189 protein-coding genes and 2 tRNA genes (1 of these 191 only partly in view) are annotated in these 230,686 nt (G+C 47.2%); 109 read left to right on the top strand and 82 right to left on the bottom strand.

All coding sequences use genetic code 11. The features are described 5' to 3' along the window. From K7B07_RS23970 to K7B07_RS23870, 21 genes are all read left to right on the top strand, one after another. A protein-coding gene (locus K7B07_RS23970; RefSeq protein WP_223713080.1) for a hybrid sensor histidine kinase/response regulator transcription factor crosses the window boundary here: on the top strand, window positions 1–552 show its end. The gene continues 3,303 nt to the left of window position 1, outside the view; 552 of the gene's 3,855 nt are visible here — the last part of the coding sequence; its start codon lies beyond the left edge, outside the window; its stop codon occupies window positions 550–552. A gap of 748 nt (window positions 553–1,300) precedes the next feature. Then, complete coding sequence (locus tag K7B07_RS23965) at window positions 1,301–3,871, top strand: glycosyl hydrolase 115 family protein (protein ID WP_223713079.1); 2,571 nt, start codon at window positions 1,301–1,303, stop codon at window positions 3,869–3,871. 40 nt (window positions 3,872–3,911) lie between these two features. Then, on the top strand, window positions 3,912–4,871 hold the full coding sequence (locus K7B07_RS23960) for a sialate O-acetylesterase (RefSeq protein WP_223713078.1): 960 nt from the start codon (window positions 3,912–3,914) through the stop codon (window positions 4,869–4,871). 35 nt (window positions 4,872–4,906) lie between these two features. Then, a complete protein-coding gene (locus K7B07_RS23955; protein WP_223713077.1) occupies window positions 4,907–6,127 on the top strand; it encodes an SGNH/GDSL hydrolase family protein in 1,221 nt (406 codons plus the stop codon). A 29-nt stretch (window positions 6,128–6,156) separates the two neighbouring features. After that, on the top strand, window positions 6,157–7,923 hold the full coding sequence (locus tag K7B07_RS23950) for a glycoside hydrolase family 43 protein (protein WP_223713076.1): 1,767 nt from the start codon (window positions 6,157–6,159) through the stop codon (window positions 7,921–7,923). 28 nt (window positions 7,924–7,951) lie between these two features. Beyond that, window positions 7,952–9,559 (top strand): glycoside hydrolase family 43 protein, encoded by a 1,608-nt coding sequence (locus K7B07_RS23945; protein WP_223713075.1) that lies wholly within the window; start codon window positions 7,952–7,954, stop codon window positions 9,557–9,559. A 48-nt stretch (window positions 9,560–9,607) separates the two neighbouring features. Continuing rightward, complete coding sequence (locus K7B07_RS23940) at window positions 9,608–10,459, top strand: transketolase (RefSeq protein WP_223713074.1); 852 nt, start codon at window positions 9,608–9,610, stop codon at window positions 10,457–10,459. A gap of 10 nt (window positions 10,460–10,469) precedes the next feature. After that, window positions 10,470–11,438, top strand: coding sequence for a transketolase family protein (locus tag K7B07_RS23935; protein WP_223713073.1), 969 nt, complete (start codon window positions 10,470–10,472; stop codon window positions 11,436–11,438). Between the two features lie 15 nt (window positions 11,439–11,453). After that, complete coding sequence (locus tag K7B07_RS23930) at window positions 11,454–11,675, top strand: hypothetical protein (protein WP_223713072.1); 222 nt, start codon at window positions 11,454–11,456, stop codon at window positions 11,673–11,675. A gap of 387 nt (window positions 11,676–12,062) precedes the next feature. Further along, window positions 12,063–15,188, top strand: coding sequence for a SusC/RagA family TonB-linked outer membrane protein (locus K7B07_RS23925; RefSeq protein ID WP_223713071.1), 3,126 nt, complete (start codon window positions 12,063–12,065; stop codon window positions 15,186–15,188). Window positions 15,189–15,199: 11 nt separating this feature from the next. Further along, on the top strand, window positions 15,200–17,179 hold the full coding sequence (locus K7B07_RS23920; RefSeq protein WP_223713070.1) for a RagB/SusD family nutrient uptake outer membrane protein: 1,980 nt from the start codon (window positions 15,200–15,202) through the stop codon (window positions 17,177–17,179). Window positions 17,180–17,283: 104 nt separating this feature from the next. Next, window positions 17,284–18,612: a xylose isomerase gene (xylA, locus tag K7B07_RS23915; protein WP_223713069.1), complete on the top strand. Its 1,329-nt coding sequence runs from the start codon at window positions 17,284–17,286 to the stop codon at window positions 18,610–18,612. A gap of 41 nt (window positions 18,613–18,653) precedes the next feature. After that, window positions 18,654–20,174 (top strand): xylulokinase, encoded by a 1,521-nt coding sequence (locus K7B07_RS23910; protein WP_223713068.1) that lies wholly within the window; start codon window positions 18,654–18,656, stop codon window positions 20,172–20,174. A gap of 39 nt (window positions 20,175–20,213) precedes the next feature. Continuing rightward, a complete protein-coding gene (locus K7B07_RS23905; RefSeq protein ID WP_223713067.1) occupies window positions 20,214–21,248 on the top strand; it encodes a LacI family DNA-binding transcriptional regulator in 1,035 nt (344 codons plus the stop codon). A gap of 44 nt (window positions 21,249–21,292) precedes the next feature. Beyond that, window positions 21,293–23,506 (top strand): alpha-glucuronidase family glycosyl hydrolase, encoded by a 2,214-nt coding sequence (locus K7B07_RS23900; protein ID WP_223713066.1) that lies wholly within the window; start codon window positions 21,293–21,295, stop codon window positions 23,504–23,506. Window positions 23,507–23,515: 9 nt separating this feature from the next. Continuing rightward, entirely contained in the window at window positions 23,516–24,262 is a 747-nt protein-coding gene (locus K7B07_RS23895; RefSeq protein ID WP_223713065.1) for an SDR family NAD(P)-dependent oxidoreductase, read from the top strand. A 28-nt stretch (window positions 24,263–24,290) separates the two neighbouring features. Beyond that, a complete protein-coding gene (locus tag K7B07_RS23890) occupies window positions 24,291–25,394 on the top strand; it encodes an endo-1,4-beta-xylanase (RefSeq protein ID WP_223713064.1) in 1,104 nt (367 codons plus the stop codon). Window positions 25,395–25,404: 10 nt separating this feature from the next. Then, entirely contained in the window at window positions 25,405–26,865 is a 1,461-nt protein-coding gene (locus K7B07_RS23885; RefSeq protein WP_223713063.1) for an MFS transporter, read from the top strand. Window positions 26,866–26,899: 34 nt separating this feature from the next. Further along, window positions 26,900–27,952 carry a glycoside hydrolase family 43 protein gene (locus tag K7B07_RS23880; RefSeq protein ID WP_223713062.1) on the top strand — a complete coding sequence of 351 codons (1,053 nt, stop codon included), beginning with the start codon at window positions 26,900–26,902 and terminating at the stop codon, window positions 27,950–27,952. A gap of 58 nt (window positions 27,953–28,010) precedes the next feature. Next, complete coding sequence (gene galB / locus K7B07_RS23875) at window positions 28,011–30,740, top strand: beta-galactosidase GalB (RefSeq protein ID WP_223713061.1); 2,730 nt, start codon at window positions 28,011–28,013, stop codon at window positions 30,738–30,740. 250 nt (window positions 30,741–30,990) lie between these two features. Beyond that, the gene (locus K7B07_RS23870) at window positions 30,991–31,521 is read left to right on the top strand and encodes a hypothetical protein (RefSeq protein WP_223713060.1); all 531 of its coding nucleotides are present in this window, start codon (window positions 30,991–30,993) and stop codon (window positions 31,519–31,521) included. 135 nt (window positions 31,522–31,656) lie between these two features. On the opposite strand, the gene K7B07_RS23865 is transcribed toward K7B07_RS23870, so the two are convergent. The 3 genes from K7B07_RS23865 to K7B07_RS23855 form a co-directional block, all read right to left on the bottom strand. Next, window positions 31,657–32,400, bottom strand: coding sequence for a hypothetical protein (locus tag K7B07_RS23865; protein WP_223713059.1), 744 nt, complete (start codon window positions 32,398–32,400; stop codon window positions 31,657–31,659). A 150-nt stretch (window positions 32,401–32,550) separates the two neighbouring features. Beyond that, a complete protein-coding gene (locus tag K7B07_RS23860; RefSeq protein WP_223713058.1) occupies window positions 32,551–33,873 on the bottom strand; it encodes a hypothetical protein in 1,323 nt (440 codons plus the stop codon). Window positions 33,874–33,882: 9 nt separating this feature from the next. After that, entirely contained in the window at window positions 33,883–34,638 is a 756-nt protein-coding gene (locus K7B07_RS23855; protein WP_223713057.1) for an energy transducer TonB, read from the bottom strand. A gap of 472 nt (window positions 34,639–35,110) precedes the next feature. Between K7B07_RS23855 and K7B07_RS23850 the strand changes: the two genes are divergently transcribed. From K7B07_RS23850 to K7B07_RS23840, 3 genes are all read left to right on the top strand, one after another. Further along, window positions 35,111–38,236, top strand: a complete 3,126-nt coding sequence (locus K7B07_RS23850) for a SusC/RagA family TonB-linked outer membrane protein (RefSeq protein WP_223713056.1) — start codon at window positions 35,111–35,113, stop codon at window positions 38,234–38,236. Between the two features lie 18 nt (window positions 38,237–38,254). Beyond that, window positions 38,255–39,916: a RagB/SusD family nutrient uptake outer membrane protein gene (locus tag K7B07_RS23845; RefSeq protein ID WP_223713055.1), complete on the top strand. Its 1,662-nt coding sequence runs from the start codon at window positions 38,255–38,257 to the stop codon at window positions 39,914–39,916. A 152-nt stretch (window positions 39,917–40,068) separates the two neighbouring features. Continuing rightward, entirely contained in the window at window positions 40,069–42,918 is a 2,850-nt protein-coding gene (locus K7B07_RS23840; protein WP_223713054.1) for a glycoside hydrolase family 2 protein, read from the top strand. 1,350 nt (window positions 42,919–44,268) lie between these two features. Here K7B07_RS23840 and K7B07_RS23835 read toward each other — a convergent pair. The 7 genes from K7B07_RS23835 to K7B07_RS23805 form a co-directional block, all read right to left on the bottom strand. Then, window positions 44,269–45,432, bottom strand: a complete 1,164-nt coding sequence (locus K7B07_RS23835; protein WP_223713053.1) for a multiheme c-type cytochrome — start codon at window positions 45,430–45,432, stop codon at window positions 44,269–44,271. A gap of 191 nt (window positions 45,433–45,623) precedes the next feature. Continuing rightward, window positions 45,624–46,235, bottom strand: coding sequence for an SIMPL domain-containing protein (locus K7B07_RS23830; protein ID WP_223713052.1), 612 nt, complete (start codon window positions 46,233–46,235; stop codon window positions 45,624–45,626). A gap of 28 nt (window positions 46,236–46,263) precedes the next feature. Continuing rightward, the gene (locus K7B07_RS23825; protein WP_223713051.1) at window positions 46,264–46,596 is read right to left on the bottom strand and encodes a magnetosome magnetite crystal formation protein family; all 333 of its coding nucleotides are present in this window, start codon (window positions 46,594–46,596) and stop codon (window positions 46,264–46,266) included. A gap of 201 nt (window positions 46,597–46,797) precedes the next feature. Continuing rightward, entirely contained in the window at window positions 46,798–50,067 is a 3,270-nt protein-coding gene (locus K7B07_RS23820; protein ID WP_223713050.1) for a glycosyl hydrolase, read from the bottom strand. 166 nt (window positions 50,068–50,233) lie between these two features. After that, a complete protein-coding gene (locus K7B07_RS23815) occupies window positions 50,234–52,213 on the bottom strand; it encodes a sensor histidine kinase (protein ID WP_223713049.1) in 1,980 nt (659 codons plus the stop codon). A 630-nt stretch (window positions 52,214–52,843) separates the two neighbouring features. Beyond that, entirely contained in the window at window positions 52,844–53,614 is a 771-nt protein-coding gene (locus K7B07_RS23810; RefSeq protein WP_223713048.1) for a response regulator transcription factor, read from the bottom strand. After that, window positions 53,589–56,774 (bottom strand): ligand-binding sensor domain-containing protein, encoded by a 3,186-nt coding sequence (locus tag K7B07_RS23805; protein ID WP_223713047.1) that lies wholly within the window; start codon window positions 56,772–56,774, stop codon window positions 53,589–53,591. The genes K7B07_RS23810 and K7B07_RS23805 overlap by 26 nt, the downstream gene beginning before the upstream one ends. Window positions 56,775–57,201: 427 nt before the next feature. On the opposite strand from K7B07_RS23805, the gene K7B07_RS23800 reads away from it, so the two are divergent. The 15 genes from K7B07_RS23800 (at window position 57,202) to K7B07_RS23730 (ending at window position 81,531) form a co-directional block, all read left to right on the top strand. After that, on the top strand, window positions 57,202–59,088 hold the full coding sequence (locus K7B07_RS23800) for a sulfatase family protein (RefSeq protein WP_223713046.1): 1,887 nt from the start codon (window positions 57,202–57,204) through the stop codon (window positions 59,086–59,088). 60 nt (window positions 59,089–59,148) lie between these two features. Beyond that, window positions 59,149–60,315 (top strand): family 43 glycosylhydrolase, encoded by a 1,167-nt coding sequence (locus K7B07_RS23795; protein WP_223713045.1) that lies wholly within the window; start codon window positions 59,149–59,151, stop codon window positions 60,313–60,315. 11 nt (window positions 60,316–60,326) lie between these two features. Beyond that, on the top strand, window positions 60,327–61,733 hold the full coding sequence (locus K7B07_RS23790) for a sulfatase family protein (protein ID WP_223713044.1): 1,407 nt from the start codon (window positions 60,327–60,329) through the stop codon (window positions 61,731–61,733). Window positions 61,734–61,850: 117 nt separating this feature from the next. Beyond that, a complete protein-coding gene (locus K7B07_RS23785) occupies window positions 61,851–63,521 on the top strand; it encodes an arylsulfatase (RefSeq protein ID WP_223713043.1) in 1,671 nt (556 codons plus the stop codon). Between the two features lie 80 nt (window positions 63,522–63,601). After that, window positions 63,602–65,008: a sulfatase family protein gene (locus tag K7B07_RS23780; RefSeq protein ID WP_223713042.1), complete on the top strand. Its 1,407-nt coding sequence runs from the start codon at window positions 63,602–63,604 to the stop codon at window positions 65,006–65,008. A 177-nt stretch (window positions 65,009–65,185) separates the two neighbouring features. After that, the gene (locus K7B07_RS23775; RefSeq protein ID WP_223713041.1) at window positions 65,186–67,030 is read left to right on the top strand and encodes a glycoside hydrolase family 2 protein; all 1,845 of its coding nucleotides are present in this window, start codon (window positions 65,186–65,188) and stop codon (window positions 67,028–67,030) included. Between the two features lie 245 nt (window positions 67,031–67,275). Further along, window positions 67,276–68,400 carry a formylglycine-generating enzyme family protein gene (locus tag K7B07_RS23770; RefSeq protein ID WP_223713040.1) on the top strand — a complete coding sequence of 375 codons (1,125 nt, stop codon included), beginning with the start codon at window positions 67,276–67,278 and terminating at the stop codon, window positions 68,398–68,400. 28 nt (window positions 68,401–68,428) lie between these two features. Beyond that, entirely contained in the window at window positions 68,429–70,585 is a 2,157-nt protein-coding gene (locus K7B07_RS23765) for a GH92 family glycosyl hydrolase (RefSeq protein ID WP_223713039.1), read from the top strand. A 38-nt stretch (window positions 70,586–70,623) separates the two neighbouring features. Continuing rightward, window positions 70,624–71,502 carry an ROK family protein gene (locus tag K7B07_RS23760; RefSeq protein ID WP_223713038.1) on the top strand — a complete coding sequence of 293 codons (879 nt, stop codon included), beginning with the start codon at window positions 70,624–70,626 and terminating at the stop codon, window positions 71,500–71,502. A gap of 438 nt (window positions 71,503–71,940) precedes the next feature. Then, the gene (locus tag K7B07_RS23755; RefSeq protein WP_223713037.1) at window positions 71,941–75,021 is read left to right on the top strand and encodes a SusC/RagA family TonB-linked outer membrane protein; all 3,081 of its coding nucleotides are present in this window, start codon (window positions 71,941–71,943) and stop codon (window positions 75,019–75,021) included. Window positions 75,022–75,040: 19 nt separating this feature from the next. Continuing rightward, window positions 75,041–76,513, top strand: coding sequence for a RagB/SusD family nutrient uptake outer membrane protein (locus K7B07_RS23750; RefSeq protein WP_223713036.1), 1,473 nt, complete (start codon window positions 75,041–75,043; stop codon window positions 76,511–76,513). Window positions 76,514–76,560: 47 nt separating this feature from the next. Then, the gene (locus K7B07_RS23745; protein WP_223713035.1) at window positions 76,561–77,736 is read left to right on the top strand and encodes a sialidase family protein; all 1,176 of its coding nucleotides are present in this window, start codon (window positions 76,561–76,563) and stop codon (window positions 77,734–77,736) included. 54 nt (window positions 77,737–77,790) lie between these two features. Beyond that, the gene (locus K7B07_RS23740) at window positions 77,791–79,095 is read left to right on the top strand and encodes a DUF3748 domain-containing protein (RefSeq protein ID WP_223713034.1); all 1,305 of its coding nucleotides are present in this window, start codon (window positions 77,791–77,793) and stop codon (window positions 79,093–79,095) included. 317 nt (window positions 79,096–79,412) lie between these two features. Further along, a complete protein-coding gene (locus K7B07_RS23735; protein ID WP_223713033.1) occupies window positions 79,413–80,435 on the top strand; it encodes an LLM class flavin-dependent oxidoreductase in 1,023 nt (340 codons plus the stop codon). A gap of 13 nt (window positions 80,436–80,448) precedes the next feature. Next, window positions 80,449–81,531, top strand: a complete 1,083-nt coding sequence (locus tag K7B07_RS23730; protein ID WP_223713032.1) for an NAD(P)-binding domain-containing protein — start codon at window positions 80,449–80,451, stop codon at window positions 81,529–81,531. A gap of 82 nt (window positions 81,532–81,613) precedes the next feature. On the opposite strand, the gene K7B07_RS23725 is transcribed toward K7B07_RS23730, so the two are convergent. Both K7B07_RS23725 and K7B07_RS23720 read right to left on the bottom strand, forming a co-directional pair. Then, window positions 81,614–82,546, bottom strand: a complete 933-nt coding sequence (locus K7B07_RS23725; protein WP_223713031.1) for a metallophosphoesterase family protein — start codon at window positions 82,544–82,546, stop codon at window positions 81,614–81,616. A 279-nt stretch (window positions 82,547–82,825) separates the two neighbouring features. Beyond that, a complete protein-coding gene (locus K7B07_RS23720) occupies window positions 82,826–83,440 on the bottom strand; it encodes a DedA family protein (protein WP_223713030.1) in 615 nt (204 codons plus the stop codon). A 527-nt stretch (window positions 83,441–83,967) separates the two neighbouring features. Here K7B07_RS23720 and K7B07_RS23715 point away from each other — a divergent pair. Continuing rightward, entirely contained in the window at window positions 83,968–84,498 is a 531-nt protein-coding gene (locus K7B07_RS23715) for a hypothetical protein (protein ID WP_223713029.1), read from the top strand. Window positions 84,499–84,570: 72 nt separating this feature from the next. Here K7B07_RS23715 and K7B07_RS23710 read toward each other — a convergent pair whose 3' ends face one another. Both K7B07_RS23710 and K7B07_RS23705 read right to left on the bottom strand, forming a co-directional pair. Next, window positions 84,571–84,876 (bottom strand): hypothetical protein, encoded by a 306-nt coding sequence (locus K7B07_RS23710; RefSeq protein ID WP_223713028.1) that lies wholly within the window; start codon window positions 84,874–84,876, stop codon window positions 84,571–84,573. 212 nt (window positions 84,877–85,088) lie between these two features. Next, window positions 85,089–85,730 carry a carbonic anhydrase gene (locus tag K7B07_RS23705; RefSeq protein WP_223713027.1) on the bottom strand — a complete coding sequence of 214 codons (642 nt, stop codon included), beginning with the start codon at window positions 85,728–85,730 and terminating at the stop codon, window positions 85,089–85,091. Window positions 85,731–85,916: 186 nt separating this feature from the next. Between K7B07_RS23705 and K7B07_RS23700 the strand changes: the two genes are divergently transcribed. Further along, window positions 85,917–86,492, top strand: a complete 576-nt coding sequence (locus K7B07_RS23700; RefSeq protein ID WP_223713026.1) for a Crp/Fnr family transcriptional regulator — start codon at window positions 85,917–85,919, stop codon at window positions 86,490–86,492. A gap of 98 nt (window positions 86,493–86,590) precedes the next feature. Beyond that, a complete protein-coding gene (locus K7B07_RS23695; protein ID WP_223713025.1) occupies window positions 86,591–87,037 on the top strand; it encodes a carboxymuconolactone decarboxylase family protein in 447 nt (148 codons plus the stop codon). 145 nt (window positions 87,038–87,182) lie between these two features. Here the strand turns inward: K7B07_RS23695 and K7B07_RS23690 are convergent, their stop codons facing one another. Next, on the bottom strand, window positions 87,183–87,773 hold the full coding sequence (locus K7B07_RS23690; RefSeq protein WP_223713024.1) for a hypothetical protein: 591 nt from the start codon (window positions 87,771–87,773) through the stop codon (window positions 87,183–87,185). A gap of 1,489 nt (window positions 87,774–89,262) precedes the next feature. Between K7B07_RS23690 and K7B07_RS23685 the strand changes: the two genes are divergently transcribed. The 8 genes from K7B07_RS23685 (at window position 89,263) to K7B07_RS23650 (ending at window position 95,838) form a co-directional block, all read left to right on the top strand. Then, window positions 89,263–90,816, top strand: coding sequence for a hypothetical protein (locus K7B07_RS23685; protein ID WP_223713023.1), 1,554 nt, complete (start codon window positions 89,263–89,265; stop codon window positions 90,814–90,816). 24 nt (window positions 90,817–90,840) lie between these two features. Beyond that, window positions 90,841–91,257 carry a hypothetical protein gene (locus K7B07_RS23680; RefSeq protein ID WP_223713022.1) on the top strand — a complete coding sequence of 139 codons (417 nt, stop codon included), beginning with the start codon at window positions 90,841–90,843 and terminating at the stop codon, window positions 91,255–91,257. Between the two features lie 108 nt (window positions 91,258–91,365). Beyond that, on the top strand, window positions 91,366–91,782 hold the full coding sequence (locus tag K7B07_RS23675) for a hypothetical protein (protein WP_223713021.1): 417 nt from the start codon (window positions 91,366–91,368) through the stop codon (window positions 91,780–91,782). Then, entirely contained in the window at window positions 91,779–92,507 is a 729-nt protein-coding gene (locus K7B07_RS23670) for an outer membrane beta-barrel protein (RefSeq protein WP_223713020.1), read from the top strand. The genes K7B07_RS23675 and K7B07_RS23670 overlap by 4 nt, the downstream gene beginning before the upstream one ends. A gap of 2 nt (window positions 92,508–92,509) precedes the next feature. Next, complete coding sequence (locus K7B07_RS23665; RefSeq protein WP_223713019.1) at window positions 92,510–93,676, top strand: S41 family peptidase; 1,167 nt, start codon at window positions 92,510–92,512, stop codon at window positions 93,674–93,676. Between the two features lie 97 nt (window positions 93,677–93,773). Then, a complete protein-coding gene (locus K7B07_RS23660; RefSeq protein WP_223713018.1) occupies window positions 93,774–94,715 on the top strand; it encodes a leucine-rich repeat domain-containing protein in 942 nt (313 codons plus the stop codon). An 18-nt stretch (window positions 94,716–94,733) separates the two neighbouring features. Beyond that, window positions 94,734–95,507 (top strand): hypothetical protein, encoded by a 774-nt coding sequence (locus K7B07_RS23655; protein WP_223713017.1) that lies wholly within the window; start codon window positions 94,734–94,736, stop codon window positions 95,505–95,507. A gap of 7 nt (window positions 95,508–95,514) precedes the next feature. Next, entirely contained in the window at window positions 95,515–95,838 is a 324-nt protein-coding gene (locus K7B07_RS23650) for a hypothetical protein (RefSeq protein WP_223713016.1), read from the top strand. Between the two features lie 78 nt (window positions 95,839–95,916). Here the strand turns inward: K7B07_RS23650 and K7B07_RS23645 are convergent, their stop codons facing one another. Both K7B07_RS23645 and K7B07_RS23640 read right to left on the bottom strand, forming a co-directional pair. Further along, window positions 95,917–96,597: a phage integrase SAM-like domain-containing protein gene (locus K7B07_RS23645; protein WP_223713015.1), complete on the bottom strand. Its 681-nt coding sequence runs from the start codon at window positions 96,595–96,597 to the stop codon at window positions 95,917–95,919. Window positions 96,598–96,972: 375 nt separating this feature from the next. Beyond that, window positions 96,973–97,061: transfer RNA gene (locus tag K7B07_RS23640), tRNA-Leu, on the bottom strand. A 247-nt stretch (window positions 97,062–97,308) separates the two neighbouring features. Between K7B07_RS23640 and K7B07_RS23635 the strand changes: the two genes are divergently transcribed. Beyond that, a complete protein-coding gene (locus tag K7B07_RS23635; protein ID WP_223713014.1) occupies window positions 97,309–98,601 on the top strand; it encodes a bifunctional folylpolyglutamate synthase/dihydrofolate synthase in 1,293 nt (430 codons plus the stop codon). Window positions 98,602–98,703: 102 nt separating this feature from the next. On the opposite strand, the gene K7B07_RS23630 is transcribed toward K7B07_RS23635, so the two are convergent. From K7B07_RS23630 to K7B07_RS23620, 3 genes are all read right to left on the bottom strand, one after another. Continuing rightward, window positions 98,704–99,123: an SH3 domain-containing protein gene (locus tag K7B07_RS23630; RefSeq protein ID WP_223713013.1), complete on the bottom strand. Its 420-nt coding sequence runs from the start codon at window positions 99,121–99,123 to the stop codon at window positions 98,704–98,706. A gap of 15 nt (window positions 99,124–99,138) precedes the next feature. Continuing rightward, window positions 99,139–99,618: a BON domain-containing protein gene (locus K7B07_RS23625; RefSeq protein ID WP_223713012.1), complete on the bottom strand. Its 480-nt coding sequence runs from the start codon at window positions 99,616–99,618 to the stop codon at window positions 99,139–99,141. Between the two features lie 87 nt (window positions 99,619–99,705). Further along, window positions 99,706–101,262: an MFS transporter gene (locus tag K7B07_RS23620; RefSeq protein WP_223713011.1), complete on the bottom strand. Its 1,557-nt coding sequence runs from the start codon at window positions 101,260–101,262 to the stop codon at window positions 99,706–99,708. 83 nt (window positions 101,263–101,345) lie between these two features. Here K7B07_RS23620 and K7B07_RS23615 point away from each other — a divergent pair, with 83 nt between their 5' ends. Beyond that, window positions 101,346–102,215 carry a helix-turn-helix domain-containing protein gene (locus K7B07_RS23615; protein ID WP_223713010.1) on the top strand — a complete coding sequence of 290 codons (870 nt, stop codon included), beginning with the start codon at window positions 101,346–101,348 and terminating at the stop codon, window positions 102,213–102,215. Between the two features lie 44 nt (window positions 102,216–102,259). Here the strand turns inward: K7B07_RS23615 and K7B07_RS23610 are convergent, their stop codons facing one another. Further along, the gene (locus tag K7B07_RS23610) at window positions 102,260–103,366 is read right to left on the bottom strand and encodes an acyltransferase family protein (protein WP_223713009.1); all 1,107 of its coding nucleotides are present in this window, start codon (window positions 103,364–103,366) and stop codon (window positions 102,260–102,262) included. 460 nt (window positions 103,367–103,826) lie between these two features. On the opposite strand from K7B07_RS23610, the gene K7B07_RS23605 reads away from it, so the two are divergent. Continuing rightward, on the top strand, window positions 103,827–104,606 hold the full coding sequence (locus tag K7B07_RS23605) for a phytanoyl-CoA dioxygenase family protein (protein ID WP_223713008.1): 780 nt from the start codon (window positions 103,827–103,829) through the stop codon (window positions 104,604–104,606). Window positions 104,607–104,819: 213 nt separating this feature from the next. Here the strand turns inward: K7B07_RS23605 and K7B07_RS23600 are convergent, their stop codons facing one another. The 5 genes from K7B07_RS23600 to K7B07_RS23580 all read right to left on the bottom strand — a co-directional run bounded on the left by K7B07_RS23600 (window position 104,820) and on the right by K7B07_RS23580 (window position 108,879). Further along, window positions 104,820–105,335 carry an NAD(P)H-binding protein gene (locus tag K7B07_RS23600; protein WP_223713007.1) on the bottom strand — a complete coding sequence of 172 codons (516 nt, stop codon included), beginning with the start codon at window positions 105,333–105,335 and terminating at the stop codon, window positions 104,820–104,822. Between the two features lie 633 nt (window positions 105,336–105,968). Then, window positions 105,969–106,904 (bottom strand): alpha/beta hydrolase, encoded by a 936-nt coding sequence (locus K7B07_RS23595; RefSeq protein WP_223713006.1) that lies wholly within the window; start codon window positions 106,902–106,904, stop codon window positions 105,969–105,971. A 77-nt stretch (window positions 106,905–106,981) separates the two neighbouring features. Beyond that, window positions 106,982–107,569: a Crp/Fnr family transcriptional regulator gene (locus tag K7B07_RS23590; protein ID WP_223713005.1), complete on the bottom strand. Its 588-nt coding sequence runs from the start codon at window positions 107,567–107,569 to the stop codon at window positions 106,982–106,984. 562 nt (window positions 107,570–108,131) lie between these two features. Beyond that, window positions 108,132–108,204 (bottom strand) — tRNA-Lys (locus K7B07_RS23585). Between the two features lie 48 nt (window positions 108,205–108,252). Then, window positions 108,253–108,879: a hypothetical protein gene (locus tag K7B07_RS23580; RefSeq protein ID WP_223713004.1), complete on the bottom strand. Its 627-nt coding sequence runs from the start codon at window positions 108,877–108,879 to the stop codon at window positions 108,253–108,255. Between the two features lie 115 nt (window positions 108,880–108,994). Between K7B07_RS23580 and K7B07_RS23575 the strand changes: the two genes are divergently transcribed. Further along, a complete protein-coding gene (locus tag K7B07_RS23575) occupies window positions 108,995–110,950 on the top strand; it encodes an ABC-F family ATP-binding cassette domain-containing protein (protein ID WP_223713003.1) in 1,956 nt (651 codons plus the stop codon). A gap of 180 nt (window positions 110,951–111,130) precedes the next feature. Then, window positions 111,131–112,021 carry an MBL fold metallo-hydrolase gene (locus K7B07_RS23570; RefSeq protein WP_223713002.1) on the top strand — a complete coding sequence of 297 codons (891 nt, stop codon included), beginning with the start codon at window positions 111,131–111,133 and terminating at the stop codon, window positions 112,019–112,021. Between the two features lie 63 nt (window positions 112,022–112,084). Here K7B07_RS23570 and K7B07_RS23565 read toward each other — a convergent pair whose 3' ends face one another. Then, the gene (locus K7B07_RS23565) at window positions 112,085–112,906 is read right to left on the bottom strand and encodes a helix-turn-helix domain-containing protein (protein WP_223713001.1); all 822 of its coding nucleotides are present in this window, start codon (window positions 112,904–112,906) and stop codon (window positions 112,085–112,087) included. Window positions 112,907–114,148: 1,242 nt separating this feature from the next. Between K7B07_RS23565 and K7B07_RS23560 the strand changes: the two genes are divergently transcribed. The 3 genes from K7B07_RS23560 (at window position 114,149) to K7B07_RS23550 (ending at window position 116,831) form a co-directional block, all read left to right on the top strand. Beyond that, the gene (locus K7B07_RS23560; protein WP_223713000.1) at window positions 114,149–115,354 is read left to right on the top strand and encodes an MFS transporter; all 1,206 of its coding nucleotides are present in this window, start codon (window positions 114,149–114,151) and stop codon (window positions 115,352–115,354) included. Between the two features lie 191 nt (window positions 115,355–115,545). Beyond that, on the top strand, window positions 115,546–116,403 hold the full coding sequence (locus K7B07_RS23555; RefSeq protein WP_223712999.1) for an AraC family transcriptional regulator: 858 nt from the start codon (window positions 115,546–115,548) through the stop codon (window positions 116,401–116,403). Between the two features lie 200 nt (window positions 116,404–116,603). Then, window positions 116,604–116,831, top strand: a complete 228-nt coding sequence (locus K7B07_RS23550; protein WP_223712998.1) for a DUF6496 domain-containing protein — start codon at window positions 116,604–116,606, stop codon at window positions 116,829–116,831. A gap of 133 nt (window positions 116,832–116,964) precedes the next feature. On the opposite strand, the gene K7B07_RS23545 is transcribed toward K7B07_RS23550, so the two are convergent. Next, on the bottom strand, window positions 116,965–117,459 hold the full coding sequence (locus tag K7B07_RS23545) for a DinB family protein (protein ID WP_223712997.1): 495 nt from the start codon (window positions 117,457–117,459) through the stop codon (window positions 116,965–116,967). 238 nt (window positions 117,460–117,697) lie between these two features. On the opposite strand from K7B07_RS23545, the gene K7B07_RS23540 reads away from it, so the two are divergent. The 9 genes from K7B07_RS23540 to K7B07_RS23500 all read left to right on the top strand — a co-directional run bounded on the left by K7B07_RS23540 (window position 117,698) and on the right by K7B07_RS23500 (window position 126,360). After that, complete coding sequence (locus tag K7B07_RS23540; protein WP_223712996.1) at window positions 117,698–118,147, top strand: SRPBCC family protein; 450 nt, start codon at window positions 117,698–117,700, stop codon at window positions 118,145–118,147. Between the two features lie 315 nt (window positions 118,148–118,462). Continuing rightward, window positions 118,463–118,756 (top strand): hypothetical protein, encoded by a 294-nt coding sequence (locus K7B07_RS23535; protein WP_223712995.1) that lies wholly within the window; start codon window positions 118,463–118,465, stop codon window positions 118,754–118,756. A gap of 38 nt (window positions 118,757–118,794) precedes the next feature. Next, on the top strand, window positions 118,795–121,194 hold the full coding sequence (locus K7B07_RS23530; RefSeq protein ID WP_223712994.1) for an ABC transporter permease: 2,400 nt from the start codon (window positions 118,795–118,797) through the stop codon (window positions 121,192–121,194). 297 nt (window positions 121,195–121,491) lie between these two features. Further along, window positions 121,492–121,644 (top strand): DUF1328 domain-containing protein, encoded by a 153-nt coding sequence (locus tag K7B07_RS23525; protein WP_223712993.1) that lies wholly within the window; start codon window positions 121,492–121,494, stop codon window positions 121,642–121,644. Window positions 121,645–121,698: 54 nt separating this feature from the next. Then, complete coding sequence (locus K7B07_RS23520; RefSeq protein ID WP_223712992.1) at window positions 121,699–122,595, top strand: alpha/beta fold hydrolase; 897 nt, start codon at window positions 121,699–121,701, stop codon at window positions 122,593–122,595. 159 nt (window positions 122,596–122,754) lie between these two features. Continuing rightward, the gene (locus tag K7B07_RS23515) at window positions 122,755–123,174 is read left to right on the top strand and encodes a ubiquitin family protein (protein ID WP_223712991.1); all 420 of its coding nucleotides are present in this window, start codon (window positions 122,755–122,757) and stop codon (window positions 123,172–123,174) included. Between the two features lie 122 nt (window positions 123,175–123,296). Next, window positions 123,297–124,157, top strand: a complete 861-nt coding sequence (locus K7B07_RS23510; protein WP_223712990.1) for a DUF1444 domain-containing protein — start codon at window positions 123,297–123,299, stop codon at window positions 124,155–124,157. A gap of 26 nt (window positions 124,158–124,183) precedes the next feature. Next, complete coding sequence (locus K7B07_RS23505; protein ID WP_223712989.1) at window positions 124,184–124,762, top strand: hypothetical protein; 579 nt, start codon at window positions 124,184–124,186, stop codon at window positions 124,760–124,762. Window positions 124,763–125,061: 299 nt separating this feature from the next. Continuing rightward, complete coding sequence (locus tag K7B07_RS23500; protein ID WP_223712988.1) at window positions 125,062–126,360, top strand: TSUP family transporter; 1,299 nt, start codon at window positions 125,062–125,064, stop codon at window positions 126,358–126,360. Between the two features lie 373 nt (window positions 126,361–126,733). Here K7B07_RS23500 and K7B07_RS23495 read toward each other — a convergent pair whose 3' ends face one another. The 4 genes from K7B07_RS23495 to K7B07_RS23480 all read right to left on the bottom strand — a co-directional run bounded on the left by K7B07_RS23495 (window position 126,734) and on the right by K7B07_RS23480 (window position 133,860). After that, window positions 126,734–128,887 (bottom strand): FN3 associated domain-containing protein, encoded by a 2,154-nt coding sequence (locus K7B07_RS23495; protein WP_223712987.1) that lies wholly within the window; start codon window positions 128,885–128,887, stop codon window positions 126,734–126,736. 28 nt (window positions 128,888–128,915) lie between these two features. After that, window positions 128,916–129,941, bottom strand: a complete 1,026-nt coding sequence (locus K7B07_RS23490) for a 6-bladed beta-propeller (RefSeq protein ID WP_223712986.1) — start codon at window positions 129,939–129,941, stop codon at window positions 128,916–128,918. 102 nt (window positions 129,942–130,043) lie between these two features. Then, window positions 130,044–131,492 carry a DUF1501 domain-containing protein gene (locus K7B07_RS23485; protein WP_223712985.1) on the bottom strand — a complete coding sequence of 483 codons (1,449 nt, stop codon included), beginning with the start codon at window positions 131,490–131,492 and terminating at the stop codon, window positions 130,044–130,046. Between the two features lie 52 nt (window positions 131,493–131,544). Further along, window positions 131,545–133,860, bottom strand: a complete 2,316-nt coding sequence (locus K7B07_RS23480; RefSeq protein ID WP_223712984.1) for a PSD1 and planctomycete cytochrome C domain-containing protein — start codon at window positions 133,858–133,860, stop codon at window positions 131,545–131,547. Window positions 133,861–134,363: 503 nt separating this feature from the next. On the opposite strand from K7B07_RS23480, the gene K7B07_RS23475 reads away from it, so the two are divergent. Next, entirely contained in the window at window positions 134,364–137,075 is a 2,712-nt protein-coding gene (locus tag K7B07_RS23475; protein ID WP_223712983.1) for a GH116 family glycosyl-hydrolase, read from the top strand. Between the two features lie 87 nt (window positions 137,076–137,162). On the opposite strand, the gene K7B07_RS23470 is transcribed toward K7B07_RS23475, so the two are convergent. Continuing rightward, window positions 137,163–138,212: a LacI family DNA-binding transcriptional regulator gene (locus tag K7B07_RS23470; protein WP_223712982.1), complete on the bottom strand. Its 1,050-nt coding sequence runs from the start codon at window positions 138,210–138,212 to the stop codon at window positions 137,163–137,165. Window positions 138,213–138,526: 314 nt separating this feature from the next. Between K7B07_RS23470 and K7B07_RS23465 the strand changes: the two genes are divergently transcribed. The 10 genes from K7B07_RS23465 (at window position 138,527) to K7B07_RS23420 (ending at window position 151,647) form a co-directional block, all read left to right on the top strand. Continuing rightward, entirely contained in the window at window positions 138,527–139,333 is an 807-nt protein-coding gene (locus tag K7B07_RS23465) for a serine O-acetyltransferase (protein WP_223712981.1), read from the top strand. Between the two features lie 107 nt (window positions 139,334–139,440). Beyond that, the gene (cysM, locus tag K7B07_RS23460; RefSeq protein WP_223712980.1) at window positions 139,441–140,313 is read left to right on the top strand and encodes a cysteine synthase CysM; all 873 of its coding nucleotides are present in this window, start codon (window positions 139,441–139,443) and stop codon (window positions 140,311–140,313) included. Between the two features lie 172 nt (window positions 140,314–140,485). Further along, on the top strand, window positions 140,486–143,038 hold the full coding sequence (locus K7B07_RS23455) for a TonB-dependent receptor (protein WP_223712979.1): 2,553 nt from the start codon (window positions 140,486–140,488) through the stop codon (window positions 143,036–143,038). A 38-nt stretch (window positions 143,039–143,076) separates the two neighbouring features. Further along, the gene (locus tag K7B07_RS23450; protein ID WP_223712978.1) at window positions 143,077–144,618 is read left to right on the top strand and encodes a PepSY-associated TM helix domain-containing protein; all 1,542 of its coding nucleotides are present in this window, start codon (window positions 143,077–143,079) and stop codon (window positions 144,616–144,618) included. A 133-nt stretch (window positions 144,619–144,751) separates the two neighbouring features. Beyond that, a complete protein-coding gene (locus K7B07_RS23445; protein ID WP_223712977.1) occupies window positions 144,752–145,468 on the top strand; it encodes a DUF4198 domain-containing protein in 717 nt (238 codons plus the stop codon). 84 nt (window positions 145,469–145,552) lie between these two features. Next, entirely contained in the window at window positions 145,553–147,979 is a 2,427-nt protein-coding gene (locus K7B07_RS23440) for a TonB-dependent receptor (RefSeq protein WP_223712976.1), read from the top strand. Window positions 147,980–148,168: 189 nt separating this feature from the next. After that, window positions 148,169–148,504 (top strand): DUF3325 family protein, encoded by a 336-nt coding sequence (locus tag K7B07_RS23435; protein WP_223712975.1) that lies wholly within the window; start codon window positions 148,169–148,171, stop codon window positions 148,502–148,504. Continuing rightward, window positions 148,504–148,794, top strand: coding sequence for a hypothetical protein (locus tag K7B07_RS23430; RefSeq protein WP_223712974.1), 291 nt, complete (start codon window positions 148,504–148,506; stop codon window positions 148,792–148,794). The genes K7B07_RS23435 and K7B07_RS23430 overlap by 1 nt, the downstream gene beginning before the upstream one ends. Window positions 148,795–148,804: 10 nt before the next feature. Then, window positions 148,805–150,391 (top strand): PepSY-associated TM helix domain-containing protein, encoded by a 1,587-nt coding sequence (locus tag K7B07_RS23425; RefSeq protein ID WP_223712973.1) that lies wholly within the window; start codon window positions 148,805–148,807, stop codon window positions 150,389–150,391. A 191-nt stretch (window positions 150,392–150,582) separates the two neighbouring features. Next, window positions 150,583–151,647 (top strand): winged helix DNA-binding domain-containing protein, encoded by a 1,065-nt coding sequence (locus K7B07_RS23420; RefSeq protein WP_223712972.1) that lies wholly within the window; start codon window positions 150,583–150,585, stop codon window positions 151,645–151,647. A 166-nt stretch (window positions 151,648–151,813) separates the two neighbouring features. Here K7B07_RS23420 and K7B07_RS23415 read toward each other — a convergent pair whose 3' ends face one another. Next, entirely contained in the window at window positions 151,814–153,046 is a 1,233-nt protein-coding gene (locus K7B07_RS23415) for an isocitrate dehydrogenase (NADP(+)) (RefSeq protein ID WP_223712971.1), read from the bottom strand. A 231-nt stretch (window positions 153,047–153,277) separates the two neighbouring features. Between K7B07_RS23415 and K7B07_RS23410 the strand changes: the two genes are divergently transcribed. Continuing rightward, window positions 153,278–153,895 (top strand): Crp/Fnr family transcriptional regulator, encoded by a 618-nt coding sequence (locus K7B07_RS23410; RefSeq protein WP_223712970.1) that lies wholly within the window; start codon window positions 153,278–153,280, stop codon window positions 153,893–153,895. 360 nt (window positions 153,896–154,255) lie between these two features. Then, window positions 154,256–154,648: a septal ring lytic transglycosylase RlpA family protein gene (locus tag K7B07_RS23405; RefSeq protein ID WP_223712969.1), complete on the top strand. Its 393-nt coding sequence runs from the start codon at window positions 154,256–154,258 to the stop codon at window positions 154,646–154,648. 131 nt (window positions 154,649–154,779) lie between these two features. Here the strand turns inward: K7B07_RS23405 and fbaA are convergent, their stop codons facing one another. The 11 genes from fbaA to K7B07_RS23350 form a co-directional block, all read right to left on the bottom strand. Then, window positions 154,780–155,850, bottom strand: coding sequence for a class II fructose-bisphosphate aldolase (gene fbaA / locus K7B07_RS23400; protein ID WP_223712968.1), 1,071 nt, complete (start codon window positions 155,848–155,850; stop codon window positions 154,780–154,782). Between the two features lie 96 nt (window positions 155,851–155,946). Continuing rightward, window positions 155,947–157,074 carry a hypothetical protein gene (locus K7B07_RS23395; RefSeq protein ID WP_223712967.1) on the bottom strand — a complete coding sequence of 376 codons (1,128 nt, stop codon included), beginning with the start codon at window positions 157,072–157,074 and terminating at the stop codon, window positions 155,947–155,949. A gap of 133 nt (window positions 157,075–157,207) precedes the next feature. Beyond that, window positions 157,208–157,555: a YtxH domain-containing protein gene (locus K7B07_RS23390; protein ID WP_223712966.1), complete on the bottom strand. Its 348-nt coding sequence runs from the start codon at window positions 157,553–157,555 to the stop codon at window positions 157,208–157,210. Window positions 157,556–157,680: 125 nt separating this feature from the next. Next, a complete protein-coding gene (locus tag K7B07_RS23385; protein ID WP_223712965.1) occupies window positions 157,681–160,212 on the bottom strand; it encodes a TonB-dependent receptor domain-containing protein in 2,532 nt (843 codons plus the stop codon). Window positions 160,213–160,293: 81 nt separating this feature from the next. Beyond that, window positions 160,294–160,683 carry an HYC_CC_PP family protein gene (locus K7B07_RS23380; RefSeq protein ID WP_223712964.1) on the bottom strand — a complete coding sequence of 130 codons (390 nt, stop codon included), beginning with the start codon at window positions 160,681–160,683 and terminating at the stop codon, window positions 160,294–160,296. A 141-nt stretch (window positions 160,684–160,824) separates the two neighbouring features. Beyond that, window positions 160,825–161,271 carry a MarR family winged helix-turn-helix transcriptional regulator gene (locus tag K7B07_RS23375; RefSeq protein ID WP_223712963.1) on the bottom strand — a complete coding sequence of 149 codons (447 nt, stop codon included), beginning with the start codon at window positions 161,269–161,271 and terminating at the stop codon, window positions 160,825–160,827. A gap of 23 nt (window positions 161,272–161,294) precedes the next feature. Next, window positions 161,295–162,047: an SDR family NAD(P)-dependent oxidoreductase gene (locus K7B07_RS23370; RefSeq protein ID WP_223712962.1), complete on the bottom strand. Its 753-nt coding sequence runs from the start codon at window positions 162,045–162,047 to the stop codon at window positions 161,295–161,297. 180 nt (window positions 162,048–162,227) lie between these two features. Further along, complete coding sequence (locus tag K7B07_RS23365; protein ID WP_223712961.1) at window positions 162,228–162,725, bottom strand: nuclear transport factor 2 family protein; 498 nt, start codon at window positions 162,723–162,725, stop codon at window positions 162,228–162,230. A gap of 83 nt (window positions 162,726–162,808) precedes the next feature. Beyond that, entirely contained in the window at window positions 162,809–164,221 is a 1,413-nt protein-coding gene (locus K7B07_RS23360; protein WP_223712960.1) for a cation:proton antiporter domain-containing protein, read from the bottom strand. 135 nt (window positions 164,222–164,356) lie between these two features. Continuing rightward, window positions 164,357–165,124: a hypothetical protein gene (locus K7B07_RS23355; RefSeq protein WP_223712959.1), complete on the bottom strand. Its 768-nt coding sequence runs from the start codon at window positions 165,122–165,124 to the stop codon at window positions 164,357–164,359. A gap of 41 nt (window positions 165,125–165,165) precedes the next feature. Beyond that, entirely contained in the window at window positions 165,166–165,600 is a 435-nt protein-coding gene (locus tag K7B07_RS23350) for a heavy-metal-associated domain-containing protein (RefSeq protein WP_223712958.1), read from the bottom strand. Window positions 165,601–165,770: 170 nt separating this feature from the next. Between K7B07_RS23350 and K7B07_RS23345 the strand changes: the two genes are divergently transcribed. The 5 genes from K7B07_RS23345 (at window position 165,771) to K7B07_RS23325 (ending at window position 172,873) form a co-directional block, all read left to right on the top strand. Further along, window positions 165,771–166,406, top strand: coding sequence for a (4Fe-4S)-binding protein (locus K7B07_RS23345; protein ID WP_223712957.1), 636 nt, complete (start codon window positions 165,771–165,773; stop codon window positions 166,404–166,406). Between the two features lie 119 nt (window positions 166,407–166,525). After that, window positions 166,526–166,900 (top strand): hypothetical protein, encoded by a 375-nt coding sequence (locus K7B07_RS23340; protein WP_223712956.1) that lies wholly within the window; start codon window positions 166,526–166,528, stop codon window positions 166,898–166,900. 267 nt (window positions 166,901–167,167) lie between these two features. Then, window positions 167,168–168,253: an efflux RND transporter periplasmic adaptor subunit gene (locus K7B07_RS23335; RefSeq protein WP_223712955.1), complete on the top strand. Its 1,086-nt coding sequence runs from the start codon at window positions 167,168–167,170 to the stop codon at window positions 168,251–168,253. A gap of 26 nt (window positions 168,254–168,279) precedes the next feature. Beyond that, window positions 168,280–171,450 (top strand): efflux RND transporter permease subunit, encoded by a 3,171-nt coding sequence (locus K7B07_RS23330; RefSeq protein ID WP_223712954.1) that lies wholly within the window; start codon window positions 168,280–168,282, stop codon window positions 171,448–171,450. Then, on the top strand, window positions 171,437–172,873 hold the full coding sequence (locus tag K7B07_RS23325) for a TolC family protein (protein WP_223712953.1): 1,437 nt from the start codon (window positions 171,437–171,439) through the stop codon (window positions 172,871–172,873). Before K7B07_RS23330 ends, K7B07_RS23325 begins: the two co-directional genes overlap by 14 nt. A gap of 155 nt (window positions 172,874–173,028) precedes the next feature. Here K7B07_RS23325 and K7B07_RS23320 read toward each other — a convergent pair whose 3' ends face one another. The 3 genes from K7B07_RS23320 to K7B07_RS23310 form a co-directional block, all read right to left on the bottom strand. After that, window positions 173,029–174,351, bottom strand: a complete 1,323-nt coding sequence (locus K7B07_RS23320) for an erythromycin esterase family protein (RefSeq protein WP_223712952.1) — start codon at window positions 174,349–174,351, stop codon at window positions 173,029–173,031. 95 nt (window positions 174,352–174,446) lie between these two features. Then, window positions 174,447–174,653 (bottom strand): helix-turn-helix domain-containing protein, encoded by a 207-nt coding sequence (locus K7B07_RS23315; protein ID WP_223712951.1) that lies wholly within the window; start codon window positions 174,651–174,653, stop codon window positions 174,447–174,449. A 2-nt stretch (window positions 174,654–174,655) separates the two neighbouring features. Next, entirely contained in the window at window positions 174,656–175,843 is a 1,188-nt protein-coding gene (locus K7B07_RS23310) for a DUF2975 domain-containing protein (RefSeq protein ID WP_223712950.1), read from the bottom strand. Between the two features lie 213 nt (window positions 175,844–176,056). Between K7B07_RS23310 and K7B07_RS23305 the strand changes: the two genes are divergently transcribed. The 3 genes from K7B07_RS23305 to K7B07_RS23295 are packed head-to-tail and all read left to right on the top strand — an operon-like array spanning window position 176,057 to window position 177,298. Then, a complete protein-coding gene (locus K7B07_RS23305) occupies window positions 176,057–176,401 on the top strand; it encodes an ArsR/SmtB family transcription factor (RefSeq protein ID WP_223712949.1) in 345 nt (114 codons plus the stop codon). Further along, the gene (locus K7B07_RS23300) at window positions 176,382–176,843 is read left to right on the top strand and encodes an SRPBCC family protein (RefSeq protein ID WP_223712948.1); all 462 of its coding nucleotides are present in this window, start codon (window positions 176,382–176,384) and stop codon (window positions 176,841–176,843) included. Before K7B07_RS23305 ends, K7B07_RS23300 begins: the two co-directional genes overlap by 20 nt. An 11-nt stretch (window positions 176,844–176,854) precedes the next feature. Next, a complete protein-coding gene (locus K7B07_RS23295) occupies window positions 176,855–177,298 on the top strand; it encodes an SRPBCC family protein (RefSeq protein WP_223712947.1) in 444 nt (147 codons plus the stop codon). Between the two features lie 16 nt (window positions 177,299–177,314). On the opposite strand, the gene K7B07_RS23290 is transcribed toward K7B07_RS23295, so the two are convergent. The 7 genes from K7B07_RS23290 to K7B07_RS23260 all read right to left on the bottom strand — a co-directional run bounded on the left by K7B07_RS23290 (window position 177,315) and on the right by K7B07_RS23260 (window position 186,084). Next, window positions 177,315–178,097, bottom strand: coding sequence for an aminoglycoside 6-adenylyltransferase (locus tag K7B07_RS23290; protein ID WP_223712946.1), 783 nt, complete (start codon window positions 178,095–178,097; stop codon window positions 177,315–177,317). Window positions 178,098–178,138: 41 nt separating this feature from the next. Beyond that, entirely contained in the window at window positions 178,139–178,534 is a 396-nt protein-coding gene (locus tag K7B07_RS23285) for a DUF7079 family protein (RefSeq protein ID WP_223712945.1), read from the bottom strand. 99 nt (window positions 178,535–178,633) lie between these two features. After that, entirely contained in the window at window positions 178,634–179,674 is a 1,041-nt protein-coding gene (locus K7B07_RS23280; RefSeq protein ID WP_223712944.1) for a phytase, read from the bottom strand. Window positions 179,675–179,682: 8 nt separating this feature from the next. Next, complete coding sequence (locus K7B07_RS23275; protein ID WP_223712943.1) at window positions 179,683–182,511, bottom strand: TonB-dependent receptor; 2,829 nt, start codon at window positions 182,509–182,511, stop codon at window positions 179,683–179,685. Between the two features lie 127 nt (window positions 182,512–182,638). Next, window positions 182,639–183,400: an SDR family NAD(P)-dependent oxidoreductase gene (locus K7B07_RS23270; RefSeq protein ID WP_223712942.1), complete on the bottom strand. Its 762-nt coding sequence runs from the start codon at window positions 183,398–183,400 to the stop codon at window positions 182,639–182,641. A 16-nt stretch (window positions 183,401–183,416) separates the two neighbouring features. Continuing rightward, window positions 183,417–185,129 (bottom strand): IlvD/Edd family dehydratase, encoded by a 1,713-nt coding sequence (locus K7B07_RS23265; RefSeq protein ID WP_223712941.1) that lies wholly within the window; start codon window positions 185,127–185,129, stop codon window positions 183,417–183,419. A gap of 58 nt (window positions 185,130–185,187) precedes the next feature. Further along, window positions 185,188–186,084 carry a LysR family transcriptional regulator gene (locus K7B07_RS23260; RefSeq protein ID WP_223712940.1) on the bottom strand — a complete coding sequence of 299 codons (897 nt, stop codon included), beginning with the start codon at window positions 186,082–186,084 and terminating at the stop codon, window positions 185,188–185,190. A 97-nt stretch (window positions 186,085–186,181) separates the two neighbouring features. Between K7B07_RS23260 and K7B07_RS23255 the strand changes: the two genes are divergently transcribed. From K7B07_RS23255 to K7B07_RS23235, 5 genes are all read left to right on the top strand, one after another. Further along, window positions 186,182–186,799 carry an NAD(P)H-dependent oxidoreductase gene (locus K7B07_RS23255; protein ID WP_223712939.1) on the top strand — a complete coding sequence of 206 codons (618 nt, stop codon included), beginning with the start codon at window positions 186,182–186,184 and terminating at the stop codon, window positions 186,797–186,799. Between the two features lie 148 nt (window positions 186,800–186,947). Beyond that, window positions 186,948–187,238, top strand: coding sequence for a putative quinol monooxygenase (locus K7B07_RS23250; RefSeq protein WP_223712938.1), 291 nt, complete (start codon window positions 186,948–186,950; stop codon window positions 187,236–187,238). A gap of 91 nt (window positions 187,239–187,329) precedes the next feature. After that, the gene (locus tag K7B07_RS23245) at window positions 187,330–188,313 is read left to right on the top strand and encodes an aldo/keto reductase (RefSeq protein ID WP_223712937.1); all 984 of its coding nucleotides are present in this window, start codon (window positions 187,330–187,332) and stop codon (window positions 188,311–188,313) included. Window positions 188,314–188,342: 29 nt separating this feature from the next. Next, complete coding sequence (locus K7B07_RS23240; RefSeq protein WP_223712936.1) at window positions 188,343–188,831, top strand: VOC family protein; 489 nt, start codon at window positions 188,343–188,345, stop codon at window positions 188,829–188,831. A 181-nt stretch (window positions 188,832–189,012) separates the two neighbouring features. After that, window positions 189,013–189,663: a hypothetical protein gene (locus tag K7B07_RS23235; protein WP_223712935.1), complete on the top strand. Its 651-nt coding sequence runs from the start codon at window positions 189,013–189,015 to the stop codon at window positions 189,661–189,663. Window positions 189,664–189,704: 41 nt separating this feature from the next. Here K7B07_RS23235 and K7B07_RS23230 read toward each other — a convergent pair whose 3' ends face one another. Beyond that, entirely contained in the window at window positions 189,705–189,959 is a 255-nt protein-coding gene (locus K7B07_RS23230; RefSeq protein WP_223712934.1) for a hypothetical protein, read from the bottom strand. Between the two features lie 244 nt (window positions 189,960–190,203). Between K7B07_RS23230 and K7B07_RS23225 the strand changes: the two genes are divergently transcribed. Then, window positions 190,204–191,112 (top strand): aminoglycoside 6-adenylyltransferase, encoded by a 909-nt coding sequence (locus K7B07_RS23225; protein ID WP_223712933.1) that lies wholly within the window; start codon window positions 190,204–190,206, stop codon window positions 191,110–191,112. Window positions 191,113–191,211: 99 nt separating this feature from the next. Here K7B07_RS23225 and arr read toward each other — a convergent pair whose 3' ends face one another. Both arr and K7B07_RS23215 read right to left on the bottom strand, forming a co-directional pair. Then, window positions 191,212–191,625: an NAD(+)--rifampin ADP-ribosyltransferase gene (gene arr, locus K7B07_RS27925; protein WP_420847753.1), complete on the bottom strand. Its 414-nt coding sequence runs from the start codon at window positions 191,623–191,625 to the stop codon at window positions 191,212–191,214. 334 nt (window positions 191,626–191,959) lie between these two features. Continuing rightward, complete coding sequence (locus K7B07_RS23215) at window positions 191,960–192,412, bottom strand: MarR family winged helix-turn-helix transcriptional regulator (protein WP_223712931.1); 453 nt, start codon at window positions 192,410–192,412, stop codon at window positions 191,960–191,962. Between the two features lie 145 nt (window positions 192,413–192,557). Between K7B07_RS23215 and K7B07_RS23210 the strand changes: the two genes are divergently transcribed. The 3 genes from K7B07_RS23210 to K7B07_RS23200 all read left to right on the top strand — a co-directional run bounded on the left by K7B07_RS23210 (window position 192,558) and on the right by K7B07_RS23200 (window position 193,925). After that, the gene (locus K7B07_RS23210; protein WP_223712930.1) at window positions 192,558–192,698 is read left to right on the top strand and encodes a hypothetical protein; all 141 of its coding nucleotides are present in this window, start codon (window positions 192,558–192,560) and stop codon (window positions 192,696–192,698) included. Between the two features lie 89 nt (window positions 192,699–192,787). Further along, window positions 192,788–193,156 carry an iron chaperone gene (locus tag K7B07_RS23205; RefSeq protein ID WP_223712929.1) on the top strand — a complete coding sequence of 123 codons (369 nt, stop codon included), beginning with the start codon at window positions 192,788–192,790 and terminating at the stop codon, window positions 193,154–193,156. Window positions 193,157–193,277: 121 nt separating this feature from the next. Then, window positions 193,278–193,925, top strand: a complete 648-nt coding sequence (locus tag K7B07_RS23200) for a GNAT family N-acetyltransferase (RefSeq protein ID WP_223712928.1) — start codon at window positions 193,278–193,280, stop codon at window positions 193,923–193,925. A gap of 53 nt (window positions 193,926–193,978) precedes the next feature. Here the strand turns inward: K7B07_RS23200 and K7B07_RS23195 are convergent, their stop codons facing one another. Beyond that, window positions 193,979–194,368 carry a VOC family protein gene (locus tag K7B07_RS23195; protein ID WP_223712927.1) on the bottom strand — a complete coding sequence of 130 codons (390 nt, stop codon included), beginning with the start codon at window positions 194,366–194,368 and terminating at the stop codon, window positions 193,979–193,981. Between the two features lie 178 nt (window positions 194,369–194,546). Continuing rightward, window positions 194,547–195,446, bottom strand: a complete 900-nt coding sequence (locus tag K7B07_RS23190; protein WP_223712926.1) for a serine hydrolase — start codon at window positions 195,444–195,446, stop codon at window positions 194,547–194,549. Window positions 195,447–195,681: 235 nt separating this feature from the next. Between K7B07_RS23190 and K7B07_RS23185 the strand changes: the two genes are divergently transcribed. Together K7B07_RS23185 and K7B07_RS23180 are read left to right on the top strand one after the other, a co-directional pair. After that, window positions 195,682–196,431: a hypothetical protein gene (locus K7B07_RS23185; protein ID WP_223712925.1), complete on the top strand. Its 750-nt coding sequence runs from the start codon at window positions 195,682–195,684 to the stop codon at window positions 196,429–196,431. A gap of 7 nt (window positions 196,432–196,438) precedes the next feature. Beyond that, complete coding sequence (locus tag K7B07_RS23180) at window positions 196,439–197,401, top strand: outer membrane beta-barrel family protein (RefSeq protein ID WP_223713936.1); 963 nt, start codon at window positions 196,439–196,441, stop codon at window positions 197,399–197,401. Between the two features lie 79 nt (window positions 197,402–197,480). Here the strand turns inward: K7B07_RS23180 and K7B07_RS23175 are convergent, their stop codons facing one another. Then, window positions 197,481–198,638 (bottom strand): serine hydrolase domain-containing protein, encoded by a 1,158-nt coding sequence (locus K7B07_RS23175; protein WP_223712924.1) that lies wholly within the window; start codon window positions 198,636–198,638, stop codon window positions 197,481–197,483. A gap of 468 nt (window positions 198,639–199,106) precedes the next feature. Between K7B07_RS23175 and K7B07_RS23170 the strand changes: the two genes are divergently transcribed. The 6 genes from K7B07_RS23170 to K7B07_RS23145 all read left to right on the top strand — a co-directional run bounded on the left by K7B07_RS23170 (window position 199,107) and on the right by K7B07_RS23145 (window position 204,447). Next, the gene (locus K7B07_RS23170) at window positions 199,107–199,703 is read left to right on the top strand and encodes a hypothetical protein (protein WP_223712923.1); all 597 of its coding nucleotides are present in this window, start codon (window positions 199,107–199,109) and stop codon (window positions 199,701–199,703) included. Between the two features lie 20 nt (window positions 199,704–199,723). Then, window positions 199,724–200,482 (top strand): leucine-rich repeat domain-containing protein, encoded by a 759-nt coding sequence (locus K7B07_RS23165; RefSeq protein ID WP_223712922.1) that lies wholly within the window; start codon window positions 199,724–199,726, stop codon window positions 200,480–200,482. Window positions 200,483–200,708: 226 nt separating this feature from the next. Further along, window positions 200,709–200,909: a hypothetical protein gene (locus K7B07_RS23160; RefSeq protein ID WP_223712921.1), complete on the top strand. Its 201-nt coding sequence runs from the start codon at window positions 200,709–200,711 to the stop codon at window positions 200,907–200,909. 31 nt (window positions 200,910–200,940) lie between these two features. After that, window positions 200,941–202,536 carry a BspA family leucine-rich repeat surface protein gene (locus tag K7B07_RS23155; RefSeq protein WP_223712920.1) on the top strand — a complete coding sequence of 532 codons (1,596 nt, stop codon included), beginning with the start codon at window positions 200,941–200,943 and terminating at the stop codon, window positions 202,534–202,536. A gap of 188 nt (window positions 202,537–202,724) precedes the next feature. Beyond that, entirely contained in the window at window positions 202,725–203,294 is a 570-nt protein-coding gene (locus tag K7B07_RS23150) for a dihydrofolate reductase family protein (protein WP_223712919.1), read from the top strand. Window positions 203,295–203,730: 436 nt separating this feature from the next. Beyond that, window positions 203,731–204,447 carry a hypothetical protein gene (locus tag K7B07_RS23145; RefSeq protein ID WP_223712918.1) on the top strand — a complete coding sequence of 239 codons (717 nt, stop codon included), beginning with the start codon at window positions 203,731–203,733 and terminating at the stop codon, window positions 204,445–204,447. Window positions 204,448–204,739: 292 nt separating this feature from the next. Here the strand turns inward: K7B07_RS23145 and K7B07_RS23140 are convergent, their stop codons facing one another. From K7B07_RS23140 to K7B07_RS23110, 7 genes are all read right to left on the bottom strand, one after another. Next, on the bottom strand, window positions 204,740–205,477 hold the full coding sequence (locus K7B07_RS23140; protein ID WP_223712917.1) for an SDR family oxidoreductase: 738 nt from the start codon (window positions 205,475–205,477) through the stop codon (window positions 204,740–204,742). 145 nt (window positions 205,478–205,622) lie between these two features. Further along, window positions 205,623–206,198: a DUF6273 domain-containing protein gene (locus K7B07_RS23135; RefSeq protein WP_223712916.1), complete on the bottom strand. Its 576-nt coding sequence runs from the start codon at window positions 206,196–206,198 to the stop codon at window positions 205,623–205,625. A 49-nt stretch (window positions 206,199–206,247) separates the two neighbouring features. Further along, window positions 206,248–207,102 (bottom strand): helix-turn-helix domain-containing protein, encoded by an 855-nt coding sequence (locus K7B07_RS23130; RefSeq protein ID WP_223712915.1) that lies wholly within the window; start codon window positions 207,100–207,102, stop codon window positions 206,248–206,250. Window positions 207,103–207,180: 78 nt separating this feature from the next. Then, on the bottom strand, window positions 207,181–207,726 hold the full coding sequence (locus K7B07_RS23125; RefSeq protein ID WP_223712914.1) for a GNAT family N-acetyltransferase: 546 nt from the start codon (window positions 207,724–207,726) through the stop codon (window positions 207,181–207,183). A 260-nt stretch (window positions 207,727–207,986) separates the two neighbouring features. After that, window positions 207,987–208,754 (bottom strand): hypothetical protein, encoded by a 768-nt coding sequence (locus K7B07_RS23120; protein WP_223712913.1) that lies wholly within the window; start codon window positions 208,752–208,754, stop codon window positions 207,987–207,989. Continuing rightward, window positions 208,718–210,313: an RNA-directed DNA polymerase gene (locus K7B07_RS23115; protein ID WP_223712912.1), complete on the bottom strand. Its 1,596-nt coding sequence runs from the start codon at window positions 210,311–210,313 to the stop codon at window positions 208,718–208,720. The genes K7B07_RS23120 and K7B07_RS23115 overlap by 37 nt, the downstream gene beginning before the upstream one ends. Window positions 210,314–210,488: 175 nt before the next feature. Next, entirely contained in the window at window positions 210,489–210,899 is a 411-nt protein-coding gene (locus K7B07_RS23110) for a helix-turn-helix domain-containing protein (protein ID WP_223712911.1), read from the bottom strand. 157 nt (window positions 210,900–211,056) lie between these two features. Between K7B07_RS23110 and K7B07_RS23105 the strand changes: the two genes are divergently transcribed. The 4 genes from K7B07_RS23105 to K7B07_RS23090 all read left to right on the top strand — a co-directional run bounded on the left by K7B07_RS23105 (window position 211,057) and on the right by K7B07_RS23090 (window position 214,133). Further along, window positions 211,057–211,281, top strand: a complete 225-nt coding sequence (locus tag K7B07_RS23105) for a hypothetical protein (RefSeq protein WP_223712910.1) — start codon at window positions 211,057–211,059, stop codon at window positions 211,279–211,281. Between the two features lie 150 nt (window positions 211,282–211,431). Next, a complete protein-coding gene (locus K7B07_RS23100) occupies window positions 211,432–211,824 on the top strand; it encodes a hypothetical protein (protein ID WP_223712909.1) in 393 nt (130 codons plus the stop codon). A gap of 239 nt (window positions 211,825–212,063) precedes the next feature. Then, the gene (locus tag K7B07_RS23095) at window positions 212,064–212,312 is read left to right on the top strand and encodes a hypothetical protein (protein ID WP_223712908.1); all 249 of its coding nucleotides are present in this window, start codon (window positions 212,064–212,066) and stop codon (window positions 212,310–212,312) included. Window positions 212,313–212,822: 510 nt separating this feature from the next. Then, window positions 212,823–214,133, top strand: coding sequence for a glycoside hydrolase (locus tag K7B07_RS23090; RefSeq protein WP_223712907.1), 1,311 nt, complete (start codon window positions 212,823–212,825; stop codon window positions 214,131–214,133). A 21-nt stretch (window positions 214,134–214,154) separates the two neighbouring features. On the opposite strand, the gene K7B07_RS23085 is transcribed toward K7B07_RS23090, so the two are convergent. The 14 genes from K7B07_RS23085 to K7B07_RS23020 all read right to left on the bottom strand — a co-directional run bounded on the left by K7B07_RS23085 (window position 214,155) and on the right by K7B07_RS23020 (window position 230,639). Beyond that, on the bottom strand, window positions 214,155–214,616 hold the full coding sequence (locus tag K7B07_RS23085) for a hypothetical protein (RefSeq protein WP_223712906.1): 462 nt from the start codon (window positions 214,614–214,616) through the stop codon (window positions 214,155–214,157). 563 nt (window positions 214,617–215,179) lie between these two features. Further along, window positions 215,180–216,250, bottom strand: coding sequence for an SO2930 family diheme c-type cytochrome (locus tag K7B07_RS23080; RefSeq protein ID WP_223712905.1), 1,071 nt, complete (start codon window positions 216,248–216,250; stop codon window positions 215,180–215,182). A 77-nt stretch (window positions 216,251–216,327) separates the two neighbouring features. Continuing rightward, window positions 216,328–217,605, bottom strand: coding sequence for a parallel beta-helix domain-containing protein (locus K7B07_RS23075; RefSeq protein ID WP_223712904.1), 1,278 nt, complete (start codon window positions 217,603–217,605; stop codon window positions 216,328–216,330). A gap of 17 nt (window positions 217,606–217,622) precedes the next feature. Beyond that, the gene (locus tag K7B07_RS23070; protein ID WP_223712903.1) at window positions 217,623–220,385 is read right to left on the bottom strand and encodes a TonB-dependent receptor; all 2,763 of its coding nucleotides are present in this window, start codon (window positions 220,383–220,385) and stop codon (window positions 217,623–217,625) included. Window positions 220,386–220,529: 144 nt separating this feature from the next. After that, window positions 220,530–221,921 (bottom strand): aldehyde dehydrogenase, encoded by a 1,392-nt coding sequence (locus tag K7B07_RS23065; protein ID WP_262903591.1) that lies wholly within the window; start codon window positions 221,919–221,921, stop codon window positions 220,530–220,532. Further along, window positions 221,921–222,526, bottom strand: a complete 606-nt coding sequence (locus K7B07_RS23060) for a TetR/AcrR family transcriptional regulator (RefSeq protein ID WP_223712902.1) — start codon at window positions 222,524–222,526, stop codon at window positions 221,921–221,923. Before K7B07_RS23060 ends, K7B07_RS23065 begins: the two co-directional genes overlap by 1 nt. 316 nt (window positions 222,527–222,842) lie before the next feature. Further along, window positions 222,843–223,067, bottom strand: coding sequence for a hypervirulence associated TUDOR domain-containing protein (locus tag K7B07_RS23055; RefSeq protein WP_223712901.1), 225 nt, complete (start codon window positions 223,065–223,067; stop codon window positions 222,843–222,845). A gap of 10 nt (window positions 223,068–223,077) precedes the next feature. Further along, window positions 223,078–223,611 carry a DUF488 domain-containing protein gene (locus K7B07_RS23050; RefSeq protein ID WP_223712900.1) on the bottom strand — a complete coding sequence of 178 codons (534 nt, stop codon included), beginning with the start codon at window positions 223,609–223,611 and terminating at the stop codon, window positions 223,078–223,080. Window positions 223,612–223,648: 37 nt separating this feature from the next. Next, window positions 223,649–224,458: an alpha/beta hydrolase gene (locus K7B07_RS23045; protein ID WP_223712899.1), complete on the bottom strand. Its 810-nt coding sequence runs from the start codon at window positions 224,456–224,458 to the stop codon at window positions 223,649–223,651. Window positions 224,459–224,667: 209 nt separating this feature from the next. Continuing rightward, window positions 224,668–225,870 (bottom strand): Gfo/Idh/MocA family protein, encoded by a 1,203-nt coding sequence (locus tag K7B07_RS23040; protein ID WP_223712898.1) that lies wholly within the window; start codon window positions 225,868–225,870, stop codon window positions 224,668–224,670. Window positions 225,871–226,116: 246 nt separating this feature from the next. Continuing rightward, entirely contained in the window at window positions 226,117–226,884 is a 768-nt protein-coding gene (locus K7B07_RS23035) for an alpha/beta hydrolase family protein (RefSeq protein WP_223712897.1), read from the bottom strand. 129 nt (window positions 226,885–227,013) lie between these two features. Continuing rightward, window positions 227,014–228,210 carry a C1 family peptidase gene (locus tag K7B07_RS23030; protein ID WP_223712896.1) on the bottom strand — a complete coding sequence of 399 codons (1,197 nt, stop codon included), beginning with the start codon at window positions 228,208–228,210 and terminating at the stop codon, window positions 227,014–227,016. Window positions 228,211–228,365: 155 nt separating this feature from the next. Beyond that, entirely contained in the window at window positions 228,366–228,875 is a 510-nt protein-coding gene (locus K7B07_RS23025; RefSeq protein WP_223712895.1) for a GNAT family N-acetyltransferase, read from the bottom strand. 138 nt (window positions 228,876–229,013) lie between these two features. Then, window positions 229,014–230,639, bottom strand: a complete 1,626-nt coding sequence (locus K7B07_RS23020) for an ABC-F family ATP-binding cassette domain-containing protein (RefSeq protein ID WP_223712894.1) — start codon at window positions 230,637–230,639, stop codon at window positions 229,014–229,016. Window positions 230,640–230,686: the final 47 nt, after the last annotated feature.

Genomic DNA, 230,686 nt, shown 5'->3' with positions numbered 1-230,686 from the left:
GTGAGGGGCGATATTTCAGTTTCGCATATTCCGATCATTATGCTTACGGCCAGAACCTCTGATCAGGCACGGTTTGAGGGGTATGAATCGGGGGTGGATGCCTATCTGGTAAAGCCATTTGATATGGAATTACTTCGTTTACGTATCCGTAAACTGATGCAGCTGGCGGAAGCCCGTCGCCGGTCTTTTGGTACGGAAAGAGAAATTAAGGTAGCTGCGATTACTACCAATACCCTGGATAAGGAACTATTGGAACGTGCGCTACAGTGTGTGAACGGAAATTTAGACAATCCCGACTATTCGGTCGAAAAATTCAGTTCCGATATGCTCATGGACCGCACCGGGTTATATCGAAAGCTAATGGCGCTTACCGGCCAATCGCCCACTAATTTTGTCAGAACGATACGACTTAACCGGGCGGCGGAATTGCTTTTAGAAAAACAACTCCCTGTTTCAGAAATTGCTGCTGAAGTCGGATTTAACAGTGTTTCTTATTTTTCCAAGTGCTTTCATGAAAAATTTGGAAAAACTCCCAGTCAGTACGGCGAATAAGCCGCTGATTTAATTTGCACTTCGCCGTATCGTAATCACGACTTATAACACTGGTTATGCAAGTTGTTGGTACGCTCAATACTTCCGGTCCCGGCCGGTAAGGCCATTTCCGCCGGACCATTGGGCAATACTCTTTCCGGAGGGGAGGTTGACTGCTCCGCAGCAATTCATAATAGATCAAAGGCGCGCGCATACAGGCGTTCGTTTTTTAATTCATTACTGGTGAATGTTTTAATTGGTGATCAACATTTCCGGTATACAGATTTCAACATGCGTTACAACTGTTTCAACATAAGTTAAAAGCGTTTTTTGACAATGAAGCTACTTTAGTGGACCAGTCCTGCGATAAAAGAGGCCTGGAAAAAGATAAATACCTAAGGAGGAAATTAGGATGATCCTTGAGGGTATTTTTTGAACTCGAAATGTAACCGATTACATTTTTGGGTGCTGAACCGGTGTGTTTTGCCTGCGGAGGTATACGGTCCATCCTTAACAGGTTACAATACATTAACAGGGCGTTACGAATGTAACCGATTAGAAGATTTTAAAAACGATGGGCCATCCGGATTTGTTGTCAGCGATTTTGCGGAACCCCTGTTGTAGTACCGGTACGAGTATGCTTCAACCAGATCTGTTTATGCTTGCTTGAGCCGGTCCTTTACCCGGAACGGTGAATGTATGCATTTTCGTCTGGCTTCTGTTAAAATAACGATGTAATTGTAGTGACTTGTGAAATTATAAGTATCTTATGAAGAGGAGTTTTATTTTGTGTTTTCTGACACTTTTAGTTTTCGATGTCGGCGCCCAATATTTTATAACTGAAAATGCCGGTAGTAACGACTTTCCCATTGTTACGGCTACCGGTGTGGCGTCCATATTTGTAGAAGCTTCGGAAGACACGCTGATCCATAAAACGGCCGCGCTGTTGCAAAAAGATATAGAAAAGGTGACGGGAAAAACCCCTCGGCTTGTCGATAAAATTGATGCTTCGAATAATGTGATCATCATTGGTACGGTTGGCCGAATGACGGGCGTCAGACAGCTGATGAAGAATAACCGGATTGATGCAAGTGTCCTGAAAGGCAAGTGGGAAGCATTTAAACTGCAAAATATCAGAAAACCCTTCCGCGGCGTTCAAAATGCACTGATTATTATAGGAAGCGACAGGCGGGGTGCTGCGTATGGAGTTGTTGAGCTTTCCCGGCAAATGGGCGTTTCTCCCTGGTATTGGTGGGCTGATGTACCTGTCAGAAAGCAAAAAGAAGTGTATTTCAAAAACGGAGTGTATAATTACCCTTCTCCTTCAGTAAAATACCGTGGTATTTTTATTAATGATGAGGCTCCTGCATTTAGTGGCTGGACAAAGGAAAAGTTTGGCGGTTTTAATCATAAAATGTATGAGCATTTATTTGAGCTGCTGCTCCGGCTCAAAGCAAATTATTTATGGCCGGCTATGTGGGGGAATGCCTTTAATGATGATGATACGCTTAACCCGGTATTAGCGCATCGCTGGGGTATTGTAATGGGCACGTCTCATCATGAGCCCATGCTGAGGGCCCAGACCGAATGGAAACGATATGGCAAAGGTGCGTGGGATTATGAAAGAAACGAAAAGGGACTGCAATCGTTTTGGAAAAAGGGAATAGAAAATATGCGCGGTCATGAAAGTATCCTTACGATTGGGATGCGGGGCGATGGCGATGAGCCGATGACAACAAGAACCGCAACAGCGCTCCTGGAAAGGATAGTAAAAGATCAGCGGAAAATTGTGGAAGAAGTGACCGGGAAACCTGCGTCCGAAACCCCACAACTATGGGCACTGTACAAAGAGGTACAGGATTACTACGACAAAGGAATGCGTGTGCCCGATGATGTTACGCTTTTATTGTGCGATGATAACTGGGGCAATATCCGCCGGTTACCTGATTTGAATGCAGAACCCCGTAAAGGTGGATATGGTATTTATTATCATTTTGATTATGTAGGTGGCCCAAGAAATTACAAGTGGATCAACACCAATAATATAGCCAGGGTGTGGGAGCAAATGCACCTGGCATATGAGCACAATGCCCGCCAGGTATGGATTGTAAATGTGGGCGACTTAAAGCCCATGGAACTGCCGACAAGCTTTTTCCTTGATTATGCGTGGAATGTAGATAACTGGAATGAAGATAATCTATCCGGTTATTACCTGAAATGGGCGACCCAACAGTTTGGCGGTATTTATGCAAAGGAAATTGCCCGGATTCTGGCAACCTATGCCCAGTATGCCTCCCGCCGGAAGCCGGAACTGTTAGATGCAAAAAGTTACAGCATTACCAATTATAATGAAGCCAACCGGGTAGCAGAAGCGTGGAATTTATTACAAAAAAAGGCGGAGGAGATTAATGCCAGAATACCGCAGGAACAGAAAAGCGCGTTTTATCAATTGGTATTGTACCCGGTGAAAGCTTATGGGAATCTTCAGCATATGTATACGGCGCTGGCCTGGAATGACTATTACGCAAAGCGAAATAATTTGCTGGCAAATAAATATGCCGGTGAAGCAATACAGTTTTACAAGAACGACTCCTTAATAACGGTTGCCTACCACCAGCTGAATAATGGAAAATGGAACCACATGATGTCCCAGAAGCATATAGGCTATACTTCCTGGCAGGAACCGGCAGTGCAAAAGATGCCGGAGGTAAGGTACGTGAAAGAAGGCAGCGTCCGGAACGCTGAAAGCACTGTTTTATCAACACCGCCTGCTTCGCCCGGGATTGCCGGAGATGACAAAGGACCTGCATTCTATGAAAAAGACGGGTACGTTTCTATTACTGCGTCGAACTTTACAAGAAAAAAAGAACAGCCCGGTATAGCATGGAAACTAATTCCGGGTATTGGTCGCGAAGGGGACGGTATCACCACTTTCCCTGTTACCAGGAACATCAGTAGGTTGTCAAAAAACAAACCCCAGCTTCAATATGATTTTTATACATCCGGCAAGGGTAATGTTAAGCTGAATATTTATACCTCCCCAACGCTTAACTATACCGACAGTGAGAACGGCCTGCAATATGCTATTTCTATTGACGACGGTGAGCCGCAAATAGTATCCATCAATAAATTTAAGGTAGACAGCCACCCCTGGGCCCGAACTGTATCGGATAATATAAACATTACGGATACCGATCACAGGATTGATAAAGAAGGTAAACACACGCTGAAGTACTGGATGATCAGCCCGGGTGTGGTATTGCAAAAGTTAGTAGTGGATATGGGAGGCCTGAAACAAAGTTACCTCGGACCTCCAGAAACGAAGATCGAAAACCGGTAAACTTATGTAAAGGGCAAGGAGGTAAATTATAAACAACAATATGAAAAAAGCTTTATTAGTTAGTTGTTCGCTATTGGTTGTATGTGTTTTAACTGCACAGGATGTGGTGCTGTTCACTGACGAAGGATTTGAAAAAGAAACGGGATGCATTGCACATGGAACGACAGTATCCGTTTCTTATCCATCCACAGGTTCTGATAAAATAACCGGCGTACCAGATAAGAACTTTCATATTTACCTGTGCCTGGGCCAGTCGAATATGGAAGGGGCGGCAACGCCACAGGTGCAGGACAGCCTGGGTATCAGTGACAGATTTAAAATGTTGGCTTCGGTTGACTGTGATAATCGTGGAAGAAAAATGGGCGGTTGGTACCTGGCAATTCCCCCGCTTGCGCGGTGCCATACCGGCCTTGGCCCGGCAGATTATTTTGGAAGAACAATGGTGCAATATCTCCCGCAGAAAATAAAAGTAGGCATTGTTAATGTGTCTGTCGGCGGATGCAAAATAGAGTTATTTGACGAAGACAGCTGTGCCTCCTACGCGGCAAAACAGCCCGACTGGATGAAAAATATGATCCGGGACTATGGTGGCAGCCCGTATCGGCGATTAGTGGAAATGGCAAGGCTTGCGCAGAAAAGCGGTATTATAAAAGGTATTTTGCTACACCAGGGCGAGTCGAATACCGGTGATACTTTATGGCCGCAGAAAGTAAAGAAAGTGTATGAACGCCTGTTGCACGATCTGAACCTGGATGCAAAAGAAGTGCCGCTGCTGGCCGGTGAACTGGTACCCGAAGACCAGAACGGAGCCTGCGCCGCAATGAATAAAATTATCCGCACACTGCCTCAAACGATCGCGACGGCACATGTAGTGCCGTCAGCAGGTTGCCAGGGTGTTAGCGACCGGTTGCATTTCAGCGCCGCCGGTTACAGAAAATTGGGAAAGCGGTATGCGGCAGTAATGTTGGAACTGATGGGCGAAAAAATTATAGCAGAGTAAAATAAGCTATGATGCAATTTTTAAAAAATATATATTTGAGACGTCCCTTATTATGTATTGTATTTACGGCTGCAATCCTGTTTTCCTGCAACAGCAGTAAGAATGCGACCATTACAGTCCCCTCTGAATGGGTGGGCACCTGGGCTGCTGCACCGCAACTGGTAGAGCCGGGCAATATGCCTCCCCAACCGGGGCTGCGTAATAATACAATCCGCCAGGTGGTGCGTGTGTCTGCAGGTGGAGGTAAACTCCGCGTGCAATTTTCTAATCAATTCAGCAAGCAGCCGGTTACTATAAAAAGCGCAACTATTGCTGTGGCTAAAGAAGGTAGCCGTATTGATGACGCCACGCAGGCGCTATTGCGGTTTAGCGGCAAAGAAACGGTAACAATGCAACCCGGAACCGAACTTTTTTCGGACCCGGTAGATTTTAAACTCAGGCCGGGTTCACTGCTGGCCATTACCATTTATTTCGGAGAGACATCGCCATCCCTTACGGGACATCCCGGTTCACGTACCACATCTTACATTCTTGGCGGAAATCAAATCAAATCTGCTGATTTTAAAGATGCGGTTAAAACCGATCACTGGTATGTGATTAAGGGTATTGATGTAATGACTTCCCCCAAAGCTTTTGCAATTGCCGTTTTGGGCAATTCTATTACTGATGGAAGAGGCTCCGGCACCAACAGGCAAAACCGCTGGACGGATATCTTATCGGAACGCTTGCTGACCAATCCCTCAACACAAAACCGGGGCGTGTTGAACCTGGGTATCGGGGGCAACTGCGTATTGCGCGGCGGTTTAGGACCTACAGCTTTAGCCCGCTTCGAAAGGGACATCCTTTCGCAAAGCGGCGTAAAATACCTGTTGATACTGGAAGGGATCAACGATATTGGCGGAATCAAAAACGCAGATGAAGTACCTGAAATAGCACAGCAACTGATAGCGGCATACGCGTTAATGGCTGATAAGGCGCACGCAAAGGGAATGAAAGTATATGGTTGTACGATCCTGCCCTTTCAAAAATCTTTTTATGACACACCTTTCCGGCAGCGGGCAAGAGATATAGTGAATGAATGGATACGTACCACCCGAAAATTTGATGCGGTAATCGATTTTGATAAAACCATGCGCGACCCGGATGATCTTAGGAAAATATTACCCGATCTGCATGATAATGACTGGCTACACCCCAATGAAGCCGGTTATGAAAAGATGGGCACATCCATAGATCTGAACCTGTTTGCACAGTAAAACAAATACAATACATAAAAATAACGATAATGATAAAGCTTGGTTTAATGCATTGGCAGCGCGTGGTGCTGGCTTTGTTCCTGATAGTTCCAGGTACAATGTCGGCTCAAAAGGGAAAGTTACGGCAGACAGAACGCAACATACCCGTCTTTACACAATTTTCTTATAAGGGCAATGACGCCGTCTATAAGGAATATCCTCTGAACGCGGGTGAATTTTACAATCCCATTCTGCAGGGCTGTTATCCCGATCCAAGCATTGTGCGCAGGGGGGATGATTACTTTTTGGTAAACTCATCCTTTTCGATGTTTCCGGGTGTTCCCATCTTTCATTCGACGGATCTCGTAAACTGGAAACAGATCGGCCATGTACTGGACCGGCCTTCCCAACTAAAGGTAGCGAAAGCGGGTGTTTCAGCAGGCATTTATGCACCATCCATTAAATATAACAGGCACAATGAAACCTTTTATATGATCACCACCCAGATTGCCGGCGGGATCGGTAACATGGTAGTAAAAACAAAAGATCCTTTCAAAGGCTGGGGTGAAGTGATTAAACTGAAGTTTGATGGAATCGACCCCTCCCTGTTTTTTGATGATGATGGTAAAGCTTACGTGGTACACAACGATGCGCCTGATAAGGGGAAGGAATTATACAGTGGCCATCGGGTGATCAAACTGTGGGAATATGACCTGGAAAAGGATGAAGTAATTCCCGGGACGGATAAAATACTGGTGGATGGAGGCGTGGATATTTCGCAAAAGCCGATCTGGATCGAAGGGCCGCATCTGTATAAAAAGAAGGGAAGATATTACCTGATGTGTGCAGAGGGGGGAACCGGCGACTGGCACAGCGAGGTGGTTTTTATGAGCGATAATCCCAAAGGGCCTTTTATACCCGCGCCGGGCAATCCCATACTCACTCAACGATATTTTCCAAAAGACAGGAAGGCAAAAACGGACTGGGCGGGACACGCTGACCTGGTGGAGGGAAAAGACGGAAAATATTATGGTGTATTCCTGGGAATTCGCCCTAACGCAAAAGATCGGGTAAACACCGGGCGCGAAACCTTTATACTTCCTGTTGACTGGAGCGGTACTTACCCCGTTTTTGAAAATGGACTGGTTCCCCTGAAAACGAAGCAAAAACTCACCGCCGGAGTTCTCAATCAAACAGGGGAAAATGGATTTCTTCCCAATGGTAATTTCACATTTACCGACAATTTTTCGGCGCCTGTTTTGGACTATAGATGGATTGCGATGCGCGGCCCCCGTGAAAATTTTATCAGTACATCTTCCGGGGGAGGTGTAGCTATAAAGCCATTTGAAACGACTATAAAGGCACAGGCTCCTGTTGCTGCACTTTTCTGCCGGCAGCAACACGCCAGCTTTGAGGCAAAGGTGACAATGACCTATATCCCCCGGTCTGATAAAGATCTTGCCGGTATTACCTGTTATCAGAGTGAGGCTTTTAATTATGTTTTTGGCGTCACAAAAAAGGATAAGGATTATTACCTGGTACTGGCAAGGACCGAACGGAAGGAACCGCTCGGTAGCCCTGGCACAACCACAACGATAATCGGTGACACAAAGATCGATGTGACCAAACCTATAGAACTGCGGGTGGTGGCATCCCCGCAGGATGAATATTCTTTTAGTTATTCTGCCGATGGGACCACTTATCATAATGTAGGAGTTCCGGTTTCGGGTGATATTTTGTCAACAAATGTTGCCGGCGGCTTTACCGGTGCATTGATTGGCCTGTATGCCACTTTGGATAATGATCTGCAGCCTTAGCAATTGTTAACAGATAAATATATGTGGAATGTATAAACTGTTAACCGGATTATTGGTCGCATTAAGCATCTGGGGCTGTGATACTCCTTCAAAATCGGCTTCAAGCGCAATAATCGCAACGCCTTATAAAAATCCCCTGATCTGGACCGATATTCCGGATCTGTCGGTTACAAGAAACGGTAACGACTACTACCTTATCAGCACTACCATGCACCTGATGCCGGGTGCACCAATTATGAAATCGGGTGATTTGGTACATTGGGAAATCGTAAGCTATGTATTTGACAGCCTGACAGATAATTCAAAATACAATTTAATTAACGGCACGGTTTACGGACGTGGCCAGTGGGCATCTTCCATCCGTTATTATAAGGGGAAATATTACGTGCTTTTTTCGCCAAACGATGCACCTTACAGGGCGTATATTTACAGCAGCTCCGAACCTGCTTCGGAAAAATGGAAACTTGTTTCCCGTACACCACATTTTCACGATGCTTCCCTTTTTTTTGATGATGATGGCAGGCCATTTGTTTTTTCCGGAACACGGGTTACAGAGCTGAAAACCGACCTGTCGGATATAAAGCCCGGAGGTATCAATACCGATATCTTCAAAAAGGATGCTGAAGAAACCGGTCTGCTCGAAGGAAACCAGGTGATAAAGCATAACGGGAAATATTATCTGCTGATGATCTCCTGGCCAACAGGCAAGCCGCGCAGGCAGGTTTGTTACCGCGCTGACCGTATCACCGGACCCTACGAAAAGAAAGTGATCCTGGAGGATAATTTTGCCGGATTTCCATATGTGGGGCAGGGCTGTATTATCGATAGTAAGACCGGCGATTGGTTTGGATTGATCTTCCAGGACAGGAATAGCATAGGTCGTGTGCCATTGTTAGTGCCTGTGCGCTGGATAGACGGCTGGCCGATGCTGGGTGATGAAAATGGTAAAGTGCCCTTGCAGGGCAGTACCCCCTTAAAATCTAAAGATACCGGTAAACGGATTGTTGAAAGCGATGACTTTTCGGACAGAAAGTTAAAGATCAACTGGCAGTGGAACCATAACCCGGTTAACAGTGCCTGGTCGCTGACGGAACGTCCCGGTTATTTGAGATTAAAAACAAACCGTGTTGTTCCGAACCTGTACCTGGCCCCCAATACCATTACCCAACGTATGATGGGGCCTACGTGCAATGGCATTGTTGCAATGGATATTTCAAAAATGAAAGATGGCGATGTGGCGGGCTTCAGTGCTTTTAACGGGCATTCAGGTATTTTGTCGGTGGTTGCGGAGGGTACCAAAAAGTATCTTACAATGAGCACTGAGGTGGTGGAGTTAAGCGAAAAGGAAAAAGCGGTTACAAAGGTAACTGTCAAAGAAAAAGCCCGCGTAGCGCTCAGTCAGGATAAGATCTATCTACGTATTGACGGCGACTTCAACCTCAATAAGGACTGGGCGAAGTTTTATTACAGTCTGGATGGCAGTAACTGGACAAAACTTGGCCCGGAATATAAAATGATCTTCGATTACCGTAAACTATTTATGGGCAGCAAATTTGCCCTGTTCAACTATGCCACAAAATCACCGGGCGGATATGTAGATGTGGATTATTTCAAATTTGCCGTTGGCGAGCGGTAAGCGGCTTTTAAATAACTTCTAAAGTAAATAGCATAAAATATACAAAGAATGAAAAATGAGTATTCAATCGACCAACTGAAATACATTGCAACCCAGGCCAGGCGTGATGTGGTAAGGATGGTGCATGGCTGCCAGTCGGGCCATCCGGGCGGCTCACTGGGATGCGCCGATTTTATGACGGCTTTGTATTTCAAAATCATGAATCATAAACCGGATTTTAATATGGATGGATTAGGGGAGGACCTCTTCTTTTTATCCAACGGTCATATTTCGCCCGTATTTTATTCGGTACTGGCCCGTAGCGGTTATTTTGATGTTGAAGAATTAAAGACGTTCCGGAAACTAAATTCCAGGTTACAGGGGCATCCCACCACGCATGAGGGACTGCCGGGCGTTCGCATGTCATCAGGATCCCTGGGGCAGGGATTGTCTGTGGCTATTGGCGCCGCATTAACTAAAAAAATAAAGAAGGACAAAAGCCTTGTCTTCTCTTTACATGGCGACGGGGAGCTCCAGGAAGGGCAGATCTGGGAAGCGGCGCTTTTTGCCGCCGCCAAAAAGGTAGATAACCTGGTGATGACCATTGATGTGAACGGACAACAAATAGACGGTTCCACAGAACAGGTGCTTTCGTTGGGTGAACTGGATACCAAATGGAAAGCTTTTGGCTGGAGAGTATTATATATGGACGGAAATGATATGGAAGAAGTGGTGGCAACGCTATTGTTGGCCCAAAAGAAAGCCTTAAAAAAGAAACCTATTTGCATATTAATGAAAACCAACATGGGACATGGGGTAAGCTTTATGACGGGCTCTCATAAATGGCATGGTATTGCACCGAACGACGAGCAGTTAAGCCTTGCCCTCTCTGAATTACAAACCAGCATGAATGACTATTAATAGTATTAAAATGACGAAATATACTTATACAGAAAAAAAAGATACCCGATCGGGTTTTGGTGCCGGCCTGCTTGAGGCGGGTAGAAGAAATAAAAATGTAGTGGCTTTGTGCGCCGACCTGGTGGGCTCTTTAAAGATGGACGCATTCATTAACGAATTTCCCGAACGATTTATCCAGACCGGTATTGCGGAAGCAAACATGATGGGGATGGCAGCCGGTATGACCATTGGGGGATCGATCCCATTTACCGGAACTTTTGCTAATTTTTCAACCGGTCGGGTATATGACCAAATACGGCAAAGTATTGCTTACAGTAATAAGAATGTGAAAATATGTGCATCCCACGCGGGTCTTACCCTTGGAGAGGATGGAGCTACTCACCAGATCCTTGAAGATATCGGTTTAATGAAAATGTTGCCCGGCATGACGGTCATCAATCCATGTGATTACAACCAGACCATGGCAGCAACTATTGCCATAGCAGAATACGAAGGACCGGTTTATCTGAGGTTTGGCCGTCCTGCTGTGCCGGTATTTACCAATCCTGACCAGGAGTTTGAAATAGGAAAAGCGTGGCTCGTACGGCCTGGAAAAGATGTAACCATTGCGGCAACCGGTCATTTGGTATGGGAGGCGATACAGGCTGCGGAAAAACTGGAACAGGAAGGTGTTGACGCGGAAGTGATTAATATACATACCATCAAACCCCTCGACGAGGCGGCGATACTGAGCTCTGTAGCAAAAACGGGTTGTATTGTAACGGCTGAAGAGCATAATAAAATGGGAGGGCTGGGGGAGAGTATTGCCCGGTTGCTCACTACCACCAGGGTGGCGCCCCAGGAATTTGTAGCGGTAGACGATTCTTTTGGAGAAAGCGGCAAACCGGCAGAATTAATGATCAAATACGGACTTGACGCTGACAATATAGCCGGGAAAGCCAAGAAAGTGATGAAAAGGAAAGCATCGTTGACAGATTAATTTACATGATGGACGATGTTGCAAAACTTCCTGATTATAGCGGTCGATACGGCACCGTTCCCGACGGATACGATAAGGAACCTTACCAATGGAGGGGGGACAGGTGCCGAAAACTTTTCTCAAAAAATCAAAATAGAACCAGTCGGTGGCACTTCCGGATACAAGGGACCTGCTCAAAAGTTTTTAAATGTTTCTCGTAAGAAAAATTGCATTGCTTCAGGATTGGGAAATCAATAAAATAGCAAAATATATAAACTGTAATATTTTGAAAATAAATATTTTACAATTTCAATTTCTTGTATCATTCATATTTCAACATATGTTACAATTGTTTCAACATCCGTTAAACCGGCTTTTTGGGAAGTCCCCTAGTTTTGGCAGTCTGTGATATACATTGTAGTGAATGATGGACAACTCCCGGAGGAGTATTTTTTTGATCTGAAATTGTAATCGATTGCATTGCTGGTCACCGGCAGTTAAACTGTTCGCCGGCGCATTCTATAAAAGGCTTGCATTCAGGAATGAAAAAGAAGCAGGGTTTGCCATTGCAACCGATTAAAATCCATAGATACTGTATAATATAATGGCCATTCTTTAACGAATAAAACTAAAACGATGGAAAAAATGCCTCGAAATCTAAAAACGACTGGTTGTTCTTACGCCATATTAACAACCTATTTTAAAAGCTTGCTATACCTGTTTGCTGTATTGATTTTATCATTTGATGCAGCGGCACAAACAAACAGGATACAGGGAACTGTTAAGGATAATGCAGATGTACCCATTCCGGGAGCATCCATTTTGGTAAAAGGTACAGGCAGTGGGGTTAATGCCGACAGTAGTGGTGTTTTCTCCATAGATGCGGCGCCGGATGCAGTACTGGTAGTTAGTGCAGTTAATTATCTGCAAAAAGAGATACCTGTTTTAAATCAGAACCAGCTGGCAATAGTTCTGGAAGACGGGTTGGGGAAAATGGACGAGGTCATTGTAGTAGGGTACGGTACACAGCGCAAAGAGGCGGTTACCGGTTCGGTAGCTTCCGTAAGCGGGGCTACTTTAAATCAGATACCTGCGGCAAATATATCCCAGGCATTACAGGGGCGGGTGGCAGGTGTGCAGATGGCTCAAACCTCTACAAAACCCGGCGCAACTATGCAAATTCGTATTCGTGGTACGCGTTCCATCAATGCAGAAAATGATCCTTTGATCGTATTGGACGGGATCCCCTTTGCAGGAACCATTGCAGATATTAGTCCGGAAGATATAAAAAGTATAGATATCTTAAAGGATGCGTCTGCAACAGCTATCTACGGTTCCCGGGGTGCCAATGGTGTTATATTAATTACCACTAATAAAGGAAGCCGCGGACGAAAAGCACAACTTACCTATAGCGGTTATTATGGCATTAAGGATGTAATGAAATACCCTATGATGGAAGCCGATAAATACATCGCCCTTCGCAAAAGAGCCGATTTAAACCGTAACCCGGGCATAGATGAAGATACAACGGGCGCCATTAATACCGATTGGCAGGATCTGTTTTACAGGTCGGCTAAAGTTCAGAATCACGACCTGAGTGTAGGTGGTGGAACGGACAAGAGCCAGTATAAGGTGGGAGTAGGTTATTACCGTGATGAAGCGCCCATCCCCGGATCCCAGTATAGCCGCTTTTCTATCCGTGCGTCATTAGATCAGCAAATTGGCAAACTATTTCGTATAGGATTTACAACCAATAATAATTATAGTATTACCGATGGTGCTAATTTAGGTATGTACGGGGTGCTGAGCATGTCGCCGATTGCCAATCCATTTAACCAGGACGGAACCACGAAGCGTGTTGTAGTAATGCCGCAGGACCAGCAATGGGTCTATACCAGGGAAACGATGGATGCATTGGGCGATAAATACATCAACCGCACCAAGGATTTTGGTTCTTATAATTCGGTTTGGGGAGAATTATCTATTCCGGGTGTACAGGGGCTTAAATACCGTTTAAACTTAGGTGCCAATTATCGCAACAGCAATACCGGTAGCTATCAGGGTATCGGTGTGTTTAGTTCCGATATCGCAAACCCTAATACGGCATCTATAAGTAATGCTTATACAACCCAGTGGGCGGTGGAAAACCTGCTTACGTATGATAAAACCTTCAACGGGGTCCATAAAATAAATGCAGTGGCTTTATATTCTACAGAACAGATTAGCTATAACAGCTCTTCTGTTGGCCGCAGGAACCTTGCTGGGGACAATTTTCAGTATTTTAATTTAGGGCAAACCTCAACCGGTAGCAATGATGATATTTCCATCAACCCCGACAACCAGGCGTACTGGGTCAGCGGGCTGATGTCATACATGGGGCGTGTAATGTATTCTTACGATGATCGTTATATGATCAGCGCTACGTTCCGTTCCGACGCATCCTCCCGATTAGCAGTGGGACATAAATGGCATAGTTACCCGGCCATATCAGCAGGCTGGAATCTTCGCAAAGAGTCCTTTATGAATGGAGCTGACTGGCTGAACTCCCTGAAACTGCGGGCCGGATACGGACAGACATCCAACCAGTCGGTAGCACCTTATGCAACGCTTGGACGTTTAAGTGTACGCCCGTACAATTTTGGTGAGAGTAACGCAAATGGTTATTATGTAACAGAACTTCCCAATCCGGCTTTAGGGTGGGAGTATTCAAAAACCAGTAACCTGGGCTTAGACTTTTCAATGTTTCAAAATCGCCTGAGCGGTACTGTAGAGTATTATGTAACCAAAACAGAAGACTTATTGTTAAGCGTGGGACTGCCGCAAACATCAGGTGTAAGCAGCTATACGGGTAATGTGGGGGCTACTCAAAATAAGGGTTTTGAAATCTCACTGAACGGTGTTTTATTGGATGATCACAACGGGTGGACCTGGGAAGCAGGCGTAAATCTTTACCGGAACGTAAATAAAATTGTAAGTCTTGCGTCAGGGCAATTACGTGATGAAGGGAACTGGTTGTTTGTTGGCCATCCCTTAAATGTAATTTTTGATTATCAAAAAACAGGTATTTGGCAGGCGAACGAAGCGGATGCAGTAAAACAATACGAAGGTCCGGCGGGTGTACCCGGAATGATTAAGGTATTGTATACGGGCGATTACAATGCCGATGGTTCTCCCACCCGGATTATTGGTTCTGACGACCGACAAATTATTAACGCCGATCCTAAATTTTTAGGGGGCTTTAATACCCGGGTGGGCTACAGGAATTTGGATTTAACCATAGTTGGCGTTTTTCAAAACGGAGGTATCTTAAACAGTACCCTTTATGGCGCTAACGGTTATCTTAATCTTGAAGATGGCAGAAGGGGGCAAATAGATATTGATTACTGGACCGAAGATAACCCTAATGCCAAATACCCGGATCCCCGTAGTCCTAAAAGCAGCAACAATCCGAAATATGGCTCAACGCTTGGCTATTTTGACGGGTCGTTTATGAAAATACGGACTATTTCCCTCGGATATAATTTCACACAAAAGTGGTTGAAAAACCTGGGTATTGAAAGGATGCGTTTATATGCAACGGCACAGAACCCGTTTGTATTCTTCTCTCCTTATTACAAAGAATCAGGTATGGATCCCGAAACCAACTCTTATGCAAACGACGGTGCTAACATGGCCGTGGCATATGGTTACGGGCAGCGAAGACTTTTAACGGTGGGCTATAATACACCAACCAGCCGTAATTATTTATTAGGGATTAACATCACATTTTAAAACCTACAGCAATGAAACATAAATATATAAGAACCTGTTGGCTCGCAATTTTTGCAGCACTGTTTATAACGGGATGTTCTAAAATACTGGATGAAAATCCCCGCAGCATATTTACCCCGGACTACTTTAAAACCGATGCGGGTGTAAAAGGGGGTATCACAGCGCTTTACGGACACCTGCGGCTGATGTACGGAAACGGTTACTTCATTAACGCCAATCAGGTAAGTACTGATGAACATACATGGGGTCAAAACTCTGACGGTAATGTAAAAAACCTCGATTTTTCAGGCGTAGGCGTAATCGATCCTGCATCCAGTAATACCGGTATTGTCTGGGGAGCCGCTTTCCCAGCTATCAATACGGCCAGCGGTGTGATAGAAAACGGAGCTGCGGTTGGCGTCGTCGAATCATTAATTGCAGAAGCAAGATTTTTCAGGGCCTTTGATTATTTCCTTTTGGTGCAAACCTTTGGTGGTGTACCGTTAGATCTGGGCGGTGGCGAATTGAAATTTAATACATCAACTGTTCGGACTTCAAAACGTAATACCGTTCCTGAAGTATATACGAAAGCTATATTCCCTGATCTGCTGCTGGCTGCAGAACAATTGCCCGATGTGGGCAGGGTAACCGGCGGGGTTACCAAAACTGCCGCACGGTTGTTTCTTGCAAAAGCCTATCTTACCTATGGATGGTGGCTGCAAAACCCCAACAGTATTCCTACTTATCCCGAAGCTGCGCGAACAGATCCCGACGGGCATGATGCGACCTGGTATTTTCAGCAGGCCTATGACGTGGCAACCACAGCGATCGCTAACCCCGCATCTTTTGGTTTGCAACCGACATTTTATGATGTAAACAACGGCCCCAACGACCGGAACAACGAATCGGTATTATATGCTGACCATACCGAAAAAAGCAGCATCTATAATGGAGGCGATTTGGGTTATAGCGGTGGCGGTTTTGGAACTGACAATTTTGCCCACTGGTTTGAACAATGGAATTATACGAATATCAGAAGCAGTACCTCCAGTACATCATGGGCAGCGGTAAGCTCTGTTCAACGCGCTGCCACCCAGCCTTTAGGGCGCCCCTGGACCATGATCGCACCACCGCATGGTGTGTTTACCAAAACCTTTGCTGATAAAACAAATGATTCTCGTTATGATGGTACGTTTGTAACAAGGTATCGGAGTAACTGGAAAGAAGCCGGTATTGCTGCGAATCAGATGTATAATGCTAATTATTTACCGGTATCAAACGGTGATGTTATCCTTACATTTTTAAATACTGATGTAGGCGGTGTAGACTATTCAAACTCGATCTATAACAGTAATGTTGGTGCCGGTGTATTGCCCGGGCGTGCGGATTTTGTAATTGAACCAAAAGCTTTTAGCAGGATATGCTATCCCGGCAACTGGAAAATGGGGCCTTATCGTACCGATAACAACGGAGGTTTGGGTCAGCCAAACGGAAGCCTTACCCGTCCTTATGTTGCCGCCAAATTTTCTGAGTTGTTCTTCATAGCTGCTGAAGCAGCTGTTAAAGGTGCCGTTACTAAAGGTGTAGCAGGTGCCTACGCAAATGACGGTTCAGCAAGAGGATTGATAAATATAATTCGTGCGCGCGCCGGAAAGTGGCGTTGGGATAACGGAGGCAATGTTGCCAAAGTACAGGATAACAGTGTTGCCTTAATTGCCGCTACACCCGCTGCAATAGATATCAATTATATACTTGCAGAACGTTCCCGCGAGTATTTTGGGGAAGGATACCGTTGGCTGGATTTGGTGCGTACACAAAAATGGAGCGAACTGAGCAGCAGCTTCGAAATTGCCGGCAAAACCAATCCGAACGACTGGAAGGATCATACAATAGGTACCGTTACCCGTACAATTACTCCTGCCCATTATCTGCGGCCGATACCTCAATCCCAACTTGATGGAATGGATATGAGCACTGAAGAGAAGAGGGCTTATCAGAACCCGGGATATTAAGCATCCCGGATAAAGTGTTTCGGTTTTATTATTGACCTGTACGTTGGTTCTGATTTTTTTTCATACAGTACGTAAATTATTTAAAACAAGATAAGAGCGTTATTATGAGTATTATTCTAGGAGATCATGAATACTTTAAAGGTGTTCCTGCAATACAATATGAAGGTCTGGAAAGTGATAATCCGCTGGCTTTTCGGTGGTATGATGAAAACCGGATAGTAGCCGGTAAGACTTTAAAAGAACATTTTCGTTTTGCATGTGCTTACTGGCATTCGTTCTGCAATGACGGTAACGACCCTTTTGGTCCCGGCACCCATGTATTCGATTGGAATCTAAAGGCAGATCCCGTGGAACGCGCCAAAGACAAGATGGATGCGGCTTTTGAGTTTATCACTAAAATGAACCTTCCGTTCTATTGTTTTCACGATGTCGATCTTGTAGATTACGGGCCAGATATCAAAGAAAATGACAGGCGCTTAGAGGCCCTGGTAGACTATGCTAAACAAAAACAGGCCGAAAGCGATGTAAAGTTATTGTGGGGCACCGCCAATGTATTTTCCAATCCACGTTATATGAACGGCGCCTCCACCAATCCTGATTTTCATGTATTATCCCATGCGGCGGCGCAAGTAAAAGCGGCAATCGATGCTACCATAGAACTGGGCGGGGAGGGTTATGTGTTTTGGGGGGGCAGAGAAGGGTATATGACCCTGCTAAACACCGATATGAAACGGGAAAAAGAACATTTAGCCCGCTTCCTGCACACCGCCAAAGATTATGCGAGGAAAAATGGTTTTAAAGGTACGTTCTTAATAGAACCCAAACCCATGGAGCCCACCAAACACCAGTACGATTTTGACAGTGAAACCGTAATTGGTTTTTTACGCCAGTGGGATTTGCTGGACGATTTCAAAATAAACATCGAAGTAAACCATGCTACCCTGGCAGGTCATACCTTTCAGCACGAGCTGCAGGTAGCCGCCGATGCGGGCGTATTAGGTTCGCTGGATGCCAACCGCGGCGACTATCAAAATGGCTGGGATACCGACCAGTTCCCTAATAATTTAAACGAGCTCACCGAAGCAATGTTAATCTTCCTGGAAACCGGCGGACTGAAGGGAGGAGGAATCAACTTCGATGCCAAGATCCGCAGGGCATCCACAGATCTGAATGACCTGTTTTATGCACATATCGGCGGAATGGACACATTTGCAAGAGCGCTGATTACGGCTGATGCCGTATTAAACAAATCAGACTATAAACAGGTCCGGGCGGAACGTTATGCCTCTTTCAACAGCGGTAAAGGCCGGGAATTTGAACAAGGAAAGCTTTCCCTGGAAGAGCTGCGTGCCTATGCCATTGAAGCCGGCGAACCCGCCAGCAAAAGTGGTAGACAGGAATACCTGGAGAATATTATCAACAGGTACATTTAGCGGGTGACAACGGCCATGGATAATTCAATGAAAGCAAAACAATGTTACTATTAGGAATCGATGTAGGAACTTCCTCTGTTAAAGTTTCGGTAGTGGATGGTGCTACTCAGCAAACCATTGCTTCCGCCCAATATCCGGAAACGGAACGGGAGATCATAGCGCTGCAATCCGGTTGGGCAGAGCAGTCGCCCGAACGCTGGTGGAATGACGTAAAGGACGCGATTAAAAAACTGCATGAAACAGGCAAATACAACAGGAACGATATCGGCGCTATCGGGATATCGTATCAAATGCATGGTTTGGTATTGTTAGATAAAGCGGGTAATGTGCTGCGCAATAGCATTATCTGGTGTGATAGCCGTGCTGTTCCATATGGAAACCGCGCTTTTGAAGGTCTGGGCACAGACTATTGTTTGTCGCGTCTTTTAAATTCTCCCGGAAATTTTACGGCAGCAAAACTGGCCTGGGTTAAGGAAATGGAACCGGAGCTCTACAAAAAAATCGATAAAATAATGTTGCCCGGCGATTTTATAGCGCAGCGGCTCACCGGCAGCATCACAACCACGCCTTCTGCCTTATCGGAAGGCATCTTCTGGGATTTTTTAAATGCCCGGTTATCAGCAGATATCATGGATTTTTTTGATTTCGATGAAAAGCTTATTCCTCAAATCGGCGATGTATTTGCAACACATGGCAGTCTGACCAGGGAAGCCGCGGAAGAGCTATTCTTAAAAGCAGGTATCCCTGTATCGTATAAGGCCGGTGACCAGCCAAACAATGCGCTGTCACTGAATGTGCTCGAACCGGGCGATGTGGCCGCCACTGCCGGTACATCAGGCGTTATTTATGGAGTGAGTGACCGGCCTGTCAGCGACCCCCGGAGCCGGATCAATAGCTTTGCCCATGTCAATTACAGCAAGGAGCAGGAGCGAATTGGTGTACTGCTTTGTATCAATGGAACCGGCATTTTGAATCGCTGGATCAGAAACTTAAATGGCGGATTTTCCTATCATAAAATGAATGAGCTGGCGGAAACCATACGACCCGGAAGTGAAGGCCTGTCGATATTGCCCTTTGGCAATGGCGCGGAGCGTATGCTGAACAATAGGATCATCGGAGCCCATCTGCATAATATCGATCTGAATAAGCACAGCAATGCGCATATATTACGGGCAGCACAGGAAGGAATCGCTTTTGCGTTCCGATATGGGTTGGATATAATGCGCAGCAATGGCATGAATCCTTCGGTAATCAAAGCGGGCAAGGCCAATATGTTTTTAAGTCCTGTATTTACAGAAGCCTTTGTAAACGTTACCAACGTGCCGGTAGAACTCTACAACTGCGATGGAAGTGTAGGAGCGGCGCTCGGTGCAGGTATAGGATGCGGCTATTTTCGTAACACCGGAGAGGCCTTTCAGAAACGTGAAGCGCTTTCCATTATTCAACCGGTGCAAACCCGGTTATATGATGAGCTGTATACAGAATGGAGAAACCTGCTGGATAAGCATATGGAACAGCAGGGGGCGGATACGGGTGTAGGATGTGTACGGAAATACCTGTAGCGCTGTTAGCGCTTTTATCACAGTTTAAATGAATGCTGTATGTCAGTAAAGAAGGAAGTTACTATTTATGATCTTGCAGATGAATTAAATATATCTGTTGCAACGGTCAGCAGGGCATTGAAAGACGATCCTGTTGTCAGCAAAAAAACAAAAAAGAAGATTTATGAACTTGCTGAAAAAAGGGGATACCGGACGAACTATTTTGCCCGTAGCCTACGTAAACAGGTAACCAATACCATTGGATTTATGATCCATGAGCTGAACAGCAATTTTGCCAATTCGGTTTTATTAGGAGTAGAAAAAGTAACAACAGAAGCAGGTTATGATTTGATCATAGCCCACTCTTCAGAAAGTTATGAAAAAGAAGTGGCAAATGCCAAAAACCTCTTTAATAAACGGGTTGACGGCCTGATTGCGGCTTTGTCTTTTGATACGAAAAATTATGATCATTTTAAATGGTTTTCGGATAAAGGAGTACCGGTTGTCTTTTTCGACCGCGTGGAGCAAGGCAATGGCAACACCGTGGTGGTAATCGATAATTATAAATGTGGTTATGAAGCGACCAGGCATTTAATCGGACAGGGATGCAGACACATCGCGCATGTCAGCTCTAATTTGGCCAGGAATGTCTATGCGGACCGTTACAGGGGCTACCGGGACGCATTGCGGGATGCAGGACTGCCCTTTGATGAAAATCTGGTACTGATCGACAATTTAAGTGAAAACGCCGGTATTGTTTCTGCTAAGAAAATCCTTGAGATGAATCCCGTCCCCGATGGTGTATTTATTACCAATGATTTTGTGGCCGCGGCGTTTATAAAAACCTTAAAGGAACATAATGTTGGGGTGCCTGGTGATATTGCAGTCGTCGGGTTTAATAACGATGCCATAGGACATCTGATCGAACCTTCGCTTACTACTGTCAATTATCCCGGAATTGAAATGGGAGAGGTTGCCGCCCGGGCGCTCATCAATCATTTAAAAGGTACAAGCGATATAAAACAGATCGACACCGTAATTATTAACTCGGGACTAATCATTCGCCAGTCTTCGTTAAAAAGAACAGAGTTATAAAGCTTAATTTTTTTATTCCATCCCGGATGCGCTCAAAAGTTTTTATGAAAAGAAGTTTTTTGTTTTTCGCATTGCTGATGTTCTCCGGTGTTTGCCGCGCAGAAGATGGTTATCGACTTTGGCTGAGGTATAATAAGATAGAAAATGCAGCAATGCTTCATCAATACAGGAGCAATATCTCTGGTATTGCTGCGCACGAGGCCTCCGCTACCTTAATGATCGCAAAAAAGGAACTCCAGTCAGCGTTAGAGCATCTACTGGATGCTAAAATTGCAGATCAGCAGGAGGCAGGGGACAAAACTGTAGTACTGGGAACACCGCAAACCTCACCGGTGATAAATCGGTTGCTGCGCTCGGTTAATTTTAATCTGGGCAAAGAGGGCTATGCGATTCTTACGAAAAAGAATGATGGCAAAAAAATAACGATGATTGCGGCCAATACTGATATCGGTGTTTTATATGGAACCTTTGCATTTTTACGTTTAATACAGACCTTTCAATCCATTGATGAACTTTCAATAGTAAGTGTTCCTAAAATTCAGCACCGGGTGCTGAACCATTGGGATAATTTAAACCGTAGCGTAGAGCGGGGGTACGCTGGCATTTCTATATGGAACTGGCATACGTTACCGGGTTATATAGATCAGCGTTATATCGATTATGCAAGAGCAAATGCTTCCATAGGAATTAATGGAACAGTACTGACCAATGTAAATGCCAATTCCCTTGTATTAACAAGGCCGTATCTTGAAAAAGTGAAGGCGCTTGCAGATGTATTCAGACCCTACGGTATCCAAGTATATTTAACCGCAAAGTTCAACGCACCGGTAGAGATCGGCGGGCTAAAAACAGCAGACCCCCTGAACGCTGAAGTGAAAAACTGGTGGGCAAAAAAATGTGATGACATTTACGAGTTGATTCCTGATTTTGGTGGCTTTTTGATAAAAGCGAATTCTGAAGGGCAACCGGGCCCTCAGGGCTATGGAAGAACACATGCCGATGGAGCAAATATGTTTGCCGATGTACTGGCGCCACATGGGGGTATGGTAATGTGGCGCGCTTTTGTTTACGACGCCCGGGTACAGAAAGAAGAAGAACATTTTTCGGAAGGCGCCACCGGGCATAGCAGCGACATAGCTGCCGAAGACCGGTTCAAGCAGGCTTACGATGAGTTTAAGCCGCTGGATGGAAAATTCAGGAAAAATGTGCTGGTGCAGGTAAAAAACGGTCCGATTGATTTTCAGCCCCGGGAACCCTTCTCGCCCTTACTGGGCGCTATGCCTCAAACCAACCTCGCCTTGGAGTTCCAGTTGACGCAGGAATACCTGGGACAGGGAACGCACCTGGTTTATGAGGCGCCCTTGTTTAAAGAATGCCTGAACGCAGATACCTATATCAGGGGAGAGGGATCAACTGTTGCAAAGGTGATTGATGGTTCATTGCAACGCAGTACGATTACGGCTATAGCGGGCGTGGCAAATATTGGAAATGATATTAATTGGACGGCACATCCCTTTGGCCAGGCAAACTGGTATGCCTTCGGCAGGCTCGCGTGGAACCATGATCTGTCATCGGAGGAGATTGCAGAAGAATGGTTAAAGCAAACCTTTACCAACGATGGACAGTTTGTCGCAAAAGTAAAAGATATCATGATGGGCTCCCGCGAAGCGGCAGTGAATTATATGACACCATTAGGACTGCATCATATTATGGGGACCGGGCACCACTACGGGCCTGCACCCTGGGTTGCCAACGCGGGAAGGGCAGACTGGAACCCGGTTTATTATCACAAAGCGGATCAAACGGGTTTAGGATTTGACCGAACAGCAACCGGTAGCAATGCACTGGCACAATATGCGCCCCGGGTACAACAACAATGGGGTAACAGGAACACCTGCGATGAAAAGTTTATACTGTGGTTCCATCATGTTCCCTGGAATTTCAGAATGAAAAGTGGCAAGACCCTTTGGGGGGAACTTTGCGATAAATATTACGCTGGAGCAGCCGCAGTAAGATGGATGGAGCAGCAATGGGACGGCCTCAGGAAGTATGTGGACCGGCAACGGTTTGAACAGGTACGAATGCTTTTAAAGATCCAGGAAAAAGAAGCTGTGTGGTGGCGGAATGCGTGTTTATTATATTTTCAAACATTTTCGAAACAACCAATACCGGGGCAAAACGAACCACCTCGTGAAAGCCTGGACGATTATAAACGTCTCAGGTTTCCCCTTGCCCCGGGTATTAATAATGTAAACTAAAAAGATACCGTGGAACCTAAAAGAAAAATTGCAATTGTAACGGGTGGCGGCTCGGGCCTGGGGAATGCGATTGCCCGCAAATTTCTGCAAAATGATATTGAAACCATTATTGTGGGGCGGAATGCCGGTAAACTGCAAGAAGCCGGAGAACATCTTGATCGCTTATGTCATGCAAAAGTACTGGATATAACTGATTTTGGCGCTATACCTGCCTTCGTGGATACGGTAGCCGAGGAGTTTGGACGCATTGACATACTGGTCAATAACGCGGGTATTAATATGAAGAAGGACTTTGAAACGGTAACCGATGAGGAGTTTCAGAAAATAATGAATACAAATGTGAATGCAGTGTTTGCTTTGAGCCGGGAGGTGACAAAATACATGTTACAGGCTGGTTCCGGTTGTATCATCAATATCAGTTCTATGGCGGCGTTATATGGATTACCCAAAGTGATAGCATATAGCGCCTCCAAATCAGCCGTTGACGGAATGACAAGGGCAATGGCCGTGGAATTAGCGCCCGGGGGTATCCGGGTTAATTCGATAGCTCCGGGATTTATTTATTCAGACATGACAGACAAAGCCCTGAACAGTGATCCCGATCGTAAGGCACGGGTATTTGCCCGTACCCCAATGGGCAAAATGGGGCAGCCTGAGGACATCGCCCGGGCGGCGCTTTACCTTGCAAGTGATGCCGCGGAATATGTTACCGGCATTACATTGCCTGTAGATGGCGGCAATAGTATTGGCTTCTAATTCTAATCATCAATGAATATATTTTTCTATGAACAAATTATTTTCCTTCTTTATAACAGCAGCCCTTATAAGTGGCTGCGCGGGAACCAGGCAGATAAGAAGTGTTACCGCGAGCTTAAAAGACATGTATAAAAATGACTTTTTGATAGGCGCAGCAGTAAGCTGGCAACAGGTTGAAGGGAAAGATCCTGCTGCCTTCAACCTGATTTCCCGGCAGTTTAATACGATTACACCCGAAAATATTATGAAGGAGGAAGAGTTAAGACCTGCATGGGGAGAATATGATTTCTCCAGGGCTGACAGATTTATAGATTTTGCAAAAGCACACCATCTCCAGGTAAACGGTCATACGCTGATATGGCATAGCCAGATGCCCGCATTTGCCCGGAGTATAGAAAGCGTTGATTCTTTTCGTACATTTTTTACCGATCATATAAGGAAAGTGGCAGGCCGTTACAGCGGTAAAGTACAATCCTGGGATGTAGTAAACGAAGCACTAAATGAAGACGGTACCCTGCGAAAATCCCCCTTTTTAAATAAGCTTGGTGATAATTATATAGCGGATGCTTTTAAATTGACAAATGAGGTTTCTCCTGGTACCGATTTATATTATAATGATTATAATAATGAACAGCCTGAAAAACGCGCAGGTTGCATCGCCCTTATAAAGAAAATCCAGCAGGCGGGCGTCAGAATAGACGGTGTAGGTATACAGGGCCATTGGCATGTTGGTAAAGTTCCTTTTAAGGAGATCGAAGAAAGTATATTAGAGTATGCGGCCTTGGGCATAAAAGTGGCTATTACTGAACTGGATATTGAAGTGCTGCCCCGCAATTTTACAGGTGCCGAAGTCAGCCAGCAGATGAAAACGGAAACCAATTCCAATCCCTATGTGAAGGAGCTGCCCGAAACTGTACAAAAGCAAATAGCGGATGATTACGGGCGACTTTTTAAATTATTGCTCAAGCATAAAGATAAAATAGCACGCGTTACCTTTTGGGGCGTGCATGATGGGCAAAGCTGGCTGAATGACTGGCCCATACCCGGCAGAACCAATTACCCGCTTTTGTTTGACAGGAACGGTAAGCCCAAACCCGCATTTTATAGCGTAATAGCAGCAAGTAAAAGATAATATTTATACAATGAGTACAAATGCTCCTGCGCAGGTAAAGAAACTTTCAATAATTGAAAAGGCCGGCTACAGCCTGGGTGATCTTGCTGCGAACCTGGTATTTCAGACATTAGTCACCTACCTGGCTTTTTTTTACACCGATATATACGGGCTTAAACCTGAAGATGCATCCGTAATTACACTTGTAGTAGGATTGGTTGCCGGTTTTATCTTTAACCCGGTTATCGGTGCTATAGCAGACAGGACGCGGTCGAAATGGGGCAAATTTCGCCCCTGGATTTTATTTACTGCCATTCCACTGGGTATATGTGCTTTGTTAGCGTTCAGCACCCCGGATTTTTCTTATAAAGGAAAAATGATCTATGCAGCAGCGACCTATTCTTTGTTATTGCTTTTATATGCTGCCAATAATTTGCCCTATTCTGCCCTGAGTGGTGTAATTACCGGCAACATGAGCGAAAGAAACAGCATCTCTTCCTACCGGTTTGTAGCGGTAATGTTCGCCCAGTTTTTTGTGCAGGTGTTCATGCTTCCGATCATTTTAGCGGTAGGGAAGGGAGATAAAGCTGCGGGGATTGAAACGGTAATGACCTGGCTGGCCATCATCGGTACTGTATTGCTGCTGATTACCTTTTTCACTACCAGGGAGCGGGTTATTCCTACAGCGGAACAGGAGTCTGGCCTGAAAGAAGATTTAAAAGACCTGTTCAAAAACAGACCCTGGATCATTATGCTGCTGGTGACCACACTTGTTTTTATTACTTTGGCGGTAAAGGGAGGCTCCTATGTATATTATTTCAATAACTATGTGGACAAAGAGCGCCTTGAGCTTTTTATTTCGCCTATTACCGATTTTTTTAACCTCATTGGTATGAATTTTTTTGGAGAAGATCCGAGATCTGCCGGCTTTGGGTTATTTAATGCAGGGGGGATTATCATGATGATTATCGGTATCACGGTTTCTAAAAAGCTGGCGGATAAGTATGGGAAACGGGATGTATTCCTCACTTCACTATTCCTTTCAACATTATTCATACTTTTCTTTATTTTCTATCCGCCTAAGTCTGTTGGATTGATGTTTTTTTCCCAGATCCTGCATGGCTTTTTTTATGGGATCAGCACTCCGCTTTTATGGGCCATGATTGCTGATGTGGCGGATTATTCGGAATGGAAAAATAACCGCAGGGCCACTGCCATAATTTTCTCAGCGATGATGGTCGGGCTGAAAGTAGGGCTAAGTGTTGGCAGTGCATTGGTAGCCTCTATTATCGGGCATTACGGATATATTTCTGTGGAAGGGAAACAGCAGGTAGTACAGCCCGCTACGGTTGCCACAGGTGCCAGAATGCTGGTGAGTATATTTCCGTCCATCCCGTTTTTCCTTGCCTGCGGATTATTGTTTTTTTATACTATTGATAAGAAAATGGAAGGACAGATAGAATCAGATCTGAAGCAAAAACGTTCTTTTTAATATTGAGTAATAAACAGTCGAAATTATTATAACTATGCCGGAAGAAAGCATTGAGCATTTGAATTTTGATGAGCTAAACAGTAAAGCCATCTCAGAACCGCTGGTAACGCATATTTACACTGCCGATCCGTCGGCGCACCTGTTCAATGGGAAGATATATATTTATCCTTCACATGATATAGATGCCGGGGATGCATTCGATGACCTGGGCAGCCATTTTGCCATGGAGGATTACCACGTGATCTCTATGGATACCCCCGCATCCGAAGCGGTTGATAACGGTATTGCGCTGCACGTAAACAATGTGCCCTGGGCCGAAAAACAGTTGTGGGCGCCCGATGCACAGGAAAAAGACGGAAAATACTACTTGTTTTTCCCGGCAAAGGGCTATGACGGTATTTTTAAAATTGGTGTTGCCATAAGCGATGTGCCAACCGGGCCGTTTAAGCCACAGGCAGAAGCCATAAAGGGCAGCTTTTCGATCGATCCCGCTGTTTTTAAAGAGGAGGATGGAAGCTACTATATGTACTTCGGCGGTATATGGGGCGGGCAGCTGCAACGCTGGCGCAGCGGCAGTTTTAACGCTGCGGATCCGGAAAGTCCGTTTGCCCATTTGCCGGCTGATGACCAGCCGGCCCTGTGTGCAAAAATTGCAAAGCTAACTGACGACCTGCTGGAGTTTGCCGAACCGGCCAGGGATGTGGTCATACTTGATGAACAGGGGCAGCCTTTATTACAGGGCGACACCGAAAGAAGGTTTTTCGAAGCAAGCTGGCTCCATAAACACAATGGCAGGTACTATTTTTCCTATTCAACGGGTGATACGCATTTTATTTGTTATGCCATTGGCGACAATCCTTATGGACCTTTCACCTATTCCGGCAGAATATTAAATCCCGTAGTGGGATGGACCTCGCATCATTCCGTTTGTAAATTTTCCGGCGAATGGTATCTGTTCTATCATGACAGCAGTCTGAGTAAAGGTATTACGCATTTACGCAGCATTAAAATGGTCCGGTTAATACACGATGAAAACGGATTTATAAAGACAATTCATCCCTATAATGATTTGAACGTGCTGGCCTGATATGGAATTGTCGATCGCCTGAATAGTAACTGATGGATTCAATTTTCAATATACTAATATGAAAGTTTTTATGACCCGGTCATTTTTATTTTTTGTTTTTTACTTTTTGTTGCTGCAGGCCAACAGCCAGCTAAAGGATCTAAATGGCAGTAGTCCCCGCAAACGCATCAGCATTAATGATGGCTGGCGGTTTATGCGGTTTGAAAAAGCTTCCGATACATTGATATATGATGAAAGGCCGGAAATCTTCGATCGCAATGATAATAAAGTGGCCGATACCAGAGCCTCGGAATCTGGTTATGTGGCTACGTCACAAAGAGCTTTAAAAAAGTGGATATTGCCTGCTGCCAACGATTTTATCAAAGATCCTGCAAAGCATCACAAAAGACCAGCTGGTTATCCGGGCAGGGATTTTTCTTTTGTACAAAATAACTATGATGATAAAAGCTGGCAGCCTGTAAACCTGCCACATGACTGGGCCATTACCGGGCCTTTTTATAAAGGGGACCCGGTAATAGTAGGTGGAGGTATGGGGCGGTTGCCCATACAGGGCGTTGCCTGGTACAGGAGAAAAATTACCCTTGATAAGGGCGATGTTGGTAAGGTTATATATTTGGATATTGATGGGGCGATGAGTTATGCGATGGTATGGTGCAATGGGATCCTTGTTGGTGGCTGGCCCTATGGTTATAATTCTTTCCGGCTTGATCTTACCCCATATCTGAAACCTGGAAAAGATAATCAGCTGGCAATCAGATTAGATAATCCTGCCAACTCTTCGCGCTGGTATCCCGGTGCCGGCTTATACAGGAATGTATGGATCACCAAAACAGATCCCGTACATGTAGCGCAATGGGGGACATTTATCAAAACACGGGAAGTCTCTTCTTCGTCCGCGATTATAGATCTGTCGGTACAGATCAGGAATGCTTCCACCAAAACACAGCATGTGCAGGCGGTAACAGAAATTTTTTTATTGGATACATTGTTAGAAAATACGGGTAAGAAGGTGGCCGTTTTTGCCCGTGCCGCTGCTAATATTGATGCGGGTGGTAAGGGCACTATTGAAGCTTCGGTTACAATCGATAACCCGTTGCTCTGGGGCCCTTCTCCGCAGCAGAAGCCCAATATGTACGTGGCTGTTACCAGGTTGTATGTAAACGGGAAGCCGTCAGATGCGTATAAAACCCCGTTCGGTATCAGGGATATAAAATTTGACCCGGTAAAAGGTGTTTATGTAAATGGCTCGCCTGTGCGCATAAGGGGCGTTAATCAGCATCATGACCTGGGTGCTTTGGGTGCGGCCTTCAATGTAAGGGCAGCCGAAAGGCAATTGGAGATATTGCAGGAAATGGGCTGTAATGCCATACGCCTGGCGCACAACCCGCCGGCGCCGGAGTTGCTGGATCTTACAGACCGAATGGGTTTTCTGGTAATTAACGAAGTGTATGACTGCTGGGAAAAAGGTAAAACACCATTGGATTTTCATTTGATCTTCTCCGACTGGTACGAAGCAGATGCAAGGTCTTTCGTACGCCGCGATAAAAATCATCCCTCGGTAATTGCATGGAGTTTTGGTAACGAAGTAGGGGAGCAATACACAGGAGCAGAAGGCGCTGTTATAGCCCGTAAGCTGCACGACATTGTGAAAGATGAAGACCCTACAAGGCCTGCCGCTGCATCGATGAACTATGCCAAACCGGATATGCCATTTGCCCAGATGACGGACTTTATCAGTCTTAACTACCAGGGGGAGGGCATAAGGGATGCGGATGCTTATGCGCATTTAAAAGGCATACGTACCTCTCCTTTATATCCGGCTTTTCATGAAAAGTTTCCGGGTAAGCTCATTGTAAGCAGTGAAACGGCTTCTGCATTAAGTACCCGGGGCACGTATGTTTTTCCTGTAACAATGAGTATAAGCGCGCCGGTAAGTGACACTTCCGGAGGGAACCCCGTCAGTCAGTTTGTAAGCGCCTATGAATTGTATACGGCTCAGTTTGGTTCCTCAGCTGATAAGGTCTTTGCGGCACAGGATCACAATCCATATGTGGCCGGTGAATTTGTATGGAGCGGCTGGGATTACCTGGGGGAACCAACACCTTATTATTCGGCGAGGAGTTCTTATTCCGGTATTATTGATCTGGCCGGCTTTAAGAAAGACCGCTTCTATCTTTATCAGTCAAGATGGAAGCCGGAATTGCCAATGGCACACATTCTGCCACATTGGACCTGGCCTGATCGTGTCGGAAAAATAACACCGGTTCATGTATTTACGTCGGGTGATGAAGCCGAATTGTTTCTGAATGGAAAATCATTAGGCAGAAAAAAGAAAGCAGATTATGAATATCGCCTGCGATGGGATGGTGTCGTATATAAGCCCGGGGAGCTCAAAGTAATAACGTATAAGAACGGAAAGCAATGGGCCACGGATGTGGTGAAGACAGCCGGTAAAGCGGCTCAATTGCAGTTAAAAGCTGACCGGAGTAACATTAAGGATGATGGGAACGATCTTTCATTTATTACGGTTACTGTACTGGATGATCAGGGCAACAGCGTGCCCTATGCAGACAATACCATTCAGTTCGAAGTGTCGGGGCCTGGTGAAGTGGTAGCAACGGATAACGGCGATCCTTCAGATTTAGTGGCGTTCCCTTCAAAGAAAAGAAAGGCATTGAGTGGCTGTGCCCTGGTGATCGTAAAAGGAGTCAATAAAAAAGGCATTCTTACCGTTAAAGCTATTTCAGAAGGCCTGCAACCCGCGTCTTTGTTAATACAGTTGCGGTAGCGGAAGTGCAATTGCACAAAGATGCTGTTTGAAAAGGCGACGAATCAGACGGAATTGCGGCATCGGAGCTTCGGGTGAATAACATTAATACAATGTTTATTAACCGGCTTTCTGAAGTTTACAGACCAAAGATTGCCGATAAGATCCGGGCAGCTTTAATAATACAAAGTCCGGTGGGGATAATTTCCCGGTCTATCAGTATTATATTATATTCGCTTTCTGAGCAAAGTATGAAACTATAAACCTGAATATGAAAAATAAAGGATTTGTATTTATTCTCTTCCCGTTTTTATTATTATCGATTTCTTTTTGTGGCCGGAAACCCGATAAAAAACCGGCGCAGGAAATTTTATTGAAACTAACAAAGGATTTTAATCGCCAGGCCCAGTTAAACAGCAAGAACGAACAAAGAATCAAAGCGCTCAAGTCAGCATATACGCAGAAAATAAGGGCGATCGATACGATTGAGAAGTGGACGGGCCTGCTTACACTATTGGATTTAGATGAGGTGGAATCGTATCCTAAAGATACTGTTATGATGCGGATCGGTATTCAGAATACTTTCGATTCAGGATATCAGGATTTTTTCTCATTTGTAGATTGGGAGCCGATCCCAAAGAACGGCGCCGTTTATAAAAAATTAAGTAAACTGAAAAAAGGGACGGATGTGGTTTTCAGTGGCAAGCCAATTTTGGTAGAGCATACGAATGCCGGAACACCTGGTTATGAATTTAATGCCTTCTATATCCGAACGGAAATTTCAGCTATTGAAACTTACTAAGTGGCGTTATAAGATTTAGTGCTGCCTCTAAGGCTTTTCCCGTTTTCTTCTCAACGGACGTGAATAGTTCAGCAGAAAATAGTTTTTCATTATTTTTTTAGCGACCTTACACCCGCTGCCCCATGTAGTTTTTTCTTAGTTTACTTTTTGAAAAATGTATTGTTTTATCACCGCGTAATACGAGAAGTATTCCCCCTTTTTTATTTTTTCAATTACCGCAGGATAATTCAAGATCAAAAACCCTTTTTCATCAATTCCAAATTGTGAAACTCCTGCACCTGCCTTTATCAGCTTATACGCCATTATAAACCGTTTGTTTTCTATGACATATTTTGCTGACATTACCTTCTTGAATTTAGTATGACCTGCTTCTTTTGCATATATGGTAAAATTATTGTTTGTGAAAACAGCAAAAGCTTCGTCTTTACTTTTTTCTGCCAGGAGAACATCGTCGAGCCGGTAGTATGTTTTTGTGGGAAGATATACTGAATCATTATATCTTACGGAGCGGAAGCTAACCATTCTCCAGGTCCCGATTAGTTTTTGTACATCATTCACTATTGTAAGGGTATCGAGTTGTGCATGAGGTATAATTGAATTTGGTGTTATCGTTGTGATAATGCCTTTGTCATTATGACTTAGCGCTGCCTGTGTTTTACGAAGCGCCGGTGTCAGAAAGCTGTAAAAGCGATCAAAATCGTGATCCCAGTCAGGATAAATAAGTCTTGGTCTGGAAATTTTATAGTCAAGACTAAAGGTCAAGGTCGTGTCTTTAGGAATTTGCGAAATAAGGTTAAAGTCTGTATTCTGGGATAAGGCATCAATAGCAGGGAGGCTAAATGCCGTTGATATAAACACCGATAAGAAGATTTTTTTCATATTGCAGTTTTTCTGTTTGAGCTCATGAAATGAGCGGTTGAATAATCGTGTAAAGCCCGTCTCAAAGCGTATCTCGGATTTTCTGTTGAAATTATACAATAAATTAATGCAAACCAGGTATATCCGTTTATCTGGCAGGGAAGCCGTTAATTATTCAAGAGGCAGCCCTTTCCGCATTTTTTCCCGTTCTTTTTTCCATTCCTCTTTCGGATATCCTTCCCGTGTGCTTTTTTCTATCGCGCGCGTGGCATAAGCAATCGCGTCGTTTTTCCTTCCTGTTTTGTAAAGAAAAAGCGCATAAAGGTGCAGGATATTGTAATGCGGGTACAGGTCCAGCGCTTTTTTGGTCCAGGCCAGGGAATGCTCCAGGTACCTGTTCTGCGTATCGTTACGGTAAAAATAATAGGCGGTGGTGTAAAGATAATATGCAAAGGTAGACGGTATCGCATTGACGACGGTAGCGGTCTTTATATTCTTAAGTGCGTCCGGAAGGTCTGTTGTATCCGTTATATCGGTTGTTGCGGCTCCCGCCACAGGTGGAATGGAACTGGCATACCGGTCATAAAAATCAACAGCGATCGCCATAAATTTTTCCGGATTTTTTGTTTGCTGGTAATAGCTCATCATTACCACATCCCGTATATATTGCTTTCCCTGCTCGTTGTCATAGGTCTGTGCGGCAAATGCTGCAATGCTTCGGGCATGCGGTTCATCGGCATTATCAGCGGCGATCCGGGTCGATTTTTTAAAGATCTTTTTGTTGATCGCAATCCGTTCCGGAAGCGGCATATCGTACCAGGCCGTATCGAAGCGGGAGCTTTTCCGGATGGTCTGGTCGGCCACCGATCCCAGCACGGGTGCCTGTCGTGCCACAAACTGGATGGTGCGGAGGGTGTTTACAGAATCTTTAGGTATGAGATGAAGGTATTCCACCAGCAGAAGCCCGGTAGGCTGGTCCAGCCGGCTCTTTGCTATTATCAGCGCTTCCAGGTCGTCCCGGTTCCTGGTATTGCTTTTAAAATAACGCCGTTCCTTTTCTGCAAGGGTCTTCCTGCTTGCGGCGTGCTTCAGCGCTTCGTCCAGCAGGGCATCGAGGTTCGCCCCTGGTTCTTTCCGCTGCGGGTTGGAATAGACGAGCTCCTTTGTACTGTCGATAAAAAAGAGGCCCATATGCCCCGTAATATCATAGAGCTGCCGGATGTACATCCGGTCTTTGCTGTTAGCGCTGATCTTAACCGGTATGAATGCGTTTTTTATTTTTTGATAGAGTGTCTTTGAGGAGAAGGCCTTATCCAGATTGGTATTGCAGGCCTCACATTGATCCGATTCATAATACAGCAGGATCAGTTTGTTTTCCCGGGCCGCTTTTCCCAATGCCGTTGAAAAGGAAATTGACTGAAAGAGATTTTGGGCAGGGCCTGTAGTAGCTTTGCCAAGCAAAATAATAATTAGAAGAAAACGTAGTGCCGACATAGTCAAGGGTTATTGTACGAAAGAGACCGGCTGTTTTCTGTATGCTTTTACATGCCGGTTATGCTGATCAATAGCCGGTATCCAATCCGGTGATTTCTGAATGAGCCGGAGCGCAATGGCATCAAAGGCCGGATGGAAGGGATCACTTACGTACGCTTCTGCCACTTTTCCTGACTCATCTATAATAAAAGAAACAACCACTGTGGCCTGATCTGCGTTTTGCAGTTTGTACTGGGAAGGAAAATAAAGATTCTTTAGAAGGTATTTCCTCCAGGCCTCCTGACCGCCGGGGAAGCTCGCGTTCTTTTCTGGATTGGTGGTGTCCGCTTTAGCCGTTCCGTCTTCATTAAAAAATCTTTTGTCAATCAGTTTGTCGTTTTTATAATATTCTTCCGAGCTGGGCTTGCCGTTCCGGTGGTAATACTTCCATTTTCCTGTTTTTTGTTGCCCCGGTCCATACAAACCGGCGATGGAGGGACTGCCGTTGGTGAACCAGGCCACCTGTACTCCGCTGCCATCGGCCCGGAAAAAAGTGGAGTCGGTTATATAACCGTCCGGGGACCAGTTTTTACTCAGTCCCTGTTGCTTGTCTTCTTTGTAAAATGTAGAATCCGCCAGCATCCCGTTGTTGTGATACTGCAGCCACAGGCCCGTTTTTTTATTGTCATGATATGTTCCGGTACTCCGGATGATACCATTGGGATGATAATAATGAAACCTGCCATTCTTGATCTTGTTCGCTTCGTCGCTATACAGTCCGGTCATTTGCAGGTGTTTTTCCTGGATGAAATAATCCTTGCGCAGCCACCCCGAATCCGTTTTCCGGATATCGGTATAATAACGGGCTTTGGCAGGCTGGGTTTCTTTTCAGTGCAGGTCAAAATATTTTTCAACATGCTGTGCTTGCAATACTGCAGGCGTCAGGCTCAGGAGGCCGGTAATGATAAGGATGTTTTTCTTCATAAGACAATTATTGACTGCAAGATAATTAAAGCCGCGAAAAATTAAAAAAAGAAATAATATCCATGTCCGGGATACCCGGCAGGGAGCATTCTTATTGAAGCAGGATGGTGCAGGGCCTGACATTGACGGACCTACAGGCGGAAAAAAAATACGGGCAGTGTATCGCGGCAATCATAATATCCTCCATCTTTTCGGGAAAGTATCCATTTTAATGGCCTTTAAATACGATTAGATTTGCTTAGCCACTTTATTTAAACGAAATCAAATCGCCATCATGAGAAACAGTATTGCCGTGCCCTCTTGTTGCTCATTCAGGCCCCCTCTGAAATGGTTGAGCCTGTTATTATTACTGATGTACTTTCCTGCATTTTCGCAAACTTCCAGAACAATTAGCGGTGCCGTCGTCAACAGCGAAGGCCAGCCGGTTGCCAATGCTACAGTTGAGGTAAAAGGTAGCAGCCAGGCCGTGATAACGGATACTACCGGGAAGTTCCGTATCACTGTACCGGATGGAAATGCAACGCTTTCTGTGAACCATGTAAGCTATGCGCCTCAGGAAGTAGCCGTGGGTGATCGCAGTCAACTTACGATTACCCTTTTAACCGGGGATAAAAAACTGGATGAGGTCGTGGTGATCGGTTATGGCACGCAGCGAAGGACCTCGCTCACCGCAGCCGTATCTTCTGTAAAAGGAGAGGAGATCGCCGCCCTGCCGGTAGCCAACCTTGCCAATGCCCTGGGAGGGCGCGTACCCGGCGTGATCTTTAAACAGGGCAGCGGGGAGCCGGGTTATGATGGCGCGTCGATACTGATACGCGGTTTCAGCACCACCGGTAATACCGCACCGCTGGTTATTGTAGACGGGGTGCCGCGCAGTTTCCAGCAGCTGGATCCCAACAGCGTGGCCAGTTTCACCATATTAAAGGATGCGGCCGCCGTTGCACCCTACGGGGTGGCCGGTGCCAACGGGGTGATACTGGTGACCACCAAACGCGGCACCAGCGGCAAGGCACAGATGACCTATAACGGCTATTACGGCTGGCAGAATCCCACGCAATTACCGCGTATGGTGAACTCTTATGATTATGCGGTGATGCGGAATGCCGCCGCTGAAAATGAAGGCGCAGCGCCGGTTTACGGCCCCTATGCATTGCAGAAATTCAAAGATGGTTCCGATCCGGACCTGTACCCGGTCAATGATCCGCTGCATACACTTATCAATAAGAATGCACCGATGATGGGCCATAATGTGTCCATATCCGGAGGAAGTGAAAAAATAAAATACTTCGGTGCATTGGGTTATCTCACACAGGATGGTATGTGGGGCACCACCAATTTTAAACGCTATAACCTTACTTCCAATATCGACATGCAGGTGACCAATACTACCAAGATGGGCATATCGCTCAATGGCCGGGTGGAGGACCGGCAGTTCCCGGCGGTTTCCGCTTCAAGTATCTTTTACCAGCTGTACCGCACGCCGCCCGTAGCACCCGTATTGTTCAGCAATGGTCTCTGGGGGTCTTATATAGGCCGCTCTGCCTATGGCAACGTATATGAAAGCGGCTATGCCAAGGACCTGCGCCAGATCATGCTGACCCAGGTGAGCCTGGAACAGAAACTGCCGTTGAAAGGACTGACGGCAAAAGTGGTGTTCAGCTACGACTTCAACGACCCGGATGGCCGCACGGTAAAGACCTGGGCCACACCCATTCCTTATTATGCAATCACGGATACTACCACCTCGCCCTATACCATTACCAAAGTGGGGTCTGATGGTCCGCAGAAACCTTCTTTTAATGTATTCTCTTCGCAGGTGCAATCCTTTACGTATCAGGGGTACCTTACCTACAACAACAGTTTTGGCAAAAGTAATGTAGGCGCCACGCTGGTACTGGAAGCCCGCAACGCAAAGTTCACCAATGTAGGCGCACAGCGCGTGAATTATAATGTGCCCATTCCCGAGCTGAACAACGGCAGCTCCAATGCCAATGATATCTCCAACAGCGGCATGTCCAGCGAAACAAAACAACGCGGTATGATCTTCAGGGCTACTTACGCTTACGATAACAAATACCTGTTTGAAGCTTCAGGCCGGTACGACGGGCATTTTGTTTTTGCACCCGGCCAGCGTTACCAGTTGTTCCCGGCCTTCTCTGCCGGATGGCGCCTGTCGGAAGAAGGATTTATGAAAGGCATTACCTGGCTGGATAATTTAAAGATCCGTGGTTCTTATGGTGAAAGCGGTGCCCTGCCTTATATCGGCACGGAGCTGGCACCCTTCCAGTATTTAAGCGCTTACCAGCTGCTGGGCAATAATGCCGTGTTTGGTACGATCAGCACACAGGGATTACGGGAGACATCTCCTGCCAACCCTAATATCACCTGGGAAAAAGCAAAGAAGACCAATATCGGTTTTGAGCTGTCGGTGCTGAAAGGATTGTTCAGCATCGAGGCGGATTATTTTACGGAGAAACGGAACGATATACTGATCGCCAACCAGAACAAGGTACCGGCAGAATACGGGATCGGCCTGCCACAGACGAACTCCGCCGCGGTAAGCAATCATGGGTTTGATATGAGCATGGGTTCTGTTTATGCGGTCAACAAGGATCTCCGGATCGGGCTGAATGCGAATATTACCTATGCAAAAAATAAATACGTACAGATCTACGAGCTGCCGGCCACTTATGACAATCCAAACCGAAGACAGACCGGCCGGCCGATCAATACCTATTTCGGATACCATGCCCTCGGCCTGTTTCAGCAAAGCGATGATAAGAACGGCGATGGTATCATTGATCCGTCCGAATACCCCGTGGCGCAGTTCGGCACGCTGCGACCGGGCGATATACGGTATGAAGATGTAAACGGCGATAATAAGATCGACGCCAATGATCAGAAAGCCATGGGCAATACACCCACACCCCAGCTGATCTATGGCTTTTCGCCCTCGGTCACTTATAAGGGGTTTGACCTGAACGTACTGTTCCAGGGTGCCGGTGCCGGAAGTTTTTACCTGGATCAGCAGGCGGCATGGCCGTTCTACAACAGCGGCTCGGCGCTTGCAGCTTCACTCGATTACTGGACACCGGAAAACCCCGATGCACGTTATCCCCGGGTGTTGTCCGTACCCAGCCAGAACACCAGCCAGGTATCTGACTGGTGGCTGCGGAAGGTAAATTACCTGCGGCTGAAATCGGCCGAAGTAGGTTACACCCTCCCGCCGCATATCATGCAGCGTATCCGGTTGCAGAACATACGGGTATACCTTTCCGGGCAAAACCTGGTGACCTGGACAAAGGAAATGAAAGACTTTGATCCGGAAGCCAGCCAGCAGCAGGGGCAATTCTATCCCCAGCAGCGGGTGATCACTGTTGGTTTGAACGTAACTTTTTAACCTAAACCGATGCACATCATGAAATCTATTTCTTCTATAAAGCTGATATATATCCTGCCCGTTTTTATAATACTGGCGCAATCCTGTAGCGATAAGGTGCTGGACGTGGATCCCCGGGACCGGCTTACGGATGAAACCGTGTGGACCGATCCGGGATCGGCTGATCTGTTTTTAAATGACGTATACACCGGGCTGCCGGATGGCAATAACTGGTATGATCCGATTGAGAACTGGTCGGATAATTCCATCTGTGGTTTTGCCTGGCCCAATTCACGCACCACCATGCAGCAGAGCCTGCAATCGCCGGTAGTGACGGGCTTTTCAGGGGATGTCAGCAGCCTGCTCGACTGGACCTCGCTGTACACCAAGATCCGGAAATGCAATGTATTCATCAAAAATGTAACCGCCGCTGCAACATTGCCCGATGATTTTAAAAAGCCCAAACTGGCGGAAGCGCGGGTGCTACGCGCTTATTTTTATCACCTGCTGTGGATGGCCTACGGCGGTGTGCCGGTGATCACGGATGTGCTGGACGCCGAAACACAGGGAGATGCCATATTTCGTCCGAGGAATACGGCAGATGAAACCTACCAGTTCATTACAAAAGAACTGGATGAAGTGGCTGCCGATCTGCCGGCCATGCCCTCCTCCGGCAGGATGGGGAAGGGGGCTGCCTGGGTATTAAAAGGGTGGTGCGAACTGTTTGCCGGCAACTATGCCGCTGCCGTCGCCAGTAATAAAAAGATCATGGATGAGCTGGAATACCAGCTGGATCCGGATTACGCCGCACTATTCCTTACAAAAGGCGCTGAAAGTAAAGAAGCCATCCTATACCGCGAATACAATCCTCCCGGATCCGGCAAGGGCGGCCGTATCGATGGTGTGGCAGGGCCTACGTTTACAAAAGGCGGGGCAGAGACCAGCTGGGGCGGCGTGAATCCTACACAGGAGCTGGTGGATGAATATGCCATGGCCAATGGTAAGGTGATCACGGATCCGACATCCGGCTACAACCCGCAAAAGCCCTATGAGAACCGGGAGAAACGGTTTTACCAATCCATTGTATACGACGGCTCTTATTTTTATAACGATACTATCTATACCCGGAAGGGGGTGGGAAGTAAAAATGAAATAGATCTTACCGACAGGGACGATGCCGGACAAACGGGTTACTACCTGCGCAAGCGCCTTGCTTCCAACCTTGTCCTGGGTGCTGCCAGCTGGGATGGCTATACCAGTTATCAGAACTATATCCTCTTCCGCTTTGCAGAAGTATTATTGAATTATGCGGAAGCGCAGAACGAACTGGCCGGTGCGGATGCTTCTGTATACGATGCGGTTAACCGGGTAAGAACCAGATCGGGATTGTCCAACCTCCCGGCAGGGTTAAGCAAGGACCAGATGCGTACAGCCATCCGGCGGGAACGCAGGGTGGAACTGGCTTTTGAAGACAAACGTTACTGGGACCTTATCCGCTGGAAGATAGCTGAAGTGAACATCAACCGGCCGCTGCACGGCGTTTCCATTACCAAAACCGGCAGTGTGCTCAGCTATACCACCATCGCGGCAAGGGGTGGCGACCGGAAATTCTATGCTTCCAAAAATTATTTGTTCCCCATCCCCCAAACGGTGATCGATAAGAATCCCAAATTGCAGGGCCATCAGAACCCGGGGTATTAAAACAGCAGATCAGAATAAAAGCTATCTTTTTCAGCAGCGGGACTATTTTTTAAATGGGAGCAGTTTCGGATCTTGCCGCAGGCGGTTGCGTTCCGAACACGAGACGTTGCTGCCGCTGTTATAAACTATTAAAGTGTAAAAAAGAGAATGATATGAGACGGTATGTTCAGTTTATTTTTTTCCTTTCGGCCTTTTCTTTTGTGACAAAAGCCTTTGCCCAGACGGGCGGTAATAACAGGATCGACCTTTCCGGTGAATGGCAGTTCGCTGCTGATCCGCAGGACAAAGGTGTAGCAGAAAAATGGTTCAGCAGCAAGCTGAAGGATCAGGTACGGCTGCCCGGTTCCATGACCACGAATGGCAAGGGTAATGAGGTAGATCTGAATACCCCCTGGACGGGCGGCATCGCCGACTCCTCCTGGTTCAAAAAAAGTGAGTATGCACCTTACCGGGTGCCGGGCAATATAAAAATCCCCTTCTGGCTGCAGCCGGTCAAGTATTACAAAGGTGCCGCCTGGTATCAAAGAACGGTGACGATCCCCGCGTCCTGGTCGGGAAAGGAAGTGGAGCTGTTTATCGAACGCAGTCACTGGGAAACCATGGTATGGGTGGATGATAAGGAAGTGGGCATGCAAAACAGCCTGGGTACCCCGCATGTATTTTCATTGCCGGAAGTGCTGAGACCCGGCACACACCAGCTCACTATACGGGTAGATAACCGGGTAAAGGACTTTAATGTGGGCGAGAATTCGCACAGCATCTCTGATCATACGCAAAGCAACTGGAATGGAATGGTGGGCCGGCTTGAGCTGACCGCAAGGCCACGGATCTTTATCGAAGATGTACAGCTGTATCCCGATATTGGTAAGAAACAGGTAACCATAAAAGCAGTGCTGGTAAACCCCGGTGGTAAACCTGCAACGGCAACGCTGGAAGCACTGACCGGTGCGCAGGATACCAAAGCAGAAAAATTAAAACCACTGACAAAACAGCTGTCTGTTGATAAAGATACCACAAGGGTGGAGCTGGTATACCCGATGGGACAGCAACCGTTGCTGTGGGATGAGTTCCATCCCAACCTGTACACCCTGCAACTCACGTTACACACACCCTCCGGCAATGATGCACGCCAGATCAGCTTTGGCATGCGTGCTTTTACCGCAAAGGGAACACAGTTTGCCATCAACGGTCGCACCACTTTTTTACGCGGTACGCTGGAATGCGCCATTTTCCCGCTCACCGGTTATCCGCCCACGGATGTGGCCTCCTGGCTGCGCATTTTAAAAAAGGCCCGTTCTTTCGGGCTCAACCATATCCGCTTTCATTCCTGGACGCCGCCGGAGGCCGCGTTTGAAGCCGCCGATCAGCTGGGCTTTTATTTACAGGTGGAATGTTCTTCCTGGGCGAACCAGGACTCCAGGATCGGCAGCGGTGATCCCATCGATGCCTGGATCTATGACGAAAGCAACCGCGTGGTTAAACGCTATGGCAATCATCCTTCCTTTGTGATGATGCTGTACGGCAATGAACCCGGCGGTCCGAATATGAAGAACTACCTGGTCAGTTTTGTAAAATACTGGCAGCAAAAGGACAGTCGCCGCCTGTACACCACCGGTGCCGGATGGCCTGTGGTACCGGAAAGCGATTATAACAATACGCCCGACCCGCGGATACAGGGCTGGGGTCAGGGATTGAAAAGTATTATCAACGGTCAGCCACCCCGAAGCGATTACGACTGGGCTTCCATCATCTCCAAATGGAAACAGCCTACGGTAAGTCATGAAATAGGCCAGTGGTGCGTGTATCCTGATTTTAAGGAAATAAAAAAATACACCGGTGTATTGAAGGCAAAGAACTTTGAGATCTTCCGGGAAAAGCTCCAGCACAACGGTATGCTGCGGCTGGCAGACAGTTTCCTGCTGGCTTCCGGCAAGCTGCAGACGCTTTGTTACAAAGCCGATATAGAAGCCGCGCTGCGTACGCCGGGTTTTGCAGGTTTCCAGCTCCTCGACCTGCACGATTTTCCCGGTCAGGGTACGGCCCTGGTGGGCGTGCTGAGTCCCTTCTGGGAAGAAAAAGGCTATGTTACCGGCCCGGAATACAGCCGCTTTTGTAATGCGGTAGTGCCGCTGGCAAGATTCCCTAAAATGATCTACCGGAATAATGAAACCTTAAAGGTACCGGTGGAGCTGGCACAGTTCAGTTCCGGCGAATTGAAAGGCAGCTTTAAATGGACGATTGCCAACGAGGCAGGCCGTATCTTGTTTGAAGGGGATTTCAAAACCGCCGGGATTCCCGCCGGCAGCCGGGTACAGTTGGGCACCATCGAGCAATCCCTGGCATCGGTGGCCAAACCTTCGCGCCTGATCGTGACCGTAAGTGCGGGCAGCTATCAGAATGCCTGGGATATTTTTGTATATCCCGCCACATTGCCCGCAGCACCGGCTGATATACTGGTAACCCGGCAGCTGGATGCCGCAGCAGTAACGGCATTGCAGAACGGTGGTAAGGTATTGCTGAGCTTAAAGAAAGGCAGTATCACCGATGCGGCAGGAGGTAATATTGCCGTAGGTTTTTCCAGTATCTTCTGGAACACGGCCTGGACCCACAATCAGCCGCCGCACACACTGGGCATTCTCTGCGATCCGAAGCATCCGGCATTAAAGGAATTTCCCACACAGTACCACAGCAACTGGCAGTGGTGGGATGCCATGAGCCATTCCAATGCCATCATTCTCGATTCCCTCGCGAAAGGGTTACAGCCCGTAGTGCGCGTGATCGACGACTGGGTAACGGCCCGCCCGCTGGGACTGATCACGGAATGTAAGGTGGGTAAAGGAAAACTCATGATAACCGGCATCGACCTGCTGACCGATACGGCACAGCGCCCGGAGGCACAGCAACTGCTGCACAGTCTTCTGTCCTATATGAATACTCCGGCGTTTGACCCTGCAACGATGGTTGCTGCGGAAAAAGTAGCATCGTTGCTGAAGGAGCAGTAGTTTGGTTTGTGGTTATGGGGACAGGGCGGGATTTGCAGGACACGGGCCTTTCTTGCATCATACGGAGCGCAGAATGCTGCTACACCCACCTGCATCCCTTTTTCTAAAGGCCTCGGCCTGACTGGTTTTTAATACCTCCGTAATTTATTCCGGAGGCAAGGACATGCTGCGGAGCGCAGAGTGCTGCTACACCCACCTGCATCCCTTCTTTCTAAAGGCCATCGGCCTGACTGGGTTCTAATAACCCCGGAATTTATTCCGGAGGCAGGGACATGCTGCGGAGCACAGAGTGCCGTAGGCACGGCCCATAAAAGCAACAGCCGGGAGGAAGAGTAAAACCCAGCTACCTCACCTAAGCTTGCGCGCAAAGGTTTTGGCTGGGACAGGGCGGAACTTGCACGACACGGGCCTTTCTTGCATCATACGGAGCGCAGAGTGCTGCTACACCCACCTGCATCCCTTTTTCTAAAGGCCCTCGGCCTGCCTGGTTTTTTAACAACTCCGGAATTTATTCCGGAAGCAGGGACATGCTGGGGAGCACAGAGTGCCATAGGCACGGCCCATAAAAGCAACAGCCAGTTGGAAGAGTAACCCCCAGCTACCTCACCTAAGGCCTGCGCGCAAAGGTTTTTGGCTGGAGTGGGGCGGGACTTCCATGACATGCGCCTTTCTTCCATTATGCAGAGCGCCGAGTGCTGCTACACCCGCCTGCATCCCTTCTTTCTACAGGCCATTGGCCTGCCTTATTTTTTAATAACTCCGGAATTTATTCCGGAGGCGGGAACATGCTAGGGAGCACAGAGTGCCATAGGCACGCCCCATAAAAAGAGCGGCTGGCGGGCCGGCGCAGAACCGCTGTACCCCACCTCAAAGGTGGGGAGCGGCACCTAAAACCTAAACTGTTGAAGCTGATTCCTAAACCGCTGAAGCCAAAAGCTAAACTGACCCACCTAAAAAACTTCGCGTGCGAGACTTTTAGGTGGGTGGGGGATATACAAAACCTAAACTGACCAATGGAGAGAGGTGGCTACCCCCACCTGTACCGGTAGGTCTGTTTGAGAAAAAGCTTCGACAGTTTGGCAAATCGCTTTGGGATCTGAGGTAAAAGCTCCGTGCGCTTAGGTTTTAGGCACAGCGGGGTACCTGACAGGTGGGGGAAGTAGCCCGCCTGTCATAGTACAGATATAATGTGCCGGAAAGCACCGGTTTCAGGAAGCGTTATCCTGAAAAGGCCTTGCTTAAGCCGGACATATGCGATAGCCATCGGGAAGACAAGGCCGCCGGCTGGGACAACTGTTTAAATGAGGGTACTGTCTTATTGACTCCACTGTACCAATGATCCATCGGTTATCATTTCCCCGTCTCCGGGTAAACAGCAATGCGATGGGTTCTGAGGTAGTATTTCAGGTCGCTTTGTTCGGTGCTGTTATTAAAATCCAGACTTTTGGAGGCCTGCAGGGGCATGTGACAGCTGATGCAGTAATTATTGCCCTGCTGCATGGTGATGGCGTGGGTGGATTGCTGATGGCAGCTCATACAGCGTTGTACAAATACTTCCTTTTTATTGCGCTCATTGATATGCGGATCATGACAGCTCATACAGGTCATTGAGCTTTGCTGATAACAATTGCTCAGCATCAGCGACTGCATTTGCATGCCATGGGCATCCGGATCCTTACCCGAGCCGGGATAGTACATATAGTAGTTCGTAAGGGAGTCGCCGGGGGTAAAGGCGAAAATGGACCGCAGCGATACCGGGTCGCCGGAATGGCAGGTAGCGCAGAGGTCCAGCTGCTGCTGCCGGCTCAGCGCCTTTATAGATACCATGTTCCGGGCTTTCTTTTCCTGCGGGTTATCCTGGTGGAAAGTTACGTGCTCCGCCGCCGGCCCGTGACAGCGCTCACAGTCCAGACCGTACAGGACGGTATTGGCCTTTATCTGCTCTACCGCGTACTGGCCCTGGGCCAGGCTGTTCTCCGAATAAGCATAGGAGCTATGGCATTCAAAACAGCGGCGCACAATGGGGCGCGTGTAATTGGGGCGGTCCTTTTGAAAGCCCGGACTGTTGGTCCAGCGTTTTATAGCACTTAAATAAGTGAGGGGCAGTTCAAACAACTGGTCGTCTTTCCAGTAGGCAAAGGTCCATGCTTTTTCGCCGGAACCAAAGGCTACATCCAGGGGCTCGCTCCGTTCCTGCCTGCCGTTTAACAGATAGGACTGAACCAGTTTGCTGTGTGCTGTTTCCAGTACCACCAGCTGGTCGTTGGGAAAATGCACCGTGTCGCTCAGCGCGGCAATCAGTTTGCGGAACCGCTCTGCGTCCACTTTTGCAGAAGTGTTAAAATGGCTGGTGTGCACATAATCATCCGATATATTTTTATGGCACTGTACGCAGCTTGCGGCGCCGGCATACCGGCTGCCTCTTGGATCGCCGGAGGCAGTACGCCGGTCTGTACATTTTAACAGACAAACAGCGGTGCAAATGATCAACAGAAGTACTGTAAGTATTTTCAAATGGCGCGATTTAGATGCGGTAGACGAATATACTATTTTATCAGCACATCTATAAAGCAGCGGTGGTCTGAAACAGCCCGTCGAGAGCTTCCGGGCAGCGACGGTTGCTTATTGTTTGAAATGCTGCGCACCAATGCACCGGCGGACGCCGCTTTGTGTTCATAGGTATGGCAACGGCCCTGCAGTAATCCTTATTCTATTGCAAACTGGGCGGAAAGATAATAATAGGTATCATCCGTTTGTTTGTAATAGGAAGTCTCTTCCGTATCCATGGGTGCGGCGGAGTAGTCGACCACGGCAATAAGCTGTCCCAGCTTTTTACCCATGGTTTTTGCTATTTTTTCAGCCCGTTGTTTGCCATCGGCAAAAGCGGCGGTATAGATCCTGTCCATATCCGTTACAGGTTCGTACCGGATGCGCCGGGATGCAATGCTTACGGCGCTGCCACGTTCACCGGCCAGGCGGTGCAATTTGATAATATCGGCCTCATTACTGGTCTCAAAATGGTACATGCTGCCCTTGCCGGGATATTGTAATAACGCATAGCCCAGCTGGTCTTCCCGGAACCGGTCCTCCTTATAACCCGCAGCTTTTGCGGCGGTGAAGAAGGCGTTTTTAATGGAATCATAAGAGTTGGCCTCACCGGTGCTGAGGTCCTCCGAAATAAGGATATCGAGGATATAGGATTTTACCGTCCTGGGTACCTTTGCCATTCCCCTTACTTCTATATAGGCTTTACTGGCCTGTGCGCCGGCAAAGGAGGTAATGAGGACTGCGGACAGGAGAAGGAAGATTTGCCTCATAAAAATATCTGTTGGAGGTGAAAGCGGCTTATGCCAGGAACCCGAATTTTTTTTCAAAAAACTTCCCGATAACAGGTACAGGTTTGCATACCTCGTTTGCAGCATTGATGATGCCCAGTATCAGCAGGATGAGAGGTACAAGACTGATGAGTGAAAAAATGAGTGAGAGGGCCGGGAGGATGGCAGACAGGATGCCCACTGCAATGGAAACGATCACACTGAAAATAAAGACACCCAATCCCTGCTCCAGATGATAGCTTACCAGTGTGCTTTTTTCCTGCTGGTCCTTATAGGAAAAATAAGTGATCAGCCAGCCGATGATCGTGATGTAGGAAACGATTGCCAAGGTTTTGTTGCTCATAATATTTTTTTTAATATAACAATGAGCAAATATTTTATTGAAACAGGAGTTATTCCAAAAAACAGGCGTCTATTAAACGTCTACAACGCCTTACGGACCCGGTTACAAAATGTAGACGGCCTGTTGACACCGCTGTTCCCGGCAGTCATCGCCTCCGGAAGATTACGTAAAATGTAAAAGTGAAAACGCAACTGCCGGTACCTAACGGCCTGTTTTTTCTGTAATGATCCGCACCGGCCCTGTCAGCCCGCTCTTCCTCAGAGCGGCTTCCTTTGGAGGTCCGTTTATGGTCCACGTCTTTCTCCGGTCTTCTGGTAGCCCCGCATCATATACCAGGCGGTTGAACCAGGTGCTGGTCACTTCGATTTTTAAAGTGTTATCACCCGGCCGGATGGCTTTTGTGATATCCAGCTTGTAAGGGGCGGCCCATAAGGTGCGCAGGGATTGCCCGTTAACAGCTACAGAAGCGATCATACCGACCTCGCCCAGGTCGATCGAATACTGCATGTCCGGTGCCACCTGGTCCAGCCGGAAGGTCGTGGTGTAAACAGCCGTTCCGGAAAAAGCTTTTCCTTCCTTTGAAAGATCGAGCTCCTTCCAGGGTTTGAGCCCGGATAGCTTTAGCAGGGATGGTGCGCCCCAGCCTTCCGGAAAGCGGAGGGTCCAGGGGTTTGTAAGAGCAGTGGAGGCAACCGTCGTTACGGTGGCCGGTTGTTTGTTTTTCTTTTCCCTGTTATTGCGGCGGAACACAAGGAAACAGGAACCCGCTTCCGGCAGATCGAGTGCAACCGAAGTACGATCTCCCTGCTGTTCGGTCCGGATGGGTGTAATGTCTCCGGAAACAGGATCCCACAACTCAACCATTCCGGTATTACGAAAGCTCAGTGTGCCGTTGAACCGGTTCCCTTTTGAAGGACAGATAAAATACCAGTCGGCATCCGGTGTGCTGCGGTGGAGCCACTGTGCCGCTCCGCCGGAAACATCAGGTGCAATGTTTAAGGCGCTCAGCGCATCAGACAGGGACATGCCGGAAATGATCGTTCCCCTGCCGGATTGCCGGATGCCCCGGGGCTGAACCCAGATGCTCTTTACCATTGCATCAAACGACTCTTTTGCAGCGATCCCGCCGCGGAGTGTCGCAATTCCCGAAGGCGCATTACCCACCACGGTTGCTCCTGCTTTTACCAGCGCCGCTATTTTTTTAACCGTTTCAGGCAGCAGGCGGGTATTGTCGGGCAGCCACAGGAGCCGGTACCGGATCCCTTCCGGCGTAACGATCCATCCGTTATCGACAGAAAGCCGGTTCAGCAATACATCGGTATTGCAATAATCATATTTAAACCCTTCGGGGAACGGCGCCTGCTGATCCGGTTTGTGGTCGATCGCATCGCCCAGGTACCAGAGTATGTCGGATACAGGCCGTCCTTTTTCCAGCAGGTAATTACAACGGGCAAAATAGCGGTTGATCTCGGGCATGTGTTTCCACCAGGTCTGGCCCCTGAGAAATGGAGTGCCGATACCCGACCCGAAAGAAGTACCCGGCTTTAGAAAGTCCGTTTGCGGATTGTGGGTATAGGTATGAAATACCAGGTGGGTAACCCCCTCGATCATATTGATATTGGCCACCTCTTTGAGCTGCTGCCACTGCTCGTCCCAGGTAAGCGCAAAAGAAGTAAAGGCCTCAGCGGCAATACGGGGTTTCCCATACAGCCGGGCGGCGGACGTCGTAGGTTTTATGGGTTTGAAGTTCAGGGATCCGACATACCCGTTGGTGAAAGGTTGCCAGAACTCGCACATCGGAACATCAGCATATTTATAGTACTCCATGATGTCGGCAGGAAATACGTCGCCTGCTGCTGTTTCATAAGTGATGGACAGGTTCCGCTCCTTTGCAAGCTGATGCATCTTGCCATAAAACTTATTGGTAACAAGATCGCTGATCGTCGCCCGCCAGTCGCGCAGAAAACGGAAAGTGGTCTCAGGGTCTTTTATTACATAGCCGAACACGGCGGGCAGCCATTTGCGGAGCGGGTAAGCGGTAACGCGCTCAAATTCCGCCTCCATATCATCGGTCCAGGTCTGTGTTTCGCACTCCCAGCTATCGAGGAGCATACCGTTGAGCAGTCCGTTGCCCACAGGGCCGCTGCTGTTCGATAACCGCCCGATATACCCCTGGAAATGCGCCGCGGCGCCTTCTTCAGACAGTTTGTTGCACTCCCAGCCGGTGCCTTCCGGCGGGGCCGGTCCGTTTTGTTTTCCGGTGTTCACATGCCCGATGCGCAGGATGGTCCATTTGCCGGGAGGTGCCTTCCAAGTAAGCAGCCCTTTGTCATCCATCAGCCGGGTGAGGTCGCGTATCCGGTCCGGGTCGACACAGGTACCCGGCGGACGGGTGTACCCATCGCCCTTCCGTTCGATCGTCCGCAGGGTCCATCCCGCTTCAGACTCCCAGTTGTTTTTCCGGGCGGCGGAAAGCAGCCGGATGGTGCCCAGCCGGATATCGTGTTCATTTACCAGCTCAACCCTGTATCTTTTTACACCCGGGGTTTCCGCACAGGCCAGGGTAAGGGGGGCATTGTCCTGCCAGTTGCTCTGCGGCAGCCGGGTGTTCAGGATCTCGGTCTGACCGCCGTCGCCGGAAACAGCAACGACCTTTAAGGCAACACCAGGTTCATAACACCAACTGTGGTTTAAACTGTTGATACTGGGCAATACGATCGAACGGACAATGGTGCTGGTATCAAATGTTACCTCGAACCAGTGCGGTGCCGAAGGGGCCGCAGGCGAAAGCGCCACGGGCCGGTCTGGTTTTTCCGACAGGATCGTGTTCCATTGCACCTCCGGACTACCGGTTACAGCTGCAGGTACCAATGGACGGTCGGTATCGCCCTCGGGTGTGGGAAAGGCCAGCACGGTAATGGCTTTATAATCCCGCCAGGGCTCGTTACCACCCGGCTTTGTCAGTGTGACCGTCACCGTTTGCTGCTCTGCTGAAATGTCCCGGCGGCTCCATACCAGATGACGCATGGCGTTGGAGGGTTGGATCCAGGGTCCGCCTGCCATTGCCCAGCCCGGGCAGTTCTGCATTGTGAACCGCAGCCCCAGGCGGCGGCACTCCAGGGCAGTATGGTGTAAGGCAGCATCCCAGGCAGGGCTGAGGCAATAGATCTGCGAATCAGTGGCCGGCCACCGGCCGCCAAACTGACCATGAAATAACTGGACGCCGGAAATGCCCGCCTGTGCTATAGCTTCAAGATCTGCCGTGATCCCCTTCCGGGAGATATTCCCCCCGATAAAATGAAACCAGGTTTCCGGCTGGTAGATCGTTGAAGGAGACAGGAACGCTTTTTTATCGCGGATATCCAAATAGCTGCCGGACTCCGAAGGTATAGCAGCAACCTGCGCAAACGGCACCGCAGCTACGGCAATAAAGGCGATGAAAAGCAGTATACGTATGAATTTCTGGCTCATAAAAAGACAAAATTTTTAAGACGATATGTGATACAGCACTTGTTATCCTTCTTTAATGAGGGCGTAATAAAAGAAGGATTTAATGACCGCAATCTCCGGGTGCAATAATAACAAAGATTTCTGGCAGCTGAAAGCAAAGACGGCAATTGATTTTATCAGATCCGTGTCAACCGGGCCTTGCCGGAGGATAGGGCAGGAGGAAACCGAAGGATACATTGGTTCCTGTAACTGTTGCTGCAAGACTGCTGCCGTTGAGCTCCAGGTAATCCCGGCACAGGTTCAGCCCCAGACCGACGCCTTTTTCATTGGCGGTTCCATAGCTGGATCGGTATTGCAGTGCTGCGGGGCGAAGGGCTGCGGCAAGCGCTGTAGTGTCGGTGATTTCGTTGGAGAGCTCGAAACGGACACCGGTATCCGTAGTACCAATTGCTGCATAAATGGTATGCCCCGGCTGGGTGAACTTTACCGCATTATCCAGCAGGTTCCTTAATACCAGTTGGATGTGGTTTTTGTCGGCATAAACCATGGCGGATTTCTCCGTTTTTATTTCGAGGTGCAGCTGTTTGGCCTGGGCTACAGGCTGATATACAGCTGCAAGGTCCTGCACTATTTCCACAAGGTTAAAGACTTCCGGTCGTAGCTGTACCTCATTCATCTGGGTACGCGCCCAGTGCAGCAGGTTGTCGAGCAGGTTCCGGAGATGAAAAAAACTCTTTTTGTTTTCATTCAGGATCAGCTGTAATTCATCCAGGGAGAGCGCTTCCGGGCTGTCGATGGAAAAGATGCCCAGCATACTGTTGAAGGGCGTCCGGAGATCGTGGGCGATAATTGAGAACAGCTTGTTCTTTACATTATCGGAGGCTTCCAGTCCTGCAATGGCTTCTTTCAGCTTTTCGGTGCGCTTTTCTACCAGTTGTTCCAGCTGCAGGTTGCGGTCTTTGATCAGCCGGTAATTTTCTTCCTGTATGGCCCGCTGGTTTTCCAGTATCAGGTGGTACCGTTGTCCCAGTACAAAGGCCAGCAGCAGGAATTCAATAATAGCACCGGTCTCCAGTATCAGACGGCTGTAAGGGCGGTATTCAAGAACGCCCTGAAGGCTGAGTACATAAATGATGACGGCAAGGATAATGGCAAGCCAGGCCAGCGTAAAATACCGGGTCGGATGTTTCCTGTTGCGTTGTATGCTGATACCACAGATGAGCAGCACCAGCGGCACCAGCAGACCAAGAAGCTGCGCACCGCCGGCAGCCACTGATTTAAGACCAAGAAGGCTGATGATAAGCAAGGCGCCTGTTGCTGCGAACAGGTATTTGAACATCCTGAAAAAGACCGGCGAAATTTTTTGAAGGTCATAAACCTTGTTGGTGATGAGCAGCGAGGACACAAGCGCCAGGCAAAGAAAAACATGCGGGTATTTGTTAAGCAGGATGCGGACCTCCGGCCCGAGGAGGTAGCCATACCCCGCAAAATAGCCGAGCACATAGCACCCGAAGGAAAAAACATAGAGGCAATAATAAAGATAGGACCGGTCCCCGAGGCCAAAGAAGAGGAACAGGTTAAAAGCAAGAAGCGTAAAGAAAATACCGATAAGGCCGGTCTCAATGATCCTGTAACTCGATTTTTCCACCTGGAACAGGTTGCCGGCGCCAGCCATTTTTAAAGGTACCAGCATAATGTTCCGGGTCTTTATTCGAAGCCAGAGAGTTTTGACCGTCGCATCAGCAGCGGTTGAAAATACCGGGAAAACAAAATGATTGGTGCTTTGCACGCCGGGCGATGCCCTGATAACGGCACCGGCCTGGAGGTGTATCCACCCGGTATCCGAAGGCTGATAACAATCGATCTTTTCAAGTGTGGCGGCATCCACTATAAGATAATCCGTCTCTTTTATGCCTGGCCTGAACGGGATACGGATCCATATGGCGGAGGAAGTGTTGCCAAAATTAAGGATATCGGTAAGGCCGTTTTTAAACTGCCCTTTTGCATAAGCCTCCTGCACCTCCTGTAAAGAGCGCACCGTGCTGTTGTCTTCAAACCACGTTACCTTTTTCCCAAGATTCAGCATGGGATCATCCGATCCGGGATCGATAACCTGTGTATGGCCTGTGGTACTAAGAAAAAGGAACAAAAACAGGATAAGCTTCATATAGCCCCGGAATAATTTAATACAAATGGTAAAAGACAGTCGGGAGTAAAACTACAACAATTGGGTTAAATCTGCTGATCTGTCTTATCGCTTCACAGGGCAGGACAACCCCGGGGGTATTTGCATTCGGCTGATCGGGGTATAAAAGAAATCCCTGAAAAGGGATCTCTCTGCTCTTGAGTCGTATGTGCTCTGAGCGGCTAACTAAACCACTGCGTTAATTAAATACCATCCCGCTGGCATCAGGGTACTATTTTCAGGATGAAAGCTCTTTAAATCAGGAAGTCCCCAAAAAGGGACTTCGTCTTGTATCTGTCCATTTCTACAACTGCATGTGTGATTAACGAACAATTAAAAACCGCATATCAAAGATAGGTACTACAGGTATGGGGTATCAGGTAAATAGTTGCAGATTTCCATCCTTATTTAGGATAAATCATTACTTACAGCAGATGACAGGCGGAAAGAAACTGCTGCTGAACAAAAAAGCTCCAATGGCTCTGGATAACATTACAGGTATACACTCCCCTGTAAAACCGCCTGTGGCAGGATGCCGTCTTCGCTGCGCGTAAGGTATCACAGCGCGGACCTGATCCGCTTATTTAAAAGCAGCAGCAATACCACACCGGGTTATTCCCATTTATCTTTCAGATTGTCCAGGTATTTTTTGGGAGACAGGTTGAAATGCTTTTGAAAATTCCTGCCAAAAGAACTGTGGGAACCAAAGCCTACTTTATTAGCGATCTGGAAGAATTTCTTATCGTTTTCTGCAATAAGCTCGGCCGCTTTTTTCAGCCGGATACGATCGATAAAATCTTTGGGGGATAGTTTGGAGATGGATTTGAGTTTTCTGTAGAAGGTAGCCCGGCTCATATTTACATATTCCGCCAGATCATCCACACTCAGGTTCTTCTTTTCCATGTTCTCATGTATATAAGTGGTCAGCTGCAGTATAAAGGTTTCATCGGATTTTGTCTTGAGCGCTACAAAATTATCCTCCAACGGCATATGCGCCGTATGCTCTTTGATCTTTGACCGGTTTTTTAACAGGTTGGCCACCTGTACCAGCAGCAGGTCATTGGAAAAGGGCTTTCCGATATAGGCGTCTGCACCGGTTTCCAGCCCTTCCAGCAGATCGCGGTGGCTTTTTTTTGCAGTGAGCAGAATGACGGGGATGTGGCAATATTCAATGGTCGACTTCAGTTGGTGGCAGAGCTCCAGACCGCTGAGCCCCGGCATCATAATATCACTGATGATCAGATCAACGAATTGGGTTTGCAGCTGAATAAGGGCTTCATCCGCATTCAGCGCTTTTAAAATATGGTACCTGGTTCCCAGTATCTCCGCAAGAAATTCCAACAGGTCTTCCGCGTCGTCAATGATCAGTAATGTTTCTTTCATGCTTGAAGGTATTATCTGCCGCCGGCCCCGATTCATGGTCGGGATCTGCTGGTAAAGTTAATTCAAAAACAGTGAATGCTCCTGCATCTGCGATCAGCTCCAGGCTTCCCTTATGCAATTCGGCAAGCGAGCGGGCCAGCGACAAGCCGATGCCGGTTCCGGGAAGGTGTATGGCCGATGGGATCCGGAAGAACGGGTCAAAGATCTTTTTCCGGTATTCGGGTTTTATAGGTGGCCCGTCGTTCGCGACCCGTAATTTGAAATAACCCGGTGCAGCAGGAACCGTATAAAGCCGCATTTCGATCGTTGTTTCTGAATATTTGAGCGCATTGGAAAGAAGATTGCTGATGATCTTCGAAAATGCTTCTTCATCTACAAAGGCCAGCACCGGCTTGTCAGGAAGAATGATCTGCCACCTCAGGTTGCGCTTTTCCAGCTCCGGTTTAAAGTACATCGTGGTGTTTGTGAGCAGGGTGCTGATGTCGACTTCCGTCAGGGTCAGTTCAAACTGGTTGGTCTCCATCTTTCTGAAATCGAGCAGCTGGGAGGTAAGTGTTACCAGGCGGTTCGTGTGTTTCTTTACGAGCTCCAGGTTGCGCTTAACAACGGATGCGTCGTTGATCTGGCACAGGGCCCAGTCCACCGGTCCTTTGATCAGGGTCAGCGGCGTCTGTATCTCGTGCGCTACATTGGTGAAAAAGCCGATCTTGGTATGATAGACCTCTTTTTCTTTTTCCAGTTCAAACAGCCGCAGCCGGTGCTGGTTTTTTTTCTTAAGATTATTGTGGTGCAGCAGCAGCGCCAGTAATAAAAGACCGGTGAGCAGGACTGCATAAGCGATCAGTGCCGGTGTGCTTTTCCACAACGGGGGCAGTACAGTAATAACGATCGTTCTTCTGTTGCTGGTCCAGTAACCAAGATTGTCTTCGGCCTGAACGATAAACCGGTAAGTTCCGGCAGGCAGATCGGTGAAGTAAGCCCTGCGGTTGGCAGTAAGGTAGGTCCAGTCCTGATCAACACCTTCCATTTTATACCGATAACGCACCGCATCGGCGGCCGCAAAATCCAGGGCGGCAAACTCAATGTTAAAAGTGGTTTGCAGATGATCCAGTGTAATCGTATCGGCAAACAGCATCGGTTTTTTAAGCCCCCGGAGTGTTGCCGGTGTCTGTACTTCGTTGCCGAGAAAAAGTCCGGTTATGTACAAAGGGGGAGCTGTATGATCCTTTGTTAACTGCTCCGGCTGAAAAGCGATCATTCCCTTTACCGTTCCGAAATACATTTTACCGTCCGGCGCCCGGTAGGCGGAGTTGTAGTTGAACTGGTCGGTGATCAGTCCATTCGACTTTGTATAGGTGCGGATCGCTTCCGTGCGCGGATCGAAACAGATCAGCCCTTTAAGGCTGCTGATCCACAGGTTGCCTTTTTCATCTTCCAGGATGCGGTACAGGTTGTTCGTGGGCAGCCCATCTGCAAAAGTGTATCTTTTGATCAGCCGGTGGGTGCTGTCCATTTTAAATAATCCACCGCCTTCCGTTGCCAGCCAGATGAAATGCTGCCGGTCTTCATAAATGCCCTGTACGATATAGGAATTTTTTGTGGTATCCTTTAAATGACTGAAGTTAACGTTGCCATACTGCCCCGTTCTGGGATTGTAATAGAATACGCCGTTGGCAAGGCTGCCCGTCCATATAGTGCCGGCATGGTCCTCCGTGATGGCATATACATAAGAGTTCTCCGGTACATATTTTACGGGAGTCAGTTTCCCGGAGCGCGGATCATACTCAAACAATCCCGAGCCCGTGGTGCCGATCAAAATGCGGCCTTCCGAGGTTCTGAATACCGACATCACGATATTGCTCATGGAGTTATTCCGCGAAGTGATGCGCGGATGGCGGTCAATGATCCTTCCGCTAACCAGGTCCATTACTTCCAGTCCATGAAAGAACGGGCCAATGTATAGTTTTTTGTTATCGACCAGCAGACCGTGTATGTTCGGGTAAGAGGGACCCCGCATCGGATCATCACTGGTGATCTGCCGGAAGTGCCCGGTTGTTTTATCAAATATGTTGATGCCGGCATCCTCGGTACCGATCCAGATATTTCCTTCCTTATCCTCACAGATCTCGCGTACGGCGTTTCCGGAAATCGAACCGGGCGTATTCATTGGGTAATATTTTTCAAACTGGTTGTTCTCTTTAGAAAAATAGTTGAGCCCCCCGAAGAAAGTGCCCAGCCATACGCCTTTTCTCGAATCGGCATAAACGGAATAGACCGCGTTATCATTGAGCGAATAAGGATCGCCCGGAGTTTTTTTTAAATGGGTGATCTGTGAAGTGCGCAGATTATAAATATACAGGCCCGATTCCGTAGCGATATAACTGAGTTCCTTTTCCGGGCTGATAAAGATCTCCCGTACAAAGATCTCGGCATCCTTTTCGGTTTTCCGGAGTACGGGAGTCATCTGCCGGGTGTTAAGATCGTAACGGAACAGGCCACGGATCGAGCCGATCAGTAAACTGTTGTTGAAATACCTGATCTGGGTGATGCTCCTGTGTTCCGGCTGCTGACTGCCGGGCAATGCAAGATCCGTAATGGTATTGTCCGAAAGGGTTATTTTTTTTACTTCATTCAAAGGTGTAACGACCCAGACACGGTCCGTTTCATCGATGTCGATGGCGGTAGCGGCAAGCTTATAGTCAACCAGCTTTGCAGTACGGGGTATATATTCATAGAGGGTACCCCTGGCAATGACCCAGAGATGATTGCGGCTGTCAATTCTTATATCCCGGATATTGGCTGCCGGAAAGGCCACCACCTGCTCAAAAGTTTCGACATCCGGAGTGAATTTATAGATACCGGAGGCGGTTCCGATCCAGAGAATACCGTTTTTATCTTCGCGTATGCTGCGGATATAATTGGTTCCTGTTTTGCTGCGGTCGATGACATAGCTTTTAAACGTATATCCGTCAAACCGGTTCAACCCGCCGCGTGTCCCCAGCCATATAAATCCCATCCGGTCCTGGGAGATGCAATTCACATTATTGTGCAGCAATCCTTCATCGACCTGATAATGTTTGAAATAGTAAAAATCAGCGGTTGCCGTGATGGCACAAAGCATCAGCAAGCCCGTGAGAAGGATATCTTTAATACGGTTCAATGTCAGGTCTCAGAATGTTTTAATTACTGTTCCGGATACAGCTGTTTGCAGAAGTACCGGCACGCCGGCTATCGTTGCTGTTCCGTGAAAGCGGCCGGAAGGGCCCGTTCATCAGCCTGTTTCAAAGATAGATTAAAAGCAGGGAAGAATTTTCAAAAACACTTTTTTGAACAGTGGCAAAGCGGCTGCTGCCGCATTTGAGATGTATTGACCAGATTTTGATCAGATTGGTGCGGCGATCGTTAATTACTTTGTACTGGTCAGGGGTCCTCCTGTAACGATTCATGCTGTCAGAGAAGCCGTTAAAACAACAGGCCGGTCAACCATTACAAAGGATGCTGAAAACTTTTATTTTTTTACAACGTGTGAATGACAGAATACGCGGTACAGGATTTGCAGTTTGGGGATTGATGGGTAAATTCGGACAATGATAACGAACAATACTATTGCAGCGATCACATTGCGGCGCGGCCGGTGCTTAAAACGGACCATTGGCCTGTTGGTACTGCAGGTGCTGTACACCTTAACAACGATGGGCCAGGACCGGCCGAACATGATCCTTTTTATTTCTGACGACCTGAACCAGCAGGATATGGGATGTTATGGCAACAGGGATGTAAAGACCCCGAATATAGACCGGCTGGCAGCGGAGGGCATGCGGTTTACAAAGGCGTACGCGGCCTCGCCCATGTGTTCCCCGTCGAGAAGCGTCATGTTCACGGGACTTTACCCGTTCCGCAACGGATCGCAGATGAATCATTTTACGGTGCGTGCCGGTACGCGCAACCTGCCGCAGTTTTTGCAGCAGCAGGGCTACCGCGTTGTTATTGCCGGCAAGATCGATGTTTTTCCGCAGCAGAATTTTCCCTTTGAGCGGATCGGTCAGGAGTTCGGCCGGTATGAGCCGATTGAGAACCGGCTCGACCGGAAACAGGAAACGGTGCATCTGATCGAGGACCATTTTAAAACACATGCCGGTCAGCCACTCTGTCTGATCGTAGCGCCCTGGGTGCCGCATGTACCCTGGTTCCCCAACCGCGACTTTGATCTGCAGCAGCTGAAGCTGCCGGAATACCTGGCTGATACCCGGGAGACCCGTCACGCGCTCGCTTCCTATTACCAGAGTATTGGTGAAGCCGATAAAATGCTGGGCACCGTATTACAGGCACTCGATAAATCCGGTGAAAAAAATAACACTGCTGTGCTGTTCCTTTCTGATCAGGGAGCCCAGTTCCCGGCTGCCAAATGGACGGTGTACGACCAGGGGCTAAGGGTTCCGTTAATTGTTCGCTGGCCGGGGAAGACACGGCCCGGCGCTGTCTCGGATGCACTGGTATCGCTGGCGGATCTGACGCCAACGCTGGTTGACCTGTCCGGAGGCCCGGAGATCAAAGGCCTCGACGGAATCTCGTTTAAGGAAGTGCTGCTGGGAAAAAAGCAAACCCATCACCGCTACATATTTGCCGAAACTTCCGTAGAGCCGCATTACTGGTATAATTATACACCCGCCCGATCCGTGATCACCGCAGAAGGATGGCATTATATAAAAAATTATCATCCCGGTGTGCGCTTTATCACGCATATCGATAAAGTGGAACGCAATGAATTTTATTTCGATTCCTGGGTGGCGCAGGCAGCCACGGATACAACAACAAAATTCCTGCTCAACCGCTATAGTTACCGCCCTCCGGAAGAACTGTTTGACCTGAACAGCGACCGTACCGAATTTAAGAACCTGGCCGGTGTGCCCGATTTCCGCGGCAGACTTGAAGCCCTGCAATCATTGCTTGACAAGGAGCTGGAGCGCCAGGGCGAATCTGAAAAAATGATACTGGAGGGGCCATTGCCGCAGTTCAGCAATAACAGCTATACGATCGCACAGAATAAAAGCGCGGCGGATCTTTCCTTTAATAAAAAGATCTGGAACCCGGATGTATTGTACATTACCGGCTATTTAAAAGGGATCCGGGAAGGAGGTGTTGTGTGCAGCTACTTTAATAATTTCCGGTTATATGCATCCGGGCAGCGGATCGGTATCCAGCTTCCGGATGGGCGGGTATCGGAAAGCATTGTTCTGCCGGCTGCCGAGGGCGAACTGCTGGTGCGGCTGGATGCACAGGGAACGCTTCAGGTACAATTCGATCACCAGGTGGTACTGAGCACAAAGCTGGATAAGGACCTTACAAAGATCAACGGCGGATATGTGACCTGCGGTAAGATACAGGGAGAAACGCTGACAGGCAAACTGCAACCATTCCGCGGAACCATCAGCGATCTCCGGTTCACGATGAATGATTTGTCGGGAACACCGTGATACCGTATGTGGTAACCGCCATAACGGGAGCAGTACGAAAATAAAAACGTAAGGAAATATATGAATCTGAGAACGACGGGTCTGCTGATACTGGGATGGCTGCTGGCCTGCACAGCAAAGACGCAGGCACAGGCAGATGCAATACGGGCAGCATTAAAATCACACGACAAGGCAGTGCTGGTAAAGGATGATATCTGGATCCGGGATCCTTATATTGTACTCGGCCCAGATGATTACTACTATCTTACAGGAACCACACAACTGCCCGCGTCGAAGCTGAATGAAGGTACAAAATACAATGTAGGACTCGGCGATTCCAGCCAGGTAGGATGGTCCGTTCGGGTCTGGAAAAGCAAAGACCTCGCAGCATGGGAATATGCAGGGGAGCCTTTCCGGCTTACCGATGGATACTGGTCAAAGAAGCGGCCACAGGCGTTTCAGCATACACCATCCTCCAAATGGCATTTGTGGGCGCCGGAGCTGCATGTTGTAAACGGCAAATGGATACTGCTCCATACCACACCCGGACCTGTTAAAGGCGGGTCCAATCTGGCAGTTACGAAAAGCAGCCAGCTCACCGGGCCTTATGATTTTCCGTTGGGCGATCTGTCGGCAAAATTGCACGACCCTTCTTTATTCCAGGATACGGACGGTAAGGTATACCTGATCTGGGGTAATACACAGATCGCGGAGCTCACTCCGGACCTGACCAGGTTTAAAGGACCACCACAGGCCATACAACCTTCCACACTGCGCGAGATGCCGGATGGTACCCGTCAGCCGGGCATCGGACATGAAGGATGTACGGTGCTGAAGATCGGGAACAAATATGTATTGTTTGGTACCGGATGGTCGACCAACAAAGGCCGGAGGGGCTCCTATAATCTTTATTACGCAGTGGCGGGCTCCGTGAAAGGGCCTTACGGACCTCGTAAATTTGCAGGGCGTTTCCTCGGACACGGAACCCCCTTCAGGGACAGAGAGGGCCGGTGGTGGTGTACGGCCTTCTATAACAGCAATGTGCCCCCGCTTGACCGCGATGGCATACAGACACGCAACCTGGCCGATAATGCTTATACGATCAACAGGCAGGGGATCACTTTGGTTCCGCTGGAGGTAACGGTGCTGAAGAGTGGAGATATCCGGATCAGGGCAAAGGATGCGGATTATGTTGCACCAGGGCCTGACGAGGTACAGCAGTTTCCTCCGGACAGCGGATCAGAATAAAAACAAACAAGATGCAGATACGCACGATGATTTGGCTGTTACTGATGCTGGCAGCCACAGCCACAACAGCCCAGGACGGGAAGGTAAAACCCAATATTGTCTTTATTATGGCGGATGACCTGGCCATGAAGGATATCAGTCCTTATGGCAGCAAGCAGGTACGTACACCACATATAGCACGGCTGGCGGAAGAAGGACTCTGCCTGGATAATATGTATAACGTGGTGCCTGTTTGTGCACCGACGCGGCAGAACCTGCTTACCGGGCTCGGACCGGTGCGCAACGGCGCTTATCCCAATCACAGCGAGATTTATAAGGGCATTAAAACCCTGCCGGTGTACCTGCAGGAGCTGGGATACCGCACGGCGCTGATCGGCAAAAAACATTTTGGACCTGAAGCGGCTTTTCCGTTCGATTTCCTGGGAGGCCGGGATCATGATGACGGAAAAGGACAGGAAGTGGATCTGTCAAAGGCCGCAGAATACATCGCAGCGTCCGGCGATCAGCCGTTTCTCCTGATGTTCACCAGCAATCAGCCGCACAGTCCCTGGAACCGCGGCAACCGGAGCGCTTATAACCCGGCGCAGTTGCAGCTGGGTCCCAATATGATCGACACCAAACTGACGCGGGAGAAGATGGCCGATTATTTTGCCGAGATCACTTACCTGGACAGTCTGGTAGGGACCTGCCTGGACATTATTGAACGCTCCGGAAAAAAAGACAATACGCTTGTCCTGTTTGCAACAGAGCAGGGAAATTCTTTTCCGTTTTCGAAATGGACCTTATACGACCAGGGACTGCACTCGGGATTTATTGTCCGATGGCCGGGAAGGATAAAGCAGGGAACCCGGAACCCCGCGATGGTACAGTATACCGATATACTGCCCACGCTGATCGATATTGCAGGAGGCGATCCGGCTGCCATTCATACCGGCTCCACCGATGCGAACGGGGATACCGGTTTTGATGGTACATCCTTTAAAGCCGTGCTTACGGGTGAACGCACCCATATGCGCGATTATGTGTTTGGCGTGAATACTACCCGCGGTATCATCAAAGGAAGCGCTGCCTATGCCAACCGGTCGGTAAGAACGGAGAAATACCTGTACATATGGAACCTGAATTCAGGCAATCGTTTTTCCAATGTGGTGACGCATTCGCCGCTGTTTCAGCAATGGCTGCATACCGACCCGGCAAGGGCCCGGCAGTATGTGCAGCGGCCGGAAGAAGAACTGTATGATGTCGTGAGCGATCCCTGGCAATTGAAGAACCTGGCCGCAGACAGCCGGTACGCGGATATTAAAACGGGACTGCGTTCAAAGCTGGATGGATTTATGAAACAACAGGGGGATAAAGGCATTCAAACGGAAATGGAGGCGCTGAGCCGGCAGCCCCGTCATGCAGCAGAAGGGGATTAATGCTGCGGATAACCGGGTTTGCCGCAACACCCGGGAGCTCTGAGACAAACTATACAGAATATGATCAGCAGCAGATTTTGTATCGGATTATTTTTGACAGACCGATAACCGCCAATTATGAATAAATATTTTTTATTATTTTTTTTAACGGCCGCACAATCCGCTTTTGCAGGCCCCGGCCCTCAGCCCAAAAAAGACAAACGCCCTAATATTATATTGATCCTGGCGGATGATCTCGGGTATTCGGATCTGGGGTGTTTTGGAGGGGAGATCCATACCCCCAACCTGGACGGCCTTGCAAAGAATGGATTGCAGTTCACACAATTCTATAATATCTCCAGGTGTTGTCCTACCCGCGCTTCGTTGCTTACCGGTCTTTACAATCATGATGCCGGTATCGGTGCCATGACGGCCCACAAAGATGATCAGGCCTACAAAGGCCATCTCGGTAAAAATACGGTTACCATAGCAGAAGTGCTGAAACAGGCCGGCTACAGGACTGCGATGTCCGGCAAATGGCATGTATCGAACACTGTTAGCCAGTCAACGGAAGCCGCACAGCTGAAATGGCTGAGCCACCAGGAGCAGCATCCGCTGTTTTCCCCAATCGACCAGTATCCTACCAGCCGCGGGTTTGAGAAATTTTACGGAACGATCTGGGGGGTTGTGGATTATTTTGATCCTTTCAGTCTGGTTGAAGGCACCAAGCCGGTTACCAATATTCCCAAAGGATATTATCATACAGATGCGATCAATGAAAAAGCCTCGGGATATATACGGGAGTTCAGCAGGGGCGACCAGCCCTTCTTTTTATATGTGGCGCAGAATGCACCGCACTGGCCGCTTCAGGCGTTGCCGGAGGACATCGAAAAATATAAAGATAGGTATACAAAGGGCTGGGAAGCTATACGGGAACAGCGTTACAAACGTATGGTGGAGCTGGGGCTGATCGATCCCAATGTAACAAAACTGTCTCCGAGACATCCGGCGGAGACAAGCTGGGAGGCCAATCCCAACAAGGAGTGGGATGCACGGGCAATGGCGGTGCATGCGGCAATGGTAGACCGTATGGATCAGGGCATCGGCAGGATCATTGCCACCCTAAAGGAAACCGGGACACTGGACAATACCATTATTGTTTTTTTGAGTGACAATGGTGCCAGCGCCGAGCTGTGCGAGCGGTATGGCCCGGGTTTTGACCGGCCCGGTGCAACCCGCAACGGACAAAAAGTGGCCTACAATACGGATAAAAGCGTGCTGCCGGGTCCGCAAACCACCTTCTTCTCCATCGGGCCCGATTGGGCGAATGTAGCCAACACACCTTACCGGTTGTGGAAGTCACAGTCGACAGAAGGCGGCATCCGTACCCCCACCATCGTGTACTGGCCAAAAGGAATAAAGAATAAGGGCGGCAAGGTGGATATGGTGGGGCATGTAATGGATTTTATGGCTACGTTTATAGAGCTGGCGGGTGCGTCCTATCCAGAAACATATAATGGCAACCAGGTGCTGCCGCTTGCCGGTGTAAGCTTTGCAGCAGCACTGAAAGGCGGCAAAAACCGGGGGCATGATCTGTTGTTTAACGAACACGAAGGCAGCAGATATGTGCGCCAGAATGAATGGAAACTGGTAATGCCGAAAGGTACCCGGAAATGGAGCCTGTATAATATGATCAGTGATGCGGCGGAGATCAACGACCTGGCAGCGCAGTACCCGGATAAGGTAAAAGACCTTTCCGGTATGTGGGATGAATGGGCAGCGCAGCATCATGTGCTTCCGAAGCGATAGCCGAAATAGCCCGGCTGCCGGATTGGATCACTATCCGCGGCCGGAAGCGACCGTCATTTATTAAAAGCATACAAACGATTATGTTGTTATCTCTAAAGAACGTTTTACAGGCATTGCCACTGACTGCAATGTTTTTCAGTACGGTTACTGTTCACGCGGCAGTTCCCCCGGGTGAAAAAGACCGGAAACCCAATATCATTATCATCATGGCCGATGATCTCGACTCCCGGCAACTGAGTTGTTACGGAGGTGTGAACCTGAAAACAAAGAACATCGACCGGCTGGCGGAAGAAGGATTGAAGTTCAATGCCATTATCGCTTCTGAGGCCATGTGCGTGCCTACAAGGGCGTCCCTCTTCACGGGCTTATACCCGGCACATCATGGCGCTTACCAGAACCATAAGCCAGTGTATAACGACCTGAAAAGTGTGTGTCACTATCTGAAGTCGGCCGGCTACCGCGTGGGACTTACCGGTAAGAACCATGTTACAAAACCCGTCACTGTTTTTCCGTTTGATATCATTCCCGGGTTTGAACCCAATTGCGTATCACCGACAAATGCATATTTTCTCGACAGTATAAAGCAATACATCCGGCAGCAGCAACCTTATTGCCTGTTTGTAATGAGCATCAACCCGCATGCACCCTGGACGGTAGGGGATCCGGATGCGTTTGATCCCAAACAACTGAAGCTGCCGGCGCATTGGGTGGATACAGATCTAACCCGGAAACAGTTCTGCAAATACCTGGCGGAAGTGCGGCGACTGGACGATGAGGTAGGCGATGTGCTGAACCTGCTGAAAGAGACGGGTGAAGATAAAAATACCATAGTCATTTTTCTGGGAGAACAGGGACCACAGTTTCCCGGTGGAAAATGGAACCTCTTTGACAATGGACAGAAAAGCTCGATGATCGTACGATGGCCCGGTGTGGTAAAGCCTGCTTCAGAAACAGATGCTATCGTGCAGTATGAAGATATAACACCCACACTGATTGATATCGCAGGCGGCAGCCCCGTTAAAAGCCTGGATGGCAGAAGCTTTAAACAGGTACTGGAAGCTAAGACCGCGGAGCACCGCAGCGTTGCTTATGGCATTCATAACAACATACCCGAAGGACCGGCCTATCCCATCCGGAGTATCCGGGATCATCAGTACAAGCTGATCATGAACCTGCGGCCCGATTCTGCCTATTACATCAAATACATGATGAATACCAAACGGGAAGAGCTTGCATGGACCACCTGGGTGGCCAAAGCTGCACACAGCGCGGCAGATCAAAAACTGGTGGAACGCATCGCGCACCGTCCGGCCCTGGAGTTCTATGACCTTAAAGCCGATCCCTATGAGTTGAACAATCTTGCCGGACAGGCGCAGTACGGGGAACAGATCCGCAGTTATCAATCGGAATTGCTGAAGTGGATGAAAGAGCAGGGCGATACCGGTGCAGCAATGGATAAACCCATTAAAAGAAAGAAGAATTTATAAAAGGTATTATATCCTGTGCAACAGTATGCCTGTACCGCCGTTTGCTGCTGACCGGCAGGTGAATATGGCACGGAGCACAGGCAGGCAACAGATAGTATGGACGCCCGAACCCGCTTCAGGAAAAGGGGCCTCCTCATAAAATACCATTCCTTTAAAATTTATACTTATTTATCAGCTATGCGGAGATGTTGTTTTATTATCGGGTATTTTTTATTTGCCACTGTTTTTACAGCAAAAGCACAGCAGTGGAAGATGCAGCCTCATTCACTGGTGACCGAATGGGCAAAGAAAGTGACTCCCCGGAATGTGTGGCAGCAATATCCGCGCCCGCAGCTGAAACGGAAAGAATGGATGAACCTGAATGGGCTATGGGATTACACCCTTACCGCTAAAAATAAACCGGTACCGGCTGCCTACCAGGGAAAGATACTGGTGCCTTTCTGCGTGGAGTCGGCACTGTCCGGGGTAAAGAAAAATTTTCTTCCGGACAACCGTCTTTATTACCGGAAGCAATTCACATTACCTGCCAACTGGAACGGGAAAAATATCCTGCTGAACTTTGATGCGGTAGACTGGGAAGCGGCGGTCTGGGTCAACGGTGTACTTGTCGGATCGCACAAAGGTGCTTACGACCGCTTTTCTTTTGATATCACAGCGTACCTGAAACCCGGCAGGCAGGAAGTGGTGGTGGCAGTGGATGATCCTTCCAGCTCCGGAACACAGGCAAGAGGAAAACAACAGCTGCAACAGCAGGGGATCTGGTATACGCCTGTAAGCGGGATCTGGCAAACCGTATGGCTGGAGGCAGTTCCCATGGAAGCCTGGGTCAGTGAACTGCGGATCGTTCCGGATATCGACAAGGGAACCGTTAAGATCATACCCGTATCCAACCGGCCGCTGCGACCCGCTTATAAAGCAACCATCAGTATACAGAATGGCGGCCATAAAATAGCAACGGCAACAGCGGTGCTAAACAGGGAAACCGAGATCGCAATAGAAAATGCCCGGCTCTGGTCTCCCGACGATCCTTTTCTTTACGACCTGCACGTAACGCTGCTGGATAAGAATGGCGCCGCGCTGGATGAAATCGACAGCTATTTCGGCATGCGGAAAATAAGCATCGGAACAGTGAATGGCTTAAAATATACCTTCCTGAATAATAAATCCATCTTCCAGTACGGAACACTGGATCAGGGCTGGTGGCCCGACGGGCTTCATACACCGCCTTCAGAGGAAGCCATGGTATTTGATATCATAAAGACCAAGGAAATGGGTTTTAATATGATCCGCAAACACATAAAAGTGGAACCGGATCTGTGGTATTACCATTGCGATAAGGCCGGTATGCTGGTGTGGCAGGACATGCCTTCGGGTATGGCTGTGGAAGCCGCAGTGCAGGACCGCAAGCCGTTTCATCTGCAGCATGTTCCCAAAAACGGTCCGGATCTATACCGGGATGCGGAAAGTGCTGCACAGTTTGAATGGGAGCTGAGACGTATGATCGATCAGCATTATAACGCAGCAAGCATCGTAACCTGGGTGCCCCTCAACGAAGGCTGGGGACAATACGCCACGATCCGGTTGGCAAATACCATTAAGGCACTGGATCCCTCCCGGCTGGTAAATGCGGTGAGCGGCTGGGCCCTGCGTCCGGCGGGCGATCTGCACGATATACACACTTACCAGACGACTCTGGACCTGCCACCGCCACCCGTTGAGCGGGCCAGTGTGATCGGGGAGTTCGGAGGGATCGGGTATCCCGTACAGGGGCATTTATGGAACCCAGATATGCGCAACTGGGGTTACCAAACCTATCAGTCAGCAGAAGAACTGCTGAAAAATTATCAGCATAAATTCGACCAGATAGTGGATATGAAAAAGAACAAAGGACTGTCAGCAGCCGTGTATACACAAACAACCGACGTGGAAGGCGAGGTAAACGGACTGATGACCTATGACCGGAAGGTGATCAAGATCCCCGTGGCAACGCTTAAAAAGATCCATTCGGCGTTGGAGGATTGACAACAGGTGGGGCACCAGCTTATTCAGGAGCGAAGCCGCCGGTGTACAGGAGGAGTTGCCTGCATAGCGGAGGTAAAAATTACTTCCCTCCCTTATGCTATTGTAAAATAATAAAAGTATCTTTCGTGCCACCGGGGTTCCGGTGACGGGCAGCGATGAAGAGGAACGCTATAAGATACCGGAAGATGATGAAAGAGAATGGCCACAGGCGGAACGCACAGTAAATGGCCGGGAAAAAGAAGGATATGAAAAAGATGATTTTATCAAGATATATCGTAACGGGTACATTTATTACAGCAGCAGTATTTTCCTGCAAGAGCAACAACAGCGAAAACAAGGATGCAGAAAGGGACACGGCCCATTCCTGTATGAAAGTGCCTGCCCGGTTCGGTGTACAGGACTCCTCGGATGTTTCTTTTGGCGGAGATACCTCTGTAACCGGAATGGTATTGATACCGGGAGGCGTTTTTGATATGGGAGGTGATAACAACCAGGCTTCAGAAGATGAATATCCGAAGCATAAGGTACAGGTAGCACCATTTTACATGGATGTTACTGAAGTAACCAACGCCCAGTTCCGGAAATTTGTGGAAGCTACCGGTTATATTACAACCGCCGAGCGAAAACCGGATTGGGAAGAGATCGAAAAAACGCTTCCTCCGGGAACGCCGCGGCCTCCGGATAGTATGCTCATTGCAGCATCGCTGGTGTTTAAGCCTGCTGCGGGGCCGGTGGATCTTTCTGATTACAGTCAATGGTGGAGCTGGGTAAAGGGAGCCGACTGGAAGCATCCGGAGGGGCCGGGCAGCACCATAGAAGGAAAGGACCATTTTCCTGTGGTACAGGTAAGCTGGGATGACGCCCGGGCTTATTGCAAATGGGCCGGCAAACGATTGCCCACAGAAGCAGAATGGGAGTTTGCAGCAAGGGGCGGGCTGACGAATAATATCTATCCCTGGGGAAACGAGCACGTGAATACCGGCACACCGAAGGCCAATTCCTGGGAAGGCAAATTTCCCTATCTGAATGAAAAAAAAGACGGATACCTGACACTCGCCCCGGTTAAAACGTATGCCCCTAACGGATACGGGTTGTATGATATGGCCGGCAACGTATGGGAATGGTGCAACGATCTGTATCATCATGATTATTACAAACAACTTGCAGGTAAGCTGACGGTAAATCCCCAGGGCCCTGAAAAATCCTATGATCCGCAAGAACCGTATACGCTTAAACGTAGTCTCAGAGGCGGCAGCTTCCTGTGCAATGACAGTTATTGCAGTGGTTACCGTGTGGCACGCCGGATGAAAAGCAGCCCCGACACGGGTCTGGAGCATACCGGTTTCAGATGTGTACGGGATAAACAGTGAGATCTGTTAAATTAAAATGTGGTGAACCATGTTCAGAAAGCGCTTTCTTTTAGTTCTGCTATTGCTATCATCCGGGAAGGTATCGGAGGCCCAGGAAACGACATCTTTTGGTAAGTATGTAAATCCCTTCATCGGAACAACACCGGTAACAGATTCCGCTATTCTCGGATACCGGTTACCGGATGGCTGGCGGCCCTGGTCGGGCCTCGTATTCCCCGGCTCTTCCCTGCCCAATGCCATGGTACAGCTAAGTCCCATAACGGAATATGGTTCGGGCGCCGGATATGAATATGAAGATACGCTTATCTATGGCTTTACACATACGAATAAAGGCCACTGGAACCTGTGTAATATCCCGGTGCTTCCATTTTCCGGTACCGGGGATGATAGGACCCACGTATCCCGTTTTTCACACGGCCGGGAGTCTGCTTCTCCGGCTTACTACCAGGTATATCTTGAAGATTACAAAATCAATGTGCAGCTTACCTCTACATTAAGATGCGGCTATCACCGGTATGAATATGGCAATAATGTAAACCGGAAGATCCTTTTCGACCTCGCCAGGGCCAATAACCGGGTAACCGGCTGGATGATCGACCAGGTGGACCCATCGACGGTAAAAGGGTATCAGGTAGCCGGCGGCGATAAGATTTATTTTTACGCAGTGTTAAATAAAAAAATAGCCGGACTGCAGAAAATAATGGAAGGAGCAGCTGAAGGCAGGGCCATCGTTGATGTGGCCGATGGAGATAAAACCCCGGTGGAACTCCGGATCGGCTTGTCATTTGTAAGTACGGAGAATGCCCGGGAGAACCTGGAACAGGAGATCGGCCAGCAGTCATTCGATGCCATCCGTAAAACAGGTGCAGCTGTATGGGAAAAAAAATTATCCGCCATACAGGTGAAGGGCGGAACCGAAAAACAACGGCAGCTGTTCTATTCCAGTCTTTACCGGTCGCTGTTATGGCCGGCATTGCGCAGTGACGTGAACGGGGAGTATACCGATGTAAAAAAACAGGTGGTAAAAGCTGCCTTCAATTATTACACCATTCCTTCTTTATGGGATACCTATCGTAACAAAGATGTGTTGCTGAGTATTGTTTCTCCGGATGTGGCACTGGATGTGATCCGGTCGTTAAAAGATATCGGGGATAAGACCGGTTTTATCCCTACATTCTTTCATGGAGACCATGCAGCTTCTACCATTACGGGCGCTTATCTGAGAGGGATCAGGAACTTCGATGTGAAGGATGTCTACCGGCTGCTGTTGCGGAACGCTACGGTGGAAGGAGGTACCCGTCCTTATATAAAAGAGTATATGGAGCGGGGCTATGTATCCGAAGAGGATATCGCTGCCCCGCATGTAGAAACAAAGGCGAAAGCAGGTGTTTCAAAAACACTGGAATACGCCTATGATGATTACTCGCTTGCATTGCTGGCAAAGGCATTGGGGGATAGCGCGCATTATAAAGAATTGCTGCGGCGCTCGGGAAATTACCGGAATGTATTTGATCCCACCACCCGGTTTATGAGAGGAAAACTGGAAAACGGGCAATGGGTAAAGAATTTTAACCCGGAGTATCCTTATTATGAATACATGTACCGCGAGGCGAATGCCTGGCAATTATCCTTCTACGTACCGCATGATATGCAGGGACTGATCGGCCTGTACGGTGGTGAAAAACCGTTTGAAGAAAAACTCGATTCATTCTTTACGCTACCCTGGAATCCAACATATATTGCGCGTAATGTGGAGACGATGATCGGGCAGTATTGCCATGGCAACCAGCCGGACCATGAAGCGCCCTATGCGTATTATTTTATAGGGAAACCGGAAAAATCCCAAAAGATCATCGACCGCATTCTGAACGAGCTTTATGGTATCGGGAAAGAAGGACTTGGTTTGAGTGGGATGGATGATGCGGGGGAAATGTCTGCCTGGTATGTCTGGAATGCACTCGGGCTTTATGCTTTCTCGGCATCCGATCCGGAATACATCGTTACGGTACCTTTGTTTGATGAAGTAAAGTGGCGGCAGGAGAACGGAAAGTCACTGATCATTAAAAAGTCGGGCACCGGCCGCAGGCTTCGCAAGGTCACGGTGGATAAGGGTACCGCACATGATTATTTTGTAGGCCACGATTGTTTTGTGAACGGAGCTGAGATCCGTATCCACACGAACTAGATGCGGCATTTCTTGGTTTTAGCAGGATTTACAGAATTATGAAACGTAAATTGGTAGCAGGAGTAGATATTGGTGGTTCGCATATCACAGCAGCCCTGATCGATCCTTTCACAAAAACGATCATTGCAACTACCAGAACCCGGAGAATGGTTGATGCGGCTGCAACAGCAACAACATTACTGGAAGCGTGGGCCGGTACGATCGTCAACTGTTTTGCAGCTGCGGATCAGCCTGTTGGTAAGATCGGTGTGGCCATGCCCGGGCCATTTGATTATGAAAAAGGCATCTCCTATATAAGGGGACAACATAAGTTCGAAGCGCTGTATCAGGTCAATATTAAAAAAGAGCTGGCCGGCCGTTTAGGTATTCTCCCAAAAGGGATCGTGTTTACCAATGATGCGGAATGCCAGCTGAAGGGTGAAATGATAAACGGGGCGGGAAAGGGGCTTGAAACAGCATTAGGACTTACCATCGGCACCGGTCTGGGCAGTGCGGTTGCGATACAGGGAAAAGTAAAAGATGCCGGCCTGTGGCAAAGCCCTTTTAAAGAAACGATCGCGGAAGAATACTTATCTGCGCAGTGGTTCCGGCAGCGTTATTTTGAACTGACCGGTAAGGAAGCGCGCAATGTCCGGGAGATCGCAAAAGAGGCGGAAGCCGACGGCCGCGTGGAGACCGTTTTCTCCGAATTCGGAGCGAACCTGGGCAGTTTCCTGGCAGCGCAGCTCAGAAAACATAAGACAAAAACCGTCATTCTCGGAGGTAACATCGCACGCGCCCATCTGTTGTTCCTTCCTTCCCTGCAGCAACTTCTTCAGCAGCAGCGCACGGATGTTTCGATCAGGATCGCAGCGCTTTGGGAAGATGCCGGTCTGATCGGGGCGGTCAGTCACTTGCTGACCGGTCTGGTAATGTAACATATCCCGGTGCCGGCCAATCCTGTTTTTTAGAAACCATACCCGGCGGCAAAATGATTACCGCGTTGCGGGTAGCGTTGCATACATCAACCTGCTGCGCTCATTATTATTTTTGCAGCTATTGCCCGTTTGCCCGTGTGGTCCCCGGCAGCGCCGCACGCGGACAAGGGTTAAAGAATACCCCCGCAGATCTGCACTCTGCAGTGGCTCCATGTTCTTTTTTTTCAAAAACAATACCCGGTAAATAGCATCAGAACGAAAAGGCTAAGATTGTATAAACTTGGGATAATAGCCTATAAGTAACGACGGAGAACCTGCTATAAATTTGATGTATTGATTACCGCAGCGTTTGCATTGTCATAAGCGATCAGCTATTTGCCCTGCACAGGCAGGATGATTGCGCGCTGGCAACCCTGTACTTAAAATGAGCATGTCCATATGAAAGTGAATTATTTTTTATTAAAGTATTTTTTGTTCCTGTTATTTATTATCCCCTGCGGGAGTATAAAAACAACTGCACAAAACGGACCGGCGGAGATCAAAGGCCAGGTAAAGGATGCGGAAAATACCGGTCTTTCCGCCACTACCGTCCGCGTAAAAGGAACTGACCGCGTAACCGCTTCTGATGATAAAGGGTTCTACTCGATCACCGCTGCATCCCATGAGATGCTGCTGTTTTCTCATGTCGGATATCTTGACAAAGAAGTAGAAGCAGCGCAGCTGCAAAGCAGTGGGGGCATGGTGCTCCTGGATCCGGTTGACGATAAGCTGGATGAAGTGGTGGTGGTCGGATACGGAACCGTAAAGAAAAAAGACCTGACAGGTGCCGTCATCGCCTTATCGCCAAAGGATTTCAATAAGGGCGCCATCACCTCGGCCGACCAGCTGATAGCGGGAAAGGCGGCCGGTGTGCAGGTGGTGCAGAACAGCGGCGAGCCCGGAGGCGGGATCTCTGTTAATATCCGCGGTGTGGGATCCATTAATGGTGGTAACAGTCCCTTATATGTGGTGGATGGGTTGCCGCTCGACAACTCGTCGGCAGTGAGCGGATCCGGCACCAATTTTACGGGGATGAAAACACCCCGGAATCCGCTGAATTCCATTAATCCGAATGATATCGCTTCCATCGAGATCTTAAAAGATGCCTCAGCTACGGCTATTTACGGATCGCGCGGAGCAAACGGCGTGGTACTGATCACGACAAAAAGCGGTAAATCGGGTGCTTTAAAAGTAACCTATGATGTTTATGCAGGCATTCAGAACGTGGCGCATAAGATTGAGCTGCTCAATCCGGTGCAATACAAAGACGTCATCAACGCGATCATCGATGAAGGGGGCGGAAGCAGCTCCCAGAAAGTGCAGGAGATCGCCGGGAACGGCACCGACTGGCTGGAACAGGCGTATCACCGTAATGCGGGTATCCAGAATCATAATCTTTCGCTTTCGGGCGGTAATGAAAAGACCTCCTTTATGGCCTCGCTGAATTATTATGACCAGGACGGAATACTGATCCGTTCGAATAACAAACGCTACACGGCCCGCGTGAACCTGGAGCACCGGGCATCGGAGAAATTTAAAATGGGCATCAATGTAAGCACCGGCTATGTAAAGGACCGGTATGTGCCAAATGGTATGGATCTGAATGAGCGTGCAGGGATCATCTATGCCGCTATGAATTATGATCCGACCTTGTCCATCTATGATGAACAGGGAAAGTATACGTTGTCAAAAGACATGAATATCGATAACCCGCTTGCTATTGCAAACGGGAAAACGGCGGTCTCTGATCTGTACCGGACCTTTGGTACTATGTATGGTGAATACACTATACTGAAAGGCCTGTCTGCCAGACTGAATATCGGAGGAGATGTAGTGAACCAGCGCCGGGATACCTACGTCGGGCGCTTAACGATCGACGGTGCCGCAGCAGGTGGTATCGCCAGCATCTTAAACGGTAAGAACAGCAACTACCTGGTGGAAGGGACCCTGAATTATAAAAAAGATCTGAAGAACAGTTCCATCAATGCAGTAGTGGGTATGACGGGGCAGCGGTTTGTAGAGAATGCATCAACCGCTGAAGGCAGAGGGTTTCCTTCAGATGCCGTCGGCACCGATAACCTGGGGCTGGGCAACCCGGCAGCTGCCGTGAATTCCAGCAGCAAAAGCGAGAACAGCCTGCTTTCCTACCTGGGACGTGTTAATTATGTGCTGCATAATAAATACCTCTTAACGGGAACGATGCGGATCGATGGCTCTTCAAGATTCGGAGCGAACAATAAGTTCGGGTATTTTCCTTCGGTAGCGCTGGGATGGAAAATAAATGAAGAATCCTTTTTGAGCGATGTATCTGAAATAACGAACCTGAAGCTAAGGGCCAGCTGGGGGCGTACCGGCAACCAGGAGATCGGGAACTACCAGTCGATGTCTACATTTGGTACCGGTCTGAAAACGGTATTTGATGGCGTGCAGGTAACATCGCTTACGCCTTCAAGGATCGCCAACCCGGATCTGAAATGGGAAACCGCGGAGCAGCTGAATATTGGCGTTGATTTCGGATTGTTCGGGAACCGCCTGTCGGGAAGCCTGGAATGGTATTCAAAAACCACGAGGGATATGTTGCTGAGCCTGCCCGTTCCGCGTTCAACGGGTTTTGCGACGATGCTGAGTAATGCAGGGAGTATGCGCAATACCGGGGTTGAGATCATGCTGTCAGGAGATATTCTTACCGGCCCCTTTACCTGGAACGCCAATGCCTCCTTTAATACACTAAAGAACCGGGTGTTGGATCTGGCCGGTATTTCCAATATCATTTCGGGTAGTGCGGGCTCTACTTCCCAGATCGCCATAACCGAGGTAGGCCAGCCGGTGAACGCATTCTATGGGTATATCATCGACGGGGTCTGGCAGCAGAACGATGATTTTTCAAAGACGAAAGACAACGTAAAACCCGGGGATCTCCGGTTCCGCGATATCAACGGAGACCAGGTAGTAAATGCGGATGACCGGGTGATCATCGGGAAATCCTTCCCGGATCTGATGGGCTCGTTTACCAGTAATTTCGGCTACAAGAATTTCCAGCTCTATGTTTTTCTCGAAGGGGTAAAAGGAGTGTCCATGCTGAACAATAATATGGTGGATACCTATTTCCCGGCGAACCTGAAACGGAACCGGCTGGCGGAGCCCCTGTTGAACAGATGGACGGAATCCAATCCTTCCAACGTATACCCGTCTTTTGTGACGCCCAATGCGCAGGGACAAAAGACCGTTAACTCCTATACGGTGGAAGATGCTTCCTACCTGCGGCTGAATACGATCCGGCTGAGTTATGCTGTACCGCTGAAGAAAGGTGTGATAAAGGGTGCAACGGTTTACCTCTCTGCCCAGAACATCTGGACGCTTACCGACTACACGGGATACGACCCGGCGCTGAACCCGTACGGGGGCGCCAATTTCCGGATCGACTGGAATGCCTATCCTTCATCCAAGACCTTCCTGGCCGGAGTAACCATCGATCTTTAAAATTTAAAAACCTAAAGTTATGATACAGAAAAGACGAATTTATATTGCGGTATTAGGTTTTGCACTGTTGTCTTTTTCTTCCTGTAAAAAATTCCTGGAAGAGAAAATCTATTCACAGCTGGCCCCCGATAATTTCCTGAATACGGAAGACGGGATAAAAGCATTGCTGAACGATGCCTACGCCCGTGCGGCCAATATGAATACCAATAATTCTATTTATGTAATAGCTCCTCAGGAATGGACCACGGATATCCTGTACCAGTCGGGAGATAATGTGGAACGCGACGCCCGGAACTTTATCAATTTCAGCTGGGATCCCACGATCGATTTTATCGGTAACAACTGGGATGCGCCTTACCAGGCCATCCGTGATGCCAATCTGTTATTGAATAATATCGGGACGGTTCCCATTTCAGACCCGGCAAAAGCCTCCTATACGGCGGAATTCCGTTTTCTCCGGGCAATCAGTTATTACAAGCTCTATTTTTTCTTTGGCCCTGTACCGCTGCGGACAGAAACCACCAAAGAACTGCAGTTAAAAAGGGCCACGGACGATGAGATGAAAGCATTTATCGAATCGGAACTTTCGGCTGTAGCGGCTGCGCTGCCGGACCCGGGTGGGAAGCTGGCTTACGGGCGGGCACACAGGGCCGCTGCGCTGGGCTTCCTTTGCAAATTCTACCTGAATACAAAACAATGGCAGAAATGCGCGGATATAGCGGACCAGATCATAAGCGGGTTTGATTATGCACTTTTCAACGATTATCAGCAGCTGTTCAGTGTGGCCAATGAACGCAACAAAGAATATATCTGGGTACGGCCGGCCCTGGCCAGCAGCGACCGTGCTACTGCCAACAGCTGGATGAACACAGCATTCCCGGATAATTTTTCAGAAGCGCCGTCCCTTGGGGTCAAATTCCTTTCCACCTATGTGAACTGGCCCAATGAGTTCAGGATTTATGATGCTTTTTATAATTCCTTTGAGCCGGGGGATAAACGGCGGAGCCTGCTGGTTACATACTATATCAATACATCAGGACAGACAATATCATTGCTTGGCAGCGATAATATCCGGTCTTTTAAATACCTTCCGGATCCCAATGCCATGGGGGCTTCTCATGGGAATGATATCCCGGAGATCCGTTATGCGGATATCCTCCTGGCAAGGGCGGAAGCACTCAATGAATTAAACGGTCCTGCCCAGGCGGCATTGGGCCTGATTAACCAGGTGCGCACAAGGGCGGGTTTGAAGAACCTTCTGCTGACGGACTATCCCACTAAAGAAAGCCTTCGGGATCATATACTGGCTGAAAGGGGATGGGAATTCTTTTCAGAAGGACAGCGAAGAATGGACCTGATACGGATGGACAAATTTATATCCGGTGCACGGCAGCGCGGAAAAACAAATGCCCAGCCGTTTCATGTTTATTTTCCGATCCCCCAGGTGGTGATGGATTCGGATCCGTTGCTGATCCAGAATGAAGGATACTAAAACGGCATTGGTTAGAAGGACAGGATATGAATACTAAAAGATATTATATGAGATTATTTGCAGGGATACTTTTTCTGAATTTGCTGATAGCAGCCGGTGCCCGGGCCCAGGCGTTTAAAAACGTTCCCGGCACTGTTGTGGCGCATCTTCCGGCTTCAGGCGGACAATATATCGGATCGCCAAGTCTGGCTGTACTTCCCAACGGGGACTATATAGCTTCGCATGATCTGTTTGGTCCGAATAGTTCGGAGTTTGTGCAGGCCGTTACCCGGATCTTCCGTTCATCCGATAAAGGACGCACCTGGAAGCAGGTCAGCGAAGTGACCGGTGCTTTCTGGTCGAGCCTGTTTGTGCACAGGGGGGCGCTTTATTTATTGGGGCCGGACCGGCACCACGGCACGGTATTGATACGCCGCTCGGAAGACGGAGGCAGCACGTGGACCCAACCTACCGGAGCAGGGAACGGGCTGTTGTTGCAGGGGATGTTCCATTGCGCACCAATGCCGGTTGTGGAATACAATGGCCGGCTGTGGCGCCCGATGGAAACCGCACATGGCCCGGTGCTGCAGTGGGGAAAGCGTTATGGCGCAATGGTGCTGTCGGCACCGGTGGATGCGGACCTGCTGAAAGCAACATCCTGGCAGGCTTCCTCTGTAATGTATTACGACAGTACCTACCTGGGCGGGAATTTCGGCGGGTGGCTGGAAGGGAACTTTGTAGTGGATAAGCAGCACCGGATGTGGGATATGCTCCGGGTGGATAATAAGAAAAGCTTTGATGAAAAAGCCGCGATGGTGGCAATAGCGCCGGATGGCAAAACACTCAGCTTTGATCCGGCAGAAGGATTTATTCCCTTTGACGGGGGAAGTAAAAAGTTTGTGATCCGTTACGACAGCGTTTCCCGCGCTTACTGGACGTTCTCCAATTCGATCCCGGAGAAATACCGGGCGGCTTATCCCGACAGAAACCCGGCCTCTTTCAGGAATGTGCTGATGCTTCGCCGGTCGGAGGACCTGGTGCACTGGAAAGATGTAAAAGTGATACTGGAGCACGATGATGTACTCAAACATGGGTTTCAGTATGTAGACTGGCGGGTGGAAGGCAACGATATCCTGCTGCTCTCAAGAACCGCTTATTTTGACGGAACGGCAGATGCCCACAATAACCACGATGCCAATTTTCTTACCTTCCACCGGATCTCCGGATTCCGGAAACTGAAATGATCATAGATGTGCTGCCGTTTATTATTTTTGATCTTCTTCAACATTTTTTTGTTTATGAACCTGACCCGTTGTGGCACCCCGCAATATTCCGGTGAAACACCCGTGCAACTGACCCATAGCAAACAGGGCCATACCCTGCATCACAACGGCGTATTTTCAAAGGACGGACAGTGGGTCGTTTTCGACGGGAGGAATGATGATACCAGGATCGGGGAAACCTCCGTTATCGGGATTGTAAACCTGTATACCGGTGAAGAAAAAATAATCTATCAGACGGCGCATCCTACTCCGTACGGGCCCGGTGTCGGAGCCGCTTCCTTCAGCCCGGTAACGGACCGGGTAGTGTTTATCCATGGTCTTGCAGACGCGGATAAGGAAAAACCCTACAATCCTTCCCGGAGAACCGGTGTGGCTATCGATCTGGAGCGCCCTTTGCTGCCATTGTTCATGGACGCCCGCGATATTACGGCACCCTATACACCGGGCGCTTTAAGAGGCGGAACACATTCCCATTGCTGGAGCGGGGATGGCAGCATGATCAGCTTTACGTATAATGATGAACTGGTGGATCCTGATCTGCGGACCATCGGTGTAATGCTGGATACGGGCCGGCCTGTTCTGGTAGATTCAGTTGCCGGAAATAACAGCGGGCGCTGCTATGCAGCAGTAGCGGCTACTGTAGTCCGGGATCCGCGTCCCGGATCGGATGAGATCAGCAAAGCCTTTGATGAATGCTGGGTAGGCAACAGCGGCTATCGTAACAACAAAGGACAAAAAGTTCCCCATGCGATCGCCTTCCAGGGAAACACCAAAAATGAGAAAGGCCAAACCATTACGGAGATCTTTATTGCCGACCTTGATCCTGCTGCCATACTTAATGATGCCACTGCCGTAGGCAGACGAGGAGAACGGCCCCGTGTTCCCAAAGGGATCAGCGTGCGAAGGGTTTCCCGGAGCATAAAGGGATTGTCTTCCGTAAGACACTGGCTCCGGTCATCACCGGATGGCCGGTATATCTATGCGTTGGCCCCGGACGAAAAAGGGATCAGCCAGCTGATCCGCTGCACGGTAAACAATGGAGCGATCACCTACCTGACCAGCAATCCGTTGCCCATCGATTATTCCTTTAACCTGGACCACACCGGAACGCAGGTGGCTTATGTATCCGGTAATAACATTTATATACAGGACCTGGAACATCATAAAACACGTCAGCTGACCTTTAGTCATCCCGGGGATCAAAAAATAGTTGGCGCACCCTCATTCGCGCCGGATAACAGCCGTATGCTGTTTAATCAATACCAGCCTTCGCAGGACGGGGAGTTCCTGCAGATCATGCAGGTGCAACTAACCCAATAACGGATGCGGTCGCTTTTGTAAACGATTGTTGTCGACCGGATCTGAAACCCGGTTCCGTTTTGTTCAGCGGCGATGAAATAAATGCTGAACCTGCGCCCTCCTTTCATGTATTGTAAAAAGAGAACCCCGGCAGGCGTTTCCTTTCATAAAGACCGGCACGCATTGGGTTGATAATTGAGACCGGTAAGAGCAGCCCCGGAGGTTTCAAGTTTGAACAATCGGTGCAAAGATGTTGTTATTTGCTAAATTTGAAGGTCATGCATCATCTCCATTAAAGAGGGGTGGGTGGCCGTAGGATGAAAGCAAATAAATAGCAGATGAAAAAAATAGGATTCTTATCATTTGGTCATTGGGCCGAGCATCCGGCCTACAGCACCAGAACGGCAGGCGACACCCTGCTGCAATCTATTGATTTAGCTGTAGCTGCAGAAGAACTTGGTATGGATGGTGCCTATTTCCGGGTACATCACTTTGCCAAACAGTTGGCGTCGCCGTTTCCTTTACTGGCAGCCATTGGCGCCAAAACCAGCAAAATTGAGATTGGCACAGGGGTTATTGATATGCGGTATGAAAATCCCTTGTACATGGTGGAAGATGCCGGTGCCGCCGATCTGATTTCCGGCGGCCGGCTGCAATTAGGGATCAGCAGGGGTTCACCGGAACAGGTGATCGAAGGATGGCGTTACTTTGGTTATGAGCCGGCGGCGGGAGAGACGGATGCCGATATGGGCCGCAGAAAAGGACTGGAGTTTTTTGAGCAATTGAAAGGCGTGGGATTTGCCCGGCCCAACCCCAACCCGATGTTTCCCAATCCGCCCGGACTGCTGCGCCTGGAACCCTTTTCCCCGGGGCTGCGTGAACGCATCTGGTGGGGATCTGCTTCCGATGCCACAGCCGTTTGGGCGGGCAAGGTGGGCATGAACCTGCAAAGTTCCACCCTGAAGTTTGATGAAAGCGGTAAGCCGTTCCATATACAACAGGCCGAACAGATCCGGCTGTTTAAACAGGCATGGAAAGAAGCAGGGCATCAGCACAGCCCCCGGGTTTCCGTAAGCCGGTCCGTTTTTGCGTTGGTAAACGATCAGGATCGTTATTATTTTGGTCATGAGGCCGACCGGACCGATAAGATCGGTATCCTGGAAGCCGATAAACCTGCCATTTTTGGAAGAAGCTATGCTGCAGAACCCGATCAGCTGATTGAAGAGCTGGCTAAAGACGAGGCCATCCAGGAAGCGGATACCGTTCTGTTGACGATCCCCAATACCTTGGGTGTGGATTATAATGTACATGTGCTTGCTTCCATACTGGAACATGTGGCACCCGGACTGGGATGGCGGTAAACGGAGATGATTGATGGTGAACAGCATCCGATACAAGACCAGAATTGCAGTGATAGGCGCCGGACAGGCAGGCCTTTCCGCAGCCTATCATTTAAAGAAAAACGGACTGAAAATCGGTCCAGATTATATTATCCTCGACGAAGCGCCCCATCCGGGTAGGGCCTGGCAATACCGCTGGCCTTCGCTTACCCTGAGTACGGTCAACAGAATACACGATTTACCCGGCATGTCTTTCGAAAAAACGCTTGAGACGAATGATGCGGAAGTACAGGCCAATCTAGCTGTACCGTATTATTATGATTTATACGAAAAGAAATTCGATATCCGGGTATATCGTCCGCTAAAAGTGGAACAGGTCTATTCCCGTCAGGAGCGGTTTTACATCGATTCTTCCAAAGCCTTATTTTCTGCCCTGGGTATCATCAATGCAACGGGCACCTGGGAAAGTCCCTACATTCCGGAGTATCCGGGCGCATCTCTTTTTAAAGGAGAACAATTGCATACCAAAGATTTTAAGACGGCGGCTTATTTCAGAGGAAAACATGTTATTGTAGTGGGAGCCGGTATTTCCGCTATTCAGTTGCTCGATCAGATTTCAAAGGTCACCACTACTACCTGGGTTACCCGGCGGCCACCCGAATTCAGGGAAGGGCCTTTTGATGATGTAGCCGGTCACAATGCCGTCGCAATGATGGAAGAAAGAGTAAGAAAGGGCCTGCTCCCTTTATCCGTGGTTTCTGTTACGGGGCTGCCTGTTTCGCCGGCGGTAATCGATATGGAAAAAAGAGGGGTGCTAAAACGTTTCCCCATGTTTAGCGAGATCACCAGGGACGGTGTGAAATGGGAAGATGGGCGCGAAGAAAAAGCGGACGTTATTTTGTGGAATACCGGTTTTAAAAGCGCCCTGGAGCATCTGAAACCTGTTTTACCCCGGGAAGAGCAGGGCGGCATCCTCATGGCCGGAAGACTGGCAACTATGGTTGCCAGAGACCCCCGTATCCATTTAGTGGGTTATGGCCCTTCGGCATCTACCATCGGGGCCAATCGCGCGGGAGCAGCGGCGGCAAGAGAGCTGATGAATACGCTGGAGATTTAATGCATCCGGGACGGGATAAAGAAATGAAATTACCGGCCTGTTTATTTACAGTAAGCGAGGCGACCGATACAAAACAACTTCATCAATTCCACCCATATGCAACATATTCATTTTCGATGCTGCCGTCATCATAGAGGTTCACCATAGCATATCCGTTTTTTGTCTGGTACCTGGGCGTTTTCTGCCACCAGTTACCGCTTACGGCGCCATTGCAGACATAGGTTACTCCATTGTATAATATCTGTTCGCACAGGTGGATATGACCGCTCAGGCACAGCTTTATATTAGGGTGCTGATCAAATAACGAAATGATGCGCGGGGAATCGATGTGCATAGAAGCTAATCCCAGCTCGTACCCCTTGCCTTTATTCTTATTATCTACAACCACGCTTGCCGCGGAAACAATAGGTGCGTGTGAAGCGATGATCACCGGAATATCGGCCGGGGTGTTGGCCAGATCCTGCTGCAGCCAGGCAAATTGCTCTTCATCAAGGGCGCAGGTGTACCAGCTGCCGTCTGGTTTTGGCATGATGCTGTTGAGAATGATGAAATGCCAGCCTGCTTTATCAAAACTGCGGTAAGGTTTGGCAAGACTCATTTTATCCAGTGCGTATTTTACGCCATATAAAGGGTCTGTTTTTTCGCCAAATCCCCAGCAATCGTGATTGCCGATGCAGTATTCAACAGGCAGGGAGTTGTCGCTTTTAAAAGTATCGTTCCAAAGCTTCCATTGGGTCTCTACTCTTTCTTTGGGTTGTTTGAGCGCGTCGAAGATGCAATCCCCGGTGTTTAGAATAAAGGAGGCCGGCTCTTTTTGTAATTGCACATGATGCAGACAGGCTGCGAGTCCGGCGGGAGCATTCAGCTCCGGCTCAATATGCACATCGGTTAAATGGGCGAAACGTAAAACTCTTTTTTTAGCTTTACTTTCTGTAGAGGCAAAAGAACGGATGCCGGGAGCGGCGCTTAGTAAAAAACCAAGACCGGCTTGTTTAAGTAAGGTTCGTCTATTCATAATATACTCTTTGTGCAGCAAAATATTGGTGCAAACCTATTTTACTCAGGCCTTGAATGTTCACCGAAATGAATTCTTAATGATTATTTAATCCCGAACAGAAAGCGGGTTGCAGCTGAGCTTGCAGCTGTTCGGGCAACAGGAGTAATAGCAGATCGGGCATCTACGGAAGGATGGATTGTTTTGGAAGGCTGTTCTCAACCGGCGGGAACTTCTGTCCTTGTGATCAGATCTTGTCAGGTTATTGCGTTACCGGGATGGGCCGGTTTTGGAAACGCATTACCGGATCGTAGGATTTTGTTTATTGCTCTTAAACTCCCGGATGATCTTAACCACAACAGGCGTTGTAACAAGAACAACAATAGCGATGACGGCGTAATTAAGGTATGCCCGTAAAAAGGGCAGGCTGCCGATCAAATAACCTGCCAGGGCAAAGCTGAGAATCCACCCGGCTGATCCTATAAAAACGAAGAGCAGGAAGCGGCCGAACTTTTGTTTGATTATTCCCGCAACGATGGGGCCAAAAGTGCGGATCAAAGGGAGGAAAACGCCGATCGATAGCGCTAAACCTCCATATCTTTTATAGAAATTTTCGGCCTTTGTTAAATACGCCTTTTTAAAAAAACGCGACTCATTCCTGCGGTATAATACAGGTCCTGTTTTATAACCGATGACATAGCCGGTAATATTCCCCAGCAGGGAAGCCAAAACTCCAAGGCCGCATAAGGTCAACAGATGATGATCCAACACGCCGGTTGCAATTAACACACCTGCCATAAAAAGGAGCCCGCCGCTTGGGAGAAAGAAACAAAAGAAAAGGCCTGTCTGCCCGTAAATTGCAAGAAAGACGAGCAGCAATCCCCCGTATTGAATTAATGCTTCAGGATCAAACATTTTGGCCGGTTTTTGTTGCGCAAAAAAGTATTGTTATTACTACGGAGGGCTGGAAGGAGCTGTACCACATCTTATCATCACGCTTTAAATTACCATTTGCTGGCTGTTATCACAGACCACTATTTTCCATATAAAGATACTTTTATTTGCTATTTCCGGCGCTTTGGGTTTATGGATGCGATACTATCTGAAATAAATGATTTTTCAAAGCGTAACAATAATCATATTGAAATTTTAAGGTGCAGCTGCATTACCCGCAGATTTTCACAGAAAACCAGCCTGCGGAGATCTGCGGCGTATTGGATTGGCTCAAATCAGTCAGGGTCCCGGGTTCAATATGGTTCCGCAAAATGGTTACTTTATTAAAAACGGATTTTCGTAAATTTATTCCTGTAAGCCGGATCTTGTTTTAGAGCGCTTGAAGTGCTTAATATAAAGATGCTTTTGACATATGCAGGTTCCGGTACGGGTTGCTGATATAAATCTTCCGGTATGACAAAAAAACCAGGACAACCATAAAGTATTCTGTGATACTTTTGCTCATTGCAGGCGCGCTTTATTTTCTTTATAGCTTTTTCACCGCCTTTGCGCCTCCTGAAGTGAACATTACAAAGGAGTATATTTCAACAAACCGCGATTTCATTAACGGCATTTCAATTGAAAAACTTCGGGTGGATTCCATGGGCGGGGAGGGGTATCCTGTTAAGTATACTGTTATTTATGAAATTTCCTGCAATATACATCACCCAAAAGACAGGCCGTCTGAGCCTCCTGATAAAATTTACTTTGGCAAACCCGGCAGGTATTCGTGGGATGAAGATACCACCAGGATACCGTACATCCATAATGGGTTGTCAAGAACATCCCTCGATTCAACAGGCAAGCTATGGTGGCTCCGTAAATTTGGAGATCACCCGGTTTGTCCTATAAAATTTGAACCGGACCAGTGGTATTTTATTACACTGGGTAATCCGCAGGTGACAGGGATATTCTTTTACATCGATAAAACGGGGAAGGAACACCAACACGTTCTTGCATCCGGTGTTTCGCCAATTTAATGCCGGCTGATCTGAGTGATAATACTGCGTCCAAAGTTACAGATGTGTCTATGGATTTGATTTGAAGGAAGCCTATCCGGCTTTTGGAAGGACATTGACAAGCTGTTGTGGTCGGAGATGTTCCAGCTGATGCCCGATATGTTTCACCAGTTCTATATCGATCGGTTTTGCAGCAACGCGGTAATGGAGACGTTTCAGATCAAATGCCCCGTCTGCTTCAAAAGCGATTTCCTGACCATCGATATTCACAAAAAATTTGTAGTCATAGGCAATCGTTACCAGTCTGCCATAAAATGACATTTCTTCGCCTTTAAATGATATGGGTAACTGAAAGTAGTGTTCCATTTTCTGAAGATATCGTGCAACGAATTTATTCAATCCATCCTGCTTTTTAGCGGTAAGTTTTCCACTTTTTTAGTACAATACAGCTCCTCGCCGGTCACCGATGCAACCTTTTCGAATACATAATCATTTTCAGAGGATTAGATGGATGATCGGATCATTCAATCCGGAATCTCTGGGAGAACCGGGCTTCCGATCTGGTAAATTCAGTGAGAGATTTGCTGGACGATGATGTGGATGATAGGTATTTATTGAAGATCCTTGTACATATAAATGGGATCCATGGAGCTGTTACCTGGTGTAATGGTATGCAGGGCATGGAGATTACCATCTGCGAGACCATAAACCCATCCATGTAAGGTAGGTGCCTGCCGCTCCTGCCAGGCTTTTTGAATGATAGAGGTTTTTGCTAACTTTTCAACCTGCTCCTTCACATTTAATTCTACCAGGCGGTTTGCCCGGGCCGATTCATCCTGGATCTTGTCCAATTCTTCTTTATATGTATAGTAAACGTCCTTAACCTCGCGTAACCACATATTCAATACCTGATGAAAATCATCATGCGTGATCGCTGCTTTTACACCACCGCATCCATAATGACCACAAACGATCACATGTTTTACTTTCAGATGCGCAACAGCATATTCCAGAACGCTGATCAGATTGATATCCGTATGAACAACAACATTGGCGATATTCCGGTGAACAAATATTTCGCCCGAGGTGGTGCCGGTAATTTCATTGGCCGGTACCCGGCTATCGCTGCAACCGATCCACAGGAACTCCGGATTTTGGGTTTCCGACAGGTTGTTAAAGAATTGCGGGTCAACACCGAGCTTTTCGGCCGCCCATTCCTTATTGTTCTTTAATAATTTTTCGAATGATTGCATGCTGTTGTTTCTTAATTTCTATCGATCGCCCGAATGACCCGGACAATCCGTGCTAAGATAGTTAAATTTTTAGTAAGTGCCTGCCCGTCTTCTCCGGAACGAATGCGGGTATCAGGAAGACCGGTACAGGCTTTTCAACGCAGTAGTAAGTAAATCAGTAATTTTGTATGATACAGCATAACACGGATGTCATTAATATTCAGAATACACTTAGAAAAATTTATCCATGTAAATGACAAAGAATTTGAAGGGATATTAAAATTCTTTGACGTAAGGCGCATCGCAAGAAAAGAAAATCTGCTGGAAGAAGGTCAGCTATGCAACCATCATTATTTCGTGTTGGAAGGGTTGCTGCGTCAGTTTTTTGTCAATGAAAAAGGTGTGGAACAAACTACCGACTTTGCCATTGAAACCTGGTGGCTCACCGATAATATCGCTTACGAACACAGATCACCTGCTTCTTTTTATATCCAGGCGGTAGAAAAATCGGAACTCCTTTATATCAGCCGGGAAAATCAGGAAAAACTACTGAACGAATTCCCGGTAATGGAGCGGTATTTTCGCTTTGTTTATCAACGGGCGTTTGCCGCAAGCCAGATGCGGATAAAGTATCATTTTTCATTCTCTAAAGAGGAATTTTATTTTAGCCTGGTTAAAACATATCCTGAGTTTGTACAACGAGTACCGCAATACCTTATCGCGTCCTACCTTGGCTTTACACCCGAATATTTAAGCGAAATACGTAAGAAAAAGATTTCTTAAACCAGTTTAACGGCTTTGAGATTTCTGTTCGTCAACTTTGCAATACCAATCAAAGAAAAAAGATTGGTATTATTTTTTAAAATTCAAATCAATTCACCATGCAAAAACGTATTGACTTAGACAATGTACAACATCCAAAAGCATATAAAGCCATGCTGGCCTTGGAAGGATATATGGCACAGGCTTCTATTTCCAGAACACTGCGGCATCTTATCAAAATACGGGCTTCTTACATCAATGGCTGTGCCTTTTGTATCGACATGCACGCGAAGGAAGCGATTCATGATGGTGAAAGCACCCAGCGTATTTTTCTGATAAGCGCCTGGAGGGAAGCCCGCAAGTTCTTTACGGAAGAGGAACAGGTCGTAATGACCATGACGGAAGAAATCACACTGATTCATCAACACGGATTGAGTGATGAAACATATGCGAACGCCCTTCGCTTCTTTAATGAAGATCAGATAGCAGAGATCATTATGGGAATTATAACCATCAATGCATGGAACCGGATTGCAATCAGCACGCACAAACAGATTGAAAGTTAAATCGCTGGTTGCTTCCGGCGAAGGGATCGGCAGCTTGTTGGCACGTCAGCTATAATCGGATTATGACCGATGGTACAGGCTGCTCTTTATCTGGAAAATAGAAACCTGTGTCCTCCCATTCCTCTGATACGGAAGAATAGATCCTCTATGGATTTAAAAGATCATTGTTGAAAGGGAAATAAAATTCTCCTTCCGTAACACTGATGACATCAAAGGGCGCTGCGTCCAGTTTGATTTTCCCTTTGAAAGTCCCCCTGACTCCTTTTTCCCTGCTGAGCTCAGAAAATACAATAGTGAAGTCGTTCGGATCTGCTTCGTCATATTGTATCGTATAATTCTCTCCCTGTGCATTTTTCTTTTGAATATGTTGCTCTGCTTCCAGCCGGTAAGTACTGGGGCTCCAGGCTGCTTCCGTATAAGTGCCGGGAGAGATGTTTTTCATATCGTACCGGAATATTTCCAGCTCGAAGTCCGGAGGGTGTTGTTCGAGGGGCAGGGAAAAATCGATTTTTGATTGGTACCCATGAACGGTGGCACTTACCAAATTACCGTCCTTTTCGCCAAACTGGAATTGAGCACTGTGCATAAAATCTTTCTGTTCCCCGTTTAGCTTAGCGCGGAAATAATACTTTCCGGCATCGTTTCCCGGGCGGTTATCATTGTTTTTGGAACAGGAGATCAATAAGAGTACTGAAGCGCAAAGACCGATAAGAGCTGATTTAATACTTGTATGCATTTTTCATAAATTTTGAAATTCGAAATTACCTATTTAAAATCAGGTATTGTCTCCCTGAAAACTGGTATTTTGATCCTCCCATTAATCTGGTAGGTAATGCCATGTTACGCACATACAAACGGATTTTTTTCTATCATCATTCTGGGAATTGAAGTGGGAGCGTAATGCCCGTTTGAAACAAGCGTAGTTGTTCATTGAGGTTTAGCTGTTAAATCGGTCTGGTCGACATTGGCTGAATCGCTTATAAAAATTCGTATTCATTTCCACGTAGAAATAAAATCTTTGTCGATGAATTTCTTAAAATCTTTTGGGCTATTTTCCAAATGACTATTGTCTTTTTCTTACTGAGTTTTGCGTACCCGGAATAGTCTGCCTGGAAATTATCTGATAAAAACAAAAAAGCTGTAAGCGATTAACTTACAGCTTTTTTATTTGTGCCCGAGACTGGATTCCCAATCTCTTCGCTTCCAATAAGTTGGCTAAAAAAACTGTCAAATTTATGTCGTCATATGTAGACTATCATAAAATGACCATTTTAACCGTTGGTGCCCAGGACTGGATTCCTTCTTGCCTGGGTAACAACTATTTGCAAGTGATTTCTGTCAAATTTCGGTCAGGTTGAACGCACCCACCGATAACACCACAAAGTTACTCAAAACCACCAAATAAAAAGTTCATTATTTCTGATTTAATTGTACAATCGAAGGGAACTGCAGATCGGTGTTCTTCTTGACCCATTCGGTCTCCATTTATTATACTGGCAAATAGAAGGTGAGAGAGCGATTTTCAACTAGCAGTGGGTTGGACCGTCGCGAGTGATTCAGTTCTACTGTTTGATTTAATGGTTTACTAAATCGTGTATCAAGAGTGGGTTCTCTTTTCTTCAGTTGAGATTATCGTCGTTGTTTGTAGCTCATCCAGTCGCTCACTTTGAAGCACCCAGCGCCGTGTTGTTTTTTTCGAACCGAGCAACGTCATAGGTTGCAGTCTCAGATGTCGTTCATCATCCTGCTCGTATACCATTAAATCTCGCGAAAAATTGTGGGGCAAGGTAAAAGTCACCAGGCGGGACTTGAATTCCTTATGATAATCAATTGATTATGGGCTTTGTGTGTCAAAAAAGTGTCGCGTTTTGAAAGCTGTTCACTATTGTTCACTTTCTTACGATTTCTCCCTTTATCAAAGTAAAGGTACAAATTTGTACTGCTTTTGCAAAATTCCTACCTAGAATGACTGCAGTTGCGGAAGGCTTTATTGTGCTTCGCGCTGCGATGATTCCTGTCTCAAGATTCAAGATATTAGCTATTTAACTTTATATTAACATATAATGAATGTTTGCATATTAATTACAGATATCTTCGGAACTAATAAAAAATAAGAACTCAACTATAAAAAACCCATACCTCAAAACACAAAGTTGCTATTGACCAACCTTACGCCAACCAACTTTTGAACCAGTTACCCCGTCATTTTTAAACCCAATCATAATATGAACACCAAATTAAAACGTTCTGTTTATTTGCCCCTTATTGCTCTGGCAATTATAGGTTCTTGCTCCAAAAAGGAGACCGCTCAGCGAGGCGGCCCTGAACCCAACAATCAAACGCTTTCTGTTGAAGAAGCAAGGACCTGGTTCAATGCAAAACATGCGGAAGATCGAAAGATCATGAGCAACCTAACCGCAAATAGCCAGCGCAGAATGACGACTTATTCAATTGGCGCATTTGCTGGCGATCCGGAATGGAAAAATACCCGAACCGACAACGCCACGCAGGGGTTACGCATTGAACTGGATAACACCAGCGGTTGGGGTGGGAAAAATTCTTTCAGAGACTTAATTATTCTAAAAGATCAAAATGGGAATATTAAAGAATATATACAGGAGGTTATTTTTGATAGTGTATACCTCCGGCAACTGCTCCGAATGCACAGAAGTACCGAAGGTATTCGGTCCTATTCGTATCCGGCAACATTCACAGGAAAAGTGATGTTCTACACCACAAGCAATTTGTTCATCAAGGGCGCAATTTTTAAGGACGGTGCTCAAACAGGAGCATTAGCAATCAAAGGCGGCTCAACAAATTCTTCTCCTACAAATGTTTTAGCAAAGTACCGCAGAATAGGTGTGGACGCCGATACTGTAGAACTACCCCCTGTTGTTATTGTCACTCCTCCAGTTGGAGGTGGCGAAGATCCACCAATGCCGCCAGATCCTCCTAATCCTCCTGGAAACGGCGGTGGCACTCCTACAAACCCAACGAATCCGACAGACCCAGGTAATCCTACAACTGATCCATGCAGCGCCGGAAGCTCAGCAGCTGCAGCATTAACTGCAATATTTAATGAAAGTGCGATGCAACAAACAAAAGCCAATCTTGGGGATATAAAAAATTTAACGCTGGAAAAGGGATATGCTTTATACGAACGGGTGTCCGTGGATTCATTTGACAATACAAAAATCAAGCATGAATACTATTATGCCGGAGCCATTCAAACAGGAACGGATTCATCCATTGTAATCAACACTACAACATCCTACCTCGAAGGTGTCGTAACAACAGTACATACTCATCCAGCGAAGGGTTTGGCAGGTCCTTCACCGGCTGACATATATCAGCTCATTCAGAATGTTTACGACGATTCAGGTAAGTTCACCGGAGGAAGATACCAGGGGAATTTCGTTCTTGCATCGGATGGTACTATGTACGGCATTACCGTAACTAACATGGGGTCAGCATTTACCTTCAAGCCATCGCAAGTGGCGAACCTCAATGGCAGTGCCTTTAATACTTCCAGTCTAATTGGTAAAGCCTATGATGAAGCATATCAATATTTCTTGGCAAACGATTATAAAAAAAACAAAGACCAAAAGAATTTAGCTCACGCGGATGCACTTGCATATGTATTAAGTGAATTTCATACTGGTGTTGCAATAACTAAGTATGATCCAAACACAAAGTCCTTTAAGCCAATTGTGAAAAAGAAAGTAAAAACCACGGATAGTAAAGGAAACGTAAAAACAACATTTGAAAATGGCTGTTAGTTTTTTTATAAATAAATTATAAATATGAAAAAGATACTTACAACGATTTTGACTCTTACAATTTTAAATGTATCAAATGCCCAAACAGGCCCGATAACTGATACTTCAGCATATCTGAAAACCATTGAAAGCAAAAAAGCATACTTCAAAGGCAAGCCCCTTTCTGTATTACTTGACAGTTTGAAAATCCCAATTAAGACATTTGGCTCGAAACCTAAGCCAACAGACGTATCCAAAGAGATAGCTACATACTTCTATTTTGCTGTTCCAAAGTACCTGGAAGATTTTTCAGAAAAATATCTTCGTATTGAGTGGACAACGCCATTAGATGCTAATGCATCAGAATTAATATTCAATGCGACTGCAATAGCAGGTGAATGGACAATAGCTGCCCAGAACTTTTATAAAACAGCTATAATAAGTGATATTAGAGCAAAATAATGAATTTCAATATGATCAATTTTCGCAATTGCGTGCAGCTACTATTATATCAAACTCTGGTCTCTGTTTGGGACCAGAGTTAAATTCGCCTTCTTTAGAACACAAATAATGAAAGAGATAAAATTTATAATAGTAATCATGGCGATCATATCAGTTTCAAAGGCCCAAACATCTCCGATAACTGATACTACAGCGTATCTAAAAACAATTGAGAGCAAAAAATCCTATTTTATAGGCAGGCCTTTCTCCGTCCTTCTGGACAGTCTGAAAATTCCAATAAAGGTTTTTATTCCCAAGGCATATGCATTTGATGTTGCAAAAGAAAAATCAACTTTTTTTCACTTCAATTCTCCTAACTTCCTGGAAGACTTTGCTGAAAAACGCTTGTGGATTGAATGGGCAACACCCAGAGATGCTAAGGCGTCAGACGTAATTTTCAGTGCCACAGATACTGCCGGAGCTTGGACAACAGCTGCCAGGGACTTTTACAAAACTGCCGTCATTAAGGACATTAAAGCAAAATGAAAATACCCAAACCGGCGTTTAGAATTATTGCAATCGTAGCCTTTTCTCTCATTTATAATGATCTCTGGCCCCAATTTGGGGCCGGAGTTTCTTTAGGTGCTTCTCAAAATAAAACCACTTCCAACGCAGCCCCATTTAACTCACGTCAAAAAGCATTAACAGGCTTGTTCTTAGACCTACAGGCAACATACGACCTCAGATCATGGTTATCACTGCAGGCAGATATAGAATATATACAAAAGAACACAAGACTGGATCGAACAGGTTTCTACCAAGATAATTACACTTCCAACTACTTTAATTTTCTGCAGTTGCCGGTCACGGCACGTTTTACCCTTGGAACTGGAAAATTTCAGGGGTTTTTAAACCTTGGAGGATTTATGGGATATTGTCTCAACGGCCGGCTAAAAGGAGTGACATCAAATATTATCGACTATGCTGAACCTACTATTCCTAATCCGAAAATTTCAGAGCTATTTGGAGCGATTCATTTTGACGAAAATTATCGTTTTGAGGAATCAAGAGATAATCGTTTCGAGGCAGGTTATGTTGTAGGGGGAGGTCTACAGTATTCCGCGTCCAGGTCATGTAGGGTCTTTGTCCAAACCAGGCATTACCACGATATAACCAACCAATATAAAGAAGCCGAACTTTTCCCTGTTCGATCCTATAATCAATCGTTCCAAATCTCAATAGGAACTTCATTTAATTTATCGAAAAATTAAACATGAGCATCAAAAGAACAAACATCTTTCATCCAGGAATAATCTCGCTGACTGCATTATTGTTCTGCTTCCTTGTTTCATGCCGAAAATCGGTGGAACCAATCAATAAACCAGAAAACTATAATCCTTATACGTTTTCAGAAATTTTTGATGCATTCTGGCTCGGCATGCGGGACAACTATCTTTTCTGGAACATGGACAAATCAGAGACAAATTGGGAGGAAACATATAAAAAATACAAGCCGCTGTTTCAAAATTTAAACACAGAGAATTTCGATGATATTTTAACTGCCGTTGACTACATAAAGGAGATGACTGCAAGGCTCTCTGACGGACATCTAACGATTACTTTCAATGATGATCGCCTCGCTGGATTTTATATCAATCCGTCCCGCCAGCGAAAGCTCATTAAAGATTACAGCAATAACGTTACTCTCGACCAGCAATTATATCTGAACCCTGAGAAATACCTTGATAAACCTTTCAACAGGGTAACTGGAGCACTGAACGCAATCGGAGGCACCATAAACGATAGCATAGCGTACCTTTTTTTTGATAAGTTTAATTTGAAAAGTGCCTATGATGAACCGGCAAATGACAGCACACGTCGGTTAATTAACGGATTTTTCCAAACGCTAAAATCTCCCGGTATAACAAAAGCAATAATTGATCTGCGGGGTAATCCTGGCGGCGCCGTTCGGGATCTAAACTTTATCGCCGGTAATCTAACGACTGAAAGTTATACATTCGGACACCTTACCTATAAATTAGGGCCGGGACAGCTAAACTACCAACCAGCCATAAATGCAATTGTCAATGCCCAGCTGAGCGCGTTGAACTTCGGCGGGGAAATCAGAATTTTGGTTGATGGGTTGAGCCGCAGCATGTCGGAAGTTTTTACTATTGCCTTAAGAACAAGGGAAAAAACCAGGGTCATCGGTGATACAACCTGGGGCGCTACTGGAGTGATTCCTGCCAACTATGATGGGCAACTATTCAATGGAGGGCCATTTGTCGCAGCGAAATTTATTAACGTATATACCCCTGCTGCAGCACTGACGTCTTTACTTGGAGAAAATTATGAAAAAGTTGGATTCCCTCCAGATATAAGAGTCATCAATACTGATAACGGCAGGGACAAGCAACTGGAAACTGCGATTGATAAATAACTATTTGAAAGTAAAAGCAATTTCAATTAAGAAACAATGAATCTCTAAAATTATTCTTATCAGGAGCGAACTTGTCATATTTTTACTATAGTATAAAATGGTTATAAAAGCTAACAAATACAGTATAGATGAATTGTCGAAAGTTAATGTAGAAAGCATTTCTTCAATTTCTATAGAAATAGTAATCGAACATGAAAAAGCTGAAGTCCTAAAAGGCCTCTTGCGGTTGAACCAGCGAATTCGGGTTGTATTGATTATCGATCCTGCAGTGGATAATATTGAAGGGAGGCACTGTAACCTAAGAATTGTAGAGGCGTTGGGCGATTTCAAACACCTAACCGTACTAGCATTCGGTTCTCAACAGTTGCAAAATATAGATGAACTTTGTGGGCTTGGAAACCTGACCTCTTTTGGGCTGGATGGCAACTACAAAAAAGAAATCGATCTTGAGCCGTTAAAGAATACCAGTGGTATAGAAGAGCTGGCCCTGGAATTTGGATTTGCAAATGCGCAACAAATGGGTTTTGCAAGTAATTTATCCCGTCTTCGACGCCTTAGAATATCAACATTCGATTTAAAGAAGGTTCAATTGAATCCAGGCTTGCAGGAATTGGCGATCTCCAATACAATAAAGCACCCGGAGCTGCTGGCATCTGCATTTCCTGACCTGAAATCCCTAAGTATTAATCTGGGTAAAGGGTTATCAACCTTTGATTTTATTGCTTCTCTACATGCATTAGAATACCTACAGATAGCCCACACCAACAAGGTAAAAAGTCTCCCGAAAATGGACATGCCAGCGGTGTTAAAATCGCTGAGCCTGGTGGCCACCAAAGAATTCGAAGACATTGACAGTATTTTGCAGTTCAGCCAACTGGAAGAACTGAAGATAACTGAACCTACGCGGATACCGGTCGCAGATTTTACTCAGTTGGGTGGTTTGAAAAATCTTAGAAAGGTCCAGGTCGTGTTTAAAACAGAATCTGAGGACGATGCATTCAGGCAAATTGCTGAAGCAAATGGATGGTCAGATATATAATAGTACAATGAAAAAGGATTGCAATTTCTACTTCTTACGATTTTCTTTTGGGGAAACATCCCGCATACACAAGCTCAAACAATTTCGCGCGAAAATAGTGGAGAGAGGCGATTACCCCATGCAGTAATCAATCAGTCTGTTTTGAAAGAGTTTTTTCAAGCGGAAGGGGATGTAGGAACCATAGAGACCACCATTTTCGAATTTTCTGCGAATTTCCCAGAAGAGCCCACAACCGTCTATAAAGTTCAGGCAACAGTAGACAAGGCTACTCGTAGCATCGAAGAAGTTTCAGATAAGGTCGGTTTAAATGGCACAAAGTTGAAAGTCGTGTATAGTTACTTTGAAAATAACAATTGGCTTGAAAGTAAAGAGATTTTTAAATTGCTCCCCGATAAAAGATGGACGCTTAACCGGAAGTCATTTTATCACTATGTTCCTATGTCTGAAAGTGATGGGGCGACGATGAAACGATTGGAGAAAGCCATTTGGCCAGGTTCTAAAGACACCGCATTTGTGGAGGAAGTTGTGAATGATGAGTTCGTTTATATTAAAGATAAACTTGTAAGGAAAAAGTCCGCAGGATGGATAAATACTTACTCGTACGATTCGAATGGCAGTGTGATATCGGAAAAGGAATATCGCGAGGGTAACGAAGCACAATGGACGTTGCATGATTATAGCTACGAGTATGATAGCAATGGGAGTTGGATTCGAAAAATTGAATATGTTTCTAGTCCTGGTCAGGAGCGTTACAAAAAACAATCCTGGGTACGTCGGATATCTTATCAATAATGAGCAAATGTCTGCATCAACAAAAGAACATGAAACGGAAAAAAATTATCCTTACGTGGCTTTGGTTAACCCGATTGTCTTTGGACTTGTTACATTAGCATCATTTAATAAAGATGTTGATGATATTTACTTTGGCTTCCCTGAAATCTTTTATTTAAATACCCAAGGAGTGAGTCCGATTCCCGGACGGATAGGGTCTTCTATTTCTTTTCGTCTTGACGAATTTTTACGAGATCTAGGTTTCGCCTTGATTATTACACTTGTATTGGTGCTTTTATATGCACGATTTAAACGAAGAAAACTGAAAGCGCTCAAAAGGGGGGTAAAATGAAGAGCCTTCGGTAGCTGATTAATCGGAACTATAATTTATCAGAACAGGAGTAAAGATTCTTAGACCGTTAATCACCGTTCAGCTTTGAATTTTCTGATAAGAGTATACTACTGGATAAGGTGCAATCCAACCAATGCTACTGCGAGCGCCAACTTCTTGGTTACTACAAGGAGTTCGCAATAATTGAATGTATTCATCTGCTTCCAAGTTTTCTTTCATTCCGGTGGATGGGTTCGTCACTGCGCTGATGTCCTCAGTTGGGTTTGAATGAAAATACTTATCCTTTGTGGCGGCTTTGACAACCCATTTGAAACGGGCGTAGTAGTTCATTGGCGTCTCTCCGTTAAATCGTTCCAACAGGTATTGCCTGAATCGTTTACAAAAATTCTCCGTGACTTCTACATTCGATATGAAGTCTTTATTGATGAAGTTCTTAAAATGCGTCAAGCTATTTTCCAAATGCCGGTTGCCGTCTTTTTTATTAAGTTTGACATATTCACAGTAGTAATCGAGGAAGTTAGGCTTAAACTTATGATGTGGAATATATACTCCGCCGGTTGCTTGAGCCTCGATGGTCAGTTGACTTTTCTTTGTTTCAAGAATTAAAAGAGCTTCCTTATTATGGTTTTTCTGTACCTGTGTTTTGGGAGTTTTATAAGTGAATACTCCTGTGCTTGGCCGTTGGCCTTTACACCGTCCATAGTCGTAGTAATAATAGAATTTATCGCCCTTCTTATTGGCTATTTTTAAAAAATTCATTGCGTATATTTTTTCTGATGAACAATACCAAGCCTCTTCAAGGTCCAAAACAAAGAAGATTTCTATAGCTTGAGGTGTTTACATTATGCCCATATGGGACAATTGTGTAGAAGCGAGTAAAAGCGTAGAAAAGAAAATTATTTCACGTACGCAGTTAACAAAAAAATCTTGGGCGGAGGATTCGCCCTGTAGTCATCAAATAAAATTTGGGAGTAAGAGAGGTGAACAATCACCGAAAAACAGAAGCAAAAAAAGTCTGTCATACCGCCTGTCATTTTTCTGTCAGAAATAGCGGTAGTAAGCGTAAAAAAGTGACAGAATTTGACAGTATTAAAACAAAAAAAGCTTTGCAAATCAATGACTTGCAAAGCTTTTTGGTGCCCGAGACTGGATTCGAACCAGCACGCCGAGTTACCAGCGCCACCACCTCAAGGTGGTGCGTCTACCAATTTCGCCACCCGGGCAATATCAAAAGAGAACTTACAAAATTAATCTTTTGAACTAAAGAACTGTTTTTACCCTTACTGAGTGTAGTGCGTCTACATCCCGATAGCTATCGGGATCGCCACCCGGGCATCCCGTTAAGGGAGTGCGAAAATAAGCAAAAGACTTCATTTATAGTACAAATGACCGGCTCTATTTTTAAATGCACTAAAATGACCGGCAATAATATTTAAGCAGGTGAGCTTCCTATCTTTGTGTTTTTAAATCATGACATACCAGGAAACCCTCGATTTTATTTATGCCCGGCTTCCGATGTTCAGCCGGATCGGTGCGGCGGCAATTAAAAACGGGTTGGATAATATCCGGGCACTTTGTATGGCACTCGGAGACCCTCAGACCAGAATGCGGTTCATTCATGTAGCAGGCACCAACGGAAAAGGATCCGTAAGTCATATGCTGGCATCCGCACTCCAGGTACAGGGGTATAAAACAGGATTATATACGTCCCCGCATCTTGTCGATTTCAGGGAGCGCGTAAAGATCAATGGTAAGATGATCAGCGAGCAGGCTATCGTCGATTTTGTTGAAAAGATACAGCCGGTAATTGAAGCACTGCAACCGAGCTTTTTTGAGATCACTGTGGCACTGGCCTTTGATCATTTTGCAAAGGAAGCGGCAGATATCGCAGTGATCGAAACGGGACTGGGCGGCCGGCTGGACAGTACCAATATTATACAACCCGAGCTTTCGGTGATCACCAATATCGGCTTCGACCATGTTCAGCTGCTGGGGGATACCCTGGCTAAAATAGCTGCGGAAAAAGCAGGGATTATAAAAGCGGGGGTTCCTGTAGTGATCGGTGAAACCCATCCGGAAACAGCATCAGTATTTAGGGATAAAGCAACAACAGAACAGGCTTCTTTAAGTTTCGCCGATAAGGTATTCCATATTGAGAACTGGTCTTACCAGGAGGAGGTGCTTGTCGCCGAAGTATCAAGGAACGCGGCTATAGATCATTATCGCTATGAGCTGGACCTCTCCGGCGCTTACCAGATAAAGAACCTGCTGACCGTGCTGGAAGCCTGCCGGCAACTTAAGCTGGCGGGCTGGGCGCTTGATGATGCAGCGATCGCAAAGGGTATTGCGCATACCAGAAAATTAAGCGGTTTGCATGGCCGCTGGGAAACCATTCAACGGGATCCGAAGATCGTTCTGGATGTGGCCCATAATGAGGATGGCATGCGGCAGGTGCTGAACCAGCTGGAGCTGGTTCCTTACCGGAAACTGCACCTGGTACTGGGGATGGTAAAGGATAAGGACGTGGATGCCGTGCTTGCGCTGCTTCCTGCAGCGGCGGATTACTATTTTACAAATGCAGCACTTCCCCGCGCACTGCCCGCAGCAGCGTTGGCGGATAAGGCTGTGGCACGGGGTTTGAACGGCACCGTGTGGCCGGATGTTAATGCAGCACTGGATGCAGCAAAAGAGCAGGCGCACGCGGATGACCTTATTGTAGTTTGCGGAAGTGTATTCCTGGTAGGAGAGGTTAAAAGGGATTGATGCTGCCATTCGCCAACTGATCCCGGGCCGGAAAAACCATTATTGCCCCAATAAAAAAACCGCCTGGTTAAGGCGGCTTTAAATGACGTTCTGTGTACCCCGTTATGCAACGGGTTCCAGGTATTGCGAGTAGGCATATCCTTCGGTACCATCGTCGGTACGAACGGAAGACCATTGATCATTTGCCTGGCTGATAAGGGTGATGATCTCATCCTTCTGCGCCTTGCCCACCACCGGTTGGTCGGTACCGGGGCCTTTACGGATGTTCAGCGCAGTTTCCTGGGTGGCTACACGTACTTTGGAGCCGGCTTCTGCCTTTGCGTTTACATTCAGGATCAGGTCCCCGCTGGTATAGTTAGGGTCGATCTGATCGTAGATGCTCCAAAGCTGGTCTTTAACTGCCCCGCTGGGTGCATCACCATCAATATATAAAACGCCGTCCTGTTCTCTTACAGCCAGGTTTGTTACGCCGGAGCTGTTGGCGGCATCAATCAATGCTTTGTATTTTTCTTCGAGTGCCATAATGTGTTCCTCCTTTTATTTTACGGTTAATTTATTCTCCACTTTTCTAGGATGTATTGCATTTACTTTTTGCATTAATGTAGCCAGATCAGCTTTTTTAATGTCACCGGTAAGTGTTACAACACCTTCTTTTACTTCAGCCTTTACACCTGCATGATCTTTGATCGCATCTGTAACAGCCGTTTTCAGCATGTCATCAGGATTGATCGTAGGCGGAGGAGGGGGAGGAGGTACTGTTGAATTATTTACCACAGATTTTACTCCCTTTACTTCCTTTACAGCAGGATCTACTGCGGTTTTTGTGGCGTCGTCCTTTACCGTACCGGAAATGGTAACAGCGCCGTCTTTTACATCGGAAGTGAGTTGCGCAAAATCAGGGTTGGTGGCTAATTTGGCATCCACTTCTGTTTTGATGTCTGCATCGCTTTTTCCTTTACAGGAGGGGAGCGCAAAAGCAAATGCAGCAATGGCAATCATGGCCAGAACTTTTTTCATTTGATTCGGGTTTTAGTGAAGAAATTTAATTACAACGAATATAAGTTAATTCCGATACAAAAAAATTCGGCGCAGGTTTTTTATTTCTTAATTTTCGGGGCGTTTAGCAACCCCGGATAATTGATTGGAAGCATTATTAAAAATCAGGAAACTGATCAGCCCCAATACCGATACACCTGCAGCGCCGTACAAAAAGATCCTGCTGAAACCCTGTTCCAGCGCTTTACCAAAAAGCCCCAGCTGCGGCGCTCCCATTGCCGTTTCCCTGTTTGTGATCTGTTCCATTGTCAGGCTGCCGGCCACCAGTTGCCAGGACAATTCAAATAATTCGTGTGAGCCGGTAACGGGGAATGCATTCTTCAGATAGGAAAAAGTTCCCTGAAGCAGCAGAAAGCCCATCAGGGCGATATTGATCGCCAGGGTGATCAGCCGGCTGCTTACATCGATCCCCGAGGCCATGCCGGAGCGGTCGCCCGGAACTGCAGCGGTAGCGGTATTTGTAACAGGTGTATTGATCATACCCAGACCGCTGCCGGCCAGCACACAACCTGATAAAAGCAATAGCCAGCTTGTTTTGCCTGCAGTGCCGCTTATGTACATGATAAAGAAACCGGCTCCGATCAGCAGCAGGCCGAACGGGATCACACGTCCGGCGCCATACCGCAGGGAGAACCGCTCCCCGATGGGTGGAAACAGGAGGGTGGGCAGGGTATAGGCCAGTAAACACATACCGGTGGTCATTGTATCATAATGCAGGACGGCCTGGAAATACAGGGGAAGAAAGACCATTAACGGCCAGAAGGAGAAGTTCATTCCAATACATCCCATGACCGCACCGGAGAACCGCCGTATCCGGAATACCCGGAAGTCGATCATCGGATAGGAATGGCGTGTTTCCGCTATAACAAATACAATGATCAGCACCACGGCAACCAGCAGCACAAGCAGCGAGGAGGTACTGGTGAAGCCGGCTTCCGGTCCTTGTGTGATATAATAGGTGAGTGCAAATACGGCTGCCGACAATACCAGTATCCCTGTCAGGTCCAGCCTGCCGGCATGGGGATCTTTTGATTCGGTTATCGAGGGGATAATGAGCAGTAATGCTCCGGTCGCCAGTGCGCCATGGATCAGGAAAACCCATCTCCAGTTTAAGACCTCACTGATGATACTGCCAATGACGGGGCCAAAGCCCAGTCCGACACCGGCAATGATTCCCCAGGCGGCAAATGCTTTACTTCGCTGCGGCTCCTCCCGAAACTGGTGGGAAAGCAGGGCGATGGTACAAATGAACATGGCACCGCCGGTCATTCCCTGGAAAAAGCGGCTGATGATCAGCAATTCTGTAGTGTCGGCAATGCCGCAGATAACGGAAGTGATGCCAAAGCCAATCACATTGATGATAAATACCCGCTTCCGCCCAAAACGGTCTGCCAGCGTGCCTGTAGCCATCAGCACCATGGTACAGGCGATCGTATAGGCATTCATGATCCATTGCAGCTGACTAAAATTGCTGCCCAGTGTTTTTTCAAGTGTCGGCAGGATCACCGGAACGCTGGTGATCTCCAGTCCGAACATCAGCGCTGCCAGGCAAATAGCTATCAGCGCCCGCGGGTTTGTCAATTTTTCTTTTGTTTGATTCATCATGGGTTTTTAATAAGGCTGCTAAAATATACTGGCATTTTTCAAAAAATCAGTATAATTTTTATAAAAAGAGGTAGTTTTGCCAGATGGTAAAAGTGACAATGCACGGCCCGCTCGAAGTGGTCCGGCAAAATATGGAAGCCGTATCTACTGTGGATTTCCGGAATAATTTCTTCCAGATCTGCCTGGTGGTGACCGGCCAGGGACATCTTGGGGTAGGATGCCACCGCACCGCATTCAGGTCCGGCAGCGTGATATTACTTACCCCGGATGATGTACATCATTTTGAACTGGAACAACCCACCGAATTCCTGATGGTTCGTTTCAGCAGCAGTTATGTCCGGTCCTTTGAATGGGGAAAGATGAACCAGATGGAATGTATCCTGTACTATGCACGTCACTTTACCGGATGCATTATGAGGACGCCCGATGATAATGTGCTTGTCCGGTCTATCGCCACTTCACTGTTACACACCCTGGAGCATCCCGACCTTTACCAGGAAGATATCGTAAAGCATTTTGTCAATGCCCTGATTGTTATTGCCGCCCGTAATATTGAAAAGGCAGGGCCTCCTGCCGCCTCGGAAAATACCGACAAAAAATTGCTGGATATTATTCATTATATCGAGGAGCACATCTTTGATCCTGCTAAACTGAAAGCTGCTGTGATCGGCAGGGCCTTTGGTGTCTCGGCCGGTTATATCGGACAGTATTTCCGGCGGTGTTCGGGTGAGACATTGCAGCATTTTATTACGCAGTATAAATTGCGCCTGATCGAACACCGGTTAAAATTCAGTGATATGCGGGTGCATGAGATCGCCCTGGAATTTGGCTTTACGGATGAAAGCCATTTGAACAAGTACTTTAAAAAACAGAAAGGGGTGGCGCTTACGAAATACCGGAAACTGCAGGCTTCGAAGATTGGAAAGAGAGAGCCATCGATAATCGAAGATTGATGTTATCAGTATGCTTTAGTCTGGATTCCTTCTGTTGGTCTTTCTCACCCCAGTTTTTTTCTCAGCCATTTGCGAACCGGCTCATCATACCATTTCAAACTGGCATAGGCCAGAATAATACTCCCGATAAGGATCAGCAGGGCATAAGGCCAGACTTGAACCATGGTAACGCCTTTATGATCGCTGATCCAGGCAACATAGAAATAGACCAGCGGATAATGTACCAGGTAAAGCGGATAGGATATGTCACCTAAGAATTTACAGATCCTGCGTTCCGTCCGCGTATGCAGGATGCCGCTGGCGCCCAGGTAAACAATGAGCGGAAAAACAAGAATGATACATACAGATTCATAGACGCCATTCATCCAAAGATGTTCAGCGCCGCCGATGCGCGGCATATATAAAACAAGGGCGATCAGGAGGCTGCACCACAAGAAAGCATGTTTAATACGGGTGGGTTTAGTGATCCGTGAAAGCAGCAGTCCTGCAAAGAAAGGATACATTGTACGGGTGATACCCACGCGCACCTGTTCTGCGTTTAACGTCCAGCCGCCGCTGACATCGCCATTGGTAATGGCCAGGTGAGCGAGGGCTATGGCCGCAATCAGCACCAGGATACTCAGTGCGGTTTTGGAGAACTTCCGGATGCCGATGGCATACAGGATATTGGCAATGTATTCAAAGAACAGCGACCAGCCTACGCTGTTGAGCGGATGCATTTCTTCCCAACCCCGTATATCCAGTGATAAGGGAACCGGCAGAATCGTATAACCGATGAGCAGCACCAGCAACATCTTCCAGAGGGGAATGGTATGAATGAGCGGCCAGATCGTTGAATCGGTGAAATAGAAACCGATTGCCCCCAGGGTCATCCCCAACACCACCATCGGTTGTAGCCGTTCGATCCGGCGCTTAAAGAACGTGCCTGCGGTCATTTTATGCCAGCGGTCGTCATAAGCATAGCCGATCACAAAGCCGGACAACAGAAAGAAAAAGTCAACGGCCAGGTAACCGTGGTTGACAAGGATATCCAGGTGCCCGGTTCCTAATGGCTCTGTAAGATGAAAAGTTACAACGATAAGGGCTGCAACACCACGTAATCCGTCCAATATGGGATAGTGTGGCTTTGTGGAAAGGTTATTATTATTCATTGCTCGTTGGGCAGAGGACTCAGGGGGTAACAATAAGATGATTAAAATTTATGCTGGTGCATATAAAAAAGCCGCTGCATTGTCTCTGCCGGTCAGCAGACAAGCAGGTCAGGCATAAACTGGCCCCAACCCCGGGTACCTCAATCTTCATATGTTTGTTCACCTATCGTTTATCAATTGTTATTTAATGAATGGGTGAAAATAAATAAATAATGTATCCGTATCCGTCCAAATAGTATCAAAATCCGGACAGATCGTCTCATTTTTTGGGAGAATACTTATTTTCGCAGTATGAGAATGACTGTGATGTTATAATATCCTTTGCGGGCTTAATTTCTAAGCAATACGCTATAACTGTTACATAGCGTTTATTTTTTGTTAGTCTGATTTTTATTAATAATTCAAACTATTGGGTTCACTATTAGTTGTTGTTCCCATGATGGTTTATAAAACAAGTAGTATGTCAGAAATACTAAGCAAAAAGGAGATCGGGCAGTTTGTTTCCGAAGGTTTTATTCGCATCGATAATGCTTTTTCTAGTGAAATTGCAGATGCCGCTGTAACTATTTTATGGAATGACCTCCCTTGTGACAGGTCAGATGCTTCCACCTGGACGGAGCCGGTTTTCCGTTTGGGCTTATATACACAGCCGCCTTTTATTGAATCGCTCAACACGCCTAAGCTGCATCATGTTTTTGATCAGTTGATTGGTGAAAACAAATGGATTCCTCCTCAAAGTGTAGGAACATTCCCTGTAAGGTTTCCATCTGACCGGCAACCGGATGACACCGGCAAACATGTTGATGCCGGTTTTCCGGGCAGCGATCCGGGCAATTATTTTGAATGGCGCATCAATATTAAATCAAAAGGCCGGGCCTTATTACTGCTGGTATTGTATTCGGATGTCAGCGAAAAGGATGCGCCCACGGTCATTTATGAAGGGTCTCATATTGATGTTGCACAGCTATTATCTGAAGCGGGTGATTCTGGCTTTTCATTTATGGAACTCGCAGGCCGGTTGGAAGGGTTGCCGGAAAGAAAAGAGGTTTACGCAACGGGTAAGGCAGGAACCGTTTACCTGTGCCATCCGTTTTTGGTGCATTCAGCTCAACCTCACAGGGGGCGGGCACCCCGATTTATGGCGCAGCCCCCTTTACTACTGAGGGATGAATTGTCGGTTTCAGGTTCTGATGCCGGCTGTTCTCCCGTAGAGCGGGCGATTCGCCTGGCATTGGAGTAGCTGGCAGGATGCCAAAGTTAACGGGAGGCTGTTTTTTAACAGCCTCTTTTGATGCGTATACATTTGCCGGCCCGGTTTCAGGATAAAAACCGCTGCTTCAAATTCTGCATCCGGCACTTTTAATGACGTGATCAGTTATATATGGCGCCAAGTTTACGGATGCCCCTGAAAATTGAGAAAACAAAACCGGACAAATATTTTATCTTTCTTCTCTTATTGTTTTTTAGCTTTAATAAAAGGCTGGGGTATTCCGTAAACGCCGGGCTTATTTACGCCGATGCTTGCTTTTACATCGTTCTCGGGACTTTTAATAATGCCGGTGATGTACGCGGCAACGGCTTTTCTTGCCACTTCTGTACCAACAAATGGTTCGCCTTTTTGAGTCGTTTCATAATCGGTTTCGTCCTTGTTCGTTAGCCAGGAAGGGCGTACAATGGTGTAATCTAAATCCGATTTTTCAATAATAGCAGCTGCCTTACGGTAGGTAATTAAAGCAGCACCGATCATCCTTTCGTTCCATTCTCCGGATTTCCCCGCAACCTCTTTATAAATGCCTAAAGAGGTTACAAAAATTAAGCGCTTCACATTATCTGTATCCATTGCTAAAACAATTTCCTTGGCCATTTTGTCAACCGGACCGGAAAGGTTGGCATAAACAATTTGAATAATTCCTTCGTGTATATGATCGATAGGAGCCTTACCCGTAAAATGTTTGATCAGATCAAACAAAATAGTTAGTAGATAAACTGACCTGTGCGGCAAAATAAGCTGCCGAAGGCAAACCCGACATTCCTTCTGGTTGATTAAGGTAGTTGTCCAGCTGTTTGTAAAAGTCCGCAGCAACCCTGTTAGTTAATGATGATTTGCAGGCTTTATCGATGTTAGCAGATCGGGTATAACAAAGGTCTTCAAACGCAGTGAGTTTGAAGACCTTTTTTCCAGTGATACTGCTGGTACAAAACTCGAACTCGCTATTAGAGGATTTAAGGAGGCTAAACCAGCTAAAAGACGTTCAAAATCAAACAAGTACAACTGCCCAAAAGATGGATAAACTAACCTCTACCGAAGCCAAAACTCCCAAAATATCAAAGAAATTAAGATAGAAAAGGTTCCGATTGTGGCAACTTAATAGGAGTTTTGGTGTGAGGCTATTTCATCCTTGGTAAAATAAATCTTACCTGACTTCGGCAAGAGAGGCTCGCTCTAAATAAAAAAGCCGAAGAATACTTCGTCGTATAAATTTTAATTTGATTAGTAATCAACCTATGAAATTGTTTAGTATAAAGTACACTGGCAACATTTTTAAAACTAAAAATTTTGCTAAACTGTCGGCAATATCGTACATTTATTAGCAGCAGGTATTTATTTTAATCCTTTTATAAATTCATCGGCATATTCCACCAATCGTTGCAATGCTTTTTCTTCCATTGGATAATGTCCGCCGCCCTCAAGAATTTTTACTGTGTAAGGTGCTTTTATTCCTTCCATGGAAATTTCGCTCAACTCTAACGGGCACCACCGGTCATCCCCGGGCTGGGTTAAAATGATTGGACATTTGTCAAATTCTTCAACAGGGATCGGCAATTTATAAGTCATATAGTCAGCTAAAAATTGCAGTTGCACTTTTGCACCAGCTGATGCATCATCTTTTAAAAATATTTTTAAGGCTTCTTCATTGTTAACCAAACATTCCATTTTTGATACATCTTTCATAGCTATAAGATGTGTTTTTAATCCTGTTTTTGAGAATTTTTCCATCGCAGGAACAACGAGCCAATTTGTTCCTTTGAATTTTGCCGTTTTGTTACCTACATATTTATTGTCGTTTTGCAGAAAGCACATCCCTATCATTCCGTGCACTTCATCTATATAGCAAGCTGCGTTGTATATTAGCATTCCGCCCGCGCTTAATCCGTAGAGTATTGGCTTCTTATAATCCCGTTTCGTTTCTGTATTTACAAAGTCGGCAAATGAATGTACCCAGTTATCGTAAGTTACGTCTTTCTGGTTTACTTCTGTCATTCCGTAACCCAGGTTGTCCATTGCTACTACATCATAGCCTAATTCAGCCATTTTGTGACCAAAAATCATATTCATTTGCCTGCCGTTTGTACCCACGCCGTGATGCAAAAAAATCCTGTATTTCGCATCGGGTCTAGGGTAGCGATCAAGGTGCATCAGATTGCCATTCCATTCCCAGGTTTCTTCAAGGGGGAGGTTATTTTCTTTGATTTGAAAATCTTCAGGAAGCAGTGCATTCAATTGTTTCCACGCTTCGTTTGTGTTGTAAGATTTCATAATTTCTATTTTTAAAAGTTTACATTAATTGATAATGCAAAATTGAAAATAGAAAATGGCTAAGCTCTTAAATTAATTTAAGAAATAAGTTTGGCCTTCAATTTACTCAACCAAACAGGCGTGATGCCCATAAAACTGGCTATGTTTTGCGCCGGGAAACGCTGAAACAAAAAACTGTATTTTTCGTATAGCCATTGCAAATATTCTTCGCTGGTAAGCCCAAGTTGAAAGTTTCTGAACAAATCGATCGTAGCAAAAAGTTCTTCTGTTTTGTGTGTATAATAACGTAGTATATGAATATCGTTTTGTACTTGTTGAAAAAGAAAATCAAAATCAAATGCCAGCACAATTGATTTTTCGTTAGCATTTATTTCATAGTCGGTTTTATGATGAAAGTAAATAGTGTCATACGATTTGAAAAATTCGCAGAAGTGCTCCGTATGAAACATAATCGTTTTCTTTTCGCCTCTTGAGGTGATAATGCTGCGTATAAAACTGCCGGATACGATGAAGAAAATCCTTTTATTATTTGCCTGGTATTTTATGATTTGTTCGCCTTTATTAAGCGTTAAAACAGAGCAATTTTCTTCAAGCTGCTGCAATGTGTTTTTGTCAGCCAGTGGCAATTTGTTTGTCAAAGTCGAAAAGTAGATTGCTTTGTCCATTGAGGGTGGTTCTACACTTGCTGTTAACACATAAATATACGAAATATTTATTCGCAAATCATATACTGGAAAATCTGACAATATTGAAATCAAACAATTGAAGTTAATTAATGCTAATCGGAAAATTGAGCTTTCGGAATCATCCGGTTCCTTAGAAAAAGGGAAAAAACAATATGTTAGGCTAATAAAAAATGGCTGAAAGGAGAAGAAGCATACTTAAGCTAAATCGCCCCGATTTTAAGAAATCCGCTTCATAATATGTTCGTTTGATTAAGCAGCATTTCTATAATACTTTACTCCCATAAGTCAACGTAACTTTGTAAAGACACGTTAGGTACGGTAAAGTATCGTAAGATTTTTGAAAAAATTGCGAGTTACAATCTTAGATTGGGGAAAAAGCGTTTGAAGATTAGTTTTATTATCAATCAAAACCCTTTGGTGTTCGAACTCATTATGAGTTCTATATTAATTGATTATGATTTTTGGGAGCCTTATCAATGTAATAGATCGAACACAAAAAAGCCTTCAAACTCATTGAGTTTAAAGGCTTTTTATTTTTTCGTGACCCCTCAGGGACTCGAACCCTGGGCCTACTGATTAAGAGTCAGTAGCTCTACCAACTGAGCTAAGGAGTCATGAATACCATGATCCGGATGGCTCCGGAGCCGGCAAATATAAGTGATTTATTTTACCTGGGCAGAATCCGGCTTTGTAAAATCAATGGTCATTTTATTTTCGCCGCAATTGATCATGGTTTTCCCGTATTTGGGATCTTTATTCCCGAGATAGGGATTGACAATTTCTTTTTTATTGCTCAGCCAGTTGCCGCTTTGCCCTTCTCCAAAGGCCATGGGGCATTCCTGCCAGTACACCGGGGCCTGGTCATATTTAACGGTGAGCAGCAGCATCCGCAATGCATCCGACAGGTCATGAAGGGCATGCCGCCGCGCAGTCCAGTCGGCGGTGCCGGCGATGGTGGCTGTATTGGCTTTGGCCGTCTCCAGCGGGTATTGGGCCGTCTCGTAGATCGTGCTGTCCTTTTTCAGTTCATCTACCTTAAAACTGGCAAGGGCCGCCTGAAGCGAAAGCACCGCCTTGCCTACAGCCGCAGAATCCCAGTTTACAAAACCATCTGCAAGCACATAGTAGCTGGATAATACCGCTTCCATCGACTGGTTAAACGGATCGCTGTGCTTGCTCACTGCAACAGGCACCGGCTTATCCTTTGGCGGTTTATTCTTTTTTATCGCAAACTTATATACAAGGAACGCAGCTATAATTACCGCGATTACTATTAAAAGCTTTTTCATACTGATTCCAGATGTCGTTTACTCGTTTGTATTAACTAAATTTGCAGGTTTCCGGAAAACAAAAATACTGATAAACAAGTAATTATTTTATCCGGAGGACAAAAAAGCAATAAATATGTTAATCGGTTTACAGAATGTTACGTTTGAGTTCGGTGCAAGAGTGATCGTGGAAGATGCTACCTGGCACATTCAGCCCAATGAGCGCATCGGGCTGATCGGGTATAATGGTACAGGAAAATCCACCCTGCTGAAATTATTTGTCAATCAATACGCCCCTTCGGAAGGAACTGTGGAACGGAGCAGGGATACCACCATCGGGTACCTGCACCAGGATCTGCTGAGCTTTGATACCAATGATTCCATTTTACAGGTGGCGATGAGCGCCTTTGAAAAAGTGCTTCAGCTGGAAAAGGAAATAGAAGTGCTGGGTATTGAACTGGAAAAGACCGGTGATGAAAAAACATTGCTTGAATATACCGATAAGCTTCATGAAATGGAACTGCTCGGCGGCTACAATGTGCAGCATAAAACAGAAGAAGTATTGCAGGGACTGGGATTTTCCAATGCTGATCTGAACCGTCCTTATAAGGAGTTCAGCGGAGGCTGGAGGATGCGGGTATTGCTGGCAAAAATGATCCTGGCCAAACCCGACCTGCTGCTGCTCGATGAGCCTACCAACCACCTTGATCTTCCTTCCATTGAATGGCTGGAAAAATACCTGCAGCATTACCAGGGGGCCGTAGTGATCGTGAGCCACGATAAATTTTTCCTGAACCGCATGGTAACAAAGATCGTGGAGCTGTATCAGCGGGAACTGCATTTCTATAATGGCAATTATGATTTTTATGAAAAGGAAAAGGCCGTACGTATCGAGATGCAGCAAAAGGCCTACGAGAACCAGCAGGATTATATCCGGCAGAATGAGCGGCTGGTAGAACGGTTCCGCGCCAAGGCCAGTAAAGCGGCCATGGCCCAAAGCATTATGAAGAAGCTCGACAAACTGGAGCGCATTGAGGATGTGGCTATTGAACGCCCCGACCTGCGGATCAATTTCCGGGTGGATAAGGTTCCCGGCCGCGTTCTGGTGGAGCTGGATCATCTGTCAAAAGCCTTTGGTGAAAATGTGATCCTGAGCGATGCCAAGGCAGAGATTGAAAGAGGGGATAAGATCGCGCTGATCGGGGCCAACGGTAAGGGGAAATCCACCCTGCTGCGGATTATTGCCGACGCAGAGTCCTATACCGGTAACCGCAAATGGGGACATAATGTAGAAGAAAGCTTTTATGCCCAGCACCAGCTGGAAGCTCTTTCCCTCGACAATACCATACTGGATGAAATGCGCAGTTGCGGCAGCCAGATGACGGACCTGGAACTGCGGGCGCTGCTGGGTTGTTTTTTATTCAGCGGAGACGACAGTGATAAAAAAATACGCATCCTCAGCGGTGGGGAAAAAGCACGGGTTGCACTGGCAAAGACCATTGTAAGCAAAGCCAATTTCCTGATGCTGGATGAGCCTACTAACCACCTAGATATGCACAGTGTGGACCTGCTGATCAACGCGCTGAACCGGTATGAGGGTACCCTGATCCTGGTGAGTCACGACCGGCACTTTATTTCAAAGGCCGCCAACAAAATATGGGAGATCGTGGACGGAAAGATCAAGGAATTTAAAGGTCCTTATGATGAATGGGTAGCCTGGAATGAACGGATGCGTAAGAACGCCGGAGCCAATAAAGCAGAGGCGCTGCCACAAAAGGCAAAGCCCGTTGCTGCAGCAACAGTTGCTCCTGCAGCACCACCGGCCACAGGTACACCTATTAATAAGGAGCTTAAAAAAGAGATCCAGCGGCAGCAAAAAATGTTCCAGCAGGCGGAAGACGCATTGAATAAAAACAAAGCGCTGATGGCCCGGCTGGAGAAGGATCTTGCGGATCCGGAGATCTATTCTGATAAAACACGGTTTTTAAAAGCAGAACAGGAGTATGCTGCGGCAGCCAGGGAAAACGGGCGCCTGGAAAAGGAGTATGAATCGGTTTTTACCCGGCTGATGGAGCTGGAAGAAAAACAGTAGCCGGGTTCAGGCTATAATATTTTTTTTATTGCATGTCTGCAGACGGAAAAAATGCAGACAGTTACGGGAATCAGGAAAGCGTACTTGTGATAATCTGAATAAGACAAAGAATAATCACAACAACCGGCCCTGGTTTATATCTGGTATTTTTGTTGACACAGCGCAATAATATTCCAGAAAATGATCAACTCCGGACACCTGTACCTGCCTTTCAGCCAGCTCGATGTATATATGCTCTCCGATGGATATTTTGGGACCGGGAACCCCCAGCCGGTACTGGCTCCCGGTATCGCGCCGGAAATCGTTCAGAACGAACTGAAGCGGCTTTGCCTGCAGGAAACATACGAGGCCCCCATTATTACCATGTTGGTGAAAAGCAACGATGCAACGATCCTGATCGATACCGGGGAAGGTAGTCATAACCCGGCAAATGCGGGATGGCTGCTGAACAGTCTTACTGAAATAGGAGTAACGCCGGAAGCCATTACCGACATCCTGATCACGCATGCCCATCAGGATCATATCGGAGGCATCCTGTCGGAACAGGGACAGTACATCTTCCCGAATGCCCGGTATTTTATTTCGCGGAACGAGTGGGCATTCTGGACCAACAATACCCCCGACTTTTCCAACAGCCGGATGCCTTCCTGGATGTATCCTTCCGGAGCCTTGCAACACCTGGTATTAAATGCCATAAAGGACCGCATCGAAATTTTTACCCCGGGCGAAACAGTATGCTCCTGTATCAAAACAGCACCTGCACCGGGTCATACACCGGGCCATATCATCTTCAGTATTTTTTCGGAAGCGCTGGCGCTTACCAACCTGGTGGACCTGGTGCACTCCCCGTTACTGATCGCGCATCCTGAATGGGGAACACAATGGGATATTGATTTTAATGAAGGTGTTAGAACCCGTAAACGGATCCTGGAAACCTGCTGTAAGAACCGGACACTGGTGGCAACCGCGCATCTTCCCTGGCCCGGGATCGGTTATATAGGGAAAACCGGTGACCTGCTGAGCTGGGCCGCAAGAGCCTTGCATCACCCTTATGAACTCGCTTTGTCCTGACCCGTGTGCGCCATCCGGAAAAGATGCCTGATCTCTTTTACAACAGCCCTTTTATGCAGCTGCTCAACCCCGGTATTCCGTAGGAGAAAAACCACTCTTCTTCTTAAAGAAGGCAGAGAATCCGGACATTGTTTCAAATCCTATATCAAAGGCGATCTCCTTGATGGTCCTGTCGGAAAACCGCAACAGGTTCTTCGATTCCTGCATGATGCGCTGATGGATCATATCCGTGGCCGTTGTGTTCATATGCTTCCGGCATAAAATATTCAGGTAATTAGGTGTAACACAGAGCTGCTCTGCATACCATTTTGGGGTCTTCTGTACCGTATAATGCTGGTTGATCAGGTTCCAGAAATCCCGGACGGCAGGATTCGATCGCGTGAGAAGTGTATTCTTAATATAACCTTCCGCTTCGCGTTTCATCATGGAGGCCAGTATGTCCATTCGCAGCAGCAATATATTTTTCCAGGCCTGATCTGCTGCAAGCGTCTGCAGGTCCCGCTCAATACTTTCCATCTCGTTGTTCACCGCATCAAATACGGTGTCTGAAAGCTTGAATACGGGATTCAGGTTGTGCCGTATGAAATGGAACTCATCTGTACTGGAAAAGTTTTCAAATACTTTTTTGCCCACCACGATCTTCTGTGCAAGTGTCTCAGGGCCGGTCTCCCAATGATGGTGTTGCCCCGGGAATAAAAAATGAAGCTGGTTCCTGCCAATAGGAAAGGCTGTATCATCGATATAATGAATGCCGCTTCCCTCGGTGAACAGCACCACGAGGAAGTAGGTGCACCGGATGGTTTTGTTGTAATTGTCAACACCTTTGATCTGTTTGTAGGTGACCTCGTCATCCGCCAATTTGACTGCGGGCTTATTTGCTTCCATGATAAATCAGTTTATCAAATTTATTAACTTTTAAAACCCGATCCAGGGAGAAGATACGTCATTTAACTTCAACATATAAACACCTGAGTTCCGCTGAAAAGGATCGTGTAAAAAAGAGAAGATCTGTGATTGCTCTTTCCTGGCACCCGGGCAAAAAAAGCCCCCTGATAAGGGGGGCTGGATAATTATCACTCAATACAAAACTGTGGACAGGTTTGTATTTGAAATATGCAGCGCAAAGATAGGCTGGCACAGCGCACCGCAATGCACTATCTGTTATAAATTTTCATACTTTGATATAGAAAATTATAAATCTTGTTCCGGGAGTGCTGCCTTTGAATTGCTCCTGGCTGCTATTTTGTTCTTGAAAGGGAATACTGTTTAGGACCCGTATAAAAAGGTTAAAGTCCCCAGGGGGGACTTTAATTGACTATCCTCTGTTCCAGACTGGAAAGCCCGTAACAATTACTATTTAAACTGTAAACAAAGATACGTTGCCGGTAGGGACCGGCGAAAGACATTTATTGTAAGAATCCATATTTGTATTGCCGAAATTATCACTTCACCGGAAAAACAGTCTCCGGATCAATTACGGCAGTTGATTTGTGATGGTATTTGTAACTAAAATAATAAAATCAATAACCTTTCTTTTTCTACTGATGGTAATTTTGCTGGCAATAAAAATGCGTCAGTAATAAGCAAATGAATTATCTGGAAATAGGGCTTTTTACATTATCCATATTGCCCGTTATTTACGTGGGAACGAGAATGACAAGGAGAATGTATCCTGCAAATTCAAAGGCGTTCAGAAAAAGCACCATTTACGGAAAGATTGCCGATGTGGGAAGAAAGAGAAGGGGTGAGACATTCCGGTTGGATGGTGAACGTAAATCCCATCTGTTTCATCCGGTTTATGAGCCGCATTTACCGGAAGAACAGTTTTTCTGCCGTTTTGCTCAAAAGGGGGATGCTGTTATAAAAACAGCAAATTCAAATATCCTCATCTTGCGAAAGAAAGGGACCAATTATATTTATACGCTTGCAAGGTAGGCGACTTTACCTTGTATTTTTTGGTTTATAGGGCCTGTTTTTTCTAAAACAGGCTTTTCCATATCCGCTGCTCCGGGGTTGCAGAACATGGTCTTGTGCAAAACCCATCAATGTAAATGTTATAAACCATTTGTATAATAATATAAAAATGGAGCCGTCGTTTTTCTCAATTTTGCAGCTACAAATGAGACTATGAGAATTATAACAGAAGAAAACCGGGGTATTGCTTCCCTTTTGGCTTTTATGCTTATCCCGATTTCAGGATTTGCGATGGATGTTTATATACCTTCTTTCCCGCGTATGGCAGCCGACCTCGGTGCGGATGAATCGGCTATTCGTCTGACCATGACCGTTTACCTGATCAGCTATGGACTTTCCCAGTTATTTGCCGGGAGCCTGATCGATCATTTCGGAAGGTACCGGTTCGGACTTGTATCACTGTTTCTGTTTATGATCACCAACCTGGTGATCATACATTCATCCACGATAGGCCTCGTGCTTGTTATGCGGGCGGTCCAGGGCCTGCTGATCTCTCTGATCATGATGTCTAAACGCTCCCTTTTTGTAGACCTGTATGAAGGCGCAAAACGACAGCATTATACAAGTCTTCTTTCTATCGTTTGGTCTTCAGCTCCCATAATCGCTCCGTTTTTAGGCGGTTACTTTGAAGCGCATTTCGGCTGGCGGGCCAATTTCTGGTTCCTGGCGGGTTATGCTGCAATAATGTTCCTTCTGGAACTAGTGTTCAGCGGCGAAACATTAAAGGTACGCGGCCCGTTACAGCCAAAACTGGTATTGAATGCTTATTCCTTTATGTTGACGAAAAAAGATTTTACCCTTGGAATTGTGATGTTGGGATTGAGTTATGCAATGGTCATCATCTTTAATATGGCAATTCCTTTTATTATGGAAAACCGGTTTCATTTTACAGCAGTTGAAACAGGATATGCAGCCCTGGCCTCCGGACTGGCGATGCTTTTCGGAGGCATAACAAGCCGGGTGCTCCTGAAAAAGGATTTCTTCAGGAAGCTGCTGATGGCAGTCCTGCTTCTTTTTATAACCGCTTTTATTATGATGCTCAGCAGCGGTATGCAAAACCATATCCTCGTGATGATGGCTTTTGTAATTCTTCTGCATTTCCTGCAGGGTTTTTTGTACAATGTTTATTTTACCTACCTGCTTACCCGTTTCCCGCAGTATGCGGGTATGTCGGGCGGCATCACGAGCGGAGGTGCCTACCTGGTAACATCTGTAGCCAGCTACGCAATTGCAGGATTCCTCTCTATTGACGACCAGCAGACGCTTTCAGCAAGCTATCTTATCCTCAGTCTGCTGCTGGGGGGAATTGTGATGCTGTTGAAATTTTCGGGCGTGTTCCGCCAGCCGGCAGCAATATAGGGAGCAACTGGTGTAAAAGCAGGTGCCGCAATCAACGTATCGTTTTTTATTTTGTCCTGTCGTAACAAGGCAGTGTATGGATTTTAATTAAATAATTTACTTTTAGCTGATGGAACCTGCTGACCTCCATTTGTATTTTTGTGCATCTACGAAGGCAGCTAACGGGTATTAATTTAAAAATGGAAAAGTAAATGGACGAGGAATATATTGAAAAGGATCTTGAATGGGAATCACAGGTTGCAGGCAGTGTAACCTACATACCTGTTGCCGGAGCCAGCGAAATGGCAAATTTCAGGTCTCCGGATTCCTATGTGTTTATTTTTTTTGAAAAGTGCTCGGGCTGGCATACGGTTGATTTTATTGAGTACAATGAGGGAGACAACCAGGTTCATATTTCTTTTCCCGGGCAGATACACTCGTGGAAAACGGACGAAGGTGCGAAAGGCCATAAACTCATCCTATCTAAAAAATTTGTTGAAGTGTATCTTTCCGATACACGGTTCTCTTCGCTGCACATCAACAATTATCCTGTAGTGGACCCGCCACCGGATCAGGCAGAGAAGCTGTTCCGTGAGCTGAATCTCATTAAACAGGAACTGGAGGATAAAGCTATCCACTATAATATCGTAATCCTTAGAACCCGGCTGGTGCTGTTGCTGGTTAGCCGGTTTATCGACCTCCGGGCTGCTGATGATAGCAGTTCCGGAAAAAAAAATCCGTTGATCTCAAGATTTCTTGATCTTATTGAAACGCATTTTATCGTATCTAAAGCAGTAGGATTTTACGCCGATAAGCTGGCCATAACACCCAACTATCTGAATATACTTGCTAAACGAGAATTGGGGCTTACCGCAAAGGAGCTTATTGATGGCAGGGTAGTGCTTGAAGCAAAAAGGCAGCTGCTGGGCTCTGGCAAATCTATAAAAGAGATCGCATTTGATCTGGGTTTTTCGACAACTGCTTCTTTTTCCACTTATATTGCCGGGAAGACGGGTTTCTATCCCAAAAATTTCCGTGAGCCTGAATCCCGGATGGCAGAAAATGGCTGATCCATCCTATATCCGCATTGCTAATGACAGGTTCTTTCTCGGTCAGATAAGGAAGGATCTCTACAACTGATGATTTATTTACACAAACAAACCCGTGCATGCTCATTTCAAAACCCCGGTTTTACAGTATCAATAAATCAAATGGATATGGCAGTGTTTTTGATTTTATAAAGTATCTGTAATCCATTAAACATGTTGTTATGGCAACGTATTCAAAAAAAGCAGGAGAAAAAGTGGAGAAAGCGATGCATGAAAGAAAACAAGGCAAGCTTAAAAGTGGCAAAAGCGGTAAGAAAGTAACCAGTAAAAAACAGGCGATCGCCATCGGACTCTCCGAGGCAAGAGAAGAAGGCGCAAAGGTTCCTAAAGCCCCGGCCAGGAAAAAAGCACCTGCAAAAAAGAAAGTCGCTGCAAAGAAAAAATCCTGAACCATATTTGACGGTGATCCTGACTCATTCCCCAAGCCAGGTAACAAGGCACAACTCTTGAGATAAATCATTTCCGGAGGCTTTATCCTGGTGCTAACAAAAGAAGACCCAAAAAATTTTCGGCAGCTTCCGGTCAGAAAGGGGCAGTGGCAGCGGATACCCAATCAGGCGGAGCGTGCCCTGCCTGCCGCAGCCGCAGGTTCAGCTGCGCGGCATGATGCTGGACATGCCGCATATTATAAAGCAGCAGCTCAAATAAACTGAAATCTTTGTATTCACTTACAAAGCGGTTTTCCAGCAATGCCTCGCCGGTATGTTTTAACAATTGCTCATGTAGTTTCTTTTTTCCTGTATGCAGAAAGATCAGCAGTTCCGCTTTTGTGTAGTGAAGCGAAGGAGCAACCGTTTCAAATTCAGATTTGGTAAAGGGCGGAGGCGGAATATAGTCGGCTTCTTTCGGAGTATCGGAGAGATAGTAATCCAGAAAAAAAATGGTATGATGAGCCAGCTGGCAATATCCGGCATCATTTTCCCAAATAACTTCAGGGCAGGCAGTGACCGCATTTTCCAGCATATCGATGGCAGCCCCGAATTGTTGCCAAAGCAGCCGGTTGATTCCGGTAAGCATGGAAGAATTTTATTAAAGGTATCCAAAACAGGTGAATATCGGATCATACGACCGGCAGCAGGCAGGGGACGCAAATAGCCCGGTTAATTGTCGTATGCAGCCAGTGTCCCACCCGGATTTTCTTATCATTTTTGTAGTGCTGAAGATGAAACGATAAACCTTTAGCAGTGGAGCAGCGACCACTTCAAAAACGGGCGAAACCGAAAAGCCAAATGAGTAGGAAACAAAAAAATATTTTATGTCAGACAATAATGTTTCATTCCACAGAGTGCTTAAAACATCACCGGAAAAAATTTACCGTGCTTTTACCGAAGCCCCGGCCATTGCTTCATGGCTGCCCCCGTATGGATTTGTTTGCACCGTTCACGAAATGACCGCGGCCACTGGGGGCACTTATAAAATGTCATTCCAGAATTTTTCAACAGGGAACAGCCACTCCTTTGGTGGAAAATACCTGGAACTTAAACCCAATGAGTTCCTGAAATATACCGATCAGTTTGATGACCCCAACATGCCGGGCGAAATGATCACTACTGTCTGGCTGAAAAAGAATATTGCGGGTACAGAGATACGGATCACACAGGAAGGGATCCCTTCGGCTATCCCGGCGGAAATGTGCTACCTGGGATGGCAGGAATCGCTGGAAAAGCTGGCCAAACTGGTAGAACCTGAAATACCGGATGCCTGATACAATACCGGAATGAATAACCGGGAATAAAAGCCGCAGCTCAAATGGAGTTGCGGCTTTCCTGCGAAAAGAAGGAGCAGGATAAACGGATCTCCTTTTTAAAAGCCCTTTCGCGGGCCACCGGCGGGCACTTCAGCTGTTTTATCATCTTCCGAATGTATCAAAAACGGCCGGAAATTGTCCGGATACGGACAGTTCTAAAGAGAGGTGCTGTCTGTAATAAACTGAAAGTGAGTGATTTACTGTTTTTGCATGATTGTGGTAGTTCAAATGGATGTATTTTAAACAGCCCGTTTTCGAAATGCATTTTCCTGTGTGTCATGGTATAATCAGCAAACAGTAGTACGGTTGGGAGAACGGGGCTGGATCGTAAAACATCCCGGAATGGTAATCGGATCAAACGACCATCTTTTTTTGCTGATGGCGCGGGCACTCTCAGGAGAGTTAACGGCAGCGGACAGCCAGGCATTCGATGCCTGCCTCCGGTCGGAGGAATGGCGGGATCTTTATCAGCAATTAAAGCGGCTGTGGACGACCGAAATAAATGCACCATCCGGTGAGGCGGCTGAAGCACAGCTGAAAAGGATCTTCAAAAAGAACGCGATTTGAAACGGGTAGCTTCCTGAACCTGCAAATAAATCCTGATCATGATTAAAAATCATTTGAAACTGGCCTGGCGCAATCTGCGCAGAAACAGGATCCAGTCATTTATAAATATCGCAGGCCTGTCTGTGGGTCTTTCCGTTGCCCTGCTGATCGGGCTCTGGGTTTGGGAAGAATACACATTTGACCGGCAGTTTGAAAACTATTCCTCGATTGCTCGGGTAATGCAGAATCAAACGTTCAATGGTGATATCCAGACCTGGGATGGCCAAGCAAAGCAGTTGGGGCCGGAACTAAGGCAGACCTATGGCAACCAGTTCAAACATGTAATAATGACCTCCTGGCCGGGCGATCATCTGTTGTCTTTTGAAAATAAACGGCTCGTAAAAAGCGGTAACTATATGGAACCGGGCATTACCGATATGTTACAGCTCAAAATGATAAGCGGCTCGAGGGCCGGGCTTACGGATCCACATTCCATATTGCTTTCCAGATCCGTTGCCGAGTCTTATTTTGCGGATGCTGATCCGCTGAACCGTATCCTGCTTATTGATAACAAACTTCCTGTTAAAGTGACCGGTGTCTACGAAGACCTTCCGCTTAATTCGTCATTCGGGAATCTGGGCTTTATTGCTCCCTGGGAGTTAATGATCAATAGTGACAGCGTATATAAGCGACTGACATGGGGAAACAGCTGGTTCCAGGTGCTGGTACAGGTTTCCGGGCGGGCAACGATGTCGCAGGTATCGGAGAATATAAAATACGCCAAGTTGCGCCGGGTATTAAAAGAAGATGATGATGCCCGTTTTAAACCGGAGCTGTTCCTGCATCCTATGAGCCGCTGGCATTTGTACTATGGATTTGAGAATGGTGTCAATAGCGGAGGCCGCATCCAATATGTCCGCATCTTTAGTATTGTGGGCATCTTTGTGCTGCTGCTGGCCTGCATCAATTTTATGAACCTGAGCACGGCACGTTCTGAGAAACGGGCAAAGGAAGTTGGTGTGCTGAAAACGATCGGCTCGTTACGGAGCCAGCTGGCGATCCGTTTTTTTTCCGAATCGTTACTGGTAACTGCTATCGCATTCCTGCTGGCACTGCTGCTAACACAAATAGCATTACCCTTTTTCAATACCATAGCAGTAAAAAATATAAAGATCCCCTGGGGCAATAGCTGGTTCTGGCTTACCGGTACCGGCTTTGTTATACTGACCGGGATCATTGCCGGACTGTATCCTGCGCTCTATTTATCTTCATTCCGCCCGGTTAAGGTGCTGAAAGGAACATTCAAAGCGGGCTATTTTGCTGTTGTTCCGCGGAAGCTGTTGATTGTCCTTCAGTTTTCGATAACCGTTCTTCTGATTGTAGGTACTGTTGTGATCTTTCAGCAGATCCGGTTTGCAAAAGAACGTCCGGTAGGATACAGCAGGGAAGGCCTGGTAACTGTACCGATAAAATCAGCCGAACTCTGGAAGCACTATGAGGCATACCGCGATGCGCTGTCCCGTACAGGTACGATTCAAAGCCTTGCTGCATCGGAATCTCCCGTTACTGCCGCATGGGTGACCAACAGTGGTTTTGACTGGGAAGGAAAGAACCCGGGCATGCAGGATGAGTTTTCAACAGTACGCATCAGTCAGGAATTTGGAGAAACGGTCAACTGGAAAATAAAAGAGGGCAGGGATTTTTCAAAGGCGTTCCCGTCCGATTCGACAGGCTTTGTTATTAATGAGGCTGCTGCAAAATATATGGGACTTAAACACCCTGTAGGAGCAGTTATGAAATGGGGCGATAACGGGAGTTTTAAAATCATCGGTGTGGTAAACGATATGGTGCTGCAGTCTCCTTATACACCCGTACGGCAGATGATATTTTACCTGGGCAGTAATAGAAATGATCAGCGGCTGAATTTTCTGACCATCCGTGTCCGTCCGTCCGTTTCCATGAAAGCAGCGCTGGCCGCCATAGAAACAGTTACCAGGAAATACGATCCTGTCAACCCTTTTGAATATCATTTTGTGGATGACGAATATGCCACTAAGTTCGAAGCAGAACAACGTATCGGAACGCTGACAGGGATCTTTACGGGCCTGGCTATTTTTATCAGCTGTCTTGGATTATTTGGTCTCGCCGCTTTTATGGCAGAACAACGGATAAAGGAGATCGGGATACGAAAGGTACTGGGAGCATCGGTATTGGGTCTCTGCCGCCTGCTGTCAAAAGAATTTGTTTTTCTGGTGGCCATCGCCGTGCTCGTTGCCATCCCGGTATCATGGTATTATATGAACGCATGGCTGCATCAATATCAGTACCGCGTGGGTTTGTCGGTATGGAATTTTGTTCTTGCAGGTATTGGCATGGTCATGATCAGTCTGCTTTCAACAAGTTACCAGGTATTTAAGGCTGCGATCGTTAATCCCGTAAAGAGCCTCAGAACCGAATAACACCATTGTCCAAAGAGTTTGTTGTTGGATTTCTTAAAAGAAACCACATCCCTGTATGGCCGTAGCGGGGCTGTTGCGCACCTTCCTCACTATGGGTAAAAGATTCTGCAATAGCCGGCAGCAGCCTTACAGCAATTAGTAAAAGTTTTCCATCGCAGGCATGTTTTTTTAGAAAAAGGCGTTAAGGTCTTTCATTAACCGGACCCCGTTTACGTTGGCATCATTTTAGAACTGCAGTTCATAGCGAATTATTACAGAATTAAGGTACCTATCCATTCTTAAATGAAAACCTGCGTTATGCTTACATGGACCATCATCTTTTTAATTGTTGCGGTGATAGCAGGGATCTTTGGCTTTACAGGAGTAGCGGCAGGAGCTGCAAAAATAGCAAAGATCCTTTTTTTCATATTTGTGGTACTGTTCGTATGCTCGCTGCTGTTTGGAAAGTAACCCGGAATCCTGTATGCGGTAATGATGCCTATTGTTAATCAAAGAAACGGAAGTATGAAAGCGATTACATTTAATGACGCAATATCAGGAGATGAGATCCGTATTGCTTTTTTTGATTACGGCCAGGGGCAACCTGTGGTGCTCATTCACGGATGGCCGCTGAGTATGGAAATGTGGGAATATCAGCTGGCGGGTATCGTTGATAACGGGAACAGGGTGATCAAATACGACCGGCGCGGATCCGGCCGCAGCAGCAAGCCCTGGACAGGATACGATTATGATACGCTGGCAGCAGACCTGAACGAGCTGCTGGTGCAACTTGACCTGAGGAATGCAGTGCTCGTAGGTTTTTCCATGGGAGGGGGAGAAGTGATCCGCTATCTTAAGAATTATGGAAGAAGCCGTGTAAGCAGTGCCGTACTTGTCAGTACAATACTTCCTTTTCTGATACAAACGGCGGACAATCCTGAAGGTGTCCGCGCCGATGTATTTGACGACATGATCTCAAAAATAAAAAGTGACCGGATCGGTTTTCTTGACAGTTTTTTTAAACAGTTCTTTGGTACCGCGCTGCTCGACCGGACGATCAGTAAACCATTGATGGAATATTATCGGGACCTCGCAGCGCATGCACCTCAGCATTCAACCCTTGCCTGTATTAAAAACTTTTCAGGTACTGATTTCAGGGATGAACTGGGCACCATTGATCTTCCCTTGCTGCTGGTCCACGGGGCAGAGGACCTGATTGTTCCCAGGGAGGCCAGCGCGGACCGGTTAAAACAATATTTTCCTGATGCCGGGTACGCCGTTTATGCAGGAGCACCGCACGGACTCTTTTATACACACCGGGAACGGCTCACCCGTGATCTTGTAAATTTTATCAATGGGATACCGTATGAGGAACCGGACTATGAATACCTGCCTCCGGTTGTTCCCCCGTTCTTATTCTGACCGGAGCGGATCCGGATATACGCGCCAACTTTTCCTTCATAGTCTTTCACCATAAATTGACAGGTTCCTGCTGTTTTATACGGGTGGCGCTGGTACAGTCTTTGTGCCATTTTCGAAAGACCCATCAGACTGGGATCGCTGTGTTATAATTTATCTTTTATGAAATCAACCCGAAACCTGCGTGCTTTTTTTGAGAACTATGCCGCAGCAAACGACAAAAACGACCTGAGCCTGCTTACCACCATGTATGCCGCCGATTTTATTGCAGCCGGTCCGGAGGGCCATGCAGTTTTTAAAAATGATGAAAGTTTTCTGGAATGGCTGCAACAGCTGCAGCAGCAACAACTTCGGTCAGGACTGCAACAGCTGCGGATACTGCGGTTTGCGGAAGCCCGTATCAGTGATAGCTACAGTCAGGTTTCCATTACCTGGGGTGCCGTCTTTGAAAAAACCGGCGAAGAGCCGGTTCCCTTTGATATTACCTACTATGTGCATCTGTCGCGGGAAGGCCCCCGCATCATTATGTATATTTCACATGAGGATGAAGCCGTGCTGCGGAAGGAAAAGGGTTTGTTGTAGCAATGGGCTGTAAGGGTTCGCAAACGGGTCCGTTCCGGAAAAGCCGCCGAATACTATTGCATCAGGTTAAAAAAAACAATAAATTGCGAGAGCTATGTATTGTTGAACCATAAAAGCTCCTGATGAACATCTTTAAAAACATCTTTGGGAAAAAAAAGGACACGCTTAACTGGCAGCAGCTTACGGAGCTTTTTGCCGGCTCCATTTCCAAAGCACTGAATACAAAAACGACCATCGAATGGGGACCAGATGCAGCGCAAACGCGGATTGTGAGTACCAGCCCGGGAGGCGTTGTTATGAGTTCTTTTGTGGGTAATATGGTCACCCGCTGTATAGATGATCCTTCGCCGCTGAACCGGAATGCCGTGATTGAGGAACATATCAATACGCTGGCGGCCGATATGGACCGGGCGGATAATATACAATCGCTGGAGAAAGCCCATATATTACCGGTGATCAAATCGCTGCAATGGCTGGATACGGTTCGCAAACAATACGAGTCTGCCGGAGGAACGGCTGCTGAGGCTGCTGTAAGGTTTGCCCTGCAGCCGTTAGGGGATGACCTCATCGTGGTATATGTAAACGATACGCCGGGTGGCATGTCCTATCTCAGTCCGGCAGAGATCAGCGAAGCCGGTTTCCCGGATGCCGCGGGCCTGCATCAGGCAGCACTGCAAAACCTGAGGGCAAAATTAAAGGAAGCCGTTTTTGAAGGTGGCGGAGGCCGTTATGCCATCCGTCTGGATAATAACTATGATGCCTCACTGGTATTGTTACTGGATGAGATCCTTCCCTCCATACGGATCAACGGCAACCCGGTGGTAGCGCTCCCGTCCAGGGATGAGCTGATGATCTGCGGAGATCAGGATACGGAAAGCGTTGAAAGTCTGCAGGACATTGCGGGCCAGATCTATGCGGTGAATGCCTACACCATTTCAAAAAAACTTTACGCCTGGGACCAAGGAACACTGAAGTCGCTGTAGGACAACGGAGCTGCAATACATATCATATGAAAAAAACAATTCCGGTACTGCTGATCTTTTTGCTCTTTTTTTCCGGTTTATCCGGACAGAATAACTATGATAACATCGTGTATAAGATCAATGGCGACCTGAACGGCGATCAGAAGGCCGACCGGGTGATCGTAAAAGAAGATACTTCCAGCAGGTATCATCCCTATCTTCTTGAGATCTTTTTCCAGGATCAGAAGGGGAATTATAAAAAAGTACTGACCAGCACAAAAGCGGTGATGCCCAGGCATCCGGAAGGCGATGCCCGGACAGTAACGATCCTCGAAAACCTTGAAATCAGGAACGGCATCCTGATCTTTAGCAATCAACTGATCCGGGGAAATCTAACGCATAAGTTCCGTTTTCAAAAAGGCCATTTTAAATTGATCGGGTATCAATCAGTACAGGCCCTTGCGGGTTATATAGCGTATATTGACTACAATCTGTCCACCGGAAATAAGGTCACAATAAAAAAGGCATATGAAACAGACAAAGTGATCGGGGAGGAGAAAACAACTGAAAAACAATCCGCCTTGCCAACGCTGCAGGATTTTTCACCACCGGAAGTTACCTACTGAGAGGCCAGGCCTGAATACGGGCATCATTTCTTTTAGTTTATCAACGACGGGTTCCATCGGGATTAAAATGCGTAATTTATTTCTAATTTAAAAGAGTATAAATTTTGTAATTTATTGATAATTATTAAATAAATATTCATAATATACACTTTAAAATCACTTAATCAAACGTTTTCCTACAGTAAACTTCGTGAAGCAGGTATACATTTTTAAAATCTATAAAATTGGTAGACTAATTGAAAATTAAGCTATCTTCGCCGCAAATTAAAAACAGGCTTCAGGGCGTTATCACATAATTTATGAATGAGGTTTTAGTAAAAAGCAGCGATAGTATTTCAAAACAAGAGGTTTCCTTTTTTTTAAAAATACGCGGTCTGACCACGGTGATCTTGGGCGGCGGGAACACTGCCCTGTTGCAGCTGCAGAAGCTCCTGGCGGAGACACCGGAACCAGCTGTAAAAATGGTAGCAGCCCGATTCCATGAATCCATCCAGGCACTGGCGGCAATACATTCATCGATCCGGCTGGAAGAACGTCCTTATGAATCAGAGGATCTTTTACAGGCTGGTCTGGTGGTGATCGCAGAAACAGACCCGGAGATTACGGACAGGATCATCAACGATGCGGAAGAAAACGGATTTTTAAGTGTTGATGGGGCCCTTGAATATAAAAAACGTACCGGTGACGCTATCCTGAATTCACATGTTGTACGGGAAAAAGAGAAGTTTTCCTCCAAAAGGATCGCAACCTATGCATTGGCAGCCTTTACCTTTATGCTGATCGGGCACCTGGTATTTTCCTACTGGCCTTTTGATGCCATAAAGGAGCAGGCTGTGGTACTTTATAACTCGCTCGGACAGTCGTTCCTGATCATGCTGGCCGCCGGTTTTGTGGCACAGCTGGTGGACGGCGCGCTGGGTATGGGGTACGGTGTAACCAGTGCTACGATATTATTATCAGCCGGTGTAAATCCTGCTGCCATCAGCGGAAGCATCCATACGGCAGAAATGTTTGCCAGCGGCGCTTCCGGATACAGCCATTATAAGTTTGGTAATGTAAATAAAAAACTGTTTAAAGCATTGCTGATACCCGGAGTGATCGGTGCCATCGGGGGCGCGGTGCTGCTGGTATACCTGGGGGAAAAATACAGCGATTGGGTGCGTCCGGTGCTTGCTTTTTATACCCTGTTCCTGGGACTGAAGATCCTGTACAATGCCTTTCGTAAACAGATCGCAAAAAAGAAATTTAAATACTATCGTGCGCTGGCAGGTGCCGGAGGCTTTTTTGACTCCTTTGGCGGCGGCGGATGGGGGCCTATTGTTACCACAACACTGATCACCAAGGGACGCAGTCCTAAATATGTGATCGGGTCCGTAAGTCTTACAGAATTTTTTGTTACTCTTTCCAGCGCCTTTACCTTTTTTATCCTGCTGGGTGTAAGTCACTGGCAAACCATTCTTGGGCTGATTGTCGGGGGATTGATCGCGGCACCACTGGCGGCAAAGCTCGCTGGAAGGTTGCCCCGGAAAACCTCCTTTATTTTAGTGGGGCTGCTGGTGATCATATGGAGTATAAAGATCCTGATAAAACTGATCTGATACGGTTTTGTTGACCGATAAAAATACCCAGTTATAATCTTTATAAAACACCGGCGGAAGCTTTTTTTAATGAGCGGGGTACCATAATATAAAATTGGTCCCGAAATTGCTCTTTAAAACAACAGGGTATTAAAGCCCCCTCTTTTTCTATAATCATTTCAAACGGATGCAACATAACCAGTGCCCTTGCGCAGATCACAGGTATGCGGATACCCTGGATAACAGCGGTGGACCTCCGGTACGACCGGGATTTTAGTAAACGATTTCTGCCGGGGGCAGGGGCACTTATTTTTGTACATCCCTATGCATGTTGCAGTTAAGATTTCACTGTAAGGGGCATTGGTAGGCTATTGTGCAGAAAAATAACCGAAATTTAATTTAGCAATAGCTCATCCAGGAATACCCAGCCTTTTTCACCTTTTCCTTTATGCCAGGCGGGCAGGTGCTCCAGCGGTTTTGCAATGATCTTAAGCACCGAAACGGGAAGGGAGGGAAGCGGACATTCATAACCGGTGGTGTAGGCCGGAACGGCCGCTTTCGGCTGCGGCGGCTTTGAACGCCCCAGCAGTTTTAAAGATCCGGTGGTGTTACCACCCCAGATCTCAATTTCACGGGCCGGCATAATATAACTGTCCGTAGCAACCAACGTATTAAAAGTAACCGAACCAATAGTGGCCGGTTCTTTAAAGAACAGGTAGGCTTCAAATGGGACTTCCTTATAACCGATCCATTCCGTTGTACCGAAATTCTCCTTTCCGAGTTGCTGATCAAGAAGTAGTTTTCCTTCGCGGGCCCGCACCCGGTACTCTTTTTCAGGTTGTGTGATGAGGTAGATACTGTCTGGCCGGATGCTGCTTTTATAAAAGCTTTCCGTTGCCAGGTCACTGGTGATCCATCCCGGCAGATAGGACCGCGCTTTGATGGTAGTAGCCGCAGTTATCGTAACCGGCTGTTTATAGACCGGGGAGGTAAGACTGTCCGGTTCGCTGCCATCCAATGTATACCGCACCACCGCGCCCTTTATGGGATTTTTGATTTCGAGGGCAAGTGTTTGCTGAAAGATCCGTTGCTCTGTTTTAAAAACAGGAGCACTCAATTTGGCGATCACCGTATCACCTTTGTACCCGATATCAAAAATTGTTTTGGGAAAACTGTTTTTCAGTGCTGCAAGGTCGTTACCCGTAAAGGCCGTATTCCAGATCTGTATCGTTTTAAGCTGTTTCAGTGATGCAAGGGCATTTAATTGTCCTGGCCGGATACCGGTTCCGGAAAGTGACAGCTGCCGGAGCTGTTTCAGGTTGCTCAGGTGTTGAAGCCCTTCCCCCCTGATGGAAGTAAACGCCAGATTGAGGTTCCGTAAGTTGGTAAAGCTCCCGATCATCTTGAGATCTTCATCGGTGACGGGCATCCTGGCCAGTTGTAAGGATACGATATTGTCCCGGATCTTTTCCAGTTCTTTCAATTGTTCGGACTTGAACCGGGAGCTGCCATAAAAGTTTACAGCAAGGGCAGGTGAGCCCTGTGCCAGGGGTGTTATAACACGATATTCCGTATTAAGACCGGCAATCAGTTTTTCATCTGCACCGGCGAAATCATAAACCTCGGTATCATTGCTTTTAAAGAACGCCGCTGCGATCATCCGCAGGGAATCCGTACCCGGCAGGTCGGTTACTTTTTTGGTAAAACTGGCCCCGTCCCTTATCCATAAATAAAGGATCCTTGCTTCTTCCCCGGTGAGCTGGGGTTTACCTTTGGGGGGCATGTGTTCCTTGTTTTCAAGCGGCAGATGAATGCGCTGCATCATTAAGCCGAGATCAGCCGCGGCAGTATCCCATAGCTTCCCGTTCTTTCCTCCTTTTAGCAACAGTTTTGTCGTTTCCATTATCAGCTCACCTTTGGCCTTATTGCTGTTATGACAACCCATGCATTTGTTTTCCAGAACCGGCTGTACCAGGTGTGTGTAAAGCACTGCTTCTTCCAATCGCACTTCCGGACGTTCATTCCCGTCCGTTACAGGTGATAAGAGAAAATCATCTCCGTGTGTGATCATTGCACCTTTATGTCCGGCCACCAATAATACGATGGTGGATAAAAGGCCGGTGGTAATGATCGCACTGCTATACATACGTATCCGGTTGCGGAACGTGTACCATAAAAAGCTGATAAAGGAACAAAGGATCCCCATCCATTTATGCACGTTGATAGCCACAGGATCGTATCCCTCTTCTTTTGATAAAAGAAGTCCCATCAGTGCCGCAATTACGGTGGTAAGGGAGGCCGCCAGCAACAGGCCATCGGCGATGTCTTTAGGCCCGGTCTGCCGGGAGGAGCGGATCCGTATTTCAAATAAAAAAACGATCAGCAGTAACACTATAGGAAAATGCAGTACCAGCGGATGCGCCCTCCCCAGCACCTGCAGAAAAGCAGGGACCTGCAGGTAGCGGTCAAAGAGTACTAAAAATAACAACAGGCAATTAAGTGCAATGCATCCGTTATAAATAATCTCCCGCCATTTCAACTGCTTCATGATTGGTTCGTTTGCTCGCTTCAATATTTTAAACTACCGGCTCCAGTTTGTAGGGATATACCCTGCCGGAATTCCATTGTGCCACATACAGGTTCTCCTCATCATCCACACAGACATCATGCGGGTATTGGAAGACGGGATCGGTTTGGTACAACTCCTGCAACCGGCCTTCTGTATACCTGGGTGCAGTGCCGGCCGGATTGGATATTACCTGGTTGTTTTTATTGAGTATGGTTATAAAACCGGATTTCTGATCCTGTTTGCTGTTGCTTTGTAGTACGGCAGCATATAAATAATCGCCATGGATTACCGGGCGGCAAACCCAGGCACCGGGCATCGCAATGGTATCAATATAGGTACCTTCCATAGTGTACCTTTTGAATGCATTCTGCCTGCGCGATGTTACGATGAGCACCGGCTTTTTATTCCGGTGATCGATGCAGATGCCATGCGCGTTCAGCAGGTGTTCCGGATTGTTGCCCCTGCCGCCGAAATGGCGGATATAACGGCCTTTAAGATCATACTGGATCACATAATCCTTTCCATATCCATCCACTACGTAAATATCGCCGTTAGGGGCGATGGTTGTTTCGGTAGGGATGTATTCTTCGGCGTTACTGTATTGTCCGGTCTCTTTCGGATAATCCAGCACCAGCAGTACCTTGCCGTCGATCGTTGTTTTGATGACCTGGTGCCTTTTATTGTCGCAAATAAACAATACATCCGTTCCGTTTTCATTAAAAAGAGTAAGCCCGTGCGCTCCCGGGTATTCGGTACCCCAGGTGTTCAGCAGCTTGCCGTTCTTGTCATAGATAATAATATTGTTCTTTGTTTCGTTGGTCAGCAGCAGGATACGGCCTTTGCGATCCTGTACCATTTCATGACAATCATTCACAGGGTACCGGGCCACATCTGCCTGGCTCCAGCGTACATTCAGCCGGTAACGTCTATTGCCATGCCCCAATACCACATTGTTTTTTATCAGCCATTCGGGAAGATAGAAAGCCCCTGCCATACCCAGTGCGGTATGTTGAATAAAACGTTTTCTGTTCATATTTTTATTTTACCTTATCAGACTTCAGCGATCAAACAGGTGTGTGCTGAATATTGCCTTTAAAATGAAAGCTGAATGCTGTTTCTCAAATCTCAATTCCCCCTATGCCATTAAATCCTTCACAATCTTTCCTGCCACATCGGTCAGCCGGTAACGGCGTCCCAGATGTTTGTATACAAGGCGCTCGTGATCAAGTCCCATCAGGTGCAGGGCCGTGGCATGAAAATCGTGCACATGCACCGGGTTGGAAACAATGTTATACCCGAATTCATCCGTTTCTCCATAAACGCCGGGTTTAACGCCGCCACCGGCCATCCACATGGTAAAACAGCGCGGATGGTGATCGCGGCCGTAGTTGTCTTTCGAAAGCGCACCCTGGCAATAATTGGTCCGCCCGAATTCACCGCCCCATATTACCAGGGTTTCATCCAGCAATCCTCTTTGTTTCAGATCTGTAACGAGTGCCGCAGATGCCTGATCGGTATCCTTGCACTGACCAGCCAGTTCATTGGGGAGGTTTCCATGACTGTCCCATCCCTGGTGGTACAACTGTACAAAACGCACCCCGTTCTCCGATAGCTTCCGGGCTAAAAGGCAGTTCGCCGCATAAGTGCCCGGTACCAGGCAGTCGGGGCCGTAAAGTTTGATGATCGATTCCGGTTCCTTGCTGAGGTCGGTTACTTCCGGCACTGCGGTCTGCATCCGGTAGGCCATTTCGTATTGCTGTACCTTGGCTTTTATTTCGGGATCACCCACAACACTATAACTCTCGTTATTCAGCTCCGACAGATGATCCAGCATCTTTCTCCGTTCGGATTTATCCATGCCATCGGGATCGTTCAGGTACAACACAGGATTTTCTCCGTTACTGAACTGAACACCCTGGTGTATGGAATCTAAAAAACCGTTTGTCCAGAGTTTGGAATATACGCCCTGTCCGTTGCCCTTTCCCTTGGAAAGCAATACACAAAAAGCCGGCAGGTTTTTGTTCTCGCTGCCAAGTCCGTAGCTTAACCAGGCGCCCATACTGGGCCGGTTGCCCACCTGGGCCCCTGTTTGAAAAAACGTTAACGCGGGGTCGTGATTGATGGCCTCCGTATAAAGACTTTTTACGATACAAAGATCGTCTACTATGCGCGCTGTATAGGGCAGCAGGTCGCTGATCCAGGCCCGGTGCTCGCCATACTGATTGAATTTAAAGACCGTTCCGGCCAATGGAAATTTCGACTGATTGGCGGTCATGCCTGTAAGGCGCTGACCCTGGCGCACCGACTCGGGCAGGTCCTGCCCCTGCATTTCATTCAGTTTGGGTTTGTAATCGAAGAGGTCCAGTTGAGAGGGGGCTCCGTTCTGAAAAAGATAGATGATGCGCTTGGCTTTTGGTGCAAAGTGGGGAAGCCCGGATACAATGGCTTCTTCCACATCCTTACTGCTGAAGAGCTCCGGGATCAGCAGTGTTCCCAATGCGGCACCTCCGATGCCCATTCCCAATTTAGTGAGAAAGCGGCGGCGGTTGAAGTTAAGACCATGTTCCAGTACTTCTTTTTCCATATCTTAAATTTTAAACACTTTTGAGATCGTAAAACTCTTTACGCTAAAGCAGCTACACTTTTACAATGGCTTCTTCCATATTATAGATCATATTGATCACCCGCATCAGGGCCGCCGTCTTTACTATATTGGCCGGGTTACTCTTATGCGGATATTCTCCAATTGCCAGCGCCTTTTCAGCAGCGGGCTTTTTGCTATTGAAACCACTGAGCTGATCAGTATAATAGTTTTTCAATATATCCATTTCTTTGGCCGCCGGCTTGCGGCAGAGGATAGTTTCGAAGGCCATGCTGATCGATTGTTCCGGACCACTGCCTTTATCCGATAACTGTTCTGCGAGCACTCTTGATGCTTCCAGTACAGTTGGATCATTCATCATTATAAGCGCCTGCAGGGGTGTGTTGGTGGTTAACCGGTTTACTTCGCACTGGTCCCGGTTGCTGGCATCAAAAATGATCATGGAGGGTGGGGGGACGGTAAGCTTTATAAATGTATAGATACCTCTGCGGTAAAGATCATTGCCGTTATCCCGGTTATAAGTGGTAAGGGCTCCCCGGCCGGAGGTGGCGGCTTCCCAAAGCCCTTTGGGCTGATAAGGTTTTACACTTGGTCCGCCGATCTCCCTGTTCAGGAGATTGCTGCTGCCCAGTACCACATCCCGGATACTTTCGGCGGGAAGCCGGATGCGCGATGCCCGTGCATAGTAGGTATTGTCGGGATCTTTTTCCAGGGTCCCGGGATCACTTTTTGACGATTGCCGGTAGGTAGCCGAAAGAACGATCTTACGGATCAGCCGTTTGATGTCCCAGTTATGCTCCATAAAATCAACTGCCAGCCAGTCGAGCAATTCCGGATGGGTGGGCAGGTTGCCCTGCATGCCGAAATCGCCTACTGTCTTTACAATGCCTTTCCCGAAAAGCTGCTCCCAGAGCTGGTTTACGAATACGCGGGCCGTAAGCGGGTTTTTCTTGTTCACGGTCCATTTTGCCAGTCCGAGCCGGTTTTGCGGATAGGCTACCGTATCAAAAGGCATCACGGTCTGCAATGCCCCCGCAGTAACGGATTCCCCGTGCTGATCATAAACACCGCGGTTTAAAACATAGGTGGTACGCAGCGTATCTAGTTCTCCCATTACCGATACATCAATATGGGCGGTATCTTTCCTGTTGATAAACCGGAGCAGGTCTTTTGTATCATCTGTGGTTAATGTCAGCTTGGGTGTTTTAGCAGGACCGGAATTTACCAGTCCTTCCAGCCCCTGTTCTTTGCTGGTATTGAAGAAGGCAAATAACCTGTAATAATCCTTTTGAGAAATGGGATCATATTTATGATCGTGACACTGGGCACATTCCGCCGTCATGGCCAGTAAGCCTTTGGAATAGGTCTTTACTTTATCAATGGCATATTCCACCCGGTATTCTTCGGGGATCACACCACCTTCTTCCGTGATCTTATGATTGCGCAGAAATGCCGTGGCCAGCAGCTGTTCCTTACCGGCGTCGGGCAGCAGATCACCGGCAAGCTGCCAGGTAATAAACTGGTCGTAAGGCATATTATTATTAAATGCATGGATCACCCAGTCGCGGTAGGGCCACTGTGTGCGGATGTCGTCGTCCTGGTAACCGTAGCTGTCGGCATAACGGGAAATATCCAGCCAGTGGATGGCCATCTTTTCGCCAAACTGCGGACTGGCCAGCAGGCGATCCACTGCTTTTTCATAAGCGGTAGCGCTTTTGTCGGCCTCAAATTCCCGTTGCAGCTCCAGGTCGGGCAGCAGGCCTGTAAGATCCAGTGAGATGCGTTTTAGCAACGTGCTTTTGTCTGCTTCCTCATTGGGTTGCAGCTGTTGTTCTTCTATTTTTTCTGCAATAAAATAGTCGATCTCATTGCGGGCCCATTCTTTATCGCCGATCTCCGGCAGCGGCAGTTTTTTAGGGGGTATAAAGGCCCAGTGTTTCTCATATTTGGCGCCCTGCGCGATCCACCGGGTAAGTATGCTGATCTCGTGCTCATTCAACGCACCCAGGTGGGAGTCCGGGGTCGGCATCTGATAAGAGGGATCGGTAGAACTGACCCTTTTAATAAGTTCGGATGCCCCTGGTTTTCCCGGAACAATGGCATAGGCACCTTTTGTTTCCCGCAGCGGGGCTTTTGCATTGGCTTCAATATCCAGCCGTAATCCGGCCTCCTGTTTGTTCTTGTCAGGGCCATGACAGGCAAAGCATTTGTCGGAAAGGATGGGGCGGACATCATAGTTATAACTCACCTCGTTTTTACCGTTGCGCTTTTTATTCCCGCAACCTGCAGCAAGTCCTGCAAGGAGGATCACAACTGAAATAATGCCGGCAATCGTTGTAGCAATTTTCATCCTTATAAAGATAAAAAAGAAATAAATTAAAACGGGTTTTAATTTCGTTTTTTATTAACAGCAGAACCCTTGCGGGATCAGCACTTCCGGCAGTTTTGGTAAGAAAACATGAAAGACATATTTTAAAATATACTGTCGTGTTTTACGCGATTTATTGTTTGCAGATTTCAGGGCATGATTTTTTTCCGGGAGACTTATCCCTATTGTCTCTTTTCCGACTGTGTTGGCAAATAAGAAGATCCGTATGCGATCCGGGGGCTGTCTTAAAACACCTTTTTTCAACGGGATTATCCTTGTTGAAAACTATTTTATCCTGCGTTGGTAATAAGGTCAGTATAGAACGCCGATTTTCTGCTGTTTTTCTTAAAATCAGTTATTATTGCAAACAGAGCGCCCATAGCAAAGAACCATTTTATTTGTAAGATATGGGCACCGGCTATTATTGATCGACGATGCTGCGTTTTTATAAACTGCCCGCAGCAGCCTGTAAATGTGAAAAGAATATGCAACGACAAAAAAAATCGGTATCCCGGCGTCAGTTCATCCGGCAGGGCAGCCTTACCGGAGCGGGGTTAACACTGGCAGCCCAGTTGCCGGCATGGGCCAGCATGCTTCGTCCCTCCGAAGGAAGCACATCATTTACCGGACCGGATCCTGCAGGGTTAAGATCGTTGTACGAGCGAGGTACGGTAACCACCTATCTTAAATCCCGGGATGAATTAAAATATATCGGCATGCCGGTAGGCGGCATCAATACCGGAGGCTTGTATCTGAGCGGCGACGGAAAACTCTGGCTCTGGGATATTTTTAACCTGAACCAGGAGGGGATCAACCCCGTGGACGTGCCCTGGAACGAATCGGTACATGCAGGAAAAAAGCTGCGTTCGAGGGATGGCGGCAGTTATGTGGCACCGCCCAGATCAGGAGAAGTACGCTTGCTGGAGCAGGGCTTTGCCGTACGACTGGAATATGCCGGTAAGACCGTGATCCGCCGGTTGCAGGAAGATGACTGGGAGGAAGTGGCTTTTGAAGCAACCTATCCCGTAGCAACGATCACCTATACCGATAAGGAGCTTCCTGTACAGGTGATCATGGAGGCTTTCAGTCCGTTCATCCCGACGGAGGTGGACCGTTCGGGTATCCCTGCCAGTATTTTTAATATCAAAATAAAGAACACCGGGAGTCAGCCGGTTAACGCATCCGTCGCCGGCTGGCTGGAAAACAAGGCCGCTCCCTACACGGGTATCATCAACAGGGTGCAGCGGAAAAGCACGCTGTTTAAAGAACCGGAAGCCACAGGCATTTATTATACGCCGGAGACTACTGCATTCGGGAATCAGCATCCCGAACAGTTTTTTGATTATGGCACCCTTTGCATTGCAGCCATCAGCAGGGAGGCGGCAGGCAACCCCGATCTTGAAGGGGTGGAGGGTCCTGTACTTTTTATGCCCGGCAAAACACCGGATGCGGTAAAGGCGGCGCAGCAAAAACTGGTAGGGAATATAATTACCACTATTCATGCAGCGGCCGGTAAGGAAGTGGCAGTACCGTATATCATCAGCTGGCACTCGCCCAACCTGGCGATCGATGAGGGGCGCGTGTTGCCGAAGGCCGACCGCGGACGTTATTATGACAACCTGTTTAAAAATGCAAAAGAGGTGGCAGATTATGTGGTCAAAAATTTTAGTACGCTTTCCGCAGCAACCCTCCTCTGGAGAGATACCTGGTATGATTCCACACTGCCTTACTGGTTCCTCGACCGTACTTTTTTAAACATCAGCTCGCTGGCCACCACTACCTCGCACCGTTTTAAATCGGGCCGCTACTGGGCCTGGGAAGGCGTCGGTTCCTGTCATGGCAACTGTACCCATGTATGGCAATATGCACAGGCCACCGGGCGGATCTTCCCGGCGATGGAGCGCGATAACCGGGAGCGGGTGGATCTGGGTATCTCCCTCCAGGAGAACGGCGGAATATGGTTTCGCGGCGAATACGATAAACGCCCGGCGATTGACGGACAGGCGGGGCGGGTACTGGGTTGTTACCGGGAACACCAGATGAGTGCGGACAACGGTTTTCTTCAAAAGAACTGGGAGCAGATCAAACACGCCACGCAGTTCATCATCAACCAGGATAAGAACAGGGATGGAATGGAAGACACACCGCTTGAAAATACCCTGGATGCGATATGGGATGGCGAGATCGCCTGGCTGGTGGGATTGTGTATTGCGGCTGTAAAAGCGGGTGCGGCAATGGCGGAGGAAATGAATGATACCGCCTTTGCAACCCTTTGCCATGATTATGCAGAAAAAGGCAGCAGGAATATGAGCAGACACCTGTTTAACGGGGAATATTTTATTCACCGGCCCGATGCGGTAAAAGGCAGGACTACTGTAGGCTCTTATAATACCTGTCATATCGACCAGGTATTCGGACAAAGCTGGGCCTTCCAGGTGGGACTGGAACGTGTAATCGATAAAAAGCAAAGCCTGTCGGCATTACAGGCTTTGTGGAACTATAATTTTATTAAGGATATGGGTATATACGCTGAAACACATAAGGGTGGAAGACCATATGCGCTGTACGGCGAATCGGGAATGGTAATGAACACCAACCCCAAAAATGAACCCAATCCTTATGGTGATAAAGGAACCTGGCAGATGGGATATTTTCATGAATGTATGTCGGGTTTCGAACACCAGGTCGCCAGCCATATGATGGCCGAGGGCATGACTGATGAAGCGCTCACGCTCACAAAAGCAATCCACGACCGGTATCATGCGTCGAAGCGTAATCCCTTTAACGAGATCGAATGCAGCGATCACTATGGCCGCGCACTGGCCAGCTATGGTACTTTTATAACCGCCTGCGGTTTCGGATACCATGGTCCGAAGGGAGTGATCCGTTTTGCTCCCAAAATAAAAAAGGAGCATTTCAAAGCGGCTTTTACGGCCGCCGAAGGCTGGGGAAGCTTTAGTCAGCAACGCACAGATGGTAAACAGGAAGTGATCCTGGAAGTAAAACACGGGAAGCTGCACTTAAACGTCATAAATCTTGAAAAGCTTGCCGGATCCGGCAGCGCGCGGGTTGCAGCTTCCATTAACGGAGAAAAAATCGCTGCGGACATTGCCCTGAAAAACGGAATGTTAGCAATTTCTTTTAAAGAAAAACTGGAGTTGATTCCCGGTGCACCGCTGGTATTGCTGATCGGATAAGTGCCAATCCATTAAATTTTGTAAGGGCTGTCTGATGACGGTCTTTTTATTTTATGGAGCCGATTTTGTGTTTCAATGAAGCCTCCATCAGTTATTTTCTGTTTTCCTGTTTACTTTACTACGCGGAGGAACCGATGATTCACGTATGATCAGTTCCGAGGAAAGCACGATCCGTTTGTCGGGGCGCTGTTCCTTTTTTGTTTGCTTTATTGCGTTGATCAATTCCTGTGCGGCAAGTTCGCCCATCAAAATTCCGGGATAGTCCACCGTGGAAAGCTTCGGCGTGATCAGGCTGCCCAATACATCATTATTATAACCGACAACACCGATATCATCCGGTATGTGATAACCCAGGCGGTGCAGTTCATTGATACATACAGCAGCGGCAAAATCGTTTGTAATAAAGAAAGCATCCGGCTGTTGCAACAGTAATTGGTTCAGTGCCTGCAGGGTCTCGGTATGATCCAGACTGCAGATCCCCACCAGCGCTTCATCATAAGGTATGTTGTATTTTTTAAGAGCCTTTTTATATCCTTTAAAGCGTTCGTTGTAAACATTGCGTTCCAGGCTGGCGGTAATATGCGCTATTCTCCGGTAGCCCTGTTGAATCAAATGTGCTGTGGCATTATACCCGGTTTGCAGGTTGTCGATAATGATCTTGGTGCAGGAAATATTTTTAGGTACCCGGTCGAAAAAGATCACCGGTATGCCTCTGTCGATATAGGGCATAAAATGGTCTGTGCCGGTTGAGGTCATTGCCTGCGAAACGATCAACCCGTCCACCCGTTTATTAAAAAGGTTCTTCGTGTTCGCGATTTCCCGGAGGCCGTCTTCGTTGGAATGTGCAATCAGGATGTCATACTTTTCCTGTGTGGTGATCTTTTCGATACCCGCCAGCACCGATGTGGCAAAATAGCTGTTCACTTCATGCAACAGTACCCCGATGGTACGCGATTGCTGCTGACGCAGGTTTTTGGCCAGCAGGTTTTGCCGGTAACCCATTTTTTCTGCAGCTGCCATCACCTTTTCCTTTGTTTTTTCTTTTACCAGGGCATTGTTATCCAGTGCCCGGCTTACGGTGGCGGTGGAAAGATTCAGTTTACGGGCGATATCATAAATCGTAACTTCCTTTTTCATTGCATCAAAGTTATTTTCCCGGGTTTCAAAAAAAAAATATAATCAATTGTATTTTATTATAAGAGAGCAGAGGAGTATACCGTTTTCATAAACGGTACATCTGTTCATATAGTAAAATTGCCGGCGGCTGGAAGCCAATATCCGGACCATCCGGCGTTTTCCGAACCGGGGATAACTTGCCCGTCTATAGTGGAAGATACTATTGTTTGTTAGCGCTAAAATGCGTTATATCCTGCACCCCTGTTGCATTTTTTACTTTTTAACCTTGATTTTTTAATTCATTATGGTAGATTTGTGCGGTATGATGAGTGAATATGGACAATAATTTTTACCAAAAGATATTTGAATCGCAGAAGGGCGTGCCTGCGGTACCACCGAATCATGTGATCTCTTCCTGGGCGGATGCCTTGATCTGCCTGCTTTTTCCCGAACGTGCGGATTGTTTCCCCATCAGTGCAGAAGAAGTGCATCACAAGCTGATGTTGCGGGAGAAAGAGCTGACGGCCATCCTGGAAGTGACGGATACCTGTCAGCAGGTATTGAACAATGCCGGGCGGTTCTTTCAGCAGCTGCCCGAACTGTACCGTTTATTGAATACGGATATAGAAGCCATCCTTTCAGGAGATCCGGCAGCCAAGACCCGTTTTGAAGTGATAAGGGCCTACCCGGGGTTTTTTGCCATTGCCTACTACCGGATCGCGCATGTGCTATGGACCCTGCAGATCCCGCATCTGCCGCGTATTCTTACGGAACATGCACACGGCATTACCGGTATCGATATTCATCCGGGTGCTGTTATCGGGGCCTATTTCTGCATCGACCATGGCAGCGGAACCGTGATCGGGGAATCCACGATCATTGGGGATCATGTTAAAATATATCAGGGTGTAACACTTGGAGCCCTAAGTGTGGAAAAAAGCATGATGAACAGCAAGCGGCATCCTACAGTGGAAGACGGGGTGGTGATCTATTCCAATGCCACCATACTGGGTGGCGACACGGTGATAGGTGCCAACAGCATTGTAGGCGGGAACGTATGGCTTACCCGCAGCATAGCTCCTAATTCAAAAGTATATCATCGCCCCTCCATCGACCTGGTGGAACAGGAAATACTGGAATGAGGCAGGATGATGGTCAGAAGTTAAAGTAAATACATAGCGCATAGCTGATCTCCAAATCGCGCCCCGATAGCTATCGGGACTCAATTCTCAAATCTCAATTCTCCTATATGTCATCTCTACTGGATCTGATCGGTAACACGCCGATGGTGGAATTAAAAAAACTGAATCCCAATCCGAACGTAAAAATATTTGTAAAGCTCGAGGGCAATAACCCGGGCGGCAGTGTAAAGGACCGGGCTGCGTTGAACATGATCGCATCAGCACTGGAACGGGGCGATATCAAGCCCGGTGATAAAATGGTGGAAGCTACCAGCGGCAATACCGGAATTGCCCTGGCAATGATCGCACGGTTTTATGATCTCGACCTGGAGCTGGTACTGCCCGATACTTCTACCAAAGAGCGTACATTGACCATGGAAGCCTTCGGGGCACAGGTGACCTTATTAAATGGAATCGAGGCCTGTCGCGATTATGCTGAAGCAAAGGCAGAAAGAGGAGAGGCGTTTATTTTAAACCAGTTTGCCAATAATGATAACTGGGGCGCGCATTATAAAACAACCGGACCGGAAATATGGCGGGACACCAATGGAACCATTACGCACTTTGTAAGTGCCATGGGTACCACCGGCACCATTATGGGCTGTTCCCGGTATTTAAAGGAACAGAACCCGGAGATCCAGATCATCGGTTGTCAGCCAACAGAAGAGGCATCCATACCCGGGATCCGGCGCTGGCCCGAGGCATATCTGCCAAAGATATTTGACCCGCAGCGGGTAGACCGTATCATGGATATTACGGAGGCGGAAGCCGTGGATTGTACCCGGCGGCTGGCCAAAGACGAAGGCGTATTTGCCGGCATGAGTTCGGGCGGCGCCGCTGCCGCCGCTTTCCGGCTGGCTGCAGAGATAGAACAGGGAACGATCGTCTTTATCGCCTGCGACCGTGGTGACCGCTACCTGAGCAGTAATCTTTTTGGATAGATCAGCTGCCTGTGACTAGCATTCAGCTTTAAGCGGTCAGCTCTCAGAGCTATCAACCACTCTTCTTTGCGCATCCGGGAAAAAATTTGCAGGATTAAATTTTCCGTATCTCGGAAATGGATCGTGAGTTGCCGTGGTAATTTCGCATCCTGATTATAAAATTCAGGATCGAATGAAGCAATTGATGATGATGGCGTTGTTTTTTACAGGCAGCGTATTGGGCACCGCAGCACAGCAGGCGGGTATTCATGGCCGGATCAGCACTGCCGACGGGCAGCCGGTAACACAGATCAGTATCGTATTAAAAGACACCAAATGGGGCGCCGTTTCAAACGACAACGGCTATTACCAGATAAAAAATATTAAGCCCGGGGAATACACCGTAGAATTCTCATTTACCGGTGAGATCAGGGAAAGCAAAGCCGTTTCTCTAGGCCCCGGCACCAATTTAACCCTCGATTTTCAAATACAGGAAACCTCAAAGCAGCTAAGTGAAGTGATCGTGGAGACGAACAAGATCATGAACCGGACCAGCGTATATTCCAACAAGCTGCCGCTCGCCAACCTGGAAAATCCGCAGATAGTGACCGCCATCCCGGAAGTGGTCCTGAGAAAACAGATGGCCATGAGCCTCGAGGATGCCATGAAGAATGCTGCGGGTGTTACAAAGCTCTGGGATGCCACCAACCGGCCCGACGGAGGGTCGATTTTTGTGAGCCGCGGTTTTCAAACCACTACCAAGGCCCGGAACGGACTGCCCAATATCGTAAATACCAATGTGGAGATGGCCAACCTCGACCGCATCGAGATCCTGAAAGGTCCTACGGGCACGCTTTTTGGCAGTATTATTAACTCCTATGGAGGACTGATCAACCGGATCACCAAGAAGCCTTATTTCTTTAATGGCGGTTATGCTGGTGTGGAATACGGCTCTTATAATTTCATGCGGGCTTCTGCAGATGCCAATGTAGTATTGAAAAAGGATCAGCTGGCTTTCCGGATGAATGTAGCCGGCCAGAAACAGGACAGCTGGCAGGATGCGGGGTTCCAGCAGAGTTATATCATTGCGCCTTCTTTTATCTACCGGCCCAATGACCGTTTTACGCTGAATGCGGATGCAGAGATCGTAGGCTCCAAAGGCAACAGCAACGGCGGCAATTTTATGTTCATCCTGCCCCCCAGTACAATTAACGGCGCCATAAGCGGAATGCTCGCGCAGAACAATGTTCCGGATGCTACCATAAATGCGATTCTGTCGCAGGCACCTCAAACCCTTAAGGAGGCTTACGGAACCGACCGGATCGATGAACTGAAACTGGATTATAACCGCTCATTCATTTCGAACGATGTTTATTCCAAAACCAATACCAACTCCTTCTTTGCCGACGCGAGTTACAAATTATCCGAACACTGGACATCACAGACGGCAGCTACCTACAGTCTCAGTCATAACAACGGGTATGCAGCTTTCCAGTACCTGCTGCCTAATTACCTGGCCAGCTTCCTTAAATCATTCCCAACCGGCACACCAGACTTTGGTACACCGGGTACGGATAGTATCGCCCGCATGGTGTGGAAACCCGTGGGCATTACCAAGACCTTTGACATACAGCAGAACTTCATTTCGGACTATACCTTTGGCAAGCTGCGTAACCGCGCAGTACTGGGTATCGATTACCTCTCGTACAAATCAGATGTAACCTATTACTATTTCAGTGGCCTGTTGCATGGGACGGTACCGTATCCCTATCTTTTTGATGTGGTGGATGCTAATGGCAGATCCGGGACAAACCTTATTTACAATAAGCCCAATATTGACAATGCGTATCAAACAAGGGGGAACATTGAAGCCCAGCCTTATATCCAGCATTCCGATGTGCTCAGTGCCTATATTAATAACGTCACGAACCTGACCGATTACCTGATCGTTTCAGCTGGCTTGCGGGTGGATAATTTTGATAACCGGCAAAAAGATGCGGTTCCTGAAAAGGTAAAACCATCCCAGGCAAAGCTGTCTCCTAAATTCGGACTGATCTTTATGCCCGTAAAGGACCGGTTATCGCTCTTTGCCAATTACCAGAACGGGTTTACCAACCAGTTCGGCATGAGCTGGGACAGCGTGGCATTTGATCCGGAAGAGGCCAACCAGAAAGAGATCGGGATAAAATATTCACTGTTTAAAAATAAACTGACCGGAAGCATCAGCTACTACGACATCCTCGTAAAAAATGTGGTGCGCCAGGATCCTTCGCATGCCAATTTCAGCATCCAGGATGGCGAGCAGCGCAGCAAGGGGCTTGAAGTGGAAGTACTGGCCAATCCCTACAAGGGCTGGACCTTATTACTGGGCTATGGGTACAACGACAGCAAAATGCAAAAAGCAGATGCTGATGTAAACGGGCTGCGACCTGTATCTGCAGGGCCTTATAATACGGCCAATTTCTGGACCAACTATACCTTTACTACTACGGCGCTGAATGGGCTGGGTGTGGGTTTCAGTCTGAACCATTCCAGTGAATCCTATGCCGTGAACAGCAATATCGACGGAAAGCTGATCCTTCCCGCAGCAACCATCCTCGGTGCACACCTTACCTACGACCGGAAACATTACCGGGTCGGTTTAAAGGTGAACAACGTCAGCAACGAAAAATACTGGATGGGCTGGACCAATTTCATCCCGCAGATGCCCCGACAGTTCATAGGGACGATTGCCTATAAATTCTAACGGCAACCGGAGGCCGGCCATCCGTTGAAAACAACCTTATGGCAGAAAAAAAAAGCAGAAAACTGAAATGGGCCGTCCACCAGAAGCGCTGGTTTGGGAAATGGCACCTCTACCTGGGTATCATTGCAGGAGCGCTGCTTGCTGTTGTAGGACTTACTGGCAGCATCCTTGTCTTTTCGGATGAGATCGATCAGGCATTCAACAAAGAGTTGTTTTTTTCCATGAAGCAACAAAAGCGCTATTCCCTGGAGGAGATCGCTGCGATCGTTCCTCAAAAATACCCCGGCAAAAAAGTGGATTATGTGTACCTGCCTGCCGAGAACCAGCCCAACCTCAGCTATGTCTGCTATAATTTTGAAACGGAAGAACAATTCTTCATCGACCCCTATACTGCGGAGCTTGCCGGAAAACGCCTGCACCACAGTTCCTTTATCGGGTTTGTAACAGAGCTGCATACCAACCTGCTGATGCCCGGACCGGGACAATACATTGTAGGACTGGCCACTCTTTGCCTGCTCATCCTTACCATCAGCGGCCTGCGTTTGTGGATACCGCAGCAATATAAGAAGTGGAAACAATGGAGATCGGTGCTTACCATCAATTTTAAAGCAGGATTTAAACGTCAGAATTACGACTGGCACAATGTCCTGGGTATCTATTCGGCACCGGTAGTGGTAATGCTGTCGCTGACCGGGTTTGCCATTACATTTGGTCCGCTCTTCATAGCCTTTCTTTTTATATTGACCGGCAGGTCGCCCCAATCGGTACAACAGATCTTCGGGCAAAAATCGGAATGGGTAAAAGGCCGGCCGGCACTTTCCCCCGTGGAAGCTGCTGCTGTTGCAAAAAAACAATTTCCCGAGGCCGTGATCCGGGGCATTGCCTATCCGGCAGACAGTACCGGTGCATACCGCTTTGACCTGCGTTCGGATGGGGTGTCAAAAGAAGGCAACCGGATCATGCTGAGTATTGATCAGTATACGGGTAAGCTCCTGCTGAACAGCGAGACAGACTTTCCGAATATCGGTAACAGTTATCTCACCTGGATCGTGCCATTGCACCTGGGCACCTTTGGCGGATGGCCCACCCGGATACTGGCCTGCCTGGGAGGATTGATCCCCTTATTGTTGTTTATTACAGGTTTTATCATCTGGTGGCCAAGGCTAAAAAAACGGCAGGGTAAGAAAAGCGCCGTTCCTCCAAGACCCTCAAAAGACGAAACGGCCCTGCAGGCCATCCGTGCCCTGCCCGCCGGATCTTATTTTTCGTATCATTTTAAAAAAGGATTGAAATACGGACTCCTGATACTGGGGAGCGCCTTTCTGTCCGGCCTGCTGTATGGCGTTATTTCCGGCATTCCCCTTCAACCCGCATTGTTCTCGGTCTTATATACCGGAATAGCACTGATCATCAACTTCCTGCTCGCATTGCTTGTTGTTATTACCGGCTGCCTCGTATTACTGCCATTTAAAAGAACAATAAAGCGCCCGCTCAAATATTTTTCCCTGTCTCTTTCACTGTTGCTGGTGTTTGTGCCCTTCCTGCTTGCCATTGCAGTGCTGTCAAAAGACCTCTTCTGATTTAATACCGATGCTGCCCTTTCCTTGTTCTGCCGGGAACAGGCGGTCTTTAATATTCCGTTTATCGTAAATCGTTTTCCGTTATCAGTAAATGACCGGAAACAGCAGTCCGTAGCTTTGCAAAAAAATTATTATGCTGTTAAGAAAACTACTCACATTGTTATTGATTATGCTGGTGTCTCAGGTTGTTCTGGCCCATGCCATCTGGGTGGAGACCCGGCCCACAGGCAATAAAGATCAGGCACATGAAATAAAAGTATACTTCGGAGAGTATGGAGATAATGACATTACCCCTGCGGAAAAATGGTTTTCCGATTTAAAAGCATTCAGCCTGGAAGTGATCGCGCCGGATGGCACTGCTGAAAAATTATCAGCAACAGCCGCTGAAGATCACTACCGGAGCAGCTTTACGCCCCGTCAGGAAGGAGTATATACGGTGGTGCTGCATCACCCCGTAAAGGATTTTTATCATGGTATGCAGCTCAAATACAACAGCGGTGCTACCGTAAAGATCGGGAATTCGGATACCGGGAACCAGGCGGCCGTAAACAAGAATCAACTCAGTATTTTTACAGATAACGCGTCGGCAGCGGTAAAGAACCAGCCGGTAAAAACACGGGTGCTCTTCGATGGCAAACCTGCGGCCCAAAAGGAAGTACAGGTGTTTGCCCCCAATGGCTGGAGCAAGACCCTGTACACTGATAAAGAAGGAATGATCAGTTTTACACCCTTGTGGGAAGGAAAGTATATGGTGGAGTTTTCGCATACCGATGAGAAAGGCGGAGAAACCGATGGCAGGAAATTTGAAAAAACATTCAACGCCGCAACGGCTTTGTTGTTTGTGAAATAACGAATGGGCGGCCGTTGCTTCTCTTTAAACACCTTCCTGATACAACTGTGTCCCGGCGGTTACGCGGGCCTTGGTTTGTGTACTATGAAAAAGAATTGGATCCTCTTACTGACCCTATTTGTGTTGTTCCCGTTTTTCTCAGGAGCTCAGTCAGCCGGCGGCGTTTTCGAGGTAGCGGGAAAGGTGCTCGACAGCAGCTCCCGTCAGCCGGTTGTGTATGCTACCATTCATCTGCTGGATGAGAACGGTACACCCTGCGTCTCCGGATATACCCGGGAAAACGGAACATTCCGGCTGCAGTATGATGCCGGCAAAGACGGGCCGGAAGCGGTAACACTGCAACTTTCGGGTGCGGAGTACGAAGATCGCAAGATGATCCTGCAGCTGAAGGTAAAGAATCTCGGGGTACCGGAACTTCTCTTACTGATGCCGGCTTCCAAAAGCATGGATGCGGTTGTGGTAACAGCTACAAAAAAGATCATTGAAGTGCAGCCGGGTAAGATCATTTACAATGCGGAGAATGATGTGACCAATAAAGGCGGATCGGCTGCAGATATCCTGCGGAAAGCGCCGGTATTGAATGTGGACGGCCAGGGCAATGTATCCATGCGCGGCAATACCAACCTGAAGATCCTGGTGGATGGCAAGTACTCGGGTCAGATCGCACGGAGCCCGGCCGATGCGCTCAATATGATGCCTGCGGATATTGTAAAAGCGGTGGAAGTGATCACCACACCTTCCGCAAAATATGATGCGGAAGGGGCGGCAGGTATTATTAACATTATCACCAAGAAGAACAGCCTGCGCTTCAGCGGGGCACTTGAAATGGCCGCCGGTAACCTCGAGCAGGTCTTTAATCCGCGCATTGCCGTGGCTGCTAATAAATGGAGCTTTTCCCTGCACGGACATTTGCATCAGCTCCGTACCCGGGAAACCGCTGTTACCGAACGAGAACAGATAACAGGTGAACGGTTGTACCAGTCGCAGCACAAAGACAACCGAGCTCCGCACGGGTCGGGTGATATTGCGGTTATCTATACACCGGATGAGCGGTCGGAGTGGAGCCTGGGCATCAATTACTGGTTCGGAAAATGGCCGGATAACAGCACTGTCACCACCCGTCTTTACGCACCTGATGACCGCGTAAGTGAGGCTTACATACAGGCCATAAGCCGCAGCGAGCACTACCTGGGGGCAGACATGAACCTGGGATATAACCGCAGGTTCCGGAAGTACAACAGGGAGCTGACGCTGCTGGCACAGTTTACCCCGGCGCGCTCACGTTCCCCTTATGATTCCCGTGTCCTCTTTGAAGGACCCGACTCGTCGTACCGGGAACAGAACACCAATGGGGTCCGCAATAAGGAATGGACCCTGCAGGCCGATTACAATCACCCCTTTAACAGCACCGGCGATTACATCCTGGAAACCGGTATCAAAGCCATTCTCCGTAATGTGATCAACCGGTATGAGGTCTTTACAGAGACCAATGGCGCTCCGCCCGTTGCAGATCCGGAACGTTCCGACATCTTTAGCTATAAACAAAACATATGGGCGGGGTATACCATGCTTAAAGCAAAATGGGAACAGGGCTGGTATGCAGAGGCCGGCCTCCGGTATGAACGAACGGATATCAGCGGTCAGTTCCGCGATCAGGCAACGGATATCAGGAACCAGTTCGACAATCTTATACCGAGCTTTAATTTTTCCAGAAAACTGAACGAACGGCACTTATTCGGACTCAGCTATACACAGCGGCTCACAAGGCCTTATATCTGGGATCTTAATCCCAATGCCAACGCCAGTGATCCGAAGAATATTGAGACGGGCAATCCGGCACTCCAACCGGAGATCATGCACCAGGCCGAGCTGACCTATGGATTCCAGGCTGCATCCGGGTATTTCTTTAATACAGCGCTGTTCTGGAAGCGGACCAATAATGCGATCATCGATTTTACGGAGATTACCGGTCAGGGGGTGTTCGTTACGCGTAAAGAGAATATGGCCTCCAATATCATGTACGGGATCAACCTGTCCGGCTCTGTCCGCCCCAATAATAAATGGAGTGTCAACGGCAACATCAACCTCAATTACCTGGACTATGCCCATGAAGCCTGGCAGGTGTTCAACCGGGGATGGGCGGCAGATATGAATATGAATACGACATTTAAACTGCCCACTAATTATTCCCTGCAGTTGTTTGGCGAATACAGCACCCGGAAAGTTACCCTTCAGGGTTATGAAACGCCATCGTATTATTATGTGTTTGCCGTTAAGAAGGAATTCCCCCGTCCCAAGATCTCTGTCACCGGCTCGGCATTCAATCCGTTCACCAGCTATATTCCCCGTAAAAAATACATCGCCGCCCCGGGCTTTACCACTCTGGTGAGCAACCGCAATTACCTGCAGGGATTCCGGGTAGCCGTCAACTGGGAATTCGGACGTAATGCTTCCGAAAAAAGCATCCGGAAAGTTTCCAACGATGATATCATTAATCCGACAAAAAAATGAGACCGCGGCCGTCCTGCACTGATTTTCCGCTTTGCGTAAACCGGATTTCCGTTTTGCGTAAACAGATTGGCAGGCTATGGGCGTAGTTTTGCGCAGCAAATGACAGGGGAGTGGTATGCGCTTCGCGATCCACGAACAAAAACAGAAGCAGGGACCACCGGTCAGACCGGTCAAAAAATCGCGGCTGAAATGTATACTTTAATTATTATATGTTGTTTTGCGGGATTCTATCAGCAGTATGATACTTCCCGGAAGGCAAAGCTTACTTCAGGTGGATCTTATGAAAAATGGATCCGGCTGCATCCGCTTCAGGCAAGATGGAGTGGGGCAGCGTTGCTGCTGGCCGGCCTGATCCTCCTTATTATCAAAGACGGGGCAGGTGTGGGAGTGTTTACATTTGTATTGCTGTTGATGGCGGCGGCCTGTTATACCGTTGCGTTGGTTCCGCTGAATGCATTAAAGCCAAAGCACATAGTGCTCCTCATCATCCTTAGCTTTTTACTGGAACTTTTTTTATTTAGATAATGCCTGCGAATAAGAAATACATGAGCACGCCGGGACAGCGTGTATTGAAAATTTCAGCCGCCTTTGCCGGTGGTTACCTGGTTACGTTTACCTTTCATTTATGCCTGCTGTATTTCCTAAACAAAAAGGGCGTGCTGGTAACCGCCTTTTTCTCCACTTATCTGCTTTGGAGTGGCCTGATGATATGGGCCTTCCTTTCAAAAAACGGATGGAAGATCTGGGGCTGGTTCATCCTGCTGAGTATTGTCTTTGTACTGCCTTACCTGTATGAATTTATTGTAAAGGACTAAAAAGTGATTTGTGAATAACCGGAATTATAATATCTATTTTCATACGCATACCATCAGCGGCATTATCATCAGTGCTGTTTTATACGTTATTTTCTTTGCCGGGTCTTTTGCTTTTTTTAAAAATGAGATCTCTGCATGGCAAAAGAATATACCCAATGATGCGGCGGCAAAAAGGGCTGTCGATTTCAACCGGATCTGCGATTCGCTGGACCGGGAATATGGCCTCTACGGACGTAATGTATCTTTTTATAACTATCCCCACAGTCCGCGCCTGGGGGTATCCGTTTCCGGATCGCAGGATACCGCCAACAAAAAGGCCGGTGGTTTTTTTTACCTGAATATAAAGACCCATGCAAAGGAAGAATATAAACAATCGTATGACTTGGGTGAATTCCTGTACCGCCTTCATTTCCTGGCGCAGGTGAACGGGATCGCAAAATTCGGATTCCCGCTCGGGTATTATATTGCAGGTGCCGTAGCATTTATCTTCCTGTTTGCCCTTATTACCGGATTGTTGCTGCACTGGAGAAAGATCATCTCCAATTTTTATGTATTCCGTCCCTGGGAAAAATTAAAAACCGTATGGACGGACCTGCATACAGCGCTGGGCGTGATCAGCTTCCCCTTCCTGTTTGTCTTTGCCCTGACCGGTGCTTTTTTCCTGATCAGCTATCCTTTGTTCACAAAGCCCACCACTACCTATAGTTTCGGAGGTAAGGAAGATTCGCTTTCTGCCGTAATGGGCTATGGCAATCATCAGTTGCCCCTGATAAAACAATCACTCAAAGAACGCCCCGATGTGAACTATTTTATACAGGAAACCTACAGGAAATGGGAGGGAGCTGACCTGCGGAGTGTTGAACTGGTCAACTACGGTGATCAAAGTATGCAGGTGCATGTAAATGCCGGTCTGAAGCGCGGTAAACAGTTTGTCAGCAACGGGGAGGTGGTCTATGGAGTGGTGCCGCGCACGGTAGTTTCCCAGAAAGATCCCGCTGCAAGCCCCTCCTATACCGATACCGTGCAGGATCTGGTATACTCCCTCCATTTTGGCAACTATGGCGGATATGCCACCAGGATCCTTTACTTCCTGCTGGGCATCTGTGGCTGTATGGTCATCATTTCGGGAGTGCTGATCTGGCTGGTGGCAAGGGATAAAAGGAATATACCCGAGCAGAAACGGAAATTTAATGAATGGATGGTGAATGTTTACCTGGGCATCTGTCTCAGCATGTTCCCGGTGACGGCCGCCGCTTTTATCGCAGTAAAAATTCATCCTGACGGAGGTACTGCTTTTATTTATCCGTTCTATTTCTGGACCTGGCTGGCAGTAGCGATACTAATGATCCTGAGGAAAAATATTTATAAGACCAACAGGGATTGCATGTTACTGGGAGCTGTGATAGGTCTTTTTATTCCAGTGGTCAATGGGGTGGTGACCGGCAGCTGGCTGTGGGATAACTACCGGTTAGGGCACCACGACATCCTTTTAATTGATGTCTTCTGGCTTCTGGTTTCCGCCGGGGCCTTTATCTGCTGGCAAATGATCATCCGTAAGCAACGGAAAACGGAGCTGGCTAACGATACCATAAAATAGGAACGGGTTGTCCCGTTTTTCAAGGAACTGCTATAGCGGCAACAGACCGGCAATATCAGTATGTGAATGAACAGGCCGTCCTGAAAAGGGCGGCCTTTGTTTGCAGGATACCCATTGCTTTCCGGATCATTTTTTATTATAAATCACCGGATCTGTTCTATTTTTGAGAACGGCACTTCAACGCCGGTACAATGACCGTAAAAGAACTACTACAATACAGGATACGCAATCAGCAGCTCAATCGTCTGAAGCCGCACAGTCCGGAAACACTGGTTGACTATATGGGCGCCGTGCAGGCCCAGGACTATGCGATGGCTAAATGGGCGATTGCCCTGCGGTTGCAGGACCCCGGCGAACAGCAGATTGAAGAGGCCATTAACGAAGGCCGCATCATCCGCCTGCACGTGGTACGGCCGACCTGGCATTTTGTGACCAGCGACAATGTACGCTGGATGATGGAATTGTCCGCACCCTCCATTCAAAAAGCAGCCCGGTATATCGATCAGCAGACAGGACTTACCGTTCCCTTGTATACAAAGGCCCGCAAGGTACTGGAGCAGGTACTTGAAACGGAGGATCTGACAAAAGAAGAGATCATGGACAAACTGGCGCAGCGCAAAATAAAGATCGATAACCTGCTTGCCACACAATTGCTGATACGGGCGGAGACCGAAATGCTGATCTGCAGCGGCAAACGGAAAGGCCGCCGTTTTACATACACACTTTTTGATAAAAGGGTGGCGCCCGCTCCGGCCATCGGCAGGGAAGAGGCGCTGGCACGGCTTGCCGCGCTTTATTTTAAAACCCGGGGGCCTGCTACACTAAAGGACTTTGCGTGGTGGAGCGGATTGACCGCTACGGATGCAACGAAGGGATGGAAGGCGATTGAAAAAGAACTGACCCCGGCAGTTGTGAATGGCGGCACTTACTGGATGTTTGAACAGGATCTACCCGCTGCCAAAGCCGTCCCTCATTCTTTTTTATTGCCTTCCTATGATGAGCTGACAGTAGGCTATTCCGAAAGCCGCGGACTGCTTTTTAACGGCGATGGCAACCTGGTAGGCAATGGTATTTTCCGGGCGGTGATGATGGAACAACAAAAGCTGACGGGGATCTGGACGCGGACGGAGAAGAAGAACGGGATCGAACTGGGATTTAATTTCCTGCCGGAGCACTCCGGAACACCTTCCCGTAATTTAATAAGCTCCGTGAAGCATTATGAACAACACACCGGTAAGCCGGTAAACTTCCTTTAGATGTACCGCTATTGTACAGCAGATGCGCAGATAAATCATTTGCGATAGCGAAGAGCGCAGGATGTACAACAAGCAGCAAAACAATCCGCGAAAAAAGCCCTCTTGAAATATATAAAAAAAGCGCACCATAAAAAGTGCGCTTTTTTGCAGATCATTATAAACCGGATCAGTTCAGTTTTTTCTTCAGATTCTCATCGATGGCCTCTAAGAACTCTTCGGTGTACAGATAATGCTCACCGTGGTTTACTTTGGAACCGTGGATACAAACCGCCAGGTCCTTGGTCATCTTGCCTTGTTCTACGGTTTCGATACAAACCGTTTCCAGGTTGTTTGCAAAATCGATCAGCTCCTGGTTGCCATCCAGCTTGCCCCGGAACGCCAGTCCTCTTGTCCAGGCAAAAATGCTGGCAATCGGGTTGGTGCTGGTGGGTTTGCCCTGCTGGTGATCGCGGTAATGACGGGTTACCGTACCGTGTGCGGCTTCCGCCTCCAGCGTTTTGCCATCGGGGGTTACCAGTACGGAGGTCATCAGCCCCAGGGACCCAAAGCCCTGTGCTACGGTGTCACTTTGTACGTCGCCATCGTAGTTCTTACAGGCCCATACAAAATTGCCATTCCATTTTAAAGCGCTGGCCACCATGTCATCGATCAGGCGGTGTTCGTAAGTAATACCTGCTTTTTCGAATTCGGCTTTGAATTCATTTTCGTAGATCTCCTGGAAAATGTCTTTAAAACGGCCATCGTATTTTTTCAGGATGGTATTTTTGGTAGAAAGGTATAATGGCCATTTTTTGCTCAGTGCCATATTGAAACAGCTTCTTGCAAAACCCTTAATGCTTTCATCCGTATTGTACATGCTCATGGCCACACCATCCCCCTTGAAATTATATACTTCAAATGTTTGAGCTTCGCCGCCATCTTCCGGAGTAAAGGTCATGGTCAGCTTGCCTTTCCCTTTGATCACGGTATCGGTGGCGCGGTATTGATCACCGAAAGCATGACGTCCCACAATGATAGGAGCGGTCCAGTTGGTAACCAGGCGGGGGATATTGCTGATCACAATAGGCTCGCGAAATACGGTACCATCCAGGATATTACGGATGGTGCCATTCGGGCTCTTCCACATTTGTTTCAGGTTAAATTCTTTTACCCGTGCTTCATCCGGTGTGATGGTGGCGCATTTGATGCCGACGCCGTGTTCTTTAATCGCATTGGCTGCATCAATAGTAACCTGGTCATCTGTAGCATCACGGTGTTCTACTCCGAGATCGTAATATTTAATATCTACCTCTACATAAGGGAGAATCAGTTTGTCTTTAATAAATTTCCAAATAATCCTTGTCATCTCATCTCCATCCAGTTCTACAACCGGGTTGGCTACTTTAATTTTCTGGGCCATGATCTTATTTTGATTTAATAATAAAAAGTGATAGTCGCAAATCTAGTGATTTCATAGAATATTTCTTGCCGGAATTCATACGAAACGGATTTTTATTTCAGAGCTGTATATTCCCGTATCCTGCCGGGGCTGCAGCGGCTCCGGCCAATGAAACGGATCGATTGCAGCCATGCCGTCCGTAGACCACTACAATTTAACAGGGCATCCTTTTTTTTTCTCTTACATTTGCGTATGAACGCAACCCTAACCGATATTGATGACTTTATCCTCTTCCTGCGCCAGTTTGTGGTGCTTTCACCGGAGGAAGTGAAAAACATACTGCTTCCGGCCATCGAGCTCCGGGAGTTTAATAAGCGGGATGTGGTTACCCGTGCCGGTGAGATCGAGGAATACATGAACTTTATTAAAAGCGGTACATTAAGAAAATATTATGTACAGGACAAGGATGAGATCATTGTACAGATCTCAATCGAAGGCCACCTGATCTCCAGCCAGGAATCATTTTATACGCGCACACCTTCGGAGTACTTTATTGACGCCGTAGAGCCCACCGCCGTATTAAGTCTGCGGTATGATGCATTGGAGCGGATATTTGCAGCCAGCCATACACTGGAGCGCCTGGGTCGTCTGGTAACCGAGCATACCATGGTATTAAAGGATAAATGGCAGTTCAGCCTGATCCGGCAAACACCCCGTGAGCGTTTTTTGAATTTCGTGGAAAAGTATCCCGAGATCTTGCAACGGGTACCGCAAAAATACCTGGCTTCCTATCTTAATATAAAGCCGGAAACATTCAGCCGTTTTAAACACCTCACCCGGCAAAAACACCACAGCAGCGACGAAAAGTAAAGATTTAACATTTGAATTTTTTATAGCCATTTCAACTGTATTTAAGAATAAGACCATCATGTTTAATCAGCTTGCTATAAGCAGGTTATATATTTTTACCGGGTGAACCCGCTTTTCACTTTCTCACTTTTTTATATATATTTATTAACAACTGTTAGCATCTTTGCTTGGAATTCCGGCAGGAATGGTGTAACTTCGCATCTTTCTTGCGTATCTGGTTTGGCAACCAGTTCGTGTAATTCAGTAAAACAGATCACGAGGTCTGTTTCAAAAAAGTTCACAGTGCGCCTTGAGCTGCTGTGTTCAAACTTCCCCGGAAACAAATTCTCTGGAAGTTATTGTTTAACTTAAACCTGTTACATGAAAAGAATTATAATCTTTGTAACCCTTATGGCTATTTCTATGGCCGGCTTCTCTCAAAGTGGGGAAGGAACCAATGCAAAAGCAACCTTTTACAGTAAAAGCTTCAATGGACGTAAAACCGCAACGGGTGAAACTTACTGGGATCATCTTATGACGGCCGCTTCCAATATTTATAAACTGGGTACCCGTTTGCTGGTAGTAAACAAATCCACCGGTAAAAAAGTGGAAGTAGTGGTGAACGACCGGATGGCGCCACATATGAAAGGCCGGGTAGACCTCAGCCGCTCCGCTTTCAAGAAGATCGCTTCTACAGAAAGAGGGATTGTTCCGGTAAAAGTATACGTACTGGATGGCAAGAGCCCGGAAGAAGCGGATGATAAAAGTTTGTAAGCAGGTAAATGCTATAATCTATTTTAAGGCTGCTCCCCGAAAAGGAGCAGTTTTTTTTATGCCCGTTTGCGCACGGAAATAAGAAAAGCCCCGCATAGCAGGGCTTTTCCAACACTCAATAGATATTGATCCTATGCGTTTTTACCGATACAGTTTAAATCGGCAAAGGCTTCTTCCAGACGTTTTACAAACGTCTCTTCGCCTTTGCGCAACCACACACGTGGGTCATAGTATTTTTTGTTGGGCTTATCTTCTCCTTCAGGATTACCCAGCTGACCCTGCAGATATGCTTCGTTCTTTTTGTAATAATCGAACACACCTTCTGCAAATGCCCATTGCATATCTGTATCCAGGTTCATCTTGATAGCTCCGTAACCGATCGCTTCAGTGATCTTGGCTTTCTCAGAACCGCTGCCACCGTGGAATACAAAGTAAACCGGTTTGTCGGAAGCGGTGCCAAATTTCTGCTGAATGAATTTCTGACTGTTGTCCAGGATGGTTGGTGTCAGCACCACGTTACCGGGTTTGTAAACACCATGCACATTACCAAACGCAGCGGCTACAGTAAAGAGATTACCAACTTTGCTTAGTGCTTCATAAGCCTGCGCCACATCTTCCGGTTGTGTATACAGTTTTGAGTTATCAACATCTGTATTGTCCACACCATCTTCTTCGCCACCGGTAACACCCAGTTCGATTTCAATGCTCATGCCCAGGGGCGCCATGCGTTTGAAATATTCAACAGAGGTCTCAATGTTCTCATTGATCGGCTCTTCGCTCAGATCCAGCATGTGAGAGCTGTAAAGCGGCTGGCCTTTTTCTTTATGATATTGTTCGCCGGCATCGATCAGCGCGCTGATCCAGGGTAACCATTTTTTTGCAGCATGGTCGGTATGCAGCACCACAGGAACGCCATAATATTTGGCTACATTGTGCACATGCAGGGCACCACTGATGGCACCGGAAATATTCGCCTGTAACTTGTCGTTCGGCATGCCTTTACCCGCAAAGAACTGCGCCCCGCCGTTGCTGAACTGGATCATAACAGGGGAGTTTACTTTTGCTGCGGTTTCTAAAACAGCATTTACACTGTCGGTTCCCACTACGTTTACCGCAGGTAATGCAAACTGATTGTCTTTTGCGTCATTGTAGAGGTCTTCCAGCTCTTTGCCAAATAAAACCCCGGCTCTGTATTTACTCATTCATTAAAATTTTAAAAACAACTGTATTTTTTGTTTTGCGAGGCGCTAAGTTAACTATTCCTGAGAAATTTTTTGCTATTCCTGTCAATATATTGACTATTTTCCAATATTTCTGGTAACAGGCTGGAATACCGGCTTTTTAAGCGCTTTTGTCTTTTCCTGGATCAGTTTCAGGTTCTCCCGGAGCATGTATTTAAGATGCAGCTTCAGAATCTGACCCATTGAATTGCAACGATTAAAGGCGCCTGTATTAAAGTGTTGGTTCAGTTGCTCGGCCAGCTGTTTCTGCTTGGCAATAGGGGAAATGGTATCACGCGACATAATATTCAACAGCTCCATAAGCCGGAAACGGCCGGCCGCCACCCGGAAAGCCATTGCTGAGCGCTCTTCGGCTTTGTACTGCTCGATGGATTCCTTGTTCAGGTGACTGAGCACCGTTTGTACGAACCGGTTGTTTTCCTTAAAGAATTGCGGCATATATAAACTTTTCCTTCCTTCATAGCTCTGCTGGTCGAAATCAATGGCCCGGATACGGTACTGATAACCTTCAATATCCGGAGTGCTAACGATCACAAAATTATAGCTCCGCATATCACCCAGCAGCCGTACAAAACAACGCTCATTGAACTTGACAAACTCCTTTGCAAAACGTGTTTTATTGGTCTCCGGGAGGTCTAAATAATGATTGAGAAATACGTCTCCGGGCAAACCGGGGATATGTTCTTCCACCAGGGTACCGCCATCCGTGTAAAAAGTGATCCGGTTGGGGGAGAGGATGTGCTCCATTTCCAGTCCGTAGATGCGTGAAGCATCCGTGATCTTCATATAATAATGATCAAAATTGGCATTGAATTTATTGATGATGCGGACCCGGAAGGGAAGGGAATTGCCAAAATTGCAATAATCGATACGGGCCACATCCAGCTGGTCCGCAAAGGTCATGTCACCCTCGGTTTTTAAAATGGCATAGATCTTTACCAGTCCTTCCTTTAGAAAATCCCAGTCGCGCTTATCATAGATGGCTTTTTCCCAATGGGTATAATTTCCGTCCTGGTCTTTAATGGGAATGGACCAGGTAAAATTGAGCAGGTCCCGGTGCGACACCGGCAACTTCACTTCCCGTCCCTGGTGTTTTAAATAAGCCGACAGCTCTGTATTAACAGGGTACAGCAATTTTTTACGGGAGGGTTTATCATTTAACTCATCAATAAGTGAAGTATCCATAAGGCAATTTAAGAAAATGCAGTTACTTCCAGTGGGGATAAGGTTTTTTTTCGCGTTGAAACATGCTTTCCGGTACAGTCAGGCACAAAAAGAGCCGCCCGTTGGGGCGGCTCCGGAACAAGTGGGTATATAGCTATTCTTTATTTTTCAGATCGTCCAGTTTTTGCTCCGCCTTGCCTGCAAGATTTTCAGCGCCTTCTTTTGCGTCATCCAGTTTTTCTTTAATAAAGGTCTCGGCATCCGCAACTTTTTCCTGTGCTTTCTCCACATTGGCATTTTGTCCGGGCTCTTCGTCCTTGTTGCGCACATCATCGATCTTTTCTTTGATCGAATCCTTCAGATCCTCGGCTTTGTCTTTGGTAGCATCCCAGGCATCTTCCAGTTTGTCCTTTGTTTTATCCCATGCTTCCCCTGCTTTTTCTTTCAGGTCGGATAATGTTTCTTTGGCTTTGTCCAGGAACGACTCTTTGTTTTCTTCCATAGTAGTTGTTTTAAAGGTGATTAAATAATGGGTGGTTACCTGTACAGATAGAACCAATCCCGTGCCAATTACGGGTCGCCTGCACCAGATCGGGTATTTCTGATCTATTTTAACGAAAAAGAAACTTATGGAATGCGGAAACGGAACCCGGCATAAACCATTCTGCCGGTTACCGGCCCCCAGATCAGGGAACCGTCAAAGTACGGACTGAACGGAGCCTGCGCATCAATGATCCGGTATTCCTGCACATAATTGGTAAGGTTTTCCCCTCCGATATAAACCTCCCATTGCTTGCTGAACTGTTTGCTGACCTGCGCGGCCATCTGGAAGAAGGATGGCGAATAAGCGTCCATTTGCTTATCCGCCGGGTTGGAAGCCGTATTGGGGATACGTTTCCGGCTCAGCCACTGCGTGGTATAATCAAATTTCCATTTGTTGCGGGTTTCATAAGCCAGGTTGATGAAGGCCCGGTGTTTTGCGGTAAAGGGCTTATCCAGCAATCCCTGGTTGTACTGGGTCTGCACTTCCAGCCAGCGGTAAGCCATACGGAGGTCCAGTTTCCGCAACAGTTCATAGTTCAGCTCCGCCTGGATGCTGCTGGAAACCGACCTGCCTTTTAAATTATAAAACCGGATGGCCTGCGGATCGGCGTCCATATCGGCCACTGTCTGATTCCGGAAGCGGGTCTGGTAAGCATCCAGTGCGATCGATCCGTTACGGTTGTTAAGTTTGAAATGGTGGATAAAATTCAGTCCGTAATTCCAGGCTTTTTCCGGATCCAGTCCGTAACCATAGGTAGTAGTGGGATTCAGGATCTCGTACTTCCGCGCGCTTACAAAAACCCCCACGTTCTCGGCAAAAAGATTGCTGACACGGAAACCCGATCCGCCGGACAGCCTCAGGTTGGTTTTCGGATTGAAATCATATTTCAAATGCAGACGTGGCGTGGTAATGAACCCGTACTGGTTGTGATGATCCATCCGCAGCCCGGCAATAGCGGTAAATTTATCTGAGGCGGTATAGGTATACTCAAAGAATGCACCGGGAACAATCTCGTTGCGTTTGAAAATACGCTGGTTGAACGTTTCGTTATAGTTTTCATTGGAGAAGCTGAACCCGGTCCTGAATTTGTGATCCGTGGTACCGATAATGGACTGATAGATCAGGTTACCATACAGGTTTTTTTGTTTGCCGCTGTATTGTGTAAGGCCATAATACGCATCATTACTGTATTGCGTGGCCGACAGGATCAGCCCCAGGCTTTTATACTTGTGCCGCGGGAACACATAGCCTACCTTACCGGTAAATCCGTACTGTTCCGCATCAATACCAACGCCGTAATGGTTGGTGGTAAGCCGGTCCTGGTTCCGGTCGAAATCCACCTGGCCTGCATAACGCTTATCCTGCAGGGCCTTCAGTGCCAGCTGCACGATCCAGCCATTATTATCCATGTACTTCCAGCGGTTGATCACATTCCATTGCGATCCGGTGGGCAGGTCTTTAAATCCATCCATATTGTGATCGATCTTTTTATCGCTGTAATTACCATGCGTCAGCAAGGCCATGCTCCATTTATCATTGAGCTTGTGTGCGGTGTTGATATTCGCCTCCAGGCGCCCCATCGTATTGACGTAGGCATTCACCAGCAACTGTTCCGAATTATCCGGTTTCTTTTCTTCCACATTGATCTGCCCGGCGATACTTTCATAACCGTTCACTACCGATCCCGTACCCTTCGTAAGCTGGATGCCCTCGATCCAGGGCCCCGGGATATAAGTTAACCCGTACTGTGCCGTCAGCCCTTTTGTCTCCGGTGCATTCTCCGTAAGCAGCTGCGTGTAATTGCCGGAAAGGCCCAGCAGCTGGATCTGTTTTACCCCGGTAACCGCATCGCTGTAGCTGACATCCACAGAGGGGCTGGTCTCAAAACTTTCGGAAAGATTACAACAAGCGGCCTTTGTCAGCTCCTTTGCGCCCATGTTCAGCGTATTGAGGATGCTCATTGTGGAAACAAAAGTGGAGGGGTTTCTTGAACTTACAATTACTTCTTTCAGGTCCCCGGTAGAAGAATTTTTCAGAATGATCGTGAGCATCTCCGGGGTTTTCACACTGATCGTATCCGATTGAAAGCCCACATAACTGATGGCAATATGTGTGGGAAGGTCGGTTTCCAGCCGGAATACCCCGGTGCTGTCTGTTACGAAGTGCTGGCTGGAATGCAGGCTTTTTACGGTGGCATTTGAAATGGGATTGATCTTTCCTTTAGCAGTCTCTTCCAGCACCACTCCGGTGATCATGTGTTTTTCCTTTGCAGCTGCCGGACCGGTATCCCGTTGATAATGACAGCAGGCGGGCAGCGCCTGGTAAATTGCGTCCGCAGCCTTAAAACGCTCGTTGTCATGACCGGCATCTGCCACGGCTTTCAGGATCTTTTCTTCGCTGGTCTTTGCGGGGTCATAGCTTACTGAAAGCAGCTGGGAAACAGCATCCCATTTTGCGGTTCGGGCCTTATGATCCAGTACGGCAGTTTCAATTCGTTCCTTACACATTTCACAGGCACCCAGTACTTTAAAAGTGGCTGTCTTTATATTTTTCTGAGCAAAGCTGATCCTGGTGATCAGCAGGGTTAAAATAAGAATAAGATATTTGTGGTTCATGAAATTTGTTTTTAGAAAAAAGCAGTATACAACAACACAGGACCGGAATACACCAGCCTGTCAACAGAAAAGTTGTTTTCTCTAAATTCTAAAAACACTGAAAAGAATGGAACGCGCTTCAGGTTGGGATTCCGGAGGATCTGCGACCGGGCCGGTCAGAAATGTAATGAAGGGGCGCTCCGGTACATTGCCGAAGAGGGAAGGAGGGGTAATAGAGATACCGGCGGGCTGCGCCAGCACAAGAACAGGCGATCCGTTCGTTTTTTGATCCACGGATACTTTTGCTCCTACTGTTTTATTTTCACAGCAGTTTTTACCTTTTTTTACCGGGCAGTCCTTTGTTTCAGAAGACTGTGGCTTCAGGGAAACCTCTTTTAACTTGCCGCAACAGTAAAAGAAATTCAGACTGACCCCAAAAGAAGCCAGGCTGTAAAAAACAAAAACAAGTAATATGGTCAGTTTCCGCAACACCCGTGGTTGTTTGTGATAACACCTTAAAACAAGGCAATTTATAAAAAGTTCAAAGATAGGCGCATTTTTTATAATGGCAGCGACTGCCCGCAGCTTAGCGGGAAAAATCTGTAATCAGGGAAAAAATGCGCTGTATGATAATTACGCTGTTCTTATCTTATCCAACAGCCTGTTCAGGGTTGCCACTTCCTTATCGGTAAGGGCCCGGTATACAGCATCTACTTTTTTCAGGTGGTGCGTCACTTCGAGGTAAAGAAGCGTCCCTTTTTCCGTCAGAGAGGCATCGATACGCCGTTTATCGGTCGCGCTCATTTCTTTCTGCATCAGCTGTTTCTGGATCAGCCGGTCAACCAGGCGCGATACACCTGCATTTTTCTCTATCATCTCCTCCAGGATCTCTGATGTTGATAATGGCTGCCCCGCATCATACAGGATCTTCAGCACATTGTATTGCTGTGAGGTAAGCCCGTAACCTGCAAAAAAAAGCTGCGACCGCTCATAGACCCAATTGAACGTATGTACCAGGTTAATGCCCAGTTTTCTGCGGGGGGGCAGCATTCCGTCGCCGGTTATTGTTTTTTTGACCATACCCAAAGATAATGCAGGCCCGCTTATTGGATGAGGTATCCTCCATCTACCGGCAGGTAAACCCCGGTGCAAAAACTGGCATCTTCAGAGGCCAGGAAAAGAAAAGCCGTTGCGATCTCTTCCGGTTTGCCCAGGCGCTTCATGGCATGTTTTGATTCCATATAGCTCCTGTATTCACTGCCACCTGCTGCGTTATCCATTAATAGAGGCGTTTCGATATACCCGGGTCCGATAGCATTAACACGGATATTACTGGTCGCATTTTCCAGTGCCGCTACTTTTGTAAGCCCCACGAGGCCGTGTTTTGAAGCCGCATAAGCAGCAATACCTGACTCAGCCACCTGGCTCATGATCGATCCCATATTCACAATCGAACCTCCGGCAGGCTGCCGGCGCATCTGGGCGATCTGGTATTTCATCCCGTGAAAAACGCCGCTGAGGTTGATGTTCAATACCCGGTTCCATTCTTCTGTTGTTTTTTCATGAATGGGAGCGGCGTCCACTATACCGGCATTGTTCAGGGCCACATCCAGACTTCCAAAAGTTTTCACCGTTTCGTTGATCGCCTGCTCAAGTACGCCGGGGTCAGCAACATCACAGGGAACAAAAAGCACGTCGGTTCCCTGGCTGTGGATTTCATCCAATACAGTTTCATTCTTTTTCAGATCCGCGATCACCACTTTTGCGCCTTCACGGGCGATGAGCATGGCGGCCGCTTTTCCGATGCCGGAATTACCACCGGTAATAAAAGCTACTTTATTTTCAAATCGTTTCATACCAAAATAGTTTAATAGTGACTGAATGCCTCAAATTTAGTGATTAATCATTGATGACTAGTCATTAAAATGTTAAATCATCCGTTCAGCCAGATTTTATTGATGAGGCACAACGAAAAAGAAATAAGTGCTTTTTAGAAAAAAGAGCGCCATGCCTTCCTTATAATAGCGGATACATGGTTAAAACATCGGATGAGGGTTGGCGGCTTTTTCGGGCACATCCTGGTGTACATCCCAGTGCTCCACGATCTTTCCATGTTCCAGGCGGAAAATATCGACGGTTGAGGTAATGCGCCCGTCCGGCTTTTTATTCTTCAAATGCAGGAATACCAGATCTCCCTCGGCAGCTGCATGTTGTACATCGATGGTTGTTTTTGGAGCACCTTTGAACCATTCAGCGGCAGCTTTTTTAAAGGCTGCTGCGCCATCCGCAACCGTAGGGTTGTGCTGTATGTATCCCGGGGCAATATACTGGTCTACTGCTGTCAGGTCTTTATCTCCGAACATTTTCTGATAAAAATCGAGGACCAGCTTTTTATTTGCTGCAGTTTTATCACCCGGAGTAGCGGAATCAGCGTGTGTGGCCGGTTGTACCAGAGGTTCCTGCCGGTTGCCGCAGGCGTAAAAAATACTTCCCAGGGCCAGGCAAAGGATAAGCGGGGTTCGATATGTTTTCATAGCATCCTGTTTTTAGCGTTTGTTATTATATAATTATGACATCTAAGATCCGGTTCCGTATATATGGCGCCTGAATTACTGCGCTATGCCCCGGCCTTTTCTGAAGAGTTGAACAGTTTTTGGATCCGGTTCAATGCGGGCCCGGTCATCAATGTGGTAGACAGGGCCATGATCACCAGGATCGTAAAGATCTCCTGTGAGATCACACCCAGGTCATACCCGATATTCAATACCACCAATTCGGTGAGCCCACGGGTATTCATCAGCGCACCCAGCTGAAGGCTTTCGCTCCAGGATTGTCCCGTGAACCGGGCAGCGACGGCGCTGGCACCGAATTTAGCGATGACGGCAATAATAAAAATAACGATACAAATCGTCCAGAGCGCCGTGGTATTCAGCAGTCCGATCTGGGTCTTCAGACCCGTGGAAACAAAGAACAGCGGCAGCAGCAGGAGCAGGGCCACGCTTTCAATTTTTTCGATCAGCTGTGCGCGGAAGTCCATATCCGCCGGCATGATCATCCCGGCAACAAATGCCCCGAACAGGGCATGAATGCCAATCGCATCCGTAAGATAGGCGGAGGCGATCAGAATGATCATACATACCGCAATAAAGGGCACCGTGAGCCGGCTGTTTTGTTTTTTATAATAATTCCCCAGCAGGGGCCGCAATATTTTTATCATCACCAGGATATAGGCGACGGATAACAGGATCGTATACAGGGCGCTCCAGGCGGATCCGGCTTTTACAACAGCGATCACCAACGCCAGGATGCACCAGGCTGTTACATCATCCGCAGCAGCGCAGGTGATCGCCAGTACACCAAGATTGGTCTTTGACAGATTGCGTTCCTGTATGATGCGTGCCAGCACAGGAAACGCCGTAATGCTCAGCGAGATGCCGATGAACAGCGCATAAGAGATAAACTGTACGCCTGCCGGCGCGAGCTGCCGGTAGGTGAAATAGGCGGTAGCCACGCCCAGTGTAAAGGGGACGATGATACTGGTATGACTGATCATTACAGCAGCATTGGTCTTTCCTTTTAGCAGGGAGAGGTCCAGCTCCAGTCCCACGATAAACATAAAAAGCACCAGACCGATCTGACTGAGCAGGTTGAGGTTACCAAGGGATTGGGGCGGAAAGACGAAGGAAGATACTTCGGGGAAATAATATCCAAGGAAGGATGCCCCCAGTAAAATACCGGCCGCCATTTCCCCGATGACCCGCGGCTGCTTTAGTTTTTTAAATAAAAAGCCCATGATTGCCCCGGCGAGAAGGATCACAAAGATCTGCAACAGCAGAATGGCCAGCGGCTCCCGGATATTGTGCCGGAGCACGGCAGTAAAGGGAATACCCAATGCCGGTTTGCTCTCGATAATGGATTTGATATTTTTTTCCGATTGCAGGTGACTGCCCATGGTAAGGATCCACCAGATGACCGCAATAGCAGCTGCGACCGTTAACACATAGAAAAGAAGGTTCCTGTATCGTTGCATGCACGAAAAAGTTTCATCCGCAAGATATTCTGTTTCTTTTTAACGGGCTGATTAATTTTTTGAGGGATCATTAAAAAATAAACCGTGAAATATTCACGGCTTATTGCGGCTCCGATAAAAGGTAGTGGTCCGGTTTTACCCGTGATGATGATGGCCCTGATGGGCAAGGGGCGCCGCTGCATGATTTCCTTCTTTTACATCAAGGGTAAAATCTGCCGTGTGCAGCACCCCGTCCACATTAAACTGAACCCACATCCGGTATATACCCGGTTTGTCAAACTGTGTGTGTCCGATAACGGGGATTTTAACACCAGGTTCAGGATGGATGTGCAGGAAATCCCTATCCGTTTTATGAATCAGTATTACATGTGCCACAGCTCCCAGATAGGGTGTGATGTCTGCTGCTGACAGCCTACTTCCTTCCCGCAGGATGCTGATGGGAAGCAGGGTGGCAGCTCCGGTCTGTAACGGCGCATCCGGCTCAATGCGGGCGGTAAGTGCGCCCGTAACCGCTGTCAGCTGTTCCCCGGCGGCTTCTGGCGGTGTGCCAACTGCCCCGCCCACCTCAAGAACGATCTTATCAACGATGGGTGAAAATCCTTCCGGCTGATAATCGGCATATAAGAGATAGCTGCCCCCATAGGGAAAGGTGACCGCTATCCGGTAACTGCCGTCGGGCTGCAACTCCGGATGGAGGTGCCGGAACCAGGAAAGGGATGCGTCCAGTACGATAAGATGAAATGCTGCTTCATGCCGGAGTGCCAGCGGTACCGCTGTACCCGGGGCTGAATCGCTGACCGGTTTAAAAGAAAGTTGTACTTCCCTGCCGCTTGTTACCGGCTCCGGTACCGCCAGGAGCTGCATTTTTATAGTATTGCTTGCAGGATGATGTGTAGGGTTCATATGATCATGATTTTTAGACGGGCTTAACTCGAGTGTTATTATTATTGAACAGGCTCTATTCTAAACCCGGTACTTTTAACTGTATCGATAATATTTTCTGCGGTAGCCCCCGCAGTTTTAACGGTAAGGATCTTGTCCCTGCTCGCCGTGTCCACATGCCATTCGGCAATACCGTTGTTGCCGTCGAGTGCCGGTTTTACGGAAGCGACACACCCCCCGCAATTGATATTGGTTTTAAAGCTCAGCACGGCACCGTCATCTTCTGCTCCGGTTGCAATACCGGCTATAGCATATCCCGCTTTTTCAATGGCCTGGGTAACGGCCGTCTGTTGTTGCACATCATGAAGGATAACACCTGCCTCGCCGGCTTTTATTTCTTTTACAGCAACGCCTTCAATGCCGCTGAGCGCCTGCTGAACGCGGGCCTGGCAGTGGGCACTTTGCATATCAGGAATAGAGATCCGAATTGTTTTCATAACTATAATTTTAAAAAGTTTAGAGTACAAATTTCGCCCCGATCCGCTGCTGCGCTGTTACATCATTATGGGTAATTGTTGCAACTTTTACCGTTAGGGATAAAACCGCTTAATCTGGATTAACTCCGAAAAGAAAGAAATGATGTAGTTTGCCGTTAATTTAAAAGCATATGAAATATAAATTTGAAAAACCGGTAAACGCCGGCATCGGTATGGAGAAATACAGGTGCACCATCACCTGGCGCAACGGTGGCTTTATTGCCGATGAACCTGTAAGTCAGGGTGGACAGGACAGCGGCCCGGATCCCTATACCTTGCTGCTTTCCTCGCTGGCTTCCTGTACGCTGATCACATTGCGTATGTATATTGAGCGCAAAGGGTGGGATATACCGGAGATCCGGGTCAATACCAATATGTACAGCGAAATAAAAGACGGAAATACGATCACGGTCATCGACCGGGATATTTATTTCCCTCAACCGGTACCGGATGATCAAAAACTGCGTTTGCAGGAGATTGCCAAAGCCTGCCCGATATCAAAGATCCTGGAAAACCAGGTCAGTGTCCGCACATTTATACAGCGGGATCCGGAAAATACCAGGAAGATCGTCTATCAAAATGAAACGATTGCCGTAGTGTGGCAGCCGGAGCTTTGTCAGCATGCCACCCGTTGCTGGAAAGAACTGCCACAGGTTTTCCGGCCAAAGGAAAAAAAATGGGTGGATATAAACGGCGCTCCGGCAGCGCAGATCACAGAGCAGGTATACCGGTGCCCCAGCGGCGCCCTGACCATTGAAAAAAAATAAGGGTGTCCTGTTCTTGATACCTGTTATAATTTAACTGTGATGCACACAACTGTTATAAAATAATTAAATTGAAAACAAATTTTTCTGAAAACCCCGGGAACCAGTAATTTTACGGTTTTATGAAGCGGGGCAGTGTATTAATATTTGTTTACAGTCTGCTTTTTGCCGGGGGATTTTTATTATTTAATTCAACGCAAAAGGCGGTTCCTGCTTCTTCTGCTCGTATATCCCTCCAAAAAGATGCCGGTTGTTATACCGCTACACCGGATCTTCCTGTCCTTCCCCCTGATCTGTTCTGGGATCGGACGGACGATAAAGAGGAAGATGCTGCGCCGGGCCTGTATGAGCATTCTTTTGCCGATCTTCCCCAATGGGTCTTCAGCTGGATCACCAACCACTACAGGAATTTTTCTGAGGGGAAACCCTGCCAGCCACCTTATCTCACTTACTTAACACAGGAGAAATACATTTTTTTCCGTTCCATACGTGTATGACAGGTCCTGTCCTGTGTCAGACACCCTGCATGGAGGTATAAAGAAGTGCTCTTTTAAGAGAAAGCTTCTGCATTTTACAAAATACATAAATCAAAATTACCAACCCCGGCAATACCTTACGGGCCGGAAACAGGTTATTGCCGGCTACTGCCTTTTAAAAGGCTGTTGTTCCGGTGATGATAGATCCGGCGGACAATGCCGCTTCCGGCAGCTTTCAGTCTACCTGCTGAAAACAGCCGGCATTATTTAAAAATTCCCATTTCAACAATGAACAGAATAGCATTGCTGATCAGCTTGTGCATGATCACATACGGGACAACAAGCTGTAAGTCGAACAAAGAAGAAAAAACGGAGCCGGAATCCTTTTCCGTTACCAGTCCGTTAAAAATGGATACCACTTATGTAAAAGAATATGTATCCCAGTTACAATCGTTGCGCAATGTGGAGGTACGCGCACAGGAAAAGGGATACCTGGAAAAGAGTTATGTGGACGAGGGGCAGTATGTTAAGGCAGGTCAGCTGTTGTTTCGCATCATGCCCAGGATTTACCAGGCGGAATACCAGAAGGCAAAGGCTGAAGCACATTCCGCCGAGCTGGAGATGCAGAACACCCATCTGCTGGCCGATAAAGAGATCGTTTCTCAGAATGAGCTTGCATTGTCCAAAGCAAAGTATGATGTGGCCAAGGCCGAAATGGCCCTTGCCGGAACGCATTTATCATTTACGGATATCCGCGCGCCCTTTAGCGGGGTCATCGACCGGATCCGGTTCAAACAGGGAAGCCTTATCGACGAAGGCACGCTGCTGACCACTTTATCCGATAACAGCGGGATCTATGCCTATTTCAATGTGTCGGAAAGTGAATACCTCAACTTTAAAACGGATACCACCGGTACCACCAAAACCCCGCTGGCGCTTACACTGGCCAACGCGGAACGCTACAAATACCCCGGAATGATCGAAACCATTGAAGGCGAGTTTGACAACACCACAGGCAATATTGCCTTCCGCGCAAAATTCCCGAATCCTGAAGGGCTTTTAAAACATGGTGAAACCGGTAAGGTGCTGATGCAGATCCCGCTGAAAAATGCATTGGTGATCCCGCAAAAGGCCACTTATGAACTACAGGATAAGATCTATGTATATGTCGTGGATAAAAACAACAAGGTACGGTCCAGAAATATCACGGTGAAGTATGAGCTGCCCAATTTATATGTGGTCGACAGCGGTCTTTCCGAAAACGACCACATCCTGCTGGAAGGATTACAGACCATTAAAGAAGATCAGAAAATAAAGCCGGCCTACACGGCACCTGATCAGGTGGTCAGCAAACTACAACTCCTGAACCAATAAAATGATGGTATTCCAAAACAGTTTTTATGTTTAGTAAATTTATTAACAGGCCCGTACTTTCTATTGTTATTTCGTTGATCATACTTTTTCTGGGTATCCTGGCATTGACCCAATTGCCGGTAACCCAGTTCCCATCTGTATCACCGCCCAAGGTGAACGTAACGGCCGAATATCCCGGAGCCAATAGTGAGCTGATGATCAAAGCGGTTGTTATCCCCCTGGAACAGGCCATCAACGGGATTCCGGGTATGAAGTATATGGCCTCCGATGCCGGTAACGACGGGGAAGCCAGCATCCAGGTGGTTTTTGAACTGGGCACCGATCCCAACCTGGCATCTGTAAACGTTCAGAACCGGGTGGCCGCAGTGGTAAACAAACTCCCGCCGCTGGTAGTACGTGAAGGAGTAAAGATCACACGTGAGGAATCCAACATGCTGATGTATGTGAACCTGTACAGCGATGATCCCAAGCTGGACGGTAATTTTATATACAATTTTGCCGACCTGAACCTGCTTGCAGAACTGAAACGGGTAAATGGCGTGGGATTCGCAGACATCCTGGGCGACAAGGAATACTCCATGCGGGTGTGGCTGAAGCCCGACCGGATGCTGGCGTATAAGATCACCGCCAATGAAGTGATGGAAGCACTGGGCGATCAGAGTCTGGAAGCCTCTCCGGGCCGGCTGGGGGAGAGCTCGGGCAAAAAATCACAGGCATTTGAATATGTGCTCAAATATACCGGTCGCTACAATAAGAAAGAGGATTATGAGAACATAGTGCTGAAAACCGGTCCCGACGGGCAATTGCTCCATCTGAAAGACATTGCCGATATTGAGCTGGGAAGCGCATTTTATAATATCTATTCAAAGCTGAACGGGCGCACTTCGGCGGCCATTGTGATCAAACAATCCTATGGAAGTAACGCCAGTGAGGTGATCAAAAATGTAAAGGCCAAACTGAAAGAGATCCAGGAATCCTCCTTCCCCAAAGGCATGCATTATGAGCTCAGCTATGATGTATCCAAGTTCCTGGACGCCTCCATGGAAAAAGTGGTGCACACCCTGGTGGAAGCTTTTATCCTTGTAGGATTTGTGGTATTCCTGTTCCTGGGCGACTGGCGGTCGACACTTATTCCCATCCTGGCTGTTCCTATTTCATTGATCGGCACGTTCTTTTTTATGCAGTTCCTGGGTATCACGTTAAACCTGATCACGCTTTTCGCGCTGGTGCTTGCGATCGGTATCGTAGTGGATGACGCCATTGTGGTGGTGGAGGCTGTTCATGCGAAGATGGAAAGCGAGGGGCTCAAGCCCAAAGCTGCTACCATGGCGGCGATGAAGGAAATAGGAGGCGCCATCATTGCCATCACGCTGATTATGGCTGCGGTATTTATCCCTATCGCCTTTATGTCGGGCCCTGTGGGGGTGTTCTACCGGCAATTTTCTGTTACCATGGCAACTGCTATTATCCTCTCCGGTATTGTGGCGCTTACCTTCACACCAGCCATGTGTGCCATGATCTTAAAGAACACACATGGGAAAAAGAAAAATACCGTTGTGAACCGTGCGATCGACGGTTTTAATAACTGGTTCAATAATTTGCAGGGCTGGTATAAAAAACTGGTATCGCTTATTGTGAACCGGCGTGCGGTCACGTTCCTGATACTGGTGGTCTTTATTGCCGGCACCTGGGGTTTCAGTACTTCAGTGCCTTCCGGTTTTATACCCGGTGAAGATCAGGGAATGTTTTATGCCATCATTGTAACCCCACCCGGTTCCACCCTGGAGCGTACAGATGCCGTGGCGGCAGAATTACAGAAAATTGCTTCAGGGATGGAAGACATCCAGTCGGTATCTACCACTGCCGGTTATGAGGTGTTATCGGAAGGAACGGGGTCCAACTCCGGCACCTGCCTGATCAACCTGAAAGACTGGAGCGAGCGCAAACATTCCATGCAGGAGATCATGGAAGAGCTGGAAGAAAAAGCCAGAGGTATTAAAGGGGCTACGCTGGAATTCTTTCCGCCGCCCGCAGTACCGGGCTATGGCGCGGCCGGAGGCTTTGAACTGCGGCTGCTGGATAAGGCCGGTACCGGCGACTACAAGCTGATGGAAACGGTGAGCCGGGATTTTGTAAAAGAACTGAACAAACAACCCGAGCTGCGCTCGGTGTTCACCTTTTACAGCGCCAGCTTTCCGCAATACCAGCTGGCGGTGGATAACGACAAGGCCAAACAGAAAGGGGTGTCCATCGAAAACGCCATGGACAACCTTTCCACGTTGGTGGGCAGTAACTATGAAACCGGGTTCATCAAATTCGACCGGCCTTATAAAGTAATGGTACAGGCATTACCGCAGTACCGTCAGTTGCCGGAAGATGTGTTTAACTATTATGTAAAGAACGACCATGATGAAATGGTTCCGTATTCGGCCTTTATGACCATGAAGAAGACCTATGGCCTGTCGGAGATCACCCGGCACAATATGTACAATGCTTCTGAGATCAGCGGCGGGTCGGCACCGGGTGTGAGCAGCGGAACGGCAATTGACGTCATTAACAGGGTGGCCAAAGAAAAGCTGCCGCGGGGCTTTGGTATCGATTGGGCGGGGATCTCCAAAGACCAGACGCGCAGGGGCAACCAGGCCATTTATATCTTCCTGATCTCCCTGGTATTCGTATACCTGGTACTGTCGGCGCAGTACGAGAGTTTTGTACTGCCGTTGCCCATTCTGTTATCGCTGCCCATCGGGATCTTCGGCGCTTTTTGTTTTCTGAAGATCTTCGGGCTGGAAAACAATATCTATGCGCAGATCGCCATGGTAATGCTGATCGGTATCCTGGGTAAGAACGCCGTACTGATCGTGGAGTATGCAGTGCAGCGGCATCGTGATGGACATACACCCGCGCAGGCCGCCATTGAAGGTGCGGCAGCGCGGCTGCGTCCGATATTGATGACCTCCTTTGCCTTTATCGCCGGCGTTATTCCGCTGATGATAGCAACAGGTCCGGGAGCGATCGCCAATCATACCATCGGATCCGCCGCAGCAGGAGGTATGTTGTTTGGTACCATCTTCGGGGTGCTTATTATTCCGGGACTGTACTACATTTTTGCCCGTATATCGGAGCGCCATATCCTTGTGGAAGATGAAGAAGAGAATCCGTTAACAGAAGAAATTGATCATCATGAACAACATTAAGAAATATCTTATCGGTACAGCCGCCCTTGTTCTTACAGGCATTGAAAGCTGTAAAGTGCCTGCAGTGGTGAACCACGGAATAACAACTGAGCCACCGGCGTCTTTTGAAGCGCCAGCGGCCGATACGCTGAACAGCGCTGCCGTAAAATGGCAGGATTTCTTTGCGGATCCGTATCTTTTAAAACTGGTGGATACTGCACTGCACAATAACCGGGAGCTGCTGGGCACCCTTCAGGAAATAGAAATTGCACGCAATGATATCCGTGTAAAGAAAGGAGAGCTGCTGCCCAGTGTTATTGCAAAAGCAGGAAGCGGGATAGAAAAAGTAGGCCGTTATACCAGCCAGGGTGCAGGAGATGCCTCCACCGATATAGAACCGGGAAAAGAGGTGCCGGATATTTTGCCCGACCATGAACTGGGGCTTTATGCCACCTGGGAGGCCGACATCTGGAAAAAACTCCGCAATGGCAAACAGGCGGCAACAGACCGCTACCTGGCCACCGTGGAAGGGAAAAATTTTGTAATAACCAACCTCATTGCAGAAATTGCAGATACCTACTATGAGCTGCTGGGACTGGATAACCAGCTGGTCATTGTAAAGGAAAGCATACAGCTACAAAAGAATGGACTGGAAATAGTAAAAGTCCAGAAAGAAGCCGCAAGGGCAACGGAGCTGGCGGTCAAAAAATTTGAAGCCGAAGTGCTGAATTCGCAAAGCCGGGAATACGAAATCTTACAGCAGATAAAGGAAGGAGAGAATAAGATCAACTTTCTGCTGGGGCGCAATCCACAGCCGGTAGAGCGGTCTTCCGGTGGTTTTCTTACCGCATTGCCACAACAGGTAAGTACCGGCATCCCTTCACAATTACTGGCCAACCGGCCCGATATCCGGCAGGCAGAGCTGGCGCTGGCAGCTGCACGCCTGGATGTGAAAGTAGCCCGGGCAGCTTTTTATCCGTCATTGGATATTTCTGCTGCTGTAGGATTGCAGGCATTCAAACCTTCTTATCTCGCCAGGCTGCCGGAATCCGTTTTGTTTTCCCTCGCAGGTGAACTGGCCGGGCCGCTGATCAATAAAAATGCCATCAAGGCGGAGTTTAACAGCGCCGATGCCCGCCAGCAGCAGGCCCTGTATGAATACGAGAAGACCATTTTAAATGCCGTACGGGAAGTATCCAATGAGCTTTCTAACATCAGCAACCTGGAACAGAAATACCAGCTGAAGAAAAAGGAGGTTGATGCGCTGGCAAGATCCATCACCGTATCCAATGAATTATACAAGGCTGCGCGCGCCGACTACCTGGAAGTGCTGATGACACAGCGGGATGCACTGGAATCCAGGTTGGACCTGGTAGAGACCCGCGAACAGCAATTCAGTGCAGTGACCCATATTTACCGCGCCCTGGGTGGCGGATGGAAATAAGGAGGGATAACAATTCGCAGCGGCAACCGGTATTTATCGCGGCTAAATGAAGCCGGGCTGGCGCTTCCGCCAACAGCGGATCCCGGCCTGGCTTTATTTCATCAGCCAAAGCACCCGTTCCGGTACAGCAGGTACCCGGCTGGTTCAACAGCCTACTAGGGGCCAGGGATCTGTGTTGCAGGCGCCATTGTGTGATTGAAAATCACCGCATCAAAAACTGCAGGCCAGCTTTTTTCAAACCCTCCCGTATAACCAAAGGGCCGCATTTCCCGGCTGTCGTTTAACCAGCTTCCGCCCCTGGTCCTGCTCAGTGTTTTCAGATCCAGAAAGAAATGCGCTACCCCGATTTGTGAGAAGATCGTTTCAAAGGAGCTTGCCCCGGTCTTTTCAATCGGGACAGGCGATCTCATAAAAACAGTTCCCCAGTACCCCCTGGCGGCAACAAAGCCAATGCCATAGAACTTCCCGGGAATCCGCTCTTTTAAAAAATCACCTACGCGGGGAAGTACCGTACCATTTAACCGGAGCGTCGATCCCACGGACAAATGCGCACTGGCGGTCCACACAATGATCTTTTTGCCCGGGTACATTTTCTGATGAAGCCAGATGATATTTTCTGCCATCAGGGAGTCCCGCAGGATATTTCCTTCTTCCGGTGTGATGGTAGTGTCTATACGATTGGTCAGCAGCAATTGTGGCAGATAGGCCTGTACGGATCTGAGATGCCGGCTAAACAGGGCCGCTTCCTGACCGGGTATCCGTTCCAGCTGTGCTGCTTTTTTTGCTAAAAGGCGTTTGAAGGTACTTTGTTGCTGCTTTAAATTCACGGCCAGTGCACTGATCTCATCCGTTTTTTTTCCCTCGCCCCAAACAGCAATACCTGTATTAACCGCATTGTAACAATTAAAGAAACTGTCCCGTTCAGCCTGGTTTTCAAAATCAATATTATTTTTCACTAAATATGCGGAGAATGCTTTGGGAAAGTATACCTGATCGATCATACTCCTGAGCTGGACGTCGATCCCCGTCATCTTTAATGGCCTGTTGGTCTTAAACGTTTCGGTAGTATAAAGGAGGAGCGGTTGCACTTCACGGGCCCATGTCCAGAGCGGCCAGGTGCATTGCTGCAGGTGTGCTACGCCCTGTCCGGGGTCATCAAAGGCCAGTTCCCATGCTTTTTCCGCCTGGAACAATCCTCCTTCCCAGGCCAGCACATCAAAGCCCATTTCCTCATGTAAAAACCGGACCAGTGCTGCTTTGGTTTTAAAAGCAGTTCCGTCTCCATGGGTTTCTTCTCCCAGCAGTACGATTGGTGCATCACCTATGTATTTTTTCAGCTTATTAAAATCATTGCCTGTGTTTGAAAGGGAATCGTCTAAAGCAATAGGTATTATATGTTCCTTCAGCCAGGAAACCGGATGTTGAGCAGCACATCCGCCGCCAATAAAAAACAGAATGCTTAAGAATAAAACTTTCATAATAGTTAAGTTGAAAATGAATGGATAAAAGGATGCCTCATGATGTGTTTACATCAATATAAGAGCAGGTTGTTTTATATATTATTCGGGATTAGTTATTCCGGTTCAATGTCAATGATGTCTCCGGGCCTGCAGTCCAGTGCCTTACAGATCGCCTCAAGCGTATCAAAACGCACCCCCCTGGCTTTACCCGTTTTGAGTTTGGATAAATTTACTATGGTCAGATCCACTTTCTCTGCCAGCTCTGTCAGGCTCATTTTTCGCCTGGCCAGCATCACATCCAGATTTATTACAATAGGCATTACTATACAAAATCTTCGTTTTCCTGCTGAATGGACCGGCCCGCTTTAAAAACCAGGGCTAAGGCCAGGACCAAAAAACCAATATATGTTGTGGAAGAGTACCAGGAAGAGCCGGGAACCATTTCCAGTCCGGAATCATTCATTCTAAGCGCTTCGATGCAGCGGAGCAATAGTTTCTGAGTGATCCACCGGATCACCGGCAGGGCGATCAGTAATACTGCCACCCATTGCAGGTATCTTATGTTTCTTGCAATAAATATGTCATTCTTTGCAAGTGCGTTAATAAACCGTTTGATCAGATAGATAATAACAACGATCATGATAAAGTAAATGTAATAAGAAAGCTGGAAGACCAATGCAGGTGCACTGAAAAGCTCCTGTTTCGATCTGAACCGCAGGATAACGCTGGCCTTATCGGTATAAGGTGTTACAATCACAGAATCCTTGAACCACCGGTCCAGTCCATCGCCACCGGGCCGGTACAGCTTCGCCGGGTTTGTAAGACGGATATCGCTCATTTCGTAACTTCTGATGCTGTTGCTGAGTGCCGGAGAATTGCTGCTAAAGACCTTAAAGGCCAGAAAGATGCACGCACCGATGAATGCACAGGTCGCCAGTCCGTTCAATAGCCGGATGATATAAGTGTCCGCTATCGTCTGCCGGGTATCCCTGTTCTTTTGAGCACTTTTGAGCAGTGTGTATTTAAAGTAGTCGACGGTTAAAAAGAGACATAAAACAAGGGCCCACACTACAGGGTTTATAATAAATTTAAGGAAAGAAAAGCCGAGGAAAAGCGGCAGCATGAAATAAGCGCCGAATGGCGGACAATCCTCCGTTACTGAGCTGGACCGGAATCCATCTATGATCTCTTCCGCAACAGAGGAAATATATACCGCAAAAAGGCAGATACCATATATGGCCAGCAGCTTCCATCTGAAAGACGGCGGCCATGTTTTTAACCGGCCGGACTTCGCTAAAAGGCGCTGGAGCAGGTAGGATGCCATAACGATAGCAGCAAGGAACAGGATACTGATCGAGAAAGTTCCCCATTTAACATCCGGGCAATTTCCCAACCGGGACCGGGGGCCGGTAATTGCGCTTATTAAGAAAACCGCCTTAATAAAAGCTATTGCAGTCAGCAACCAGGGACCAATAGTGATAAGAGAAGCCCGCTTTGATTGGATCATCATCGTTTTGTTTTTATAAAGCAAACATAAAACTATATTTAAACTAAAACAAATATTTTTTATCGTTTTAGTTTAAATATTTTAACTTCCTGTTTATGCAGCGAAATATACTTGACCTTTTTGGAAACCATCGAGAGGGCACAGCATGTCGCACGAAAAATAAATTTGCGCAAGCAAATACTTGCCTTTAAATTTGCAAGTAAATACTTGCATAAAATGGAAGCACGGCGTGATGTATTTCAGGCGATAGCCGATCCTACCCGAAGGGCCATTATCGGTTTGGTGGCAGAACAGCCGCTGAATGTAAACACCATCGCAGAAAAGTTCCGGGTGACACGACAGGCGGTATCCCTGCATGTGAAGATACTGGCGGAATGCGGTCTGATCGAAATAAAACAACAGGGCAGGGAACGCTATTGCGAAGCAAAGCTCGAACCACTGAGCGAGATCAATACCTGGGTGGAACAATACAAACGGTTCTGGGAAAATAAACTGGACGCACTGGAAAATTATTTATCCACTATACAAAAAACAAAAAAAAATGCAAAACGAAGGAAATAACACCGCAGACGGGGAACTGCGGCTGACCCGTGTGCTGAATGCTCCTTTGGAGCTGGTTTGGGAAGTGTGGACGGATCCGGAGCACCTGAAGCAGTGGTGGGGGCCGGAAGGATTTACCAATACGATCAGTAAAATGGACCTGCAACCCGGCGGTGCGTGGAACCTGGTTATGCATGGTCCGGACGGAACAGATTATAAGAACAAAAGCATCTTTAAAGAAGTGGTCCCTTTTAAAAAGATCGTATATGACCATGTTTCCGGTCCGCGGTTTCTGGCGACCATCACTTTTGAAAGCCGTGGTGATCAGACGGTCATCGACTGGCACATGCTCTTTGAAAGTTCTGAAGTATTTATCCAGACGGTGAAAACCTTCAAAGCGGATGAAGGACTGAAACAGAACCTGGACAAACTGAATCTATATGTATCACGTTTAACCGTATAAAAATTGATCTTATGTTACACGAACCAATCGTTGTTGAACGAACTTACAATGCGCCCATACAGCAGGTATGGAACGCGCTGACACAGGCGGCTGCATTGCGCCAGTGGTTTTTTGATGTGCCGGCTTTTGAACCCCGGGTGGGCTTTGCCTTTGAATTCACCGGGAAAGGAAAGGAGGGAGAACCCTATTTGCACCATTGCGTGGTCACAGAAGCCGATGCGCCTCATAAACTGGCTTACAGCTGGCGGTACGAGGGCGCTGAAGGGATCTCTCTGGTTACCTATGAGCTGAAAGCCGAGGGCAATAGAACACATATACGACTCATACATACCGGTACGGAAACCTTTCCCGCTGGAAAAGCCTTTGCCCGGGAAAACTTTGTGGAAGGCTGGACAGCACTTATCGGAACCCAGTTGAAAACCTATGCCGAAACCGGCGTGGAAAATAAAGCGTAGACGGCCGGCTTCGCCATTATGTTTTGTTGCTGATGACCTCAAAATATTGCAGGACGCGTGTCTCGGTTTCGTGGTGAAACTGCACCCCCGTATTAAAAACGGCAGCCCGCAGTTCGCGATACAACGCTACGCAATGATGTAAGGCGGTTAACAGGGATTGCCGGTCATACAGGGGTAAGGTTTGTTTCAAACGGTTGAAATCGTCCGCAGGCAATGCCGTTTCTACTTTTCTTACTCCTCTTGGTAACTGGCCGTTCCTGATCTGCAATAAAGGGCCGAGTACCGCCAATCGCAGAAATCCCAAAAAGTCAAAGGCTTCAAAATATTCGCCGCGGCCTATTTTAAGCAGTGCATAATGTATCCAGATCCAGAAGCGGTCTTCGATCCACTGGTGATCGGGATAGGGATACCCGGCGCTGGTCTGTTCAAGAATGACCTGCAACCGGTTCCCTTTATCCAACAGGATCACGGGAGTTTCCACACGGGTTTTAAATTCTTCCAGTGTTAAAAATTTAAGATCCACATGCAGCAACGGGTTGTCATAAAGACAGATCAGCAGGCGGGGTTCACCCACATGCTCTCCTGTAAAGCCCGACAACAGATCTCCCAGTCGGCGGGCATAGCTCATCATTTTATCCTTATCCCCGGATAACTTATCCGCGGTTATAAGAATGAGATCCAGATCGGAAAATTCATCCATCTGGGACTCTAGCCAGGACCCGCCGATGGCCAGTCCGATCACCTGTTCGTCGGGTTCAAGGATCTTTTTGACATTATTTGCAAAGGCAACCTGTATCATATTCTTTTGGATTTAATACCGCAAGGCGGGCAATCTTGCTTTTAAGTAGACCGGCCGGGGGCGTTCTTTATTTTACCGTATGCTTCTTCCAGTTGCTCCCAATAGTCGTCACACATCCACTTAAATGCTTTAAAAGCACTTTCGATCGCCATTTTGCGTACACGGTTTCTTTTTTCCAGCGACTCCAGGATCTGTACTTCCAACCGGTCCGGATCGATACCTGCCCATTCTCCCGCAGGGTTCAGCAAATTGGTTTGAAGAACGGGAAACACTTCATATTTGTTAATGATGCCGATCTCAGCAAAACTGTAAGGACTCTTTAACAGGACCACAGCAAGCCGGTGAAAATCCGCTGCATCGGGTTCCGTATCCAGATAAAATTCAGAAAGTGCGATCCAGACCGGCCTCCGCTCTTCTATATTCAATCGGCTTTTCATAAAAACAGTAGAAAGACAAAAATAACTGTTTTTATAAAAACGAATTGCAGCATATATCAGCGGATCATCCGGCTGGTAAGATTTCAGCCGTATTGCAACTTATTGCAGTCCCCCTTTTCGGGCGATGTCGCTCCAGTCATAGTAGTGAAATACCTTCCCGTTACTCATGGCTACAAACAGGCCTTTGGGGAAACGCTCACCCAGGTTAATGCTGGTCACATCTGAGCCGTCGCTTTCGATCGTGGATAACGGGATCTCTGCTATTTTATGATGCTCATGCACCCGGCCGTTTGTTCCTTCCCGTTTATATACCACAAAGGTATTAGCCTGCTGATTGGATATCAGCAGGTAGCCGGTGCTGTCGGTGCTTTTATAAATAGAGATGCCTTCAATGTCTTCTTTAAAATCGCTTTGTCCGAAAAGCGCCAGCTCCGTATTGTCTTTTTTATCCGGATCAGCATAATATTTATGTACCCCGTATTGTTCATCACTATAATAAACATAACCTGGCTCGTTGTCTACAGCAATGGACTCGATCTCTTTTTTGCCGCTGTATTTACCAAATTTACGTACCAGCATGGCATTGAGCTGGCCGGCACTGTCTGTTAAACGATATTGGTAAAGATAGCCATCTGCAGGTCCGGTCTTCCGTCCAACGATCGCAAAGATGGCATGATCGGAAGGGCGGGTGTAAAGTGCGATCCCCATGGGAGACCGCTCGGGTGTATCTGTAAAAACATCCAGTCCGCCATTGTCGACCGGTTTCAGCTCCGGCAGGGAGAACACACGGATCTTATTGGTCTCCCGTTCTGTTGCCACGGCAATATCAATTAGCTGACCATTATAAGAAAAACCGTAGGCAATGTCCACATTGTTAGGGCGTTTCATACCGGTGAATTTGTTTACGATCTTTCCATTAAGATCAAAGACAAACAATCCGCCGCCGGTTTCCTTGTCCGTGCCGATCACCAGGCTTTTGGAAGCATCGGCAGGGTTGATCCAGATGGCGGGGTCGTCGGTGTCGAAATCGGTAGAATCTGTAACCACAGCGGGTTTCAGCGCATCTGGTGCGGTGGTTGCCGCCGGATTTTTACAGGAGCAAAGGATCAGCAATAACAGAAGACGATAGGATTGATGCATAGTGTTAATTATCTGAATGAGTCAAATTTGATCCCCAAGTTAAACCGCGGACGGTAATATTCCACCTGCATGGTGCGGACAGCGATTCCCTGGTAATACCGCAGGGGCTGGTTGGTAAGGTTATTCGCTTCGGCAAACAGGCGGAAATTGCGGGTAAATTTATAAGAGGCATTGGCATCCAGGAATAACTGCCGGTCGTAATACCGGTCTTCAAAATCGTTGCCGCCCAGCTCGTCAATATAACTGGCCGCATAGTTGAGCGACACCCGTGCCGAGAAACGTTTGTTCTCCCAGGAAAGGGAGCTGTTGAACATATGCGGCGCAGTGCCCGGCAAATTTACATCTGTGCGTTCTTCGCCATCCTCATTGGTAATGCCCCTGGCTGTTGAGCCCGTAAACGTATAGTTAAGATAAATGCCCAGTCCCTTCCAGAAGCTGCCGGGTATAAAATCGAACTGGCGTTGCAGGGCCACTTCAAAGCCATAGATGTTGACGTTTTCGCCGTTACGTTGTTGCGTAAATTTCCAGTTGTTCTCTCCGGCAGGAACAGGATTGGCCTGTCCCGGGAAATCTGCGGCAAAATTCTCAGTGGTATAATTCTGTCTGGTAAACGTATAGATGAAATTCTTCAGGCTTTTGTAAAACAAGCCGCCCGACAGGATGCCCACCGATCTGAAATACCTTTCGGCCATAAGATCAAAGTTGTGTGCATAGGTCGCCTTCAGATCGGGATTACCGGCATAGAGCTCTTCGTCTTCAGAGAGCACATTGAGATAAGGCACCAGGTTGTAATAGTTAGGACGGGCCAGGGATGTGGTATATGCAGCTCTGAGAACAAGGTATTGTTGCGGTTCATAGCGGAATGAGATACTCGGCAGGATATTGGTATAAGCGTTGGTATTGCTGATGGAGCCCAGCAGCTCTTCTTCATCTTTTACATAATTTCCGGTGTAGTTGATGTGCGTGTTTTCTACACGAACACCAATTACAGCAGAGAGTTTGTCGCTGAAATGCTGATCCCAGCGCAGGTAGCCCGCCACAATATTTTCTTTGGCCGTGTAATTCTCAGCCAGGTATTCATCGGGTTTATCTTCTTTTTCAAACAGCGCTCCGTTGTTCAGGTCCAGTCCGCCCAGATAGGAAGGATTGACAAAAGTGCCGGGAACATATTGTGAACCGGGTTGAAAATTTTTGCCACCGTAATAGACCACAGGCAGTTCCGGCAGGCTTCCCAGGTCATTTACCGGTTCGTATTCAAAATAATTATTTTCGCGCAGCTTGTCCTTCCTCCGTAGTCTTACACCAAAACGGAGCCGGCCTTTCTGTCCGTCAATTACCGAGAACGGGGTGCGGAAATTGATCTTCGCACCCAGCTCGTTCTCCCTGGTCCAGCTATCACCTTCAGACAGGTTGCTTAACGAATAGCTCGACAGGTCTTCATTCTGAGGAGTGATCAGCGGGTGGCGTGTATTGGCAAAATCGGTCCTGAACGTGACATCCTCCTGTTCAAATTCAATATACCGTTCGTCAACCTTTTGTTCACTGGCCCTTGCATAGTTTACGGACCAGTCCATATCCCATTTGGGACTTAACAGGTGTTCACCCCTCAAGGCGTAGTTGGTCACTTTTTGCAGCTCAAGCCGTTTGTTCTTTACCTGGTCGGTTCCTGTACCGCCTTTGTCCTCGCGGATGATATTACCCTTCCACCCGGTGATCTGGTCGTTGTCATCGTATTCCGGTTCGTTCTCATATACCAGGGCAAAACGGTTCTCCCGGTCGGTACGCCAGTTGTGCATTACGCTTGCAATGATCTTATGGGCCGGATTGAACGTATAGTCCAGGTTCAGATCCAGGCTGTGCCGGATGCGGTGCTCGTTATAATAACGGATACCCAGTTCATCCACATATACCGTCTTGCCGGGATCATCCGCCTTTTTCCAGGAAGCTTCAATATTATCGGAGCCGAACTGGTTGTTGTTATAGGAAAAACTGGCCACCGCTCCCAGTTTATTATGGAAGAAACGGTTGCCGTACACCAGTCCCGCTGTATAATTCCCGGTGTTCCGGATCGGGTTCAATCCGCCGGCGAGTGTGGCAGAAAGCCGCTGCCCGTTGGGAGAAGCGCGGGTGATCAGGTTCACTGAGCCTCCGATGGCATCGGCATCCATATCCGGTGTCAGTGTCTTGTTCACTTCCACAGTTGCTACCATATCTGAGGGGATCAGGTCCATCTGCACATTCCGGTTATCGCCTTCCGCGGAAGGAATGCGGTCACCGTTCAATGTCACTGAGTTCAGATTGGGCGCCAGACCGCGGATGATCAGGTTCCGGGCTTCCCCCTGGTCATTCTGAATGGTGATCCCGGGCACCCGTTTCAGCGCGTCACCCAGGTTGGCATCCGGAAAACGGCCCACCTGGTCGGAGGAGATGATATTACTGATATTCGCTTTGTTCTTTTGCTGGTTAAAGGCCCGGGCCTGACCACTCAGCCGGTCTCCGATAATGACCACCTCCTTCATAGTACCGGCAGTATCGTTCAGTGTGATCTTTACGTCCAGATTTCCTTTGCTGCCCGCGGGATAGGTCTTGTTAAAAGTATGGTATCCCAGGTAAGAGACTTCGATCTGGAACTTATCCAACGCTGCAACATTCAGAAACTCAAATTTGCCGTAGGCGTCCGTAACAGTGTGCTGCCCGCCCGGCAGGAGTTTTACCGAGGCACCGGGAAGGGAAAAATTATTGGCGTCGACAATGGTACCGGTTACCACTACCTTTTGCTGCGCCCGGGCAATAAAGGCAACCATCAGGAGAATCGTAAACAGCAGGAACTTTTGCATAGTATAACGTCAGGGTATGTGTATGAAAATGACGCTGCAAAAGTTTATATTATATGTTTCCGGATTATTATCAAACCATTATCAAATCATCAAATGAGCAGCGGTAATGACCGCCGGCATAACCGGTTTATTCCGGCTGGATGCCCACACAGCTCCAGCCGCCGTCAATCACGATATTCTGGCCATTGATATGCCGGGCTTTCTCATGTACAAGAAACAATGCCGCCTGTGCAATATCCTCCACGGTAGCCGGTCTGCCGCCGGGTGTTATTTTCTGCCATTTGGAAGCATAATCGGTATCGGCCATAGTGCGCTCTGTAAGCGTGGCACCGGGGGCGATCGAGTTGATGTTGATGCCATAGGAGGAAAGTTCGATCACCAGGTTCCGCGCCAGCATTTCAAGTGCAGCCTTGGTCATGCCATAAGCTACCAGCCCCTTATGCGCCAGGTGCCCGGTTACAGAAGACATAAACAGGATCGAGCCGCCAGAACCGGATTCCTTCATTTTACGGGCAGCAGCCTGGGCAAGAAAAAAAGAACCACCCAGATTGACCTGAAGTACTTTATAGAAGGCACCGGGATCGTAATCCAGGAAATCGCCAAACAGGGTGATCCCGGCATTGGCGATCACGATATCCAGACTTCCATACTGTTGTAGTGCTGTATCCACCAGGTTGCGGATTACTTCAGGATCGCTGCAATCGCCCGCTACAGCCTGTACCTGACCGGCGTATTGCGTATTGATGGTTGCTGCGGCCTTTTGGGCGAGCGTTTCATCCTGGTCGTTCAGTATCACCTTAGCCCCACTGGCCGCCAGCTGACGGCACAGCTCAAAGCCGATACCCTGACCAGCTCCCGTAACAATAGCTGTTTTATTTGTAAACTCCATAATTCTGTTTCACGGTTTAATGAGAATCTTTGCTTACCCCGGCGCCGCTGCTGCCGGTCAGAAAATCAAGATCAGCACCCAAATGCGCCTGCTGCACCTGTTGCGTATACAATTGCACATAACCCCTGGAAACATGGGGCGGCAATGGCTGCCATGCGGTTTTCCGTTGCTGCAATTCTTCTTCTGTCAGGTGTACTTCGAGGGTTCGTTGTTCAACATCCAGGGTGATCAGGTCCCCGGTTTGGAGCACGCTGAAATTCCCGCCTGCTGCGGCCTCCGGCGATACATGCAGTACTACGGTTCCGAAGCCCGTACCACTCATGCGGCCATCGGAGATCCGTACCATGTCGGTAATGCCCTGTTCCAGTATTTTTTTAGGGAGGGTCATATTGCCCACTTCCGGCATCCCGGGATAGCCTTTTGGTCCCACGTTCTTTAATACCAGTATGGTATTGGCATCCACTTCAAGTTTGTCATCATTGATGCGGTTCTTATAATCATCGATCGATTCAAAGACCAGCGCCGGACCCGTATGCTGCATCAGGTGCGGACTTGCGGCGGAAGGCTTGATCACGGCTCCGTCCGGGCAGATATTGCCTTTTAAAACCGCCAGGCCGGTAACCGTATTCACCGGATCAGTTGCTGTGGCAATAACATTGCGGTCGTAACATTCAGCCGTCTTATAATTTTCACCGATGGTTTTTCCATTAACCGTAAGCGTACCTCCGTGCAGCAAACCATCCAGCTCTTTTAATACCACCGGCAGTCCGCCTGCATAATAAAAGTCTTCCATAAAGAATGCGCCGGAAGGCTGCAGGTTCACAAGTAGCGGAATATTCCGGGAAAGCCGGTCAAAGTCCTGAAGCGTCAGCGGCACGCCAATACGTCCCGCGATGGCGAGCAGGTGGATCACAAAATTGGTAGAACCGCCGATCGCTGCATTGGCCATGATGGCATTCTCAAATGCTTCCCGGGTAAGGATATCGGACAGGCATAGTTGCTGACGTACCATTTCCACGATACGGCTCCCCGAATGTTGCGCCAGTACCTTACGATGCGCATCCACTGCGGGAATAGCGGCATTGCCCGGCAGGGAAAGCCCCAGACTTTCCACCATGCAGGCCATAGTGGAAGCCGTACCCATTACGGCACAATGTCCCTGGCTGCGACAGAGTGCATCTTCCATTGAATGAAGCTGTGCTTCATTTACAGTGCCGGTCTGCAAACCGGCCGCCAGCCGCCACACATCACTGGTGCCGATGCTGTTCCCTTTGTATTTACCGGTGAGCATGGGGCCGCCGGAAACGATGATGGTCGGCAGGTTGACGCTACAGGCGCCCATCAGCAGGGAAGGGGTCGTTTTATCACACCCGCAAAGCAACACCACACCATCCAAAGGATTGGCACGGATGCTTTCTTCCACATCCATGCTGGCCAGGTTGCGGAACAGCATGGTGGTCGGTTTCATCAATGTTTCACCCAGGCTCATAACCGGGAACTCCACGGGGAAACCACCAGCCTCCAGCACGCCGCGTTTTACGTGCTCCGCCAGGTCCCTGAAATGCACATTACAGGGGGTTAACTCACTCCAGGTATTACAAATACCGATCACCGGTTTTTTAAATTCATGACCGGGAATGCCGTTGTTCTTCATCCACGCGCGGTAAATAAATCCATCTTTCCCGGTACGGCCAAACCAGTTACTGCTTCTGAGTTGTTCTTCTTTCATAGTTGGGGCATCGTTGTGCTGCAATCTACTATTTATTTTTTGGAAACGGCTGTACGGGTCATTTCATTACTTTCCGGAACAGGCTTTTGATCAATTCGATCTCCTTTGCATAAGTAGTATTTTTCCTGCAGGCAAAGTAAAGCGTATTCTTCAATAGTTTGTGCCCCTTCCAAACCAGTTTTACCGGCCCGCTTTCAATTTCCTTATGACATAAAAAATCCGGTATCACTGCCAGGCCGCTGCCGCTGCTCAGGCACCGGACAATTGAATTCAGGTTGGGTACGATATAATTGGGACGAAAATCGGGAGTCGATCCGAAATTCAGCTGCCAGAAGCGGAAGAGGTGTTCCATATCTCCCGTGGTGCCATACCATTTCTGTTGTTTCAGCCAGTCTTCTGCGGCCGCATATTTTTTTTGTTTGACCAGTTTTTGAAAAGGCAGATCTTCCAGCTCTTCCCCCGCCACCAGTACGATTGTTTCAGAAGAAAAAGGCTGGTGCTCGATCTTGGTCGAGGTACCTTTGTGAGGAGTAATGATCAGGTCCAGGATCCCCTTGTCCAGGCTATCCAGCATTTCATGATAATCACCAAAACGGATGATCACATTAAAGGGAAGGGTGGAAATATACTGCTCCAGCGTGATCTGGAAGGTTTCAAAGCACATACCGATGCTGATGGTAGGCGTATGCCGCTCTGTACTCCGCTGGAAATTCTGCTCTGCTTCTTCCAGGGTGATCAAGCTTTCCGCTATAGCGTTATACAGGATCTTTCCGCGCTCGGTAGGCACCATTTTTCGACCTGCCCGTTCAAATAATTTATAACCCACATAACTTTCCAATGAGCCCAGGTGCAGACTGACGCCCGGCTGGGAAATGAACAGGGATTCTGCTGCACCGGTAAGGGTTCCATGCTGGTAGATGGCTTTAAAAGTGCGGTACCATTCAAGATTGACCATATCAAACTATCATTTTTATGATACAAATGTATAAATTATACTATTTTACTGATAATTATTTGTGCAATAATTTTGTCATGTCAATAAAAAACAAGCAATGAAAAAAATACTCATCATTAATGCAGGGCAACATTTCGGGCACTCCGGTGGCCGGTTCAACAATACCGTAGCAGCAGCAACCGCTGCATTTTTTAACAGCCGGCCGGGAGTGGAAGTGCGGGAGACCGTTATTGCCGGCGGATACAACCCCGAGGCAGAAGTAGAAAAATTTGTGTGGGCCGATACCATTATTTATCATACACCGATCTGGTGGTTCCAGCTGCCTTTCGGATTTAAAAAATACCTGGACGAAGTGTTCACTGCGGGGCATCAGAAAGGCATCTATCGCAGTGATGGCCGTTCATCGGCCAATCCTGATATCAATTACGGAACAGGAGGGATGCTGCAGGGAAGGACCTATATGCTCACCAGCAGCTGGAATGCACCGGAGACTGCTTTTACGCTGCCGGGAGAATTTTTTAACGAGCACAGTGTGGATGAAGGACCGCTTTTCGGTTTTCACCGGATGAATGCCTTTACCGGCATGCAGCCATTAAAAAGTTTTCATTTTCATGACGTAGAGAAAAACGCCGACCTGGAGCGGGATATGAAACGTTACAACGCACACCTTGAAACAGTATTCGGATCCGTGGCAGAACCACAGATAGCCGCATGAGATTCCTGCAGATAAAACGAAGAGGAAACCTCGTGCAGATCAGCGTATACAATCAGCTGTAATCAGTGGGAAAAAACAGTCCGCAGATCAGCCACAGAATATCAACGGGAAAAGAACCAGGATACAGCACAAATAACAATATATAAATATGAAAATCTATCTCACCGCCATTATAACAGCGAAACCGGAATACAGGACCGGAATACTGGAAGCGTTACAAGACATGGTAAAGCAAACGCGCAAAGAAGCTGCCTGTGAATGTTACCGGCTGCACCAGGACCTGGAAGACGAAAACCGGTTTGTATTTTATGAGATCTGGAGCAGTGCGGAAGGGCTGGAAGAACACAACCGGCAACCCTATATCAAGGCCTTCGGCGGATTAAGAGACCAGCTACAGGAACAACCCCGGATCTATAAAACAGCTGTTCTTGAGCCCTGAAAACAGGCTATTATTAACAAGAGTATTAACGGAAAGCGATTTCAACCGGATTAAAAAAACAATTCTTAAAACAAAGACAATAACAATCATCATGGAATACAGAAAATTAGGAGATACAGCACTGGAATTATCGGTTATTACACACGGAGCCTTTGCCATTGGCGGTACTATGTGGGGGGGAAATGAAAAGCAGGATTCGATCGGCTCTATTCATGCATCGCTGGACAACGGCGTAACATCCATTGATACGGCTCCTTTTTATGGTTTTGGTGCAAGCGAGGAGCTGGTAGGTGCCGCCATTAAAGGAAAAGACCGGTCTAAAATACAATTGCTTACCAAATTCGGACTGGTATGGGATGGCAGCAACAACGGAAAAGGGGATTTCTTCTTTGATGCAAAAGACAATGACAAAACCCTCCCGGTTTATAAATATGCTTCAAAGGACAATGTGATCAAAGAAACGGAAGAAAGTCTGAAACGGCTAGGCACCGATTATATCGACCTGTTGCAGCTACACTGGCCGGATGCCACAACCCCCATCAGTGAGACCATGGAAGCGCTGGAACTCCTGATACAACAGGGTAAGATACGTGCGGCAGGGGTAAGTAATTACAGTGTGGCCCGGTTGCAGGAAGCGGCTCAAACACTGAAACCGGCCAGCAACCAGGTATCTTACAGTATGCTCAATCGCAGCATCGAAAAAGATCTGGTGCCCTACGCACAGGAAACACATACCGGCATCATTGTGTACAGTCCTATGGAGCGCGGTCTTCTCACCGGAAAATATTTTAAGGAAAATACATTGAAGAGCGATGATCACCGGAACGGTTATTTTACACAATTTGACCTGGAACGGGTAAAAAGTCTGCTGCAGGCCATTGAACCGATCGCCATCAATAAAGGTGCTACCGTTACACAGCTGGTTTTGCGCTGGACCACCTTGCAACCGGGTATCAGCGTAGTGCTCGCCGGTGCACGGAATGCCGTACAGGCTATTTCCAATGCGGCAGCAATGCAGCTGCAGCTTAGCGCCGAAGAACTGCAATTTATTAACCAGCAGCTGACCGGTATTTAATAATATGGCGGCTGTAAAAACAGATCCCGATGGAACGCAAAACAACAGGACTTTCCCGCGCCAATCATGTAGGTATTACGGTAAAAGATCTTGAAAAATCAATCACATTCTATGAAGCGCTGACGGGGCTTAAAGTATCCAACCGGGATGAGATCGGTGGTGCACGGATGGCCCGTGTACAGGGGCTCGATGATACCCTTATTCGCTATGCTAACCTGCATCTGGATAATTTAAATATCGATATACTGGAATATGCGATTCCGGAATCAGAAACCGCTTCCTACCGGAATAACCAGATCAGTGCGATGCATCTTTGTTTTGAAGTAGATGACATCAATACAGCCCTGGAACGGCTAAAAGAAATAGGAGTGGAGCCAGAAGGCGCGCCCATGGTGTTTGAAAAAGAAGACGGGTTAAAGTCGGGTTTTGGTACTGCCGTGGTATACTTCCGGGATCCGGACGGTACCAACCTTGAGCTGATCGCCCCGCAGGGCCCGTTCAAACGGAAGAGACAATAACACTGGCAAAGCAGAAACGTAGTATCAATAGTTGTAACGGGTAAGGTGTGTCTTTTTTGATCATTTATTTGTCAGGACTGATCAGTGGCGGATTGCTTAATCGATAGGGATAAGAATTATGAAGTGCTGCCATAGGAAAACAACAAGAATAACCTATCTTCCTATATATAAATAATCCCGGATGCTTCAGTTATTCAAAAATAGGGACCTGATTAATACCGGACAGCTACTAGAGATCCTGGATCAGAATTTGTCACCAAGATTAAAAGCGAGAGGACTTTTATGGAATGGCTCTTATTTATGGTTTGACGGGTTTCGAAATTCAGTAAGAAGAGTTTTTGGCTATTCGCTTTTAAAAGGAGGGCAGGGGACATTTACCTGGGGTGTTTGTCTGGATTTTATTCCAACGCTTAGCGGAAATAATCTCCGTTTGCATCGGACCGATAAATCGGTAAAGCTACAGTTGTTTGAATGGACAGACGAATATGCCGCTTCATTTAATAAAAACAGTGATGATAAGAGTGAAAGTAATGTAACCCATTGGGGGGCATACAATGCCAAACAATCTGTCAAAAAACTCATGGATAAATATGAAGCGCGTATTTTTAAATGGTTTGACGCGGCCTATACTTTAGAAGATGTGATAAAAATAGCAGAATATCAGGTAGCAGAAGGGAAAATCTATAAGTTTCACAACCCTGATCCGCAATGGATCCTGGCGTTCCTTTACGCTAAGACAAAAGAGCACCAGAAAGCGATTGAAATCATTCATATGCTTGATATAGACGAAACACTAAAACCACAGCTAATTCAGAAAGTGAAAAAACTATAGCAAATTTATTCTCTGCTATTTTCAGCGCTCAGGAAGCAGCATTATTCACCTTCATCCCGCAACTTCAGTTCGGCGTTTACTTTATTCAACGAAATCAGCATAGGAATCATGACAGGTATCAGTGCCGATAAAACAGTCAGGAGCGGAAAGTTGGGTCTTTTGGTCACCAGCAGGTAAATATTGAATGCCAGCAGCAGCATCCATAATAATCCAAAAACAATCATCATAGCTTTAAGTGTAGAGCGTTGTTTGTGCAGTTCTTCTGTTGTAGATATGGAAAGCGGTTTTTGAGGCATTGGTTAAAATTTAAGATGTTTTACTGTCAAAATTAGGCAAAACCATCTTTCATAGCCTACATCTCAGACCTTAATTTTTAATTCTGATGATCTCTTCAGTTCCCGCAAGTATCGGCAGGAATCATCTTTCGTTATTTGTGCTCACAGAAAACACAGATCACGCGGAATCTACAGGTAGTAACCATACATGCTCGTTGCCAATCGCCACCAAAAAAATCATAAATTTGAATAAAGCCGTAATATAATGACAAGCAGGAGCGAAGCGGAAATGAAGGAATTAATAATGGAGGTAGCAACGGATCCCCGGATACTGGCCGTATTACAGGATGGATCACGCTCCAATCCCAATGTGAGGCCGGATATTTTCCAGGATTATGATATCATCTATGTAGTAAGTGAACTCCATTCTTTTTTGCAGGATCACAGCTGGGTGGATGTATTCGGGGAGCAGATGATTATGCAGCTGCCTGAAGATATGGAGTTATATCCCCCCACACCGGAGCTGGAAGGCGCTTTTTCCTATCTGTTACAATTCAGGGATGGCAACCGGATCGATCTCACCATGGCGCCCATTGAACGGCTCGGGCAGTTTACCAGCGACAGTCTTTGTAAAGTACTATGGGATAAGACCGGGATCTTCAGCAATAACCCGCTTCCTCCCAGCAGCGATGCCAGCTATATCGTACAAAGACCCCCGAAACGCTCTTTCACCGATTGCTGCAACGAATTCTGGTATACCAATGCCGGTCTGGCAAAAGGGCTGTGGAGAGGGGAGGTGATCCTGGCCCAGGAACTCATCAACCAGGTGATCCGTGGCGCACTGCTGCAAATGATGGATTGGTATATTGGTTGCCGGTACGATTTCAGTGTAAACACCGGAAAATTTGGAAAGTATTACCAGCGCTACCTTGAACCGGATGTGTATGAAAAGCTGCTGGCCACCTATCCCGTTGCTACCCTGCAGCAGATCTGGCAGGCAGTATATAGGATGCAGGCCCTTTTTAGAGATTCAGCACAATTTGTGGCTAAAGAACTGGGTTATGCTTACCCGGCAGACTGGGATCAAAACGTAACGGCCTATATGCAGCACGTACAGCAGCTGCCAAAGGATGCCGTAAGCGTCTATGGAGGGGAGGGGTTTGCCGCAGATTGACGCGGATGATTTTTTACCGACCAACACTCATTTGATCTGCGTTTCGTCTGTGGGCATCTCCGGCGTTGCATGGTCAGCCAATGCAGGCCCGGGATAGTTTTAATTAATAATAGTCCCTTTGTTATTCGCCAGTTTTTCCCGCCATTGGCGCAGCTGCTCCGGTGTCAGCCGGTCCCAATCGGTGACCTCGCCAAGGATCTTAAGCGGTGCCGTGCTGCGGTAGGAGCGCGTAGGATTTCCCGGGAATTTTTTGTCCGTTACATTGGGATCATTTTCAAAGCTGCCTGTCGGCTCCACGATATACACCCGCTCGCGCCCTTCGCCTTTAGCCAGCGCAGCCGCCAGCCCCGCGCCATTGGCCAGGCCGGTAAAGTAAATATGGTTCATCACCACATCGCTCTGGTAATTGGATATGCCCCCCGCTATAAGCAGATCGCCCGGCTGCAGGTCGGCCCGGGTGCCGTGGTAAAAAGGTCCTTTGTCCGGCAGCTGCTCACCGGCCGATACGGCCAGCTCCCGGTACTTTTTTTCGTTGTCTGCATCGCCCAGGGTGGCATAGCATTGCGTCATATTGGTGTACAACGACGGCAATGCGCTCTTCACCGCATCGCTGTTAACGCTTCGTCCATGCTGCAAAGCGGTATGCAGCCAGGTTAATTTGTCTCGGGTATCCTGCTGATGCCGCGCCAAAAAATGTGCCGCGATAAATTTTTCAAAATCGTTGCCTGCTTCGTTCCAGGCCTGCAGGAACACCGCGGCCGCTGCTCCGGATTGACCTTTTTCTGCCAGTTCCATGCCTTGCATACAGCGTTGTATAACGGGATTGTTGGGGTTAAATTCCATTGGATTATTGTTGATTGAGTTGATCTGTTTTATGCTGCATCATATCCAGCGCCTTTGAAAAAAACGTTTCCAGGGTCTTTAACCCGGCGGCGGAAAAGGAGGCAAAAAGCCGGTCGGTATCATCCTGGAAATCCTGGTACAGTGGCTGCAGCAAGGCCCGTATTTTATCGGTATTGGGGACAATGATGATCCTGCGCCGGTCGGCTTTATCAGGTTGCCGCTTCAGCAGCTTTTTCTTTTCAAACCGGTCAACCAGGCCCGTCACCGCCCCGGTGGTCAGGCCGGTAATACCGGCCAGCTCACCCGCCGTCATGGGCCCCTTCTGCAACAGGAAGCCCAGGTACTTGTGGTCGGTGCCCGACAGCCCGGCCTTGCGCCCCACGGCCTCGTGCATGCGGATGGAAGTATAGGCATACTGCTGGCTGAGCTTTCTTAATTGGAGTACCTTGTCCTTCATTTTTATCTTCTTAACTGATTATCTTAGTTGCAAAGATAAAATAATTTTCCGGAAAACCGATCTAAAAGAGAGAAACAGAATGTTATAACTTTTTTTTGCGTGTTATCAGGTGGCCAAGCGATCTGGGTAGACAATAGCAGGGCAGTTGATCCCGCAAGCAGCCATCCGCTTTGTCTGTACCAGTTCGGTACTGCGCCGCTTTAACGATACCCGTAAGCAGTACAATATCATCAGGCCTTTTAGTTTTGGTAATGCCACTCCTCTTTTACCCAATCTGCAGGAATAAGCTTTCGGCACAGGACGCAAGCAATGTATTGCCTGCCTGCTAAGATTTGCCGCTAAACGATTATATTTATACAGCAAAAATGAAAACCAATGGCGAAGACAGATTTCAAAACGATTGACGAATACCAAAGCACATTCCCGGCGGAGGTACAGCAGCGGATGCAGCAGATCCGGAAGATAATAAAGGACGCGGTGCCTGAAGCGGAAGAAGTGATCAGCTACCAGATACCGGCTTTCAGGACCAGCAAACAGTTTCTCATCTATTATTCAGCTTATGCCAGGCATATTTCCCTATCCAGTCCCTGGAGCCCGGCCTTGCTTAAGGAGTTTGAAACGGATCTGAAAGGATTGCAGGTATCTAAATCGGCCATCCAGCTTCCTGCCGACAAGCCGCTGCCTGCAGCATTTGTGAAGCGTCTTATAAAGTTCAGGGAGAAGGAATGCGATGCTAAGAAATAGGAAAGCAGCTACGTTGATGCAGACCGTTGCTCAGGCGTTTTGCCTTTACCTTCGATTCAAAAAATATCGTTAACTGCATAACGGATCGGGGTTTTATGTTGCTGTAATGAATGTTATGTTTATGATGGATCAGGTTGCCCCGGATATTGTTGAAAAATGGCTCAGCGGTTGGTCGTTATCAAGAGCATTACCCTTACCGGTTCCTTTTCAGTCCGGCTTCCGGGTGGATGTGGGGCACCAACAGCAACGGGCGCGTTATGTATTTCCCAGGCTGGATATTGCTTTTATACGGCTGTCTGAACGCATAAATACACCCTGGATATTTCTGAAAGTGTGCGCCACTCCCGATCAGGTAAAACACGTCGTCTCTCATAAATGGGTGCTTCAGCCGCCCGGTTATATGATGCACTGCCTGCACCGGATGCTTATTCCGGATCTGCGCCTACCCCCGGGTTATACATTGACGACAGCGCGCCAATCATCAGCTGTCTATATCGTGCGCGTTGTTACACAGAGCGGCGAATCCGCATCCATTGGCCGGGTGGTACTGGTAGATGACATGGCGGTTTACGACCGGATCCTAACCGGGGAAAACCACAGGCGAAAAGGGCTTGCTACCATAGTAATGAAAGCGCTTGAAGAGCTGGCCCTGGCAAAAAATGCGTTTAAGAATTTCCTGGTGGCCACGGATGAAGGCCAATTCTTATACCGGTCGCTTGGCTGGGAGCTTTATAGTCCCTATACCTCGGTGGTTATTCCGGGCACATAATTTTCCGTCCGATTCCCTCAAAGACCCGCATAAGAATGTGATCGGATGGTCCTTTACATTTGAAACACATTAAACCGGTGGCCATCGGGATCGGCAAACGCAAATCCATAATAGCTGTCACCAAATGTCTCAGGCTGGGAGAGGAGCTTTCCTCCTGCTTTTGTAACTACTGCTGCCCATTCGTCTACTTCTTCTTTGTTTTCAGCGGAAAGCGTAAACATTATTTCAGCAGCGGCATGTGCATCCGCTATTTCTATTTTCATATTTGATTTTAATACCTCCTTCAAAAAGAAGTGGATGATAAATTCATTTTCCGCTATAATAAAACTGGTCAGCTGGCTGTTGGGCGTGCCATTCTGTTTAAAGCCCAGATCTGTATAGAATTTTGTTGTCCGCTCTAAATTGTCGACGGGCAGGTTGGCCCATATCATTTTTGGGTGCATAGTATTTATTTTTCACAAAGCTATTATTTAAAACCCGGGGGTTGCTATTGTAAAAACGACATTACAGCGGGGCATTTAAGACAGCCCCTTTAAGGGTTGATTATTTTTCCCCGCAGATTGATGCGGATGGTTTCGCCAATCTGTGCATATTAACAGGAAAGAGCGGCAAAACCACTGCTTAATCTATTTTTTCAAAGGCGGTGAATTGATGTTTTGGCTCGTAGTAATTCCAGATAATATTTGCCAGCTTTCGGGTCAATACTTCTGCTTCGTTGGTATCCGTCCAGCTCCGGTCCTTATTGTTCTTTGTGAGGATGCAAAAAGCGATATCGCCGCCCGGAGCGTTTACCAGCACCACTTCGCCGCGGGCATCATCAATTGATCCGGTTTTGCAGATGGTGCTTACGGTTGCCGGGAGCTGCGATAAGGAGCGGCCATTGTAGAACTGGTTTTTTAAATAGCGGTACATTTTATCGGAGTGCCGGGCATCCACCACCTTTCCCTGCCGGATCAACGTAAAAAGCTGTGCCATTTCCCTGGGCGTGGTTTGCCCCCAGCCGTATTTCTTCCAGATATCCTGGCGGCCTGCAGTGCGGGAGTTCACCTTTGTATGAGGCAGCTTCAACTGATCCATGATCGTATTGATCGCCGCGCCGCCACCTGCCAGCTCCTGCAGCCAGATGGACGCCACATTATCGCTGTAAGTTAGCATTAATGAGATCATGGTAGACAGATCCGTACGGGCACTGTCCTTATAAAACTGCATCAACCCTGAACCGCCGTATACGCGTTTGGCATCATACACAAACTCCTGCGATAACTTTAATTCCTTCTGCGCAATTTTCGTAAATATCCCCGCTAATATGGGCACTTTTACAATACTGGCAGTAGGAAAAACAGTATCCGCATTCACGGCTACCGACCGGTTCTTTTTCAAATGATGTACATATATTCCAATATCGCCATTGAAACCACTGACCGCTTTTTCAATCAGCACCTTTAGTTTCTTATCTTCCTTTTGAGCATGACCCAGTGTGTATATAAAAAACGCACTCGCAAGCAGAATGTATTTTAGCATGAATAGACGGGTTTTGACAAACCTACATAAAATTTTACAGAAGAAACATAAGAAAAGCCAGATGATTCATCCGAGCATGATCCAACCGGCCTGTAGCCGGGGTGGTTTTTGCAACGGATTGATGTTATCTGCCGATAAACAATTGCAACTTATAACCCGGACCGTCAGTTGTATGATAATTAAATAATATTGGATATCTTTAATTTCTGTTCCCGGTTTTAATTAGAACTATGCTATGAATGCGTCACAAGGGTTGTTTTATTTTATAAGCGGATTAAGTACGTTAAACGGATTTTTATTCGGTAGCTATTTGCTGTTTTTAAATAAATCCAGGGTAACGCATCATTTACTGCTGGGTATACTGCTGTTACTGCTATCCGTAAAGCTGGGTGATGCGGTATTCAGCTATTTTCACCCGGAGCTGGCCCTGAGTTATATCCAGATGGGGTTGAGTGCCTGTTTACTTATTGGCCCCACGCTGTTCTTTTATACCCGGTCCTGTATTTTTCCACAACATATCTTTTTTAAAAACTGGAAAGTTTCCTACCTGCCTTTTATCATACTGATTGCAGCGGGGCTTATATTCCCAATGCAACAGTATGCTGAAATATGGAGACAATATGTTGTAAAATTTGTATATGCCGTTTGGTTTTCCAGTCTGACGGTTACCTGTATTTTTTACTGGAAGCATAAAAGCAAATTCGGGAAAGCATCCTATTTCGGTTATATACTCATCGGAAATATCATTTATTATACCGGGTTTTCCGGAATTATGAAAGGACCTGTTTGTATTATAGGAGCCATTGCTCTTGCCGTATTGACTTATTTAAAAATCTATGAGGTCTTCCGTAATAACCAGGCGCATCGCCTTTTGGCAAAAAAGTCCGAAAAATATCAGCATAAAAAGATCCCGGAAGAACAGGCCGGCCAACTGATCCGGAAACTGGAAAAAATTGTCCTGGAAGAAAAACTGTATATGATGTAATCTTTTTATTTATTACGAAGATATAAGCGCCGCTTATCTGGCTGCAACCGGGAAAATCGGAAGGATCCAGGTAAATGCCGGCCTCAGGGGAGAGCATACGGGATCGCTTGCCAACTCGGTTACCACCGCTTCGCGGGTACGGAAATCTTATATAAAATGGTTGCCTTCCGCCACCGTCAGTTATCCCATCGACAAACGGCAGGATCTTTCTTTTTCTTATACCCGGCGCATCACCCGGCCTCCGTTCAGCCAGCTAAATCCCTTCCGGTTCTACTTAAGCGCTTTGAACTACTGGATCGGCAACCCCTATCTTGATCCTTCCACTACCAGCCAGTTTAAAATCAACTATCGTTTCAGATCGTACCTGTTTGAGCTCAATGCAGGTAAGGAATCGGATGTAATCACCAGATACCCGATGTACGATACAGTCACCAACGAAATGGCTTTTTTGGGCACCAACCTGCCTTATCGCAAATTTGCCCATGTGTCAATCGTTGCACCTTTTACGATCAGCAAATTATGGCAGGTCAACCTGCAGGCCATGGGGTATTATAATAAAGAACAACGCCCTTACCTGGGTAAGGTATACAGTCCCGGTATTTATAATTATGTTTTAAAACTGAACCAGACGTTTACGTTTAAGAACAATTTTTCCGCCACTGTTTTTGCCAATTACGAATCCCGCTCCGGCAACAGCCTGTATATTATTAAACCCATGTATAATGTGGATCTTGCACTGCAAAAAGGGTGGTTTGCAAACAAGCTCAATACCAAGCTCGCGTTTACCGATATCTTTGATACCTACTACCAGCAGCTCATTTTCAGGTATAAGGAAATCATCAACAATCAATTTTCTCACTGGTGGGGTGCTCAGCGGTTGCAGATCACGATCAGCTACTCCTTAGGCAAAACCAATCAAAATAACAAAAAGACCACTGTTTCTGAAGAAGAGAACAGGGCCACGCGATAAAAACCAGGATCAACACAAATGGGTACGGTGTCTTATGGAAGAACCGGCCTAACCGGAGAAAAATAGCTGCCGCAGATCGCTATGGGAGCCGCCCACGAGCTGTTGCTTGCATTTTGCCTCCATACTGTCCCATTATATTCCATATTTTTTGAAAATCGGATAACAGGTTTTTATTAATCCCATTTAGTCCTTCCAGTTCTGTATTGGCAATAAAGAGCATGCCGAATCCTTTTTCCGCGTTAAAGAAAAGGAATGATGTAACACCGCCATCGCTGCCGCTGTGACCAATAATTCCATTCTTTTTTATTGTATAAAATACGCCGATATTGGGCTCATTAGGATCGATATCTTTTGGTGTATAAGTTGCGGAAAAAGCGGGTTGCATCATCGTGGAAAATGACGCAGGTGTCAGGAGTGTTCCTTTGCCTTCATACCCCGCAATATTTTCCTTAAGAAAGATACTTAAATCGTGACAGGAGGAAATAAGTCCTCCGTCAGGATAACAAACGGAACCGTAGGATGGATAAGCCGCTTTTAATCCGGTATATAAAGTAGCGATGTTGCTTGGGTCTACTGCTGTTCTAAACCATCCTGAATGATTCATTTGCAGCGGATTTAAAATATATTTTTCCGTATAGGCTGCAAAAGAAAGTCCCGACTTTACCTCTACCAGGTAAGCCGCAAGGTCGGAAGCAATATTGGAATAGTCGTATCGTTTACCGGGTGCAGCCTTATTGAAATTCTTTTTATTATAAAAATGGCCATCTGCCGCCAGGTAATTCTTTAGAAACAAGGCCAGGCTGGTATCTGTTCCTGTTGCACCATAACCTTTAGATATAATTAATTTATAGAGCGCGTTATCCTTCTCTGCAGGAGGTGTATAAATGTATGTTTTTTTATAGATGTCCTGATTATCTGTTATCCCAGACGTATGCGTGACCAAATGTTTTATGCGAACCGGCATTTCCTGCATATATGGAGCAGCCACTTTAAACGGTAAAATATCATCGATGCTGGTCTCCAGCGTAAACAACCCCTGTTCTACAGCCTTCATCACTGCCATGCCTATGAATAATTTACTTATGGAAGCGATCGGCTGCAACGTGTTGGTGCTATACGGTATTTTCTTCTCAATATCTGCAAACCCGAAAGCATGTTCATACAGAATGCTGTCCTTATTTATAATAGCTACACTAAAGCCGGGAAATCCTGATCGGTGATATTCCTCATTTAACAAACGGGTAAGCTAATCACGAGTTGTTTGGGCATGGGTGCTAAAAGAAAATATACCAATGAATACGAGCAGAAGGATCAGTTTGGAAACAGACTTTTCTACGGGATGGTCAGAGATGCAGTTCATAAAGGCTTTGTTTTGATATAAAGAAACGGAGCGTATTTATTATTTTGAATAGAGTTTCCGGCGATAACAGATCTGCTTTAGATATTCTGATTTTCAAAGGGATAAAATTACTGATTATTTCAACTTTTACTAAAAATATTTAGCCAAAACCTTCCCTCCATGACAGAATATAGTATATGTTGAGGCAAAACCCGGGGGAGAAGCGGATTTGCCGTGCCCGGCCATCTAAGAAATATCATTATTTGATAAAAAGAGTATACAACCACCAACCGGTAAAATACCTGCTTTTCGGTATATTTTTCGGATATAGAATCAGGTAAATTTGATTGTTAAAAGATATAGCTTATGAAGCAGACATGTATATTTCTGTCGCTTTTTATTTTTTATTGTGTCCCCGTATCAGCACAGGATGATCCGAAACCTGTTCTCCCCAGCAGCACTTTTAATGAGACCGAAGCCAGGAGTATGCTGGAACCGGGTACCAGTACAATAAACGGTGTAGTCAAAAAACTCAAAAAAAGACCCGATAACACCTACCTGGGAATTGAGGTGACACTTTTTCCCTGTACACCTTATTTTAATGAATGGTATGAGTTACAGAAGAAGAACAGAAAAGGCAAAACATTCGCAGTAATGTCGCCGGAAGCCTATTCTTATCGCATTCTTGCCAAAGCCGGGGATAAAGACGGGGCATTTTCATTTAGAAATTTGAAACCGGGAAGGTATTATTTGCAGACGATGGTAAGACAGCAGCGCATGAAAAAAATGCTGAACCAGGTAGGGGAGTCTGATACATATACGTTTAATGTTATGGGCCAAACGATTTCACATTACCGGGAACCGATTTACGAAGAGTTTAAATTATTTTATGAAACCAATGATCTGGAAAAAGCCTTTGTGGAAATTACAAAAGACGGCGAGATCGTAACTGTTAAATTATGATACCGAACAAATCTATCCTTATGGTTCTGAAAATATGCATGACAGCCTGGCTGTTGATAGTACTGAACGCTGCTTTAACGGGCCAGGTAGTAAAAATTCCTGATCCCAATTTCAAAAATGCGCTCATTCAAAATAAGGTGGATATCAACGGAGATGGTGAAATCCAGGTATCCGAGGCTAAAAAGGTTACTAAACTATATCTGGAAGCCCTACCGTTTACTTCCCTGGAAGGCATCAAAAGCTTTACCAATCTGGTGGAATTCGGAACTTTTCAGAATAAAATAAAACAGGTGGATCTCGAGGGGATGACAAGTCTTACCTCGTTGTATCTGCTGGACGGGGATATCGAATCCGTCAATCTTAAAGGTTGTGTAAACCTGGAATTGCTTGGTTTTACCAAGAACCATCTGACAACTATCGATCTTTCGGCGCTTAAAAAACTAAAGGACCTGGATCTGAGTTATAACCGTTTTACGAAGCTTGAAATAAATGATCACCCCGGGCTGAAAAAGGTATTGATTGATGATAATAACATGAGTGAGTTTCGGATATCCAGGTGCCCCAGGCTTCAGTGGCTGGATATTAGTACAAACAACATTGCAACAGCCCTGGATCTCACGGTTTTTCCGGACCTGGTATTTTTCGATGCCAGTAAAAACCATCTTCCTTCAGTAGAAATAAGGGGATTGGATAAATTAAAGGCATTTTACTGCCTGTATTGCAACCTGACCAATCTTAATCTGGCCGGCGCCAAATCACTTGAAGACCTGATGTGGTAATGCTGATTACCCGACATACTCTCACGCCGCTCCGATAGCCGTGTTTCCCGCAGATCGCTCATTACAAACAACTAATTGCTGCCTTAATGGGTGATATTTTCTGTTAACAGGTCAGAAGACCGCTGTGGGCACTATCGTATATTTCAATACAAATAGTTGCTATATTTACCGGTTAAGAAATATAAAACAGTGATGTGAGCTCGCTGCATCAAAACGGAAGTCATCGATGAGAAAAATCTTTAGTGTCGTTTTTATTGCACTAATTACTATTGCCCTTGTTTATCCCCGGATTCACTATACCGGAATGGGAGGTCTTTCCTTCGCTTTTGCGCTGAACTTCCTGTTAATGGCCTGTGTACTTGTTTTTACTGAAAAGCCTGCTAAATGCTCCTTTCAAAATTTTATAGAAAACAACCCCTATTTTTGATTGTCTTATCCTCTATTTTAAAACTTTGTTCATGAAGTCAACAAAACAAACACTAGCGCATGTACTCTTTTTCGTTCTATTCTTAACCGCCGTATTACCGGCAAGTGCCCAGGCTCCGGCAGACTGGTTTATAACGGAATGGGACTTAAGCAAGCTCCCGGCCGGTACCGCGTCTATCCAGTTCCCGGGACAGGGTGCCGGATATTCTATTGAGTGGGAACAGAAGAACAATCCTGCCGTTCAGGGGGCCCTGACCGGCAATGGGTTTACAACCATTAATTTTCCTGCCGCCGGCACCATCTACCGGGTAAAGGCACATAAGGGCACCGGCAACTTTTCAAGATTCTATTGTGGCAATACAGATGTAGAATCGTCTGTGAAGGCCCTGGTAGCGGTAACCCAATGGGGCAATACCCACTGGACCACATTTGACAGGGCATTTAGCACCTGTGTTAATTTAGAAACCATTCCCACAGCCGATAGCCCGGATCTTACGGGGGTAGCAGACCTGCAATTTATGTTCTTCAACGCCGTTAAATTTAACCAACCGCTCAATTTTAATACCGCCACCATTACCAATATGCAGGGAATGTTTGCCAATGCTGCCAACTTTAATCAACCGCTGAACTTTAATACAGCGAATGTCACAAATATGGCACAAATGTTTTCCTACGCTGCTAAATTCAATCAGCCGCTCAATTTCAATACCGCTGCAGTTACCAATATGAACTACATGTTTCTCGGCGCCACCAGTTTTAACCAGCCGCTGAATTTCAATACTGCTAAGGTCACTAATATGGCCAACATGCTTTCCAATGCCAGCAGCTTTAACCAGCCGCTGAATTTTAATACGGCTGCAGTTACTGATATGTCCGCGATGTTCTGGCGTGCCACCAGTTTTAACCAAAACCTGGGGCATTGGGCACTGCCATCGCTGCAACTGGCAACCTTTATGTTTGAGAACTCAGGCATGAGCTGTGTGAACTACACCAATACCCTCAACGGATGGGCTGCGAATACCAGCACCAGCACGGGCGTAAATTTTGAAAGGCAGGCAGACATGCTTTATTCCGATGCGGCGGCCGCTAATGGCCGTCAAAAACTCATGAACGCCACCGCATCCGGCGGACTGGGATGGACGATCGCGGGGGATGCTACCGATAATGGAGTGTGCTATGCCCAGGTCTTGCCGGTGGTGTTTGGCAGCATCAGCGCCCGGTATACCAATAGCACACTGGAAGTAAACTGGCAAACGCTTTCGGAGAAAAACGTAGATTTCTTTATAGTGCAGGGCTCATTAGATGGTAATACCTGGAAGCCGATCAGCACGATTCCATCAAAAGCCATCTCCGGCAATGCCAGCCAACCATTAAATTATAGCTATACCGGTAACGGCATTGCTTTATCTGCAATAGGCTTATTAAGCCTGCTGTTATTACCGGCGGGGCGACGAAGAACGGCCTTATTGTTAACGATCCTTGCAACTGTTGCATTTGGTCTTTCCTGCGGCAAACAAAATGCAGCGTTAAGAGAAGAACAAGGCAGCATCGCTTTTATCCGGGTAGCCCAGCAGGATCTTGATGGTACCGTAACCTACTCCAAAATCGTAAAAGTGGGGAAGGAATAGGGGCGGATGCCTGGGCATTTACCTTTTTATACGCAGTCTTTACCACCTGTTTTATGCGCGGGCGTGATCATGGCCCCATTGTCGCGGCTTCCCGTGCCGGGCTAAAAACACCCTTATGTTGTCATGATCGCACCTTACCGGAGGTCCTCATCCTTTTTAACTTTGAACAATAATTAAAAAGAAATAAAATGAGAAAGATCCGGATTTTTGAACACATCTCGCTGGATGGCGTAATCGAGCATGACGGAGACTACACTTATGGTGCGTGGACAACACCTTACCGAAGCCCGGCGGGGGCAGCGGCCCTCCTGGAGGCCTATGGTCCGGATTTCGACCTGCTGCTTGCCCGCCACACCTACGATATATTTAGCGGCTTTTGGCCCAATGCCGGGGATTTTCCAATGGCCAATGCTATAAATGCCGCAACAAAATACATTGTCACCCACCGGCCCGAGAGCCTGGAATGGGGACCGGTAAAAGGACTGAGAGGAGAAGTAGTAGCTGCGATCCGTGATCTCAAATCAACGGACGGCCCCGATCTGATTGTTGTGGGAAGTTCAACGTTAACCTCTGTATTGCTCGACCAGGGACTGGCAGATGAAGTGGTACTCATCACTTACCCGGTTCTGCTGGGCAGTGGTAAACGTTTATTGGCAAACGGCATTGATGCCCGCGAACTTGCTTTTATAGATTCAAAGACAACGCCCACCGGTTTGCTCATAAACAGGTATCAACACCTTGGATCATTGAAAAAATGATCATTCTCCGGAATGAAATCCTGCATAAGATATTTCAACACTTCCGGAGCTAGTTATTTCCAGCAAACATAAAACCGGCTAACATAAAAAGGCAGTCAACCCGATAGAGGCGGAGCACGTAACATTTTTTAGTTTTCTTAAAAATGCTTCACGATGGACCGGGCAGGGTCCTGCCGGTTAAAGCCAGGCCATTCTCTTTATCGGTCACCGGCATATTGAAATAGGGTGGTGGCGACCGTTTTTCTTCATAAATCGGATAGTACCGGGGCGCGGCAGGAAAACGAACGCCTTAAAAATAATTTTTGGAGGATAAGTTATTTTCTTGAACTTTGTAGTTCAAAGTGCTTTTAGATTAGAATAGCAGAGTACATAGGGAAACGCAACAGGCAAAGTAAAGCACAAAATTATTCGTAACCGGCAACGCAACTTTTATTATATGAGCAAAGCAGGCAGGCTTACCCATCTGTATGATGAAGCAAAAGGGAACAAATGGTTTTATTACTTTGCTGTTTTCTGCCGCATCGTACTGGCGCTGGCATTCTTTATATCAGGCATTGTAAAAATCAGGGGAGAACGGTTTGCCGCCGGCTTATCCGTTAACAACCCAATGGGGCATTATCTGGAAGCCTTGTACCACACCGAATACTACTATACATTTATCGGGATATCGCAGTTAGTAATCGGCGTTTTATTGCTCATTCCAAGAACAGCATTCCTGGGGGCATTGTCGTATTTTCCCATTATCCTGAACATTTGTATCCTTACTTATGCCGTCCGGTTCGAGGGTACCCGCATAACGACCATATTCCTGCTTGGCAATATTTATTTGTTATGGTGGGACTATGACCGGTTAAAATACCTGTTACAATTCAAACAAGGTAAAGAGAATGATCGTCCTGCAAGGAAAAAACCGCTGAGCAATAAATTTCCCTTCCTGTTTTTCGGATCTGTTGTCGGCATGATAGCAGCGGTAATCATCACAAACCTGTATATATATGATATCCGGCCGGGAAATTCCCCGGAGGAATGCACCAACGGATGTCCCGGCAATAGAAACCCAAAGGCCTGCGAAGCATTTTGCGATTGTATTTATAACCAGGGAAAACCGCTTGGTGAGTGCCTGAACGCGTATAATAAAATAGCGAATCAATAAGAGGCGCAACCGTGATTGATTATTTACCCGAAGGGCAGGGGTTGTCCAAAATCCATTGAAGCAAAACACTCTTCCTGATGCCTTTACCTCCCGCAAGGATGGCAGCTTATCGTTTACCGATTGCAGTTTTCAGGGTTTGGGCGTGTCCCCGGTAATGGGCGGTAGACTGTGCAAAATAAAAAGGATAACCAACAAACGCCCCATACCGGGGCCGGGCTATCCGCTATATCTTTTGCTCCGCTGCGCTCCACCGTTTGGGTTTTCAATCGGTGCCAGACGGTTCGTTGTTTAATTACCACGGTATTGCTCCTGTTACCGGATTATTTTCTTCACTGAAGAATTTTCCGGTTGGTCCGTCTTTGTCAATCAAAGCATATTTTACAATGCGCTTTCCGGCGTCTTCTAAAGTTCCAGTGCCCCTGTGCCCGTTGAAATCCGTTTTTGTAAATCCCGGGCAAACGGCATTTACTTTGAAATTACTATCCCTCAGCTCGTATGCCAGTACAACGGTGTACATATTCATGGCCGATTTGGAAGAAAGATAAACCGCTCCTTTGTAGTCGTAATACTTATAGGAAGGGTCGCTGTGCAAAGTAATAGAGCCCTGGCTTGAGCTAACATTGACAATACGGGGCTCAGCAGCATTTTTCAATAAATCAATAAATGCCTGTGTCACCCTTACAACCCCGTAAACATTTGCATCGTATGCAGCTTTGAACTGGTCTATGGTGGCATCAAGCGCCGCTTGTGGATAGCCGCCAAAAATGCCGGCGTTATTGATCAGTATGTCCAGTGTTCTTGTTTGCCTGCCTATTGCTGCACGGGCATTTTTTACAGATGCATCATCCGTAATGTCGAGCCGGATAGCCGCTACATTGCTTAATCCCTCTGCTTTCAATTTATTCACCGCTGCTCTGCCGTTTTCCAGACTGCGACTGCCGAGGTAAACATAAATTCCTTGTTGCGCAAGCTGCCGTGCAACTTCAAAGCCGATGCTTTTGTTAGAGCCTGTTACTAATGCTGATTTCATTATCTGTTAAATTAATGAAGCAAAAGTAGCCGGCTGAAAGGCAGGGGAGATGGACAAATCAATTTATTATCCTGACGAATCCTGTAAAGCTAAATAGTTGTATAAAAAAGCCCCGGTTTTCGGGGGCAGTGATCTCTTTATTCCCTCATGATAATTTTAACCATAATGCCGGGCGAAGCCCGCCGCCGTCTTTTGGCCGTCCGTATACACCATTACCACGAACGTACACGTTCCCTTTTGCATTAATGCTTGCCGATGTTTTTCCATAGTAACCTGGTGAGCGAAGCCGCCACCAATGGAATTCATTTTCGTATTTCGCCCGTCTATTCTGGTCATTTTCGTCAGCTATTAACCATTTCTGTTTACTTTTAATATTCAGGTTTTCTTTACTGTCGCCAAAGTATTCGCAGGCTTCTTCCAGGCTAAGTAAAAATATATTGTCGGTAGTATTTTTGCCTCCTTTTGTCTTAAACCAGGCATTGTCCGGATTATGATTTTCTACGGCAATGATCCTTGCTTTTTCATCTTGGCTGAATGTGTTGTAAAATTCTGTATTAAGATATTTTCTTAACGCACAATCGGCCCAGGTCGTATCCGTAAAATCACTATGATACCAACGCAATGCTATAATGTCTTCGGTAATAATCAATATCCTGTCCTTCTTGATGTCAAGCACCAGCCAGCTGTATGTCCCAAAAGTGATCAGGTCGTTTTTCATCATTTTGTTCCTGTACTTATAAACTACATTTTGATTTTTGCTGCTAAGCGGATTACTTTTTAATAAACTCGCTGATGCTTTGTCCTGTACATTTTTTGAAGAATCTTGAAAAGTAATCAGGGTCGTTAAAGCCCAGCTCGTACGCCAGCTCTTTTACAGAAAGGGGGGCATACTGTAATTTCCGCCGCGCTTCAATCATTAACCGGTTGGTGAAAAAATCTTTTGGCGAAACGCCCGAATATTCCTTTACGATGCGGTATAAGCTGTTGGTGGTTAAAGCCAGCTTTTCTGCTATGGCATTTACAGAAGGCTGCTCGGTAAGATGGGTTTCCACCATTAATTTGAACGCAATAAATTTTGACAGGTTGGTGTTCAGCATATTTGCCGGTTCCGTATTCTGGAAATAAGCGCTGTTCAGTTCTGTTAACAGGGCGTTCAGGTAAGCCAATACTATTTCTGTATCGGCCGGCTGTTCGCCTGCATGAAGCAGCTGGTGTAAAATTTCAAAAACTTTGCTCACCCGTTCTCTTGCCGCATTGTCAAAAATGATCGTTTGTGTGTTTAAAGGATTCACCAGAAAAGGAAATTGCTGCGGCAGCAAGGCTAATGTGCTCTCATCAAACAGTACTTTGAAATATTTAAGGTCGGCGGTTTTAGCCGGGGGTACAAATACCTGGTTAGGCATTGCAAAAAGCAATTGTCCGTCCGTAAGCGTCATGTCCTGCAGATCTACATTATAGGTAACAGCGCCGCTGTCAACCAGCATTAAAAAATAAGAAGTCAGCCTGCGGGGCTGTAGCAGCTTTTGCCGGATATCAGCAGGAAGATAAGGATTACTGTCGGAGACAATTTTTATCTTCAGCTTGTCTTCCTTTACAGTACCGGGTTTTTCGTTTCTATCTTGCATAATTTGTCTGTTCAGGGTTAATGGTGCATCGCTTTACCATGACCGCTAACGGCCAGGTTTTTTTGCCCGGCGATTTTTTTATTTCGGCTTGTCAATTGAATTGGTCAGCTCGTAACCTATTAATTCAGGTGTTGCCTCATCAGGCTTGTTTGATCGCTGAAACAAAAATTTATCCAGCAGTCTTACAGAGCGCAGATTATCCTTATGCAAGAATGCTTCAATTTTTTGAACCTTAAGTGTATGGAATGCATAGCCGATAACCTTTGCTGCAGCCTCCCTCATTATTCCCTGCCCCTGAAAGTTTGTCTGGAGTTCATAGCCGATCTCACAGCTGTCATGTTCATCTGAAAAGCCAAAAAGACAAATTGTCCCAACCAATATGTTTGTATCACGCAAAGTTATTGCCCAGTATAAAGCCTCATTATTATTAATATGCTCATTAACCTTATTGATGAAATTCCTTGCATCATCAACAGTATGGCTTGCCTGCCTGTCCAGGTATTTATTTATTTCACTATCAGAACGCAAAGCAAAAATTTCCTGCTCGTCATTAATTACCAGTTGCCGGAGGCTAAGCCTTTCCGTTCTTAAAATTGGAAAAGGTGTAAAAGTTCTGTTTACCATGCTTTCGTATGTGGCTTATTAAAATTTAAGGCCATTACAGCCCCGGCCACCAAACATAAATATACGCAATTCGCCGCATTGCAGCCGGCAACCGGGCAATGCAGCCTGTGAAGTAAAGCCCGTTCTGCATTATAATTTTGCGTTGTGCTACAATAGCCAACCCTTTAAAACCCGCAAGGGTAGGGGCTTAGCGCTTGCCGATGGTATTTTTCAGGGTTTGGGCGTGTCCCCGGTAAGGGGCGGCACCAACAACGGCGAAACTAGAATGTACTATCCAGTTCCATATCTCTAACTAATCCTTCCAATAAACTTTCAAATGCCTCATTAGGCGTATTTCCACCTGATAGATTATATATCAAACTATTTACATTAAACTTACAATAGGTCCCCTTCCTTGGGTTATATAGACCAGCCCACTTCCATGCTCCATGTTCACTTACTTGCCTGAGAGCTAAATAAATAAAAAGCTGTTTTAGGTCAGTCGATTTAAAATTCCTGTTAACTGTCTTTACTTCATATAGAGTATCGTCAATGAGCAAATCTGCCTCTAAATCTGATATGAAATTATACCCTTTGAGGGTTGGCTTAAATTGTAGAGATTCTCTTTTTGTTTTAGTAATAAACTCGACGGTATTATTTGTAATATTTACAATATCCTTAGTTTCTGCATTTGTCAGAACTAAATTATCATCGGAATAATTTTTAGATTTCCAAATAAATTTAGCTGTTTTTCTTAGCAACTCCATTACGTTATTATCGTCAGATAAATAGTCAACAGCTTCTACACTTCTTTCAATTACTATTTGAGAAAGATTAAACGATACCTCTGAGACCAGGTCGTATCTTATATCATCGTCAATAGTTACTGCTGGGTTTGAATTAATTGCTTCTATTTGCGCCTCGTTAAAAACCCGCATAAAATTGGGTGTAAGTATTGGAAAGCTTCGTTTCCAAATTGTCGTAAATTTTTCTGCTATGTCTCTTTCGCTTATCATACAAGTATAAGGGAATTCTGTTGCTTTCTCCATTCGCTCCAATCTCTAATAATGTGCTCTTCTCTACTAAACAAGCTCTTATTATGTGTCCTCCAATGCTTGCCCTCATCACCCAAGAAATATGAGGCGTAAATAACAGCGCGTCTTTCCCAAGTAGTTAAAGTTGTAAATTGATTTTTTATATCCACTAACCAATAATGGCAAGTCCAATTGGCCATTGCAATAATAATTTGCCTCTTTAGTAAGTGGTTGGTCTGAGTTTCAAAAAGCTTGATAAACAATGCCTCTTTCTCAGACGAATATCTTAATGAAAGTATTTGAACGATGTAATTTAAATTCATTTCGATTTTAGTCAGATAGCTTTGACTACCGAAAAGTTCTAATAAAGATTTATCCACAAGTTCTTTCCCATCGTCGTTAAGGTCTTCATATATGCTTCTTACTGCTCGCATAATTGAAGTAAATACAGGAGAAAGCGTTACAAGATTGTTATGATCGAGGAGAATGCTTACTGCTTGTACCTGATTTGCTTTAGAAAGCACTTTAGTCGCATTGATTGCCTGCTTTGTAACAGTTTGATCAATACGAGTTTTATTAACCTCTCTTGACAAAATGCCTACTATATCAATTTCTTTAACCGCTTCTTTCAATGCATCATAATCTTCAACTGCCGTAGCAGAATATGGATCAAACCTTATAGATATATTCAATAATTTCTGTTCTTCTTCGGCACTAGTGTCATTAGTCGGTTTTGGATCAAGAAACCTGTTGATTTCTCTAAATTCTTCTGACGACATAATCTTGGTCTTATCTTTTTGTAGTCCCAATTGATCATTAGAAAGTTTTTCCGAGAGAAGAATGAGAATTTTGTAAGCTTCCGATTCATCGTCGCAAAAAATAGTATAATCATCAGCATATCTACAAAAAGTTATTCCTCTAGATCGCAAGTGAAAGTCTGTATGATTTAGTGCCAATTCGGCCAGTATTCTCGATGCAGGCCCACCAACTGGAAGACCGTAGGAAATAGTGCCTGAAAAAACGCTTAACAACTTAATTATTCTTTTAGGAATATCTGTTGTTGTGTCTACCCGCTTTAACTCATTTTCTAATTTATGATGATTTATCCTTGGATAAAAATTTGAAATATCCGTTTGAAGAACAAAATTATAAGACTTTGAATTTTCTATACACTGCATCTTATAATCATTCCAGGTGGTATCCTTAAAAAGGGTGCCATTGTCCTCATCCCATCCAAAACGATAAGAAAAAATTCTGTTTTCAGACTCATTAATTCTTGTCTGTTCAATGCTATTGGCCAGCGAAATAACCAAGCCAAGGAAATAAGCATTCCAAAAAGGTTCTATCATGGTTGCTTGCCTAAAACCATAGTAACCTACTTGGCTTAATTTAACCAGAGTAAGTGGGGGAGATTGACTAAGTGTTTGCTCCAAATTCGCATGATAGACTTCTAATAAATCTAAGATCTCGTTAAGTTTATCGCTAAACAAATACCTTTCAAAGGGGAATGGAAAGATATCTGTGTCTCCATGTTTTATAATATTAAGAAGGGCTTTTCTAAAATTTTCTCTCATTCATATAAATTTTAACGCTCCTAGTATTTGAAACAATGATACGTTTTGGTATTTGCAGAAGTGAATTACTAATTGAGAAGTCATAAGCGTAGCAGAGCAAAAGATATAGCGGATAGCCCGACCCCGGCCGTGTACTGATGTTGTGCGCTGGTAGGGCAGGGGGCACGCCCTAAAACTATTTATTGATCAACTTCTCCAACCTCGCCATCATTTCATCCTTCTCCTTCAGCATTCGTTCATAAAGCGCCATCTTCTCTTCGTGTAGTTTCTTAATTTCCTCTATAGGATTAATATTTATCGTGCCTTGATTAAAGAACGAACTATTGTCATTATTATTAATTGTATTCGCAATCACATTCACCGCCTGCTCTTCATCAAAATTCTGGATAGCCTCTACAGGCACTTTCAGTATGGCAGAAATTTGTTGCAGCAGGGAAGTGTCAATGGTTTCCTTCTGCTCCAGCAGGGATACGCGTTGCTGGTTCCAGTCATCGCCCAGGTCGGCGGCAAGAGCATCCTGTTTTATACCCAGCATTTCGCGGAAACGTTTCACATTGCGGCCTTCATGTATTTTATTGTTTGGCATAGTTTTATAAGTTGTCATAGGGCAAATTTACTTTATTCGTATCATAAACAGCGGCCTAAAGTTAGGTAAAAAACACATCAATTCTTGTGAAATACATCTGTGCTGTTGTAGGAAACGGCCAACGGGCAACCTTGCTTTGTATGAAAAATCAGGCTATATGAAAACACCAAAACAATTGCCACCATGCATCCGCATTATAAAGCGGATGATGGTATGCAGCGAAACGTTTCAATGCTGGGGCGGCGGCACTACCGAAGCACCCATCATTTGGCTGGCGGGCGATACGCTTACAGATTTCGGCTTCAGGGATCGCGATGTGGTCGAAATTGATTGCCGGCCCGGCCGGCTTGTCATTACCAAATGCGAAGAATTAAAACCCTGACAAAAAAAATCAGTTTCCTATGACAACAACACCCAAACACCCAAAGAAAATAAACCCTACACGGCGGCTCACCATTTGCAGCAAAGGATTCCCGAGGCGATGGGGCGCGTACATAAATTTTCCCAGCATAAACCTTAGCGGCAAATAGCGTTGAGGGATAAACTAACACTGTTTGGCTATAATCCTTTACCGGAAAGCGTTCCGGCAGATCGTATCAGTTTTTTATCCGGTAATGGCGACAGGCGCGAAATTGTTTTATGTTCCCTTAACCTGGGTGAAGCCCGCAGCGTCAGCATCAATCAGCGCGACTTCGGTTATACACCGCGCCCGGATCTGTTGATATTGCTCACCGTCTATATGAGCAATACGAACCCTGTAATGTACCTCATCCCAAGCATGGTATTTACCACGCCCGGCAATATATTTCTGAACCATGAGCAGCCGGCAGCGTTGCGTCATTTTTCTACATGGGAGATCAAAGTTTTTACCAGAGCAATTGAAGAGCTAAGCCATTATGCGCTGGATGCGGTAAACGAGTTATAACCAGTCTTGAAAAGATGCAGAGGACTACATTATGTTAAGTAGAAGGATGGCTACTACGGAAATCAGGGTAGTGCAAAGCGCCTATTTTCTTCGTCATGTATAATTATCGCTACCGTGCATTTCCCCGAAGAATCCCGATAGTTATCGGGACAGCGCAGTAGCGGTACGCCAATAAGCAGGCGGCAGACGCTTCAAGCTACACCTAAAATAAGGCCGGCAGGCTGCTTATCGTGCCGGGTGTGCGTGTGCGCTGGCCGGCCAAACGGCGGAGCATTCGTTTGGCCTTGTCCCGAAAGCTTTCGGGATTCGTCCTTTTGCATCAAGGCAAAAGAACAAATAAACAATGCCCGCGCAGCGCCAGCCTGGAAAAATGCAAACAAATGCAAAGCGAAGCGGCGCACATTGCATTTTTTACAGGCCAGCGTAGCGGCCATGTTTTTAAAAGAAGCGTGGGCAAAAAAAAGGCAAAAATTTTAAAGACACTATAACGACTGCGTGAACATGGGTGCAGTAAAAATCTCCTGCGTATGTTTTTTTGCACCGCAGGAATTTTTACCAACCCATGGAGCGCATACCATTACGGCTATTTACCCGCAGGGCAAGGCTCCGCCTTAAAGCGGAGCCGCAGACATAACGTTCAATTATAGGATAAACGGATCAGGCGCCGATTTCCGGCGGCCCGTTTTGTCCTATAATTTATATTATGTTAAATAATAAATTTGATAAAGGATCTGTAAATAAAACCCGATCACTTTATATTCTATACACCTCCTTATCCCAAAGCTCCTCTCCCCGGCATCAGCGCCATCAATTCCCTAATCAGACGGACCCCGACGAAGCCTGTCCGGGTCGAACTTTGTTCGGACGAAACTGCTCTTTATAATTGAATTCTGCTTCGACAAGCTCAGCACGACGTTAACCGGCTGCGCTTTTAAAAACGTTTCTATAAATTTATAACGCGTTATAAACCGGCTAAGCATTATCTGATGAAACACAAAATGAAAATACAGCTTGTTTTGCTGCTGCCATTGGCTGCGGCGCTCTTTTTCGTTCCGGGCGCCAACGCGGCCGTATCTGATGATGATCCTTCCACCGTTACCTGTAACGGACCATGGAAATTTAAAACCGGTGATCATCCCCAGTGGAGCGACCCGGATCTTGATGACGCAGATTGGGCGCTTGTGGATCTTTCTGCGCCGCCGGGTGCGCATGACGGCGATGTAGGATTCTCGGGCTATGTACCGGGATGGACCACTAAAGGGCACGGCAACTATTCCGGATTTGCCTGGTACCGCATAAAAATTTCATTAGATATGGTAAAGGGAGCTCAGCTGGCCATAGCCTGCCCCCCTGCTGTTGATGATGCCTATCAATTGTTCCTTAACGGAGCATTGCTTGGTAATGCCGGCGATTTTTCAAAACCGGAGCCTGTGGCATACAGTGTACAACCCCGGCTGTTTTTGTTGCCGGACAGTATCCGGAACAAAAAATCGGTGACGATCGCTTTCAGAGTCTGGATGAGCAAGGCTACCTTAAGCCAGCTTCCGGACGCCGGCGGCATTCATATTGCTCCGGTACTGGGTGAAAAAAGCAGCGTTGCCGCCATCTACCAATTCCAATGGGATCAGATCATCAAAGGCTATATAGCGGAAGTGATCTTGCCTGCTATATTCCTGTTATTGGCGCTGCTGATCTCCATTTTTTATAAGCCTGGGAAACAGTATCAGTGGTTTGTATTTGCGTTGATCTTACTGGCGCTGGTGCGCGCCAACCAGGCGGTTTTCTACTGGTTCCAGGTAGAAAGCGCTCATACGTTTGACATTATTACCCCGGTGATCCTGATACCATTGACGCTGGGCAGCTGGCTGATGGCCTGGTGGAACTGGCACAAACTGGAAGAATCTGTTTGGATTCCGCGGATCATTGCCGTGCTGATGCTCCTTTATATGTGCTCGCAGCTGCTGGGGCTGCCCTGGATGGCCGAATCAATTTCTCATTCTATTTTTAATACACTTTCTAACATCATCCGCCTGTTATTTCTTTTATTGATGCTGTATATAATCTACCGCGGTATCCGGCAGCACACAGAAGATAAATGGCTTGTTTTATTGGCCACACTGCTGATTTCAACCGGCTTGTTTGCACAGGAATTATCAGCGCTTCACATTCAGGGTATTTGGTTCCCTTTTGGTGTGGGCGTCTCCCGCTCTCAATATGCTTATGCGGCATTTGATATAGTAATGTTCCTGATATTGATCCGCCATTATCGACGGCAAACCCATCGCTTCCGGGCTTCGACAGCTGTTTAAAAGAAATAAAAGCAATATCTCTTATCTTTCGCGCACGTATCTTTCAATATTGTAGCGACTAACATTGCTGCCTTCAATTTTTTCAACCCCCTGCTGTATCAGCGTATCGTTTCTAACAGATATCGTAAAACTAAAATCATTGCCTTCCCAGTTACGGGCATTGCAATATTCGAGGTGTTCTGTATAGGTACTATCTTTCAATATATAAGTGCCGCCCCCTGCAGAAAAAACAGCGGAGTCCTTCCAGCTGTTCAGACCGTGATGCAAAAATGCAAAATGGCTGTCGTTAATGATCTTGATAAAGGACCGGTCTTTCGTATAGTCGGTAATCGTGGTGTCGCCGTTTTCAATAAGTGTTCCGGTTAAAAGCTTCCAGGTACCGGCCAATGATAGTTTGGGTTTCGCAATTTTTTCTTCCTGCTGTTGCTGGGTACAGGACATTACCAAAACACCGCCCAGGGCAATCATTATTTTTAATTTCATGTGGTTGAGGTTTAGTGACGGAAGATAAACATTTTTTGTTATCCTTCTGCCACAAAGACAGAAAGACACAAAGCCGCACAAAGAGAATAAAGAGCTTCTTGTTTCCCGTGGCTTTCGTGACTTCGGGTTCGCTGGCGGCATGAGCGTAAAGACACAAACCTGCACAAAGCTTATAAAAAACCTTCGTGTTCCTTTGAGCCTTCGAGACTTCGTGGTTCCGCGTTCGTCCGCCGCAAAGAATATACAAAGCCACAAGGCCTGCTCTCACAGATAACACGGCTGATCACAGACTGGTATATGAAGTACCGGTGCCAAGACCTCTCGTGCAAATCTGCACAATCCCTGAGCAGCCTTACCCCGTTTGCCGCAGCGTCACTGAAGCAAGGGGTTCTCAAAGCAACAATAAAAAAACCTTTGTGTTCCTTTGAGCCTTCGAGACTTTGTGGTTCTGTGTTCATTCGCCACAAAAACACAGAACCACAAAGAAACACAAAGGGTTTAAAGCCACTTACTATGGAAAAGGAAAGGTGGTGAACACCTGTCAGCCGGCCTGATCAGACACACTATTTCATTTTTTTGATCCATTCTGTAATAAGCGCCACGCCTTCTTTGTGGATCACGGAACGGCCCAGCTCCGGCATGGCGATATTCGGCTCTGCACTGTTCATCCGGTATACAAATATGGAATGCGCCGGATCACTGGGAACAATATCATAATTCAGGCCGCCGGCCCCACCTCCTGCTGATACGGGTTCCTTCATGACGCCGACATGGTAAGGATCTTTTTCATCATAATCGAGGAACAACCCGGTATTGGAAGCATCGCCGGTAGCACGGTGGCAATGCGCACAGTTCATCTCCAGGTAAGCCCGCGCCCGCTGATCCAAGGTATAACGCTGGGCATCCGTCCAATCCGGCAGTTGTCCGATACTGTCCGCCACAGGCATTCCCGTCAACATCCCCTGTGCGGCCCAATGTGCCAGCTGGTTCTCTTTTTGTCCTTTTACAATAAAGTTAAGGTTACGTGCTTTGGGTCCGATCGGTTGCAGCTCATTGTTATTATTATGACAGCGCTTGCAGTCATTCAGGTTGGGCACCAGGTAGGTGGTGCGGATCTCATTACCGGCATCATCAATAAAAGCGATGGGCAGTGCAGCGCCGGTAATATGCTTCACTGCTTCCGTCTGCTCCTGGTTCCATAAATAGTCCATCACCTTCCATTGCGCGTCCGCCGGATCCTTTACCAGCAACCGGGTCTCGATCATGACCTTCCGGCCGGCTTTATTTTTATACGCAAAGTTTTTGATGATGATAGAGGCGTCCGGAAAATCGAGCACACCGTTGGCCGTATACTTCAACGGCTTGCCTTTTGGCAGTACGATGAACCGGTCCTTAACCGTATAATCACTGAACAAGGGGGTGATGATCTCATAATGGGTAACACCGGCGGCGGGTTGCAGCGTCTTCAGTTCCCCGGCAAAGAACCCGTAGTCCGACAGTTTTTCCCGGAACACAAACCCGGTTTGCACAGGGAGCTCCTTACTCCCCTGTTTATTCTTACAGCCCTGCTGCAGAACCGCTGCAGCTGCCAGCAACAGCGTGATAAAAGCACTTACCCGATAAACCTTTTTCATTTCTTGATCTTTTTATGGGCCCGGCAACAGTACTACTATGGGAGCCTGTTGCGTCGCACACTTCAACGCCCGTACTACTATTTGCAAACAAAAGGTGCCACATCCGTATTCGGCTTCCAGCTGGCCGGGTTGGCCATGTTCAGAAAATCACCGTTCACAAACACATTGTCCCCGCTTTGCCGGATACACAATGAATCCGGATTGACGGCTGTACCATTCTTTAGTACATTCGACGACACTCCGTCGTAAAAGATGAACGGGATGCGTTTTATTTTCGGATCGGCCTTCCGCAGTGCCTGCTCCACCGCTACAAACATGGGTCCCATACGGTGCTCATGTACCGGAACCGGAAAATCAGGAGCCATTTCAAATGTATTTCCATGAATTTTTATATGGGAGGAAATGGGGAAATACTGGTCACTGATCCGGTTCACCGCGCTGTCGTCCACCGCAAAGCCGGATGCCAGGATGATACCGGACGTATTGTTGTTGATGATGCGGTTGTTGTACAGCTCCACATCCGAAGTGGCCAGGATGATGATGCCGCTGCCCGGAGGCGCATTGCCTACCCCCCATGCGGTGCCGAAGCTGCCTGCCTTGGCAAAGTTCCTGAAATTATTATCATGGATATAATTGTTATAGGCCTTCACTTTACCGCCCCGCTGCGAAAGCCCGGGCAGGTCAAACACCAGGAAGCCGGCAGTATTGTTATAAAACTCATTGTCGTACACTTCTGCATGGGTGGTATTCTCCACTTCGCAACCGGCTACATTCTTCGCTCCTTTGTTCTTGCGGATGATGGCGGAGTCCGACTGTCCTACATAGATCCCCGCATCGGAAGAACCTTCCACATAACAGTTCTCTACCAGCACATTTTTACAGAGCACAGGATAAATGGCATAGCCGCCGCTGGTAGAATCGGCCGTTTTCCAAACGGCATGCAGATTGGTCACGACCACGTCCCGGCTCTTATTGATCTTGATAAGATCGCCTTTTGAATCGCGTATGGTCATGTTATCAATGGTAAACCCGGTAAGGGCCGTAACCCGGATGCCCTCCCCTCCTGTTTTCTGGGAAGAAAAATCCAGGATGGTCTTTTCCGGTCCTTCACCCCGGATGCGGATGTGCTTTACATTGGCCAGGCTGAGATTGTCGAAATGATACACCCCTGCCTTTAGCAGTACATCCGTGCTGTCTTTGACCATTAAAAAAGTTTCGACGATCTTCGCCTCATCACCCGGGCCAAAACTGAGGGCATTTTTGTATACTGACTTTTCACCGGTACCTGTCTGACAGGAAGTAAAGAGCAGCAGCCCCAATTCCAGGAGGATTAAGAAAGATTGTTTGTAGCTCATTGTTTCAGTATTCATGGTTAAAAAATATTGTATGCAAAGGATACATAATAGGTAGCACCGATCATGGGATTGGCAATACCCGTGGAATAGTATTTATTAGTAATATTCGTGCCGCCTAACCGGATGCCGGAGTGCGCCTTCAATAGCTTATAGCTGATCTGGGCATCAATAACGGCCGATGAAGGAACGGTACCTTCACCCCCGCCGCCGTTCACCACATAAAAATAACCCGGTTTGTAACGCAATGTGGTGTTGAACGACCATACCTTGTTATACCCGAACCCGGAATTGCCCAGATCAAAGTTAATATGATAATTAGGCGCATTAAAATTATTGACCTGCGTATTGTTCTTATTATTGATATGGTCGGAGAAATAGTTGGCTTTAAAACGGAAGCTACGCAGGAAGTCGATACTGATGCTGGCGGCATAACCATAGGTTTCCACGCCCTTTGCCCCGTTAAAGGCGATGTTATAAACCGTATACTTATTCTGATCCTTAAATGCGGTAACGTCATCCGTGCCCGGTGTGTTAGCCACATTGGCATAGCCGATAAAATTCTTCCAGGTGGCATAATAGCCGAGCACATCAATTAAAATAAATTTATTGATCACCGTGGCATAACCCAGTTCAAAGGCATTTACCGATTGCGGTTTAATCCCCTCATAGGAAAACTTTTTTAATACCGATGGATCATTGCTGTTCTGGTACTGCCGCACGCTTTCCAATGTATAAGGTGGGTACTGGTCAAAATGATACACGCCGTTCAGCAGGTAACTGGAGCCACCTGAAGAATAGCTGTTGTACCCGTTCAATGTATTTTGCAAAGCCTGTATATTGCTGGGATAACTATAGGCATTCTGGTAGGAAAAGCGGATGTAGTTATTGTGATCGGCTTCAAATACAGAAGACAGACGGGAAGTGATCTTTGGATCCGTGAACAATGAATTCTTATCCCAGCGGAAGGAAGCGCTGAGGTTGAGCTTCTCCCGGATCACTTTTTTGGAGGCCTGGAGGTAAGCGCTCCATTCGTTTACATTGATGGGCTTGTCATTGTCCGGGAACAGGGTATTCTTACTGTTCAACCGGTACAGGCGGTAGTTGACACCTGCGATCAGGTTCATGAATTTGACCATGTCGGAAAAATTATACTGCGCTTCTGCGTTATACAATTTGGAACGGTCCAGGAACAGGGTCCCACCCTCAGAGATCGGCCGGTTGGCAATACTGTCTTTTAAGCGGTTGAAATACACACTGCCTTGCAAGGGCATACCCTGATCCGCAAAGCCTCTTGCCGTTAAATTGGCCGCTTCCAGGCTGGATCCTCCGGCCAGTGCGGTAAGCAACGCCATGGTATACTGCGGGTACCAGCCGTCACCGGTACTTTCATTGTAGCTGGGCTTCCAGGCCTCATTGAGATACTGCGCCGTAGGGCCTGCCAGTAAGGTGCGACCGGAATTTTCCATAGTGGTATATGTCCTTACAAACCAGTTGTTGGCCCGCAGTTCCAACCGGTACTGCCCTACCTTAAACCCGCGGATCTGGTACCGGGTATCATTGGTATATACGATATTCCCGGTGCCGAAAGTACCGGATCCGATCAGCTCCATGCCGGGGGTTAGTTTGTACCGCAGCTCCGCATTGCTTTTGAACATATAGGCTTTGTTATTCAGATAGCCATATTCAGGGTAACCGGTACGGGCCACATAGTACGAAGGATGTTCTGCCAGAAAGGGTTCTATCAGCGGCGCCAGTGAAGGATCTGCGGCCAGCGCGCCCTGCATAAACGGCACCAGGTCCACGGAGGTTGCCCCACCGTAATAATTCACGCCGTTATAATTCGGATCGGTATAGCGCGACCCCGGTCCGTTCTTATTGGTGGAATCGGTGGCTACCCAATCATTGCCCTGGGTGTATTGTACATTCAGCTTATAGGCAAAGCGTTCTCCCAGTTTCTGCGCCCAGCGCATGCTCCAGTCGTAATACGGTGAAGCCTTTACCGGGTCGCCGTATTTTTTCCCGTTGATATGATTGACGCCCTGTGTGATGAGAAAACTAAAGCCCTGGTCTTTAAAAGGGTTCTTGCTGGTGGTGATCATGGTACCATTCAGTCCGCGTGAGCCATACAACGCCGATGAAGCGCCGGTGAGCAATTCAATATTATCCACGTCCAGCTGCGTGGGACTGATCACCGACCCCAGGGGGAAGTTGAGCCCCGGCGCCTGGTTGTCCATTCCGTCTACGATCTGTGTAAAATTGGTATTGCCGCTGGTATTGAAACCCCGGGTGGTAATGCTGGTAAAACCCATACTAGACACGGTTACATCCACTCCGCGTAATCCCTGCAAGGCATCGATATAATTGAGCTGCGGCGATTGCTGTATGTCGCGCCGGCTGAGTTGTTCGATGGTAACCGGGGCCGTAAGTTTACGCTGTACCATGCGACTGGCATTGACCACCACTTCCTCCCCCAGCGTGGATACCGGATTTAACGCCACTTCCAGCGCACCGGGCGCACCAACCGTTTGTTCCTTTGTTTCATAGCCCGTGGAAGAAAAAACAAGCGTCAGCGGAAAATTCATTTTAGCAGTTAAATGAAATCTGCCCCGGTCATCCGTATACGTACCGGACCCTGCCCCTTTTACGGATACGGAAATGGCGGGCAGTGGCTGTTTTGTTTCGGCATTGGTGACCACACCGCTGACCGTCTGGCGCTGTGCGTTTACGGCCGCCGGAGCGGCCCCTAATAAAATAAGCAATGCAAGCAATCTTTTTTTCATCTGTCTGTTTTTTAAGTTTTTAGTTGCCGGATGGAATGACCTATAAAATTTTATCGCCCCGGGCGAGATCTTGCTCAAAAAATTTTATACCTCATTTCATACTCGTTTTTTAGCAGTGGTCAGAAAAGGTTCAATCGTTAATTTTTAAAAGATGCGTTTCAGCCATTTTAGCTTATCCCCGTACGGCGGATATTTCACCGGGGGATCAAACCATACCGGTGTCTTCATAACGGCGCGGGCATGTGTAAACAGCTTAAAGCTGTGGATACCGCGGTAGGCACCAATACCGCTTTGTCCTACCCCGCCAAAGGGAAGATGTGCATTAGCCAGGTGTTGTATGGTGTTGTTGACGCACCCGTTACCGAATGCCGTACGATCCAGCCATTCCCGTTCTGTTCTCTTACTGGTAGTGAACAGGTAGAAGGCCAGCGGGTTTTTATGCTGCTCCACAATCGCAGCAGCTTCTTCCCTGGTACGAAAGGAAAGCACCGGCAGCAACGGCCCAAAGAGCTCCTCCTGCATCAGCGCATCGGTAGCCGTAATGTCCTTTAAAATCGTAGGGGCGATGAACCGGTCTGCGGCATCATAAGTGCCCCCGGTAACCACGCGGCCCGCACTGTTTTCAAGCAGGGTGATCAGTGCATCAAAGCGCCGGCGGTTGATGATGCGGCCATAGTCCGGGCTGCTTTGTACCTCCGTCCCAAAGAAAGCAGTAATACTTTCTTTCAATACTTCCAGGAAACGGTCGTGAATGTCTGCATGCACCAGCAGGTAATCCGGGGCCACACAGGTCTGACCCGCATTGATGAATTTACCAAAGATGATCCTCCGAGCGCTTACCGCAAGGGCGGCGTCCTTTTCAACAATTGCCGGGCTCTTGCCGCCCAGTTCCAGTGTTACGGGCACCAGCTTTTGAGCAGCAAGTTCATATACCGACCGCCCGACGGTACCACTGCCGGTGTAAAAGACATGATCAAAACGAATGGCATTCATCAAATCCGGCACCACCCCAGCCCCCTCCCCCTGCACCACGCGGATGTAATTTTCAGGAAAGCTATTTTTAAAGATGCTGCCAATCACTGCTGCAGTAGCGGCCGCGTGCTCCGAAGGTTTGATGACAACACAATTGCCGCCGGCAATAGCACCAACCACCGGCACCAGGCCCAGCAGCAGCGGATAGTTCCAGGCACCGATGATCAGTACCACTCCTTTAGGATGTGGGTGGAGGCGACTGGCAGAAGGGATATTAAGCAGGTTGGTTATTACCCGCTCCGGACGCATCCAGGAGCGCAGTCTCTTAATCGCTGTTTTTGTTTCAGACAACAGCAGTCCGAATTCCGTGAGGAAGGCTTCCGTTTTGCTTTTCCGGAGATCATGGTACAGGGCATTGTAAATATCTTCTTCATGCGCTTCAAGCGCTGTGCGGAACGCCACCAGTTGCCGGAGCCGGAAGCTGTAAGAAAGTGTGGCTCCGCTTTCAAAGAAACGGCGCAGATCGCTTACGGGGCTTATTACCGATGACGTTGTTGTTTCCATCAGCCGGCCTTGGGTTTGTGAAAAATAAGGGATACCAGGAATTTCATGTCCTGCAAACTATGGGTATAATCCACTTCGGTACTTCCTTTTAAGATGGAACGTTGTTCCACACTGTGTTTTAAAGCATCGCTGATATCGATCAGCAGGGAAGCGATCTTTGATGCATTACCCTTTTCGACAACACCTTCGTGCATGGCTTCTTTTAATATTTCCGCCAGAAAGGCCTGCTCCTGTTTCCTGAAATCCTCATACAGTTCAAAAAATCGCGGTAATACTTTATTGAGTGTGCCGGGAGAGATCTTGCCCACATTCAGTACATTGATATAATATTTAAACCGGGAATCCAGGTAAAACCAGATCTTGGCCTCCACCCCTTTCTTCTGTGCTGTTTTCTGCTGCAGGGTGCCGATGTATTTTTTACCTTCTGCAATAGCGGTCTCCACAAAGAGATCCTCTTTGTTTTTATAATAATAATAAAGCGAGGCCTTATTCAGACCGATCACTTTTGCGATATCATCCAGTGTGGTCTTTTCAAGTCCGTACTTTGTAAAACACTGTATGGCCGCCGCTCCGATCTTTTGTCTTAATGCTTCTTTCTTGGTCATATGATGATTCAATGGCTCTTCCAAAGCTAGATTTATTTTTCTATTTTTCAAATTTTTTATCAAAATGTTTGAAAAATAAATTTTTAGCACTGACTGCTATGGGGGTGGAAAGGCTATAAAACGGATTAAAATGGGGGAAGATTGACACGCTCCAAAAGTGGGCCGTTATAAAGGAGCCGTATCCGTACTTTAACGGGCGGCAGCTAAATAAAAAAAGTGTTTTCCAAACGGTTTAGAGGGTTGTTATGTTAACAGCGGCCTTTGAAGTGCGTTTCATGTATTGAGCGTGGTATCGGGTCGGGTAAATAGATTCCTGTTATTTTTTACCGGTACCCAGTTTTGTAAGCGCACTGCCTTTATGGGCGGCGATATGATCCGTTTTATCACTCTTTATCTCATACTGCGGATCGGTTTCCGAGGCATGATGGGTATACCCTTTATAGTCGAAATCTTTTTTGTGCACCTTTATGATAGTGCCTGAAACCCTTCCGGCTTCAGAGTTCCAGCTTACGGTATCACCCACCTTAAATAGTGTCGCCATTTTTTTTATTTTACCGATCAAATAAACCGGCATCGAAATAAACCACCTTATCCCCCTCCACTCTTGCCGGTTGGGTATAGGGATGCTCCGTTGCTTTTCCGGGTGCCATGATATGCAATACCTCCCAGCCCTTTGCCTTGAGGTAATCGGATACCATCGAACGGTGACAGCGCCACCATACGGCTTCCGAACACATACAGGCCGTAGGTTGCTTTACAGCAAGCGCCTCGAGTTTTTCGATTCCCTTTTCAAAGCTCGGGGTTTCCATATAATCAGCATAACCGCGGAATGCCGCATTGCGCCAGCGGTCGTTCCTGGAATGCGGCTGCACCGCCCTTCTGCCACCCAGCTCCTCCAGGTGCACATACCCGATGCCTTTGTCTTTTAGTGCTGTGGCCAGCACTTCGCTGCCGAAACGGGGAAATTTCCTTGAGCCGGGAAAACGCCGGATATCTGCCAGCATACGGATGCTGAAGGATGCTAACATCCCGATAAAATCCTCCATGCTATGAGTGGAATGGCCTATGGTATAGAGGGTGTGCATACCAGCTTAATTCTACACAAGGTACAACATTTTCCCGCTACAGGCCGGAAAGTCTTTTTGCTTCCCTTAGCAGGAGCGGAAATGCCGGCTCGGCCATGCCGCCATGATCAAAACCCTGCAGTTCATAAAGTGGTACCTGCTTATTACCGGCCAGTTTCAGCATGCGTTGCAGGTATGCATTTTCTTCATAGCGGCCATACAATTCTTTTTCCCGGTCGCCGGTAATAAGCAAAATGGAAGGTATTGCTTTCCGGACATGATACAGGGGTGCCAGCGTATCGATCACCGGTTGCAGCGGCGCCATGCCCCGCTCCTCTCTCACTGTAAAATGGGTAATGCATTGCGCACTGAACGGGACCGCTCCCAGCAAACTGTCGGCATCAATTTGATGGCGTTTCAGGTATTTTTTATCCAGTGTCAGCATCAGGTCCAGGTAGCCTCCGGCCGAATGCCCGGATAAAATGATCTTTGACCGGGTACCATTATAACGGGCAATGTGCTCAAAGACCCATGCCACGGCCGCCGCGGCGTCTTCGATATATTGTGGCGCTTTCACATTCGGAGAGAACCGGTATCCCACGCCCACGATGATATAACCCTTGTTCATCAGTGCTGCCGGTATCTCTTTTTTACCGGCCTTTAATCCTCCTCCGTGAAACCACACGACGGTAGTGGCATCCTTTTGATTTTTGGGATAATATACATCCAGCCGGCACTGCTGCTGCTGATAGGCGTCCTGTTCTGAAGATGCAGCGTAATAGGCAATATCTTTTTCCCAACCGTAATCCTGCTGCGCCTGCGTTTCAAAAGCAGCGCACAAAATCATTAAAACAAGTAACCGTTTCATACCAGATCATTTAGAGATTCCGGAGAACAAGATACGGCTTTCTACGGATCCCGTCGTTATGGCAGGGAAATCAGGTCCGGGACAACACCCTTTCCGGTATCTTCCGGTCGTCACTTTGTTGTGACAGCACCGGCCAGCATAGAAAAGACGCAGGCGTTTGGACGGTCCTTCATTTGCTGATTGTGTCTTTATCGTTCATTTGAACGGTATCATATTGCTGAGTAATCCGGCTGCCAGCGTTGCACCTGACCGGTCTCCGCCGCCGCATTACCCATATGTACTGCAATGGCTACATCTTTTCCGGTAAGCACGCTGCTGGCCACCGGTGTTCCGTTTATGATGGAATCGGCAAAACCGCTAAGCGCGAAAAAGGTAGGCTCTGTTTTTTTCTCATCCTTGTATACATAAATTCCTTTACCCTGTTCCAGTGCTTCCTTTGTAGCACCCGTTACACCATCCACCGTGGCATAGGTCTTCACGCGGTTTTCGGTATAGAACATCGCATAATCCCGGCCCAGCTCAAATGTGCCTTTAGAGCCAAAAATACGCATCCGGTACCCTACGAATTCGTTGCTCAGTACCGAACCAACCAGGGACCTGACACCTCCGGGATAAGCATATACGGCATGAATATTATCATAGGTAGTGCGGCCATCTTTCCAGAAATTAATCCCCCCCATGGCCACCACACTTTCCGGTGGTGCGCCAGCAAGCCAGTTCACCAGGTCGATCTGGTGGGCCGCCAGTTCGGCAAGCAGCCCGCCGGAGTATTCCTTATACATCCGCCAGTTTACCGTCTTCTCCGTACGACCGCCATCCACCGGCCGGCGCCAGTTGTTGTTCCGGTTGTATTGCGATTCAAAATGTGTCACGGTCCCGATCATATCCTCCGCCAGCAGTTTTTTTATCTTAGGATACATTTCATAATACCGGTACTGGTGCCCAACCTGTAGCACCAGTTTGGGATGCTGTTTCATGGCGCGTGCCAGCGACAATGCCTGTCCGATATTATAGGTCATCGTTTTCTCCACATAAGTATGTTTATTGGCACTGATCGCATCCATGGCCATGGAATGATGCAGGTACAGTGGTGTTGCGATGATAACGGCTTCCACATTCTTATCTGCCAGCAATGCTTTATAATCCTTGTATGACCGGGCGCCGGCTGCGGCCAGCTTCATTCCTGCCTGCAAATGGGCTTCATCGATATCGCAGCAGGCCACCAGCTGCACGGTCTTTATCTTTTTCAACGTGCCGGCTAGGCCCAGGCCCCGCTGTCCTACACCGATCAGGCCCACCCGTACTACTTCCTTATTCAGACCCGGAGTGAATGCGGCGGCGCCAATGGAATAACCGGCCATGGCTACAGAACTTTGTTTCAAAAAATCGCGGCGTGAAAATCGTTTACTCATTTTGTTTGTTTAAGGTACCAATACATTTCTGGTTTACAGATGCACAGCAGTCCTGCATAAAACCGGCTCCAACCTCCGCTGTATCATCATTTGATGCGTTATGCCCTTAAAGATATCCAATTGCGCTGATGCGCGCATCAGAATATCCGGTTACGTTCCCGAAACTATTGAGAAATACAGGAATCAGGTAAAACCGGCACCGCTGCCGGAAGATCCATTGACGACCGTTCACTAAACCCATCTTTTTTAATGCGTCAGGAAATCAAGCAGGTAGGCGATGATCTCCTGCCGCTGCCGGGTATTCCCGCTATTGTCCATATCGTTGTGTATGGTATCCGGCAGTTTTATAACGCGGATGCCATACTGCTGCTGTTCTGCTGCAGTAGGCAATACCCCTTCATCCGCCGGCTGATCACTGGAGCGGAGCGTATAAACGCGCGGGTGGCGGGCACGTGGCAATGCCATCCTCCGGTTATCGAGGGTAATGATCGCTGCAACAACACCCGGATATTGTTGCGGGAACAATGCGGTCATATCACCGCCGTTGGAGTGACCGATCAGGGTAAGCGTCGCAAAATTGAGATCCGGTGTGCGTTGCTTCAGTTCATCGATCACATACCGGATATTGGCGGCACCACGTTCCCAGAAAGGTCTCCGCACCACCTGTGGTATACCGGTCATGGGTATCAGCGAATCGGTGGGAAGTTCATGCTGTATGCTGAGGACATAATAGCCTTTCTCTGCCAGTGCTTCGGTCAGATAACTGTACTCCAGGTAGTCCCCGCCTTTATTGGCACCATAGCCATGACTCAGGATCACCGGTGTCAGCCCGGCAGTACCTTTTGCCGCAGGCCGGTAGATGGCTACGGGAATGATCCGGTTCCGTCCTGCATCATACCATGTTGCCGTATCCCGGATAAATCCGGGGTGGCCCGTCACTTTGCTGTTATGGCAGGCGCTGTAAAATCCCAGCACAATTGTAAGGAGCAGACTGAGCCGCAGGAGTTGTTTCATTTTGGAACCGGTATTCATTTAATAAAGAACGGGGCAAAGGTACATCCGAAAACCATAGATCCTGAAAAAACCGGGGCTCCCGATAAAAGAAGCCCCGGCGCTATTCTATTATTACAGACAGGTACCCGGTTACATCGTGATCTTTGAAGCAACCGACTGAGGAACTGCTTTTTTATTCACCAGGATGCTGGTGGTTTTATATTGCACATACGCCTTTGTTACATGCAGGTATCCCTTATAATCATTTCCGGTGCCCCAGGAGTTTTTTACGATATAGTACTCCTTGCCGTTCTGGTCTTTCGAAAGACCGACGATATGCATGCCGTGATCGTCGGAGGTCTGTCCGTTCTCTATGCCAAGCTGCCGCAGTTCCGGTGTGATCTCGGGTTCCGTCCTGGGACCGTTGAACAGCTCTTTTTTCTGTGCGGGGGAAATGTTCTTTACATAGGAGGCCGGGTTCTGCGGCACAAAGGCCACTCCGTTGGGCCAGCTGAAATAGGGTTCAGAAACATCCGTGCCCCAGGCAACGGTATAGCCGTTTTTCAGCGCATTGTCGATCACGTCTGTAATGGACGCAGGCGGGATATTATAATCCCACTGGAAGGCCCAGTTGTCCGGCACCATCATCATGGCCTTTTGCCAGTAAGCTGTGTTATTCTGGGAAATGAACTCAATATAGTTATTGGGATCCAGCCCTACCACTTCTTTTGCAAAGCTCTGTGGTGTGTAGCTTTTGTTCTGATAGGTGAACATCGGAGGCACAGGCCCCAGGTAAGCATCCAGGGTAGCAGAAAAAGCCTTCTTCCAGTTGGGCGAAAGAACACCTGCAGGGTTTTTGATCACCGCATCCAGCATGGATTTTAACAGGGCCTGCATTTCGCTGAAGTTATTGGTGGTAGCGCCGTTCAGCAGACCGGTGTACGCTTCTTCCGGTACCGCGCCATATTTGGCATACATATTAATGACATCATGAGGTTCGCCGCCGTCGCCCCAGCTTACGGCTCCGTTCATCTTTACATAATTTTCTGCTTTGTCCTCATAGGACCTGCGGGCGGTGTAGATCTTGGCCAGGGGCACCGGCTTTTTACCGGCTTTGATCATCTCAGACTCGAGGAAAGAGTTGGTTGAATAGCTCCAGCAGGTGCCCGAAGAGCCCTGGTTTTCCACCGGTGTAACCGCAAGATTGATGCTGTTGGTGAACCGGAAGCCGGTGCTGTCGCTGCTGTTACCACTGATCTTTTTGATCAGGTCGTCCTGGGCGTGCAGCCAGCTGCTGCCGGCAACGGTTACGGACAGCACAACAGTCAGGAAAAATTTTCTACGCATTTTATTCAAATTTATTGGTCGTTTTATAAAGCGGATCACCGCTAAAGCAATACTTAATTCCGCAAAGAAAGGGTTGTTGGCGCAAACAACAGGAGAAATTTTTATAAGTGGCAGCACTGTTGCGCCCGGCGGTCATCCTGCGCAACCGGTATCGGTCACACTGTTATTTCAAACAGGCAGCAATGTGGTTCCAGCTGGTAATGCAGGGGCAGCTGCCGGGTATCTGTAAGTGTTACGATGCCCAGGAACGTAAATCCTGCCGCGGTATAGTGGCGGACCAGCTTCTGATTATTGCCAAGGGTATCAAGGCGCACGTATCGCCGCCCCAGTTGTGCGGCATGTGCCCTGGCCCAGGTTGTAATGGCATCAATATACCGGTTGCCCCGATAGGCCGGATGAGTACAGATGCGGTGTATAAATACAGCATCATTTCTATCCCTGTCGCCCCAGATCGAAGGGTCTGTATAAGTAATGACCCAGTTACATACCAGGACGCCATCTGCAACTATCTTCCAGTGCCGTTTTTCTGCGATTTCATTTTTTATGAACGGGTTGTCAAACGCAGGCCAGACCACCATTTTCCGCTCGGCCTGCAGGTTTCTTGCGGCCGTATACAATTGCTGAATGGCCTCCAGATCTTCCGGGGTACAATTTCTTATATCCATATCTGTTGATTTCCGCCAAAGATCCCGCTTCCCGTGTGAACATAAAACCCGGATTTTGCTGTTTTACCAGACCATTGCCGTTTAAAACGAAAAAACGGAGCCGCAGAGCTCCGTTCCTTACTATCTGTTCAATGATGCTTATGCATACATTTCTTCACGCAATGCTTTTACCCGCTCATCTTCCAGGTATTCATCAAAAGTGCTCAGCCGGTCGATGATGCCTTTGGGGGTCAGTTCAATAATGCGGTTGGCCACCGTTTGCATAAATGTATGATCATGACTGGTAAACAGTACAATACCATTATACACCGTACATTGTTCGTTAAAGCTCTGGATGCTTTCTAGGTCCAGGTGGTTGGTGGGCTGGTCCAGGATGATCACATTGGGATTTTGCAGCATCATCTTGCTCACCATGCAGCGCACTTTCTCTCCCCCGCTTAGTACATTCGTTTTTTTAAGTACTTCTTCCCCGCCAAACAACATCTTACCCAAAAATCCGCGAAGGAAAGGCTCATCAACATCCGTAACATGAGGTGGTACGAATTGCCGCAGCCAGTCCATCAGGTTTAAATCAGACTGAAAGAATTTGCTGTTCTCTATAGGAAGGTAGGCCGAAGTAACCGTGGTGCCCCATTCAAAAATACCCGCATCTGCCTTTGCCGCACCATTAATGATCTCAAAAAACTGGGTTACCGCCAGCGGATCTTTTGAAATAAAGGCGATCTTATCCCCTTTGTTCACACTAAAGGTCACCTTGTCAAACAACACGCGGTCTTCCGTTGCCGATCTTAATTTCTCAACATTCAAGATCTGATTCCCCACTTCGCGCAGCGGCTGGAAGATAATACCGGGATATTTGCGGTAGCTGGGTTCAATTTCCTGGAAATCCAGTTTTTCCAAAGCCTTTTTCCGGCTGGTGGCCTGCTTGCTTTTTGAAGCATTGGCGCTAAATCGGGCAATAAAGTCCAGCAGTTCTTTTTTCTTTTCCTCCAGCTTCTTATTCTTATCGCTGATCTGCCGCGCCATCAGCTGTGAGCTTTCATACCAGAAGCTGTAGTTACCGGTGAAGACCTTGATCTTCTGACGGTCCACATCCGCCACATGGGTGCAAACCGCATCCAGGAAGTGACGGTCGTGACTCACTACCAGTACAATATTTTCATAATCGGCCAGGAAATTTTCCAGCCAGCCGATGGTTTCTATGTCAAGTCCGTTAGTGGGCTCATCCAGCAACAGGATGTCCGGGTTACCAAACAGGGCCTGCGCCAGGAGCACCCGCACTTTCATATTGGACGGAATGTCTTTCATCAGCATCTGGTGCAGCTCATCTTTCACACCCAGGCCATTTAGGAACGCAGCGGCATCACTTTCGGATTCATACCCTCCCATTTCCCCGTATTCGGCTTCCAGCTCCGATGCCTTCATGTAGTCGTCTTCCGTCGCATCGGGGTTGGCATAAATGGCATCCCGCCGCAGCATCGTGTCCCACATTTTTTTATGTCCCATCAGCACGGTATTCAGTACCGTCTGATCGTCAAATTCAAACTGGTTTTGTTTCAAAACCGCCATGCGCTCACCCGGCGTGATGCTGATGGTCCCTTTATTAGGCTCGATCTCTCCGCTCAGGATCTTTAAAAATGTAGATTTTCCGGCTCCGTTGGCACCGATCACCCCGTAACAATTGCCCTTGGTAAAATTCAGGTTCACCTCTTCAAACAATACCCGCTTACCGTAGGCCAGCTTCAGGTCTTTAACACTGATCATGAATTCGAATAGTTTATTTAGTTGATTTCAAAAAGTGGTGCAAAGGT

Origin of the sequence: Niabella beijingensis, assembly GCF_020034665.1 — a bacterium.
Classification (GTDB): Bacteria; Bacteroidota; Bacteroidia; order Chitinophagales; family Chitinophagaceae; genus Niabella; species Niabella beijingensis.
The sequence above is the reverse complement of the archived record's forward strand: the minus strand, read 5'-3'. Positions and strand labels throughout refer to the sequence as shown.

What these genes read in the sequence shown, in the direction of transcription:
- K7B07_RS23670 (WP_223713020.1), top strand. Translation starts at nt 91,779, where the DNA reads ATGAAAATACCCAAACCGGCGTTTAGAATTATTGCAATCGTAGCCTTT.
- K7B07_RS23240 (WP_223712936.1), top strand. Translation starts at nt 188,343, where the DNA reads ATGGAACGCAAAACAACAGGACTTTCCCGCGCCAATCATGTAGGTATT.
- K7B07_RS23455 (WP_223712979.1), top strand. Translation starts at nt 140,486, where the DNA reads ATGAAGCAATTGATGATGATGGCGTTGTTTTTTACAGGCAGCGTATTG.
- K7B07_RS23595 (WP_223713006.1), bottom strand. Translation starts at nt 106,904, where the DNA reads ATGAAATCTTACAACACAAACGAAGCGTGGAAACAATTGAATGCACTG.
- K7B07_RS23205 (WP_223712929.1), top strand. Translation starts at nt 192,788, where the DNA reads ATGGCGAAGACAGATTTCAAAACGATTGACGAATACCAAAGCACATTC.
- K7B07_RS23685 (WP_223713023.1), top strand. Translation starts at nt 89,263, where the DNA reads ATGAACACCAAATTAAAACGTTCTGTTTATTTGCCCCTTATTGCTCTG.
- K7B07_RS23965 (WP_223713079.1), top strand. Translation starts at nt 1,301, where the DNA reads ATGAAGAGGAGTTTTATTTTGTGTTTTCTGACACTTTTAGTTTTCGAT.
- K7B07_RS23545 (WP_223712997.1), bottom strand. Translation starts at nt 117,459, where the DNA reads ATGCTTACCGGAATCAACCGGCTGCTTTGGCAACAATTCGGGGCTGCC.
- K7B07_RS23330 (WP_223712954.1), top strand. Translation starts at nt 168,280, where the DNA reads ATGTTTAGTAAATTTATTAACAGGCCCGTACTTTCTATTGTTATTTCG.
- K7B07_RS23060 (WP_223712902.1), bottom strand. Translation starts at nt 222,526, where the DNA reads ATGACCAAGAAAGAAGCATTAAGACAAAAGATCGGAGCGGCGGCCATA.
- K7B07_RS23325 (WP_223712953.1), top strand. Translation starts at nt 171,437, where the DNA reads ATGAACAACATTAAGAAATATCTTATCGGTACAGCCGCCCTTGTTCTT.
- K7B07_RS23740 (WP_223713034.1), top strand. Translation starts at nt 77,791, where the DNA reads ATGAACCTGACCCGTTGTGGCACCCCGCAATATTCCGGTGAAACACCC.
- K7B07_RS23115 (WP_223712912.1), bottom strand. Translation starts at nt 210,313, where the DNA reads ATGAGAGAAAATTTTAGAAAAGCCCTTCTTAATATTATAAAACATGGA.
- K7B07_RS23680 (WP_223713022.1), top strand. Translation starts at nt 90,841, where the DNA reads ATGAAAAAGATACTTACAACGATTTTGACTCTTACAATTTTAAATGTA.
- K7B07_RS23435 (WP_223712975.1), top strand. Translation starts at nt 148,169, where the DNA reads ATGTATACTTTAATTATTATATGTTGTTTTGCGGGATTCTATCAGCAG.
- K7B07_RS23620 (WP_223713011.1), bottom strand. Translation starts at nt 101,262, where the DNA reads ATGATGAATCAAACAAAAGAAAAATTGACAAACCCGCGGGCGCTGATA.
- K7B07_RS23135 (WP_223712916.1), bottom strand. Translation starts at nt 206,198, where the DNA reads ATGATGAAAAACGACCTGATCACTTTTGGGACATACAGCTGGCTGGTG.
- K7B07_RS23120 (WP_223712913.1), bottom strand. Translation starts at nt 208,754, where the DNA reads ATGGAGAAAGCAACAGAATTCCCTTATACTTGTATGATAAGCGAAAGA.
- K7B07_RS23295 (WP_223712947.1), top strand. Translation starts at nt 176,855, where the DNA reads ATGTTACACGAACCAATCGTTGTTGAACGAACTTACAATGCGCCCATA.
- K7B07_RS23575 (WP_223713003.1), top strand. Translation starts at nt 108,995, where the DNA reads ATGTTAATCGGTTTACAGAATGTTACGTTTGAGTTCGGTGCAAGAGTG.
- K7B07_RS23580 (WP_223713004.1), bottom strand. Translation starts at nt 108,879, where the DNA reads ATGAAAAAGCTTTTAATAGTAATCGCGGTAATTATAGCTGCGTTCCTT.
- K7B07_RS23750 (WP_223713036.1), top strand. Translation starts at nt 75,041, where the DNA reads ATGATACAGAAAAGACGAATTTATATTGCGGTATTAGGTTTTGCACTG.
- K7B07_RS23085 (WP_223712906.1), bottom strand. Translation starts at nt 214,616, where the DNA reads ATGAAATTAAAAATAATGATTGCCCTGGGCGGTGTTTTGGTAATGTCC.
- K7B07_RS23130 (WP_223712915.1), bottom strand. Translation starts at nt 207,102, where the DNA reads ATGCAAGATAGAAACGAAAAACCCGGTACTGTAAAGGAAGACAAGCTG.
- K7B07_RS23040 (WP_223712898.1), bottom strand. Translation starts at nt 225,870, where the DNA reads ATGAGTAAACGATTTTCACGCCGCGATTTTTTGAAACAAAGTTCTGTA.
- K7B07_RS23170 (WP_223712923.1), top strand. Translation starts at nt 199,107, where the DNA reads ATGAAGCAGACATGTATATTTCTGTCGCTTTTTATTTTTTATTGTGTC.
- K7B07_RS23720 (WP_223713030.1), bottom strand. Translation starts at nt 83,440, where the DNA reads ATGTTTGATCCTGAAGCATTAATTCAATACGGGGGATTGCTGCTCGTC.
- K7B07_RS23840 (WP_223713054.1), top strand. Translation starts at nt 40,069, where the DNA reads ATGAGACGGTATGTTCAGTTTATTTTTTTCCTTTCGGCCTTTTCTTTT.
- K7B07_RS23690 (WP_223713024.1), bottom strand. Translation starts at nt 87,773, where the DNA reads ATGCATACAAGTATTAAATCAGCTCTTATCGGTCTTTGCGCTTCAGTA.
- K7B07_RS23340 (WP_223712956.1), top strand. Translation starts at nt 166,526, where the DNA reads ATGAAGCGGGGCAGTGTATTAATATTTGTTTACAGTCTGCTTTTTGCC.
- K7B07_RS23880 (WP_223713062.1), top strand. Translation starts at nt 26,900, where the DNA reads ATGCCGGAAGAAAGCATTGAGCATTTGAATTTTGATGAGCTAAACAGT.
- K7B07_RS23675 (WP_223713021.1), top strand. Translation starts at nt 91,366, where the DNA reads ATGAAAGAGATAAAATTTATAATAGTAATCATGGCGATCATATCAGTT.
- K7B07_RS23165 (WP_223712922.1), top strand. Translation starts at nt 199,724, where the DNA reads ATGGTTCTGAAAATATGCATGACAGCCTGGCTGTTGATAGTACTGAAC.
- K7B07_RS23355 (WP_223712959.1), bottom strand. Translation starts at nt 165,124, where the DNA reads ATGAACCCTACACATCATCCTGCAAGCAATACTATAAAAATGCAGCTC.
- K7B07_RS23900 (WP_223713066.1), top strand. Translation starts at nt 21,293, where the DNA reads ATGAAAAGAAGTTTTTTGTTTTTCGCATTGCTGATGTTCTCCGGTGTT.
- K7B07_RS23070 (WP_223712903.1), bottom strand. Translation starts at nt 220,385, where the DNA reads ATGAAAAAAAGATTGCTTGCATTGCTTATTTTATTAGGGGCCGCTCCG.
- K7B07_RS23635 (WP_223713014.1), top strand. Translation starts at nt 97,309, where the DNA reads ATGACATACCAGGAAACCCTCGATTTTATTTATGCCCGGCTTCCGATG.
- galB (WP_223713061.1), top strand. Translation starts at nt 28,011, where the DNA reads ATGAAAGTTTTTATGACCCGGTCATTTTTATTTTTTGTTTTTTACTTT.
- K7B07_RS23650 (WP_223713016.1), top strand. Translation starts at nt 95,515, where the DNA reads ATGTCTGCATCAACAAAAGAACATGAAACGGAAAAAAATTATCCTTAC.
- K7B07_RS23935 (WP_223713073.1), top strand. Translation starts at nt 10,470, where the DNA reads ATGACGAAATATACTTATACAGAAAAAAAAGATACCCGATCGGGTTTT.
- K7B07_RS23475 (WP_223712983.1), top strand. Translation starts at nt 134,364, where the DNA reads ATGCAACGACAAAAAAAATCGGTATCCCGGCGTCAGTTCATCCGGCAG.
- K7B07_RS23230 (WP_223712934.1), bottom strand. Translation starts at nt 189,959, where the DNA reads ATGCCTCAAAAACCGCTTTCCATATCTACAACAGAAGAACTGCACAAA.
- K7B07_RS23660 (WP_223713018.1), top strand. Translation starts at nt 93,774, where the DNA reads ATGGTTATAAAAGCTAACAAATACAGTATAGATGAATTGTCGAAAGTT.
- K7B07_RS23035 (WP_223712897.1), bottom strand. Translation starts at nt 226,884, where the DNA reads ATGAAACAACTCCTGCGGCTCAGTCTGCTCCTTACAATTGTGCTGGGA.
- K7B07_RS23730 (WP_223713032.1), top strand. Translation starts at nt 80,449, where the DNA reads ATGGTGAACAGCATCCGATACAAGACCAGAATTGCAGTGATAGGCGCC.
- K7B07_RS23025 (WP_223712895.1), bottom strand. Translation starts at nt 228,875, where the DNA reads ATGGATATAAGAAATTGTACCCCGGAAGATCTGGAGGCCATTCAGCAA.
- K7B07_RS23775 (WP_223713041.1), top strand. Translation starts at nt 65,186, where the DNA reads ATGCGGAGATGTTGTTTTATTATCGGGTATTTTTTATTTGCCACTGTT.
- K7B07_RS23815 (WP_223713049.1), bottom strand. Translation starts at nt 52,213, where the DNA reads ATGAAGCTTATCCTGTTTTTGTTCCTTTTTCTTAGTACCACAGGCCAT.
- K7B07_RS23020 (WP_223712894.1), bottom strand. Translation starts at nt 230,639, where the DNA reads ATGATCAGTGTTAAAGACCTGAAGCTGGCCTACGGTAAGCGGGTATTG.
- K7B07_RS23375 (WP_223712963.1), bottom strand. Translation starts at nt 161,271, where the DNA reads ATGGTCAAAAAAACAATAACCGGCGACGGAATGCTGCCCCCCCGCAGA.
- K7B07_RS23770 (WP_223713040.1), top strand. Translation starts at nt 67,276, where the DNA reads ATGAAAAAGATGATTTTATCAAGATATATCGTAACGGGTACATTTATT.
- K7B07_RS23215 (WP_223712931.1), bottom strand. Translation starts at nt 192,412, where the DNA reads ATGAAGGACAAGGTACTCCAATTAAGAAAGCTCAGCCAGCAGTATGCC.
- K7B07_RS23305 (WP_223712949.1), top strand. Translation starts at nt 176,057, where the DNA reads ATGGAAGCACGGCGTGATGTATTTCAGGCGATAGCCGATCCTACCCGA.
- K7B07_RS23050 (WP_223712900.1), bottom strand. Translation starts at nt 223,611, where the DNA reads ATGCACACCCTCTATACCATAGGCCATTCCACTCATAGCATGGAGGAT.
- K7B07_RS23370 (WP_223712962.1), bottom strand. Translation starts at nt 162,047, where the DNA reads ATGAAACGATTTGAAAATAAAGTAGCTTTTATTACCGGTGGTAATTCC.
- K7B07_RS23430 (WP_223712974.1), top strand. Translation starts at nt 148,504, where the DNA reads ATGCCTGCGAATAAGAAATACATGAGCACGCCGGGACAGCGTGTATTG.
- K7B07_RS23245 (WP_223712937.1), top strand. Translation starts at nt 187,330, where the DNA reads ATGGAATACAGAAAATTAGGAGATACAGCACTGGAATTATCGGTTATT.
- K7B07_RS23055 (WP_223712901.1), bottom strand. Translation starts at nt 223,067, where the DNA reads ATGGCGACACTATTTAAGGTGGGTGATACCGTAAGCTGGAACTCTGAA.
- K7B07_RS23440 (WP_223712976.1), top strand. Translation starts at nt 145,553, where the DNA reads ATGAAAAAGAATTGGATCCTCTTACTGACCCTATTTGTGTTGTTCCCG.
- K7B07_RS23725 (WP_223713031.1), bottom strand. Translation starts at nt 82,546, where the DNA reads ATGAATAGACGAACCTTACTTAAACAAGCCGGTCTTGGTTTTTTACTA.
- K7B07_RS23665 (WP_223713019.1), top strand. Translation starts at nt 92,510, where the DNA reads ATGAGCATCAAAAGAACAAACATCTTTCATCCAGGAATAATCTCGCTG.
- K7B07_RS23125 (WP_223712914.1), bottom strand. Translation starts at nt 207,726, where the DNA reads ATGGTAAACAGAACTTTTACACCTTTTCCAATTTTAAGAACGGAAAGG.
- K7B07_RS23235 (WP_223712935.1), top strand. Translation starts at nt 189,013, where the DNA reads ATGCTTCAGTTATTCAAAAATAGGGACCTGATTAATACCGGACAGCTA.
- K7B07_RS23745 (WP_223713035.1), top strand. Translation starts at nt 76,561, where the DNA reads ATGAGATTATTTGCAGGGATACTTTTTCTGAATTTGCTGATAGCAGCC.
- K7B07_RS23490 (WP_223712986.1), bottom strand. Translation starts at nt 129,941, where the DNA reads ATGAACAGAAAACGTTTTATTCAACATACCGCACTGGGTATGGCAGGG.
- K7B07_RS23590 (WP_223713005.1), bottom strand. Translation starts at nt 107,569, where the DNA reads ATGGACAAAGCAATCTACTTTTCGACTTTGACAAACAAATTGCCACTG.
- K7B07_RS23445 (WP_223712977.1), top strand. Translation starts at nt 144,752, where the DNA reads ATGCTGTTAAGAAAACTACTCACATTGTTATTGATTATGCTGGTGTCT.
- K7B07_RS23350 (WP_223712958.1), bottom strand. Translation starts at nt 165,600, where the DNA reads ATGAAAACAATTCGGATCTCTATTCCTGATATGCAAAGTGCCCACTGC.
- K7B07_RS23360 (WP_223712960.1), bottom strand. Translation starts at nt 164,221, where the DNA reads ATGCAACGATACAGGAACCTTCTTTTCTATGTGTTAACGGTCGCAGCT.
- K7B07_RS23630 (WP_223713013.1), bottom strand. Translation starts at nt 99,123, where the DNA reads ATGGCACTCGAAGAAAAATACAAAGCATTGATTGATGCCGCCAACAGC.
- K7B07_RS23560 (WP_223713000.1), top strand. Translation starts at nt 114,149, where the DNA reads ATGAGAATTATAACAGAAGAAAACCGGGGTATTGCTTCCCTTTTGGCT.
- K7B07_RS23075 (WP_223712904.1), bottom strand. Translation starts at nt 217,605, where the DNA reads ATGAGCTACAAACAATCTTTCTTAATCCTCCTGGAATTGGGGCTGCTG.
- K7B07_RS23845 (WP_223713055.1), top strand. Translation starts at nt 38,255, where the DNA reads ATGAAATCTATTTCTTCTATAAAGCTGATATATATCCTGCCCGTTTTT.
- K7B07_RS23820 (WP_223713050.1), bottom strand. Translation starts at nt 50,067, where the DNA reads ATGAGCCAGAAATTCATACGTATACTGCTTTTCATCGCCTTTATTGCC.
- K7B07_RS23785 (WP_223713043.1), top strand. Translation starts at nt 61,851, where the DNA reads ATGAATAAATATTTTTTATTATTTTTTTTAACGGCCGCACAATCCGCT.
- K7B07_RS23200 (WP_223712928.1), top strand. Translation starts at nt 193,278, where the DNA reads ATGATGGATCAGGTTGCCCCGGATATTGTTGAAAAATGGCTCAGCGGT.
- K7B07_RS23470 (WP_223712982.1), bottom strand. Translation starts at nt 138,212, where the DNA reads ATGAAAAAGGAAGTTACGATTTATGATATCGCCCGTAAACTGAATCTT.
- K7B07_RS23865 (WP_223713059.1), bottom strand. Translation starts at nt 32,400, where the DNA reads ATGAAAAAAATCTTCTTATCGGTGTTTATATCAACGGCATTTAGCCTC.
- K7B07_RS23570 (WP_223713002.1), top strand. Translation starts at nt 111,131, where the DNA reads ATGATCAACTCCGGACACCTGTACCTGCCTTTCAGCCAGCTCGATGTA.
- xylA (WP_223713069.1), top strand. Translation starts at nt 17,284, where the DNA reads ATGAGTATTATTCTAGGAGATCATGAATACTTTAAAGGTGTTCCTGCA.
- K7B07_RS23385 (WP_223712965.1), bottom strand. Translation starts at nt 160,212, where the DNA reads ATGAACCACAAATATCTTATTCTTATTTTAACCCTGCTGATCACCAGG.
- K7B07_RS23270 (WP_223712942.1), bottom strand. Translation starts at nt 183,400, where the DNA reads ATGGAGTTTACAAATAAAACAGCTATTGTTACGGGAGCTGGTCAGGGT.
- K7B07_RS23140 (WP_223712917.1), bottom strand. Translation starts at nt 205,477, where the DNA reads ATGAAATCAGCATTAGTAACAGGCTCTAACAAAAGCATCGGCTTTGAA.
- K7B07_RS23610 (WP_223713009.1), bottom strand. Translation starts at nt 103,366, where the DNA reads ATGAATAATAATAACCTTTCCACAAAGCCACACTATCCCATATTGGAC.
- K7B07_RS23415 (WP_223712971.1), bottom strand. Translation starts at nt 153,046, where the DNA reads ATGGCCCAGAAAATTAAAGTAGCCAACCCGGTTGTAGAACTGGATGGA.
- K7B07_RS23905 (WP_223713067.1), top strand. Translation starts at nt 20,214, where the DNA reads ATGTCAGTAAAGAAGGAAGTTACTATTTATGATCTTGCAGATGAATTA.
- K7B07_RS23755 (WP_223713037.1), top strand. Translation starts at nt 71,941, where the DNA reads ATGAAAGTGAATTATTTTTTATTAAAGTATTTTTTGTTCCTGTTATTT.
- K7B07_RS23945 (WP_223713075.1), top strand. Translation starts at nt 7,952, where the DNA reads ATGTATAAACTGTTAACCGGATTATTGGTCGCATTAAGCATCTGGGGC.
- K7B07_RS23395 (WP_223712967.1), bottom strand. Translation starts at nt 157,074, where the DNA reads ATGGATACTTCACTTATTGATGAGTTAAATGATAAACCCTCCCGTAAA.
- K7B07_RS23605 (WP_223713008.1), top strand. Translation starts at nt 103,827, where the DNA reads ATGTCAGAAATACTAAGCAAAAAGGAGATCGGGCAGTTTGTTTCCGAA.
- cysM (WP_223712980.1), top strand. Translation starts at nt 139,441, where the DNA reads ATGTCATCTCTACTGGATCTGATCGGTAACACGCCGATGGTGGAATTA.
- K7B07_RS23310 (WP_223712950.1), bottom strand. Translation starts at nt 175,843, where the DNA reads ATGATGATCCAATCAAAGCGGGCTTCTCTTATCACTATTGGTCCCTGG.
- K7B07_RS23765 (WP_223713039.1), top strand. Translation starts at nt 68,429, where the DNA reads ATGTTCAGAAAGCGCTTTCTTTTAGTTCTGCTATTGCTATCATCCGGG.
- K7B07_RS23405 (WP_223712969.1), top strand. Translation starts at nt 154,256, where the DNA reads ATGAAAAGAATTATAATCTTTGTAACCCTTATGGCTATTTCTATGGCC.
- K7B07_RS23625 (WP_223713012.1), bottom strand. Translation starts at nt 99,618, where the DNA reads ATGAAAAAAGTTCTGGCCATGATTGCCATTGCTGCATTTGCTTTTGCG.
- K7B07_RS23930 (WP_223713072.1), top strand. Translation starts at nt 11,454, where the DNA reads ATGTTGCAAAACTTCCTGATTATAGCGGTCGATACGGCACCGTTCCCG.
- K7B07_RS23910 (WP_223713068.1), top strand. Translation starts at nt 18,654, where the DNA reads ATGTTACTATTAGGAATCGATGTAGGAACTTCCTCTGTTAAAGTTTCG.
- K7B07_RS23735 (WP_223713033.1), top strand. Translation starts at nt 79,413, where the DNA reads ATGAAAAAAATAGGATTCTTATCATTTGGTCATTGGGCCGAGCATCCG.
- K7B07_RS23390 (WP_223712966.1), bottom strand. Translation starts at nt 157,555, where the DNA reads ATGGAAGAAAACAAAGAGTCGTTCCTGGACAAAGCCAAAGAAACATTA.
- K7B07_RS23645 (WP_223713015.1), bottom strand. Translation starts at nt 96,597, where the DNA reads ATGAATTTTTTAAAAATAGCCAATAAGAAGGGCGATAAATTCTATTAT.
- K7B07_RS23615 (WP_223713010.1), top strand. Translation starts at nt 101,346, where the DNA reads ATGGTAAAAGTGACAATGCACGGCCCGCTCGAAGTGGTCCGGCAAAAT.
- K7B07_RS23565 (WP_223713001.1), bottom strand. Translation starts at nt 112,906, where the DNA reads ATGGAAGCAAATAAGCCCGCAGTCAAATTGGCGGATGACGAGGTCACC.
- K7B07_RS23065 (WP_262903591.1), bottom strand. Translation starts at nt 221,921, where the DNA reads ATGGAAACAACAACGTCATCGGTAATAAGCCCCGTAAGCGATCTGCGC.
- K7B07_RS23855 (WP_223713057.1), bottom strand. Translation starts at nt 34,638, where the DNA reads ATGACCGGACTGTATAGCGACGAAGCGAACAAGATCAAGAATGGCAGG.
- K7B07_RS23365 (WP_223712961.1), bottom strand. Translation starts at nt 162,725, where the DNA reads ATGAAAACATATCGAACCCCGCTTATCCTTTGCCTGGCCCTGGGAAGT.
- K7B07_RS23860 (WP_223713058.1), bottom strand. Translation starts at nt 33,873, where the DNA reads ATGTCGGCACTACGTTTTCTTCTAATTATTATTTTGCTTGGCAAAGCT.
- K7B07_RS23525 (WP_223712993.1), top strand. Translation starts at nt 121,492, where the DNA reads ATGCTTACATGGACCATCATCTTTTTAATTGTTGCGGTGATAGCAGGG.
- K7B07_RS23320 (WP_223712952.1), bottom strand. Translation starts at nt 174,351, where the DNA reads ATGAAAGTTTTATTCTTAAGCATTCTGTTTTTTATTGGCGGCGGATGT.
- K7B07_RS23110 (WP_223712911.1), bottom strand. Translation starts at nt 210,899, where the DNA reads ATGCCAAACAATAAAATACATGAAGGCCGCAATGTGAAACGTTTCCGC.
- K7B07_RS23345 (WP_223712957.1), top strand. Translation starts at nt 165,771, where the DNA reads ATGAAATATAAATTTGAAAAACCGGTAAACGCCGGCATCGGTATGGAG.
- K7B07_RS23315 (WP_223712951.1), bottom strand. Translation starts at nt 174,653, where the DNA reads ATGCCTATTGTAATAAATCTGGATGTGATGCTGGCCAGGCGAAAAATG.
- K7B07_RS23825 (WP_223713051.1), bottom strand. Translation starts at nt 46,596, where the DNA reads ATGAGCAACAAAACCTTGGCAATCGTTTCCTACATCACGATCATCGGC.
- K7B07_RS23105 (WP_223712910.1), top strand. Translation starts at nt 211,057, where the DNA reads ATGAAAACACCAAAACAATTGCCACCATGCATCCGCATTATAAAGCGG.
- K7B07_RS23530 (WP_223712994.1), top strand. Translation starts at nt 118,795, where the DNA reads ATGATTAAAAATCATTTGAAACTGGCCTGGCGCAATCTGCGCAGAAAC.
- K7B07_RS23540 (WP_223712996.1), top strand. Translation starts at nt 117,698, where the DNA reads ATGTCAGACAATAATGTTTCATTCCACAGAGTGCTTAAAACATCACCG.
- K7B07_RS23510 (WP_223712990.1), top strand. Translation starts at nt 123,297, where the DNA reads ATGAACATCTTTAAAAACATCTTTGGGAAAAAAAAGGACACGCTTAAC.
- K7B07_RS23925 (WP_223713071.1), top strand. Translation starts at nt 12,063, where the DNA reads ATGCCTCGAAATCTAAAAACGACTGGTTGTTCTTACGCCATATTAACA.
- K7B07_RS23410 (WP_223712970.1), top strand. Translation starts at nt 153,278, where the DNA reads ATGAACGCAACCCTAACCGATATTGATGACTTTATCCTCTTCCTGCGC.
- K7B07_RS23420 (WP_223712972.1), top strand. Translation starts at nt 150,583, where the DNA reads ATGACCGTAAAAGAACTACTACAATACAGGATACGCAATCAGCAGCTC.
- K7B07_RS23705 (WP_223713027.1), bottom strand. Translation starts at nt 85,730, where the DNA reads ATGCAATCATTCGAAAAATTATTAAAGAACAATAAGGAATGGGCGGCC.
- K7B07_RS23520 (WP_223712992.1), top strand. Translation starts at nt 121,699, where the DNA reads ATGAAAGCGATTACATTTAATGACGCAATATCAGGAGATGAGATCCGT.
- K7B07_RS23275 (WP_223712943.1), bottom strand. Translation starts at nt 182,511, where the DNA reads ATGCAAAAGTTCCTGCTGTTTACGATTCTCCTGATGGTTGCCTTTATT.
- K7B07_RS23940 (WP_223713074.1), top strand. Translation starts at nt 9,608, where the DNA reads ATGAAAAATGAGTATTCAATCGACCAACTGAAATACATTGCAACCCAG.
- K7B07_RS23800 (WP_223713046.1), top strand. Translation starts at nt 57,202, where the DNA reads ATGATAACGAACAATACTATTGCAGCGATCACATTGCGGCGCGGCCGG.
- K7B07_RS23285 (WP_223712945.1), bottom strand. Translation starts at nt 178,534, where the DNA reads ATGAAAAGCCGATTGAATATAGAAGAGCGGAGGCCGGTCTGGATCGCA.
- K7B07_RS23795 (WP_223713045.1), top strand. Translation starts at nt 59,149, where the DNA reads ATGAATCTGAGAACGACGGGTCTGCTGATACTGGGATGGCTGCTGGCC.
- K7B07_RS23265 (WP_223712941.1), bottom strand. Translation starts at nt 185,129, where the DNA reads ATGAAAGAAGAACAACTCAGAAGCAGTAACTGGTTTGGCCGTACCGGG.
- K7B07_RS23250 (WP_223712938.1), top strand. Translation starts at nt 186,948, where the DNA reads ATGAAAATCTATCTCACCGCCATTATAACAGCGAAACCGGAATACAGG.
- K7B07_RS23885 (WP_223713063.1), top strand. Translation starts at nt 25,405, where the DNA reads ATGAGTACAAATGCTCCTGCGCAGGTAAAGAAACTTTCAATAATTGAA.
- K7B07_RS23515 (WP_223712991.1), top strand. Translation starts at nt 122,755, where the DNA reads ATGAAATCAACCCGAAACCTGCGTGCTTTTTTTGAGAACTATGCCGCA.
- K7B07_RS23290 (WP_223712946.1), bottom strand. Translation starts at nt 178,097, where the DNA reads ATGATACAGGTTGCCTTTGCAAATAATGTCAAAAAGATCCTTGAACCC.
- K7B07_RS23505 (WP_223712989.1), top strand. Translation starts at nt 124,184, where the DNA reads ATGAAAAAAACAATTCCGGTACTGCTGATCTTTTTGCTCTTTTTTTCC.
- K7B07_RS23960 (WP_223713078.1), top strand. Translation starts at nt 3,912, where the DNA reads ATGAAAAAAGCTTTATTAGTTAGTTGTTCGCTATTGGTTGTATGTGTT.
- K7B07_RS23495 (WP_223712987.1), bottom strand. Translation starts at nt 128,887, where the DNA reads ATGAAGCAGTTGAAATGGCGGGAGATTATTTATAACGGATGCATTGCA.
- K7B07_RS23335 (WP_223712955.1), top strand. Translation starts at nt 167,168, where the DNA reads ATGAACAGAATAGCATTGCTGATCAGCTTGTGCATGATCACATACGGG.
- K7B07_RS23260 (WP_223712940.1), bottom strand. Translation starts at nt 186,084, where the DNA reads ATGGTCAATCTTGAATGGTACCGCACTTTTAAAGCCATCTACCAGCAT.
- K7B07_RS23790 (WP_223713044.1), top strand. Translation starts at nt 60,327, where the DNA reads ATGCAGATACGCACGATGATTTGGCTGTTACTGATGCTGGCAGCCACA.
- K7B07_RS23030 (WP_223712896.1), bottom strand. Translation starts at nt 228,210, where the DNA reads ATGCGTAGAAAATTTTTCCTGACTGTTGTGCTGTCCGTAACCGTTGCC.
- K7B07_RS23780 (WP_223713042.1), top strand. Translation starts at nt 63,602, where the DNA reads ATGTTGTTATCTCTAAAGAACGTTTTACAGGCATTGCCACTGACTGCA.
- K7B07_RS23870 (WP_223713060.1), top strand. Translation starts at nt 30,991, where the DNA reads ATGAAAAATAAAGGATTTGTATTTATTCTCTTCCCGTTTTTATTATTA.
- K7B07_RS23550 (WP_223712998.1), top strand. Translation starts at nt 116,604, where the DNA reads ATGGCAACGTATTCAAAAAAAGCAGGAGAAAAAGTGGAGAAAGCGATG.
- K7B07_RS23480 (WP_223712984.1), bottom strand. Translation starts at nt 133,860, where the DNA reads ATGAAAATTGCTACAACGATTGCCGGCATTATTTCAGTTGTGATCCTC.
- K7B07_RS23850 (WP_223713056.1), top strand. Translation starts at nt 35,111, where the DNA reads ATGAGAAACAGTATTGCCGTGCCCTCTTGTTGCTCATTCAGGCCCCCT.
- K7B07_RS23160 (WP_223712921.1), top strand. Translation starts at nt 200,709, where the DNA reads ATGAGAAAAATCTTTAGTGTCGTTTTTATTGCACTAATTACTATTGCC.
- K7B07_RS23555 (WP_223712999.1), top strand. Translation starts at nt 115,546, where the DNA reads ATGGACGAGGAATATATTGAAAAGGATCTTGAATGGGAATCACAGGTT.
- fbaA (WP_223712968.1), bottom strand. Translation starts at nt 155,850, where the DNA reads ATGAGTAAATACAGAGCCGGGGTTTTATTTGGCAAAGAGCTGGAAGAC.
- K7B07_RS23450 (WP_223712978.1), top strand. Translation starts at nt 143,077, where the DNA reads ATGGCAGAAAAAAAAAGCAGAAAACTGAAATGGGCCGTCCACCAGAAG.
- K7B07_RS23185 (WP_223712925.1), top strand. Translation starts at nt 195,682, where the DNA reads ATGAATGCGTCACAAGGGTTGTTTTATTTTATAAGCGGATTAAGTACG.
- K7B07_RS23090 (WP_223712907.1), top strand. Translation starts at nt 212,823, where the DNA reads ATGAAAATACAGCTTGTTTTGCTGCTGCCATTGGCTGCGGCGCTCTTT.
- K7B07_RS23080 (WP_223712905.1), bottom strand. Translation starts at nt 216,250, where the DNA reads ATGAAAAAGGTTTATCGGGTAAGTGCTTTTATCACGCTGTTGCTGGCA.
- K7B07_RS23150 (WP_223712919.1), top strand. Translation starts at nt 202,725, where the DNA reads ATGAGAAAGATCCGGATTTTTGAACACATCTCGCTGGATGGCGTAATC.
- K7B07_RS23300 (WP_223712948.1), top strand. Translation starts at nt 176,382, where the DNA reads ATGCAAAACGAAGGAAATAACACCGCAGACGGGGAACTGCGGCTGACC.
- K7B07_RS23695 (WP_223713025.1), top strand. Translation starts at nt 86,591, where the DNA reads ATGCAAAAACGTATTGACTTAGACAATGTACAACATCCAAAAGCATAT.
- K7B07_RS23145 (WP_223712918.1), top strand. Translation starts at nt 203,731, where the DNA reads ATGAGCAAAGCAGGCAGGCTTACCCATCTGTATGATGAAGCAAAAGGG.
- K7B07_RS23810 (WP_223713048.1), bottom strand. Translation starts at nt 53,614, where the DNA reads ATGAAAGAAACATTACTGATCATTGACGACGCGGAAGACCTGTTGGAA.
- K7B07_RS23830 (WP_223713052.1), bottom strand. Translation starts at nt 46,235, where the DNA reads ATGAGGCAAATCTTCCTTCTCCTGTCCGCAGTCCTCATTACCTCCTTT.
- K7B07_RS23280 (WP_223712944.1), bottom strand. Translation starts at nt 179,674, where the DNA reads ATGCATCAATCCTATCGTCTTCTGTTATTGCTGATCCTTTGCTCCTGT.
- K7B07_RS23225 (WP_223712933.1), top strand. Translation starts at nt 190,204, where the DNA reads ATGACAAGCAGGAGCGAAGCGGAAATGAAGGAATTAATAATGGAGGTA.
- K7B07_RS23950 (WP_223713076.1), top strand. Translation starts at nt 6,157, where the DNA reads ATGATAAAGCTTGGTTTAATGCATTGGCAGCGCGTGGTGCTGGCTTTG.
- K7B07_RS23700 (WP_223713026.1), top strand. Translation starts at nt 85,917, where the DNA reads ATGTCATTAATATTCAGAATACACTTAGAAAAATTTATCCATGTAAAT.
- K7B07_RS23500 (WP_223712988.1), top strand. Translation starts at nt 125,062, where the DNA reads ATGAATGAGGTTTTAGTAAAAAGCAGCGATAGTATTTCAAAACAAGAG.
- K7B07_RS23190 (WP_223712926.1), bottom strand. Translation starts at nt 195,446, where the DNA reads ATGCTAAAATACATTCTGCTTGCGAGTGCGTTTTTTATATACACACTG.
- K7B07_RS23465 (WP_223712981.1), top strand. Translation starts at nt 138,527, where the DNA reads ATGGACAATAATTTTTACCAAAAGATATTTGAATCGCAGAAGGGCGTG.
- K7B07_RS23760 (WP_223713038.1), top strand. Translation starts at nt 70,624, where the DNA reads ATGAAACGTAAATTGGTAGCAGGAGTAGATATTGGTGGTTCGCATATC.
- K7B07_RS23045 (WP_223712899.1), bottom strand. Translation starts at nt 224,458, where the DNA reads ATGAAACGGTTACTTGTTTTAATGATTTTGTGCGCTGCTTTTGAAACG.
- K7B07_RS23920 (WP_223713070.1), top strand. Translation starts at nt 15,200, where the DNA reads ATGAAACATAAATATATAAGAACCTGTTGGCTCGCAATTTTTGCAGCA.
- K7B07_RS23155 (WP_223712920.1), top strand. Translation starts at nt 200,941, where the DNA reads ATGAAGTCAACAAAACAAACACTAGCGCATGTACTCTTTTTCGTTCTA.
- K7B07_RS23890 (WP_223713064.1), top strand. Translation starts at nt 24,291, where the DNA reads ATGAACAAATTATTTTCCTTCTTTATAACAGCAGCCCTTATAAGTGGC.
- K7B07_RS23255 (WP_223712939.1), top strand. Translation starts at nt 186,182, where the DNA reads ATGAAAAAAATACTCATCATTAATGCAGGGCAACATTTCGGGCACTCC.
- K7B07_RS23195 (WP_223712927.1), bottom strand. Translation starts at nt 194,368, where the DNA reads ATGCACCCAAAAATGATATGGGCCAACCTGCCCGTCGACAATTTAGAG.
- K7B07_RS23485 (WP_223712985.1), bottom strand. Translation starts at nt 131,492, where the DNA reads ATGGAAAAAGAAGTACTGGAACATGGTCTTAACTTCAACCGCCGCCGC.